The sequence below is a fragment of the Achromobacter sp. NFACC18-2 genome (genome assembly GCF_900108985.1).
Lineage (GTDB): Bacteria > Pseudomonadota > Gammaproteobacteria > Burkholderiales > Burkholderiaceae_B > Achromobacter.
On sequence record NZ_FNYM01000008.1, the window covers coordinates 110,816 to 310,416 of the forward strand.

Annotated in this window: 173 protein-coding genes, 1 tRNA gene, 2 pseudogenes and 1 riboswitch (1 of these 177 cut by a window edge); of the genes and pseudogenes, 101 read left to right on the top strand and 75 right to left on the bottom strand. The window is 65.9% G+C overall.

The features are described 5' to 3' along the window. Both BMW75_RS14280 and BMW75_RS14285 read right to left on the bottom strand, forming a co-directional pair. Positions 1-885: the 5' portion of a Bug family tripartite tricarboxylate transporter substrate binding protein gene (locus BMW75_RS14280; RefSeq protein WP_092580199.1), read on the bottom strand. It extends 87 nt beyond the left edge of the window; the window shows 885 of its 972 coding nt (coding positions 1-885); it begins with the start codon at positions 883-885; its stop codon lies off the left edge, out of view. A gap of 74 nt (positions 886-959) precedes the next feature. Further along, positions 960-1,961: a Bug family tripartite tricarboxylate transporter substrate binding protein gene (locus BMW75_RS14285; RefSeq protein ID WP_092580408.1), complete on the bottom strand. Its 1,002-nt coding sequence runs from the start codon at positions 1,959-1,961 to the stop codon at positions 960-962. Between the two features lie 281 nt (positions 1,962-2,242). Between BMW75_RS14285 and BMW75_RS14290 the strand changes: the two genes are divergently transcribed. From BMW75_RS14290 to garL, 5 genes are all read left to right on the top strand, one after another. Then, positions 2,243-3,172, top strand: a complete 930-nt coding sequence (locus tag BMW75_RS14290; protein ID WP_092580201.1) for a dihydrodipicolinate synthase family protein — start codon at positions 2,243-2,245, stop codon at positions 3,170-3,172. A 188-nt stretch (positions 3,173-3,360) separates the two neighbouring features. Then, positions 3,361-4,077, top strand: a complete 717-nt coding sequence (locus BMW75_RS14295; RefSeq protein WP_175493173.1) for a FadR/GntR family transcriptional regulator — start codon at positions 3,361-3,363, stop codon at positions 4,075-4,077. A gap of 48 nt (positions 4,078-4,125) precedes the next feature. Next, positions 4,126-5,238: an Ldh family oxidoreductase gene (locus BMW75_RS14300; protein ID WP_092580205.1), complete on the top strand. Its 1,113-nt coding sequence runs from the start codon at positions 4,126-4,128 to the stop codon at positions 5,236-5,238. Between the two features lie 71 nt (positions 5,239-5,309). Further along, on the top strand, positions 5,310-7,055 hold the full coding sequence (gene araD, locus BMW75_RS14305; RefSeq protein WP_076520318.1) for an L-arabinonate dehydratase: 1,746 nt from the start codon (positions 5,310-5,312) through the stop codon (positions 7,053-7,055). Between the two features lie 83 nt (positions 7,056-7,138). Continuing rightward, complete coding sequence (garL, locus tag BMW75_RS14310; RefSeq protein ID WP_076520319.1) at positions 7,139-7,906, top strand: 2-dehydro-3-deoxyglucarate aldolase; 768 nt, start codon at positions 7,139-7,141, stop codon at positions 7,904-7,906. A gap of 105 nt (positions 7,907-8,011) precedes the next feature. On the opposite strand, the gene lysA is transcribed toward garL, so the two are convergent. Beyond that, the gene (lysA, locus tag BMW75_RS14315; protein WP_092580207.1) at positions 8,012-9,244 is read right to left on the bottom strand and encodes a diaminopimelate decarboxylase; all 1,233 of its coding nucleotides are present in this window, start codon (positions 9,242-9,244) and stop codon (positions 8,012-8,014) included. Between the two features lie 114 nt (positions 9,245-9,358). On the opposite strand from lysA, the gene BMW75_RS14320 reads away from it, so the two are divergent. Further along, complete coding sequence (locus BMW75_RS14320; RefSeq protein ID WP_092580209.1) at positions 9,359-10,276, top strand: LysR family transcriptional regulator; 918 nt, start codon at positions 9,359-9,361, stop codon at positions 10,274-10,276. Between the two features lie 125 nt (positions 10,277-10,401). On the opposite strand, the gene rpsT is transcribed toward BMW75_RS14320, so the two are convergent. The 10 genes from rpsT to BMW75_RS14370 all read right to left on the bottom strand — a co-directional run bounded on the left by rpsT (position 10,402) and on the right by BMW75_RS14370 (position 18,561). Next, positions 10,402-10,665: a 30S ribosomal protein S20 gene (gene rpsT / locus BMW75_RS14325; RefSeq protein WP_043542310.1), complete on the bottom strand. Its 264-nt coding sequence runs from the start codon at positions 10,663-10,665 to the stop codon at positions 10,402-10,404. Positions 10,666-10,954: 289 nt separating this feature from the next. Continuing rightward, positions 10,955-11,914 carry a FecR domain-containing protein gene (locus BMW75_RS14330; protein WP_092580211.1) on the bottom strand — a complete coding sequence of 320 codons (960 nt, stop codon included), beginning with the start codon at positions 11,912-11,914 and terminating at the stop codon, positions 10,955-10,957. 195 nt (positions 11,915-12,109) lie between these two features. Next, a complete protein-coding gene (gene murJ / locus BMW75_RS14335) occupies positions 12,110-13,669 on the bottom strand; it encodes a murein biosynthesis integral membrane protein MurJ (RefSeq protein ID WP_092580213.1) in 1,560 nt (519 codons plus the stop codon). Positions 13,670-13,774: 105 nt separating this feature from the next. Then, positions 13,775-14,533, bottom strand: coding sequence for a 3-hydroxyacyl-CoA dehydrogenase (locus tag BMW75_RS14340; protein WP_092580215.1), 759 nt, complete (start codon positions 14,531-14,533; stop codon positions 13,775-13,777). Between the two features lie 134 nt (positions 14,534-14,667). Beyond that, positions 14,668-15,324 carry an adenylate kinase gene (adk, locus tag BMW75_RS14345; protein WP_076520325.1) on the bottom strand — a complete coding sequence of 219 codons (657 nt, stop codon included), beginning with the start codon at positions 15,322-15,324 and terminating at the stop codon, positions 14,668-14,670. 91 nt (positions 15,325-15,415) lie between these two features. Next, a complete protein-coding gene (gene kdsB, locus BMW75_RS14350; RefSeq protein WP_092580217.1) occupies positions 15,416-16,180 on the bottom strand; it encodes a 3-deoxy-manno-octulosonate cytidylyltransferase in 765 nt (254 codons plus the stop codon). A 10-nt stretch (positions 16,181-16,190) separates the two neighbouring features. Further along, positions 16,191-16,373 carry a Trm112 family protein gene (locus BMW75_RS14355; protein WP_092580219.1) on the bottom strand — a complete coding sequence of 61 codons (183 nt, stop codon included), beginning with the start codon at positions 16,371-16,373 and terminating at the stop codon, positions 16,191-16,193. Positions 16,374-16,442: 69 nt separating this feature from the next. Then, positions 16,443-17,531 carry a tetraacyldisaccharide 4'-kinase gene (lpxK, locus tag BMW75_RS14360; RefSeq protein WP_092580222.1) on the bottom strand — a complete coding sequence of 363 codons (1,089 nt, stop codon included), beginning with the start codon at positions 17,529-17,531 and terminating at the stop codon, positions 16,443-16,445. Continuing rightward, entirely contained in the window at positions 17,528-17,941 is a 414-nt protein-coding gene (locus tag BMW75_RS14365; RefSeq protein WP_076520329.1) for an ExbD/TolR family protein, read from the bottom strand. Before BMW75_RS14365 ends, lpxK begins: the two co-directional genes overlap by 4 nt. Next, a complete protein-coding gene (locus BMW75_RS14370) occupies positions 17,938-18,561 on the bottom strand; it encodes a MotA/TolQ/ExbB proton channel family protein (protein ID WP_092580224.1) in 624 nt (207 codons plus the stop codon). The genes BMW75_RS14365 and BMW75_RS14370 overlap by 4 nt, the downstream gene beginning before the upstream one ends. Positions 18,562-18,912: 351 nt before the next feature. On the opposite strand from BMW75_RS14370, the gene xseA reads away from it, so the two are divergent. After that, a complete protein-coding gene (xseA, locus tag BMW75_RS14375; protein WP_092580226.1) occupies positions 18,913-20,280 on the top strand; it encodes an exodeoxyribonuclease VII large subunit in 1,368 nt (455 codons plus the stop codon). 224 nt (positions 20,281-20,504) lie between these two features. After that, positions 20,505-21,083 carry a superoxide dismutase [Fe] gene (sodB, locus tag BMW75_RS14380; RefSeq protein WP_056324270.1) on the top strand — a complete coding sequence of 193 codons (579 nt, stop codon included), beginning with the start codon at positions 20,505-20,507 and terminating at the stop codon, positions 21,081-21,083. Positions 21,084-21,254: 171 nt separating this feature from the next. Here the strand turns inward: sodB and BMW75_RS29870 are convergent, their stop codons facing one another. Then, complete coding sequence (locus BMW75_RS29870; protein WP_255376812.1) at positions 21,255-21,389, bottom strand: hypothetical protein; 135 nt, start codon at positions 21,387-21,389, stop codon at positions 21,255-21,257. Here BMW75_RS29870 and BMW75_RS14385 point away from each other — a divergent pair. From BMW75_RS14385 to pcaF, 3 genes are all read left to right on the top strand, one after another. Beyond that, positions 21,361-23,067, top strand: coding sequence for a methyl-accepting chemotaxis protein (locus tag BMW75_RS14385; protein ID WP_092580227.1), 1,707 nt, complete (start codon positions 21,361-21,363; stop codon positions 23,065-23,067). The genes BMW75_RS29870 and BMW75_RS14385 overlap by 29 nt on opposite strands. 111 nt (positions 23,068-23,178) lie before the next feature. Next, complete coding sequence (locus BMW75_RS14390) at positions 23,179-24,573, top strand: chloride channel protein (protein WP_092580228.1); 1,395 nt, start codon at positions 23,179-23,181, stop codon at positions 24,571-24,573. A 166-nt stretch (positions 24,574-24,739) separates the two neighbouring features. Next, positions 24,740-25,945 carry a 3-oxoadipyl-CoA thiolase gene (gene pcaF, locus BMW75_RS14395; RefSeq protein ID WP_092580229.1) on the top strand — a complete coding sequence of 402 codons (1,206 nt, stop codon included), beginning with the start codon at positions 24,740-24,742 and terminating at the stop codon, positions 25,943-25,945. Positions 25,946-26,042: 97 nt separating this feature from the next. Here pcaF and BMW75_RS14400 read toward each other — a convergent pair whose 3' ends face one another. Together BMW75_RS14400 and BMW75_RS14405 are read right to left on the bottom strand one after the other, a co-directional pair. Next, positions 26,043-26,588 (bottom strand): DUF192 domain-containing protein, encoded by a 546-nt coding sequence (locus tag BMW75_RS14400; protein ID WP_175493166.1) that lies wholly within the window; start codon positions 26,586-26,588, stop codon positions 26,043-26,045. 98 nt (positions 26,589-26,686) lie between these two features. Continuing rightward, positions 26,687-26,932 (bottom strand): cold-shock protein, encoded by a 246-nt coding sequence (locus BMW75_RS14405; RefSeq protein WP_006220277.1) that lies wholly within the window; start codon positions 26,930-26,932, stop codon positions 26,687-26,689. Positions 26,933-27,158: 226 nt separating this feature from the next. On the opposite strand from BMW75_RS14405, the gene clpS reads away from it, so the two are divergent. The 13 genes from clpS to BMW75_RS14470 all read left to right on the top strand — a co-directional run bounded on the left by clpS (position 27,159) and on the right by BMW75_RS14470 (position 50,255). Beyond that, a complete protein-coding gene (gene clpS, locus BMW75_RS14410; protein ID WP_008168033.1) occupies positions 27,159-27,473 on the top strand; it encodes an ATP-dependent Clp protease adapter ClpS in 315 nt (104 codons plus the stop codon). A 247-nt stretch (positions 27,474-27,720) separates the two neighbouring features. Further along, the gene (locus BMW75_RS14415; protein WP_254792024.1) at positions 27,721-32,862 is read left to right on the top strand and encodes an alpha-2-macroglobulin family protein; all 5,142 of its coding nucleotides are present in this window, start codon (positions 27,721-27,723) and stop codon (positions 32,860-32,862) included. Next, complete coding sequence (gene pbpC, locus BMW75_RS14420) at positions 32,859-35,069, top strand: penicillin-binding protein 1C (RefSeq protein WP_092580234.1); 2,211 nt, start codon at positions 32,859-32,861, stop codon at positions 35,067-35,069. Before BMW75_RS14415 ends, pbpC begins: the two co-directional genes overlap by 4 nt. A 55-nt stretch (positions 35,070-35,124) precedes the next feature. Next, a complete protein-coding gene (clpA, locus tag BMW75_RS14425; RefSeq protein WP_076522044.1) occupies positions 35,125-37,437 on the top strand; it encodes an ATP-dependent Clp protease ATP-binding subunit ClpA in 2,313 nt (770 codons plus the stop codon). Further along, complete coding sequence (locus tag BMW75_RS14430; RefSeq protein WP_092580238.1) at positions 37,437-38,771, top strand: paraquat-inducible protein A; 1,335 nt, start codon at positions 37,437-37,439, stop codon at positions 38,769-38,771. The genes clpA and BMW75_RS14430 overlap by 1 nt, the downstream gene beginning before the upstream one ends. 47 nt (positions 38,772-38,818) lie before the next feature. Further along, complete coding sequence (locus BMW75_RS14435; protein ID WP_092580240.1) at positions 38,819-40,483, top strand: PqiB family protein; 1,665 nt, start codon at positions 38,819-38,821, stop codon at positions 40,481-40,483. 6 nt (positions 40,484-40,489) lie between these two features. Beyond that, positions 40,490-41,185 (top strand): PqiC family protein, encoded by a 696-nt coding sequence (locus BMW75_RS14440; RefSeq protein WP_092580412.1) that lies wholly within the window; start codon positions 40,490-40,492, stop codon positions 41,183-41,185. Positions 41,186-41,354: 169 nt separating this feature from the next. After that, on the top strand, positions 41,355-45,176 hold the full coding sequence (gene putA / locus BMW75_RS14445) for a trifunctional transcriptional regulator/proline dehydrogenase/L-glutamate gamma-semialdehyde dehydrogenase (RefSeq protein WP_092580242.1): 3,822 nt from the start codon (positions 41,355-41,357) through the stop codon (positions 45,174-45,176). A gap of 243 nt (positions 45,177-45,419) precedes the next feature. Next, entirely contained in the window at positions 45,420-46,565 is a 1,146-nt protein-coding gene (locus BMW75_RS14450; protein ID WP_076520339.1) for a branched-chain amino acid ABC transporter substrate-binding protein, read from the top strand. Between the two features lie 228 nt (positions 46,566-46,793). Then, on the top strand, positions 46,794-47,645 hold the full coding sequence (locus tag BMW75_RS14455) for a branched-chain amino acid ABC transporter permease (RefSeq protein ID WP_369825618.1): 852 nt from the start codon (positions 46,794-46,796) through the stop codon (positions 47,643-47,645). Then, positions 47,642-48,730 (top strand): ABC transporter permease subunit, encoded by a 1,089-nt coding sequence (locus BMW75_RS14460; RefSeq protein ID WP_076520341.1) that lies wholly within the window; start codon positions 47,642-47,644, stop codon positions 48,728-48,730. Before BMW75_RS14455 ends, BMW75_RS14460 begins: the two co-directional genes overlap by 4 nt. Then, positions 48,727-49,530 carry an ABC transporter ATP-binding protein gene (locus BMW75_RS14465; protein WP_092580244.1) on the top strand — a complete coding sequence of 268 codons (804 nt, stop codon included), beginning with the start codon at positions 48,727-48,729 and terminating at the stop codon, positions 49,528-49,530. The genes BMW75_RS14460 and BMW75_RS14465 overlap by 4 nt, the downstream gene beginning before the upstream one ends. Further along, positions 49,527-50,255 (top strand): ABC transporter ATP-binding protein, encoded by a 729-nt coding sequence (locus BMW75_RS14470; RefSeq protein ID WP_092580246.1) that lies wholly within the window; start codon positions 49,527-49,529, stop codon positions 50,253-50,255. Before BMW75_RS14465 ends, BMW75_RS14470 begins: the two co-directional genes overlap by 4 nt. A gap of 46 nt (positions 50,256-50,301) precedes the next feature. Here BMW75_RS14470 and BMW75_RS14475 read toward each other — a convergent pair whose 3' ends face one another. After that, the gene (locus BMW75_RS14475; RefSeq protein WP_092580248.1) at positions 50,302-51,585 is read right to left on the bottom strand and encodes an MFS transporter; all 1,284 of its coding nucleotides are present in this window, start codon (positions 51,583-51,585) and stop codon (positions 50,302-50,304) included. A gap of 123 nt (positions 51,586-51,708) precedes the next feature. Here BMW75_RS14475 and BMW75_RS14480 point away from each other — a divergent pair, with 123 nt between their 5' ends. Both BMW75_RS14480 and BMW75_RS14485 read left to right on the top strand, forming a co-directional pair. Beyond that, the gene (locus BMW75_RS14480; RefSeq protein WP_092580250.1) at positions 51,709-52,332 is read left to right on the top strand and encodes a TetR/AcrR family transcriptional regulator; all 624 of its coding nucleotides are present in this window, start codon (positions 51,709-51,711) and stop codon (positions 52,330-52,332) included. Between the two features lie 181 nt (positions 52,333-52,513). Beyond that, a complete protein-coding gene (locus BMW75_RS14485) occupies positions 52,514-52,735 on the top strand; it encodes an XRE family transcriptional regulator (RefSeq protein ID WP_076520346.1) in 222 nt (73 codons plus the stop codon). A gap of 76 nt (positions 52,736-52,811) precedes the next feature. Here BMW75_RS14485 and BMW75_RS14490 read toward each other — a convergent pair whose 3' ends face one another. Next, entirely contained in the window at positions 52,812-54,101 is a 1,290-nt protein-coding gene (locus tag BMW75_RS14490; RefSeq protein ID WP_092580252.1) for an Nramp family divalent metal transporter, read from the bottom strand. A 138-nt stretch (positions 54,102-54,239) separates the two neighbouring features. Further along, positions 54,240-54,665 (bottom strand): OsmC family protein, encoded by a 426-nt coding sequence (locus BMW75_RS14495; RefSeq protein ID WP_076520348.1) that lies wholly within the window; start codon positions 54,663-54,665, stop codon positions 54,240-54,242. A 279-nt stretch (positions 54,666-54,944) separates the two neighbouring features. On the opposite strand from BMW75_RS14495, the gene BMW75_RS14500 reads away from it, so the two are divergent. The 6 genes from BMW75_RS14500 (at position 54,945) to BMW75_RS14525 (ending at position 60,484) form a co-directional block, all read left to right on the top strand. Continuing rightward, complete coding sequence (locus BMW75_RS14500) at positions 54,945-56,099, top strand: ABC transporter substrate-binding protein (protein WP_092580254.1); 1,155 nt, start codon at positions 54,945-54,947, stop codon at positions 56,097-56,099. Positions 56,100-56,276: 177 nt separating this feature from the next. Next, positions 56,277-57,179 carry an ectoine/hydroxyectoine ABC transporter substrate-binding protein EhuB gene (gene ehuB, locus BMW75_RS14505; RefSeq protein WP_092580256.1) on the top strand — a complete coding sequence of 301 codons (903 nt, stop codon included), beginning with the start codon at positions 56,277-56,279 and terminating at the stop codon, positions 57,177-57,179. A 9-nt stretch (positions 57,180-57,188) separates the two neighbouring features. After that, positions 57,189-57,842 (top strand): ectoine/hydroxyectoine ABC transporter permease subunit EhuC, encoded by a 654-nt coding sequence (gene ehuC / locus BMW75_RS14510; protein ID WP_092580258.1) that lies wholly within the window; start codon positions 57,189-57,191, stop codon positions 57,840-57,842. Further along, complete coding sequence (ehuD, locus tag BMW75_RS14515) at positions 57,839-58,510, top strand: ectoine/hydroxyectoine ABC transporter permease subunit EhuD (protein WP_076520351.1); 672 nt, start codon at positions 57,839-57,841, stop codon at positions 58,508-58,510. Before ehuC ends, ehuD begins: the two co-directional genes overlap by 4 nt. Further along, on the top strand, positions 58,507-59,277 hold the full coding sequence (gene ehuA / locus BMW75_RS14520) for an ectoine/hydroxyectoine ABC transporter ATP-binding protein EhuA (protein ID WP_092580260.1): 771 nt from the start codon (positions 58,507-58,509) through the stop codon (positions 59,275-59,277). The genes ehuD and ehuA overlap by 4 nt, the downstream gene beginning before the upstream one ends. A 94-nt stretch (positions 59,278-59,371) precedes the next feature. Then, complete coding sequence (locus BMW75_RS14525; RefSeq protein ID WP_092580262.1) at positions 59,372-60,484, top strand: NADH:flavin oxidoreductase/NADH oxidase; 1,113 nt, start codon at positions 59,372-59,374, stop codon at positions 60,482-60,484. 102 nt (positions 60,485-60,586) lie between these two features. Here BMW75_RS14525 and BMW75_RS14530 read toward each other — a convergent pair whose 3' ends face one another. The 3 genes from BMW75_RS14530 to BMW75_RS14540 form a co-directional block, all read right to left on the bottom strand. Further along, complete coding sequence (locus BMW75_RS14530; protein WP_092580264.1) at positions 60,587-61,237, bottom strand: dUTPase; 651 nt, start codon at positions 61,235-61,237, stop codon at positions 60,587-60,589. 120 nt (positions 61,238-61,357) lie between these two features. Next, positions 61,358-61,891 carry a hypothetical protein gene (locus BMW75_RS14535; RefSeq protein ID WP_092580266.1) on the bottom strand — a complete coding sequence of 178 codons (534 nt, stop codon included), beginning with the start codon at positions 61,889-61,891 and terminating at the stop codon, positions 61,358-61,360. 13 nt (positions 61,892-61,904) lie between these two features. Then, positions 61,905-62,543, bottom strand: coding sequence for a DedA family protein (locus BMW75_RS14540; protein WP_092580268.1), 639 nt, complete (start codon positions 62,541-62,543; stop codon positions 61,905-61,907). A 106-nt stretch (positions 62,544-62,649) separates the two neighbouring features. On the opposite strand from BMW75_RS14540, the gene BMW75_RS14545 reads away from it, so the two are divergent. The 6 genes from BMW75_RS14545 to BMW75_RS14570 all read left to right on the top strand — a co-directional run bounded on the left by BMW75_RS14545 (position 62,650) and on the right by BMW75_RS14570 (position 68,114). Beyond that, positions 62,650-63,690, top strand: coding sequence for a metal-dependent hydrolase (locus BMW75_RS14545; protein WP_092580270.1), 1,041 nt, complete (start codon positions 62,650-62,652; stop codon positions 63,688-63,690). Positions 63,691-63,827: 137 nt separating this feature from the next. Next, a complete protein-coding gene (locus BMW75_RS14550) occupies positions 63,828-64,595 on the top strand; it encodes an IclR family transcriptional regulator (RefSeq protein ID WP_092580272.1) in 768 nt (255 codons plus the stop codon). Between the two features lie 100 nt (positions 64,596-64,695). After that, positions 64,696-65,400 carry a dipeptidase PepE gene (gene pepE, locus BMW75_RS14555; RefSeq protein ID WP_092580274.1) on the top strand — a complete coding sequence of 235 codons (705 nt, stop codon included), beginning with the start codon at positions 64,696-64,698 and terminating at the stop codon, positions 65,398-65,400. Further along, a complete protein-coding gene (locus BMW75_RS14560) occupies positions 65,397-66,326 on the top strand; it encodes a DUF1177 domain-containing protein (protein ID WP_092580276.1) in 930 nt (309 codons plus the stop codon). The genes pepE and BMW75_RS14560 overlap by 4 nt, the downstream gene beginning before the upstream one ends. Continuing rightward, positions 66,323-67,012 carry an AroM family protein gene (locus tag BMW75_RS14565; RefSeq protein WP_092580278.1) on the top strand — a complete coding sequence of 230 codons (690 nt, stop codon included), beginning with the start codon at positions 66,323-66,325 and terminating at the stop codon, positions 67,010-67,012. The genes BMW75_RS14560 and BMW75_RS14565 overlap by 4 nt, the downstream gene beginning before the upstream one ends. A 112-nt stretch (positions 67,013-67,124) precedes the next feature. Beyond that, a complete protein-coding gene (locus BMW75_RS14570) occupies positions 67,125-68,114 on the top strand; it encodes a Bug family tripartite tricarboxylate transporter substrate binding protein (RefSeq protein WP_092580280.1) in 990 nt (329 codons plus the stop codon). A 139-nt stretch (positions 68,115-68,253) separates the two neighbouring features. Here BMW75_RS14570 and BMW75_RS14575 read toward each other — a convergent pair whose 3' ends face one another. The 6 genes from BMW75_RS14575 to BMW75_RS14600 form a co-directional block, all read right to left on the bottom strand. Then, the gene (locus BMW75_RS14575; protein WP_092580282.1) at positions 68,254-68,547 is read right to left on the bottom strand and encodes a contact-dependent growth inhibition system immunity protein; all 294 of its coding nucleotides are present in this window, start codon (positions 68,545-68,547) and stop codon (positions 68,254-68,256) included. Then, the gene (locus tag BMW75_RS14580) at positions 68,544-69,371 is read right to left on the bottom strand and encodes an RNase A-like domain-containing protein (protein WP_254792013.1); all 828 of its coding nucleotides are present in this window, start codon (positions 69,369-69,371) and stop codon (positions 68,544-68,546) included. The genes BMW75_RS14575 and BMW75_RS14580 overlap by 4 nt, the downstream gene beginning before the upstream one ends. A gap of 277 nt (positions 69,372-69,648) precedes the next feature. Beyond that, entirely contained in the window at positions 69,649-70,845 is a 1,197-nt protein-coding gene (coaBC, locus tag BMW75_RS14585) for a bifunctional phosphopantothenoylcysteine decarboxylase/phosphopantothenate--cysteine ligase CoaBC (protein WP_092580284.1), read from the bottom strand. 158 nt (positions 70,846-71,003) lie between these two features. Then, complete coding sequence (gene lspA, locus BMW75_RS14590; RefSeq protein ID WP_254792014.1) at positions 71,004-71,534, bottom strand: signal peptidase II; 531 nt, start codon at positions 71,532-71,534, stop codon at positions 71,004-71,006. Between the two features lie 2 nt (positions 71,535-71,536). After that, on the bottom strand, positions 71,537-74,398 hold the full coding sequence (gene ileS / locus BMW75_RS14595; RefSeq protein WP_092580286.1) for an isoleucine--tRNA ligase: 2,862 nt from the start codon (positions 74,396-74,398) through the stop codon (positions 71,537-71,539). Continuing rightward, positions 74,388-75,353: a bifunctional riboflavin kinase/FAD synthetase gene (locus BMW75_RS14600; RefSeq protein WP_092580288.1), complete on the bottom strand. Its 966-nt coding sequence runs from the start codon at positions 75,351-75,353 to the stop codon at positions 74,388-74,390. Before BMW75_RS14600 ends, ileS begins: the two co-directional genes overlap by 11 nt. Before the next feature lie 125 nt (positions 75,354-75,478). On the opposite strand from BMW75_RS14600, the gene purN reads away from it, so the two are divergent. Continuing rightward, positions 75,479-76,135, top strand: coding sequence for a phosphoribosylglycinamide formyltransferase (purN, locus tag BMW75_RS14605; protein WP_092580418.1), 657 nt, complete (start codon positions 75,479-75,481; stop codon positions 76,133-76,135). 1,078 nt (positions 76,136-77,213) lie between these two features. After that, the gene (locus tag BMW75_RS29960) at positions 77,214-78,554 is read left to right on the top strand and encodes an RsmB/NOP family class I SAM-dependent RNA methyltransferase (protein ID WP_139208537.1); all 1,341 of its coding nucleotides are present in this window, start codon (positions 77,214-77,216) and stop codon (positions 78,552-78,554) included. Here the strand turns inward: BMW75_RS29960 and BMW75_RS14615 are convergent. Both BMW75_RS14615 and BMW75_RS29965 read right to left on the bottom strand, forming a co-directional pair. After that, positions 78,538-78,918, bottom strand: coding sequence for a hypothetical protein (locus BMW75_RS14615; RefSeq protein WP_254792016.1), 381 nt, complete (start codon positions 78,916-78,918; stop codon positions 78,538-78,540). The genes BMW75_RS29960 and BMW75_RS14615 overlap by 17 nt on opposite strands. 341 nt (positions 78,919-79,259) lie before the next feature. Continuing rightward, a complete protein-coding gene (locus BMW75_RS29965; RefSeq protein ID WP_371467164.1) occupies positions 79,260-79,436 on the bottom strand; it encodes a hypothetical protein in 177 nt (58 codons plus the stop codon). Here BMW75_RS29965 and BMW75_RS14620 point away from each other — a divergent pair. Genes BMW75_RS14620 through BMW75_RS14630 form a run of 3 tightly spaced genes read left to right on the top strand, consistent with a single transcriptional unit; the run spans position 79,356 to position 83,094 of the window. Next, positions 79,356-80,492, top strand: coding sequence for a DesA family fatty acid desaturase (locus BMW75_RS14620; protein ID WP_371467162.1), 1,137 nt, complete (start codon positions 79,356-79,358; stop codon positions 80,490-80,492). The genes BMW75_RS29965 and BMW75_RS14620 overlap by 81 nt on opposite strands. Then, positions 80,489-82,783, top strand: a complete 2,295-nt coding sequence (locus BMW75_RS14625; protein WP_092580292.1) for a UvrD-helicase domain-containing protein — start codon at positions 80,489-80,491, stop codon at positions 82,781-82,783. Before BMW75_RS14620 ends, BMW75_RS14625 begins: the two co-directional genes overlap by 4 nt. 5 nt (positions 82,784-82,788) lie before the next feature. Next, on the top strand, positions 82,789-83,094 hold the full coding sequence (locus BMW75_RS14630) for a chorismate mutase (RefSeq protein WP_076520370.1): 306 nt from the start codon (positions 82,789-82,791) through the stop codon (positions 83,092-83,094). Positions 83,095-83,166: 72 nt separating this feature from the next. Here the strand turns inward: BMW75_RS14630 and BMW75_RS14635 are convergent, their stop codons facing one another. The 5 genes from BMW75_RS14635 to dapC form a co-directional block, all read right to left on the bottom strand. Beyond that, positions 83,167-85,098 carry an ABC-F family ATP-binding cassette domain-containing protein gene (locus BMW75_RS14635; protein ID WP_092580294.1) on the bottom strand — a complete coding sequence of 644 codons (1,932 nt, stop codon included), beginning with the start codon at positions 85,096-85,098 and terminating at the stop codon, positions 83,167-83,169. Continuing rightward, positions 85,095-85,991, bottom strand: coding sequence for a 50S ribosomal protein L3 N(5)-glutamine methyltransferase (gene prmB, locus BMW75_RS14640; protein ID WP_092580296.1), 897 nt, complete (start codon positions 85,989-85,991; stop codon positions 85,095-85,097). The genes BMW75_RS14635 and prmB overlap by 4 nt, the downstream gene beginning before the upstream one ends. A gap of 105 nt (positions 85,992-86,096) precedes the next feature. After that, positions 86,097-87,236 (bottom strand): succinyl-diaminopimelate desuccinylase, encoded by a 1,140-nt coding sequence (dapE, locus tag BMW75_RS14645; RefSeq protein ID WP_092580298.1) that lies wholly within the window; start codon positions 87,234-87,236, stop codon positions 86,097-86,099. Continuing rightward, entirely contained in the window at positions 87,236-88,057 is an 822-nt protein-coding gene (gene dapD / locus BMW75_RS14650) for a 2,3,4,5-tetrahydropyridine-2,6-dicarboxylate N-succinyltransferase (RefSeq protein ID WP_076520373.1), read from the bottom strand. The genes dapE and dapD overlap by 1 nt, the downstream gene beginning before the upstream one ends. A 24-nt stretch (positions 88,058-88,081) precedes the next feature. After that, a complete protein-coding gene (gene dapC / locus BMW75_RS14655) occupies positions 88,082-89,278 on the bottom strand; it encodes a succinyldiaminopimelate transaminase (protein ID WP_175493167.1) in 1,197 nt (398 codons plus the stop codon). A 47-nt stretch (positions 89,279-89,325) separates the two neighbouring features. Between dapC and BMW75_RS14660 the strand changes: the two genes are divergently transcribed. From BMW75_RS14660 to BMW75_RS14680, 5 genes are all read left to right on the top strand, one after another. Further along, a tRNA-Leu gene (locus tag BMW75_RS14660) sits at positions 89,326-89,412 on the top strand. Positions 89,413-89,827: 415 nt separating this feature from the next. Beyond that, on the top strand, positions 89,828-90,037 hold the full coding sequence (locus BMW75_RS14665; protein ID WP_076520375.1) for a cold-shock protein: 210 nt from the start codon (positions 89,828-89,830) through the stop codon (positions 90,035-90,037). A gap of 286 nt (positions 90,038-90,323) precedes the next feature. Further along, positions 90,324-91,037, top strand: a complete 714-nt coding sequence (aqpZ, locus tag BMW75_RS14670; protein WP_092580301.1) for an aquaporin Z — start codon at positions 90,324-90,326, stop codon at positions 91,035-91,037. A 90-nt stretch (positions 91,038-91,127) separates the two neighbouring features. After that, entirely contained in the window at positions 91,128-91,985 is an 858-nt protein-coding gene (kdsA, locus tag BMW75_RS14675) for a 3-deoxy-8-phosphooctulonate synthase (protein ID WP_076520377.1), read from the top strand. 66 nt (positions 91,986-92,051) lie between these two features. After that, positions 92,052-92,360, top strand: a complete 309-nt coding sequence (locus BMW75_RS14680) for a DUF3892 domain-containing protein (protein ID WP_076520378.1) — start codon at positions 92,052-92,054, stop codon at positions 92,358-92,360. Between the two features lie 13 nt (positions 92,361-92,373). Here the strand turns inward: BMW75_RS14680 and BMW75_RS14685 are convergent, their stop codons facing one another. Beyond that, positions 92,374-92,859, bottom strand: a complete 486-nt coding sequence (locus BMW75_RS14685) for a GNAT family N-acetyltransferase (protein WP_076520379.1) — start codon at positions 92,857-92,859, stop codon at positions 92,374-92,376. Between the two features lie 160 nt (positions 92,860-93,019). Between BMW75_RS14685 and BMW75_RS14690 the strand changes: the two genes are divergently transcribed. Continuing rightward, positions 93,020-94,669 carry a PqiB family protein gene (locus BMW75_RS14690; RefSeq protein WP_175493168.1) on the top strand — a complete coding sequence of 550 codons (1,650 nt, stop codon included), beginning with the start codon at positions 93,020-93,022 and terminating at the stop codon, positions 94,667-94,669. A gap of 94 nt (positions 94,670-94,763) precedes the next feature. After that, positions 94,764-95,021: a hypothetical protein gene (locus tag BMW75_RS14695; RefSeq protein ID WP_076520381.1), complete on the top strand. Its 258-nt coding sequence runs from the start codon at positions 94,764-94,766 to the stop codon at positions 95,019-95,021. Between the two features lie 39 nt (positions 95,022-95,060). Here BMW75_RS14695 and BMW75_RS14700 read toward each other — a convergent pair whose 3' ends face one another. Continuing rightward, positions 95,061-95,369, bottom strand: coding sequence for a hypothetical protein (locus tag BMW75_RS14700; protein WP_076522050.1), 309 nt, complete (start codon positions 95,367-95,369; stop codon positions 95,061-95,063). 153 nt (positions 95,370-95,522) lie between these two features. Here BMW75_RS14700 and BMW75_RS14705 point away from each other — a divergent pair, with 153 nt between their 5' ends. Further along, entirely contained in the window at positions 95,523-95,921 is a 399-nt protein-coding gene (locus BMW75_RS14705) for a RidA family protein (protein WP_076520382.1), read from the top strand. Between the two features lie 17 nt (positions 95,922-95,938). Here BMW75_RS14705 and BMW75_RS14710 read toward each other — a convergent pair whose 3' ends face one another. Further along, positions 95,939-96,853, bottom strand: a complete 915-nt coding sequence (locus BMW75_RS14710) for a LysR family transcriptional regulator (protein WP_092580304.1) — start codon at positions 96,851-96,853, stop codon at positions 95,939-95,941. A gap of 124 nt (positions 96,854-96,977) precedes the next feature. On the opposite strand from BMW75_RS14710, the gene BMW75_RS14715 reads away from it, so the two are divergent. Both BMW75_RS14715 and BMW75_RS14720 read left to right on the top strand, forming a co-directional pair. Continuing rightward, on the top strand, positions 96,978-98,135 hold the full coding sequence (locus tag BMW75_RS14715) for a DSD1 family PLP-dependent enzyme (protein WP_092580306.1): 1,158 nt from the start codon (positions 96,978-96,980) through the stop codon (positions 98,133-98,135). Positions 98,136-98,203: 68 nt separating this feature from the next. Continuing rightward, positions 98,204-98,491, top strand: coding sequence for a hypothetical protein (locus BMW75_RS14720; RefSeq protein WP_092580308.1), 288 nt, complete (start codon positions 98,204-98,206; stop codon positions 98,489-98,491). A gap of 49 nt (positions 98,492-98,540) precedes the next feature. Here the strand turns inward: BMW75_RS14720 and BMW75_RS14725 are convergent, their stop codons facing one another. Further along, positions 98,541-98,840, bottom strand: coding sequence for a DUF2513 domain-containing protein (locus BMW75_RS14725; RefSeq protein WP_076522051.1), 300 nt, complete (start codon positions 98,838-98,840; stop codon positions 98,541-98,543). 124 nt (positions 98,841-98,964) lie between these two features. Between BMW75_RS14725 and BMW75_RS14730 the strand changes: the two genes are divergently transcribed. The 5 genes from BMW75_RS14730 (at position 98,965) to BMW75_RS14750 (ending at position 101,561) form a co-directional block, all read left to right on the top strand. After that, the gene (locus tag BMW75_RS14730; protein WP_092580310.1) at positions 98,965-99,363 is read left to right on the top strand and encodes a hypothetical protein; all 399 of its coding nucleotides are present in this window, start codon (positions 98,965-98,967) and stop codon (positions 99,361-99,363) included. A 92-nt stretch (positions 99,364-99,455) separates the two neighbouring features. Then, positions 99,456-99,776, top strand: a complete 321-nt coding sequence (locus tag BMW75_RS14735) for a hypothetical protein (RefSeq protein ID WP_076520388.1) — start codon at positions 99,456-99,458, stop codon at positions 99,774-99,776. Positions 99,777-100,146: 370 nt separating this feature from the next. Then, complete coding sequence (locus tag BMW75_RS14740) at positions 100,147-100,350, top strand: cold-shock protein (protein ID WP_006220190.1); 204 nt, start codon at positions 100,147-100,149, stop codon at positions 100,348-100,350. 139 nt (positions 100,351-100,489) lie between these two features. Next, a complete protein-coding gene (locus BMW75_RS14745) occupies positions 100,490-101,053 on the top strand; it encodes a DUF924 family protein (RefSeq protein WP_092580312.1) in 564 nt (187 codons plus the stop codon). Between the two features lie 301 nt (positions 101,054-101,354). Continuing rightward, a complete protein-coding gene (locus tag BMW75_RS14750) occupies positions 101,355-101,561 on the top strand; it encodes a cold-shock protein (RefSeq protein WP_042794090.1) in 207 nt (68 codons plus the stop codon). Positions 101,562-101,704: 143 nt separating this feature from the next. On the opposite strand, the gene BMW75_RS14755 is transcribed toward BMW75_RS14750, so the two are convergent. Then, a complete protein-coding gene (locus BMW75_RS14755; RefSeq protein WP_092580314.1) occupies positions 101,705-102,247 on the bottom strand; it encodes a TIGR00645 family protein in 543 nt (180 codons plus the stop codon). 259 nt (positions 102,248-102,506) lie between these two features. On the opposite strand from BMW75_RS14755, the gene BMW75_RS14760 reads away from it, so the two are divergent. The 5 genes from BMW75_RS14760 to lon all read left to right on the top strand — a co-directional run bounded on the left by BMW75_RS14760 (position 102,507) and on the right by lon (position 109,505). After that, positions 102,507-103,262, top strand: a complete 756-nt coding sequence (locus BMW75_RS14760) for a metalloprotease LoiP (protein WP_076520391.1) — start codon at positions 102,507-102,509, stop codon at positions 103,260-103,262. A gap of 164 nt (positions 103,263-103,426) precedes the next feature. Then, positions 103,427-104,737, top strand: a complete 1,311-nt coding sequence (gene tig / locus BMW75_RS14765; RefSeq protein ID WP_092580316.1) for a trigger factor — start codon at positions 103,427-103,429, stop codon at positions 104,735-104,737. Positions 104,738-104,741: 4 nt separating this feature from the next. Further along, positions 104,742-105,395 carry an ATP-dependent Clp endopeptidase proteolytic subunit ClpP gene (gene clpP, locus BMW75_RS14770; RefSeq protein WP_092580318.1) on the top strand — a complete coding sequence of 218 codons (654 nt, stop codon included), beginning with the start codon at positions 104,742-104,744 and terminating at the stop codon, positions 105,393-105,395. A gap of 102 nt (positions 105,396-105,497) precedes the next feature. Then, on the top strand, positions 105,498-106,796 hold the full coding sequence (clpX, locus tag BMW75_RS14775) for an ATP-dependent Clp protease ATP-binding subunit ClpX (protein ID WP_056318854.1): 1,299 nt from the start codon (positions 105,498-105,500) through the stop codon (positions 106,794-106,796). A 258-nt stretch (positions 106,797-107,054) separates the two neighbouring features. After that, the gene (lon, locus tag BMW75_RS14780; protein WP_076520395.1) at positions 107,055-109,505 is read left to right on the top strand and encodes an endopeptidase La; all 2,451 of its coding nucleotides are present in this window, start codon (positions 107,055-107,057) and stop codon (positions 109,503-109,505) included. A gap of 143 nt (positions 109,506-109,648) precedes the next feature. On the opposite strand, the gene lexA is transcribed toward lon, so the two are convergent. Continuing rightward, positions 109,649-110,299, bottom strand: a complete 651-nt coding sequence (gene lexA, locus BMW75_RS14785; RefSeq protein ID WP_092580320.1) for a transcriptional repressor LexA — start codon at positions 110,297-110,299, stop codon at positions 109,649-109,651. Positions 110,300-110,450: 151 nt separating this feature from the next. Further along, entirely contained in the window at positions 110,451-111,650 is a 1,200-nt protein-coding gene (locus BMW75_RS14790) for an amino acid aminotransferase (protein ID WP_076520397.1), read from the bottom strand. Positions 111,651-111,725: 75 nt separating this feature from the next. On the opposite strand from BMW75_RS14790, the gene uvrB reads away from it, so the two are divergent. From uvrB to BMW75_RS14845, 11 genes are all read left to right on the top strand, one after another. Continuing rightward, positions 111,726-113,792 carry an excinuclease ABC subunit UvrB gene (gene uvrB, locus BMW75_RS14795; protein ID WP_092580322.1) on the top strand — a complete coding sequence of 689 codons (2,067 nt, stop codon included), beginning with the start codon at positions 111,726-111,728 and terminating at the stop codon, positions 113,790-113,792. A 251-nt stretch (positions 113,793-114,043) separates the two neighbouring features. After that, positions 114,044-114,535 carry a low molecular weight protein-tyrosine-phosphatase gene (locus tag BMW75_RS14800; protein WP_006386176.1) on the top strand — a complete coding sequence of 164 codons (492 nt, stop codon included), beginning with the start codon at positions 114,044-114,046 and terminating at the stop codon, positions 114,533-114,535. A gap of 191 nt (positions 114,536-114,726) precedes the next feature. Further along, entirely contained in the window at positions 114,727-115,266 is a 540-nt protein-coding gene (gene iscR / locus BMW75_RS14805) for a Fe-S cluster assembly transcriptional regulator IscR (RefSeq protein WP_092580324.1), read from the top strand. Positions 115,267-115,287: 21 nt separating this feature from the next. Further along, a complete protein-coding gene (locus BMW75_RS14810; RefSeq protein WP_076520400.1) occupies positions 115,288-116,499 on the top strand; it encodes an IscS subfamily cysteine desulfurase in 1,212 nt (403 codons plus the stop codon). A gap of 33 nt (positions 116,500-116,532) precedes the next feature. Further along, entirely contained in the window at positions 116,533-116,937 is a 405-nt protein-coding gene (iscU, locus tag BMW75_RS14815) for a Fe-S cluster assembly scaffold IscU (protein WP_076520401.1), read from the top strand. 2 nt (positions 116,938-116,939) lie between these two features. After that, the gene (gene iscA, locus BMW75_RS14820) at positions 116,940-117,263 is read left to right on the top strand and encodes an iron-sulfur cluster assembly protein IscA (protein ID WP_008159199.1); all 324 of its coding nucleotides are present in this window, start codon (positions 116,940-116,942) and stop codon (positions 117,261-117,263) included. A 3-nt stretch (positions 117,264-117,266) separates the two neighbouring features. After that, on the top strand, positions 117,267-117,779 hold the full coding sequence (hscB, locus tag BMW75_RS14825; protein WP_092580326.1) for a Fe-S protein assembly co-chaperone HscB: 513 nt from the start codon (positions 117,267-117,269) through the stop codon (positions 117,777-117,779). Positions 117,780-117,852: 73 nt separating this feature from the next. Then, positions 117,853-119,715, top strand: a complete 1,863-nt coding sequence (gene hscA, locus BMW75_RS14830) for a Fe-S protein assembly chaperone HscA (protein ID WP_092580328.1) — start codon at positions 117,853-117,855, stop codon at positions 119,713-119,715. A gap of 9 nt (positions 119,716-119,724) precedes the next feature. Next, positions 119,725-120,066 (top strand): ISC system 2Fe-2S type ferredoxin, encoded by a 342-nt coding sequence (fdx, locus tag BMW75_RS14835; RefSeq protein ID WP_092580329.1) that lies wholly within the window; start codon positions 119,725-119,727, stop codon positions 120,064-120,066. Then, complete coding sequence (gene iscX / locus BMW75_RS14840; protein ID WP_076520406.1) at positions 120,066-120,260, top strand: Fe-S cluster assembly protein IscX; 195 nt, start codon at positions 120,066-120,068, stop codon at positions 120,258-120,260. Before fdx ends, iscX begins: the two co-directional genes overlap by 1 nt. A gap of 170 nt (positions 120,261-120,430) precedes the next feature. Then, the gene (locus tag BMW75_RS14845) at positions 120,431-121,315 is read left to right on the top strand and encodes a methylglyoxal synthase (RefSeq protein WP_092580331.1); all 885 of its coding nucleotides are present in this window, start codon (positions 120,431-120,433) and stop codon (positions 121,313-121,315) included. 27 nt (positions 121,316-121,342) lie between these two features. Here BMW75_RS14845 and BMW75_RS14850 read toward each other — a convergent pair whose 3' ends face one another. Continuing rightward, positions 121,343-122,146 carry an enoyl-CoA hydratase/isomerase family protein gene (locus BMW75_RS14850; RefSeq protein WP_092580333.1) on the bottom strand — a complete coding sequence of 268 codons (804 nt, stop codon included), beginning with the start codon at positions 122,144-122,146 and terminating at the stop codon, positions 121,343-121,345. A 253-nt stretch (positions 122,147-122,399) separates the two neighbouring features. Between BMW75_RS14850 and BMW75_RS14855 the strand changes: the two genes are divergently transcribed. The 8 genes from BMW75_RS14855 (at position 122,400) to BMW75_RS14890 (ending at position 130,908) form a co-directional block, all read left to right on the top strand. Beyond that, positions 122,400-123,224, top strand: coding sequence for an ABC transporter ATP-binding protein (locus tag BMW75_RS14855; protein ID WP_175493169.1), 825 nt, complete (start codon positions 122,400-122,402; stop codon positions 123,222-123,224). Beyond that, complete coding sequence (locus BMW75_RS14860; RefSeq protein WP_008159212.1) at positions 123,224-124,102, top strand: branched-chain amino acid ABC transporter permease; 879 nt, start codon at positions 123,224-123,226, stop codon at positions 124,100-124,102. Before BMW75_RS14855 ends, BMW75_RS14860 begins: the two co-directional genes overlap by 1 nt. A gap of 3 nt (positions 124,103-124,105) precedes the next feature. Further along, positions 124,106-125,143, top strand: coding sequence for a branched-chain amino acid ABC transporter permease (locus BMW75_RS14865; protein ID WP_076520410.1), 1,038 nt, complete (start codon positions 124,106-124,108; stop codon positions 125,141-125,143). Between the two features lie 52 nt (positions 125,144-125,195). Further along, positions 125,196-126,377, top strand: coding sequence for an ABC transporter substrate-binding protein (locus tag BMW75_RS14870; RefSeq protein WP_092580335.1), 1,182 nt, complete (start codon positions 125,196-125,198; stop codon positions 126,375-126,377). Between the two features lie 64 nt (positions 126,378-126,441). After that, positions 126,442-127,236, top strand: a complete 795-nt coding sequence (locus BMW75_RS14875; RefSeq protein ID WP_083714458.1) for an ABC transporter ATP-binding protein — start codon at positions 126,442-126,444, stop codon at positions 127,234-127,236. Further along, positions 127,233-129,101 carry an AMP-dependent synthetase/ligase gene (locus tag BMW75_RS14880; RefSeq protein ID WP_092580339.1) on the top strand — a complete coding sequence of 623 codons (1,869 nt, stop codon included), beginning with the start codon at positions 127,233-127,235 and terminating at the stop codon, positions 129,099-129,101. The genes BMW75_RS14875 and BMW75_RS14880 overlap by 4 nt, the downstream gene beginning before the upstream one ends. Beyond that, positions 129,098-130,252, top strand: a complete 1,155-nt coding sequence (locus BMW75_RS14885; RefSeq protein WP_092580341.1) for a thiolase family protein — start codon at positions 129,098-129,100, stop codon at positions 130,250-130,252. Before BMW75_RS14880 ends, BMW75_RS14885 begins: the two co-directional genes overlap by 4 nt. A 5-nt stretch (positions 130,253-130,257) precedes the next feature. After that, entirely contained in the window at positions 130,258-130,908 is a 651-nt protein-coding gene (locus BMW75_RS14890) for a TetR/AcrR family transcriptional regulator (protein ID WP_092580343.1), read from the top strand. On the opposite strand, the gene BMW75_RS14895 is transcribed toward BMW75_RS14890, so the two are convergent. The 6 genes from BMW75_RS14895 to BMW75_RS14920 all read right to left on the bottom strand — a co-directional run bounded on the left by BMW75_RS14895 (position 130,892) and on the right by BMW75_RS14920 (position 137,492). Next, complete coding sequence (locus tag BMW75_RS14895) at positions 130,892-131,212, bottom strand: preprotein translocase subunit TatB (protein ID WP_092580345.1); 321 nt, start codon at positions 131,210-131,212, stop codon at positions 130,892-130,894. The genes BMW75_RS14890 and BMW75_RS14895 overlap by 17 nt on opposite strands. Before the next feature lie 15 nt (positions 131,213-131,227). Continuing rightward, complete coding sequence (gene lysS / locus BMW75_RS14900; RefSeq protein ID WP_092580347.1) at positions 131,228-132,751, bottom strand: lysine--tRNA ligase; 1,524 nt, start codon at positions 132,749-132,751, stop codon at positions 131,228-131,230. 11 nt (positions 132,752-132,762) lie between these two features. Beyond that, a complete protein-coding gene (locus BMW75_RS14905; RefSeq protein WP_092580349.1) occupies positions 132,763-133,518 on the bottom strand; it encodes an SDR family oxidoreductase in 756 nt (251 codons plus the stop codon). A gap of 43 nt (positions 133,519-133,561) precedes the next feature. Then, a protein-coding gene (gene prfB / locus BMW75_RS14910; RefSeq protein ID WP_139208535.1) for a peptide chain release factor 2 occupies positions 133,562-134,666 on the bottom strand; the annotation gives its coding sequence in 2 pieces (ribosomal slippage) (positions 133,562-134,584 and positions 134,586-134,666; 1,104 coding nt in all). Positions 134,667-134,859: 193 nt separating this feature from the next. Then, positions 134,860-136,560, bottom strand: a complete 1,701-nt coding sequence (recJ, locus tag BMW75_RS14915) for a single-stranded-DNA-specific exonuclease RecJ (RefSeq protein WP_076520418.1) — start codon at positions 136,558-136,560, stop codon at positions 134,860-134,862. Continuing rightward, positions 136,542-137,492, bottom strand: coding sequence for a hypothetical protein (locus tag BMW75_RS14920; RefSeq protein ID WP_092580351.1), 951 nt, complete (start codon positions 137,490-137,492; stop codon positions 136,542-136,544). Before BMW75_RS14920 ends, recJ begins: the two co-directional genes overlap by 19 nt. 178 nt (positions 137,493-137,670) lie before the next feature. Between BMW75_RS14920 and BMW75_RS14925 the strand changes: the two genes are divergently transcribed. The 3 genes from BMW75_RS14925 (at position 137,671) to BMW75_RS14935 (ending at position 140,518) form a co-directional block, all read left to right on the top strand. Beyond that, a complete protein-coding gene (locus BMW75_RS14925; RefSeq protein WP_231952292.1) occupies positions 137,671-138,903 on the top strand; it encodes a lipoprotein-releasing ABC transporter permease subunit in 1,233 nt (410 codons plus the stop codon). Continuing rightward, positions 138,896-139,609: an ABC transporter ATP-binding protein gene (locus BMW75_RS14930; protein WP_076520421.1), complete on the top strand. Its 714-nt coding sequence runs from the start codon at positions 138,896-138,898 to the stop codon at positions 139,607-139,609. Before BMW75_RS14925 ends, BMW75_RS14930 begins: the two co-directional genes overlap by 8 nt. 90 nt (positions 139,610-139,699) lie before the next feature. Then, positions 139,700-140,518, top strand: coding sequence for a TatD family hydrolase (locus BMW75_RS14935; RefSeq protein WP_092580422.1), 819 nt, complete (start codon positions 139,700-139,702; stop codon positions 140,516-140,518). Positions 140,519-140,555: 37 nt separating this feature from the next. Here BMW75_RS14935 and BMW75_RS14940 read toward each other — a convergent pair whose 3' ends face one another. Both BMW75_RS14940 and BMW75_RS14945 read right to left on the bottom strand, forming a co-directional pair. Continuing rightward, a complete protein-coding gene (locus tag BMW75_RS14940; protein ID WP_092580353.1) occupies positions 140,556-141,962 on the bottom strand; it encodes a HAMP domain-containing sensor histidine kinase in 1,407 nt (468 codons plus the stop codon). After that, positions 141,962-142,675: a response regulator transcription factor gene (locus tag BMW75_RS14945; RefSeq protein ID WP_092580355.1), complete on the bottom strand. Its 714-nt coding sequence runs from the start codon at positions 142,673-142,675 to the stop codon at positions 141,962-141,964. Before BMW75_RS14945 ends, BMW75_RS14940 begins: the two co-directional genes overlap by 1 nt. Positions 142,676-142,887: 212 nt before the next feature. Here BMW75_RS14945 and BMW75_RS14950 point away from each other — a divergent pair, with 212 nt between their 5' ends. Genes BMW75_RS14950 through BMW75_RS14970 form a run of 5 tightly spaced genes read left to right on the top strand, consistent with a single transcriptional unit; the run spans position 142,888 to position 148,653 of the window. Further along, positions 142,888-144,909, top strand: a complete 2,022-nt coding sequence (locus BMW75_RS14950; protein WP_092580357.1) for a ligand-gated channel protein — start codon at positions 142,888-142,890, stop codon at positions 144,907-144,909. A gap of 41 nt (positions 144,910-144,950) precedes the next feature. Beyond that, on the top strand, positions 144,951-145,901 hold the full coding sequence (locus BMW75_RS14955) for a siderophore ABC transporter substrate-binding protein (RefSeq protein ID WP_092580359.1): 951 nt from the start codon (positions 144,951-144,953) through the stop codon (positions 145,899-145,901). Between the two features lie 28 nt (positions 145,902-145,929). Next, positions 145,930-146,922 carry an ABC transporter permease gene (locus BMW75_RS14960; protein ID WP_371467150.1) on the top strand — a complete coding sequence of 331 codons (993 nt, stop codon included), beginning with the start codon at positions 145,930-145,932 and terminating at the stop codon, positions 146,920-146,922. Between the two features lie 13 nt (positions 146,923-146,935). Beyond that, positions 146,936-147,898 (top strand): iron chelate uptake ABC transporter family permease subunit, encoded by a 963-nt coding sequence (locus BMW75_RS14965; RefSeq protein WP_092580361.1) that lies wholly within the window; start codon positions 146,936-146,938, stop codon positions 147,896-147,898. Next, positions 147,895-148,653, top strand: a complete 759-nt coding sequence (locus BMW75_RS14970; RefSeq protein WP_092580363.1) for an iron ABC transporter ATP-binding protein — start codon at positions 147,895-147,897, stop codon at positions 148,651-148,653. Before BMW75_RS14965 ends, BMW75_RS14970 begins: the two co-directional genes overlap by 4 nt. A gap of 51 nt (positions 148,654-148,704) precedes the next feature. Here BMW75_RS14970 and BMW75_RS14975 read toward each other — a convergent pair whose 3' ends face one another. The 3 genes from BMW75_RS14975 to BMW75_RS14985 form a co-directional block, all read right to left on the bottom strand. Continuing rightward, positions 148,705-150,822, bottom strand: a complete 2,118-nt coding sequence (locus tag BMW75_RS14975; RefSeq protein WP_092580365.1) for a 5'-nucleotidase C-terminal domain-containing protein — start codon at positions 150,820-150,822, stop codon at positions 148,705-148,707. A gap of 74 nt (positions 150,823-150,896) precedes the next feature. Beyond that, the gene (gene thiM / locus BMW75_RS14980) at positions 150,897-151,712 is read right to left on the bottom strand and encodes a hydroxyethylthiazole kinase (protein WP_092580366.1); all 816 of its coding nucleotides are present in this window, start codon (positions 151,710-151,712) and stop codon (positions 150,897-150,899) included. Between the two features lie 29 nt (positions 151,713-151,741). Next, positions 151,742-151,868: riboswitch (TPP riboswitch) on the bottom strand. Positions 151,869-151,963: 95 nt separating this feature from the next. Beyond that, the gene (locus BMW75_RS14985; RefSeq protein ID WP_254792017.1) at positions 151,964-152,530 is read right to left on the bottom strand and encodes a DUF2846 domain-containing protein; all 567 of its coding nucleotides are present in this window, start codon (positions 152,528-152,530) and stop codon (positions 151,964-151,966) included. Positions 152,531-152,674: 144 nt separating this feature from the next. Between BMW75_RS14985 and BMW75_RS14990 the strand changes: the two genes are divergently transcribed. Beyond that, positions 152,675-154,417 carry a hypothetical protein gene (locus tag BMW75_RS14990; RefSeq protein ID WP_254792018.1) on the top strand — a complete coding sequence of 581 codons (1,743 nt, stop codon included), beginning with the start codon at positions 152,675-152,677 and terminating at the stop codon, positions 154,415-154,417. 53 nt (positions 154,418-154,470) lie between these two features. On the opposite strand, the gene BMW75_RS14995 is transcribed toward BMW75_RS14990, so the two are convergent. The 4 genes from BMW75_RS14995 to BMW75_RS15010 all read right to left on the bottom strand — a co-directional run bounded on the left by BMW75_RS14995 (position 154,471) and on the right by BMW75_RS15010 (position 158,401). Next, entirely contained in the window at positions 154,471-154,920 is a 450-nt protein-coding gene (locus BMW75_RS14995; protein WP_076520431.1) for a PA2169 family four-helix-bundle protein, read from the bottom strand. 92 nt (positions 154,921-155,012) lie between these two features. Next, complete coding sequence (locus tag BMW75_RS15000) at positions 155,013-156,299, bottom strand: M28 family peptidase (RefSeq protein ID WP_092580368.1); 1,287 nt, start codon at positions 156,297-156,299, stop codon at positions 155,013-155,015. A gap of 47 nt (positions 156,300-156,346) precedes the next feature. Then, positions 156,347-157,324 (bottom strand): Bug family tripartite tricarboxylate transporter substrate binding protein, encoded by a 978-nt coding sequence (locus BMW75_RS15005; RefSeq protein WP_092580369.1) that lies wholly within the window; start codon positions 157,322-157,324, stop codon positions 156,347-156,349. Positions 157,325-157,477: 153 nt separating this feature from the next. Continuing rightward, positions 157,478-158,401: a LysR substrate-binding domain-containing protein gene (locus BMW75_RS15010; protein WP_092580370.1), complete on the bottom strand. Its 924-nt coding sequence runs from the start codon at positions 158,399-158,401 to the stop codon at positions 157,478-157,480. Between the two features lie 137 nt (positions 158,402-158,538). Here BMW75_RS15010 and BMW75_RS15015 point away from each other — a divergent pair, with 137 nt between their 5' ends. The 5 genes from BMW75_RS15015 (at position 158,539) to BMW75_RS15035 (ending at position 169,233) form a co-directional block, all read left to right on the top strand. Then, the gene (locus BMW75_RS15015; RefSeq protein WP_256381723.1) at positions 158,539-160,992 is read left to right on the top strand and encodes a DNA internalization-related competence protein ComEC/Rec2; all 2,454 of its coding nucleotides are present in this window, start codon (positions 158,539-158,541) and stop codon (positions 160,990-160,992) included. A gap of 184 nt (positions 160,993-161,176) precedes the next feature. Further along, entirely contained in the window at positions 161,177-161,566 is a 390-nt protein-coding gene (locus tag BMW75_RS29135; RefSeq protein WP_139208536.1) for a hypothetical protein, read from the top strand. A 46-nt stretch (positions 161,567-161,612) separates the two neighbouring features. Beyond that, positions 161,613-162,770, top strand: coding sequence for an ATP-binding protein (locus tag BMW75_RS15025; RefSeq protein WP_092580372.1), 1,158 nt, complete (start codon positions 161,613-161,615; stop codon positions 162,768-162,770). Beyond that, positions 162,771-164,117 carry a response regulator c-di-GMP phosphodiesterase, NosR family gene (locus tag BMW75_RS15030; protein WP_092580373.1) on the top strand — a complete coding sequence of 449 codons (1,347 nt, stop codon included), beginning with the start codon at positions 162,771-162,773 and terminating at the stop codon, positions 164,115-164,117. It abuts the gene before it with no gap. A 31-nt stretch (positions 164,118-164,148) separates the two neighbouring features. Further along, positions 164,149-169,233 (top strand): EAL domain-containing protein, encoded by a 5,085-nt coding sequence (locus BMW75_RS15035; RefSeq protein ID WP_092580374.1) that lies wholly within the window; start codon positions 164,149-164,151, stop codon positions 169,231-169,233. Positions 169,234-169,365: 132 nt separating this feature from the next. Here the strand turns inward: BMW75_RS15035 and BMW75_RS15040 are convergent, their stop codons facing one another. The 5 genes from BMW75_RS15040 to BMW75_RS15060 are packed head-to-tail and all read right to left on the bottom strand — an operon-like array spanning position 169,366 to position 175,511. Next, positions 169,366-170,697, bottom strand: a complete 1,332-nt coding sequence (locus BMW75_RS15040) for a four-carbon acid sugar kinase family protein (protein ID WP_092580375.1) — start codon at positions 170,695-170,697, stop codon at positions 169,366-169,368. Then, positions 170,694-171,971: a ribulose-bisphosphate carboxylase large subunit family protein gene (locus BMW75_RS15045; protein WP_092580376.1), complete on the bottom strand. Its 1,278-nt coding sequence runs from the start codon at positions 171,969-171,971 to the stop codon at positions 170,694-170,696. Before BMW75_RS15045 ends, BMW75_RS15040 begins: the two co-directional genes overlap by 4 nt. A gap of 25 nt (positions 171,972-171,996) precedes the next feature. Further along, entirely contained in the window at positions 171,997-172,536 is a 540-nt protein-coding gene (locus BMW75_RS15050; protein ID WP_092580377.1) for a VOC family protein, read from the bottom strand. A 60-nt stretch (positions 172,537-172,596) separates the two neighbouring features. Further along, on the bottom strand, positions 172,597-174,477 hold the full coding sequence (locus tag BMW75_RS15055) for a TRAP transporter large permease (RefSeq protein ID WP_076520439.1): 1,881 nt from the start codon (positions 174,475-174,477) through the stop codon (positions 172,597-172,599). 11 nt (positions 174,478-174,488) lie between these two features. After that, positions 174,489-175,511, bottom strand: coding sequence for a TRAP transporter substrate-binding protein (locus BMW75_RS15060; protein ID WP_092580378.1), 1,023 nt, complete (start codon positions 175,509-175,511; stop codon positions 174,489-174,491). A gap of 112 nt (positions 175,512-175,623) precedes the next feature. Between BMW75_RS15060 and BMW75_RS15065 the strand changes: the two genes are divergently transcribed. Next, positions 175,624-176,685, top strand: coding sequence for a LacI family DNA-binding transcriptional regulator (locus tag BMW75_RS15065; protein WP_092580379.1), 1,062 nt, complete (start codon positions 175,624-175,626; stop codon positions 176,683-176,685). A gap of 263 nt (positions 176,686-176,948) precedes the next feature. Here BMW75_RS15065 and BMW75_RS15070 read toward each other — a convergent pair whose 3' ends face one another. Beyond that, positions 176,949-177,797 (bottom strand): class I SAM-dependent methyltransferase, encoded by an 849-nt coding sequence (locus BMW75_RS15070; RefSeq protein WP_092580380.1) that lies wholly within the window; start codon positions 177,795-177,797, stop codon positions 176,949-176,951. A 149-nt stretch (positions 177,798-177,946) separates the two neighbouring features. On the opposite strand from BMW75_RS15070, the gene BMW75_RS15075 reads away from it, so the two are divergent. The 3 genes from BMW75_RS15075 to BMW75_RS15085 all read left to right on the top strand — a co-directional run bounded on the left by BMW75_RS15075 (position 177,947) and on the right by BMW75_RS15085 (position 182,145). After that, positions 177,947-179,947: a transcriptional regulator gene (locus tag BMW75_RS15075; protein WP_254792019.1), complete on the top strand. Its 2,001-nt coding sequence runs from the start codon at positions 177,947-177,949 to the stop codon at positions 179,945-179,947. 97 nt (positions 179,948-180,044) lie between these two features. Beyond that, the gene (locus BMW75_RS15080) at positions 180,045-180,506 is read left to right on the top strand and encodes a MarR family winged helix-turn-helix transcriptional regulator (RefSeq protein ID WP_092580382.1); all 462 of its coding nucleotides are present in this window, start codon (positions 180,045-180,047) and stop codon (positions 180,504-180,506) included. Between the two features lie 112 nt (positions 180,507-180,618). Then, positions 180,619-182,145, top strand: coding sequence for an MFS transporter (locus tag BMW75_RS15085; protein ID WP_092580383.1), 1,527 nt, complete (start codon positions 180,619-180,621; stop codon positions 182,143-182,145). Positions 182,146-182,155: 10 nt separating this feature from the next. Here BMW75_RS15085 and BMW75_RS15090 read toward each other — a convergent pair whose 3' ends face one another. From BMW75_RS15090 to BMW75_RS15120, 7 genes and pseudogenes are all read right to left on the bottom strand, one after another. Then, a complete protein-coding gene (locus BMW75_RS15090; RefSeq protein ID WP_092580384.1) occupies positions 182,156-183,418 on the bottom strand; it encodes a nitrate- and nitrite sensing domain-containing protein in 1,263 nt (420 codons plus the stop codon). Positions 183,419-183,460: 42 nt separating this feature from the next. Beyond that, positions 183,461-184,237, bottom strand: coding sequence for a uroporphyrinogen-III C-methyltransferase (gene cobA, locus BMW75_RS15095; RefSeq protein WP_217646947.1), 777 nt, complete (start codon positions 184,235-184,237; stop codon positions 183,461-183,463). 12 nt (positions 184,238-184,249) lie between these two features. Beyond that, positions 184,250-185,995: a bifunctional protein-serine/threonine kinase/phosphatase gene (locus tag BMW75_RS15100; protein WP_092580432.1), complete on the bottom strand. Its 1,746-nt coding sequence runs from the start codon at positions 185,993-185,995 to the stop codon at positions 184,250-184,252. 13 nt (positions 185,996-186,008) lie between these two features. Continuing rightward, positions 186,009-186,820 (bottom strand): annotated as a pseudogene (locus BMW75_RS15105) (formate/nitrite transporter family protein). 50 nt (positions 186,821-186,870) lie between these two features. Further along, the gene (gene nirD, locus BMW75_RS15110; protein WP_092580385.1) at positions 186,871-187,221 is read right to left on the bottom strand and encodes a nitrite reductase small subunit NirD; all 351 of its coding nucleotides are present in this window, start codon (positions 187,219-187,221) and stop codon (positions 186,871-186,873) included. Beyond that, complete coding sequence (gene nirB / locus BMW75_RS15115; RefSeq protein WP_092580387.1) at positions 187,221-189,782, bottom strand: nitrite reductase large subunit NirB; 2,562 nt, start codon at positions 189,780-189,782, stop codon at positions 187,221-187,223. Before nirB ends, nirD begins: the two co-directional genes overlap by 1 nt. A gap of 341 nt (positions 189,783-190,123) precedes the next feature. Next, positions 190,124-191,056, bottom strand: coding sequence for a LysR family transcriptional regulator (locus BMW75_RS15120; protein WP_092580389.1), 933 nt, complete (start codon positions 191,054-191,056; stop codon positions 190,124-190,126). Between the two features lie 247 nt (positions 191,057-191,303). On the opposite strand from BMW75_RS15120, the gene BMW75_RS15125 reads away from it, so the two are divergent. Further along, complete coding sequence (locus tag BMW75_RS15125) at positions 191,304-192,929, top strand: GMC family oxidoreductase (protein WP_092580391.1); 1,626 nt, start codon at positions 191,304-191,306, stop codon at positions 192,927-192,929. A gap of 202 nt (positions 192,930-193,131) precedes the next feature. Here the strand turns inward: BMW75_RS15125 and BMW75_RS15130 are convergent, their stop codons facing one another. From BMW75_RS15130 to BMW75_RS29455, 4 genes and pseudogenes are all read right to left on the bottom strand, one after another. Then, on the bottom strand, positions 193,132-193,407 hold the full coding sequence (locus BMW75_RS15130; protein ID WP_254792020.1) for a hypothetical protein: 276 nt from the start codon (positions 193,405-193,407) through the stop codon (positions 193,132-193,134). A gap of 230 nt (positions 193,408-193,637) precedes the next feature. Continuing rightward, the gene (locus BMW75_RS29970; RefSeq protein ID WP_092580395.1) at positions 193,638-194,024 is read right to left on the bottom strand and encodes an Imm50 family immunity protein; all 387 of its coding nucleotides are present in this window, start codon (positions 194,022-194,024) and stop codon (positions 193,638-193,640) included. A 5-nt stretch (positions 194,025-194,029) separates the two neighbouring features. Continuing rightward, a complete protein-coding gene (locus BMW75_RS15140; protein WP_254792021.1) occupies positions 194,030-198,925 on the bottom strand; it encodes an RHS repeat-associated core domain-containing protein in 4,896 nt (1,631 codons plus the stop codon). An 86-nt stretch (positions 198,926-199,011) separates the two neighbouring features. Then, positions 199,012-199,601: pseudogene (locus BMW75_RS29455) on the bottom strand (type VI secretion system tip protein VgrG); the annotation flags it as partial.

Below are 199,601 nucleotides of genomic sequence, written 5' to 3' on the forward strand. Positions count from 1 at the left end.
GTTGGCCACCACTTCGAAGCCCAGGCCCTGCAGCGTCTGCTCGGTCTTCGGCTCGCGCAGGGCGGTCCGCAGGGCATCGGCCAGCTTGTCCACGACGGCCTGCGGCGTGCCCTTGGGCACGGCAAAGCCTTGCCAGGAATACACGACCATGTCCTTGATGCCGGTCTCGGCCAGCGTGGGCACGTCGGGCAGGTCCTTGGCGCGGGTGTCGCCGGTGATCGCCAGCGCCTTGAGCTTGCCCGCCTTGATGTGATTCTGCACCGCGCCCAGGTTCTGGAAGGACACGTTGACCTGCCCGCCGATGAGGTCGGCGATGGCCGCGCCGCCACCCTTGTAAGGCACGTCGACGCCGGTGCTTTGCGTGCGCTGGCGGAACAGCACGGCCGACAGGTGATCCGACGAACCCGTGCCCGACGAGGCGTACGACACGCGGTTGGGATTCTTCTTCGCGTAGTCGACCAGTTCGGCCACCGTGTTGGCGGGGAAGGACGTGGCCGCGACCAGCACGTTGGGATTGCGGACCGCCTGCGTCAGGTACGTGAAGTCCTTGCTCGGGTTGTAGGCCAGGTTCTTGTACAGGGCCTCATTGATGGCGAAGGTGCCGATGGATCCCACCATCATGGTGTAGCCGTCGGGCGTGGAACGGGCCAGCGCCTGCGCGCCGATGGCGCTGTTGGCGCCGGGCTTGTTCTCGACCACGAAGGTCTGTCCCAGGATCTTCGACAGCGCTGGCGTGACCGAACGCGCGGTGATGTCGGACGACCCGCCGGGCACGAAGGGCACGATCATGGTCACGGGCTTTTCTGGGTAACCGGCAGCGTGGGCTGCCGGCGACCCAAGCACAATGGCGCCCGCCGCGAATACGGCGCTGATCAGTTTGTTCATGGTGTCTCCTGGTTCGCGTAATGATGAAGAGCCCGCCGCTCACGCGTTGCGCACGGGCCCGGATCGGCGCCGGGTCAGTCGACCTTGGCGCCGGATTTCTTCACAACGTCGGCCCACTTGACGGTTTCCTGGGCCATGAACTGCTTGAATTGAGCGGGCGTATTGCCCGATGGCGTCGCGCCCTGGGCCTGGAGCTGTGCGCGCACGGACTCCTGCTGCAAGGCGGCGGCCACGTCGCCCTGGACCTTCTGGACGATGTCCGGCGGCGTGCCGGCCGGGGCCAGCAGGCCGAACCAGCTCGATGCCTCGTACCCTTTCACGCCGGCCTCGGCCATCGTGGGCACGTCGGGCAGCGCCGGCGACCGCTGGGGCGTGGTCACGGCCAGCGGACGCAGCTTGCCGCCTTTGATGAATCCCATGGAAGACGGAAGATTGTCGAAGATCAGGTCGGCCGACCCGGCCATCACATCGGTCAGCGCGGGACTGCTCCCTTTATAGGGAACATGGGTCATGCGCGTGCCGGTCATGCTCTGGAACAGTTCGCCCGACAGGTGCGTGGACGTGCCATTGCCGGTGGACGCCATGTTGACGCTGCCCGGATTGGCTTTCAGGTATTTGATCAGGTCCGCCACGGTGCGGATATCGTGCTTGTCGGCGAACTTGGGGTTGAGTTCCAGGATGTTGGGTACCGGGATCACCAGCGTCACCGGCACGAAATCCTTGACGGGGTCATAGGGCAGCTTGGCGTAGACGGACTGGTTGATGGCGTGCGTGCTGACCGTGCCCATCAGCAGGGTGTAGCCATCGGGCGCGGCGCGGGCGGCTTCGGCCGTCCCGACGTTGCCGCCCGCGCCGGCCTTGTTGTCCACGACCACGGGCTTGTTCCAGCGCTTGCCCAGTTCCGCCGCCACGACGCGCGCGGCAATGTCCGCGGTGCCGCCCGCGGGGAAGGGCACGACGATCCTGACTTCGCGCTCGGGGTAGTCCGCCAGCGCCGGCGCGGCCGGCAGGACAAAGGCGGTGGCCGTCAGCAGGGCGGCCGCAAAGAACCGGCCTCGCACAGGGGCTGCATGCATGGAATTCGTCTCCTCGGTGTGCGCGTGGCCGCGCATCGTTTCTGGGGGTATTCCGCTCCCGGCGTGCCGGGAGCTTGAAGCCGCATGCGGCCCGCGCCTCATGCGACTGGATGCTGCCGATCAACTTGTAAAACAAATATAGGTATTGAGCTATTGCTTGTCAACCAAGTATACTTTTTTCACCCTGCTTATCTGACAAGCGCGATCAACCGGATTCATCCGGATTCACCCGCATCCAACCGCATTCAACCGCTTTCACCCCATCAGCCAGGAGCCCGTCCATGAAAACTTCCCCGGTCACCGTCCAGGACCTGCAGCGTTCGGTCATCGCCGTGCCGCCCCTGGCGCGCAACGCCGACCTGTCGCTGAACGAGGCGGCCAACAAGACGCTGCTGGGCCACCTGGAAGCGGGCGGCGTGCGCAACGTCATGTACGGCGGCAACGCCAACTTCTACAACGTGGGTGTGAGCGAATACGCGCGCATCGTGGACATGCTGGCCGGCCTGGCGGGCGCGGACACGTGGATCCTGCCTTCGGTCGGCCCCGACTACGGCAAGATGATGGACCAGGCCGCGATCCTGCGTTCGCGCGCCTTCCCGACGGCGATGCTGCTGCCCATGTCCTTTCCGTACACCGACGCCGGACTGGCCGACGGCGTGCGCCGCTTCACGGATGCATTGGGCAAGCCGGCCGTCGTGTACATCAAGTCGGCCGACTACCTGGCCCCGGAAACCGCGGCGCGCCTCATCGAGGAAGGGCGTCTGGTGGCCTTCAAGTACGCGGTCGTGCGCGACGATCCCGCCGAGGATGCCTACCTGTCGGCCCTGTTGCAGGCCGTGGATTCGCGCTGGGTCGTGAGCGGCATCGGCGAGCGCCCCGCCATCGTCCACTACCGCGAATTCGGGCTCAAGAGCTTTACCTCGGGTTCGGTGTGCGTGGCGCCGCGCGGCTCGATGCGTCTGCTGCATCTGCTGCGCGAGGGCCGCTACGATGAAGCCGAGGCCGTGCGCGAGCAGTACCTCGGGCTGGAAGATTGCCGCGACAGCATCAGCCCGATTCGCGTGCTGCACGACGCCGTGACGCTGTCCGGCGTGGCCGACATGGGGCCGATGCTGCCGCTCCTGACCGGCATTTCGAGCACCGAGCGCGAGCGTGTCGCGCCTGTGGCACGCGCGCTCGCCGCCTGGGACCGCGAGGCCGCCACGGCGTGAGCCGGCGCGGCGCGGCCTGGCCGCGTCGCGGGCGAGGCGCAATGACGGTACGATGAGCGCCGTCCGCGCGTCGCCGCAGTGCCCAGGGCCTGTTCCCCGCGCGTGGACAGGCCCTACTACCAGGAGGTTACGTGGCTCGACCCAAAGCATCCCCGCAGCCCGCGCCGCACGCGCCCGACGAGCCGGAGCTGCCCGCCGCGCCGGCGCTGGAGCGCGGCCACCGGGTGCGGCTGGCGGACCAGCTTTACGGCCAGATCTTCGAACAGATCGTGTCCGGCGGGCTGAACGTCGGCGACAAGCTGCCGTCCGAAAACGAAATATCCGAACGCCACGGCGTGTCGCGGCCGGTGGTGCGCGAGGCCTTGCTGCGGCTGCGCGCCGATGGCCTCATCACCGCGCACCAGGGCTTGGGCACGTTCGTGAGCCATCAGCCCGCGCCGCGCCTGAAGGCCTTCAACGACGTGCAGAATGTGGGCGCCTATCTGCGTGCCCAGGAAGTCCGCGTGGCGCTCGAAGGCGACGCGGCCCGCCTGGCGGCCCTGCGGCGCACCGACGAACAGCTCGCCAGGATCGCCGAGGCCCATGAGGCCTTCGCCGCCACGCTGGCAAGCGGACAGGTGTCCGCGGAAGCGGACCTCGCATTTCACGCCAGCATCGCCGAGGCGAGCGGCAACGACTTCTACCTGGGCGTGCTGGAAAGCATCCATGAATCCATCAGCGGCTTCATGCGGCTCACGCTCAACCTGACGCGCACCGGCTCGCGCCAGCGCGCACAGCGCGTCGTGGACGAGCACGCCACCATCCTGGACGCCATCCGCGAACAGGACGGCGAGCGCGCGCGCGTCGCCATGCAATTCCATCTGGGCCAGGCCCGGCACAGGCTGGTCGATCGCGACCGAGACTGACGCCGTTGCCGCCGCCCGCCACCCCACAACGACAACAGGAGACAGACAGTGCCAGGGAACGGAGCAAGCGTCACGGCCGTGCCGGTGGAGCAGGTGCGCGAACAGATTTTGCAGGTGTTGATGGCCTGGGGCATGGCCGAAGACCTGGCCCATACGACGGCGGGCCTAATGGCGCGCACGGATCTCCTGGGCATCGATTCGCATGGCATTTCAATGTTGCCCGCGTACGAGGAAAAGTGGCGCGCGGGCACGCTGCGGCTCGACGCGCGCGCCCGCGTGGTGCGCGACGGCGGCGCCAGCGCATTGATCGACGGCATGGGCGGCCTGGGCTATCCGGTCGCCGCCCAGGCCATGAACCTGGCGGTGGACAAGGCGCTGGAACACGGCGTGGGCGCTGTCTCCGTCTGCAATTCGCATCATTTCGGCGCGGCGGGCGTGTACGCGCGTATCGCCGTGGAACGCGGCGTGGTGGGACTGGTCACCAGCAGCGCCAACGGCGTCATCATGGTGCCCACGCGCGGCGCGATGCCGATGCTGGGCACCAACCCCATCGCCTTCGGCGCGCCGGCCGCCTACAACGAACCCTTCGTGCTGGACATGGCCACCACGACCGTGGCGGCCAACAAGGTCAAGGTCTACGACTTCCTGGGCAAGCCCCTGCCGCCGGGCTGGGCGGTGGACGGGCAAGGCACGCCGGTCACCGACTCGAACGCCGCCATGCAATTCATCTTCAAGCATCCCGAAGGCGGTCTCACGCCGCTGGGCGGCACGTCCGCCATGAGCAGCCACAAGGGCTACGGGCTGGCGATGATGGCGCAGATCCTGGGCGGCACGCTCAGCGGCAGCGCGTTCGCGGCCCGGCGCGCGGCCACGCGCCGTCCCGGCGAACCCGACGACGTCGGCCATTTTTTCCTTGCGCTCAATCCCGATGCCTTCCGCGCCTCGGGTTCCTTCGAATCCGACATGGACGACATGATCGACGCGATGCACGACACGCCTCCGGCCGATCCGTCCGAGCCCGTGCTGGTGGCGGGCGAGCCCGAAGCCGCCGAGCGCGCGCGCCGGCTGCGCGAGGGCATCCCGATTTCCGCGGCATTGGCCGAACGCCTGCGCGGCATCTGCGAGCGCGCCGGCACGCCGTACCTGCTGGATCCCGCCTGATTCGGCGTCTGATTCGGCGTCTTATGGTATGAACATGCATTGACCCCGCCCAAGAGCAGAGGAAACGAGACATGAGCCATTCCGACAAGCGCAAGAAACCCGAAGACCTGCGCAGCCACCGCTGGTATGGCGTGAAGGACCTGCGGTCCTTCGGCCACCGGTCGCGCACCGCCCAGATGGGCTATCACCGCTCCGATTACGCCGGCAAGCCGGTCATCGCCATCATCAACACCTGGAGCGACATCAACCCCTGTCACAGCCACTTCAAGCAGCGCGTCGAAGAGGTCAAGCGCGGCATCTGGCAGGCGGGCGGCTTTCCGGTGGAAATGCCGGCGATGAGCCTGTCCGAGCCCTTCCAGAAGCCCACGACGATGCTCTACCGCAACCTGCTCGCCATGGAAACCGAGGAGCTGCTGCGCTCGTATCCGGCCGACGGCTGCGTGCTGATGGGCGGCTGCGACAAGACCACGCCCGCGCTCATCATGGGCGCGGTGTCCATGGACCTGCCCACGATCTTCGTGCCGGCCGGGCCCATGCTGCGCGGCAACTGGAATGGCAACACGCTGGGGTCGGGCTCCGACACCTGGAAGTACTGGGCCGAGTTGCGGGCCGGCAACATCACCGAGGAAGATTGGCAGGGCGTGGAGGACGGCATTGCGCGGTCGCCGGGCCACTGCATGACCATGGGCACGGCGTCCACCATGACGGGAGCGGTCGAGGCCCTCGGCCTGTGCCTGTCGGGCGCCTCGTCGATCCCCGCGCCGGATTCGCGCCATGCCCAGATGGCCAGCCTGACGGGCAAGCGCATCGTCGAGATGGTCTGGGAAGACCTGAAGCCGTCGGACCTGCTGACCGCGGCTTCGTACGACAACGCGGTGCGCACCGTGCTGGCGCTGGCGGGGTCGACCAACGCCGTGGTGCACCTGATCGCCATGGCGCGCCGCAGCGGCTTCGGCCTGGACCTGGATCGTTTCGATCATCTGGCGCGCACCACGCCGGTCCTGGCCAACCTGCGCCCGGCAGGCAAATACCTGATGGAAGACTTCTACTACGCGGGCGGCCTGCGCGCGCTGCTGGCGCAGCTTGGCGACCTGCTGGACACGGCGCAGCGCACGGTGGATGGACGCACGCTGGGCGAGAACATCGCGGGCGCGCGCGTCTTCAACGAAGACGTGATCCGCCCGCGCGCGCAGGCGCTCATCGAACGCGACGGCCTGGCGGTGCTGCGCGGCAATCTCGCGCCCGATGGGGCGGTGATCAAGCCGCCCGCCATGGAAGCGCGCCTGCAGGTGCATACGGGGCGCGCCGTCGTGTTCAAGGACTACAACGACATGGCCGCGCGCATCGACGACCCGGATCTGGACGTGGATGCCGACAGCGTCATCGTGCTGCAGAACGCCGGGCCGCAAGGCGCGCCCGGCATGCCCGAATGGGGGCAGTTGCCGATTCCGCAGAAACTGCTCAAGCAAGGCGTGCGCGACATGGTGCGCATCTCGGATGCGCGCATGAGCGGCACCAGCTACGGCGCCTGTGTGCTGCACGTCGCGCCCGAAGCCTATGTGGGCGGGCCGCTGGCGTTGGTGCGGGACGGCGACCGGATCGCGCTCGACGTGCCCAACCGCCGGCTGGACCTGCTGGTCCCGGACGCGGAACTGGCCGAGCGCCGCGCCGCCTGGCAGGCGCCGCCGCCGCGTTTCGAGCGCGGATATGGCGTCCTGTATCTCAAGCACATCGGCCAGGCGGACACCGGCTGCGACTTCGATTTTCTTCAGTCCGAGGAGCGCGCGGCGCCCGCGGGCGAGCCCGAAATCCACTGACCGGGATGGCCGCACCCCGTCACCGGCGGTCCGGCCATCGCATCAGCGGCACTTTTCCTGTTATCCCTGACACGAAGGCGGCAATGAACTCCCCTCTACCCAATCGCTTCCGGCAACGCATCCTGGCCCGCGAGCGCCTCATCGGATTCTGGATGTGCATGTCCAGCCACATCACCGCCGAACTCGTCGGGCTGGCGGATTTCGACTGGCTGCTCCTGGACGGCGAGCATTCGCCCAATGAAGTGCCGATGTTCCTGCAACAGCTCCAGGCCCTGCAGGGCAGCGCCAGCGCCGCCGTCGGACGCCCGTCCTGGAACGACCCGGTCGAGATCAAGCGGCTGCTGGATATCGGGTTCTACAACCTGTTGATTCCCTTTATCGAATCCGAAGAGGACGCGCGCCGCGCGGTGGCCGCCACGCGCTATCCGCCGCAAGGCATGCGCGGCGTCGCGGGCGCGCAGCGCAGCAACCGCTACGGAACGGTGCCCAACTACCTGCAGACGATCAACGACAACATCTGCGTGCTGCTGCAGATCGAAAGCCGGCCGGGTATCGAAGCCGTGGACGAGATCGCCTCGGTCGAAGGCGTGGACGGCGTGTTCATCGGCCCGTCCGACCTGGCCGCGGCGCTGGGCCATATCGGCAATCCGGGCCACCCCGAGGTGCAGGAAACGATCCGTCATCTCTACCAGCGCGTGACGGCCCAGGGCAAGGCCGTGGGCATTCTCGCGCCGGTCCACGCCGATGCGCGCCGTTATCTGGACATGGGCATGCACTTCGTGGCCGTCGGAACCGACCTGGGGGTGTTCAAGCAGGCCACCTTCGCATTGCGCGAGGCGTTTCCGACCTAGCAGGTCGCGCGCCATGGCCCGCGCTGTGGCGGGCGCTGGTGGCAAGCCCCGCGCCCGGCCGGACATTCGACGTGTCCGGCCCTCGGGGCAGGGCGATCGGACGCCTCAGGCTTCCAGCGCCAGCAATTCGGCAATGGTCTGGCGGCGGCGGATCAGCCGCGCCTCGCCCTTGTCCAGCAGCACCTCCGGCGCCAGCGGCCGGCTGTTGTAGTTCGAGGACATCGACGAGCCGTAGGCGCCCGCGTTGTGAAACACCATGAAGTCGCCGATGCGCGGGCGCGGCAGCAATTGATCGGACATGACGCCGCCTTCATTCTGGGTGAACACGTCGCCGGACTCGCACAGCGGGCCGGCCACCGCGATGCGCGTCTCGGGCGCATCCTGCGGCACGCTGCCGTCCGGCGCATGCACCGAGATCCTGTGATAGCTGCCATACATGGCCGGCCGCATCAGGTCATTGAAGCCCGCATCGACCAGCGCAAAGTCGCGCTCCGGCCGCCGGTTGATCGCATGCACTTCGGCGACGAGTGCGCCGGATTCGGCGATGAGAAAGCGCCCCGGTTCGATCTCCAGCCGGATGGCGTGGCCAAGATACTGCGCGATGCGCTGGCGTGCGGCATCCCATTGCTCGAAGTAGTGGTCGCAATCGATGCGCGGTTCGCCGTCGCGGTACGGAATCGACAGGCCGCCGCCCGCGGAAATGGCTTCGATGTCGTGGTCCAGCGACTTCACCACGTCCACCATCGCATCGCACACGCTGGACAGGTGGCCGTAGTCGACGCCCGAACCGATATGCATGTGCACGCCGACCAGCTTGAGCCCGTGGCGCCGGACGATGGCGACCGCCTCGGCCACGTCCCCGATCCAGATGCCGTGCTTGCTTTGCGGGCCGCCGGTGTTGGTCTTGTTGCTGTGGCCGTGCCCGAAGCCCGGGTTGATGCGCAGCCAGACGCGATGGCCGGGCGAGGCCTGGCCCACGCGCGACAGCATGTCCAGGGACCCGGCGTTCACGGTGATGCCGTGCTTGAGCGCGGTCGCCAGCGTGACGTGGTCGATGAGGTCGGCCGTGAAGACGATGCCTTCCGGCTCGCTGCGCGGGTCGAAACCGGCGGCCAGGCTGCGCTCGATTTCGCCAAGGGACACCGCATCCACCACCACGCCTTCCGCGCGCATCAGGCGCAGGATGTGCAGGTTGGAGCACGCCTTCTGGGCGTAGCGGATCGTGTCGAAGCGGCGCAGTTGCGCGATGCGTTCGCGGATGACGGCGGCGTCGTACACCCAGAGCGGCGTGCCATGTTCGGCGGCAAGTTGGGTGAGTTGGCGCGGATCGAAAGCCATGGCGTGTCGGAACCTTGAGGAAATGGAAGCAAAGGCGGCATGATGCCTAAATCGGCCCATCCAGTAAAATGCTTTGATTTTCCAGATCCATTCATTCCTGATATGGGGCGAGCGATGCTGACGCATCGACACATCGAAGTCTTCCGCGCGGTGATGATCACTGGCAGCGTGACCAAGGCGGCCGACCTGCTCAGCACCTCGCAGCCAACCGTGAGCCGCGAACTGGCCCGCATGGAGCAGACCATCGGCTTTGCGTTGTTCGAGCGCATCGCGGGGCGCCTGCGGCCCACGATGCCGGCGCTGGCGCTCTTTGAAGAGGTGCGACAGTCCTACGCCGGCCTGGAGCGGGTGGCGTCCGCCGCCGTTCGCCTAAGAGCTTTCCGAGAAGGGCAATTGTCGGTGATCACCTTGCCCGCGTTTTCCCATTCCATCCTGCCCGATGCGTTCCGGCGCTTCCATGGCCGTCATCCCGGCGTGAGCCTGTCCGTGGAAACACAGGAATCGCCGCTGCTTGAAGAGTGGTTGACCGCGCAGCGCTATGACCTGGGCCTCACCGAGCACGATACGGCGCCCGCAGGCACGCGGCTGGAATTGCTGCTGGAGGTGGATGAGGTCTGCGTGCTGCCGGACGGCCATCCGCTCCTGGCCCGGATGGCGCTGGACCTGCAGGATTTCGAAGGCCAGGCCTTCGTCAGCCTGTCCGCCAGCGACCCTTACCGCATCCAGATCGACGAAGCCTTCGGCCAGGCGGGCGTGCTGCCCCGATCCATCGTCGAAACCCCCACCGCGGTGTCCGTCTGCACGTTCGTGCGTCAGGGACTCGGGCTGGCCATCGTGAATCCGCTCACGGCCCTGGACTTTGCCGGGCGCGGGCTGCACATCCGGCCGTTGACGCGTTCGTTTCCGTTCCGCGTCAACGTGGTGTTTCCGGAACACCGGCCAGGCAATCCGCCCGTCGTCGCCTTCATGGCCTCGCTGCGCGAGGCCGCCGCCGCCATCGAAGCCAGGCTCGCGGCAGAGGAGGGTACGTAGCGGGATGGGCAGGGCGGGCGCCGATGGTGCGCCCGCAGCGCGCAGACAGCAAAAAAGGATGCCCGTGGGCATCCTTCTTTATTTGCCGTATTCGTGACGCCCCGAAAGCGGGGCGGCAGAATGGCTTAGGCCAGCGCCTTGATGGCGGCAGCCAGGCGGCTCTTGTGGCGAGCGGCCTTGTTCTTGTGGATGATGTTCTTGTCGGCCACGCGATCGATCACGCTGGTGGCCTTCTGGAACACTTCGCCAGCCGCAGCCTTATCGCCAGCGGCGATGGATTGGCGAACGCGCTTGATGGCGGTGCGCAGCATCGAGCGCAGGCTGGAATTGTGCTTGTTGCGCTCAACGGATTGGCGAGCGCGCTTGCGGGCTTGGGCGGTATTGGCCATGTTGCTTTGTAAGTTGAATTCGGCAAAGTCGAACATTGTAGCAAGTCCCGAGGGGAATGCAAGCTTTTAATGTTGCTTTGACCGATGGAGCGCCCGTCAACCGGGCGGGAGGGCGCTGCTGGGAAGAATTCCCGGGTTGGAGAACCCTTGCGTCTGATCCTCTTGAAACCTTGAGGAAAATGCGCGGCGCCTACTGGGTAAAAATACGGGTAAAAACACTGGATAAAAACACCGTGCGGATTATACAACGGAAGCGGGCCCGGCGGCATGCCGCCCCGCGTTGCCGTTGTCAGGCGGCGACGTTGATCGAGACGAACCAGGGCGTAAACCGGCGCACCTGGATGGGCATCTGGTCCTGCAGGCTGTCCAGCGCCGCGTCGGTGTCGTCAAGCGGGAAATGGCCGGACACGGGCAATCCGCCGGCCGCCATGGAGACGCGCAGCGAGCCGCTGCGGTAGGGGCGCAAGGCGGCGACGACCTCGGCCAGCGGACGGCCGCGGGCCTCGACCCAGCCGGATTCCCAGGCGGCCTCGGCCATGAGCTCGGCGCGCGGGGTGTCCATCCGGGCGTTGTCGAAGCGGGCGCCGGTGCCGGCGCGAACGGTGCCGTGCGCGCCCGACATGGTCTCTACCTCGACTTCGTGTTCGTGGACCACCACCACCGTGCGCTGGGCCTGCTGGCGCACCATGTAGCGCGTGCCCAGGGCACGTACCGTGCCCTGCGCGGTCTGGACCAGGAAGGGGCGCCGGGCGTCGGGCGCCACGGACACCGTGACCGCGCCGTCGAGCAGCCGGACCTGCCTGTATGCGGGCGTGAAATCGAGGTTGACGCGGCTGCGGGCGTCCAGCAACAGTTGGCTGCCGTCCGACAGCAGGTAGCGGCGGCGTTCTCCCGTGGCGGTGGCGGCGTCGGCGGCCACGTTGTTCAGGGGGTAGAAGGCATTGCCGACATAGGCGGCGCAGGCGCCGGTACCGACGAGCGCAAGCGTGCCTGCCAGGAAACGGCGGCGCGGGGGCACGAGGGTCGGCGGAGGAGGGATCAACGGTTGGGGGGCACCCGCCCCGCTGCCGGTGGCGTAGGCGTCGCCAAGCCGGCCGAACGACGATCCTGCCAGAGTGCCGGTCAATTGCTGCCAGGCGTTCTCATGGACAGGGTCGGCCGCTCGCCAAGCCAGAAAGTCGTTGTAGTCTTGGGCCGTCGCCTTGCCGGAGCGCAGCAGCAGCAGCCAATTGATCACCTGGTCCGCCATGGGTTGTCCTTGGGCGTACTTCACTTCATGTTCCCGCAGGCCGGGGGCCGCGGGGGGTCCTCTCAGTGGCAATTTTTAAATAATAAAGGTTTTTTACCAAAGATTACGGCCCGCTTGTCAATTCTTGACGAAATTAATGCGAAAAGCCGGCGTTTGGCCGGCTTTTCAAGCGGAATGTAAGCCGAACGGGCGGAATTACTGCTTTGGACGTCGCCCGAAGTCCCTGGGGCGAAATCCAAACAGTAACAACAATCCGAAGTACACGACGCCGCTGGCGGCCAGCACGCCTGCCAGCAGGGCGGCGCGCTGGCCGGCGTGCGCCTGCAGCGCAATCCAGTCGATCCGCGAGTCCGCGTACCACAGCAGCGCCGCCAGCCCCGCCAGGGCAGGCACCAGGCGCAGGGCGAACGCCAGCCACCCGGCCTGGGGCACATAGACCGCGCGGCGGCGCAGCCCGATCAGCAACGCCAGCGCGTTCAGGCAGGCCCCCAGGCCGATGGCCAGGGCGAGCCCCGCGTGGGCCAGGGCCGGCACCAGCGCCAGGTTCAGCAACTGCGTCACCACGAGCACCATGATGGCGATCTTCACCGGCGTGCGGATGTCCTGCTTGGCGTAGAACCCGGGCGCCAGGATCTTGACCGACAGCAGGCCGATCAGGCCGGCGGAATACGAAATGACGGCCAGCCGCGTCTGCAGCACGTCCTGCGCGTTGAAGGCGCCATAGTGGAACAGCGTGGCGACCAGTCCGTCGGACAGCATGGCCAGCCCAACCGCGGCGGGCAGGCCCAGCAGCAGCACCAGGCGCAGGCCCCAATCCAGCAGCGCGCTGTACCCGCCATGGTCGTCTCGCGCGTGCGCCGCGGACAGGCTGGGCAGCAGGACCGTGCCCAACGCCACACCCAGGAGCGCGGTGGGAAATTCCATCAGGCGGTCGGCGAACGATAGCCAGGTGACGCTGCCCGGCGTGAGCCAGGTCGCGATGTTGGTGTTGATGAGCAGGGATATCTGCGCCACGGATACGCCCAGCGTGGCGGGCGCCATCTGCTTGAGGATGCGCTGCACGGTGGGGTCGGCCCAGGCCTGGCCGAAGCGCAGCGAAAAACGCGGGGTCAGGCCCAGGCGCGCCAGGGCCGCCCATTGCACCGCCAATTGCGCCACGCCGCCTATCATGACGCCGATGGCCAGGGCATAGACCGGCACGTCCATGCGCGGCGCAAGCCAGATGCAGGCAGCGATCATGGACAGGTTCAGCAGCACCGGCGTGAATGCGGGGACGGCGAAGCGGCGCCAGGTGTTGAGCACGCCGGACGCGAAGGCGATCAGGGACATGCAGAGGATGTAGGGAAACATCATCCGCGTCATCCAGACCGCCGCGCCGAATTCGGTGTCGCGCGCCGCGCCGCGCAGGCCGCTGGCCATGGCCGACACCACCCAGGGCGCCGCGACGATGCCGATCAGCGTGACCAGCATCAGGGCGGCGGTGAGCAGCAGGGCCACGCGGTCGAGCAGCGTGCGCACTTCCTCTTCGGATCGGTTGTTGCGCGCGGCGCCCAGGATGGGCACGAAGGCCTGGGCAAAGGCGCCCTCGGCGAACAGGCGCCGCAGCAGGTTGGGAATGCGGAAGGCAACCCAGAAGGCGTCGGTAATGGGGCCGGCGCCAAACGCGCGGGCCACCAGGATGTCGCGGACCAAGCCGGAAATGCGGGACAGCAACGTGAAGCTGCTGACCGTGGCCGCCGAACGAAACAGGCTCATGGATGTACTACTGGAGAAAAGGCGGGCCGGGTCGCCGCGACCAGGGGGACGGAATGCCGGCCGCCCGAAAGGCGGCCCACGATGTGGGCCGGCCTCGGACCTGCATTACTTGGGCGGCATGCGGATGGCGCCGTCCAGACGGATCGTTTCGCCGTTGAGCATGTCATTGGTGATGATGCTGTGGACCAGCTTGGCGTAGTCTTCCGGGCGGCCCAGGCGCGCGGGGAAGGGGATGCTGGCAGCCAGCGAGTCCTGCACTTCCTGCGGCATGCCGAAGATCATCGGCGTGCCGAAGATGCCCGGGGCGATGGTCATGCAGCGGATGCCGGTCTTGGCCAGGTCGCGCGCGATGGGCAGCGTCATGCCGGCCACGCCCGCCTTGGAGGCGGCATAGGCCGCCTGGCCGATCTGGCCGTCGAATGCGGCGACCGATGCGGTGTTGATCATCACGCCGCGTTCGCCGGTGGGCTCGGGCGCATTGGCGCTCATGGCCTCGGCGGCCAGGCGCATCATGTTGAAGCTGCCGATCAGGTTGATCGACACGACCTTCTGGAACAGGTCCAGGGAATGCGCGCCATTTTTGCCGACGATCTTCGCGGCGGGTGCGACGCCCGCGCAGTTGACCAGGCCGAACAGCGAACCGAGTTCCAGGGCGGCGGCCACGACCTTCTTGCCGTCCGCTTCCTGCGTCACGTCGCAATGCACGTAACGCTGGCCGAGTTCCTTGGCCAGGGCTTCGCCCGGCTCGTCCTGCAGGTCGGCAATGACGACCTTGGCGCCATTTTCGACCAGCATGCGCGCGGTGCCGGCGCCCAGGCCGGATGCGCCGCCGCTAACGATGAATACCTTGTTCGCGATTTCCATGTGTGTACCACCAGATCAGTTCAAGGGAAGGAGGGCGGCGCGCCGGGCGCCGGATGCGACAAGGCCTTCGGGCCGGGGCCGGAACGCGGTGCGTCCGGCCGGCGCCGAAGGCCTGTGGGCCATCGAGGCGCCGATCAGCTTTGAACGGCTTCGAACAGGCGCGTCTTGATTTCGTCGACCGCGCCCACGCCCGAGATCTTGCGGTACTTCGGGGCGGCGGCGGAGTCCTGCTGCGCCCAGGCCGAGTAGTAGTCGACCAGGGGGCGCGTCTGCTCGCGGTACACCGACAGGCGGTGGCGCACGGTTTCCTCGCGGTCGTCGTCGCGCTGGATCAGGTCTTCGCCGGTGACGTCGTCTTTGCCTTCGGTCTTGGGCGGGTTGAAGCGCACGTGGTAGCTGCGGCCGCTGGGCTGGTGCACGCGGCGTCCGCTCATGCGTTCGATGATGTCTTCTTCGGGCACGGCGATTTCCACGACGTAGTCCAGCTTGACGCCGGCGCTCTTGAGCGCGTCGGCCTGCGGGATGGTGCGGGGAAAGCCGTCGAAGAGGTAGCCGTTGGCGCAGTCGGGCTGCTTCAGGCGGTCTTGCACCAGGCCGATGATGATCTCGTCGGAAACCAGGCCGCCGGCGTCCATGACCTTCTTGGCTTCAATACCCAGCGGGGTGCCCGCCTTCACCGCGGCGCGCAGCATGTCGCCGGTGGAGATCTGGGGAATGCCGAAGTGCTGCGTAAGAAACGCGGCCTGGGTGCCTTTGCCGGCGCCGGGGGGTCCGAGCAAGATGAGACGCATGAGTGCTCCTGAAGGGGTTTATTTTTTGTGATCCGGGGGATTATGCCGCAACGCAGCAGCCAATGCGGGGCTGCGCCATGCGAAATAACCCTTATATCGATTTGCTGTAGATCAAGCGGACGCGCTCCAGGTCCGCCGGGGTATCTACCCCGCCGGCAGGAGGCGTCGACGCCCGGTGTACGACGATGGTGTGACCGTGTTCCATGGCGCGCAGCTGCTCGAGCGACTCGAACCTTTCCAGCGCGCCTTGCGGCAAGGTCGGAAAGCGGCGCAGGAACGACGCGCGGTAGGCGTAAAGGCCGATGTGGTGCCAGGCGGGCAGGCCCGGCGCCAGCACGCGTTCGCCGCCAGCCAGCGCATCGCGCGCCCAGGGGATGGGTGCGCGCGAAAAATAAAGCGCGCGGTCGTCGGCGGCGCACACCAGCTTGACGACGTTGGGATTGAAGAGCGATTCGGCGTCGGCCAACGGGCACGCGCAGGTGGCGATGTCGGCCTGAGGGTAGGCCTGCAGCTTGGCAGCCACGGCATCGATGAGCTCGGGCTCGATCAGGGGCTCGTCGCCTTGCACGTTGACGACGATCGCGTCGTCCGGAAGGCCGAGCTGCTCGACCGCTTCCGCCAGCCGATCGGTGCCCGTGGGATGGTCGCCGCGGGTCATGAGCGCGTGCAGACCATGCGCCTGGGCGGCCTGCTGGACGCGGACGTCATCGGTGGCGATGTGGATCTGCGAGGCGCGCGACAGCGCTGCACGGTCGGCGGTGCGCACGACCATGGGCTTGCCTGCGATGTCGGCCAGCGGCTTGTCGGGCAGGCGGGTCGAGGCGGTACGCGCCGGGATGATGGCGATGAAGCTCACGATGCGGCGTTCAGCGGGGGGCTGCGGCGTCGTCCAGCGCGCGCGCTTCCGACTCCAGCATGACCGGGATGCCGTCGCGCACGGGGAAGGCCAGCCGGTCTGCACGGCAGATCAGTTCGGCCTGTTGCCGGTCGTGTTCTAGGCGGCCCTTGCACAAGGGGCAAACGAGGATGTCGAGAAGGCGGGATTCCATGACCGCGATTCTAAAACAGTTTTGCGCCTGGACAGCGCCCCGCGCGCGGGCAGGGCCCTGGGACGCGCGTCAGCCCGGGGACTTGCGCCCACTGTTCCGGCCCCCATTCTGCCTCCCGTTGCCGCCGCGCTTGCACGCTTGCAGGGCCTCGGCCAGCCAGTCGAAGAGGCCCGGATCGGAAAATGCGGCCCGCACCGGGACCTCCCACAAGCGCGCGTCGTTGAGCGCCCCGCATTTGATGGCGTCCTTGGAAGTCACCAGGATCACGTCGGCCGAGAGGCCCTGGAAGGGCGACGTGGCGTAGGCGTGGTGGTCGGGCAGGGGAAGGGTCGCCGACAGCGTGATGCCGGCGGCCCGCAGCGTGGTGAAAAAGCGTTCGGGATTGCCGATTCCCGCCGCGGCCGCGATGCGCGCCTGCCCGGCAAACGCGGACAAGGGCCGCGTGGCGCGTCCGTCCAGATGCCGGGCCTCGCCCGGTTCCAGCCACATGCGCACCTGGCGCGGACGTCCGGCGACCAGCGGGCCGGGGTTGTCTGGGGGCGTGCCGGTATTCGTCACCACGGCATCCACGTCGGCCAGGCGGCTGGCGGGTTCACGTAGCGGGCCGGCGGGCAGCAGGCGGCTGTTGCCCACGCCGCGCTGGTCCTGCACCACGATTTCGATGTCGCGCGCCAGGGCCAGGTGTTGCAGGCCGTCGTCCGAGACGATGACGTCCACGCGGGGGTGTGCCTGCAGCAGCGCCTGCGCGGCGAGGGCGCGCTTGGGGTGGATGGACACGGGTGCGCCCGTGGCACGAGCGATCAACGCGGGTTCGTCGCCGAAGCGCGCCGCTTCCAGTTCGCCCAGTCCCACGCGCGGGTGCGGGCCGACCTTGACCCCGTAGCCGCGGCTGACCACGCCCGGCGTGTAGCCGCGCGCCCGCAGGCCTTCGACGGTGGCGATCACCATCGGGGTCTTGCCGGTGCCGCCCACGTAGATGTTGCCGATCACGACCACGGGCACCGGCGCCCGGTAAGGCGTCTTGGCGCCGCTGGCATAGCGGGCCCGCTTGCGCGCGACCGCCCAGGCGGTGAGCGCGGAAAGGGGACGCAAGGCGGTGGACAGCCAGCCGCCGCGCTGCCATTGGCGGGCCAGCAGTGATGCGCGTCTGGTTTTCACCGGTTGGTCTGGGCGGCGAAGTTGACGCGGCCGATCCCGGCGAGGCGGGCGGCTTCCATGACGTTGATCACGGACTGGTGGGTGGCCTGGGCGTCGGCGTTGATAATGACGAGCGGCTCGGTCTTGCCGGCCGCGGCCTGGCGCAGGGCGTCGGCGATCTCGGGCGGCGTCGCGACGTCGATGAGGGTGCCGTTCAGGGCGTAGCGGCCATCCTGGCTGACCGCCACTTCCAGGGCGGGGGGCGTGTCCTGTTCGGACGACGCCTGCGGCAGTGTCACCTTCAACTGCGTGAAACGGGTGAAGGACGTCGTGGCAGCCAGGAAGATGAGGATGACCAACAGGACGTCGATGAGCGGAATCAGATTGATGTCGAGCTCGTCGCGGTCGCCCCGGGATCCGCGGAAATTCATGGACGTGCCTCGCGGGGAGCGCGGGCCGGCGCGACGGCGCGAATCAGGCGCGACGCCGCCTGTTCCATGGCGCTGAGGTAGCCGTCCACGCGGCTGCGCAGATAACGGTGGGCGATCATGGCGGGAATGGCGATCAGGATGCCGAAGCCGGTGTTGTAGAGCGCGATCGAGATGCCGCGCGCCAGTTGGGCCGGGTCGCCGCCGCCCGGCGTGTACGAGCCAAAGATTTCGATCATGCCGACCACCGTGCCGAACAGGCCCATGAGCGGCGCGACGACGGCGATGGTGCCGATGGCGGAGATATAGCGGCTGAGGTCGTGCGCGACGGCGCGGCCGGCGTCCTCGACCACGTTGCGAAGCTCTTCGCGGGGAAGGTGCCGGTGACGCATCACCTCGGCGAGCACGCGGCCCAGCGGCGAATTGCGCTCCAGCCGGTGGATCGCTTCCGGCGTGTCCTGGTGATTGCGCAGCATGTCGGCGACCTGGTCGTTCAGCCCACGCGGCAGGACCAGGTTGCGGCGCAGGGACAGGAAGCGCTCGAAGATCAGCGCCAAGCCCAGCACGGATGTCGCCAGCAGGGGCCAGATGGGCCAGCCGGCCTCGCGCAGAATGGAAAGCAAAGCGGTCAACTCCTGAGGAGCCGAAGGCGCCGTGGAGGCGCGCAGTGGCATCTGAACAAGCCGAAACTGTAACGGCGCCGCGCCCGCGTGGCAAGGCGGGGTGATCCCGAAACTATCCACAGAAACTGTGGATAATTCTGTGTAGAACTCAGCCGGAAGGCTTATGGGCACAGGGCTTGCGCTTGTTTGATTCAAATGCGTGCAGCTTTCATTTGATAAATAACGTATAAAAATCAGACGCTTGCACCGAAAATGCTTGCTTTCGGGACCGTTGCTGCAAATTCCTGGTGACGCGGTATCATTGCGGCCCGCTACGCTTGCCCTGTGGACAGGTTCGCATCGGAAAGCCCCATGACAATTGAATTCTCAGTCACAAACAACGCATTCGCGCGGGATATCCTTACAGTTGCCCAGCTTAATCAAGCAGTGGGGCAGTTGTTGGAGCGGAGCATCCCGGCGCTGTGGGTTCGCGGCGAGATATCCAACTTCACGCAGGCGGCTTCCGGGCATTGGTACTTCACGCTCAAGGACAGCCGCGCCGCCGTGCGGGCCGTCATGTTCCGCAGCCGCGCCAGCGCGGTGGGTTTCGTGCCCCGTGCGGGCGACCAGGTCGAAATCCGGGCGAGAGTGTCGCTGTACGAACCCCGGGGCGACTTCCAGTTGCAGGCTGACGCCATGCGGCGGGCCGGACTAGGGAATCTGTACGAGGCGTTCCTGCGCCTGAAAGAGCAACTGTCGTCCGAGGGCCTGTTCGATCCGGCCCGCAAGCGCGAGCCCGTGCGCCTGCCGCGGGCGATCGGCGTGATCACGTCGCTGCATGCCGCGGCGTTGCGGGACGTCCTTTCCGCGTTGGCCCGGCGCGCGCCCCAGGTGCCCGTCATCATCTACCCGGCTCCGGTGCAGGGGGCGGACGCCGCCGCCCGGCTGGCCGCGCAGGTGCGCATGGCCAATCAGCGGGCCGAGGTGGACACGCTGCTGATCGTGCGCGGCGGGGGCAGCATCGAAGACCTCTGGAGTTTCAACGACGAGGACCTGGCCCGCCAGGTCGCGGTCAGCGAGATTCCCGTCATCAGCGGCGTGGGGCACGAGACCGACTTCACGATCGTGGATTTTGTATCCGACCTGCGCGCGCCCACGCCTACCGCTGCGGCGGAACTGGCCTGCGCCCCGCGCTCGGAGCTGCTGGGGCAGGTCTTGCAGGCCGCGCAGTCCATGGCGCGCGGCCAGCAGCGGCGGCTGGAGCGCGCCGCGCAGCGGTTGGACCGCGCGGCCGGGCAATTGGTGTCTCCCGCCCAGCGGCTGGAGCATCAACGCGAACGGCTCAACAGCCTGCGGTTCCGGCTGGCGTCGGCCTGGGCGGCGCCGCAAGGCCGGCGCGCCGCGCGCGTCAACCTGCTTGCCCAGCGCCTCGCGCATCGTGTTCCCGACACGGCACGCGCCGCGGATCGACTGGCGGGCGCCGTGCGGCAATTGGGCCTGGCGCAGGCGCGCCTGCTCACCCAGGGCCGTGTCCGGCTGGCCGCCGCCGGCGCGCAGCTGCGCGCCCTTGATCCGGGCAACACGCTGGCGCGCGGCTACGCCATCGCGCGCGACGCCGAGGGCCGCATCGTGCGAGACGCAGCGACCCTGTCGGCCGGCCAGCCGCTGGACCTGAGCTTCGCCCAAGGCGGCGCCCACGTGCTCGTGCAGCAGACCCGCAAGACACGCGACGCCGGCTGACGCGCCGGGCGGCCTGCGGCTCGAAAGCGGTGCGTCTTCACGCCGTGTGCCGCGCGGGGCCTTCGTACCAGGCCGAGCGCCGTAGCGTTTGCGAAGACTCGGTCACCGAACGCATAACCATGTGTCCCTTAACCCCGCGCCAGCGCGGGGTTAACACGGTATCCTCATTAGTTGCCGATACAATTGAACGGCTTGATCGTGCTCTCAACAGAAGGAACCCTCACATGGCACATACTCTTCCCCCCCTGCCTTACGAACTCGACGCCCTGGCGCCGCACATCTCCAAGGAAACGCTGGAGTTCCACTACGGCAAGCATCACCAGACGTACGTCACGAATCTGAACAACCTGATCCCGGGCACGGAATTCGAAACGCTGTCGCTGGAAGACATCGTGAAGAAGTCCTCGGGTGGCATTTTCAACAACGCCGCCCAGGTCTGGAACCACACCTTCTACTGGAACAGCCTGGCTCCCAAGGCCGGCGGCGCACCGACGGGCGCATTGGCTGACGCCATCAACGCCAAGTGGGGCAGCTTCGACGCCTTCAAGGAAGCCTTCAACAAGTCGGCCGCCGGCAACTTCGGTTCGGGCTGGACCTGGCTGGTCAAGAAGGCCGATGGCTCGGTCGACATCGTCAACACCAGCAACGCGGCCACCCCGCTCACGACGGCCGACAAGCCGCTGCTGACCTGTGATGTCTGGGAACACGCGTACTACATCGACTACCGCAACGCGCGTCCCAAGTACCTGGAGAATTTCTGGGCCCTGGCGAACTGGGATTTCGCCGCCAAGAACTTTGCCTGAACGGCATTTGCGGACCTCGCCGCGCCGCTGGCGCTGCGTCCCGTGACCAAAACCCCTCGCCCCGGCGAGGGGTTTTTCATTCAGGAAAAATTCAGTTTCGGAAATCCCCCTTGCGTGTTGATTTCATTACAGGGAACTGAACCGGTAACAGGCTTTTCTTCAGGGTTAGCCCTAGGTCAAAGGGTCGATATCTTTGCCGTCGGCCAGCGGCTGCACCTCGGAGCGCATGGCTGCGGCAACGCCGCGACACGCCGGGGTGACCACAGGGAAAGAAAGCATGTTGCGGTTATTTTCGGGGATGCGCATTGGCGCTCGCCTGACGGGCGCGTTTTTACTGGTTGCGGTAATTGGTGGTGCGATTGGCGCCTTCGGCGTCTGGGGGCTGGCGCGCATCAATGCCATGAACGACAGGCTTTACGACTCCGAGCTGCGCGGCATCTCGGATCTGAAGGAAGCCAACCTTCACCTCATCTACGCGGGCCGCGCGCGCAACGCATTTATGGCCGCGTCCTCCGAGCAGGAGCGGCAGGCGCTGCGCAAGCAGTTCGATGATGCGGTCAGGAACATGGATGCGCTGCGCGACAAGGCTGCCGCCACGTTCCACGCGGAGCAGACCAGGCAATTGCTTGCGCAGTTCGGCGAAACCGAACAGGTGTGGAAGCGCGAGGTCAGCGCCTTTTTCGAGGCGGCCAAGTCGCAGCCCCTGACGCAGAACGACCCGCGCGTGGCCGAGATCGAAAAGCGTTTGATCGCGTCCTCGCAGAAGCTCGACGACCTGATGACCGATCTGGCGGTCAGCAAGGAAAAGTCCGCCGAGGCCTCTGTGCAGGAAGGCACGGAGCTCTACGGCACGGTTCGCGCCATCATGATTGCCCTGGCGGTGGCGGGTGTGGCCATCGGCATGCTGCTGGGCTGGCTGGTGACGCGCGGCATCGTTCGGCCGCTGGGCGAGGCGGTGTCCGCGGCGCGCCAGGTGGCGGCGGGCGACCTGACGGCCGATATCCGCGTCTCCACGCGCGATGAGACCGGCGATCTGATGGGCGCGCTCAAGGCCATGAACGAAAGCCTGGCGCGCATCGTGCGCGACGTGCGCGACGGCTGTGAGAGCATCGCCTCGGCCTCGTCGCAGATCGCGCAGGGCAATGCCGACCTGTCCCAGCGCACCGAGGAGCAGGCGTCTTCGCTGGAAGAGACCGCCGCGTCCATGGAGGAGCTCACCAGCACGGTGCAGCAGAATGCCAACAACGCCAGCGAGGCCGATCGCCTGGTCAATCAGGCATCGACCGTGGCCGTGCGCGGCGGCGAGGTGGTCCAGGGCGTGGTGCAGACCATGAGCGCGATTTCTGACAGCTCGCGCCGCATCGCCGATATCACGGGCGTGATCGACGGCATCGCCTTCCAGACCAACATCCTGGCGCTCAACGCCGCCGTGGAAGCGGCGCGCGCGGGCGAGCAAGGACGCGGCTTTGCCGTCGTGGCGGGCGAGGTGCGCACGCTGGCGCAGCGCTCCGCGGTGGCCGCCAAGGAGATCAAGGCCCTGATCGACGAGTCCGTGACGCGCGTTGAAGGCGGCACGCGCCAGGTCGACGAAGCCGGGCGCACCATGCGCGAAGTGGTCGACAGCGTGCGCCAGGTCGCGACCCTGGTGCGCGAGATCGCGGGCGCGTCGGAAGAGCAGTCGACGGGCATCGGGCAGGTCAATCAGGCCGTTTCGCAGATGGACTCGGTGACCCAGCAGAACGCCGCCCTTGTCGAGGAAGCGGCGGCGGCCGCCGGCAGCATGCAGGAGCAGGCCAACCGGTTGGCGCAGGAGGTGCGCCGCTTCAAGGTGGAAGCGGCTGGCGGCTCCGCGCGGCAGGCGCAGGCGCGGCTGATGCCGGCCGAGCCCATCGCGGCGCCCAAGCCCGCCAAGCCTGCGGCGCGGCCGGCACAGGCCCGGCCCGCGCTGGCGAGCGCGGCACAGGACGACTGGTCGTCCTTCTGACGCCGGGCGGTCCGGACGGGAGCGGGCTTTCGGCTACGGGTCAGGACGGGATGGTAAGGTTAGCAACCTCGTCCCGCACAACCTGCCCAACCGTCGTCCAACCTCCAGCCCATGAATCTGCCCGACCCCGTCCGCCGCCTCATCGCCCGAACGCGCCGGGTGGCGCGCCGCAAGGTGCGCCAGATCAACCGCCTGTCGCGCAAAAGCGTGCAACTGGGACTGCTGCTCGGGGGCGCGGGGCTGGTGGCGCTGATGTCGCTGGGGTTCGCATACCTGGCCGACAAGGCGCTGGCCTGGAACCGGCAATGGGTGGCGTACAACGGCTGGTTGGCGCTACTGGTGCTGCCCTTCGGCTTGGCCGCGTTGCGCTGGCTCACAATGCGCTTTGCGCCCAACGCCTCGGGCAGCGGCATCCCGCAGGTCATCGGCGCGCTGTCGCTGCCGCCGGGCCCCAGCCAGAGCAGCCTGGTGTCGCTGGCGCAAAGTCTCTGGAAGATTCCGCTTGCGTTCTTCGGCATGCTGGCCGGCGCCTCGATCGGCCGCGAAGGGCCGTCCGTGCAGGTCGGCGCGGCGCTCATGCTTGCCTGGGGCGACTTCTGGAAGCGCCGCGGTGTAAAGCTGCGCGGCTTCCATGCAAACGAACTGATCGCGGCCGGCGCGGCGGGCGGGCTTGCGGCGGCGTTCAACGCGCCGCTGGCGGGCGTCATCTTCGCCATCGAGGAACTCGGACGCGGCACGGTGCTGCGCTGGCAGCGGCTGGTGCTGATCGGCGTGCTGGCCGCCGGTTTCCTGGTCGTGGCGGTGGAGGGAAACAATCCTTACTTCGGCGTGTTCGGCGGTGCCGAGCTGTCGCACAACATGGTGATGTGGATCGTCATCTGCGGCGCGCTCAATGGCGCGCTGGGCGGCGTGTTTGCCCGCTTGCTCGGCAAGGGGCCGGTGGGCGCGGCGCCGCAATCGTGGCGCGCCTGGATCCGCGCCCATCCCATCTGGACCGCGTTCATCATGGGTCTGGCCCTGGCGGTGATCGGCCTGTGCACTGCGGGCAGCGTGTACGGGACCGGCTACGCCGCGGCGGCCGATCTGCTGAACGGCAAGAACTCGGTGCCCGAGGGTTTCGGCATCGCCAAGCTCGCGGCGACGGTCGCTTCCTACTGGGCCGGCATTCCGGGCGGCATCTTCACGCCGGCGTTGACCACCGGCGCGGGCATCGGCCATCACATCTGGGAGCTCGCGGGCGACGGCGTCGACCAGCGCGTGCTCGTGCTGCTGTCGATGGCCGCTTTTCTTGCGGCCGCCACGCAGGCGCCGTTGACGGCCAGCGTCGTGGTGATGGAGATGACGGGCAGCCAGCCCATGCTGTTCTGGCTGCTGCTGGGGTCGCTGCTGGCATCCGGGGTGTCGCGCCAGTTCTGCCCGCAGCCTTTCTACCATCTGGCGGCGGGACGGTTCCGCCGGCAGGCGATCGTGGAAGCTGGCCGCGCGGCCAAGTCCACGGCGCACTGAAAGCGGGCGCTGGCGCCCGCTTTCGTGCAGGCGTGCGCGCCGCGATGTGAACGTCCATTGGACACTGTCCGTGCTGCGGACATCCCGGCGACGCACCAACTTGGCGCGAAAGCGCTGCGTTAAGATCAGTCGATCCCGAGTTCTTTCACTTCACTCCGAGCTTCCCATGACCGTGAATGCCTTTATCTGTGATGCGATCCGTACCCCCTTTGGCCGCTACGGCGGGGCGCTGGCTTCTGTGCGTCCTGACGACCTGGCTGCCGTAGCCATCAAGGCCCTCGTGGCGCGCAACCCTGGCGTGCGGTGGGAAGAACTCGACGACGCCATCATGGGCTGCGCGAACCAGGCCGGCGAAGACAACCGCAACGTGGCCCGCATGGCGACCCTGCTGGCGGGCCTGCCGATCGAAGTGCCGGGCGCCACCGTCAACCGCCTGTGCGGCTCGGGGCTGGACGCCATCGGCACCGCCGCGCGCGCCATCCGCGCCGGTGAAGCCGGCCTGATGCTGGCCGGCGGCGTCGAAAGCATGAGCCGCGCGCCCTTCGTGATGGGCAAAGCCGACAGCGCCTTCTCGCGCAGCGCCGCCATCTACGACACCACCATCGGCTGGCGTTTCGTCAACAAGTTGATGAAGGCCCAGTACGGCGTGGATTCCATGCCGGAGACCGCCGAGAACGTCGCCGACGATTTCAACGTCAGCCGCGCCGACCAGGATCTGTTCGCGCTGGCCAGCCAGGAAAAGACCGCGCGCGCGCAGAAGGAAGGCTTTTTCGACGCCGAGATCGTGCCCGTGTCGATCGCCCAGAAAAAGGGCGACCCCATTGTCGTCTCCAAGGACGAGCATCCTCGTGAAACGTCGCTGGAATCGCTGGCCAAGCTGAAGGGCGTGGTGCGCGAAGGCGGCAGCGTCACCGCCGGCAACGCGTCGGGCGTGAACGACGGCGCCGCCGCGCTGCTGCTGGCCGACGAAAAGGCCGCCGCCCGCCATGGCCTCACCCCGCGCGCTCGCGTGGTCGGCATGGCGACCGCCGGCGTCGCGCCGCGCATCATGGGCATCGGCCCGGCGCCCGCCACCCGCAAGGTGCTGGCGCAGACCGGCCTGACGCTGGACCAGATGGACGTCATCGAACTGAACGAGGCGTTTGCCGCTCAAGGCCTGGCCGTGCTGCGCCAGCTCGGCATCGCCGACAACGATCCGCGCGTGAACCCCAACGGCGGCGCGATCGCCCTGGGCCACCCGCTGGGCGCCAGCGGTGCGCGCCTGGCCACCACCGCCATCAATCAACTGCTTCGCACCGGCGGCCGCTACGCGCTGTGCACGATGTGCATCGGCGTGGGCCAGGGCATCGCGCTGATCGTCGAGCGCGTGTAACCCGCGCCTGCCGCGCCGGAAACGACAAGGGAGCCCTCGGGCTCCCTTTGTCATGGTCCGGGAGCAGGGTCCCGGCCAGGTGTCCAGACGCAGCGGTTCAGGGCAGCCCGTCGAGCTTCTTGCCCGCCGCGATGCCATGGGCGGTGAACCAGCCTTGCGACATTTCCAGCGCGTAGCGCACCGGCTTCTTCGCGCAATGCGGATCTTCGGTCTGGGGCGCCATGTCCTCGATGTTGACGATCGTGCCGTCGTCGGCGATAAAGGCAATCGAGAGCGGCAGGAGCGTGTTGCGCATCCAGAAGCACTGAACGTCAGGCCGTTCGAACACGAACAGCATGCCGTCGTTGCCGGGCAGTTCGGTGCGGAACATCAGGCCGTCGCGCCGCGTGGCGTCGGTGTTGGCCACTTCTGCGCGGATAATATGGATGCCGGCCGACAGCTGGGTGATGGGCAGGCGCGGCTGGGCTCGCGTCTGCTGCTGGGCGCCGGCGGGCAAGGGCAGCGCCAGCGCCGCCAGCGCGATGGCCACGGCAGCCACTGCCGAAACCGTGCGCCCGGTGGCGCCGCCTGCAGATCCAGCCTTGGTGAATGTTGTTTTGAACAGCGTATGAACAGTGGAAAACAAAACGGCAATCTTCGGCATGGCCCGGCGCAGTAAGTATTAAGGAAATAACAAAGGCGGGGCCCGAAAGCCCCGCCTGGATAATGGCACAACTATACCGTTGCGCTTTAAAGGGTAACTCAGGCAGCCGTAATATTGAGCGCCTGTTTGCCTTTAGGCCCCTGGATAATCTCGAAGGCCACTTTCTGGCCTTCCTTCAGGGTTTTAAAACCATTCATCTGGATGGACGAGAAATGGGCGAACAGATCTTCACCGCCGTCGTCGGGCGTAATGAAGCCAAACCCCTTTGCATCGTTGAACCATTTGACGGTGCCCGTCGATTTGGGATTGTCCCCTTGGACGGCGGTTGCGGTCGTATCAGACATGCGGCCTGCCTCATTGAATCGTATGTTGACAGAAGGGCATCGCGGTCTAGACCTCTGTCCCCCCTCCGGCTTCCTGGCAGATTTTCGGTGAATTGAAAACCCCAGAATGCGTGGATAATGCGCCGCTTTTCTCCGCTGCGTCAAGTATGGATACTACGTATTTCTGCGTGTAATTTTCAGTAAGTTGAGTGGTTGCCGTCCCCAGTTTAAATAGAATACCCGCCCTATGAGTTCTACCTTGGATACCCAGCATGATTTGGTCGTCGAGAAGGCGCCGGCTCGCGCTGCGCCACCGCCGATGTACCAGGTGCTGTTGCTCAATGACGACTACACCCCGATGGAGTTCGTCGTGAAGGTGCTGCAGAAGTTCTTCAATAAGAATCAGGAAGAGGCCACGCGGATCATGCTGCAGGTCCACCACGAAGGACGTGGGGTTTGCGGGGTATACCCGCGCGACCTCGCTGCCACGCGAATTGCCCAGGTCGGGCAGTATGCGCGGGCGCGCCAGCATCCTTTGCAATGTGTGATGGAACCGGTTTGACATCAACAAGAAACAACGCCGCCAGCAATGGCGGCGTTGTGCTGCCGATGGTATCCCGGGTTCCGGGTTGAACGATTTTGCCGCGTACCGGGAAGCGCGCGGCATATGCGGGTCGGCAGCTCCGCCGCTAAGGAGCGTTGCGTTCGAGTAGGCGGGGAGGTTCGCTGTGAGTGGAAAGATCAGCAAGGGCTGGCTGGCGGTAGCCGGCGTCGCGGTGTTGGCCGGCGCCATAGGCGTGGGCTGGTGGATGGGCAAGGAGCGGCAGCCGGCAGGTCCGGCCCCCGTGCCTGCGGCACAGACGGCGACGACGGCGGCCGCGCAGGCGTCCAGCGGCGCGGCGCCCGCGCTGCCCGCCAGCGCCACGGTGGGCGCCGCCGATCCCTTCGCGGCGCTGAATTGCCAGCCCCGCCAGTACAACGATGCCTTGTCCCTGGCCGTGACGTTCACGCAGCCCGTGGATGCCAAGAGCAATCTGGATGCTTTCCTGCAGGTTACCGATACGGGCTCGACCGCCGGCAAGGCGGATGAGGACAGCGAATCGGCTGCCGCCGCGGGCCAGCAGCCGGCCTCGGTGCGTCCGGGCGACTCCGCGCCCAAGGGCAAGATCGTCAAGGGCAATTGGGTGGTCGGCGACAATCCTCGCGTCATCTACTTCCCTTACGTGCAGCCGCAGCGCTCCTATGCCATCGCCGTGCGCTCGGGCCTGCCCGGCGCGGGTGAGAAAGTCGCGCTGACCGAAGCCTCGCATTGCGAGGTCAGCACGCAGGCCATGCCGCCGTCGTTCTATTTCGCCAGCCGCGGCGTGGTGCTGCCGGCCGGCCAGAACGGCGGTTTGCCGGTGGCGACGGTGAACGTGCCCGAAGTCGACGTGCAGTTTCTTCGCGTGTCGCCCGAGCGCGTGCCGGAACTCTTCGACACCGTGCTCGGCGTGGGCCGCGGCGCGGCCGCTTCCGATGAGGAAGACGACGGCAACTACGATGAGAACGACTGGCGCTATGCCGGCAACCGCAGCCTGAAGGGCTCGGTCAGCAACTGGGACCTGGACCGTCTGAATTCCCTGACCACCAGCGTCTATCAAGGCCGTTTCGTCACCGACGACAAGCCCAACCGGCGCCACGTCACGTTCCTGCCGGTCGAAGGCATCAAGGAATTGCAGGAGCCCGGCATCTACGTCGCGGTCATGAGCCAGCCGGGGCGTTTCCGCTACGAATACCAGGTCACGTATTTCTACGTCAGCGACATCGGCCTGCACGCGCGCCGCTACAGCGACCGCATCGAGGCCTATTCCGTTTCCCTCAAGACCGGCCAGCCCATTTCCGGCGCGGTCTTCGAGCTGGTCGACGGCGCCGGCAAGGCGCTGGCCAAGGCCGCGGCCGATGGGCAAGGTCACGTCCGTTTCGACGGCAGCTTCGCCAATGCCCGCGTCATCCGCGCCGCGCGCGACAAGGAAATGACCGTGCTCGCGCTGGGCGAACCGGCGCTGGACTTGTCGGAATTCGATACGGGCGGCCATGCGTCGCGCGCCAACAATCTGTTCGTCTACGCGGGCCGCAATCTGTACCGTCCCGGCGAAACCTTCACCGTGTCGGTGCTGCCGCGCGACCTGGACGGCCGCGTGCTGACGCCGTCGCCGCTCACCGCCACCATCAAGCGTCCCGACGGCCGCACCGTGCAGACCGCGCTTTGGCAGCCCCAGAAGGATCTTCCGGGCTATGTCGAACGCGCCATCGATCTGCCGCTGGATGCGCAGACCGGTACCTGGCTGCTCGAGCTGCGCGTCGATCCGTCGTCGCGCGCGCCCGACGCATCCTGGAAATTCCAGGTCGAGGAATTCCTGCCCGAACGCATGAAGATGACGCTGACGTCCGGTCAGGACGTGCTGTCGCCCGACGAGGAGTTGACCGTCGACGTGCAGGGCGACTACCTGTATGGCGCGCCCGCGGCGGGCAACCGCCTGCTGGCGACCTTCCAGGTCAAGCGCGACCGTTACGCGCTGGCCCAGCAATGGCCGGGCTTCATCTTTGGCGACGTGGCCGACGACACGCGCCGCAGCTTCGGCGAACTGCCGGAGTCCGCGCTGGACGAGAAAGGCCGCGCGCAGCTCGAGGTCAATCCCAACGCGGCCGGCACGCATTCGCCGATGAAGGTCCGGGTGTCCGCCAGTCTGCTGGAATCCGGCGGCCGTCCGGTGGTGCGCTCGATCGAGCGCAGCGTCTGGCCCGCCGACAAGCTGATCGCCGTCCGTCCGCAGTTCGACAGCGACGTGGCCCGTGAAAGCGCGCCTGCGGCGTTCGAGGTGATCCGCGCCAACGCGCAAGGCAAGATCGAACCGCTGGCCCAGGCCCAGATGCGACTGTTCCGTGAAGAGCGCCAATACTATTGGCGTTTCGACGACCAGCGCGGCTGGAACAGCGGCTACACCGAAACCGAGGAACTGGTCGATTCGCGCGAGATCGCGCTCACTGACCGCAGCCAGTTGACCGTGCCGGTCAAGTGGGGGCGCTACCGCCTGGAAATCGCCGATCCGGAAACCGGCGAAACGATGCGCTATCGCTTCTATGCCGGCTGGAACGCGCAGGACGCCGATGCCATGGGCAACCGTCCCGATCGCGTGCAGATGAAGCTGGAAGGCGTGCCGGCCAAGCCGGGCGACAGCGTCAAGCTGACGCTCACGCCGCCGCATGATGGGCAGGCGCTCATCACGGTGGAAGGCGATCGCATGCTGTGGTCCAAGTGGGTGGCCGTGAAGGCCACCGGCACCGAGGTCGAGATTCCCGTCGACAAGGAATGGAAGCGCCACGACCTGTACGTGGCCGCGGCGGTGTTCCGTCCGGGCAGCGAAGGCGACCGCGTCACGCCGGCCCGCGCGCTGGGCCTCGCGTTCCTGCCGATCGCCAGCGCCGACCGCAAGCTGGACGTCAAGCTCACCGCCGCACCCAAGGCCGTGCCCGAAACCAAGACGACCGTGCGCGTCAAGGTCGACGGCGCCCAGGGCAAGCAGGCCACGGTGACGCTGTCCGCCGTGGACGTCGGCATCCTGAACATCAACCAGTACGCCACGCCCGATCCGCTGGACTATTTCTTCGGCAAGCACCGCTACGCGCCCGAACTGCTGGACATGTACGGCAAGCTCATCGAAAAGATGGACGGCACCAAGGGCAAGCTGAAGTGGGGCGGCGACGCCGCGATGCGCGGCGACAGCAAGAGCCTGCCCAAGAAGGTCAAGCTGGTGGACCTGTTCTCGGGCCCGGTCGCGCTCAACGCGCAAGGCGAAGCCGACATCCCGCTGGACCTGCCGGACTTCAACGGCACGCTGCGCCTGATGGCCGTGGCCTTCACGCCGGACAACTACGGCAGCACGGACACCGAAATGGTGGTGGCCGCGCCCATCGTGGCGGAACTGAACACCCCGCGTTTCATCACGCCGGGCGACCAGGCGGCCATCGCGCTGGACGTCACCAACCTGAGCGGCGCCGAGCAGAAGGTGTCGGTCAAGCTGGAGGCGCTGGACCCGCTGGCCATCGTCGACGGCGTGCGCACGGTCACGCTCAAGGACAAGCAGCGCACGACCCTGCGCTTCACTGCAACGACGACGGGCTCGTATGGGCTGGGCCTGATGCGCCTGACCGTGGACGGGCAGGGCGGCGACAAGCCGGTGCATATCGTGCGCGAGTCCGTGCTGCAGGTGCAGCCGGCCCATGCGCCGGAGCGCCAGGTGCGCCGTCTGCGCCTGAATCCGGGCGAGACGCAGTCGCCCCAGGCATCGTGGGTCGCGTCCTACTATCCGGACTCTACGACCGTCAGCCTGACCGTGTCCAACCGTCCTCCGTTCAACGTCAACCGTCTGGTCGAAGGCCTGCTCAACTATCCGTACGGATGCACCGAGCAGACCATCAGCGCGACCCTGCCGTGGGTGATGCTGGACGAGGACACCGCCAAGCAGTTCGGCCTGAAGCCGCGCACGCAGGCCGAGCGCGCCGCGAAGGTGGCAGGCGCCATCGGCCGTCTGTCCGGCATGCGCAATTCCGTCGGTTCCTACAACCTCTGGAGCGGCGCCTCGTCGCGCGACGTGTGGCTGACGGCGTATGCCGTGGGCTTCATGCAGGATGCGCGCGACCGGGGCTTCGAGGTGCCGGACGGCTCGCTGGATCGTTCCCGGACCTGGCTGCTTGAACAGGTGCAGCAGAGCACGGGCGCATTCGGCACCTGGTCGGCCAACCTGCGCCGCAACGTCGAGGCGAACCGCATCGACAGCAGCGACGCCAACATCCTGCGCGAGGACCATCGCCGCTTCGCCGGCCTGGCCACCGCCGCGCTGGCGCTGGCGCGCGACAAGAAGGCCCCGCTGTCGACCGTGCGCCAGCTCTTCGACAACTACCAGGAACGCGCGCGCTCGCCGCTGCCGTTGGTGCAACTGGCTGCCGCCTTCAAGCTGATGGGCGATGAAGCGCGCATGAAGCAGGCGCTCGACCTGGCCATGACGCGCGCCTATGGCATCAACATCAACAACCGCAGCAGCGCCTATTACGACGAGTGGATGGGCGACTACGGCAGCAGTGTGCGCGACTACGCGCTGGCCTACGCGCTGGTCTCGCAGTACGACCTGCGCCACGAGCGCAGTGAAAACCTGCTGACGCAGCTCTCCGGCCGCCTGGGCAATCGTTCGTACCTGTCGACGCAGGAACAGATGGCCCTGCTGCTGGCCGCGCGCGCCGCGGGAGGCAGCAAGAGCACGCCGTGGGAAGCCACGCTGACGGTCAATGGCGAACGCAAGCCGCTGTCCGGCGGCAAGAGCGACCAGACGGTCGCGCTTACCGCGGCGGACCTGGCGGGCACGCAGCTCCAGAACACGGGCAGCCAGTCGCTCTTTGTCGAGTACGACATCCAGGGCAGCCCGACCGCCACCCCGGCGCCGCGCAACGACATCATCCAGCTCAAGCGCGGCTGGTACCGTCCGGACGGCCGTCCGTGGGACGGCGGCACGTTGCAGACCGGCGACATGCTGGTGGTCTGGGTGCAGGCAAGCGCCAACCAGAACATCCCCGACGGGCTGCTGGTCGACCGCGTGCCGGCGGGTTTCGAAGTCGAAAACCTGAACCTTTCGCAAAGCCCGGAGATGCAGGACTGGACGATCGGCGGACGCCGTGTGGCCGATGCCATGTCGGACTCCAACATCAAGCATCGCGAGTTCCGCGATGACCGCTACGTGGCCGCGGTGTCGCTGGGGCGCGGCAAGGTGGACGTGTTTTATCTGGTGCGCGTCGTGACGCCGGGCCGCTACGCGGTGCCGTCGACGGTGGCCGAGGACATGTACCGGCCCGAAATCCGCGGCGTGGGTGAGCAATGGAGCACGGTCGAAATCCGCGATCGCGGCGCCAAGCGTCCTTGAACGCCGGCGCTCCTCCCGCGGCGGGCGCCACGCGCGCCCGCCGCTGGCGGCGGCGCGGCATCTTCGCGGCCAGCGCGTTGTCGGCGCTGGCCGCGTTGTTATTCGCGCTGGACCGCCTGTATCCATTGCCGCCCATCGATTCGGGCGGGGCTGCGGTGGTCGTGGCCGCCGACGGCACGCCGCTGCGCAACTATCCCAGCCGCGACGGCATCTGGCGCTATCCGGTGCAGCCCGGCCAGGTATCGCCCCGCTATCTGGAAACCCTGCTCACCTACGAGGACCGCTGGTTCTATTGGCATCCCGGGGTCAACCCCGTGGCGCTCGCGCGCGCGGGCTGGCAATGGGCCACCAACCGGCGCATCGTCTCGGGCGGATCGACGCTGACCATGCAGGTCGCGCGGCTGATCGATCCGGAGCTGGCGGGCAAGCCCTCGCGCACCCTTTCCGCGAAGTTGCGGCAGGCTTGGCGCGCCGTGCAACTTGAAATGCACTACAGCAAGGACGAGATTCTTTCCCTGTACCTGACCCATGCGCCCATGGGCGGCATCGTGGAAGGGGTGGAGATGGGCGCGCGCCTATGGCTGGGCAAGCCGGCCCGCGACCTGGGGCCGGCCGAGGCCGCGATGCTGACGGCCTTGCCCCAGGCGCCGTCGCGGCTGCGCCCCGACCGCCATCCCGAGGCCGCGCAGGCCGCGCGCGACAAAGTGCTGGACCGCATGGCCGAGCTGGGCCGCTGGACCCCGGCCGAGGTGGCTGACGCAAAGATCGAGACCGTCATCGCGCCGCCGCTGCGCGCGCGCTGGCTGGCGCCCCTGGCGGCGCAACGCCTGCTGCAGGAAGCGGGCGGCGAGCGCCGCGCGGGCGGGCGGCCGCCCCTGGTGATGTCCACGCTGGACGCGGACATGCAGTCCTCGGTGGAACAAATGCTGCTGGATCGGGTCGATAACCTGCCGCCCAAGGTGTCGATGGCCGTGCTGGTCATGGACAACGACACGCTGGAGGTCAAGGCCTACGCCGGCTCGGCGGATTTTTCCGACGATTCGCGCTATTCCCATGTGGACATGGTGCGCGGGGTGCGCTCGCCGGGTTCGACGCTCAAGCCTTTCCTTTATGCCCAGGCCCTGGACGAGGGACTGATCCATTCGGAAAGCCTGCTGATCGACGCGCCCATGTCGTTTGGCGGCTACGCGCCGGGCAATTTCCAGGCAGCGTTCTCCGGCCCCGTCAGCGTCGCGCAAGCTTTGCAGCGGTCGCTGAATGTGCCGGCCGTGGACCTGCTGGACCGCGTCGGGCCGGCCAGTTTTGCCTCGGGTATGCTGGCGGGAGGCGTGAAGTTGCGCCTGCCTGCCGGGGCCGAGCCGAACCTGAGCTTGATTTTGGGCGGGGGTGGCACCACATTGGAAGAACTGGTGGGCGCTTATCGCGCGCTGGCCCGGGACGGCGTCTCGGGACGGCCTCGCCTTCGGGCGGAGCAGCCCATGGTCGAGTCCCGTATGATGAGTCCTGGCGCGGCCTGGATCGTTCGGGATATTCTCGAAGGCGGCGGTCATCCCGACCGGCCGTTTTACCAGTCGGGCAGTCCCGGCCGGCAACTGGCCTGGAAAACCGGGACCAGTTTCGGATTCCGGGACGCGTGGGCGGTCGGCGTGACCGACAGATGGACGATCGGCGTATGGGTCGGAAGGCCCGACGGTACGCCGAATCCCGGATTTTTCGGGGCGAATGTGGCGGCGCCGCTACTGCAGGATATCGTGGCGGCATTGCCGGAAGGCGCCCAGCAGGTCCGCGTCAGGCCCGAAACGGTGCAGGCGGTGGTGACATGCTGGCCCTTGGGCTACAGGCTGGGCAGCGTGCCTTCGGGCGCGTGTCCCGAACAGCGGGCAGCCTGGATGCTCAATGACACGGCGCCGCCCTCGTTTGCCGGGTATGCCGACGCCACGCAGGGGCCGCTGCGTCTGGGCGGCGTGGCCAACGGCTCGGTGCTGCGGCCCGTGCCCGGCATGCGGCAGGTAGCCCTGGACGTGGACGTCCAGGGTGCGCAGGGCGAGGTATGGTGGATGCTCGATGGTCGTGTCGCAAGTCATGGCGCCGCGGGTCATCCGTTTAATTTGGTGCTGGCGCACGACGGCCGGTATACGCTAACCGTCATGGATACACATGGCCGCCACGACAGCGTGGTTTTTGAAATCGCTGGCGTTACGCCATGATCGGCATAGAATATGAATCGTGTATTAGCCCGCTTCGATGCGTTACGGAGGAAGCGTGATTTCTCAAGAGCTTGAAGTCAGCCTGCATATGGCTTTTGTCGAGGCCCGTTCGGCCCGGCACGAATTTATCACCGTCGAGCACCTGCTCTTGGCGTTGCTCGACAACGCTTCGGCGGTCGAGGTCCTGCGCGCATGCGCCGCCAACCTGGATGACCTGCGCCGCAACTTGCGCCAGTTCGTATCGGAAAACACGCCGGTGATCCCGAGCGGCGCCGAAGTCGACACGCAGCCGACGCTGGGTTTCCAGCGCGTGATCCAGCGCGCGATCATGCACGTTTCGGCGGGCGGCACGGGCAAGAAGCCCGTCACCGGGGCCAACGTGCTGGTCGCCATTTTCGGTGAAAAGGACTCGCATGCCGTGTACTACCTGCAGCAGCAGGGCGTCACGCGCCTGGACGTCGTCAATTTCCTGTCTCATGGCATCACCAAACAGCCGCAGGTGGAGTCCGCCGCCGTGCAGAAAGAGCAACAACCCAATGGCGAAGAGCAGGGCGATTCCCGTCAGTCGCCGCTGGACCAGTACGCCACCGACCTGAACGCCGCCGCCCTTGCCGGGCGCATCGATCCGCTGATCGGGCGCGAACACGAGGTCGAGCGCGTCATCCAGGTGTTGTGCCGCCGCCGCAAGAACAACCCGCTGCTGGTGGGCGAAGCTGGCGTGGGCAAGACCGCCATCGCCGAAGGCCTGGCCTGGCGCATCACGCGCGGCGAAGTGCCGGAAATCCTGCAGGCGGCCCAGGTCTATTCGCTGGACATGGGCGCGCTGCTCGCCGGCACCAAGTACCGCGGTGATTTCGAACAGCGCCTGAAGGGCGTGCTCAAGCAGATCCGCGGCAACCCCGATGCGATCCTGTTCATCGACGAAATCCATACGCTGATCGGCGCCGGTTCGGCATCCGGCGGCACGCTGGATGCGTCCAACCTGCTCAAGCCGGCCCTGTCGTCGGGGCAGTTGAAGTGCATCGGCGCAACCACCTACACCGAATATCGCGGCGTCTTCGAAAAGGACCACGCGCTGTCGCGCCGGTTCCAGAAGATCGACGTGGCCGAGCCCAGCATCGAGCAGACCGTGCAGATCCTGCGCGGCCTGAAGAGCCGCTTCGAAGAGCACCACAGCGTGCGTTATTCGGCCGCGGCGCTGTCGGCGGCCGCCGAACTGTCGGCCCGCTTCATCAATGACCGTCACCTGCCGGACAAGGCCATCGACGTCATCGACGAGGCCGGTGCCGCGCAGCGCCTGCTGCCGCGTTCGCGCCAGAAGAAGGTCATCGGCAAGGTCGACATCGAGAACATCGTCTCCAAGATCGCGCGCATTCCGCCGCAGTCCGTCTCCAACGACGACCGCAGCAAGCTCGCCACGCTGGACCGCGACCTGAAGACCGTGGTGTTTGGCCAGGACGGCGCCATCGACGCGCTGGCCGCCGCCATCAAGATGGCGCGCTCCGGACTGGGCAAGCCCGAAAAACCCATCGGCGCCTTCCTGCTGTCCGGTCCCACCGGGGTGGGCAAGACCGAAGTCGCGCGCCAGTTGGCGTTCACGCTGGGTGTGGAGCTGCTGCGCTTCGACATGTCCGAATACATGGAGCGTCACGCGGTGTCGCGCCTGATCGGCGCGCCGCCGGGGTACGTGGGCTTCGACCAGGGCGGCCTGCTCACCGAAGCCATCACCAAGCAGCCGCATTGCGTGCTGCTGCTCGACGAAATCGAAAAGGCGCATCCGGATGTGTTCAACATCCTGCTGCAGGTCATGGACCACGGCACGCTGACCGACAACAACGGGCGCAAGGCAGACTTCCGCAACGTCATCCTCATCATGACGACCAACGCGGGCGCCGAGACCTTGAACCGTCCGTCCATCGGTTTTGCCAATTCGCGGATGGTGGGCGACGAAATGGCGGAAATCCGCCGTATGTTCACGCCCGAATTCCGCAATCGCCTGGACGCGATCATCCCCTTCGCCGCGCTGGACCACGAGGTCATCATGCGCGTGGTGGACAAGTTCCTCATGCAACTCGAAGACCAGTTGCACGAGCGCCGCGTGGAAGCCGTATTCACCACGCGCCTGCGTGAACACCTTGCCAAGGAGGGGTTCGATCCGCTCATGGGCGCGCGTCCCATGCAACGCCTTATCCAGGACACCATCCGCCGCGCGTTGGCCGACGAACTGCTCTTTGGCAAGCTGGTCGATGGCGGCTCGGTCACGGTGGATCTGGACGAGTCGGGCAAGGTGACGCTGGACTTTGACGACAGCGGCAAGCCGCCTTCGTCGGACGCGCCGGACAAGCAGGAAGTCGAACTCGTCGACTGATGACCGCGGACCGCCAGCCGCTGATCGAGTGCGAGCACTGCGCCAGCATCTATCGCCGACATCAGCTTGAACCTGGCGAGACTGCCAATTGTGCCCGCTGCGGCGCCGTGCTCTGGCGCTACAGCGGGCTTACTTTGTCCAATTGGCTGGCGCTCGCCATCACTGCCCTGATCGTCTTTGGGGTGGCCAACGCCTACCCGGTCGCCTCGATGTCCGTGCAGGGCATGGTCCAGCAGGCTTCCCTGCTGGACGCCATTTCCATCACCTGGCGCCAGGGCCATTGGGTGGTCGCCATCATGACCGGCCTGGCCGGTTTTGCGCTGCCGCTGCTGCAGCTCTCGGTGCTGCTGTGGGTGCTGGGGCCGTTGTCCCGGCACCGCGAGCCGGCAGGGTTCCATGGCGCCATGCGCCTCTTGGGCGCGCTGCGGCCGTGGTGCATGATCCCGGTGTTCCTGCTTGGCGTGCTGGTCGCGGTGGTCAAGCTGGCGGGCATGGCCGCGGTGTCGCCGGGTATCGGCCTGATTGCATTCGGCGTGCTGACGGTGCTGCTCACCATGCTGGGCCGGCTGTCGCCCCACGTGTTGTGGCGCTATGCCGAATCCGTGCATGTGGTGCCGGTTCACGTGCCCGAAAGCAATCCTGACTCGGTATTGACCGGTTGCCACGTCTGCGGCCAGGTCCAGGCCCTGCCGCGCGACGCCGACCCGGAGGCGCACCATCACTGCGTGCGCTGCCACGCGGTGGTCCATTACCGCAAGCCCGATCACGTGGCGCGCACCTGGGCGCTGCTGCTCGCGGCCATCGTTTTCTACATCCCCGCCAACGTGCTGCCGGTCATGAAGGTCAGTTCGCTGCTGGGCGACAGCGCGCATACCATCCTGGGCGGCGTCGTGGAGCTCTGGGAAATGGGCTCCTGGGACATCGCGCTGATCGTGTTCATCGCCAGCGTGGCGGTGCCGCTGACCAAGCTGCTCGCGCTTATCCTGCTGCTGCTGACCGAGCAATGGCGCAGCACGACCAATCTGCGGCCGCGCACGCGTTTGTATCAGATGGTGGAATTCATCGGCCAATGGTCGATGCTGGATGTATTTGTCGTTATATTGCTGGCGGCCCTGGCCGATTTCCAGGGACTGATGGAGATCAGCGCGGGCGCGGGTGCCGCCGCGTTCGGCGTGGTGGTCATCCTGACTATGCTGGCGGCCATGAGCTTTGACCTGCGCCGCAGCTGGGACCTGGAGGGGCAGGCCGAGATCATTGAATCAGCGCCGGTAGAGGCCCGGCGCGCGCCGGCGCCCGTCGCCGGAACCCCCGTCGCCGGCAAGGAAGTGGGCTAGGAAAGGCCTTCAGCCGTTGTTTTCCGCTCAAAAAAAGGAAAGAGTAGATGTCCGAGCAAGCCCCCGGGTCCAGTGACGAGAAGTTCACGTCGCCCGCGATCTCGCGCAAGAAAAAGAGCCGGATCTCCTGGATCTGGCTGGTGCCCGTGGTGGCCGCCCTGATGGGCTTGTCGCTGGTCGTGCGCACCTGGATGCAGGCTGGCCCCGATATTTCCATCTCGTTCAACACCGCCGAAGGGCTGGAGGTCGGCAAGACCCAGCTGCGCTACAAGGACGTGACCATCGGCACGGTCAAGTCCATCGGATTCAACGCCGACCGCAGCAAGGTGGTCGTGCAGGCCGAACTGGCCAAGGAAGTCTCGGACCTTGCCCGGGAAGGCACCAATTTCTGGGTGGTGCGGCCGCGTCTGGACGTGAGCGGCGTATCCGGGCTGGGCACGCTGCTGTCGGGCGCCTACATCGGCGTGGATGCCGAAGAGGGCAAGAACGGCACCAACCGCGCCACCAAGCTGTCTTTCGAGGGCCTGGAGGTCCCGCCCGCCGTCACGCATGACCGCGCGGGCAAGCGCTTCATGCTCAAGGCGTCGGACCTGGGCTCGCTGGATATCGGATCGCCGGTGTATTTCCGCCGGATCAACGTGGGCCGCGTGATCGGCTATGCCCTGGACGAGGACGGCAGCGCCGTCAGCGTCGAGGTCTTCGTGGACGCGCCCAACGACAAGTTCGTCACCAACGGTACGCGCTTCTGGAATGCCAGCGGGGTGGACTTCAGCGTCAACGCCGATGGTCTGAAGGTGCGCACGCAATCGCTCGTGTCCATGGCGGTGGGGGGCGTGGCCTTCGCGCCCGTGCAGACCGCGCGCGACGGGGCCGCGGCCGCGCCGGCGGACGCCAAATTCGACCTGTATCCCACAGAGGCCGCCGCCAAGGCCAATCCGGACGGCGAGGCCTTCCCGATCCGCATGCGCTTTGACCAGTCGATCCGTGGCCTGGCCGTCGGCGCGCCCGTTGATTTCAACGGCATCACGCTGGGCGACGTCACGCAGATCACGCTGGATTTCGATCCGGAGACCAAGCGCTTCTACTCGCTGGTGGACGCGACGCTGTACCCGGAGCGCCTGGGCCGCGTGTACGAAGAAGTGCGCGAGCGCGCGCTCAAGGACGGCGACGTGGCGGGCGGCCGCCTGCTCGGCGTGATGATCAAGCACGGTCTGCGCGCGCAGTTGCGCACGGCGAACCTGCTCACCGGCCAGCTGTATGTGGTGCTGGACAATGTGCCCAACGCCAAGCCGGTGGAGTTCGAGATGTCGACGCCCGCGATGATCCCGACGGTGCCGGGCAACCTGGATCAGCTCCAGCAGCAGGTCACCAACATCGTTGCGAAGATCGAGAAGATCCCGTTCGACAAGATCGGCGAGGACCTGCGCGCGACCTTGGCCAGCACGTCCAAGCTGATGAACCGCCTGGACAAGCAGGTGGCGCCGGAGGCGCAGAAGGCGCTCAAGCAGGCCAAGGATTCGATGGCCAACATCAATTCGCTGCTGGCCTCGGACGCCTTCTTGCCGGTCAACGCCGAAAAGGCGATGCAGGAACTGAGCCGCGCGGCGCGGTCGTTGCGCGCGCTGGCCGACTTCCTGCAGTCCAACCCCGAAGCCCTGTTGCGCGGCAGGGGCGAAGATCCCATTCCGGGCGCCGGCCCAGTCAGGAACTAGATGCTCATGAATAGCCGACCCTCACACGATGCGCTCCAGGCCCGGGACGGGCTTGCCTTGCGGCGTTCGCGCGCCGCGCTGGCCGTGTTGGCCCTGTCCGGTGCGCTGGCGGCGTGCGGCTCCTCGCCGCCCGTTCACTACTACACGTTGCAGACGCCCGCGGCGTCCCAGCCAGGCGGCCCTGCCGCGGGCTCCGCCTCGTTCCTGCTCGAAGTGCAGCCCGTGTCCCTGTCCATGCAGGCCGACCAGCCGCAGCTCATGGTGCGCACCGGGGACGGAAGCATCTCGGCCCTGTATTCGGAGCGCTGGAGCTCGCCGCTGGGCGATGAACTGCGCAACGCCTTGTCCGACGCGCTCAAGCGCGACCTCGGCGCGCTGGACGTCCAGATGGTCAAGCCTGGTCCCGGCGCTCCCATCTGGCGCGTGCAGACCGACGTACAGCGCTTCGAGATGGTGTCGGGCAGCATGGCGCAACTGGACGCCACGTGGCGCGTGCGGCCCGTCAACGCCAAGGGGACTGGCGTGTTGTGCCGCAGCGTCGTCACCGAGACCGTGACGGACAGCGAAGTGCCCAGCCTGATCGCCGCGCAGCAGCGCGCGGTCGTCAGCCTGGCGGGCGTCATGGCCGATGCGATTCGGGGTCAGGCGCCCGCCGGTTCGGCCTCCGTCCAGATGATGGGGTGTTCCGCGCTGAAGGAATGACGTGCCCGCGGCGGCATAAGCTTGCGTTCTCAAGTGGTTAACTCAGGGGAAACCTAGGGTTAACCTTAATACAAACGCGGTTGCAACCTGTCTAGCATACGGTCCTACCCCTACTGGGTTTCGATCGAGCCCAGTTACACCTTTGCCATGCGACAGGAAGCAATCTCTTATGGCCAGCACGACCCTCGGCGTCAAAGTCGATGACGCACTCCGCGACCGCCTGAAAGCCGCCGCCCACAAGCTCAACTGCACGCCGCACTGGCTGCACAAGCAGGCGATTCTTTCCTATTTGGACAAGATCGAGCGCGGCCATCTTCCCGCGGAGATGTCCCATCTGGGCGCCGACTCCGCTGGCGACGAAGATGCCGCCGAACTCCATTCCGCGCCCACGCCGCCGTTCTACGAGTTTGGCCAGGACGTGCAGCCGCAGTCCGTGCTGCGCGCGGCCATCACGGCGGCCTACCGTCGCCCCGAGCCCGAATGCGTGCCGCTTCTGCTGGGCCAGGCCCGTGTGCCCAACCTGGAAAAGGTGCATGCGATGGCCGCCGGGCTGGTCAAGAAGCTGCGCGGCAAGCGCAGCGGCGGCGGGGTGGAAGGCCTGATCCAGGAATTCTCGCTGTCCAGCCAGGAAGGTGTGGCGCTGATGTGCCTGGCCGAAGCGCTGCTGCGCATTCCGGACCGCGCCACGCGCGACGCGCTGATCCGCGACAAGGTCGCCCGCGGCGACTGGAAGTCGCACATGGGCGGCTCGCAATCGCTGTTCGTCAACGCCGCCACCTGGGGGCTCATGATCACCGGCAAGCTGGTCGCCGTGAGCAGCGAGCAATCGCTGTCCAAGGCGCTGACGCGCCTGATCGGCAAGGGCGGCGAGCCGCTGGTGCGCAAGGGCGTGAACATGGCCATGCGCATGATGGGCGAGCAGTTCGTGTCGGGCCAGACCATCTCCGAGGCGCTGGCCAACAACCGCAAGATGGAATCGCGCGGTTTCCGCTATTCCTACGACATGCTCGGTGAAGCCGCCACCACGGCGCAGGACGCGGAACGCTACTACGCATCCTACGAGCAGGCCATCCACGCCATCGGCAAGGCCGCCGCGGGCCGCGGCATCTACGAAGGCCCCGGCATCTCGATCAAGCTGTCTGCCTTGCATCCCCGATACTCGCGCGGCCAGCGCGAGCGCGTCATGGCCGAACTGCTGCCGCGCGTGAAGGCGCTGACCATCCTGGCGCGCAGCTACGACATCGGCTTGAACATCGACGCCGAAGAAGCCGACCGCCTGGAGATCTCGCTGGACCTCCTGGAAGCGCTGTGCTTTACGCCCGAGCTCGAAGGCTGGAGCGGCATCGGCTTCGTCATCCAGGCCTACCAGAAGCGCGCGCCGTTCGTCATCGACTACGTCATCGACCTGGCCCGCCGCAGCCGCCATCGCGTGATGGTGCGCCTGGTGAAGGGCGCCTACTGGGACAGCGAAATCAAGCGCGCGCAGGTCGACGGCCTGGAGGGCTATCCGGTCTACACCCGCAAGGTATACACGGACGTGGCGTACCTGGCATGCGCCCGCAAGCTGCTGGCCGCGCCGGAAGCCGTGTATCCGCAGTTCGCCACGCACAATGCCTACACCCTGGCGGCGATCTACCAGCTTGCCGGCCAGAACTATTACCCCGGACAGTACGAGTTCCAGTGCCTGCACGGCATGGGTGAACCGCTGTACGAAGAAGTGGTGGGACCGCTGGCGCAGGGCAAGCTGAATCGTCCCTGCCGCATCTACGCCCCGGTCGGCACGCACGAAACGCTGCTGGCCTACCTGGTGCGCCGCCTGCTCGAAAACGGCGCCAACACGTCTTTCGTGAACCTGATCGGCGACGAAACCATCCCGGTCGAGACGCTGGTCGCCGATCCGGTGGAAGCGGCCTCGCGCATCGTGCCGCTGGGCGCACCGCATGAAAAGATTCCGCTGCCGCGCGATCTTTACGGCAACCCGCAAGAGGGCGCCCGCGCCAATTCGGCGGGCCTGGACCTGAGCAACGAGCATCGCCTGGGCTCGCTGTCGGCCGCGCTGCTGGCCAGCGCCGGCACGCCGTGGCGTGCCGGCCCGATGTTGGGCGAAGAGGGCGAGCCCTGGGACGCCGCCCGCGCAATCGAGGTGCGCAATCCCGCCAATCTGCGTGACGTGGTGGGCCATGTCATCGAGGCCCAGTCTTCGGACGTGGATCTCGCGCTGCGCGCCGCCGCCAATACCGCGCCGATCTGGCAGTCCACGCCGGTGGCCGAGCGGGCGCAATGCCTGCGCCGCGCCGCGCAACTGCTGGAAGAGCAGATGCAGACTCTGCTGGGCCTGATCGTGCGCGAAGCCGGCAAGTCGCTGCCCAACGCGATCGCCGAAGTGCGCGAGGCCGTGGACTTCCTGCGTTACTACGCCGACCAGGCTGAGCAGGAATTCAGCAACGACACGCATCGCCCGCTGGGCACGGTGCTGTGCATCAGCCCGTGGAACTTCCCGCTGGCTATCTTTACCGGTCAGGTCGCCGCGGCGCTGGCCGCGGGCAATACGGTGCTGGCCAAGCCGGCCGAGCAGACGCCGCTGATCGCGGCGCAGGCCGTGGCCGTCCTGCGCGCGGCGGGCGTGCCCGCCGGCGCCGTGCAGTTGCTGCCGGGCCGCGGCGAGACCATCGGCGCGCAACTGGTCGCCAACGCCGGCGTGCGCGGCGTGATGTTCACCGGGTCCACCGACGTGGCCCGCATCATCGCGCGCACCCTGGCCGACCGCCTGGACGACAACGGCCACACCATTCCGCTGATCGCGGAAACGGGCGGCCAGAACGCGATGGTGGTGGACTCGTCGGCGCTGTCCGAGCAGGTCGTGTTCGACGTGCTCAGTTCCGCTTTCGATTCGGCCGGCCAGCGCTGCTCGGCACTGCGCGTCCTGTGCGTGCAGGAAGACAATGCGGACCACGTGCTGACGATGCTGCGCGGCGCGATGCGCGAACTGGCCGTGGGCAACCCCGACCGCCTGTCGGTGGACGTGGGCCCGGTCATCGACACCGAAGCGCGCAACGGTATCCAGCGCCACATCGAATCCATGCGCACCGCCGGCCACCGCATCGATCAGGTCGAACTGAACGGCGAATGCCGCCACGGCACCTTCGTGCCGCCGACCATCATCGAGATCGACCACATCAGCGAACTGACGCGCGAAGTCTTCGGGCCGGTGTTGCACGTGGTGCGCTACAAGCGCGACGAACTGGACGCCTTGCTCGATGCGATCAACGGCACGGGTTATGGGCTGACGTTCGGCGTGCATACCCGTATCGATGAAACCATCGCTCACGTGACCGGCCAGGTCCACGCCGGCAACGTCTACGTCAACCGCAACATCGTGGGCGCCGTGGTGGGCGTGCAGCCCTTCGGCGGCGAATGCCTGTCGGGCACCGGTCCCAAGGCGGGCGGTCCGCTGTACATGTACCGCCTGCTGGGCACGCGCCCCGCGGGTCTGCCGCCGGCCCTGGACGCCGCGGCGCCGCTGCCGCAGCGGATCGCGCTGCCCGGTCCCACGGGCGAGACCAATACGTACATGGTCGAGCCGCGCGGCGCGGTCTATTGCGTGGCGGCCACCGAGGCTGGCGCGCGCGCGCAATGGTCGGCGGCCCGCCTGACGGGCAACCACGCCTGGTTCGCGGACACGCCTGCGGCGCAGGCGCTGCTGGCCACGCTGGACGCCGAGCAGCAGGGCCAGGCGGGCATCCTGGCGGACACCGACGTCGACGATGCGGATTACCAGGCCGTGCTGTTCGAAGGCGACGGCGACGCGCTGAAGGCGCTGAACCAACGCATCGCGCAGCGCCCGGGCGCCATTCTGGCGGTGCATGGCCTGACCTCGGACGCCTTGGCGGCAGGGGCCAGCTATGTCCCCGAGCGCCTGTTGACCGAGCGTTCGATCAGCGTGAATACCGCGGCGGCGGGCGGCAACGCCAGCCTCATGACCATCGGTTGAGCGCGGCCAAGGGGTAACCCTTGGCTACCCAAGGGTTATCTCCAATATCGGGCTAGGTTGCACTGGAACGAAAATCCGGTCGCACCTCTGGCCTGGCTGCCGCAATCCGGCATCCAGGCACTGCAGAAAATGCATGCGCGGGACCCGGCGATCACCGGGCCCGCGGTAGTGAAAAAACCAAAACCCCTGGCTAAAAGCTCAGGTATAACAGGCCTTAGGTCCGACATTCCGGAGGATACCCCCATGAAGTTCCGCACCACTTTGAAGCTTCTTGCCGCCAGCATCGCCGCCGCTGGCATGACCGCGGCCGCGCATGCCGCCGACGTCAAATTCGGCTTTGCAGCCCCGCTCACCGGTCCGCAATCGCATTACGGCGAAGACATGCAGAACGGGCTGAACCTGGCCCTGGAAGAAGCCAACAAAAAGGGCATCAAGGTCGACGGAGAGACGGCCAAGTTCGTGCTCGTGTCGCGCGACGACCAGGCCGACCCGCGCGTGGGCGTGCAGGTGGCGCAGCAGCTCGTCGACCAGGAAGTCGTGGGCATCCTGGGGCACTTCAACTCGGGCACCACCATTCCCGCGTCGCGCGTCTACCACGAAGCCGGCCTGCCGCAGATCGCCATGGCGACCTCGCCCGAATACACCAAGCAGGGCTACGAAACCACGTTCCGCATGATGACCAGCGACACCCAGCAGGGCGCCGCGGTCGGCAAGTTCATCGTGCAGAACCTGAAGGCCAAGAAGGTCGCGATCATCGACGATCGCACCGCCTACGGCCAGGGCCTGGCGGACGAAGTCGAAAAGGCGGTCAAGGCCGCAGGCGGCCAGGTCGTGCGCCGCGAATACACCACCGACAAGGCCAACGACTTCACGGCCATCCTGACCAACATCAAGGGTTCCGCGCCCGACGCCATTTTCTACGGTGGCCTGGACGCGCAGTCGGGCCCGATGAAGCGCCAGTTGGCCACGCTGGGCCTGAAGGCGCCGCTGGTGTCGGGCGAAATGACGCGCAGCGACACCTTCATCAAGCTGGCGGGCGATGCCGCCGACGGCACCTACGCCTCGCTGGCCGGCGTGCCGCTGGACAAGATGGCCGCGGGCAAGGACTTCGAGCAGAAGTACCAGGCGCGCTTCAAGAAGGCGCCCGGCGTGTACGCGCCCTACGCCTACGACGGCGCCTGGAACATGATCACCGCCATCGAGCAGGCCGGTTCCGCCGACCCCGAAAAGTACCTGCCCAAGCTGGCCAAGCTGAACCGCAAGGGCGCGACCAGCGAGCACATTTCTTACGACGACAAGGGCGACCTGAAGGAAATCTCGGTCACCATCTACGAAGTCAAGAACGGCAAGTGGGAGATGGTTGAAACGATGGTCAGCCAGGCTAATTAAGCCGGCTTGAACGAGGGCGGACGCTGGCTGCGCCACGGTCCGCCCGCTTCTTCCCGCAGGCGCCGTCCGGCTCCGCGGCGCGCGTTGCGCGGCCAGGCCTTTGCGCCCTGGTTGCCGCCCGCGATTTTCCAGGCTTATTCAGCGGCCCCTATGGATATCTTCATTCAACAACTGATTAACGGCGTCACGCTCGGCAGCGTGTACGCCCTGGTCGCCCTTGGCTACACCATGGTGTACGGCATCATCGGGCTGATCAACTTCGCGCATGGCGACGTCGTCATGATCGGCGCGATGGCGGCCACGACGGTCGCCATTTCGCTGGTGGGCGGCGACCCCGGCGCCTCCGCCTTCGTGGTGCTCGGCGTGGGCCTGCTCGTCTCCGTGCCGCTGTGCATGGCGGTGGGCTGGACGGCCGAGCGCGTGGCCTACCGGCCGCTGCGCCGCGCGCCGCGTCTCGCGGCGCTGATCACGGCCATTGGCGTGTCCATCATCCTGCAGAACCTCGCGATGATGGGCTGGGGGCGCAACTACCTGAACTTCCCGCAGGTGCTGTCGCCGCAGGTGTTCGAGTTTGCCGGCGCGCGCATGAGCACGCTGCAGATCGCCATCGTGGTGATCGCCGCGCTCATCATGGGCGGGCTGCTGGCCGTCGTGCACAAGACCCGCCTGGGCACCGCGATGCGCGCCACCGCGCAGAACCGCGAAGTGGCGGGCCTAATGGGCGTCAACATCAACACGGTGATTTCCGCGGCCTTCCTGATCGGATCGGCGCTGGCCGCCGTGGCGGGCATGATGGTCGCCACCTATTACGGCGTGTCGCAATACACGATGGGCTTCATGCTGGGCCTGAAGGCGTTCACCGCCGCGGTGCTGGGCGGCATCGGCAACCTGGTCGGCGCGATGGCGGGCGGCCTGCTGCTGGGCATCATCGAATCGCTGGGCGCGGGGTACATCGGAGACCTCACGGGCGGCTTCCTGGGCAGCCATTACCAGGACGTGTTTGCGTTCTTCGTGCTGGTGCTGGTGCTGATCTTCCGTCCCTCGGGCCTGCTGGGCGAACGCGTGGGGGATCGCGCATGAACACGCACCTGAAGAACAGCGGGTTCTCGACCCGCAACCTGATCGGCATCGCCCTCATCGGCATCGTGCTGGCGGTGCTGCCCTTCGTGATCGGCATGGCCGGGCAGAGCTGGGTCCGCATCCTGAACTTCGCGTTGCTTTACGTCATGCTGTCGCTGGGCCTGAACATCGTGGTGGGCTTTGCGGGTCTGCTCGACCTGGGCTATATCGCGTTCTATGCGGTGGGCGCCTACACGTGGGCGCTGCTGGCGTCGCCGCATTTCGGCCTGCACCTGCCGTTCTGGGCCATCCTGCCGATCGCGCTGGCGGTGGCGTGCCTGTTCGGCGTGCTGCTGGGGGCGCCAACGCTCAAGCTGCGAGGCGACTACCTGGCGATCGTGACATTGGGGTTCGGAGAGATCATCCGCATCTTCCTGAACAACCTGAACGCGCCCATCAACATCACCAACGGGCCGCAGGGCATCAACCGCATCGATACGTTCAAGGTGGGCGAGTTTGCGTTTGGACGCACGCAGAGCCTGCTGGGCATCCGCTTCACCGGGCCCGAGAAGTACTACTACCTGCTGCTTGCGCTGACGCTGATCATCATCGTGGTGTGCGTGCGCCTGCAGAACTCGCGCATCGGCCGCGCCTGGGAGGCCATCCGCGAGGACGAGATCGCCGCCAAGGCGATGGGCATCAACACCCGCAACATCAAGCTGCTGGCCTTTGCGATGGGCGCGTCCTTCGGCGGCGTGGCGGGCGCGTTGTTTGCGTCGATGCAGGGCTTCGTCAGTCCCGAGAGCTTCTCGCTCATGGAATCCATTTCGATCCTGTGCATGGTGGTGCTGGGCGGCATGGGCCACATTCCGGGCGTCATCCTGGGCGCGCTGATCCTGGCCGCGCTGCCGGAATTCCTGCGCGCGGTGGTCGAACCTGTCCAGCACATGGTGTTCGGCGAAGTGGTGCTGGATCCGGAAGGCATCCGCATGCTGCTCTTCGGCCTGGCCATGGTGTGCGTCATGCTGTTCCGCCCGGCCGGCCTGTGGCCGTCGGCGGTGCGCAAGCGCGAACTTGCCACCAAGACGCAAGGAGGCGCGGCATGAGCAAACTGCTGCAAGCCCAGGGCCTGGGCAAGCGCTTCGGCGGCCTGCAGGCCTTGTCGGACGTCAGTTTCGACATCGAGCAGGGCGAAATCTACGGGCTCATCGGTCCGAACGGCGCGGGCAAGACCACGTTGTTCAACGTGTTGACGGGTCTGTACATCCCCGAAGAGGGCACCTGCAACTTCAATGGCGAGTCCATGACGGGCAAGAAGCCGCACGAGGTGGCGTATGCGGGTCTGGCGCGCACGTTCCAGAACATTCGCCTCTTCGCCAACCTGAGCGCGATCGAGAACGTGATGATCGGCCGCCACTTGCGCACCCGCGCGGGTGTGCTGGGCGCGGTGCTTCGCACCCGCGCCACGCGCGCCGAAGAGGCCGCCATCGAGGCGCGCGCGCAGGAACTGCTGGACTACGTCGGCATCGGGCACCGCGCCAACGACGTGGCGCGCTCGTTGCCCTACGGGGACCAACGGCGCCTGGAGATCGCGCGCGCGCTGGCGACGGATCCCAAGCTGCTGGCGCTGGACGAACCCGCCGCGGGCATGAACGCATCGGAAACGGTGGTGCTGCGCAAGCTGGTCGAGAAGATCCGCGCGGACGGCGTGACCGTGCTGCTGATCGAACACGACATGAAGCTCGTCATGGGCCTGTGCGATCGCGTGCTGGTGCTGGAATACGGCAAGGTCCTGGCGATGGGCAAGCCCGCCCAGGTGCAGCGCGACCCCAAGGTCATTGAAGCGTATCTGGGCGCCGGGGCCGCCCAGGATCCGAACATCCACAACGAGGGCCAGGCAACATGACGGCATCCCAACCCCTACTGGAGCTGCGGGGCCTGCAGGTGTCCTATGGCGGCATCCGCGCGGTGCGCGGCATCGACCTGTGCGTGGACGAAGGCGAACTGGTCTGCCTGATCGGCGCCAACGGCGCCGGCAAGAGCACGACGCTGCGCGCCATCTGCGGCCTGGTGCCGCTGGCCGGCGGCGAGATCGTCTACGGCGGGCAGTCCATTGGCGGACAGAAGTCGCACGAGCTGGTCCGCAAGGGTCTGGTCATGGTGCCCGAGGGCCGCGGCATCTTCGGACAGCTCACCATCGAGGAAAACCTCGCGATGGGCGGCTATGTCCGTCGCGATGCGGCGCAGATCCGCCAGGACACCGATCGCGTCTTCACGCTGTTCCCGCGCCTGGCCGAGCGGCGCAGGCAGGCCGCGGGCACCCTGTCCGGCGGCGAGCAGCAGATGGTGGCCATGGGGCGCGCCATGATCGCGCGTCCCAAACTGCTGCTGCTGGACGAGCCGTCGATGGGGCTCGCGCCCCTGATGGTGGAAAAGGTGTTCGACGTGGTGCGCACCATCGCCAGCGAAGGCGTGACGATCCTGCTGATCGAGCAGAATGCGCGGCTGGCGCTGGAGAACAGCCACCGCGGCTACGTGATGGAGTCGGGCGAGATCACCTTGTCCGGTCCCGCGCGCGACATGCTGCACGATCCCAAGGTGCGCGCGGCGTACCTGGGCGAAGTCGAGTGATCCCGGGCGGCGCGGGGCGGTCTTTGCCGCCCTGCGCCGTGTCGCTTCAGGCCGGCTGCGCCGCCGCGCGCCGTCGGCCGATCATCAGGGCCAGCACGGCGGCGATGATGCCTGTCGCGCCCGAAATCACGAAGGCCATCAGGTAATTGCCCTGCGCTTCGCGCAGCGCGCCCGCCATCCACGCGGCGCTGGCCGCGCCCATCTGGTGGCCCGCCACGATCCAGCCGAACACGATGGAGGCGTCGCGTTCGCCAAAGGCTTCGGTCGTCAGGCGCAACGTCGGCGGCACGGTGGCGATCCAGTCCAGTCCGAAGAAGATCGCGAAGATCGACAGGCTGTAGAACGAGAAATCGGAATAGGGCAGGTACATCAGCGACAGGCCGCGCAGCGCGTAGTAGACGAAAAGCAGCTTGCGCGGATCGTAGCGGTCGGTAAGCCATCCCGACGCCGTGGTGCCCAGCAGATCGAAGATCCCCATCATGGCCAGCAGGCCCGCCGCCTGGACCTCGGGCATGCCGTGGTCCCCGCAAAGCGCGATCAGATGCGTGCCGACCAGGCCGTTCGTGGTGAAGCCGCACACGAAGAAAGTGGCAAAGAGATACCAGAACGTGCGCGTCCTGGCGGCGCGGGCCAGCGTGCCGAAGGTGGCCGCCAGCATGCCGGTGCGCGGCGCGGCGGGCGCGGGCGGGGCCAGCGGATCGCTGCCGAACGGCGCGACGCCGACGCTGGACGGCCGGTCGGGAACCAGCCACCAGGCCAGCGGCACCAGCGCCGCGGCGGCGCCAGCGACCGTCCAGACCACGCGCGTCCAGTCGCCCGACGAGGCCAGCGCGGCCAGCACGGGCAGGAACACCAGCGTGCCGGTGGCGGCGCTGGCGGTCAGCAAGCCCATCATCAGCCCGCGATGCTTGACGAACCAGCGATTGACCACGGTCGCGCCCATCACAATGGCGACGGCGCCCGAACTGAGGCCCGAGAACACGCCCCAGGTCATGATCAGGTGCCAGGGCTCGGTCATGTACGCGCTGACCGCGCTGGATGCCGACATCAGGATCAGCGCGCCGATCAGCACGCGCCGCAGCCCGAAGCGCTCCATCGCGGCGGCGGCGAAGGGGCCCACCAGGCCGTAGAGAAAGATGCCCAGGGCCGCGGCGAAGGAAATGGTGCTGCGGCTCCAGCCAAAGGCTTCCTCCAGCGGCACCAACAGCACGCTGGGCGACGACCTCAGCCCGGCGGCCACCAGAAGCGACAGAAAAATCACCCCGACGACGACGAACGCATATTTCTGGCCGGCGTGGCGGAATGGGAAGGGAGGGCGGGCTATACTCATGTTACTGACCGGTACGTATTACGGTTCGCGCATAGTACGTACCGGTCAGTAACATCGTCAAGCATTTCTTGGCGACCCTGTTTTCGGGCATGCCGCGCGCATCCCGCAGAAAAGGAGCCGAGCATGGCCAGCAAGACCCAGACCCCCACCTCCGCGCCGGCGACCGGCAAACCGGCTGCCAAGCCACTGCCCGCGGCCGACCGCATCCGCAAAACGGCGCGCGAGATGTTCTACCGCGACGGCATCCGCGCCGTCGGCGTCGATGCGATCGTGACCCAGGCAGGGGTGACCAAGCCCAGCCTGTACCGCAGCTTTTCGTCCAAGGACGAACTGGCGGCAACCTACCTGCGCGACTATGACGCCGAGTTCTGGGCGCGCTTTGACGCGGCCTGCGCTGCCCATCCCGGCGATCCGCGGGCGCAATTGCTGGAGTACCTGAGGGGCATGGCCGGTCGCGCCGTCCAGAACGGCTACCGCGGCTGCGGCCTGACGAACGCGGCGGTCGAGTATCCGGATTCGGACCATCCGGCGCGTGCCGTGGCCGTGGCGCACAAGCAGGAATTGCGCCGCCGGTTGAACGCCATGACGGTCGGGATGGGCGCGTCCGATCCCGAGGCCCTGGCCGACGGTCTGCTGCTGCTGATCGAGGGCGCCTTCGTGTCAAGCCAGCTGTTTGGTCAGGGCGGGCCGGCCGGCAGGGTCGCCGAAATGGCCGATAAGCTGATCCAGGCGCACATGCCAGGCTGATTCTTGGCTTAATCCGCACAAAACCGGTGCGCAAACAGGTGCCGCATGCACCGTTGTGGTGGTGTTTGTACCCATTGCGCAACGAAGAAAAAAATGTTTGGCTTTTTTATTGCAACGCAGCATACGCGGATCTAAGATGGATTCACGTTGTTCCACATCGCGCTTTCTCAAGGAGAGAATCATGAGCGATACCGCGTTGAAAAATGCCCGTATGTCGGATGCGCTGGAGCGGTCCTTGATCCGCGAGGCCATCAAGGCGGAAACCCTGTCCGGTTCGTCCACGGCCTCCCGCTGGTTGCGCCTGAAGGTGCGCATGGCCGGATTCGGCGGCGCTGTCGGCGAGATCCTGCACAACATGGACGCCGGCCGACGCCAGCACCCGGTCGTTTCCGCGTACCACTGAAGTACTACGCCAGAAAAAACGCCAGCTTTGATCGCTGGCGTTTTTTTGTGCCTGGCCGGGCCCGCCCCGGCTTCGTTCAGGCCACGATGTCCAGCAGCAGATACCCATCCAGCACGATGATTCCCACGGTTGCGCCGATGGCCGCCCATGCCCAGGCGCCGCGCAACACGTAGCGGCCCATCAGGCGCTTGCGGCAGGCCAGGACCACCAGCGGACCCAGCGCGAAGGGCAGGGCCAGGCTCAGGATGACCTGGCTGAGCACCAGCAATCCATCGGGATCCTGGCCGCCCGTCCAGGCCAGCAGGCCCATGGCGGCGGCGCCTGCGATCAGGCGCGTCATCAGCGCGCGGCGCCGGTCCGACCAATTGCTGCCCACCTGGAAACCCTGCGACAGGATGCGGCCAGCGAGCACGCCCGTGATGGTTGAGCTTTGTCCCGCGGCATAGAGCGCCACGGCAAAGACGACGGCGGCTCCGATCCCAAGCGTGTGTCCAATCACCGCATGCGCGTCATCCAGGCTGGACACGACCATGCCGGCACCGGAGAGGGACGCCGCAGCCACGATCATGATGGCCGAATTGATCAGCATGGCCACGCCCAGCGACACGATGGTGTCGTTGCGCGCCACCCGCATCGCCATATCTCGCGCTTGGGGCGGAAGATCCCGCGCCCGCTGCGCCAGCGAGCCGGAATGCAGATAGAGGTTGTGCGGCATGAGGGTGGCGCCCAGGATACCCAACGCAATCAGGAAGCCCTGCGGGTCGCGCAACGCCTTGCCGGTTTCCGTCACGCCGTGCGCGACCTCCGTCCAGGCCGGATTGGCCTTGAACAGCAGGAACACGAATGACAGCGCCACCACCGACAGCAGCAGCGCGATCACGCGCTCGTGCCGGTCGGCATTGCCGCGCGTCAGGGCCAGCACGGCAAAGGTGCCGATGCCCGTGACGGCGACGCCCGCGATCAGCGGCAGATTGAACAGCAGCCGCAGCGCAATCGCGCCGCCGATCAGTTCGGCCAGCGCGGTTGCCAGGATCGCGGCCTCGCCGGCCAGCCAGGCCGTCTTGGCAAGACGCGGCGACAGGTGGCGCGCGGTGAGGGTGGCCAGGTCCTGGCCCGTGGCCAGCGCCAGGCGCGACACCAGCACCTGGAAGCCCAGCGCCAGAAAGGCCGACGTGATGACGACCATGAGCAGGCCGTAGCCGAAGCCGCTGCCTCCCGCGATGTCGGTGGCCCAGTTGCCCGGATCGATGTAGCCGACGGCCACCAGGATGCCGGATCCGACCATCCGGCGCAGGTTGGCGGACACCCGCGCATCCTGCGCCAGGACGGCATTGCCGCCGGATATCGCGTAAATGAATCGGGTCATGTGCTGCTCCTGAGAATAGTTCTCATCTTCCGGAGGCAGCCGCGGACCGTCAAATTGATTTTGGCCAAGCGCGGGATAGGGCGGGCCAATGATCCGGCCCCCTCAAAGGCCGGACCCTGTGTGCGCGTAGGGTTGCGATCAGGATTTCAGCTTGGCGTCCATCGAGATCTTCGCGTTCAGCACCTTGGATACCGGGCAGCCCTTTTCCGCCTTGCGTGCGGCCTCTTCGAAGGCCTCGGCCGACGCGCCGGGGATGACGGCTTCGACGGTGAGGTGGACGGCGGTGATGGAAAAGCCGTCATCGACCTTGTCCAGCGTCACTTCAGCCTTGGTGTCCAGGCTTTGCGCGACCATGCCGGCCTCGGACAGAATGTTGGACAGCGCCATCGTGAAGCAGCCGGCGTGCGCGGCGCCCAGCAGTTCTTCAGGATTGGTGCCGGGGGTGTCGCCAAAACGGGTGTTAAAGCCGTAGGGTTGGCTCTTGAGCGCGCCGCTCTGCGTGGAAATCGTGCCTTTGCCAGTCTTCAGATCGCCGGTCCAGGCGGCGGTTGCGGTCTTCTTCATACGTGACTCCTGGTTGGGACGCGGCCGCGTGCGGGCGCGTCCGGGGTGGGGGACGCGCCATCGCCGGGACGGCGCGCCTTGCCTCAGGCGGCATCGTCGATGATACGGCCCGCCACCCGCCTGGGCGCTGAAAACGCCGGTACGCAACGGCAAGCCGATGTAACGGGGGGCGCGGCCGGCGCCGGGGCCGCCGCAACAGGCCGATCTGGTCAAAAGGCGCCGCTTGCGCATCAGGCAAAATAGCGGCATCTCCTTCACTTCCTCCCAAGAGCCGTAGTCATGCCTCGCATCCTTGCCCGCTACGCCTGCGCCGTCGCGCTGGCCGTTCCCGCCCTGTCCGCACAAGCCGAAATCGTGATCGGCGTGGACGTGTCCACCACGGGCCCCGCCGCCGCCATCGGCATCCAGACCAACAACGCGATCCGGCTCTGGCCCAATACGCTGGGCGGCGAGCCCGCGCGCTATGTGGTGCTGGACGACGGCACCGACGTGAGCCGCGCGGTGAAGAACATGCGCAAGCTGACCTCCGAGGACAAGGTCGATGCCATCGTCGGCCCCAACATCACGGCGTCCGCGCTGGCCGCGCTGGACGTGCTGGCCGAAACCAAGACCCCGATGATCGCCCTTGCCGCGTCCAGCGTCATCGTCGAGCCGCAGTCCGATCCCAAGCGCACCTGGGCCTTCAAGATGCCGCAGAACGACTCGCTGATGGCGACGGTCCTGGTCGAGGACATGAAGAAAAAGGGCCTGAAGAACGTGGCTTTCATCGGCTTTGCGGATTCCTATGGCGACAGCTGGTGGAAGGAATTCTCGGCCGCGGCCGGCTCCGATCTGAAGCTCGTGGCGCAGGAACGCTTCCAGCGCACCGATGCCTCGGTCGTCGGCCAGGTGCTGAAGGTCATCGCGGCCAAGCCGGACGCGGTGCTGATCGCCGGCTCGGGCACGCCGGCGGCGCTGCCGCAGAAGACGCTGCTGGAACGCGGCTACACGGGCGCCATCTACCAGACGCATGGCATCGGCACGCTGGAGTTCCTGCAGGTGGGCGGCAAGGACGTCGAAGGCACCCTGTTCCCGACGGGGCCCGGCGTCGTCGCGCGGGAATTGCCCGATTCCAACCCGGTCAAGAAGGTGGCCGTGGAATTCGCGGACAAGTACGAACAGCAATACGGCCCCAACACCCTGACGCAGTTTGCGGGCGACGCGTACGGCGCCTGGATGCTGCTGGACTCGGCCGTGTCGCGCGCCTTGAAGACGGGCGCCAAGCCCGGCACGCCGGAGTTCCGTCTGGCCCTGCGCGATGCGCTGGAGCAGACGCGCGACCTGGTGGTGCCCAACGGCGTGCTCAACATCACCAAGGACAATCACCAGGGGTTCGACGAGCGCGCCCGCGTCATGGGCACGGTCAAGAACGGGCGGTTCTCCTACGCGCAATAAAGGGTGCCATATACCCCTACAGTTCGTAACATGTCCTGACGCCCCATAGGGCAATGGGCGGCAAAAGCAGGCTTAGGCCTGCTTTTTTTCGGCTACATCATTCGTGTAGAAATCATTTAATAGCGTATTATTTTTAGTGAAGCCATGTACCTAGAAATAAATACGGGAGAAATTTCCATGACCTTGATCCGTTCCAGACGTCTGCTGTTGGCCCTGAGCCTGGGCATTCTTGCGGCTTGCTCCGACTCCGGCGCCGACAAGACCACGGCGGCGGCCGGGACCGGCACCAGCACCCTCGAGGCCGCCAAAGCGGCCGGCAAGATCCGGATCGGTTACGCCAATGAAGCGCCGTTCGCCTACATGGACAGCAAAGAGGCCAAGGTCACCGGCGAATCCGTCGAAATCGCCCGCGTGGTGCTCAAGCGCATGGGCATCAATGAGGTCGAAGGCGTGCTGACGGAATTCGGCTCGCTGATCCCGGGCCTGGCCGCCAAGCGCTTCGACATCATCGCGGCCGGCATGTACGTCACGCCGGAACGCTGCAAACAGGTGGCCTTCTCGGACCCGACGTATGGCGTGGGCGAAGCGTTCCTGGTCCAGGAAGGCAATCCGAAAAAACTGCACAGTTATGAAGACGTCGCCAAGAACCCCGACGCCAAGCTGGGCGTGGTGGTCGGCGCCATCGAAGGCGAGTATGCCGAGAAGGTCAAGATCCCCTCGGACCAGGTCGTGGTGTTTCCGGATGCCGTCAGCGCGCTGTCGGGCGTGCAGGCTGGCCGCGCCGACGCCTACGCGGCGACCGCGCTCACCATCAACGACCTGATGGTCAAGACGCAAGAGGGCAGCGGGCTGGAAAAAGCCGATCCGTTCACCGACCCGGTGATCGACGGCAAGGGCGTGCGCGGCTATGGCGCGTATGCCTTCCGCACGGATGACAAGGCGTTTGCCGACGCCTTCAATGCCGAACTGGCCAAGTTCATCGGCACCGACGAGCACAAGAAGCTCGTCGAGCCGTTCGGCTTCACCGCCCAGGAGCTGCCCCAGGGTGTGACCGCAGAAAAGCTCTGCGCCGGACAGTAAGGGGCGCCGATGCCGTTCTTTTCGGAACCTATCGCGGAGCTCGTCCCGCCGCTCCTCGAGGGGCTGGGCGTCACGCTCCAGATCCTGGCGGGGGCGGTGGTCCTGGCCGTGCCGCTGGCGCTGCTGTCCGGCATGGGACGCCTGTCCTCCGTGCGGCCGGTGCGGTGGCTGGCCTCGGTCTATGTCGAAGTCTTCCGCGGCACCTCCGCCCTGGTGCAGCTCTTCTGGTTTTATTTCGTGCTGCCCCTGTTCGGCATGCAGTTGCCGGCCATGCTGGTGGGCATCGTGGTGCTGGCGCTGAACGCCGGCGCCTATGGCGCGGAAGTGGTGCGGGGCGCCATCCGGGCGGTCCCGCCCGGACAGCGCGAAGCCGGCGTGGCGCTGAACCTGACCCGCCGGCAGATCATGCGGCGCATCGTGCTGCCGCAAGCAGTGCCCGCGATGTTGCCGCCCGCGGGCAACCTGCTGATCGAACTGCTGAAGAACACCGCGCTGGTGTCGCTGATCACGATCACCGACCTGACGTTCCGCGGCCAATTGCTGCGCAGCGAAACCCTGCGCACGACCGAGATCTTCACCTTGATGCTGCTGATGTATTTCGCGGTGGCCCTGCTGATCACCGCGGGCGTGCGCCTGCTTGAGCGGAGGGTCCGGATCCGATGACGCCGATTTTCGATTGGTCTTTCGCACTGGAAATCCTGCCCACGCTGGGGTCGGCGCTGGTCATCACGATCCAGGCCACCGTGCTGGGCATGCTGGTGGCGGTCACGCTGGGCCTGGTGCTTGCGATGCTGCGCCGTTCCCGTCTGCGCGTCGTGTCGCTGCCCGCAGCGTTCTTCATCGAGTTCGTGCGCAGCACGCCGCTGCTGGTGCAGATGTATTTCCTGTTCTACGTGCTGCCCCTGACCGGCGTCCAGATGTCGCCGCTCATGACCGGGATCGTGGCGCTGGGCCTGCACTATGCGACCTACTGCGCCGAGGTCTACCGCGCCGGCATCGAAGCCGTGCCGCGTGGCCAATGGGAGGCGGCCACGGCACTGAACATGTCGCGCTGGCGGACCGCGGTGGGCGTGGTGCTGCCCCAGGCGATTCCGCCCGTGGTGCCCGCGCTGGGCAACTATCTGGTGGCGATGTTCAAGGACACGCCGCTGCTGTCGGCCATTACCGTGGTCGAACTGCTGCAGCAAAGCAAGATGATCGGTTCGTCGACGTTCCGGTACACCGAACCCCTGACCCTGGTGGGCCTGCTGTTCCTGGCGCTGAGCCTGGTCGCGGCGTGGGGTGTGCGCGGCCTGGAGGCCCGCCTGCAACGATATGGAGGAAAGCGATGAGCGCCAGCCTGAACATTAGGAATCTGCACAAACGATACGGAGACCTGGAAGTCCTGCGCGGCATCAATCTCGAGATACCCGCCGGCCAGACGGTGGCCGTCATCGGCCCCTCGGGGTCGGGCAAGTCCACCTTGCTGCGCGTGCTGATGACGCTGGACCAGCCCACCAGCGGCGATATCGAGATCGACGGCGAGTCGATGTGGACGGACGCGCAGGGCCGCCCCGTCGGCCCCAATTCCGACCACCTGCGCAAGGTGCGCGGCAAGATTGGCATGGTGTTCCAGCACTTCAACCTGTTTCCGCACATGACGGCGCTGGGCAACGCCATGGAAGCGCCCATGCATGTGCTGGGCATGACGCGCAGCCAGGCGCGCGAACGCGCCGTGGAATACCTGGACATGGTTGGCCTGGGCGACAAGCTGGACGTCTATCCGGCGCAACTGTCCGGGGGCCAGAAGCAGCGCGTGGGCATCGCGCGAGCGCTGGCGATGTGTCCCGAGATCATGCTGTTCGACGAGGTCACGTCCGCGCTGGATCCGGAGCTGGTGGGCGGGATCCTGCAGATCCTGCGCGATCTGTCCGCCCGCCGCAGCATGACGATGATCATCGTCACGCACCAGATGAAATTCGCCGAACGCAGCTCGGACCGGACGCTCTTCTTCGATCAGGGCAACATCGTCGAGGACGCGGAATCGTCGGTGCTGTTCAGCCAGCCCAAGGAGCCGCGCACGCGCCAGTTCCTGGATTCGGTGATCGAGGGACAGTAGCCGCCCGGTTTAACCCTGCCGGGGGCGTTGGGATTGGCGGTGCCGGCTTTCGCGGGCGCTATGCTGTGGCGTCCAACGCTTCGGAGCCCCACGCATGAGTCACCTGTTCAGCCCCACGACCCTCGGCAATGTTTCCCTGCCCAACCGCATCGTCATCGCACCGATGTGCGAATACTCCGCCGAAGAAGGCTGTGCCACCGATTGGCACATGATCCATCTGGGGAATCTGGCCCTGTCGGGCGCCGGGCTGCTCTTTGTCGAAGCCACCGCGGTGGAGGCCGATGGCCGCATTTCGCCGGGCGACCTCGGCCTGTGGTCCGACGAAACGGAAGCCGCGCTGGGCCGGGTGGTCGCCGCCGTGCGCCGCTATTCGCCGATCAAGCTGGGCATCCAGCTTGGGCACGCCGGCCGCAAGGCGTCCAGCGACGCGCCCTGGAATGGCGGCCAGCTCGTGCCCGAAAGCGCCGGCGGCTGGCTGGGCTGGGCGCCTTCCGCCGTGCCGCACAACGACCAGGAGCCCGCGCCGCGCGCACTGGACGCGGCGGGTCTGGCGCGCGTGCGAGACGCCTATGTCGCCAGCGCGAAGCGCGCGCTGCGCCTGGGATTCGACGCCATCGAGGTGCACGCCGCGCACGGCTATCTGCTGCATCAGTTCCTGTCGCCGCTGTCCAACCGGCGCGACGACGCCTATGGCGGCTCGCTGGAAAACCGCATGCGCTTTCCGCTGGAAGTGTTTGAGGCGCTGCGCGAGGTCACGCCGTCGTCCGTGGCGCTGGGCGTGCGCGTCTCGGCGACCGACTGGGTCGAGGGCGGGTGGGACCTGGAGCAGACCCTGGCGTTTGCGCAGGCGCTGAAGGCGCGCGGCTGCGAGTTCATCGACGTGTCCAGCGGCGGCGTGTCGCCGCAGCAGAAGATTCCGGTCGGGCCGAACTACCAGGTGCCCTTTGCCGAGGAGATCAAGCGCCGGATCGGCATGCCGACGATTACGGTGGGCCTGATCACCGAGGCGCAGCAGGCCGAAGACATCCTGTCGCAGGGCAAGGCCGACATGGTCGCGCTGGCGCGTGGCATGCTCTACAACCCGCGCTGGCCGTGGCATGCCGCGGCCCAGCTGGGCGGCCAGGTCGACGCACCGCGCCAGTATTGGCGGTCGCAGCCGCGCGAGTTGAAGTCGTTGTTCGGGGAAACGCGCTTCGGCCAGCGGTAGGCGGGAAGCGCCGGCCCGGATGCGCCGGGCCGAAAGGGCGGGCAAAAGGGCGGGCAAAAAGGGCGGGCCAAAGGGCAAGCCAAAGCGCCCGCCGACAGCATCCTACAGGCGCGAATACGCCGCTTCCAGCCCGCGATGCAGGACCTCGGCAAAGTCTGGGCTGGCCGGGTCCTGCTGCGACAGCAGGCGGGCCAGGACGACGTTGTCTTCCTCGCCGTTCCAGATCTTGATGTAGGTGCCTTCCTTGTAGCCGTGCTGCTGCCGGAAGATGTTCAGGACGTTCTTGGAAACGTACTGCGTGTAGGCGTCGTTCCAGCTCATCTCGCACGCGCGCATGGTCTGTTCCAGCACCTTGAAGCTGGCGCGTCCGCACACCGCCAGTCCGCCGATGAGCTCGAGCAGCTCGGGCACGTTCAGCGCGTCCAGGGCATGGGTCTTGCCGTCCAGCGTAACGCTGGCGGGCGAGGCCAGATCGGCGACCAGGGCGCGCGCGGCGGCCTCGACGTCTCCGCCAGCTGCGACGATGGTGTGCGACAGGTAGAAGTGCAGGATGTCGACCAGCTCCATCTGCACCTGCGGCAGGTCAATCGTCTGCTTTTTCCACCACTTCCAGCCGTAGTGTTCCAGGGCCTCGGCCGATTCGACGAAGGCGGCGCGCAGGAAGCGGGCGCCGCCATTGACCCAGTCCGGATTGATCATGCTGTTCAGGTGGCCTTGCAGCTTCAGCATCGTGGCCGCCTGGGCCTGGTTCAATCCGACTACGTTGTTCACTTTCACTCCGGGAGACGTGGGGGCTGTTCAATGGGCGGAAATGTTAGCACCATCGCTTGGCACCATCGCTTGGCAACCCCGCCTGGCACCACCCCCCCGGCCTCAGCCGCCGTCCTTGCGGTACGACGACGGCGCCAGCGGCGGCAGCTTGTCCAGGGGCGTCTTGCGCGGATTGCGCGCGCCGCTGGCCGCCTTGAACAGCATGAAGGCGAAGAAGGCCAGGAAGAGGGCGGGCATCAGCTCGTCGAACTCGAATTCAGGACTGTGCAGCGCCCGGAAGGCGATGTTCGCGGCGGCCCAGCCCGCCATGATGCCGGCAATCGTCAGCACGACGCCAATCTTGCGCTGGCGCGCGCGCCGGGCGAGCGTGAGCGTGACGTCGTCCGGCTGACCGGGGACGGACGCCACCGGCGCCTGCGTGGTGCGCGAGTGGGGAGCAGGGGACGCGGTATTGCCCCAGGGGGCATCGGACAGCGAGCCGGGCGTGACGGACGGCGGCGCCGGGACGGGCGCCTGCTGGGCCGGCCTGCGGCCTTCCCGGCGGGTTGCGATGTGGCCGGGCGACCCGCCCGCGCGGGTCAGCTCTTCGATATAGCGCGCGAAATCGCCGTTCTTGGGCTCGGCATCGATGGCCATGAGGCTCTCCGGATCAATTGCCCCGCCGCACGCGCACCGGTTGGCGGCGCTTGCGCACCATGGCGAGGAGTAGCCCGCATCCTAGCAAAACCGACAGCCCGGCGCCGATCATCATGCCGATCTGCTGGGCGTTCTCCGCCGCACCCAGGCTGCGCGCGGTGATGTAGCCGGGCGCCAGCATCAGCGGCATCCAGGCCACGGCCGACAGCACGTTCGCCAACTGAAAGCGCGCTTGCGTCATGCCCATCACGCCGGCCACGGTGGGAATGGTGGACCGGATGGGGCCCAGGAAGCGGCCGATCAGCACCGACGCAAAGCCGTAGCGGTAAAAGAACAGGCGGGCGCGTGCCACGGCGGTCCGCTGCTGCTTGAGCGGCCAGCGCCGCAGCACCCCCGGTCCCGCCCAGCGCCCGAGCCAGTACGACAGGGCATCGCCGACGATGGCGCCCGCGATGCCCCAGGCCACCACGCCCCATGGCGATAAAGTGCCGGAGCCGATGAGGCCGCCGGTGAGCAGCATCAGGGCCGTGGCGGGAATGAACAGGCCCAGGAGTACGATGGACTCGCCCAACGTGAGCAGGAATGTAATCGGCCCGGCCCAGGCCTGATTGGCTTCGATGAACTGGCCGATCTGGGTGATGTATTCATCCATGGATGCAAAGTTGAAAATTAGCTGAACGCAATCGGGTATGTTAACGCCTGCGCGGCCGGCCGAAAGACGCCTCGGCCATATGGCGCAGGCTCAACGTTGGAGAAACATGGATTCAGTTACACAGGCGGTGCTGGGCGCAGGCATTCAGGGCGCGATGCTGGGGCGCGTGCAGGGACGACGGGCTCTCTTCTATGGCGCGGCGCTGGCCACCGTGCCCGATCTGGACGTCCTGATGAGCTACCCGGACCCGGTATCGCTCATGACCTATCACCGGGGGTTTTCGCATTCGGTCTTCGTGCTGACCGCCGTGGCCATCGTGCTGGCCTGGCTGATCCGCAAATTCCGGCCCAACCCGGGCTACAGCGGGCGCCGATTGTTCCTGACGCTATGGCTGGTGCTGGTGACGCATCCCATCCTGGATTCGTTCACGGTCTACGGAACCCAGTTGTTCTGGCCGCTCGCGCTGACGCCGGAAAGCTGGTCGGCCGTCTTCATCATCGATCCGGTCTATACCGTGCCGCTCCTGCTGGGCGTACTGTTCGCCTTTGCCGCCGGCATGACGCTTACCGCGCGGCGCGTGCTGGTGGCCACGCTTGCATTCAGCACCGCGTACCTGGGGTTCGGACTGGCGGGACGCATGGCGGCCGAGCAGCGCGTACGCGACGCGCTGCAGGGACAGGGCATCACCGTAGGGGAATTGCGCGCCATTCCCATGCCGTTCAATACCCTGGTGTGGCGCGTGATCGCCAAGGACGGCAACGGCAGCTATTACGAAGCGGTCAGCAGCCTCTTTGACCGCGGTCCGCCAGAATGGGTGCGCCTGCCTCTGAATCCCGAGACAGGCCGCGCCCTGGCGGGCGTGCCCCTGCATGAACGCCTGCGCTGGTTCACGGATGATTGGCTGCGGTACGACGTGGTGGGCGACGCTCTGGTGGTCTCGGACCTGCGCATGGGCATGGCCGGGCATTACACGTTTCGCTTCAAGATGGCCCAACGCGCGCCGGATGGCGCCTGGGCGGCAGTCACGCCTTCCGTCTGGCCGAGCGACCGGGGCGGCTGGAATGAATTCAAGCTGGTCCTGGCCCGGATCCTCGACGCGCAACCGCCGCTGCCCCTGGCGCAATGGGCAGAGCAGGCGACAAAGTAGGCGGCGTCCCCGCCACCCGATGCAGGCCCCCGCGAGTCGGGGGCTTTTTCTTGCGCCGCGCGTATTGACCGGTTTCCAGCGCTTGCATTATTCTTGTTCATTAATAAGGAACTGATGTTCCGTTTTATGGAACAAGCATGAGTATTCTCGATGGCGTCCAACGGGTGTTTTCGCTCTATGCGGAAGGCGCAGCCGAGCTGAGCTTCACCGAAGTCGCGGCGCGCCTGACCATGCCCAAGAGCACGGCCTCGCGTCTGCTGAACCAGATGCAGCATTACGGGCTGCTCGATCAGGACGCGGCCACGCGCCGCTATCGGCCGGGCGCCATGCTGGCGCAGGCCGTGCGCGCCGGCATGGCCGCCACGCCGCTGGACGAGGCCTGCCGCGCCGTCCTCGCCCGGCTGTCCGACGACAGCGGGCTGACGGCCTATCTCTCCACGCTGAACCAGCGCGAAACCGTCGTGCTGCAGCGGCTGAACGGCTCGCATCCCGTGCAGGTGCTGTCGCCGCCCGGTTCGCGCCGCGCCGCCTCGGGCACGGCGATGGGGCGGGCGTTGCTGTCGCGCCTGACCGACACCGAATTCCAGGCCCTGTATGGCGCGGACCCCGCGCAGCCTCTGCCCGTCGAAGGGCGCGACTGCCCGGCCACCGTCGGCGATCTGGCGCACCGCTTGGCGCGTACGCGCGCGGACCATTGCGCCGTCGCGATCGACGAGGCCATGCCCGGGATCGGCGCCGTGGCCGCGGCGGTCCGTGACCCCGCCACCGGCGAAACGCGCGGCCTGTGCCTGTCGTTCGTGTCGTTCCAGGCCGACGCCACTCGCGTCGCCGTGCTGCGCGAATCCGTGCTGCAACAGGTGGGGGCGCTGGGCCGCGAGCTCAACGATCCTTACTGGCTCACCTGACCGATTCCCGGGACGCGACGGCATCGGCCGCGCCAGCCCGGCTTTTAGGCCCGCCTCCCGCCACCCGCTTCCAGAACCTTTTACCTATCGGACCTTTTCCATGAATCTTCTGCTCCTCAGCAACTCCAGCAGCGATGCCGGCTATCTCGTGCACGCCATGCCCGACATCCGCGAGCTGATCGAATCCCTGCCGCAAGGCGCCCGCGCGGTGTTCGTGCCCTACGCGGGCGTCACGCGCAACTGGGACGACTACACCGCGCTGGTCGCTTCGGCGCTGGCGGACACGGGGTTGGACATCCAGGGCCTGCACCGCGCGCAGGATCCGGTCGCGGCGTTGGAAGCGGCGGCGGTCATCATCGTCGGAGGCGGCAACACGTTCAACCTGCTGGGCCAGTTGCGCCGCCAGGGCCTGCTCGAGGCCGTGGCGCGCCGCGTGCGCGAGGGGGCGGCCTACCTGGGTTGGAGCGCAGGTTCCAACCTGACGTGCCCCACCATCTGCACCACCAATGACATGCCCATCACGGACCCGCAGGGCTTCGATGCGCTGGGCCTGGTGTCCTTCCAGATCAACCCGCACTACACCAATGCCCACCCGCCCGGGCATCGCGGAGAAACCCGCGCCCAGCGCCTGGCGGAGTTCTGCACCCTGAATCCCGCCATGCCCGTGCTGGGGCTGCCCGAAGGCGCCGCGCTGCGCGTGCGCGGCGACAACATCGCCCTGGTCGGCCCGCACGATGCGCCGCTCTTCCTGGGCACGGGCGAACCGCGCGTGTTCCGCCCCGGTCCGCTGGAGATCCCGGCATGAAGCAGGTGATCGACGTCATCGAATTGCTGTCGTCCGCGCATGTCACGGGCGAGGCGGTCGCGCAGGTGCTGCGCGACGCCGGCAATTGCGATGTGCAAGTGACGCGCCTCGAGCGCGACGGATTGTCGACGGACTTCCTGTCCATCGTCATCCCGGGCGCGGACGCGTCGGCGCCGCAACTGGGCATCGTCGGGCGGCTGGGCGGCATCGGCGCGCGCCCCGCCGTGACGGGCCTGGTCTCCGACAGCGACGGCGCCGTGGTCGCGATCGCGGCCGCGCTCAAGCTGATGGCGATGGCACGGCAGGGCGACGTGCTGCCCGGCACGGTCCGCATCCGCACACACATCTGCCCGCGCGCCGGCACCCGGCCGCATCATCCGGTGCCGATGATGCGCTCGCCGTTTCCCATGCGCGAAATGATGTCGCACGAAGTCGACCCGCGCATGGACGCGATCCTGTCGGTGGACACGACGCGCGGCAACCGGCTCGTCAACAAGCGCGGCGTGGCGCTCACGCCCGTGGCCAAGCAGGGCTATCTGCTGCGCATTCCCGAGACCATGCTGGACGTGATGGGCTGGGTCAGCGGCGAACTGCCGGTGACGCTGCCTCTGACCACGCAGGACATCACGCCCTACGAAAACGGCCTGTGGCACGTGAATTCGCTCATGCAGCCGGCCATCGTCACGGATGCGCCGGTGGTCGGCGTGGCGCTAACGGCGCAGACCACCGTGCCCGGTTGCGCCACCGGCGTCACCAACGCGGTGGACGCGGATGTCGCCATGCGCTTCTGCATCGAGATCGCCAAGCTCTACGGCGAGGGCGCCATGACCTTCTTCGACGACACAGAATGGCGCGCGCTGCAGGCCCGCTACGGGTCGATGGCGCACCTGCAGACCGTGGGCCGCGAAGACGGAGCCACGCCATGAGCGCGCGCGCGCCGCGCCGCGTCGCGTTCTTCACCATCGGCCAATCGCCGCGCAGCGACGTCGTGCCCGAGATGGCGCCCGTGCTGGGCGCGCACGTGCGCATCGACGAGTTCGGTGCGCTGGACGGGCTGGACGCCGCGGGCCTGGCGGCGCTGGCGCCGCGTCCGCGCGAGTACCGTTTCGCCACGCGCATGCGCGACGGCTCCCAGATCGAACTGGACGCGGCCGCCGCCGAGGCGCGCCTGGCGGACGAGATGCGGCAGGCGGACGGCCAGGGCTACGACATCCTGGTGCCGCTGTGCACCGGCACGGCGATCGCGCCGATGCGCACACTTGTGGTGGAGCCGCAGCAAGTCGTGGACCATCTCGTCGCGGGCCTCGCGCAGCACTGCCGCAAGGTGGGGCTGGTGGTGCCGCTGCAAGCACAGGTCGACGCGTTTCACATGGCCGTGCCGCTGGAATGCGACACGCAGGTGGTGCATGCCTCGCCCTATGAGCCCGACGCGCAGCAGGCCGCGCGCAACTTCGAGGCCGCGGGCCGGGCTCTGGCGTCGTGCGACCTGATCGTCATGCATTGCATGGGCTATGCGCAGCGCATGCGCCAGGCGGTGGCCGAGGCATCGGGCCGTCCCGTGCTGCTGTCCAACCGCCTGGTCGCGCAGGCGCTTGCGCAACTACTGGAATAACGCCGCCGGACGCAATCCCGAAGCCCCGGCCGCGTCCTTTCGCGCGGTCGGTCCGGGCGAGCGGCGAGAGGAGACGAAGCCGACTTCGTCAATCATTGTTGGGAGTTTTTTCATGTTCAGCCGTACCCTGCACCGCGCCGCTGGCGCACTGTTCGCCGTCACCGCGCTGGCGGCCACCTCCGCCCATGCCGCCGACGCCTGGAAGCCCGCCAAGCCGGTGCGCCTGCTCGTCGGCTTTGCCCCGGGCGGCTCGGCCGATACGCTGGCCCGCCTGCTGGCCGAGCCGCTGTCCGCGCGCCTGGGCCAGCCCGTCGTGGTCGAAAACCTGGCCGGCGCCGGCGGCAACATCATGGCCTACCGCCTGAGCCAGGCGCCCGCCGACGGCTACACCATCGGTATCGCCGCGGCCGGTTCCATGGCCATCACCCATGTCCTCAATCCCAAGGGCGCGAACTACAAGCCCGCCGATTTCACGCCGATCACGCTGGCCGCCGTGCAGCCCAACGTCGTCATCGTGAACAAGGACGTGCCGGCCAACAACCTGGCCGAACTGAAGGAGTACTTCCAGAAGACCCCGACCGCCACCTATGGCACCGCGGGCGTCGGCATCTCCAACCACCTGATCGCCGAGACCATGCTGTACAAGCTGGGTGTCAAGGTCCCGCACGCCGCCTACCGTGGCGCGGCGCCCGTGATCACCGACCTGCTCGGCGGCCACATCGCCATGACGATGGACAACATCTCCACCGCCGCGCCGCTGGCCTCGCAAGGCAAGGTGAAAGCCATCGCCGTGGCGTCGATCAAGCGCGCCGCCCAGTTGCCCAACGTCCCCACGCTGGACGAACAGGGCCTGAAGGGCTTCGACATGCCCACGTGGCAAGGCGTGTTCGCGCCGGCCGGCCTGCCCGCCGACGTGCTGGCCGCCTATTACGCGGCCCTGCAGGACGTGCTGAAGCAGCCCGCCGTCGTGGAGAAGATGTCCGGCCTGGGCTCCGAGCCCGTCACCGGCATGGCCCCGGAAAAGTTCTCCGCGTTCCTGGAAAACGACCGCAAGCAGTGGGCGGACATCGTCAAGGCCGCGAACATCAGCCTGGAGCAGTAGGCCTCGCGGGCGGCTTGCAAGCCGCAAGGCAACACGAAGCCTGAATACAAGAGCCCCGGCCGGAATCTCCGTGCCGGGGCTTTTATTCTGTGTAGCAAGTCGCGCGGTCAGCGCAGTTGGCTGGATCGATCCGACCGACCTATTCGAGCAATACTCGCTTCAATGCTTCAAAAAACTCTGGAATGGTATACCCGCCTGCGGCAGGGTTGAACGATCCCCAGTTCTCCTTGAATACCGCCGCCGATCTCGGCCCAAACTCGGCGACAAATTTGTCCATCTCAAGACAGGCTTGTACAACCTTTTCGGGACTGGCCTCCTGCTTATAGCAAAGGGCAACGTCCTCTATCGTCTCGCCAAACAGGTCATAGTCTTGATGGAAGTACCCAGCAAGCAGTCCGTTCAGCGCCGAATACTGTTCCAGGTTCACGGTCATTGAAGTTCCAGATAGGCAGTTAACACGAAGTATGGCATTCCGTTGTAGGGCCTTTTTTTCAGTACGATTTTCACAGTGCGACCCTGTACAAGGTTAGTCGCACCCCGGACTAATACGACCCCAAGATTCCCGGACGCTGGCCCAAGTAAATCCAGCGTTTCTCCATCGGGAGCCGTCGCCGCCCATCTGGCCACCCGGTCAGCGTTAACGCGCATTAGTCTGTTAATTGCGGTTTCCGCGTCTTGAACGGAGTGGAAGGTCGACACCTCATCCAGGTAAGGCTGCGTTGTCAACCTAGCTTCCAGGTGCGCCTTCGTTTTTCCTACGTGCCTGGCAATGGTATGACCTCCCAGTCCACCAGCCACGTTGGCCTCGTGCCTGGACAACGAAATGCGCCCGGCGACGATACTCGATACCCGTACGGCCTTGATCGCGCCCGCAAAGCCTGCAGGCACGCCGATCTCGGCGGCGATGCCCAGCGCCTGACCCGACCCAGGCGTCGCACCAAGTCTTGAGGCCAGTTCCGCAATGCCGGTCTCCGTCAAGGACCGAGTCTGCTGTCCGGTCCAGAGTTCTCGCAGACCTGTTGATGCGGTGTCTATGCCGTGTCCACCCAACAGCACGCAGCCGGCTTTGGTGAGGCCGGTAGGCTCCGGCACGGCGCATAGCGCTGCGCCGCCCAGCATTTCCGCCACACCCCCCGCCAAGGCAAGGGAGCCCCACAATCTGTTCGATAACGTCGATTCACTGCTGACCGACTCGCCTTGCAACATCGCCGCCAACTGCACTGGCGTGAGCACAATGCGAATGCCTGACTCGTCCATCTGTGCACCTCACTCTTTCGACAGAGCGACAAATGTCACGAGAATCTCAATCGGTGTCGATCAGCACTGTCTGATGTGCACGCTGTCAGCCGCCAGGCATCGACCAGGAATCTGCCATTCCAATGTCACGATTGCCAGTGTGCGCTGGCAAGCAGTCGGCGTGTCTAGCGCGGGCCATAATGAACAAACCCTCCGTTTTACGGGAGGGTTTGACAGTAGCCAGAATACCCGCGCTGGCGCGTTTCGTGTAGCGCGGAACGGTCCCTGCCGGCGCAGTCTAAACCGGCATGCGCGCCGCGATTTCCGCGATGAGGCGGCGCGCGGCGTCCAGCTTGTCGCCGGCGGGCAGCGGGTGCGTGCCCTGCGCGTCGAACAGCACCAGTTCGGTGGTGTCGGCGTCCATGACCTTGTGCGCAAGGTTGCCGACCAGCAGCGGGATGCCCTTGCGCGTGCGCTTGGCTTCCGCGTGTTCCGCCAGCTTTTCGGTTTCGGCCGCAAAGCCCACGCACCACGGGCCGTTTTCGAGCTTGGCAACTTCGGCCAGGATGTCCGGATTGGGTTCGAATTCCATTAACGGGGCGCCGCCGCCTTCGCTGGTTTTCTTCAGCTTTTGCGTGCTGACGTTCTTGACGCGCCAGTCCGCCACCGCGGCGACGGCGATGAAGATGTCGGCGTCGCCGACACTGGCCATGACGGCATCGTGCATCTGGCGGGCGGTGGTGACGGGCAGCGCGGTCACGCCGCGCGGAACGGGCAGGAACGTGGCGCCGGTGATCAGGGTGACGCGGGCGCCGGCCTCGCGCGCGGCGCGCGCCAGGGCGTAGCCCGTCTTGCCGGAAGACCGGTTGCTCAGCACGCGCACGGGGTCCACGGGTTCCGACGTGGGGCCCGCGGTCAGCAGCACGTGGCGGCCGGCCAGCAGCTTGGGCTGGAAGAAGGCGATCAGGTCGGTCAGCAGCTCATGGGCCTCGAGCATCCGGCCGTCGCCGGTTTCGCCGCAGGCCTGTTCGCCCGCCGCGGGGCCCAGCACGGTGACGCCGTCAGCGCGGAGCTGTTCGACGTTGCGCTGCGTGGCCGGGTTGGCCCACATTTCGCGGTTCATGGCGGGCGCCACCAGCAACGGACAGGCGCGCGCCAGGCACAGCGTGGACAGCAGGTCGTCGGCCATGCCGTGCGCCAGCTTGGCCATGAAGTCGGCGCTGGCGGGCGCGATCAACACGGCGTCCGCGCCCCGCGTCAGGTCGATGTGCGCCATGTTGTTGGGCACGCGCGCGTCCCAGGCGTCCACGAACACGGGCCTGCCGGACAACGCCTGCATGGTGACGGGCGTGATGAAGTGCGTGGCCGCCTCGGTCATCACGACGTCGACGGTGGCGCCTTGTTCGGTCATGCGCCGCACGAGCTCGGCGATTTTGTAGCAGGCGATGCCCCCGGTCAGTCCGAGGACGATGCGTTTGCGGGCGAGATCGAGCATGAGGACGGGGCGGCGGGTTCAGCGCCGCGAAATCGAGGAATTGAGGGGGATTTTATTCTGCATTGCCGCATCGCGCCGTTCGTCATGCCTTCAGGGGGCATCAAGCCGGACAAAAGCCGCAGGGGGCCGGGCAGGGTCGCCGGCCCGCCTTGCGCCCGTTAGGCCTGCGGTTTGCGGGCGCGCAGCAATTCGTCCAGCACCAGCAGCACCGCGCCGCAGGTGATGCCGACGTCGGCCAGATTGAAGGCGGGAAACTGCCAGTCTTTCCAGTAGAACAGCAGAAAGTCCACCACGTGGCCATACACCACGCGGTCGATGACGTTGCCGATGGCGCCGCCCAGGATGAGCGTCAGCGCCAGGCTGAAGCGCGGCTGTCCGTGCGTGCGGCGCAGCATCCAGACGATGACCACCGCCGCCACGCAGCCCAGCCCGGTGAACAGCCAGCGCTGCCAGCCTTCTTCGGACGCCAGGAAGCTGAATGCAGCCCCGCGGTTGAACACCAGCGTGAAGTCGAAGAAGGGCAGGACGTTGACGCGCTCGCCGTACTGGAATGCCGTGTTGAAGTAGACCTTGGTCAACTGGTCCAGCACGATGATCAGCAAGGCCAGCGCCAGCCAGCCGCCCACGCGCGCCGGCGCGGGCCGGGCGGGGGCGGCGCCCGTCACCCCGTGTTCGGAGGGGCGGGCCATGTTCAAGCCTTGTCGCGGGCTTCGCCCGAGCCGAACAGGTTGGACACGCAGCGGCCGCAGATCTCGGGATGATCCGCGTCCTGGCCCACGTCAAGGCGCCAGTGCCAGCAGCGTTCGCACTTCTTGTGGGCCGACGGCGTGACCTCGATGCGGGTCTCGCCTTCGCTCGCGTGCACGGTCGCGCGCGAGACGATCAGCACGAAGCGCAGGTCGTCGCCCAGGCTGGCCAGCAACTGCTGGTCCTCGCCATTTGCGTACAGGTCCACTTCGGCCTGCAGCGACGAACCGATGTCCCCGGCCGTGCGCACTTCCTCCAGCTTGCGCTGGACGTCGGCGCGGATGGCGCGCAGGCGCGTCCACTTGGCCGAAAGGGCTTCGGCGTCGGCAAACGGCGGCAGCGCGTGGTAGACCTCGGTGAAGATCGTCGTGCGGGCCGCGTCGGCCTGATTCTTGAGCGCGGAAGCCACCAGTTCCTTCCAGGCCTCTTCGGCCGTGAACGACAGGATGGGGGCCATCAGCTTGAGCAGCGTCTGCGTGATGTCCAGCAGGGCCGTCTGCGCCGAGCGGCGGGCGCGGCTGTCGGGGGCCGACGTGTAGAGGCGGTCCTTCAGGATGTCCAGGTAGAACGCGCCCAGGTCTTCCGAGCAGAACGTCTGCAGGCGCGAGACGGCGGGATGGAAGTCGTAGCGTTCGTAGCAGGCTTGCACTTCGGACTGCATCTGCGCGGTCATGGCGAGCGCATAGCGGTCGATCTCGAAGAGCTCGCCGTAGGGCACGGCCTGCGACACCGCGTCGAAATCAGCCAGGTTGGCCAAGAGGAAGCGCAGCGTGTTGCGGATGCGGCGATAGCCTTCCACGACGCGCTTGAGGATCTCGTCCGAGATGGACAGCTCGCCCGAGTAATCGGTGGACGCCACCCACAGGCGCAGGATTTCCGCGCCCAGCGAGTCGGACACCTTTTGCGGGGCGATCACGTTGCCCACCGACTTGCTCATCTTGCGGCCCTGGCCGTCCACCACGAAGCCGTGCGTCAGCAGGGCCTTGTAGGGCGGCTGGCCATACAGCATGCAGCCGGTCAGCAGCGACGAATGGAACCATCCGCGATGCTGGTCCGAGCCTTCCAGGTACAGGTCGGCCGGCCAGCCCAGTTCGGCGCCGTGCGAGCCGGCGAATTCGCCGTCCTTGCCGCCCAGCACCGTGGCGTGCGTGCTGCCCGAGTCGAACCACACGTCCAGCGTGTCGCGGTTCTTTTCGTACATGTCGGCCTCGTCGCCCAGCAGCTCGCGCGGGTCCAGGCCTTGCCAGGCCTCGATGCCGCCTTGCTCGACGCGCTGCGCCACCTGCTCCAGCAGCTCGGCGGTACGCGGGTGCAGTTCGCCGGTTTCCTTGTGCACGAAGAAGGCCATCGGCACGCCCCACTGGCGCTGGCGCGACAGGGTCCAGTCCGGACGGTTGGCGATCATGGCGTGCAGGCGCGCGCGGCCCCAGGCCGGGTAGAACGCCGTCGCGTCGATGCCGGCCAGCGCTGATTCGCGCAGCGTGGGACCGCCATCCTTGGGGGCCACGTCCATGCCCGCGAACCATTGGCTGGTGGCGCGGTAGATGATCGGCGTCTTGTGGCGCCAGCAGTGCATGTAGCTGTGCTTGTGCTTTTCGACGTGCATCAGCGCGCCGGCTTCCTTCAGGGCCTCGACGATCTTGGGGTTCGCGTCCCAGATCGACAGGCCGCCGAACAGCGCCAGGCTGTCCACGTACTTGCCGTCGCCCATCACCGGGCTGATGAAGTCGGTGTCCTTCATGCCGTGCTCTTTGCACGACACGAAGTCCTCGATACCGTAGGCGGGCGCCGAGTGCACCACGCCGGTGCCGGAGTCGGCCGTCACGTAGTCGCCCAGGTAGACGGGCGCCTTGCGATCGTAGGCCGCATTGAACTGCGCCAGCGGATGGCGGAATTCGATGCCCGACAGCGCCTCGCCGGGCGCCGTGGCGATGACGTCGCCTTCCAGCTCCCAGGACTTCAGGCAGGCTTCGACGCGTTCCTTGGCGATCAGCAGCAGGGGGCCGAACTTGGGCGCCGGCGACACGCGCACCAGGGCGTACTCGATTTCCGGATGCACGTTCAGCGCCTGGTTGGACGGAATGGTCCAGGGCGTGGTTGTCCAGATGACGATGGCGCCGTCGTCCACCGAGTCCAGGCCGAACGCGCCAGCCAGCTTGGCATGGTCGGCAAACGGGAAGGCGACGTCGACGGCCGGGTCCACGCGGTCCGCGTATTCCACTTCGGCCTCGGCCAGCGCCGAACCACAGTCAAAGCACCAGTTCACGGGCTTCAGGCCGCGGAACACGTAACCCTTGTCCAGGATGCGTCCCAGCGCGCGGATCTCGTCGGCCTCGTTGCTGTAGTTCATCGTCATGTACGGACGATCCCACTCGCCCAGCACACCCAGGCGCTTGAAGTCCTTGCGCTGGCGGTCGATCTGCTCGAGCGCGTAGGCGCGGGCCTTGGACTGCACTTCCGCCACCGGCAGGTGCTTGCCGTACTTCTTTTCGATCTGGATTTCGATGGGCATGCCGTGGCAGTCCCAGCCCGGCACGTAGTGCGCGTCATAGCCGGCCATGTTGCGGCTCTTGACGATGATGTCCTTCAGGATCTTGTTGACCGCGTGGCCGATGTGAATGTCGCCGTTCGCATAGGGCGGGCCGTCGTGCAGCACGAAGCGCGGCCGGCCGCGGCTGGCCGCACGGATCGCCTGGTAGACGTGGTTTTCCTCCCAGTGCGAAATCCAGGCGGGCTCGCGCTTGGCGAGGTCGCCCCGCATGGGAAAGGGGGTGTCGGGCAGGTTGAGGGTCTTTTTATAGTCCATGAACGGCAAAATAGGCGCGCGCGTTTCGCGCGTCTTCGGCGATGGCGGCAGTCAGGGAAGGGAGGTCAGGAAATTTTTCTTCGTCCCGCAACTTTTGCAGGAATTCGACGCGTACGAGTTTACCGTATGCATTGAGGGTCTCGCCGAGCAAGTGCGTCTCGAGCAGCACGCGGCCGCGGTCCTCGACCGTCGGGCGCACACCCAGGCTTGCCACGGCGGGCAATGCCCGGTCGGCCAGGCCGTGGACCTGGACCACGTAGATGCCCGAGCGTGCCGCGCATCTTTCGGCCACCCGCAGGTTCATGGTGGGATAGCCCAGCGTGCGGCCCAGCTTCTGGCCGTGGATGACGTGGCCGCTGATATGGAAAGGGTGCCCCAGCAGATGGCGGGCGCGCTCCAGGTCGCCGACCGCCAGCGCGGTGCGCACCTCGGAACTGGAAATGCGATGCCCCTGCCGGTCCGTCACGTCCGCCAGCGTCTGCACCTCGAAGCCGTGCATCATGCCGGCTTCACGCAGCAGGTCGATATCGCCGCTGCGCTTGTGCCCGAAGCGGAAGTCCTCGCCGACCAGCAGCCACTTGGCCTGCAGGCCCTGCACCAGCAGCTGTTCGATGAAGGCGTTGGCGGACATCTCGGCCAGCCGCGAATTGAACCGCTCCACCACGACCTGCGTAATGCCGTAGCGCGCCAGGGCGGACAGCTTGTCGCGTAGGCCGGAAATGCGGGTGGGCGCCAGTTCGGGGCGCTGGTTCAGGGCAGCGAAATATTCCCGCGGGTGCGGTTCGAAGGTCATCACCGCAGGCGCCAGCCCCCGTTCGCGCGCGACCTGGCAGACGCGGGCGAGCATGGCCTGGTGTCCGCGATGGACGCCGTCGAAATTGCCGATTGTCAGCGCGCAAGGGGCGCGCCGGTCAGGCGGGGGAAGGGATCGGTAGATGCGCAGCGATGGTTTCACGAGCGAGAGTTTACAATTTTGGATTACGGGTTTGTTCCTATTCCGCCCGCGCCGGCCGTTCCGCGCGTCCGGCGAACCGCGGCGGACCCGTCCGAATTGCCTTGGAATTGTTCATCTTGCCGGAAATATCTTCTACCAAGCGCCGTCTCGTCATCCTGATTTCGGGGCGGGGCAGCAACATGCAGGCGCTGGCCCAGGCCTGTCGCGACGAGGGCTGGCCGGCGGAAATTGCCGCGGTCATCGCCAGCCGTCCCGACGCCGCCGGCCTCGGTTGGGCCGCGGGGCAGGGCATCCCCACGGCAGCCCTGTATCACAAGGACTACGCCAGCCGCGAAGCCTTCGACGCCGCGCTGGCCGCTGAAGTCGACCGCTACGCGCCCGATTACGTCATCCTGGCCGGATTCATGCGGGTCCTGACGCCCGGGTTCGTCAATCATTACGCCGGCCGGCTGGTGAACATCCATCCGTCGCTGCTGCCGGCATTTCCGGGCCTGCACACCCATGCGCAGGCCCTGGCGACCGGTGTGCGCGTCCATGGCTGCACCGTGCATTTTGTCACCCCGGTCCTGGACCACGGTCCCATCATCGCCCAGGGCTGCGTGCCGGTGCTGGCGGGGGACACACCGGAATCGCTGGCCGCGCGCGTGCTGGCTGTGGAACATAAGGCTTTTCCGGCAGCCGTGCGCTGGCTGGCCGAAGGCCGGGTTACCCTGACCACCGACCATCGCGTGGACGTCAAGGGCGACCCAGCCCGCTTATTCTCCTGGTCGCCGGCCGCCTGATCGGCCCAGAATCGCATTTATCGGACGGAACACCTCCGTCCCACTGGAATACACCATGACTAAACCCCAATCCCCGCGTTCCCGTCCGGCCGGTTCCTTCGGAGCAGCCACGGAAGGGCGCGACGGCCGGTCCTTTTTCTCGCGGCCCAAGGGCGATGCCCGCAAACCGGTGTCGCGCGATCGGGCCGAGCCCGCGGACCGCGCCCGCGAAGAGCGCGGCCAGCGCGGCGACAGCCGCGGCAGCGAGCGCGGCTCGTACGCCCAAGACCGGCGCGAAGGCCAGGGTCGCCCGGATTCTCGCCCGTCCTTCGGCGGCGAGCGCGGTGACAGCCGTGGCGGCGAGCGCGGTTCCTACGGCCAGGATCGCCGCGAAGGCCAGGGCCGCCCGGATTCCCGTTCCTCCTTCGGCGGCCCGCGCGGCGACAGCCGTGGGGGCGAGCGCGGTTCCTACAGCCAGGATCGCCGCGAAGGCCAGGGCCGCCCGGATTCCCGCCCGTCCTTCGGCGGCCAGCGCGGCGACAGCCGTGGCGGCGAGCGCGGTTCCTACGGCCAGGATCGCCGCGAAGGTCAGGGCCGCCCGGATTCCCGTTCATCCTTCGGCGGCCCGCGCGGCGACAGCCGGGGCAGCGATCGCGGCTCCTACGGCCAAGATCGTCGCGAAGGCCAGGGCCGTCCGGACTCGCGTCCGTCCTTCGGCGGCCAGCGCGGCGATAGCCGTGGGGGCGAGCGCGGTTCCTACAGCCAGGATCGCCGCGAAGGCCAGGGCCGCCCGGATTCCCGTTCGTCCTTCGGCGGCCAGCGCGGCGACAGCCGAGGCAGCGACCGCGGCTCCTACGGCCAAGACCGTCGCGAAGGCCAGGGCCGTCCGGACTCCCGCCCGTCCTTTGGCGGCCAGCGCGGCGACAGCCGCGGCGGCGACCGCGGTTCCTACGGCCAGGATCGCCGCGAAGGCCACGACCGCCCGGATTCCCGCCAGGCCTTTGCAGGCCAGCGCGGCGAGCATCGTGGCGGCGACCGCGATCACGCGCCGCAAAAACCCCAATTCAACCGTCCGCGCCTGTCCCACGCGGCCATCCGCATCGATCAGGTCCAGCGTGTCCTCGGAGAAATCCTGCAATGGACCTATCCGGCCGACGCGTCGCTGTCGCACTGGCTGCGCCAGCACCCGAACCTTGGCGCGCGCGACCGCTCCGAGGTCGCCGAGGCCGTCTACGACGTGCTGCGCCACCTGCGCCGCTACCGCCAGTATGCGGAAAGCGGTGTCGGCCCGGCCTCGCGCCGTCTGGCCATCCTGGGCTTGAATGCGACGCTGGGCGCCGAAGCCCTGCAAGAGGGCATGGACGGCGCCGAGGCCGAATGGCTCCAGCGTGTTGCGCGAATCGATGTGGCCACCTTGCCCCGCGCGGTGCGCGGCAGTATTCCCGATTGGCTGGATGAGCGCCTGAGCGCCATGGAAAGCCCCGAGACGCTGGTCGAGGCGTTGAACCGCCAGGCCTCGCTGGACCTGCGCGTGAATCCGCTCAAGGCCGAGCGCGACGCCATGCTGGCCGAATTGCAGCAAAGCGCGGGCCGCTACGCGCCGACCGCCATGCCGTATTCCCCCTGGGGCATCCGCATGGAGGGCCGTCCCGCCATCAATCGCTGGCCCCAGTTCGAGAACGGCAGCATCGAGGTCCAGGACGAAGGCAGCCAGTTGCTGGCCCTGTTGGTCGCCCCGCGCCGCGGCGAGATGATCATTGATTTCTGCGCGGGCGCGGGCGGCAAGACGCTGCTCCTGGGGGCGTTGATGCGTTCGACGGGCCGGCTGTACGCCTTCGACGTGTCGGCGGCCCGCCTGGCGCGCGCCAAGCCGCGCTTTGCGCGCAGCGGTCTGTCGAACGTGGTGCCCGTCGTCATCGACAACGAGAACGATGCCCGCGTCAAGCGCCTGGCCGGCAAGGCCCAGCGTGTGCTGGTCGATGCGCCTTGCAGCGGCATCGGCACGCTGCGCCGCAATCCGGACCTGAAATGGCGCCAGCACCCCGAGGCGCTGGCCGGACTGGGCCAGTTGCAGGAGCGCATCCTGAATAGCGCGGCGCGCTGCGTCGCACCGGGCGGTCGCCTCGTCTACGCCACGTGCAGTCTGCTGGCCGAGGAAAACGAGGTGCAGGCCGAGCGTTTCCTGGCCAGCCACCCGGATTTCGAGCGCCTGGACGCGGCCGAAATCCTGGGCGCCCGTTGCGAGACCTTGAAACTGGAAGGTCCGTACGTGCAATTGCGCCCGGACCTGCACGGCACCGACGGCTTCTTTGCGGCCGTGTTCGAACGCCGGAAAAAGGCTGCCGCAGCGGACGACGGCGCCGCGGCCGAGGCTGAGATCGAAACTGCCAGCACGGAAGCCGCCGCTGAAGACGAAAGCGGGGTCAAGGACCCGGCGTGACGCCCACGGTGGCGCTGTAACGGCGGGTTCCGATCGTCTTGTTCTGGTACTTCACTTCCCAGGAAAGCGTATCGGAGCCCGGCTGGTCCGCCTGGTAGACCACCTGCGCCACCGGCACGGATTTGTATGCGCAACGCCCGGAGTCGTTGGATTGCCCGCGCGTCTGCATGATGCTGGCCTTGCCCAGCGTCGGCATCCGGGTGATCGACACGCGCGGCGCCCGCAGCGCCAGGCAGTCCGATCCGCGAATCTCATAGTAAGAGGCCAGGACCGCCACGTCCCCCGATTTCAGCGTTTGCGCCGAGGCGAGGACCGGCAATGCCAGGCCAAGCGCGGCCAGGGCGGAGAAAAAACAGTGACGCATTGTATTGACAGCCATCAGTGGGACAAATGAGACAGTTTGGCGGGCGAAAGGGGGCCAGTGTGACCCGGTATCGTGGCGTCTTCAAGACTGCCGCCTCGCCTGACAGGAACTTTAATCGCGCAATGTAGCCAAAATAGGGTGCCGATGCGAATGCCCGGGCGTTCCGGGCGGGGCGAAACCCCGTTTGCCTCGGCACTGGCCAAGGTTCCGGGCGCGCTTCCGGCGCGCAGAGTGCGGCTTTTTGCTCAAAACCGCGTCTTAGTCCTTGATTTCTCTCAATAACTAATTTGAAACTAGATTGTCATCAGACGGCTAAGGTAAGCTAAACTTTCAGCCACTTCTCAAGCGAGGCTCATAACAGCTATATGGATTACATCCTCTCCTTCATTGCCGGCGGCCTGACCCAAGCGACTTGGTGGCAGATCGTCGTTTTCACTTTGGTCGTGACGCACATCACGATTGTTGCGGTCACGGTATTCCTCCATCGCAGCCAAGCGCACCGCGGTCTGGATTTGCATCCGGCTGTCATGCACTTTTTCCGCTTCTGGCTCTGGATGACGACCGGCATGGTCACCAAGGAATGGGTGGCCATTCACCGCAAGCATCACGCCAAATGCGAAAAGGAAGGTGACCCGCACTCGCCCATGCTGTTCGGCATCTGGAAGGTTCTGTTCCGCGGCGCGGAACTGTACCGCGAAGAATCGAACAACAAGGAAACCATGGCCAAGTTCGGCCACGGCACGCCGGACGACTGGCTCGAGCGCAACGTCTACAGCAAGCACAGCCTGTGGGGCGTGCTGACCATGCTCGCGATCGACATCGCCCTGTTCGGCGCCATCGGCGTCACGGTGTGGGCAGTCCAGATGGCATGGATCCCGTTCTGGGCGGCAGGCGTCGTCAACGGCATCGGCCACTATTGGGGCTACCGCAACTACAACAGCCCGGACACCAGCACCAACGTGTTTCCGTGGGGCATCGTGATCGGCGGCGAAGAACTGCACAACAATCACCACGCCCATGGCACGTCGGCCAAGTTCTCGGCCAAGTGGTATGAATTCGACATCGGCTGGTGCTACATCAGCATCCTGAAGTTCTTCGGCCTGGCCAAGGTCAAGAAGGTCGCGCCCAAGCTCAAGCTGGACGACTCCCGCACGGGCATCGACCTGCGCACGCTGCAAGGCGTCATCACCCACCGCTACGAGGTCATGGCCCGCTACGCGGACGTGATCAAGAGCGCTGCCCGCGAAGAGCTGGCCAAGCTTAAGGCCTCGCGCCAGGAAGGCAACGCCGAGTGCGGCTATACCAAGCTGCACCGTGTGCGCCGCGCCATCCACCGCAACGAAGAAATCCTGCAGCCCGAGCAACTGGCCGCCGTGGACAAGGCCATCGCCCAGAACAAGTCGCTGTCGACGCTGGTGCAGATGCGCCGCGAACTCGGCCGTATCTGGGAAAGCTCCAGCGCCAGCAGCGAACAGCTTCTTCACGACCTGCAGGCCTGGTGCCAGCGCGCCCAGCAAAGCGGCATCGCTGGGCTTGAGCAGTTCGCTCAACATCTGCGCCGCTACGCGGCATGATGCTAGAGAAGCTCAACCCTGAACAACGCGCCGCAGTAACGTTAGAACCGCAGCACGCCCTGGTCCTGGCCGGGGCGGGCAGCGGCAAGACCCGGGTGCTCACCACCCGCATGGCCTGGCTGATTCAAACCGGCCAGGCTTCGCCTTTTGGGCTTCTGGCGGTCACGTTCACCAACAAGGCCGCCCGCGAGATGCTGGCGCGCATGTCGGCCATCCTGCCGATCGACACGCGCGGCCTCTGGATCGGCACGTTCCACGGCCTGTGCAACCGCATGCTGCGCGCGCATCATCGCGATGCCGGCCTGCCGCAGAGCTTTCAGATCCTCGACGTCACCGACCAGCTTGCGGCCATCAAGCGTCTCATGAAGGCCAACGGGGTGGACGACGAAAAGTATCCGCCCCGCGATGTGCAGCGCTTCATCAATGGCGCCAAGGAAGAGGGCCTGCGGCCCGGGGACGTCGAAGCCTACGACGCCCATCGCCGGCGCCTGATCGAGATCTACCAGCTCTACGAGGCCCAGTGCCAACGCGAGGGCGTGGTGGACTTTGCCGAACTGCTGCTGCGCGCCTATGAATTGCTGTCGCGCAACGCGCCGGTGCGCGAGCACTACCAACGCCGATTCCGCCACATCCTCGTCGACGAGTTCCAGGACACCAACACGCTGCAGTACAAGTGGCTGCGGCTGCTGGCGGGCGGCGGGGCGGCCATCTTCGCCGTGGGCGACGATGACCAATCCATCTATGCGTTCCGCGGCGCGAACGTCGGCAACATGGCCGACTTCGAGCGCGATTACGCGCACGGCACCGTGATTCGCCTGGAGCAGAACTACCGCTCCTACGGGCACATCCTGGATTCGGCCAACGCGCTCATCGGACACAATTCGGGCCGCCTGGGCAAGAATCTCTGGACCGACCAGGGCGAGGGCGAGCCGGTTCGCGTCATCGAGCAGCCCTCCGACGGCATGGAAGCGCAGTGGATCGTGGACGAAATCCGTTCCCTGATCCACGAAGGCAGCGATCGCCGCGAGATCGCCGTGCTGTATCGCAGCAACGCCCAGTCGCGCGTCATCGAACACGCCATCTTTTCCGCCGGCATTCCCTACAAGGTCTACGGCGGCCTGCGCTTTTTCGAACGCCAGGAAATCAAGCACGCGCTGGCCTACCTGCGCCTGATGGCCAATCCGCACGACGATACGTCGTGGATGCGGGTGGTCAACTTTCCCACGCGTGGGATCGGGGCGCGCACGCTGGAGCAGCTTGCCGATGCCGCGCGGGCGCACGATACCAGTCTGTATGGCGCGGTGGCGTTGGTCGGCGGCAAGGGCGGGTCCAATCTCGCGCAATTCGCGCAGATGATCCACCGGCTGATCGCAGAAACGCGCGACCTGCCGCTACCCGAAATGGTCGAGCACATGCTCGAGTCCAGCGGCCTGAACGCCCACTACAAGGCCGAGCGCGAAGGCGCCGAGCGGCTGGAAAACCTGAACGAACTGATCACAGCCGCAGCCGTGTTCGCCTCCGAGGAAAACTACGACGGCCTGCCGGCCGGCGTGGTGCCCGACCACGACACCTCGTCCACGCTCATGCCGGGCGTGGTCGATGCGCCGGCGGTGGAGGGCGAGGGCCTGACGCCCCTGGCTGCGTTCCTGTCGCATGCGGCGCTCGAAGCGGGCGACAACCAGGCCCAGCAAGGCCAGGATGCGGTCCAGCTCATGACCGTGCATGCCGCCAAGGGCCTGGAGTTCGACGCCGTGTTCATCACCGGCCTGGAGGAAGGCCTGTTCCCGCACGAGAACAGCATCCTCGAACCCGCAGGGCTCGAAGAAGAACGCCGCCTCATGTACGTGGCGATCACGCGCGCGCGTCAGCGCCTGTACATCAGCCTGGCGCAAAGCCGGATGCTGCATGGCCAGACGCGCTATGCCATGCGTTCGCGCTTCCTGGACGAGATTCCCGAGCAGCACCTGAAGTGGCTGACGCCCAAGGCCGGGCTGGCGCCGGTCAGCGCCACGGGCGCGGGCTGGGGCGGCGGCAATCGCGGCGATGCCTTTGGCCGCAAGCCGACCAACACCATTGCGCCGCGTCAACCCCGTGGGGTCGCGACGGGCGTCACGGTGGGCGACAAGCAGTATCGTGTAGGTCAGGGCGTCCGTCATGCGCGGTTTGGCGACGGCACGATCATCGGCCTGAGCGGCGCGGGACAGGACGCCCAGGCGGAAATCCACTTCCGCGACGTCGGCGCCAAGACCTTGGCGCTGGGCATCGCCAAGCTTGACATTGTTCAGGGGTGACACATATGGCCAACGACGATTCCCCCAAAGCCGAGTTGGCGTCGCTGCGCGCCGAGGTCGACGAGATCGACCAGCAGATCATGCTGTTGCTGGGCGTGCGGTTCCGTTGCACGGACATGATCGGCGAGCTGAAGACGAACCATGGCATGGACCTGGTTGATCCCAAGCGCGAAGCCCAGCAGATCGAGCGCATCCGCCGCCTTGCGGTGGAGGCGGGCGTTCCGCCCGACCTCGGCGAAGCCATCCTGCGCGAAGTGATCGACACCGTGATCGACCACCATACCCGCCTGCGCGAGCGTCCGTACTCGTAATTGCAGGCAGCGCCCGATGCTTGGCGTGCCAGGCATCGGGCGTCGGCGGCCTCTGGACGGCCGCCGTCCCGATCAGGCTTCGCTCTGGTCTATCTCTTCCAGCGAGCCCTGCAGCTCCAGCCACTGCTCTTCCAGTTCCCCCATCCGCTTGCCGTGTTCGCCATGGTCCGACATGACCTTCTGGCGTTCGGCGCGGCGCGCGTCTGAATACAGGTCGGGATCGGCAATGATGGCATCCAGGGCGTGCAGTTTGGCGCGCAGCTTTTCCATTTCGGATTCCACCTTGGCCAGCTTGGATTCCAGGGGCTTGCGAAGGGCGGACAGGCGCTGCCGCTGCTCGGCTTCCGCGCGCCGTTGCGCCTTGCGGTCGACGACGGGCTCGCTGCCGTCGGCGCTTTCGCGCGCTTCCGCGCGCTCATCGGCATTGCGCGCCGCCAGCCAGTCCCGGTAGTCCTCCAGGTCGCCGTCGAACTCGCGCACCGCGCCGTCCGCCACGATCCAGAAGCTGTCCACGGTCGTGCGCAACAGGTGGCGGTCGTGCGACACCAGCAGCATGCTGCCGCCGAAATCGGCCAGCGCCGTGGCCAGCGCCTCGCGCGTTTCCACGTCCAGGTGGTTGCTGGGTTCATCCAGCAGCAGCAGGTTGGGCTTTTGCCAGACGATGAGCGACAGCGCGAGCCGCGCCTTTTCGCCGCCGGACATGGGGCCGACCTTGCTGGTCACCGTATCGCCCGAGAATCCGAATCCCCCGAGGTAATTGCGCAGTTCCTGTTCGCGCGCCTCGGGCGCCAGGCGGGCCAGGTGCGCGATCGGCGTGCTGTCCACGTCCAGCATGTCGAGCTGGTGCTGGTGGAAATAGCCGATCGCCAGGCCCCGCGACGCGCGGCGCTCGCCCGCCTGCACCGGCAGTTCTTCGGCCAGTGTCTTGATCAGCGTGCTCTTGCCGGCCCCGTTGGCGCCCAGCACGCCGACGCGGCTGCCCGCGCGCACCATCAGGGTCACGTCGCGCAGGATGGGCACGGCGTTGCCCTCGGCGTCCGTGTAGCCCGCCGACAGGTGTTCGAGCGTCAGCAGGGGGTCGGGCACCTGTTCGGGCGACGGGATGCGGATGTCGATGCCGGCTTCGGCCTGCAGCGGCGCCAGCACCTGCATGCGCGCCAGCGCCTTGACGCGGCTTTGCGCCTGCTTGGCTTTGGAGGCCTTGGCCTTGAAACGGTCGATGAAGCCTTGCAGCCGGGCCGTTTCGCGCGTCTGGCGTTCGTAGGCGATATTCGATTGGCGCAGGCGCTCGGCGCGCTGCGTCAGGAAGTCGCCGTAGCCGCCCCGATAGCGCGTCAGCTTGGCATGGTCAAAGTGCAGGATGGACCGCGCGACGGCGTCCAGGAATTCGGTGTCGTGCGAGATCAGCATGACGGTGCCTTCATAGGCCGCCAGCCATTTCTCCAACCACAGCATCGCGTCCAGATCCAGGTGGTTGGTGGGCTCGTCCAGCAGCAGCAGTTCGGACGGGGCCATCAACGCGCGGGCCAGCGCGAGGCGCATGCGCCACCCGCCGGAAAAGCTCTCGACCGGCTGCGTCCATTCCGCGGGCTTGAAGCCCAGGCCGGCAAGCAGCTGCTCGGCGCGCGAGGGCGCGCTCCAGGCGCCTGCCTCGACCAGCGCGGATTCCACCTCGGCGATCTGCGTGCCCTGATCGTCCGACAGCGCGGCACGCTGCGCCTGCAGCGCGCGCAGATGCGTGTCGCCGTCGATGACGAATTCGCGGGCAGGGCGGTCGTCGGCATGCAGTTCCTGCTCGACGCTGGCAATGCGCCAGCCGGCGGGCAGCGACAGCGTGCCGGCGTCCGGGTCCAGCGAGCCGGTCAGCAGCGCGAACAGCGAGGACTTGCCCGCGCCATTCTTGCCCACGATCCCCACCCGTTCACCCGGGTTCACGACGAATTCGGCGCCGTCCAGCAGCACCTTCGTGCCGCGGCGCAGGGTCAATCCAGTAGCGCGTATCACAGGGTCAATTGCTCGCGGGTCAGCAGCAGAAGCTGGTCCGAGGCTTCCTCGGTGTCCAGCCATACCGGCGAAAGCTGCGGGAAGGCAGCCTCGAAGAAATCCCGTTCATGGCCGATTTCCAGCACCAGCACGCCGTTTGGCGCCAGGTATTGCGGCGCCGCGGCCAGGATGCGGCGCACGAGATCCATGCCATCCTCGCCGCCGGCCAGAGCCAGTTGGGGCTCGTGCAGGTATTCCTGCGGCAGCACGTTCATGGAGCCGCTGTTCACGTACGGCGGATTGCAGACAATCACGTCGTATTGGCACGCGGGAAGGCTGTCGAACAGGTTGCTTTCGTGCAGGTCCAGCCGGTCGGCCAGACCATAATCGTCCACGTTGCGGCGCGCCACTTCCAGTGCGTCCGCCGAGACGTCCACGGCGTCCACGTGCGCATAGGGGAAGGCCAGCGCCGACAGGATCGCCAGGCAACCCGAGCCGGTGCACATGTCGAGCACGTTTTCCACGGCCAGTGCGTCCTGCACCCAGGGCGACAAGCCTGCGTCCAGCAGTTCCGCAATCGGCGAGCGCGGCACGATCACGCGCTTGTCCACATAGAACCGGTGGCCGCGCAGCCAGGCTTCGTTCGTCAGGTAGGCGGCGGGAACGCGCTCGGTCACGCGCCGGTCCAGCAGGTCCAGAACGCGCTCGCGTTCTTCGCGGACCACGCGGGCGTCCAGGAAGGGTTCCAGCGTGTCCAGCGGCAGGTGCAGCGCGTGCAGGGTCAGGTAGACCGCCTCGTCCCAGGCATTGTCGCTGCCGTGCCCGAGCGCCACCTGGGCGCCGTTCAGGCGCGAGACGCCGTAGCGGATCAGGTCGCGCACGGTCTGCAGTTCTTCGCGGGAGGTTGGATTCATATCAGGCATTCGGATCACCGCCCCAGGGGGTAACGGAAAAGCGCCCCCTGGAAAAGGGGGCTGAAAGCGCGCGCGGCGGGCGTTTTCGTCCCGCCGGCGCAGGCATCATGCGGGCAGCAGCAGGTTTTCCAGCGTGCGCCGATAGATGTTTTTGAGCGGGTCCAGCGAAGCGACTTCGATGCGCTCGTTGACCTTGTGGATCGTGGCGTTGCCGGGACCGAATTCGATGACCTGCGGGCAGATCTTGGCGATGAACCGGCCATCGGACGTGCCGCCGGTGGTCGAGAGTTCGGCGGTGATGCCGGTTTCGGCGTGGATCGCCTTCACCAAGGCGTCGGTCAGCGAACCGCGCGGCGTCAGGAAGGGTTCGCCGCCCAATTCCCAGTCCAGTTCATATTCCAGGCCGTGCTTGTCCAGCATCGCGTGCACGCGCTGCTTCAGGCTGTCCGGCGTGCTTGCCGTCGAAAAGCGGAAGTTGAACAGCGCCACGGCCTCGCCGGGCACCACGTTCGTGGCGCCCGTGCCCGAATTCAGGTTCGACACCTGGAACGTGGTGGGCGGGAAGTACTCGTTGCCCTGGTCCCATTCGATGCCGACGATCTCGGCCAGCGCCGGCGCCAACTGGTGCACCGGGTTACGCGCCAGGTGCGGGTACGCCACGTGGCCCTGGATGCCCTTGACCGTGAGCTTGCCCGACAAGGAGCCGCGGCGGCCGTTCTTGCACGTGTCGCCCAGCACCTCGCCGGAGGTCGGCTCGCCGACGATGCAGTAATCGAGCTGTTCGCCGCGCGCCTTCAGCGCGTCGCAGACGATGGCGGTGCCGTCGATGGACGGGCCTTCCTCGTCGGACGTGATCAGCAGGGCGATCGAACCGCCATGCTGCGGATGGGCCGCCACGAATTCCTCGGCCGCCACCACGAAGGCGGCGATCGAGCTTTTCATGTCGGCCGCTCCACGGCCGTACAGCCAGCCGTCGACCTCGGTGGGAACGAACGGGTCACTGTTCCACTTCTCGCGCGGGCCGGGGGGCACCACGTCGGTGTGGCCCGCGAAAACCGTCAGCGGCGCGGCGCTTCCGCGCCGGGCCCACAGGTTGGTGACGCCGCCCTGCGCGATGGTCTCGCACGTAAAGCCTATGCGTTCGAGCCGGGCGGCAATCGCCGCCTGGCAGTCTTCATCCGCCGGCGTCACCGAGGGACGGGCGATCAGGTCCTTGACCAGATCCAGTACGGCCGAATTGCTCATCAAGCCCTCAGCAGGTCGTTGATGCTGGTCTTGGCGCGGGTCTGCGCATCGACACGCTTGACGATGACGGCGCAGGCCAGGCTGTGCGTGCCGTCGGCGGACGGCAGCGAGCCGGGAACGACGACCGAACCCGACGGCACGCGGCCGTAGGTGATCTTGCCCGTGGCGCGGTCATAGATCTTGGTGCTTTGCGACAGGAACACGCCCATGGCCAGCACCGAGTTTTCTTCCACGACCACGCCTTCCACGACTTCCGAGCGCGCGCCGATGAAGCAGTTGTCTTCGATGATGGTGGGGTTGGCCTGCAGCGGCTCCAGCACGCCGCCGATGCCCACGCCGCCCGACAGGTGGACGTTCTTGCCGATCTGGGCGCACGAGCCCACGGTGGCCCAGGTGTCGACCATGGTGCCTTCATCGACGTAGGCGCCGATGTTCACGTAGGAGGGCATCAGCACCACGTTGCGGGCGATGTACGCGCCGCGGCGGGCCACGGCCGGCGGCACCACGCGGTAGCCGCCCTGCTTGAAGGCGTTGTCGCCGAATTCCGAGAACTTGAGCGGCACCTTGTCGTAGAACTGCAGCGGCGCCTGGCCCATGATGGCGTTGTCGTTCAGGCGGAACGACAGCAGCACGGCCTTCTTGATCCACTGGTGCACGACCCAGTCGTCATTGATTTTCTCGGCCACGCGCAGGCGGCCCAGATCCAGCCCGGCGATGGTTTGTTCCACCGCTTCGCGCACTTCGGCGCTGGCGTCGGTGGGCGACAGGTTGCCCCGGTTTTCCCAGGCTTGTTCAATGGTGGTCTGGAGGTCGAGAGTCATAGCGGCTCAGCTTTTAAAGGTTGATCAAACAGAAGTATGTACAAAATGGGCGATGCGCTCGGCCGCTTGCACGCAGTCGGCCAGAGGCGCTACCAGCGCGATGCGGATGCGGCCCTGGCCCGGATTCACGCCGTGTGCTTCCCGCGCCAGGAAACTTCCCGGCAGCACGGTAACACCGGTGCGGCCAAAAAGGTCGCGCACGAAGGCCGTATCCGAACCGGGCGTCGTCGCCCAAAGATAGAACGAGGCCTGCGGCCGCGACACATCCAGCACCTTCTGCAGGATGGGCACGACCGCGTCGAATTTTTCACGGTACTGGCGGCGGTTTTCCTTCACATGCGCCTCGTCCGTCCAGGCCGCGACGCTTGCCGCGGACACCAGCGGGCTCATCGCACTGCCATGATACGTTCGATACAGCAGGAAGCGGCCGATCAGCGCCGCGTCGCCCGCGACAAAGCCCGATCGCAGGCCGGGCACGTTGGAGCGCTTGGACAGGCTCGAAAACGCCACGAGGTTGCGGTAGTCGTCGCGGCCCAACCGGCGGGCCGCCTGCAGGCCGCCCAACGGGGGATCGCCCTCGTCCAGGTAGATTTCGGAATAGCACTCGTCCGACGCGATCACGAAGCCATGACGGTCGGACAGCTCGAACAGCATCTCCCATTCGTCCAGCGACATGACGTTGCCCGCCGGATTGCCCGGGGAACACACGAACACCAGGCGCGTCTTCTTCCAGACCTCGTCCGGCACCTGGTTCCAGTCGCTGCCGAAATTTCGCACTGGATCGGCGTTGACGAAGTAGGGCGTGGCGCCCGCCAGCAGCGTGGCGCCCTCGTAAATCTGATAAAACGGATTGGGGCAGATCACCACCGAGCCGGCCGACGGATCGATGACGGTCTGGGTGAAGGCAAACAGCGCCTCGCGCGAGCCCAGCGCCGGCAGCACCTGCGTCTCGGCGTCAGGCGCCGGGATGCTGTAGCGGCGCGCCAGCCACTCCGAGATCGCCCGGCGCAGGGCAGGGTCGCCCTTGGTGGACGGATAGACGGACAGCCCCGCGAGACTGTCGCGGATGGCCTGCGCCACGCGCTCGGGCGCGGCATGCTTGGGCTCGCCGATCGACAGATTGATGGGCGTAAGACCGTCCGGTTGCGAACTGGCAGAAGCCAGCAAAGCCCGCAATTTTTCGAACGGGTAGGGGTGTAGGGCATCGAGGCGCGGATTCATGACGCAAGATTTTAACAAGCAAGCTACAATAGCGGGCTTGGCCTATTGCGAAGGTGGCGAAATTGGTAGACGCACCAGGTTTAGGTCCTGACGCCGTAACAGGTGTAGGGGTTCGAGTCCCCTCCTTCGCACCAACTTTCTACATCGTTCCAAATCGCCGATCGGGTATCGCGAATACCTTCCACATCAACGATGCGGCTCATGATGTGTCTCAGGACGCGGCGCTTCGATGTATCGCTAGCTGACATTTGAATATTTAGATCGTTCACGTATTTAAATCGTTCACGGCGACCCGATCCCCAGCCCAGGACGACTTCCTGGCGTTCGTATCGCAATCCCACTTCCTCTCGGCGCCCACCGCTCCACAAAGACGCGATTGCGCGCGCCGATCCGCGTCCGGCAACTTCAAAACCGTCCTTACGCAACCACCTGCAACCACCTCGCGGCAACCCTGGCAAATGTGTCAATTTGAAACTGCTATATCTTTGTCGCAGGTATTCGTCCATAGTGGCTCCAGGGATAATTTTCCCGGTACATCAAGGACTTACATTGAAGATTGAAACTGGTATTGTGAAGTGGTTCAACAACGACAAGGGCTTCGGCTTTATCATGCCGGAGCTGGGTGGCAAAGACCTCTTCGCCCATTACTCTGAGATTCAGGGTGACGGACACAAGTCTCTTGAAGAGAACCAGCGTGTTTCGTTTGTTGCCGGCCAAGGCCAGAAGGGCCCCACGGCGACGATGATCAAAGCGATTTAATAGGCAGGTTGCTCGCGATAGTCGAGCAGCCTGTAGCAGGTAGCGGGGCCGGATCCTTTGAAGCAAAGGATCCGGCCCTTTGGTTTTGGGCGGCCTGACGCCCCCGTCTCCATCATTGCGCGTCGCCCGTTTGCCGGATCGTCCGGACTTTCAAGCGCGGCTATTTTGTTGAGGCCGGCTACGGCCGCTCGCGCATGGCAGACAAGAATCGTCAAGATTATCAATCCTTGACTGTTGCAATACGCGCTTGGCGATACCTTCTAGATTTCGTAATCCAGGAGTAGACATGTACTCGCTATCCAAGCGTTGCGGCGCCGAATTCTTCGGCACGTTCTGGCTGGTGCTGGGCGGTTGCGGGGCGGCCGTGCTGGCTGCAGGCTTTCCCGAACTTGGCATCGGTTTCGCTGGCGTCGCCTTGGCCTTCGGGCTCACGGTGCTGACCATGGCTTTTGCCGTGGGTCATATTTCCGGCGGGCACTTCAATCCCGCCGTCACCATCGGCTTGGTCGCAGGGGGGCGCTTTCCCGCCAAGGAGATCCTGCCCTACGTCATCGTCCAGGTCCTGGGCGCCATCGCGGCGGCCGCGGTGCTGGCGTGCATCGCCAACGGAAAGCTGGGCTTCGACCTGAAAGGCAGCCACTTCGCCGCAAACGGCTATGGCGCATTCTCGCCCGGCAAATATTCGCTGCTGTCCGCGCTGGTGACCGAGGTGGTGCTGACCGCGGGCTTTCTGTTCGTCATCCTGGGATCCACCAGCAAGCGGGCCCCTGCGGGGTTTGCTGCCATTCCGATCGGCCTGGCGCTGACGCTGATCCACCTGATCAGCATCCCGGTCACGAACACCTCGGTCAATCCCGCGCGCTCGACCGGACCCGCGCTGTTCGTGGGCGGGTGGGCACTGGAACAACTGTGGCTGTTCTGGGTCGCGCCAGTGGCGGGGGCGATCATCGGCGCCATCGCGTATCGGCTGGTCAGCGTGCCGGCCGAAGAGCGGGCGTAGGGGCGTCCGCCGGGCGGCAGATGAGGCAGGGGCGGGGCAGGTTGTACATTACGCACTATCACTTGCCTCATCTTTACAGGATTGCCCATCATGACCGCCCCAGAAGTCGTCATTTCTTCCTCGATCGCCTGCGCGAACGATCGTCCTTTCGTGCTGTTCGGCGGCATCAACGTGCTGGAATCCAAAGACCTTGCCCTGCGTGCCTGCGAGGAATACCAGCGCGTGACCGCCAAGCTCGGCATCCCCTATGTGTTCAAGGCCTCGTTCGACAAGGCCAACCGCTCGTCCATCCATTCGTACCGCGGCCCGGGCCTGGAAGAGGGCATGAAGATCTTCGAGGCCGTGAAAAAGGAGTTCGGCGTTCCCGTCATCACCGACGTGCACGAGCCCTGGCAGGCTGCCCCCGTCGCCGAAGTGGTCGACGTCCTGCAACTGCCCGCGTTCCTGGCTCGGCAGACCGATCTGGTCGTGGCGTTGGCCAAGACGCAGCGCATCGTCAACATCAAGAAGCCGCAATTCCTGAGCCCCACGCAGATGCTCAATATCGTCGAGAAATTCACCGAGGCCGGCAACGACAAGCTGATCCTCTGCGATCGCGGCACCAGCTTCGGCTACGACAATCTCGTGGTGGACATGCTGGGTTTTGGCGTCATGAAAAAAGTGTCCGGCAACCGCCCCCTGATCTTCGACGTGACGCATGCGCTGCAACAGCGTTCGGCGCTGGACGCGGCGTCGGGCGGGCGCCGCGAGCAGGTGGCGGAATTGGCCCGCGCGGGCATGGCGGTCGGCCTGGCGGGCCTGTTCCTGGAAGCCCATCCGGATCCCAAGAACGCAAAATGCGACGGCCCCAGCGCGTTGCCGCTGGACAAGCTCGAACCCTTCCTGACCCAGCTCAAGCAGCTGGACGACCTGGTGAAGTCCTTTGCACCCATCGACATCGAACCTTGATATCGGCGGTCATCTCGGATACGCCAAGCTGTTATACGATCCAGGCCACACAATAGGGAGGCCTGGATGTCTTTGTATGTGATCGTCGCCGTGCGCAAAGAGGCCGTGAGCGGCCATATCGCCTACGTGCGCTGGGGGCAGGCCGTGCGCGGCGTGCCCGGATGGATTTCGGAACCCACGACCGCCGCGGCTTCCGAAGTCATCGAACTCATCAAGGATGGCGCGGAAGTCGAAACGGCGATCAGCGTGGACGGCCTGACCGTCGCATCGCGCGCGGTGCGCGTGCTGGTGGATGACGGCGGGCGCGAGCACCTTGCGTCGGTGCCGGTGCCCAGCTCCACCCTGCACACGCTGTTCGACCTGCCCGAGTTCTGACCGGCCACCAGCCCTAGCGGCGGCCCTCGGCGAAATTGCGCAGCGCCTCGCCGGCCATCCGGTAGCGCACCCACTCGTCCTGCGGCAGAGCGCCGATGGATTGGTAGAAGTCGATGGCGGGCTGGTTCCAGTCAAGCACGCTCCATTCCAGCCGCCCGCAGCCATTGGCGACCGCTTCTTGCGCCAGGTGGCGCAACAGGTCGCGGCCGGCCCCGATGCCGCGGTGCTCTGGCGTGACGTACAAATCCTCCAGATAAATGCCGTTCTTTCCCAGCCACGTGGAATAGCTGTAGAAGTAGACGGCATAGCCAATGGCCTTGCCATCCAGCAGGCACATCAGCGCCCGCGCGGGCGCGCCTTCGGCGAACAGGGTGCGCCTGACGTCTTCGGCGCTGGCGATCACCTCGTGGGCCGCGCGTTCGTAAACGGCCAGTTCGGTGATGAAAGCATGGATCTGGGCCGCGTCCGACGGAGCGGCGGGACGGATTTCGATATTCACGGAGCATTCCTGTTTATGGGGATGGCTATCCTACCCGCTATTGGGTGCGAGGGCAGGCCGGCATGTCGGGAATACCCTTGTTGCGCGGCGGGCCACCTGGCGCGACGCTTGATCGGGATTGTGCCTAGAGTCCGGTTCCGCATTCCCGAGGGTTTCCTCAATGCCCGAGATCGCTCCTGCCCCCGGTAAAACGTCCCCGCCTGCCGGGAGCCGCCGGCGGTTTTCCTGGATCTGGCTGGTGCCGATCATTGCGGCGGTTGGCGGCTTGCTGCTCGTGCTGCGGGTCTGGATGGAGGCGGGCCCGGAGGCCACGATCAGCTTCCAGACCGCGGAAGGGCTGGAGTCTGGCAAGACGCAGGTCCGCTACAAAGAAGTGAATGTGGGCATCGTGCAGCGCGTGGCGCTCAATCCGGACCGCACGGGCGTCGTGGCGACGGTACGGCTCAACAAGGAGGCGGCCGGTCTCCTGCAGGAAGGAACCGTGTTCTGGGTGGTGCGCCCGCGCCTTACCCTGAGCGGCGTCTCGGGGCTGAGCACCTTGTTATCCGGCGCATACATCGGCCTGGATCCGGCTGGCCACAACGCCAAGGACGTACCCGAGAAGGCTACCAAGTTTTCCTTCGTCGGGCTGGAGGTCCCGCCCGAAGTGACACAGGATCGCCCGGGCAAGCGGTTTACCTTGAAGGCCCATGATCTCGGCTCGCTGGACATTGGATCGCCCGTGTATTACCGGCGCATCTCGGTCGGGCAGGTGGTGGGCTATCGCCTGGACAGCAGCGGCAAGGGGGTCGACATCCAGGTGTTCGTCGATGCGCCCAATGACGCCTATGTCAACGAAGGCACGCGTTTCTGGAACGCGAGCGGCGTGGATTTCTCGGTGGACTCCAGTGGTTTGGAAGTGCGGTCGCAATCGCTGCTGTCGGTGATCGTGGGCGGCGTGGCCTTCGATACCATCGACACGCGTCTGCATGCCGCGGCCAAGCCCAATGCCTCCTTCCCCATCTACTCGTCCGAAACGGCCGCGCGTGCGCAGCCAGACGGCTTGCCGCTGCGCATACGCATGCGGTTTGACCAGTCGGTGCGGGGGCTGTCCGTCGGCGCGCCCATTGACGCATTCGGCGCCCCCGTCGGCCAGGTGGATTCCATCGGCCTGGAGCTCGATCGGACAACCAATCAGTTCTACGCGCTCGTGGGCGCCACCCTCTATCCCGAGCGACTGGGCGCCAAGACGTTTGAAGAAATCCGGGAGTTTTCGGGGGCCTCGCTGGAACATCCCAGCGGCAAACTGATGGCGGCCATGATCGATCGCGGCCTGCGCGCGCAGTTGCGCATCGGCAACTTGCTGACGGGCCAACTGTATGTCGCCATGGCGGTGTTTCCCGATGCCGATCCGGCCACGTTCAAAATGGAAGAAGCGCCCTTCATCCCGACCGTGCCAAACAATCTGGATCAGTTGCAGCTCCAGCTAAACAGCATCCTGACCAAGCTCGACCGGATTCCCTTCGATGGGCTGGGCGCCGAAGTGGGCAACCTGCTGCAGGGGACGTCCAGGCTGGTCAAGCGGCTGGACACGCAGTTGGCGCCCGAGGCGTCCGCCATGTTGCGTCAGGCCGGCAGATCGCTTGCCGTCGTGGGCGGAATGCTCAGTCCCGACGCGGGTCTGCCTGTCAATACGGCCACGCTGCTGCAAGAGCTTGCCCGCACGGCCCGGTCGTTGCGCGAATTGGCCGACTACCTGCAGACCCATCCGGGCTCTTTGTTGCGCGGCCGGGCGCCCGATACCGTGCCGGCGCGCGCCCCCGCTCGCTAGGCGGCCGCGATTGGCCGGGAACGCCACTTGCTGGGAATCCTGGGGAGCCCTCTGCCAGTCTGGGTAGGGCGCCGCGTCACAGGGGAGATTCAGCATGGACCATAGTGAAATGATGGCGCGCATGATTACGCTGCCGGTTGCGCCGGGCAGGTTCGACGGATGGGATGGCGTGCTCTCTACCCTGGCGGATTGCCTGTTGCAGGTGCAGGGAAAACTATCCGAAGCCGAAATGAAGCGTTTCCTGGATGTGGGCGCGCTGGTGTACCGGACCTGCTGCCAGGACGAAGCGCGTCAGCGCTGGACCCCCGAGGAAATGGCGGCATATCACCGCAAGGCCCCGCTCGACGCCTGAGGCGCGGGACAATGGGGGCGAGCCAACAAAGGGGGCGAGTCAATACAGGCACTGCCGCAGCGCGAAGGTCCGGCCGAACGCTCTGACCTCGTCGCCATCCACCGACGCCGACACATCCCAACGGTCGTCGCGGGTGACCAGAATGGACTGGCTGGAGCAGGCGTGGCGCAGCGCGAACTGCCAGAAGGCCGCCTCCGACCCCTCGGGCGCAAGATCGTGCGGCCCGATCTGCAGACGGGAAGGGCGGGGGGTGACGCCCAGCGACCACTTCAAGGCGATGGCCAGGAAAGCGAAGCGCGCCGACATCGAGGCGGGCTGGATGCACAGGACTCGGATCTTGTTGCTCATGGCCATCACCCTGGCTGATCAGGTGAAACCAGCGTAGCAAAGGCGGGCACGCCAATCCATACCGCGTTTGGTCGACGCGCCGCAACCGTGTGTCGATAACGCCTGTTGCTAGAATGGCCCGCCGCGCAACGCCGGCAGTCAAAGGAGCCGATCATGTCCCGAACCGTCGTGAATCCCGATACGGTCTTCAATTCCGTGCAGTACGGCTTCAGCCAGGCCGTCATCGTGACCGGGCAGCGCCGGATGCTGCTGTCGGGCCAGGTCGGCGTCGATGCCAACGAGCGCACGGTTGGCCCGGGCCTGCAGGTGCAGACCGAAGCCGCCCTGGACAACATCGAGCGGGTCCTGGCGGCCGCGGGCGGCAATCTGGCGCAGGTCATCATGCTGCGCATCTACATCTGCGATACGGTCCGCACCGAACAGGAGGTCGTCGCGCAGGCGCTGCGCGACCGCTTCAAGGTCGACCCGCCCCCGTCTTCGTGGATCATCGTCAGCGGCCTGTCGCTGCCGGAATGGCTGATCGAGATCGAGGCGGAAGCGATGCTGGACTGACCAGCCGCGCCGGCCTGCTAGACCGACGCTTCCCGCCAGGGTGGCGCGGCGAACGCGGCGCGCAGGCTCGCCAGGAATCCGGCGGTACGCGCGGACAGCTCCTGCCGCGACTTCACCAGCGCCACCACATTCGCATCGGGCAGGTTCCACTCCGCCAGCAAGGGGACGAGCGCGCGCGTGCGCAGATGTGCGGCCACGTCCCATTCCGACCTTGCCACGATGCCGTGCCCGGCCAGCGCCCATTCCAGCGCCGTCGCCCCCGCGTTGCTGGACAGGATCGGCGCAATGCGCACACCCATGGCGGCTCCGTGCGCATGCCTGAACCGCCAAAGCGTCACGTCCTCGTCGTTTTCCCGCAAGGCGATGCAGTCGTGATTGCGCAGGTCTTCCGGCTTGGCAGGCGCACCGCGCCGCGCCAGGTAGACAGGCGATGCGCACAAGATGCGCCGGTTGGGCGCCAGGGGATGGGCGACGAGTGCGGAATCGCGCAACTCGCCGATATGCACCATGACGTCCCAATCGTCCGAGGCCAGGCGGGGAGGGCCGTCCGACAGCGTGAGGCTGGCCGTGACGTCTTGGCTGGCGGAACGAAAGTCCGCCACCAGCCCGGCAATGAATCGCTGACCGAAACCCAGCGGTGCGACCACACGAAGATGGCCCGCCACCACGCCGCGGCGCCCCGCAAGCTCATCGGCCAGATCGCCCAGCTCGTTGCAGATCTGCCCGGCGCGCATGGCCAGGAGGCGACCCTCATCGGTCAGCGCGATGCCGCGCGCGGACCGATTGACCAGCCGCACCCCCAGGCGCCTTTCCAGCGCGTGCAGCCGCTGCGTGACGGCTGGCGGCGTCACGTCCAGCGAGCGCGCCGTCTGGGCGAGCGAGCCGGCCGCTGCAAGGCACAGGAAAAAGCGCAGGTCCTCGGTAGTCAGCATTTAGGCAGACCTTAATGGAAGATTAATATTGGATTAAACATGGGAAGCCGTATCCGCGCCATACTCCGTGCTGATTCGCGCGGGCCGTGATGCCCGCCCTTACTGTTTCGTCCAAGAGACTGCCATGAACCTGGAAAGCGCCACGCGCACGCTGGACTCCCTGGAAACGCCTTGCCTGCTGCTCGACGAAGCGCGCATGACGCGCAATATCGAACGCCTGAATGCCCTGATGGCCAGGCACGGCGTCACCTTGCGCCCCCACCTGAAGACGCCCAAATCCATGGAGGTCGCCCGCCGGCTCATGGCAACGCCCCAGGGGCCGGCCGCCGTGTCGACCCTGCAGGAGGCCGAGCAATTCGCCGCCGCGGGCGTCACGGACCTCCTGTATGCGGTCGGCGTGTCGCCCGCCAAGCTGGACCGCGTGGTGGCATTGCGCCAGCGCGGCGTCGACCTGACCGTGGTGGTGGACAGCGTCGAGGCGGCGCGGGCCGTGGCGGCACGATCCAGAGCGGCCGGCCTGTGCATTCCGGCGCTCATCGAAATCGACTGCGACGGGCACCGCGCCGGCGTGCAGCCCAAGGACACAGACCGTCTGCTGGCGATTGCCCGCGCATTGCATGACGACGTCGGCTGCCTGCGTGGCGTCATGACGCACGCCGGTGAGTCCTATGGCTGCCGCACCGTCGAGGCCATTGCAGACATGGCCGAACAGGAGCGCTGGGCCGCCGTGAGCTGTGCGCAGGCAATCCGTTCAGCGGGCCTGCCGTGCCCGGTCGTGAGCGTCGGATCCACGCCTACCGCGCACTTTGCGCGCCATCTCGACGGCGTGACCGAAGTCCGCGCGGGGGTCTACGTGTTCTTCGATCTGGTCATGGCCGGATTGGGCGTATGCCACGTCGACGACATCGCCGCCACGGTGCTGACCACCGTGATCGGCCACCAGCCCGAAAAAGGCTGGATCCTGGTCGACGCCGGCTGGATGGCCCTGTCGCGCGACCGGGGCACCGCCAAGCAGCCGGTGGATCAGTTGTATGGGCTGGTATGCGATGTGGATGGCCAGGTCTATCCGGATGTGCTGCTGGCCGAAACCAACCAGGAGCAGGGCATCATCAAGCTGCGCGCCGGCAGCACCGCTGTCCTGCCCGATCTGCCCATCGGCGCCAAATTGCGCATCCTGCCCAATCATGCGTGCGCCACCTGCGCACAGCACGACGCCTATGAAGTCGTGAGGCCCGGGGAGCCGGGCGTGGTGGCGCGTTGGGAGCGATTCCGCGGCTGGTAGGCCGTCCGCCGGGGGCGGGCGCCGCCTATAATGCGGGCGCCTCAATGCCTTCGGCGGAGACCGTCTCCATGCACTACGAGTATCTGTTCTGGTCCATGGCCGCCCTGGTCGCCGCCGCGCTGGCGGGCGGCGCGTTGTGCGGCCGGCTGCATTCGGTCAGACACCTGGTGACGGGAGTGGTTGCGCTGGCGGCGGCCATCTTCGTGGCGGTGCTGCTGATGGCGCGCCAGGGCGGCTTCAGCGATCTGGCGGCGATGCTGTCCATCGCCGCCTTCATGTTCAGCCTGGTCATTGCCGCCGCGGCATCGCTGCTCACACGCCGCATCCTGCAACGCCGCCGGGCGGATCGTCCCTAGCGCCGCCCAAGGTCTGAACGGTCCGCTCTCCGTTTGGCGGTCCAGGCCGTCATTCTTCCGCGTCGTAATCCTCGTCCTCTTCGTCGTCCTCGTCCTGCTCGAGGGCGTCGTAGCCCTTCCAGGTGATGCGCCAGCGCGTCGCGCCCGCGGTCGCCGCCGTCTCGCTGATCTGTTTGACCAGGCCGGCATCTTCCAGCAGGTCAAGGTGATGCGCGATGAGTTGCAGGCCTTGTTCTTCGGGATGCGGCGCGAGCGCGGCATTCTTGATGTCGTGGGTGCTCAGGTTGGGGCCCGGCGCGTCGCGCAGAGCCCCCAGGATCGTGACGACCAGATCGAAATCGCGTTGCATGATGTCCACCATGAAGGGATAAAAAGAACACGATGACAATAGCAGACTTCGGCTGCAGCAATAGGACGGCGAGCGCGCCTGCGTTACAGTCCGGGGTTCTCGATAAACCACACTCGAATACACCATGAAAAAACCCGCAGAACGGGACTGCCTGGCAGTCGTCCCCGGCTACACGGGCCAGGCCGCCAAGCTGTTTCTCTCGCGCGGCGAGGATGAGCGCATCGACGGGGTGACCGTCTACGACCTGCTGGGGCACGTCAAGCAGCAGGGCGACGCCGACGCGGCGGCGTCCTGGGTGGGCGAATGGCTCGCCCAAGAGGCCGACAACCGCAAGGCCCGCCGCACACAGCTCCAGGCCCAACTGTTCCTCTGCAAACTGGCGGGCGACGAGAAGGCCGCATTCCTCGCGGCACAGAAGCCGCTGGCCCGCGTCCTGACCGCCGCCGGGGTGCGCTGCCGCAGCGTGGCGGCCACTTCGGGTGCTGCGCGCCCTTCGCTTGGTCCGAATGTCAAGAAACGATAGCCCAAGGCTGTTATAGTCGCGCCTGGGCGTGCGTGTGCACCTGCGCGGTGCGTGCCCAGGCGGGCCAGGCCCGCAAATCAAGGAAGATGGAAATGGAAATACTCAGTCGGCACGTTGCCGACGTAGCGGGCGGCGTAGAGCTGCATACCACGCTGGATGGCGAGAGCATCAGCGCCTATGTCGTCATGGGCGTCACCGATCTCAATGCAATCGCAGACATCGTGCCGCGCGAAAAAGTCGACGCCGGAGCGGACATACACGCTGCTAATGTCGACAATGTTGATAATGCGCAAGAACAGATCGACCAAGTCCTGGAAAATATGAACCCCGGCGACGTGGCGGTTTTCCTTTGCTCGGGCCCCGATGCATTTGGTGCGGCGCTCGACTTGTTGGGTTTACCTATCGAAGAGTAAGCCTGGCGGCAAACCATGGTGTCATCCAAACGGCGTATTGAAGGTTGTGCGCACTTTTGATGGCATTTATATAAGCCCTGTTTGTTTTTTTGGTTGTATGGGTGTTAACACCTATGCAGGGCTTCTTGTTGCCTAAATAAACGTGCGAAATAACTGCGCAGTTTCTCTTTGTTGCATTATTGGCACGTATTTTTTAGGATTATGTTGACTTGTGAGGGGAACATAACGATAGTATCGGCACACGATCACAAGCGTTGCGATTTTCGATCAGTGCCGTGCCTTTTCCGGCTCAGCGTTATTGTTCTACTGTCCCCTCCTTGATTGATTCGTGACCTCCGGGCATTTGCCCATTATCTCTAGGAAATACAGTATGGAAACCGGCGTCGTTAAGTGGTTCAATTCGGAAAAGGGCTATGGCTTCATCACCCCGGAAGCGGGTGGCAAGGATCTGTTCGCTCACTTCTCCGAAATTCAGGGCTCGGGCTTCAAGTCTCTGGAAGAGAACCAGCGCGTCAGCTTTGTGACGGCCAATGGCCCCAAGGGCCCGCAAGCCACGAAGATTCAGGTCCTGTAAGGTTCTGATTTTTCGCAAAAAAGCCCCCTCGTGGGGCTTTTTTTGTTTTTGGTCGATATGCGCGGCGGCCGATCAAAGTGCGCCACGCGTTGTGCGACCCCCGTTGTTTTTTATCTTGCCTTCAGGACTCGCCGCCTCCATGACCGCCACATCCGACTTGCCTATTGCCACACAGCCACAGGAAGTGGCGCAATTCTGGCTGGATGCCGGCCCCAAGCAGTGGTTCAACAAAAGTGCGCAGTTCGATGCGGAATTCAAAGCCCGCTTCGAGCAAACGCACATGGCGGCCGCGGCGCGCCAGTTGGATGGCTGGCTCGATGAGCCGACGGGCGCCCTGGCGCTGATGATTCTCCTGGACCAGTTCCCCCGTAACGCCTATCGCGATACCGGGCACATGTTCGCGACCGATGCTCTCGCGCTGCATTTTGCCGAGCGAGCGATCGCGGCGGGGCATGACCTGAAGGTGGATGCCGTCGTCCGCCAGTTCTTTTATCTTCCCTTCGAACATGCCGAGAACCTGGCCGCGCAGGACCGTGGCGTCTCCCTGATGGAACCGCTTGGCCCCGAGTCCCTGCGCTGGGCCGTCCTGCATCGCGACATCATTGCGCGCTTCGGGCGCTTCCCGCACCGTAACGCGGCCCTGGGGCGCCAGACGACCCCGGCCGAGCTTGCGTTCCTGGATTCGGGCGGGTTTGCGGGGTAGCCCGCACCGCACGGTATCCACCTGTATCGGTGGGTGGCAAGTTGAAAATTTTCCCTGTCCAAGCGCTTGCGGTTTGCCCTGTTTTGCTGGTGCAGAGCGGCTGCGCGCGGGGAAAAGCAGCCCTTTCGGCTATTTGACGTTTTTCGACGTTCGCCAATAAACTGATTTCAGCGAGATTCTCAAGCGACGCGGTCTGCGTTCTCCTTGGTCGCCGTCAGTGGTGCCGCGGTTGCTATCCTCTCCCATCCTTGATGATCTGGCGCCCCGCGAGCAATCGCTTTTTTAGGTCAAGGACATCCCCATGGCAACCGGCATCGTCAAATGGTTCAACGCCGAAAAGGGTTATGGCTTCATCATGCCCGACGACGGCAGCAAGGATCTTTTCGCTCACTACTCCGAAATCCGTAGCGAAGGCTATAAGTCGCTTCAAGAGAACCAACGCGTCACGTTCGACGTTGGAACCGGTCCCAAGGGTCCCAGCGCCAAGAACATCAAGGTCGCGGCCTGAGGCCTCCAGGGTCGCGCACCGGGCTCCCAATGTTCTAGCCCTGAATAGAACAATCCCCACTCAGCGCACGGCTTCGTGGGGATCGGGTTGGTTTTCTAGCAAGCCTCCACCTTTTGCGTGGGGCTTTTTTTTGTCCCGGCTGCTCAGTGCTTGGGGCTGCTGGTCGACAGTTTGTCCACGAGCGCGATGCCGAGGGCGGACAAGATGAAGATGGCGTGGATGATCGTCTGCCACATGACGCCGGCTTCCGTGAAGCGCGCGTTCGGCATGCCGATGGTGCCCGCTTCGATGAAGGTGCGCAGCAGGTGGATCGACGAGATGCCGATGATCGCCATTGCGAGCTTGACCTTCAGCACACTGGCGTTCACGTGGCTAAGCCATTCAGGCTGGTCGGGATGGTTCTGCAGCCGCAGGCGGGACACAAAAGTCTCGTAGCCGCCCACGATCACCATGACCAGCAGGTTGGAGATCATGACGACGTCGATGAGCCCCAGCACGATCAGCATGATCTCCATTTCGCCAAAGCTGGTGGCGTGAGTCACGAGGTGCCACAGTTCCTTGAGGAACAGCAGGACATAGACGCCCTGCGCGACGATCAGGCCCAGGTAGAGCGGTAACTGCAGCCAGCGCGAGCTGAAGATCAGGCTGGGAAGCAGGCCCAGGCGAGGAGGGGAATTCGGGATCATATTGGGTGCGAGCCGATGTTGTTTGCGAAAAAAAGCGCGGCGGCAATTCTATCAATGCCACAAGACAGGCGGTCATCTGTTTTAGCTGAACTCCGTCAGCCTCACGAGCTGCCTAGCATGGCTCCCTCGGGATTGCTCGGCTTTTATGTAAGCGAAATTCGCATTTGCGAAACTCTGTGCCGGAATACTTCGAAAGCTTTGGGCGTATATAGAATTGCCGCCTCGTTTGCATAGAACAAGTCAATAGGAGTTTGTTCCCATGAAGATTCGCTACACCGTCGCCGCGCTGGCAGTTGCGCTCGCGCCTTACTCGGCCGCGCAGGCCCTGGACATCGGAGGGCTCGTGGGTGCCGGCGCCAAGGTGGTCCAGGCGGCCACGCTGAGCGATGCCGAGATCAAGACCCTGTCGGACAAGGCGTGCGCGCAGAGCGACTCGCAGGAAAAGATCGCGGCGCCGGGCAGCAAGTACGACGCCCGCCTGCAGAAGATCGCCAAGTCGCTGGGCGGGACGGTCAATGGCCAGAAGGCGAGCTACAAGGTCTACCTGACCAAGGACGTCAACGCGTGGGCCATGGCCAACGGCTGCATCCGCGTGTACAGCGGCCTGATGGACATGATGTCCGATGATGAAGTGATGGGCGTGGTGGGCCATGAAATCGGCCACGTGGCGCTGGGCCACTCGAAAAAGGCCATGCAGACCGCCTACACGGTTTCGGCCGCGCGTGACGCAGCGGGCGCGGCGGGCGGCTCGACGGTCGCGGCGCTCAGCTCCTCGCAGCTCGGCGACCTGACCGAAAAGTTCATCAACGCGCAATTCTCGCAGTCGCAGGAAAGCGCGGCGGACGATTATTCGTTCGATCTGCTGCAATCCAAGAAGCTCAATACCCGCGGCCTGGTGACCGCATTCCAGAAGCTCGCCGAGCTGGATGGCGGCAAGAGCGATATGATGAGCTCGCACCCGTCCTCGGCCAAGCGCGCGCAACACATCGAAGACCGCATCGCCAAGGCCAAGTAACCTCGCAGCCAGGCGTCCGTCCTCGCTTTTTGGGCGAAAAATGGGGCGCGAGCATCCGGGCAAATCCGGGGCTCGCGCCTCTTTGCGTCAGGGTTCCGGAAGTTTCCGGTAAAATGCCGCGTTTATCCGCCCGTAATCTCATCTCTCGGAAAATAGGTCTTTTAATGCAGCCTGTGGTTGAAACCCTCTCCGGCCTGGAGCGCCGTGTTGATCTGGCCGTCTCGGTGGCCGACGTCGAAAAGGAAGTCCAGGCGCAATTGAAGCGCGTGGCTCGCACCGCCAAGGTTCCGGGCTTTCGCCCGGGCAAGGCGCCGCTCGCCATGCTCGAGCGCAGCCATGGCCCCAGCATCCGCTACGACGTGATCAATAGCCAAGTTGGCCGTGCCTTTGAACAGGCCATCGACGGCGCCAAGCTGCGCGTCGCTGGCGCCCCGAATCTCGAACCCAAGACGGAAGGCGTCTCCGACGACACGCTGGCGTTCACCGCCACGTTCGAGGTCTACCCCGAAGTCGCGGTGCCGGACCTGTCCACCCTGGCCGTCACCCGCTACGAAACCGCCGTCACCGACGCCGAAGTGCAGCAGACCCTGGACGTGCTGCGCAAGCAGCGCGCCACGTTCGAAGCCCGTGAAGGCCGTGCCAGCGCCGACGGCGACCGCGTCACGCTGGATTTCGCCGGCACCATCGACGGCGTGCCCTTCGAAGGCGGCAAGGCCGAAGACTTCCCGTTCGTGCTCGGCCAAGGCCGCATGCTGCCGGAATTCGAAGAAGCCGCCCGCGGCCTGAAGGCTGGCGAAACCAAGGTTTTCCAGCTCAAGTTCCCCGATGACTACCAAGGCGTGGAAGTCGCCGGCAAGACCGCCGAATTCACCATCACCATCAAGGAAGTGGCTGAAGGCGTCCTGCCCGAACTGAACAGCGAATTCGCCAAGTCCCTCGGCCAAGCTGAAGGCGACGTCGAAAAGCTCAAGGCCGACATCCGCAGCAACATCGAACGTGAAGTGAAGGTCCGTTCGCAAGGCCGCACCAAGTCCAGCGTCATGGACGCCCTGGTCGAAGCCGGCAAGTTCGATGTGCCGAAGGCCCTGGTCGACAACGACGTGCAAAGCCGTGTCGCCGCTGCCCGCGAAGAGCTCAAGCAGCGCGGCGTGCCGAACGCCGAATCCGTGCCGATTCCGGCCGAAGCCTTCTCGACCGAGTCCGAGCGCCGCGTCCGCCTGGGCCTGCTGGTCTCCGAACTGGTCAAGCAAGCCCAGCTCCAGGCCAAGCCGGAACAGGTCCGCGCGCGCATCGAAGAATTCGCCCAGAACTACGAACAACCCGCCCAGGTTGTCAGCTATTACCTGGCAGACCGCCAGCGTCGTGCTGAAATCGAGGCTATCGTGCTGGAAGACAACGTCGTCGCGCACGTGTTGGAAAAGGCCAAGGTCACCGACGAAAAGGTGCCTTTCGATCAGTTGATGGGGATGGCGTAACACTATGCAGAGATTCACCGATTTCTATGCGGCAATGAATGGCGGGTCTTCGGTGACCCCCACCGGCCTGGGCTACATTCCCATGGTGATCGAGCAGTCGGGGCGCGGCGAGCGCGCCTACGACATCTATTCGCGTCTGCTCCGCGAACGGCTCATTTTCCTGGTGGGGCCGGTGAACGACGCCACGGCCAATCTGGTCGTGGCCCAGTTGCTGTTCCTGGAATCGGAGAATCCTGACAAGGACATTTCCCTGTACATCAACTCGCCCGGCGGGTCGGTGTACGCGGGAATGGCCATCTTTGACACCATGCAGTTCGTCAAGCCGGACGTGTCCACCCTGTGCACCGGCCTTGCGGCCAGCATGGGCGCGTTCCTGCTGGCGGCTGGCAAGAAGGGCAAGCGTTTCACGCTGCCCAACTCGCGCATCATGATTCACCAGCCGTCCGGCGGCGCCCAGGGGCAAGCGTCGGACATCCAGATCCAGGCCCGCGAAATCCTGGACCTGCGCGAGCGCCTGAACCGCATCCTCTCCGCCAACACGGGGCAGAGCATGGAGCGCATCGAGCAGGATACGGAACGTGACAACTTCATGTCGGCCGAAGATGCGGTATCGTATGGACTGGTGGACAAGGTCATGGCCTCCCGGTCCGAAGGCTGACTTCCCGGTTGATTCTGACCCGCTGCCATCATGTTTGAGTAAGCGCATGCGCTAGGTCGTTTGCCCGACCTGGCGCATCTTTACCTGAGATACGAAAGAAATATGCCTGAAAAAAAGGGATCGGCAGACGCTAAGGTGCTGCATTGCTCGTTTTGCAATAAAAGCCAGCACGAAGTCCGCAAGCTGATCGCGGGTCCGTCGGTATTCATCTGCGATGAATGCATAGATTTGTGCAACGACATCATCCGCGAGGAAGCGCAGGCCACTGCGCGCGCGGCGATTCGTTCCGAGCTGCCCACTCCGGCCGAAATCAAGACCTTCCTCGACCAGTACGTCATCGGGCAAACCTCGCCCAAGCGCATGCTGGCCGTGGCCGTCTACAACCACTACAAGCGCATTCGGCACGGCGAAATCAAGGGCGACGAAGTCGAGCTCTCCAAGAGCAACATCATGCTCATCGGGCCCACCGGCTCGGGCAAGACGCTCCTGGCCCAGACGCTGGCTCGCATGCTGAACGTGCCTTTCGTGATGGCCGACGCCACGACGCTGACCGAAGCCGGCTACGTGGGTGAAGACGTCGAAAACATCATTCAGAAGTTGCTGCAGAACTGCAACTATGAAGTCGAGAAGGCGCAGCGCGCCATCATCTACATCGATGAAATCGACAAGATTTCCCGCAAGTCCGACAACCCGTCCATCACCCGTGACGTGTCCGGCGAAGGCGTGCAGCAGGCCTTGCTCAAGCTCATCGAAGGCACGGTCGCCTCGGTGCCCCCGCAGGGCGGCCGCAAGCATCCCAACCAGGACTTCGTCCAGGTGGATACCACGAACATCCTGTTCATCGTGGGCGGCGCCTTCGACGGACTGGAAAAGGTCATCCGCGACCGCACGGAAAAGTCCGGCATCGGCTTCTCGGCGTCGGTACGCGCCAAGTCCGAACGCGGCGTGGGCGAGCTCTTCTCCGAAGTCGAGCCCGAAGACCTGATCAAGTTCGGCCTCATCCCTGAACTGGTCGGTCGCCTGCCGGTGGTCGCGACGCTGGACGAGCTGGACGAAGCCGCGCTGGTCCAGATCCTGACCGAGCCCAAGAACGCCTTGCTCAAGCAGTTCCAGAAGCTGTTCGCCATGGAAGGCGCCGAGCTCGACGTGCGGCCTGCCGCACTCAAGGCCATCGCCCGCAAGGCGCTTCGCCGCAAGACGGGCGCGCGCGGGCTGCGCTCCATCATCGAGCAGGCACTGCTCGACACCATGTATGACCTGCCGTCCCAAGGCAACGTCAAGCGCGTGGTGCTCGACGAGAACGCCATCGAAGGCGAGGGCAAGCCCCTGCTGATCTACGCGGATGAAAACGCCGCGCCAGAGAAGCCGGAGCGCGGAGAAGTCCGCGACGCCGCTGCCTGATATTTCAAAAAAGCCCGTTCTCGTAACGGGTTTTTTTGCCTAGGGCGCTTCTCCATCCCAAAACACGCTTTTCAGTCGGCTGTCATGGCCGCATACTGGAAGCGCTCCAGGGCCTTATTTGGGGCCTTTTTGGTGATCCAGGCGGCCGAGATCTTGAATTTTCGGCTATTGTTCCCATAACAGACGTAATTGACGAGATTGCTCGGGTATTCCCGGGTGTCCCGTCCCCATACGCCGAGTCATACCGAGGAACCCCATATGTCTGCCAGCCAGACCCTGCCTTCCGACCCGATCGACCTCCCCCTGCTGCCGCTGCGCGATGTCGTAGTGTTCCCGCACATGGTCATCCCGCTGTTCGTCGGCCGTCCGCGCTCCATCCGCGCGCTCGAGGTTGCGATGGAAGCGGGCAAAAGCATCATGCTGGTGGCCCAAAAATCCGCCGGCAAGGATGACCCCACGCCTGAAGACGTCTACGAAATCGGCTGCGTCGCCGGCATCCTGCAGATGCTCAAGCTGCCTGACGGCACCGTGAAGGTGCTGGTCGAAGGCACGCAGCGCGCGCGCATCAACAGCATCGAAGATGCCGATTCGCACTTCACCTGCCAGGTGTCGCCGATCGAGCCGGACGCCATGCAAGGCTCCGAAACCGAAGCCCTGCGCCGCGCCATCGTTGCGCAATTCGAGCAGTACGTAAAACTCAACAAGAAGATCCCCCCGGAGATCCTGACCTCGCTGGCTGGCATCGATGATGCCGGTCGCCTGGCCGACACGATTGCCGCGCATCTTCCCCTCAAGCTCGAGCAGAAGCAAAAGATGCTCGAGATCGTCGGCACCTCCGAACGCCTGGAAGGCCTGCTCACGCAACTCGAAACCGAAATCGACATCCTCCAGGTCGAAAAGCGGATTCGCGGCCGCGTGAAAAAGCAGATGGAAAAGAGCCAGCGCGACTACTACCTGAATGAGCAGGTCAAGGCCATTCAGAAGGAACTGGGCGAAGGCGAAGAGGGCGCGGACATCGAAGAGCTCGAAAAGAAGATCATCGCTGCCCACATGCCCAAAGAGGCGCGCAAGAAGGCCGATGCCGAGCTCAAGAAGCTCAAGCTCATGTCGCCCATGTCGGCCGAGGCCACCGTGGTGCGCAACTACATCGACACGCTCATCAATCTCCCCTGGAGAAAGAAGAGCAAGATCAACAATTCGATCAGCAACGCCGAAACGGTGCTGGACAACGACCACTATGGCCTGGAAAAGGTCAAGGAACGGATCCTGGAATACCTTGCCGTGCAACAGCGCGTGGACAAGGTGAAGGCGCCGATCCTGTGCCTGGTCGGCCCTCCGGGCGTGGGCAAGACCTCGCTCGGCCAGTCGATCGCCAAAGCCACGAACCGCAAGTTCGTCCGCATGGCGCTGGGCGGCGTGCGCGACGAGGCCGAGATCCGCGGTCACCGTCGTACGTACATCGGTTCCATGCCGGGCAAGATCGTGCAGAACATGTCGAAGGTCGGCGTGCGCAATCCGCTGTTCCTGCTGGATGAAATCGACAAGCTGGGCATGGATTTCCGCGGCGATCCCTCGTCGGCGTTGCTCGAAGTGCTGGATCCGGAACAGAACCACACGTTCCAGGACCACTACATCGAAGTCGACTTCGACCTGTCGGACGTCATGTTCGTGGCGACCAGCAACACGCTGAACATCCCGCCGGCGCTGCTCGACCGCATGGAAGTGATCCGCCTGTCGGGTTACACCGAGGAAGAAAAGATCCACATCGCCCGCGACCATCTGCTGCCCAAGCTGATGAAGAACAACGGCGTGAAGGATACCGAGCTGACTGTCGATGACAGCGCGCTGCGCGACATCGTGCGCTACTACACCCGCGAAGCCGGTGTGCGTGCGCTCGAGCGCGAGGTCGGCAAGATCTGCCGCAAGGTCATCAAGCAATTGCTGACCCAGAGCGATCGCGCCAAGGCCGAAGGCAAGGCGCCGGAGGTCAAGGCTGTCAACGTCACGGCAGACAATCTCAGCGATTACCTGGGTGTGCGTCGCTACGCGTTCGGCATGGCCGAGAAGGAAAACCAGATCGGCCAGGTCACGGGTCTGGCGTGGACGGAAGTCGGCGGCGACCTGCTGACGATCGAAGTCGCGGACATGCCCGGCAAGGGCGTCATCCAGCGCACGGGCTCGCTCGGCGATGTGATGAAGGAATCGGTTGAGGCCGCGCGCACGGTTGTGCGTTCGCGGGCCCGTCGTCTTGGCTTTGCCGACAGCGTGTTCGAAAAGCACGACATGCACGTGCACGTGCCTGAAGGCGCGACTCCCAAGGACGGTCCGTCCGCGGGTATCGCGATCACCACCGCCATGGTATCGGCCCTGTCGCGCATCCCGGTGCGCGCCGACGTCGCCATGACGGGCGAGATCACGTTGCGCGGCGAAGTGCTGCCGATCGGCGGCCTGAAGGAAAAGCTGCTGGCGGCCCATCGTGGCGGTATCAAGACGGTTCTGATCCCGGAAGAAAACGTCAAGGATTTGGCGGAGATCCCGGACAACGTCAAGAACCACCTCGAGATCGTGCCGGTGCGCTGGATTGACAAGGTGCTGGAGCTTGCCCTGGAGCGTCTGCCCGAACCGCTCGCCGAGGAAGAAGCCGTCAAGGAGTCTTTGGTGGCCAAGCCGGCCGATCCGGGGTCGACCGATCCGGTCATGAAGCACTGATCGCAGCTTGAACCCCGGGCGCCTTCGAAAGAGGGCGCCCGATCCAGATCAGGATATCCCGGGCCAGCCCTGGCGTCCCAATACGAAAACCCCGCTCGATGTTTGAGCGGGGTTTGTTTATTTAGGGTGCTGCGCCGACGCGCCTAGTGCAGCGCCTGGGTGCGGATGAGGCCTACGGCAATGCCTTCCAGTGCAAATTCCTGGTCGGGCTTGACCACGATGGTCTCGAAATCGGGGTTTTCGGGAAGGAGTTCGATATGGCCGTTCTGCCGCTGCAAGCGCTTGACGGTGACGTCGTCGCCCAGTCGGGCCACCACGATCTGGCCATTGCGGGCTTCCGAGGCTTTCTTGATGGCCAGTAGGTCGCCTTCCAGGATGCCGGCATCGCGCATGCTCATGCCTCGCACCTTCAGCAGGTAATCCGGCGCCTGGGCGAAAAGGTTGGGATCGACGCCGACTTCGCGTTCGACGTGTTCAGCCGCCAGAATGGGGCTGCCCGCTGCGACACGGCCAACCAGGGGCAGGAGGAGCTGCGCCAGGGCAGGGATGGGCAACGAGGCCTGTGCGGGGGAGGTCGCCGCGTCCTTCAGGCGGATACCGCGGGACGCACCGGCGGTCAGTTCGATGGCGCCTTTGCGGGCCAGCGCCTTCAGATGGTCTTCTGCGGCGTTGGGCGAACGGAAACCCAGGGCTTGTGCGATTTCGGCGCGGGTCGGCGGAAAGCCGGTGCGCGAAACCGTCTGCCTGATGAGATCCAGGATTTGTTGTTGGCGATCAGTAAGTTTGCTGGCCATGGCGATGATCCGTTGTGAGCGGACTGTACATATATACAGCGCCATTCTGGGGGACGCAGCGCAAAAAAGCAAGCCGAGCCGGGCGCAAATAAAAACGGGACCCCCGGGGTCCCGTTTCTGGCTGCCGCCGGCGTGGCGCCGGCCTGCGGTTTTAAAGCACTGCCGCGATGGCGGCGGCCACCTTGTCGATGTTGCCGCTGTTCAGCGCAGCCACGCAGATCCGGCCGCTGGAGATGGCGTAGACGCCGTGTTCTTCACGCAGGCGGTCGACCTGCGCGGCGCTCAGGCCCGAGTACGAGAACATGCCGCGCTGCTTCAGCACGAAGCTGAAGTCCTGCTTGCCGCCGTGTTCCTTGATCTTGTCGACGAGCTGCTTGCGCATGAGACGGATGCGGTCACGCATTCCGGCCAGTTCTTCTTCCCAGAGGGCAAACAGCTCGGGCGTGTTGAGCACCGTCGAGACCACCGTGCCGCCGTGGGTGGGCGGGTTCGAGTAGTTGGTGCGAATGACGCGCTTGAGCTGGCTCAGCACGCGGGTGGCTTCTTCCTTGCTGCCCGCCACGACCGTCAGCGCGCCGACGCGCTCGCCGTACAGCGAGAACGACTTCGAAAACGACGAGCTGATGAACATGGTCATGTCCATGTCTGCAAAGAGGCGCACGACCGAGGCGTCTTCCGTCAGGCCGTCGCCAAACCCTTGGTAGGCGATGTCCAGGAACGGGACCAGGTTGTTTTCCTTGACGACGGCCGCGATCTGCTTCCACTGGTCGGCGGTGGGATCCGCGCCGGTGGGATTGTGGCAGCACGCGTGCAAGACGACGATGGTCTTGGCGGGCGCCGCCTTCAGGTCGGCCAGCATCGCTTCGAAGTTCAAGCCGCGGGTGGTCGCGTCGTAGTAAGCGTAGGTGCCGACTTCAAAGCCGGCACGCTCGAACAGCGCGCGGTGGTTTTCCCAGCTGGGGTCGCTGATCAGCACCTTGGAGCCCGGGAGAAGCTGGCGCAGGAAGTCGGCGCCGATCTTGAGCGCGCCGGTGCCGCCCAGTGCCTGCGTGGTCAGCACGCGGCCGGCGGCTGCCAGCGCGGAGTCCTTGCCCAGCAGCAGGGCCTGGGCGCCGCTGTTGTAGCCGGCAATACCTTCGATCGGCAGATAACCGCGGGCGGCGGCGGCTTCGATGCGGGCGGCCTCGGCCTTGCGCACTGCGCCCAACAGGGGAATGCGTCCCTGATCATCGTAATACACGCCCACGCCCAGGTTGACTTTACCGGGGCGGGTGTCCGCGTTGTATTGTTCGTTCAGACCAAGAATGGGGTCGCGCGGCGCGAGTTCGACGGAATCGAAAAGGGTGCTCATGGGACTCTGATGAGGTGGGTGGACGCAGTACGGAGTGCTGTGGATAATGGGGGGTTTACCCTGGAACAGTCTAGCATGCCTAAGAGCGCAATAGACCCGAGCGCGGGCACTCCCGCCGCAGGTCCGGGATTCGTCGATTTCCCTGACAGCCCGTTTCATCTTTATCAGCCCTATCCGCCCGCGGGAGACCAGCCCACGGCCATCGAGGGGCTGACGCAGGGTGTCGAAGACGGCCTGATGTTCCAGACCCTGCTGGGTGTGACGGGGTCCGGCAAGACCTACACCATGGCCAACGTCATCGCGCGGCTGGGCCGCCCGGCGCTCGTCCTCGCCCCGAACAAGACGCTGGCCGCGCAGCTCTACGCCGAAATGCGCGAGTTCTTCCCGAAGAACGCGGTCGAGTATTTCGTTTCGTATTACGACTACTACCAGCCCGAAGCCTACGTGCCGACGCGCGACCTTTTCATCGAAAAGGATTCGTCGATCAACGAACACATCGAGCAGATGCGTTTGTCGGCCACCAAGAGCCTGCTGGAGCGCCGCGACACGATCATCGTAGGCACGGTGTCCTGCATCTACGGTATCGGCAATCCTGGCGACTATCACGCGATGGTGCTGATCCTGCGCGCCGGCGACCAGATCGCGCGGCGTGAAATCCTGGCGCGGCTGGTTGCCATGCAATACACGCGCAACGACGCCGAGTTCACGCGCGGGGTATTCCGCGTGCGCGGCGAAACCATCGACATCTTCCCGGCGGAAAGCGCCGAGCTCGCCCTGCGGGTAACGCTGTTCGACGACGAGATCGAAAGCCTGGAGCTCTTTGACCCGTTGACGGGCCGTATACGCCAGAAGCTGCCGCGCTTTACGGTCTACCCCGGGTCGCACTACGTGACGCCCCGCGACACCGTGCTGCGCGCCATCGAAACCATCAAGGAAGAACTGCGCGAACGCGTCAAGCGCTTCGTCGATGACGGCCATCTGGTGGAGGCCCAGCGGCTGGAGCAGCGCACCCGCTTCGACCTGGAAATGCTGCAGGAGCTGGGCTTCTGCAAGGGTATCGAAAACTACTCGCGCCACTTGTCCGGCGCGGCGCCGGGCGAGCCGCCGCCGACACTGATCGACTACCTGCCGTCCGATGCGCTGATGTTCATCGACGAAAGCCACGTCACGATCGGCCAGCTCAGCGCCATGTACCGGGGAGACCGGTCTCGCAAGGAAACCCTCGTGCAGTACGGTTTTCGCCTGCCGTCCGCGCTGGACAACCGCCCGCTGAAACTCGAGGAGTTCGAGGCCCGCATGCGCCAGTGCGTCTTCGTTTCGGCGACGCCGGCCGCGTACGAGCAGGAGCACACCGACAATGTCGTGGAGCAGGTCGTGCGGCCCACGGGGCTTGTGGATCCGATCGTGCAGGTGCTGCCCGCGCGCACGCAGGTGGATGACCTGCTGGGCCAGATCAAAACGCGCGTTGCGCAGGGCGACCGTGTGCTGGTCACCACGCTGACCAAGCGCATGGCCGAGGATCTGACCGACTTCCTGAGCGAACATGGCGTGAAGGTGCGCTACCTGCACTCCGACATCGATACCGTTGAGCGCGTCGAGATCCTGCGGGACTTGCGCCTGGGCACCTTCGACGTGCTCGTGGGCATCAACCTGCTGCGCGAAGGGCTCGATATTCCTGAAGTGTCGCTCGTCGCCATCCTGGATGCCGACAAGGAAGGGTTCCTGCGTTCGGAGCGCAGCCTGATCCAGACCATCGGCCGAGCCGCGCGCAACCTCAATGGCCATGCCATCCTCTACGCCGATCGCATTACGGATTCGATGAAGCGCGCCATGGACGAAACCAGCCGCCGCCGGACCAAGCAGCTGCAGTTCAATGAGGATCACGGAATCACCGCGCGCGGCGTGCACAAGGCTGTGCGCGAATTGATCGACGGCATCGTGGCGCCGGCCCAGCACGACACGCTGGAAGCTGCCGTTCCCGCGGAGCTGCTCAAGGACGAGAAGGCGCTGGCGCGCGAAATCAAACGCCTGGAAAAGCTGATGATGGAGCATGCCCGCAACCTGGAGTTCGAACAGGCCGCGGCAGCCCGCGATTCGCTTAATGCGTTGAAGCAACGCGTGTTGCTGGATGGGGCAGTCTAGGTCCGTCAGCGTGTTTCAATTCATGTCAAAATGCTGACATCGAGCTGAATCGTGGTGGAAACTGCTGCGTTGCAATCAGGGTGTAACGATTCCGGATTTTTAACGCCCTATCTTTGCAGTGGTTACCTGAACAACACCTTGCAAGTCAATGATTTTCAAGGTGATTGTCAGGTGGTCGGGTTGCTTTGAATCAATTGCGCAGGCGCAAAAAAAGCTTGCCTAATCTCGGGTTTTCCCGCACACTTGCTTCCATGATGACCAAGGTACTTTTCGTTTGCATGGGCAATATCTGTCGCTCGCCGAGCGCAGAGGGCGTGTTTCGCCATTTGGTGAATGACGCGGGTTTGGGCGATGTCGTACGCATCGACTCCGCGGGCACGCACGCGTTTCATATCGGCGAGGCGCCTGATGCCCGGGCGCAGGCCGCAGCACGCAAGCGCGGCTACGAGATCACCCACTGCGAGGCGCGTCAGGTCACCGCGGAAGACTTCCGCGACTTCGATCTCATCCTCGCCATGGACTGGGACAACCTGTCCGCCATGCAGCAGCAATGCCCCAAGGCTTATCAGCACAAGCTGATGCTGCTGATGCGCTTTGCCAATGAGTTCGAAGAGGCCACCGTGCCGGATCCCTACTATGGCGGCGCGGATGGTTTCGGCAAGGTGCTGGACTATCTGGAAGACGCCTGTCAGGGCGTCCTCGAATTGGTCCGCAAGCGCGCCACCCAGTACCAGGCTGCTTGATTGCATGGGTGTGGGGCCGCCTGCAGAGCGGCTCTCAAGGTACAAGGCAGTGAAAAACCGCGCAGATGCGCGGTTTTTTGTAGCCCGGAGTCATACCAAATTAGTCGGGAATAGGCTATACTTGAGCCAATTACTCGGGTATTGACCGCTGGATTCGCTGGCGGCCATTGCCGAATCACAGGGAATTCACCATGCGGCTAACTACCAAAGGGCGTTTCGCCGTGACTGCCATGATCGATCTGGCTATGCGGCAGCATAGTGGGCCGGTCACTCTTGCGGCCATCAGCCAGCGTCAGAACATTTCGCTTTCCTACCTGGAACAGCTCTTCGGCAAACTGCGTCGCCACGAACTCGTGGACAGCGTGCGCGGTCCGGGTGGCGGTTATTCGCTTGCGCGCCTTGCGCGCAACGTCACGGTCGCCGACATCATTTTCGCCGTCGACGAACCCCTGGACGCCACCAGTTGCGGCGGCAAGCGGGACTGTACGAGCGGCAACGACGGCAAGCCGGGCAAGTGCATGACGCACGAACTCTGGGCCACGTTGAATCGCAAGATGGTGGATTACCTGGATTCGGTGTCGCTGCAGGATCTGGTCGATCAGCAGCGTGTGCGCCAATTGCAGGAAGCCAACAATCAAGCGCAGGCCTGCGCGGTGCGTGTGAATCGGGTGGGAGGCGCGCCTGCCGCCAACGCCCCGACCACCACCGTTGCCGCCAATGCCACCGTATAAGAAGTATCAGGAGTTGTAGAAATGACCACCCGTCCGATCTATCTGGATTATTCGGCCACGACGCCCGTCGACCCCCGCGTCGTGGACAAGATGGTGCCCTGGCTTTATGAAAACTTCGGCAACCCCGCCTCGCGCAGCCACGCGTTCGGTTGGGAATCCGAAGAAGCCGTCGAGCGCGCCCGTGAGGAAGTCGCCAAGCTGGTCAACGCCGACCCGCGCGAAATCGTCTGGACCTCCGGCGCCACCGAATCCGACAACCTGGCCATCAAGGGCGCCGCGAACTTCTACGCCGAACGCGGCAAGCACATCATCACCGTCAAGACCGAGCACAAGGCTGTGCTGGACACCTGTCGCGAGCTGGAACGGCAGGGCTTTGAAGTCACCTACCTGAACGTCAAGGACAACGGCCTGATCGACCTGGACGTTTTCAAGGCGGCGCTGCGTCCCGACACCGTGCTGGTGTCCGTGATGATGGTGAACAACGAAATCGGCGTGATCCAGGACGTGGAAACGCTGGGCGAAATCTGCCGCGAGAAGGGCATCATTTTCCACGTCGACGCCGCGCAGGCGACCGGCAAGGTGGAAATCGACCTGCAAAAGCTGAAGGTCGACCTGATGTCGTTCTCGGCTCACAAGACCTACGGCCCCAAGGGCATCGGCGCGCTGTACGTGCGCCGCAAGCCGCGCATCCGCATCGAGGCGCAGATGCACGGCGGTGGCCATGAGCGTGGATTCCGCTCGGGCACGCTGGCCACGCACCAGATCGTCGGCATGGGCGAAGCCTTCCGCCTGGCGCGCGAAGAAATGGGGACCGAAAACGAGCGCATCCGCATGCTGCGCGACCGTCTGTGGAAAGGCCTGTCGGAGATCGAAGAGGTCTACCTGAACGGCGACATGGACCAGCGCGTGCCGCACAACCTGAACGTGAGCTTCAACTACGTCGAAGGCGAGTCCCTGATCATGGCGATCAAGGAACTCGCGGTCTCCAGCGGTTCGGCCTGCACTTCGGCCAGCCTGGAGCCGTCCTACGTGCTGCGCGCCCTGGGCCGCAACGACGAATTGGCGCACAGCTCGATCCGTTTCACGCTGGGGCGCTTCACGACCGAAAAGGAAGTGGATTTCGCCGTCGAACTGATCAAGAGCCGGGTTGGCAAGCTGCGCGATATGTCGCCGCTGTGGGAAATGGCCAAGGAAGGCATCGACTTGAACACCGTGCAGTGGGCCGCGCACTAAGCGCCCGCGCCTGGATATACGTGGAGAATTAACATGTCTTACAGCACCAAAGTTCTGGATCACTACGAAAACCCGCGCAACGTCGGTTCGTTCGACAAGTCGGACGACTCGGTGGGCACCGGCATGGTGGGCGCGCCCGCCTGTGGCGACGTCATGAAGCTGCAGATCAAGGTGAATGAAGCCGGCGTGATCGAAGACGCGCGCTTCAAGACCTACGGCTGCGGTTCGGCCATTGCCTCGAGCTCGCTCGTGACCGAGTGGGTCAAGGGCAAGACGCTGGACCAAGCCATGAACATCCGCAACACGCAGATCGCCGAAGAGCTGGCCCTGCCGCCCGTCAAGGTGCACTGTTCCATCCTGGCCGAAGACGCGATCAAGGCCGCGGTGCAGAACTACAAAGAAAAGCACTCGGCCCCGGCCGAAGCTGTGGCGGGCTGATCATGTCCGTTACCCTGACCCAACAGGCTGCCACCCATATCGGCCGCTACTTGCAGAAGCGCGGAAAGGGTATCGGCTTGCGGCTCGGCGTTAGGACGACGGGCTGCTCCGGCATGGCCTACAAGTTGGAATACGTCGACGAGGTGGAGTCGGAAGATGTCGTCTTTGAGAGCTTCGGCGTGAAGGTCTTCATCGACCCCAAGAGCCTGGCTTACCTCGATGGCACGGAGCTGGACTATGCCCGCGAGGGCCTTAACGAAGGCTTCAAGTTCCGCAACCCCAACGAAAAGGCGACCTGCGGCTGCGGCGAGTCGTTCACGGTGTAAGTCTTGGCTGGTGACGACCACTTCAGCCTGTTCGGCTTTCCGGCGCGCTTCGAGCTGGACGCCCAGGCCCTCGAAAAGGCCTGGCGCACCGTCGCCGCTCAGGTGCATCCCGACCGCTACGCCACGGCCAGTCCCGCGGAACGCCGCGTGGCCATGCAGTGGGCGGCGCGTGCCAACGAAGCCTACCGCCAGTTGAAGGATCCGCTGCTGCGCGCGCGCTACCTGTGCGAGCAGGCCGGCGTGGACCTGCAGACCGAAAGCAACACGTCCATGGATGCGTCTTTCCTCATGCAGCAGATGACCTGGCGCGAGATGCTGGACGATGCGCGCGACGACGCCGGCATTCTGGACACGTTGCAGGCCGAACTGGACGAGGCGCGCGCCGAGATGCGCGCCACGCTGACGCGCCTGCTGGACGACGAACGCGATTTCGAGGCGGCCGGTCGCAAGGTGCGGGAGTGGATGTTCGTGGAAAAGCTGGCTCAGGAGCTGGCGCACGTGCAGCCCGCGGGATAGCCAACGGCGCGCTGGGGCGTTCCCGAGATGGGCGCCTGCACGGCGCGGCCCATTGACCAGAAAAAGCAGAATCATGGCCTTATTGCAGATATCCGAGCCCGGCGAATCGCCCGCGCCGCACCAGCGCAAGCTGGCGGTCGGGATCGACCTGGGCACTACCAATTCGCTGGTTGCCGCCGTGCGCAGCAGCGTTGCCGAAGTGCTGCCCGACGCCCAAGGCCACGCCTTGCTGCCGTCGGCGGTGCGCTATTTTCCCGGCGGCAAGGTCACGACCGGGCGCGAGCCTCTGGCCCAGCAGGCCGAGGATCCGCTGAACACCGTTGTGTCCGTGAAGCGTTTCATGGGACGCTCGCTGGAAGAGGCGCGCGCCACGCGCGCGCCGTATGAATTCGTGGACGCGCCCGGCATGGTGCGCATCCGCACGGTCCAGGGCGACCTGAGCCCGGTCGAAGTGTCCGCGCAGATCCTGGCGGTGCTGCGCCAGCGCGCCGAAGACGTGCTGGGCGACGAGCTGGTGGGCGCGGTCATCACCGTACCGGCGTATTTCGACGACGCCCAGCGGCAGGCGACGCGCGATGCGGCCCGGCTGGCGGGCCTGAACGTCCTGCGACTGCTGAACGAACCGACCGCGGCCGCGATTGCCTACGGCCTGGATCACGCCGCGGAAGGCGTATACGCCGTGTATGACCTGGGCGGCGGCACCTTTGATATTTCCATCCTGCGCCTGACCCAAGGCGTGTTCGAGGTCATTTCCACCGGGGGCGATACGGCGCTTGGCGGAGACGATTTCGACGTGCTGATCGCCGATCACGCGGTGGCCAAGCTGGGCGTCGGAGCGTTGTCGCCGGCTGAACGCCGTGGCCTGCTGATGGCCGCGCGTGCCGCGCGGGAAGCGTTGTCCGATGCCGAAACGGCAAGCTTGACGCTGACGCTGTCCGGCGGCCGCGAGGTGGATCTGACCCTGACCCGCGCCGAGTTCGAGACGCTTGCCCAGCCGCTGATCGAGCGCACGCTGGACTGCGCGCGCCGCGCGCTGCGCGATGCGTCGCTCAAGCCCGCCGACGTCCGTGGCGTGGTGATGGTGGGTGGCGCGACGCGCATGCCCGTCGTGCGCGCCGCCGTGGCCAAGGTGTTCGGCACGGAGCCGTTGACTGACCTGGATCCTGACCAGGTGGTGGCGCTGGGCGCGGCCCTGCAGGCCAACCTGCTTGCCGGCAACCGCGCCCCGGGCGAGGATTGGCTGCTGCTGGACGTGATCCCGCTGTCGCTGGGCCTGGAAACCATGGGCGGGCTGGTCGAGCGCATCATCCCGCGCAACAGCACCATTCCCGTGGCACGCGCCCAGGAGTTCACGACGTTCAAGGACGGCCAGACCGCCATGAGCATTCACGTCGTGCAGGGAGAACGCGATCTGGTGGCGGACTCCCGCTCGCTGGCGCGCTTTGAGCTGCGCGGCATTCCGCCCATGGTGGCAGGCGCCGCCCGCATCCGCGTGACCTTCCAGGTGGATGCGGACGGCTTGCTGAGCGTCACTGCCCGCGAACAGAGCCAGGGCGTCGAAGCCATGGTGTCCGTCAAGCCCTCTTATGGACTGTCGGACGACGAGATCGCGCGGATGCTGGCCGACAGCGTGGCTCAGGCCGATACCGACGCCAAGGCCCGCATGTTGCGCGAGCAGCAGGTGGACGCGCGCCAACTGGTGGAATCCGTGCAGGCGGCGCTGGCCGTCGACGGCGACCTGCTCGACTCGGAAGAACGCAAGCGGGTCGACGAGTGCCTGCAAGCCGCCATTGCAGCGCAGCAGGCGCAGGACGTGGACACCGTGACGCAAGCGGTGCAGGCGCTGTCCGCCGCCACGGACGAGTTTGCCGCGCGCCGGATGGACCGCAGTATCCGCGCCGCGCTGGCCGGCCGCAAACTTGACGAAATCGCCTGATAAAAAGCTATGCCGAAACTGACTGTATTGCCTCATCCCGATTACTGTCCGGAAGGCGCGGTGATTGAAGACGCACCCAAGGGCGTGTCGATCTGCCGGGTGCTGCTGGACAACCACATCGACATCGAGCACGCCTGCGAACTGTCCTGCGCCTGCACGACCTGTCACGTGGTGGTCAAGCAGGGCTATTCCTCGCTGGAAGACGCGACCGACGACGAAGAAGACCTGCTGGACAAGGCGTGGGGCCTGACCCCGACGTCGCGCCTGTCGTGCCAGGCGCTGGTGAAAGATGCCGACCTGACGGTCGAGATCCCCAAGTACACGATCAATCACGCCAAAGAGGGCCATTGATGAAGTGGACCGACACCTACGAGATTGCCGCTGCGCTGTACGACGCGCATCCTGATGTCGACCCCCAGACGCTGCGGTTTACGCAGCTTCGCGAATGGGTCATGGCATTGCCGGATTTCAGCGACGATCCCGCGCATTGCGGCGAGAAGATCCTGGAGGCCATCCAGATGGCCTGGATCGACGAGGCCGACTGACCGCCGGCTTGAAATACGAAGAACGCTCCATCCCGGAGCGTTTTTCTTTTTGGGGCCGGGCAAGGAGGCGAGCGCCTTGGCATGTCCTTGGCCGCCTGACATGCCGCCGTCGCGCGGGCCACGGTATCATCGGGTATCCGTACGTTGTCCATTCCCGACCGAGTCTACCGATGCCTGCTGCCCAATTGCGTTTTGGCCTGGCCGCCAATCGCCTGCACCACGAAACCCCCGATGCCGCCTTGTTCACCTGGCTGCGTGCGTGCTCGTCCACCATCCGTGAGCTGGGCGTGCAGTTGCACACGGTGGGGCGCACCCATGACGCCATCGTGCGCGAGGGCATGCTGCAGAGCTACCCCGGCCTGATCCGCTATCCGTATGGCCGCGAGGGCGGTCTGATGAAGCTGGTTGCGCGGGTCACCGAAGGCCGCGATGGGCAGGCGCCGTTCGACGGCGCGATCTACCTGATTGATCCCGTCGACCCGTCTTCGATTTTTCCCGAGGCATTGGCGCTCAAGCGCCAGTGCATCACGCATGGCCGTCCGTTCATCTCGACGCTGGCCGGCGCCATCGAATGGATGGAAGTCGAACGCATCCATGCCGGGCTGGCCCCGGATGCGTCCGTGTCCCGCCATTTCAACTTTGTGGGGCAGACGCTGGCGATGATCGCGCACGATGCGCTCAAGGACGAAATGGTCGCGTTTGCCAGCGAGCACTTCGATGTGTTGTCGCGCTTCGCGCGGCGCGTGGCCACCGGCACGACCGGCGGCCGGCTGAACGAACTGGCCTGGTCGCGCGGATGGCCAAAAGACACGCCCTGGGTGCATCGCTACCTGAGCGGGCCGCTGGGCGGCGATGCGCAGATCGCCGAGCTGGTGCTGGAGCATCAATGCCAGCGCGTCATCTTCTTTGAGGACCCGCACGTCGCGCGCCAGCACGAGGCCGACATCCAGCTGCTGGAGCGCGCGGTCCGTGTCGTCACCGAGTCCGCTACCTGCGCGACGTCGCCCGCGGTGGCGCGGCGCTGGGCGCAAGCGGTGGAAAAGCGCGTCGTCTGAGCGTCAGACTGGCGCGCTCGCCGGGCGCTATTGGCCGGTGAACCGGGGAGTGCGCTTTTCGCGGAACGCCGCGACGCCTTCGGCGAAGTCGGCGCGTCCGGCCGAAAGCAGAAACCGCGCGGTTTCTTCGGCCAATTGCGTTTCCAGCGGGGCGTGCGCCGCGCTACGCAGCAGGGCCTTGGCGCCCGCGATGCCGTGCGGCGCGTGACGGGCGATGTCTTGCGCATAGGCTTGTGCCGAGGCCGTCAGTTCGCCCGCCGGGGCGGTGCGCGTGATGATGCCCCATGCCAGCGCCTCATCGGCCGTGAACGCGTCGTGTCGCAGCAATAGATCGAGTGCACGCTTGGGACCCACCGTGCGCATGAGGCCATGCGTCATGCCGGCATCGGGCGTGGCGCCCAGCTTCAGGTAGGCCGTCATGAAACGTGCGCCCGCGTCGGCGATGGCGAGGTCGCACGCCAGGACCAGCGACAGGCCCGCGCCTGCCGCGACGCCGTGGATCTGCGCCAGCCAGACCTTGTCCATCCGCGGGATGCGGCCGACAAAATCATTCAAGGGCGTGAACAGGTCGGACAGCGTGGCGCGCACGGTCGCGGGCTCGCCTGTGAACATGCCGATGTCGCCGCCCGCGCAGAACGCCTTGCCCGCGCCGCGCAGCAGCACGACGCGCAGTGCATCGCGCGTTTCGATCCATTGCGCGGCCCGTTGCAGGTCGCGCGCCGTGGCGACGTCGATGGCGTTGAGCGCATCCGCGCGGTTGAGCGTGAGGGTGGCGAGTGCGCCGTCGGTCTCCAGCAGCAGCGTGTGGAACTTCGGTAGTTCCTGGTTCATGGCTTGTCTCCGTTTCGGGTAAATACCAACTGTCGATCCAAAAACCGCGATGCTAAGGTCTGAACCGAGCGCTTGCTTGGTTTTGTTTTAAGCACGCTTAGCGTAACGCATAGAACGATTTTCCGGCGCTGTACTGGCGTAGGTAAAGACAGGTTCGTTGCATCTCCTGCCTCGCGGGTTCGCCAGGTTCACCGTCGTAAAAAATGTCCGCCGCAGGCGGCAAGAAAACTTCGCATAACAAGCGGGGAGACAAATGGTGGATCAGTCCGACAGGCCTGCCTTGCTGGAGGCGGATGGGGTGACGCTGGCGTTCGGCGGGGTCAAGGCGCTGACCGGCGTGGGCTTTCGCGTCGCGCCCGGTTCCATCACCACGGTCATCGGCCCGAACGGCGCCGGCAAGACCTCGCTGTTCAATACCATCTCCGGTTTCTACAAGCCCGCTTCCGGGCAGATCCGTTTCGAAGGCCGCGACATCACGCGCATGGCCGCGCCCGAGCGCGCCAGGCTGGGCCTGGCGCGCAGCTTCCAGAACATTGCGCTGTTTCGCGGCATGACGGTGCTGGACAACATCAAGCTGGGCCGCCACGCGCATCTGCGCACCAATGTGCTGGATGCGCTGTTTTATCTGGGAAGTGCGCGCCGCGAGGAGATGGCGCTGCGCGCCGACATCGAAGCGCGCATCATCGATTTCCTTGAAATCGACCATATCCGCCACGCGCCGGTGGCCGCGCTGTCTTACGGCCTGCAAAAGCGCGTGGAACTGGCGCGGGCGCTGGCGATGCAGCCCAAGGTGCTGATGCTGGACGAGCCCGTGGCGGGCATGAACCGCGAAGAGACGGACGACATGGCGCGCTTCATCCTGGATGCGCGGACCGAGTGGGGCGTGACGGTGCTGATGGTTGAGCACGACATGGGCATGGTGATGGACCTGTCCGATCACGTCGTGGTGCTCAATTTCGGGCAGGTCATTGCCGATGGCACGCCGGCGCAGGTGCAGGCCAATCCGGAGGTCATCAAGGCTTACCTGGGCGCGGGCGATGTCGGCGATCTGCGCCGCCGGTTGCGGGAGGCGGCCTGATGGACTGGCTGTTCTTCCTGGAGGTCTCGCTGGCGGGCCTGGGCAGCGGCGGCCTGTATGCGCTGGCCGCGCTGGCCTTCGTCATCGTCTACAAGGCGACGCGCGTGGTCAATATCGCCATCGGCGAATTCCTGATGCTGGGCGCTTACGTGTTTTATGCGTTTGCCACGGGTATGGCGTGGCCGATCTGGCTGGCGATCGTGGGCGCGGTCGTCGTGTCCGGCGCGCTGGGCGCCGTGGTCGAGCGCCTGACGATACGGCCGATGCTCGGCGAGTCGCCGATCTCCGTTTTCATGATTACCGTGGGCCTGGCGTCCATCCTGGTGGGCGCCGTCGAACTCATCTGGACGGCGGACCAGCGCCGCCTGCCGGAGTTCATGCCGCGCGCGCCTGTCATGGTGGGCGAGGCGTTCGTGGCGCCCAAGGTGTTCTATGGGTTTTGGGTGGCGGTGGTCCTGGCCCTGCTGGTGCTGGTGGTGTTCCGCTACTGGCGCGGCGGGGTCGCGCTGCGGGCCACGGCGTCGGACCAGGGCGCGGCCTATGCCATGGGCATCAATGTGCCGCGCGTTTTTTCGCTGGCCTGGGTGACCGCGGGCGCGATCGCGGCGGTGTCGGGGGTGATCGTGGGCGCCATCGGCGGCATCTCTTCGTCGATGGGGGTGTTTGGCCTGTCGGTGCTGGTGGTCGTGATCGTGGGCGGCCTGGACAGCGTGGCCGGGGCGCTGGTCGGTGGCATCTTCATCGGCCTGCTGGAGGCCTGGGCCGGCGCCTACCTGGGCGGCGAATACAAGCTGCTGGCCACGTTTGTCGTGCTGGTCGTGGTGTTGATGGCCCGTCCCTATGGGCTTTTTGGCACCCGTGAAATCGAGAGGCTCTGATCCATGCGTATCGCGACCGCCAAGCAGACGTACCTGGCCGATGAGGCGCTTTTCGACACGCGCACGCAGCATGTGTGGCTGGCCTTGCTGGCGGCATCGCTGGTGCTGTTTCCCTTCGTGGCCAATGCCTATTGGCTGTATCTTGCCTGCCTGGTCGCGATCAATATCGCGAGCGCGACGGGGCTGAACATCCTGACGGGGTATACGGGGCTGGTCAGCCTGGGGCAGGCGGCGTTCATGGGACTGGGCGCGTACACCGTGGCGGTGATGGAAATGCGCCTGGGCACGCCGGTCCTCGTCAACCTGCTTGCCGGCGGCGGCGTCGCGATGGTGGGCGGGCTGCTGGTCGGCATTCCTTCGCTGCGGGTCAAGGGGCTGTACCTGGCCATCTCCACGATCGCGGCGTCGTTCATCGCGCACTTCATCTTCGCGAACTGGCAGTTCACGGGCGGCACCAGCGGCCTGCAGGTGCCGCCGGCGCGGATCCTCGGCATGGACCTGGATACCTCGTTCAAGATCTACTGGTTGATCGTGCCCGTGACCGTGCTGATGGTGCTGGGCGCGGCGAATCTGTTCCGCACCCGCATCGGACGGGCCTTCATCGCGATCCGCGACCGGGACATTTCGGCCGAAGTGCTGGGCATCCGGCTGCTGCGCTACAAGCTGCTGTCCTTCGGGCTGTCTTCGTTCTATGCCGGCGTGGCCGGCGGGCTGTGGGCGTACTTCTTCCGCGTGGTCACGCCGGAGAGTTTTCCACTCATCATGTCGATCTTCTTCCTGGCGGCCATCATCGTGGGCGGCATGGGATCGATTCTGGGATCCATCCTGGGCGCGCTCTTCATGACGATGGTGCCGGAGTTCCTCAAGCTGGTCGTCGGCTGGCTGCCGGTGGGCGGCGACGCGCTGCGGCTGATTTCGCCCGTGCGCACCATTGTTTTCGGCCTGCTGATCGTGGGCTTCCTGATCTTCGAGCCGCACGGGCTCGCGGAAATCTGGCGGCGCGTGCGCCGATTCTTTCACCTATGGCCTTTTCGCACGTAGCGCGACGCGCGCGGCGTGACGGCGGCCACCCATAAGACCCTGGAGACAAACCATGAAGCGCATCCGGATAGGCAGCGGTTTATCGAGGTGGTTGGCCCCGTTGGGCCTGGCGGCGGCGTTGTCCGCGGCGCCGGCGGCGCAGGCGGCCGAGGACCTGGTGCTGGGCGGCTCGATTCCGCTGAGCGGCGTGTTCGCCTTCGCCGGGCAGGGCATCCATGCGGGCATCACGGATTACGTGAAGATCGTGAACGATCAGGGCGGGATCAAGGGCCGCAAGTTGCGTTATGTGCCCGAGGACACGGCCTACAAGGTCGACGCGTCGGTCGCGGCGTTCAAGAAGATCACCAGCCAGAACAAGGTGAATTTCTACTACGGGGATTCGACCGGCTTTTCCAAGACCATCAATGCGGAGCTCAACCGCACGGGCGACATCCTGATGACGGGCGCCTCGTTCGCCACCGAGCTGAACGATCCGGCGAAGTACCCCGCGCAGTTCATGCTGGGGCCTGACTACACCGAGATGTTCGGCATCCTGCTGCGCTACATCGCCAAGGAGCAGCCGGGCGCCAAGGTCGCCTTTGTGTATTCGGACACGGAGTTCGGCCGCGATCCCATCGCCAGTTCGCGCGCCGTGGCTGAAAAGCTGGGCTTGAAGGTGGTCACCGAGATCATGACGCCGCCAGGCAGCGTGGACGTGTCGACCGAGGTCATCAAGCTGCGCCGCGCCGATCCGGACTTCACCATCTTCCATGGCTACGTGCTGGCGCCCATTCCCGAGTTCGTGGGGCAAGGCAAGCGCATGGGCCTGAAGACGCGCTACATGGGCACGTTCTGGACGATGGATAACTCGACCGTGATGCAGATGGGCGAGGATGCCGAGGGCTTCATGGGCGTGATGCCTTATCGCTACTACTACGACACGGCGGCCGATGCGCCGATGCTCAAGAAGATCCGCGAAATGCGGCCCCAGTACCAGAGCACCGGCTACATGCAGGGTTTCCTGGCCGCCATGCTGTTCTCGGAAGTGGCCAAGCGCACGCTGGACGCCGGCAAGGAATTGAACGCGGCCAACATGAAGGCCGCGCTGGACGGCATCAAGGATTTCGACACGGGCGGCCTGATCGGCGTGCCGATCTCCATCAAGGGCAATTCGATACCGGTGGGCCGGATCTATCGCGCCGACGTGAAGCAGAAGCAGATGGTGCCCGCTTCCGATTGGATCGTTCTGAAGTGAGGCGGCCGTGAACCCGGGACATGACGCGCGTGCGGACACGAATGCCGCGGCGCCGCCGCAGGCGGTGCTCGACATCAACAACATCGAGGTCGTCTACAACAAGGCGGTGCAGGTGCTGCGTGGCTTGTCCCTGTCGGTGCCGGCCGGCAGCATCGTGGCGCTGCTGGGCAGCAACGGGGCCGGCAAGTCCACCACGCTGAAGGCCGTGTCGGGCCTGCTGGGCCTGGAAGATGGCGAGCTGGTGCGCGGCCAGATCGTCTTCGGCGGCGGCGACACCGCGGGCGTCAAGCCGCAGAACCTGGTGCGGTCGGGCCTGGCGCATGTGATGGAAGGGCGCCGGGTGTTCGAGGACCTGACCGTGGAAGAGAACCTGGTGGCCGCGACCTACGCGCTGACCGGCAGGCCTGCGGCGCGCGCGGATTTCGACCTGGTCTACGGCTACTTTCCGCGGCTGTTCGAGCGGCGTCGCGGACTGGCCGGGTATTTGTCCGGCGGCGAGCAGCAGATGCTGGCCATCGGCCGCGCGCTGATCGCCCAGCCCAGGCTGATGTTGCTGGACGAGCCGTCGCTGGGCCTGTCGCCGATGCTGGTCGAGAGCATTTTCTCGATCATTGCGCGCATCAATATCGAACAGGGGGTGTCGATGCTGCTGGTGGAACAGAACGCATCCGTGGCGCTGGCGGTGGCGCACTACGGCTACATCATGGAGACCGGCAAGGTGGTGATCGACGGGTCGGCCGACCGGCTGGCGGCGGACCCGGACGTGCGCGAGTTTTACCTGGGCGTCGGCGGGTCCGGCGAGGCGCGGGGCTTTCGCGACATCAAGCATTACAAGCGCCGCAAGCGCTGGCTGTCATGATTGACGGCGCCGCAGACCCGAGCGCCGCGCGCGACGCCGCCGCTGGCTGGCCCGCGCTGACACTGCCGCAGATGCTGCGCGAGCAGGCGCGCCGGCAGCCGTCCGCCGTCGCCATCCGGCAAAAGGATTTCGGCATCTGGAAGCCCCTGTCCTGGGCGGAATATTGGCAGCGCGCGTGCCGCGTCGGCCTGGGACTGCGCGCGCTGGGGCTGAGCCAGGGCGGGCGGGTGGCCATCGTGTCGGACAACCGGGTGGAGTGGCTGCTTGCGCAGATGGGCGCGGGCGCGGTCGGGGGCGTGGCGGTGGGCGTCTATTCCACCAGTCCGGCCGAGGAGATGGGCTACGTGCTGGAACACGCGGACGTCGAACTGGTGGTGTGCGAAGACCAGGAGCAGACCGACAAGGTGCTGCAGGTGGCGGACAGGCTGCCGCGCTTGCGGCGCATCGTGATGATAGAGACCAAGGGCCTGCGTTCCTACGCGGCGCAGGACCGCTCGCGCATCGTGACGTTTGCCGAGGTCGAGGCCGGGGGGCGCGAGCGCGAGACCCTGGAACTGGCCGCGCTGAATACGATGCTGGACGGCCAGCGCCTGGACGACACCGGACTGATGATCTATACGTCCGGGTCCACCGGCAAGCCCAAGGGGGCGATGCTGAGCTACCGCAACATGCGCGGCGTGGCGCCGGGGATCGCGGAGCGCCTGTCCATGGACGCGTCCAGCGTGCACCTGTCGTATCTGCCGCTGTGCCACGTCGCCGAGCAGATGCTGTCCACGTTCGTGCCCATCTACCTGGGCGCGCAGGTGAATTTCGGCGAGTCGATCCGCACCGTGCAGGAGGACCTGCGCGAGGTGGCGCCGACGATCTTCCTGGGCGTGCCGCGTATCTGGGAGAAGCTGCACGCGGCGATCTCCATCAAGATGCAGGAGGCCGGGCGGCTGCAGCAGTGGCTGTACCGCAAGGCGCTGGCGCGGTGCGCGCCGTTCCTGGAGAAGTCCGCCGGGCAGTATGGGGTGGGCGAACGGCTGACGCATTGGCTGTGGTACTGGCTGGTGCTGCGTGCGCTGCAGAATTTCATCGGACTGCGCCGCGTGCGGGTGGCGATGACGGGCGCGGCGCCGATACCGCCGGACGTGGTGCGGTATTTCCGCACCCTGGGCGTGCCGCTGGTCGAGGTCTACGGGTTGACGGAATCGTCCGGGATGATCTTTGGACAGCATCCGGACCGCGTGAAGGTGGGCACGGTGGGCGAGCCGATCCTGGGCGTGGAATGGCGCATCGGCGATGCTGGCGAGCTGCTGGTGCGCGGCGACATGGTGTTCCAGGGCTACTACAAGAATCCCGATGCGACGGCCGATGCCGTGCGCGACGGCTGGCTGCACACGGGCGACGTCGTGGCGCAGGACGATGGCCGCGTGCGCATCGTCGACCGGCTCAAGGACATCATGATCACGGCGGGCGGCAAGAACCTCACGCCGTCGGAGATCGAGAATGCGGTCAAGGGCAGCCCCTACGTGAAGGAATGCATCGTGATCGCGGACGGCAGGAAGTATGTGTCCGCCTTGATCCAGCTTGAGTTCGATACGGTGGGCAAGTGGGCGGAGTCTCGGCGCATTGCCTTCACGCACTTCCGGTCGCTGGCCGAGTGCCCGCAGGTGCGCGAACTGGTGCAGCAGGAGGTCGCGCGCGCCAATGCGGGGCTGGCGCCCGTGGCGCAGATCAAGCGCTTTCATCTGTTGACCAAGGAACTGGATCACGACGACGGCGAAGTCACCGCGACGATGAAGGTGCGGCGCGCCAGCATCTACCGCACCTACGCAAACGAAATCGAAATGCTCTACGTTGATGAGGAGACGACGGCATGAACCAAGCCGTGATCCTGGAGGCCGTGCGCACGCCGTTCGGGCGGCGCGGCGGCGGGTGGGCGCAGACGCGGCCGGATACGCTGCTGGCCCGGACCGTGGAGGAATTGCTGGCGCGCGCGGGGCTGCCGGGGGACAAGGTCGAAGACCTGATCGCCGGCTGCGTCAGCCAGGCAGGCGAGCAGGGCGCCAATATCGGCCGGCTGGCGGCGATGCTGGCCGGACTGCCGGAAAGCGTGCCGGGCGTGGCGCTGAACCGTATGTGCGGGTCCAGCCAGCAGGCGGTGCATTTCGGCGCCCAGGCCATTGCCGCGGGCGATATGCGTTATGTGGTCGCGGGCGGCGTCGAGAGCATGAGCCGGGTGCCCATGTTCCTGGACGTGACGCTGGGCCAGTCGGAGTTCCGCGGCTTTGAATCGCTGAATCCGGCCCTGCTTGAACGCTATCCACTGATCCACCAGATCGAGAGCGCGGAACGCATCGCCAGCCATTGGGGGCTGTCTCAGTCGGAAATGGATCAGTGGGCGCGCGAGAGCCACGCCCGCGCGTGGGCGGCTGCCAGCGCCGGCCTGCATGCCGAGCTGCTGGCGGGGCCGCCGGGGGCGCCGCGTCGCGACGAAGGCATCCGCGAGACCACGGACGCGGCCCGCATGGCGGCGATGGCGCCGGCCATGCGCGCACCGGGGCAGGGCGGCGTGACCGCGGCCAACGCGAGCCAGCTTGCGGACGGCGCGGCGGCGATGCTGCTGGGGGACAAGGACGCGGCGCTCGCCGATGGCCTGCGGCCCCGCGCGCGCTTTCTGGCGCGCGTGGCGGTGGGCTCCGACCCGGTGATGCAGCTCACGGGCGTCATCCCCGCGGCGCGGCAGGCGCTGGCCCGCGCGGGCCTGTCGCTGGACGACATCGACTGGATCGAGATCAACGAGGCCTTCGCAAGCGTGGTGCTGGCCTGGCAGCGCGAGCTGGGCGCGGACCTGGCGCGCGTCAATCCGTGGGGCGGCGCGATTGCACACGGGCATCCGCTGGGCGCCACGGGCGCCGGCTTGATGGCCAAGATGCTGGCTGGGCTGGAGGCCACCGAAGGCGAACTGGGCATGCAGCTCATGTGCATCGGCCACGGCATGGCGACCGCGACCATCATCCAGAGGCTCTGAGCCGCATGGACAAGACCGGGACCCCCGCGTCGCGGGACGATGGCGCGGAGTCGGAACGGCGCCGGGAACTGGTCCTGGCGGCCGGCAGGCTGTTCAGCAGGCACGGCTACGAGCGCACGACGGTGCGCGAGCTGGCCAAGGCCGTGGGGCTGCAGTCGGGCAGCCTCTTTCATCATTTCCGCAGCAAGGAGGAGATCCTGGTCGCGGTCATGAACAATGGCATCCAGGAAGTGATCGACCTTGGCGAGAAGGCGCTGGCCTGCTATGGCGTGCCCGCGGACCGGCTGGCGGCGCTGTTCCGCGTCCACATGTGGAGCATGCTGCACGGCGCCGGCGGCGATGCGATGAACGCCCTGGTCTACGAATGGCGCAGCCTGTCCGCGCCCAGCCAGGCGGCCGTGAAGGTGCTGAGCGACCGCTACGAGGCGATGTGGCAGTCGGTGGTGGCGGGGGCGGTGGAGGCGGGTCTGCTGCGCGGCGATGCGCGCATCATCAAGCGATGCGTGCTGGGCGCGATGAACCTGACGGTGCAATGGTACAAGCCGGGCGGGCGGCTGGCGCCCGCGGAGTTCATCGATGCGATGCTGCAGGCGTCCCTGCCGGCGCTGCCGGCGGGGGCCGGAAAGTGGCCGCTGGGCCCTAGCCCCGCCGCTTGATGTATGCGCCCACGGCGCAGGCCACCGCCAGCGCCAGGAGCGAGCCCGACACGGGGAGCAGGAAATCGGCCTCGCCGTGATACCCGCCGCCGGTGACGCCGCCCGCGACGCCTCCCATCCAGAGCAACGCGGTCAGGATGGCGGCGACCAGGGAGATGGCCGTGGCGACGCACAGCACGATGAATGCCGGCCGGCGCGCGGGCACGGACGGGTAAGGGGCGCCGGGCTGGATGCGGCGGGGCTGCTTGATCCAGTAGACCAGCCCCGCCACGACCAGCAGCAGCATCAGGATCTTGAAGATCATGACGCCGTCCGCGGTTTAGTCTTCACGGCGCAGATGCGGGAAGAGGATGACGTCGCGGATGCTGGGGCTGTCGGTGAGCAGCATGACCAGGCGGTCGATGCCGATGCCGCAGCCGCCCGTCGGAGGCATGCCGTATTCCAGGGCGCGGATGTAGTCCGCGTCGTAGTACATGGCCTCTTCGTCGCCGGCGTCCTTGGCTTCGACCTGCGAGCGGAAGCGTTCGGCCTGGTCTTCGGGGTCGTTCAGCTCGGAGAAGCCGTTGGCGATTTCGCGGCCGGTCATGAAGAGCTCGAAGCGCTCGGTGATGCCTTCGCGGGTATCGGACGCGCGCGCCAGCGGCGAGACTTCGACCGGGTAGTCGATGATGTAGGTGGGGTTCCAGAGCTTGGCTTCGGCCGTCTCTTCGAAGAGGGCCAGTTGCAGCGCGCCCAGGCCGGCGCGCGACAGCACCGGGCCGTCGGCGTCGGCGCCCAGCTTCTTGAGTTCCGCGCGCACGAAGGCCGCATCGTCCAGTTGGGCCTGGGTGTAGCCGTCCGTGTACTTGAGGATGGCTTCGCAGATGGTCAGGCGATCGAACGGCTTGGACAGATCCAGTTCGCGTTCCTGGTAGGTCAGGACGGCGCTGCCGGTGGCCGAGATGGCGGCCTGGCGGATCAGTTCCTCGGTGAAGTCCATGAGCCAGCGGTAATCCGCGTAGGCTGCATAGAACTCCATCATCGTGAATTCGGGGTTGTGACGCGGGCTGACGCCTTCGTTGCGGAAGTTGCGGTTGACTTCGAAGACGCGTTCGAAGCCGCCCACGATCAGGCGCTTGAGGTAGAGCTCGGGCGCGATGCGCAGGAACATTTCCATGTCCAGCGCGTTGTGGTGCGTGACAAACGGCTTGGCCGCCGCGCCGCCCGGGATCGGGTGCAGCATGGGCGTTTCGACTTCGAGGAAGCCCGCGTTCAGCATGAACTGGCGGATGCTGCCCACGGCCTTGCTGCGCGCCTCGAAGGTGCGGCGCGTGGCGTCGGTCATGATGAGGTCGACGTAGCGCTGGCGGTAGCGCAGTTCCTGGTCGGCGACGCCGTGGAACTTGTCGGGCAGCGGGCGCAGCGACTTGGACAGCAGGCGCGCCGAGGCGGCGTGCACCGACAGTTCGCCCTTGTTGGTCTTGAAGACCGACCCTTCGACCGCGATGATGTCGCCGATGTCCCATTGCTTGAACGCCGCGTAGGCGTCTTCGCCCAGCGTGCCGCGGTCCAGGTAGATCTGGATGCGGCCGGTGCTGTCCTGAAGCGTGGCGAAGCTGGCCTTGCCCATGACGCGCTTGAGCATCATGCGGCCGGCGACCTTCACGGTGACGCCGGCGGCGGCGAGGGCTTCCTGCTCCTGGCCGTCGTACTGGTCATGCAGGGCGGCGGCGCGGGCGTCCGGGACAAAATCGTTGGGGTACGCGACCCCGGTTTCGCGCAGTTTGGCCAGCTTGGCGCGCCGTTCGGCGATCAAGCGGTTTTCATCCTGGGCGGGAGCCGGAGTGGTCGAGTGGTCGGTCATGGTCGGGGGGATCAGTCGTAATTGCGGATGTCGTCGATTTCGGTCGTGCCGAAATCTTCGCGATCCAGGTAGGCGAGGATGCGGGAAGCCACGTTGGCGGGCGAGGACAGCTTGCCGGTGGCGTGGAAGTCCTGGAACTTGGCCAGCGCGGGGAAGCTTTCGGCGGAGCTGGCGCGGATCGCGGCCTGCATGTCGGTGTCGACGATGCCGGGGGCCAGCGCCACGATGCGGGGGCCGTCGGCGCCCTGTTCCTGCTTGACCACGCGGGCATGCATGTCGAGCGCGGCCTTGGTGGCGCAGTACACGCCCCAGCCGGCGTTCGGATTGCGGCCCGCGCCGGAGGAGATGTTCAGGATGCGGCGGTCCGCCTTGATGTCGGCCACGGCGGCCAGGAAGCGCGCCGTGAGCAGCATGACGGCGGTGACGTTCAGGTTGAACGCGGCGGTGATGGCTGCCGCGTCGGTGAGTTCGTCGGTGCGCGCCACGGGATGCACCGTGCCCGCGTTGTTGATGAGCAGATAGCGCTTGGCATCGCGCGGCAGCGCGGCGCAGATGCGCTCGGCCGCGGCGCCGGCCGCGTCCAGGTCCGAGAGGTCCACGGACAGTTGTTCCAGTTGCACGTCCTGCGACCGCGCATGGGCGGCGAGTTCGGGGTCTTCGCGGCGCGCCAGGGTGATCAGGCGGGTGCCGGGTTTGGCCAGGCCGCGCGCCATGGCGGCGCCGATGCCGCGCGATGCGCCGGTGAGAATTGCAATGGTGTCGGACATTCGTGGACCTCTGGGTGCGTGAGAGCGGGAAGAATCGCGGAACTTAGACGTTTTGCTTCAGGCTGGCCTGGATGAAGGGATCCAGGTCGCCGTCCAGCACTTTCTGCGTGTTGGAGATTTCGACGTTCGTGCGCAGGTCCTTGATGCGGCTCTGGTCCAGCACGTAGGAACGGATCTGGTGGCCCCAGCCCACGTCGGTCTTGGAGTCTTCCAGCTTCTGCTGTTCGGCCATGCGGTTGCGCATTTCCAGTTCGTAGAGCTTGGACTTCAGCATCTGCATGGCTTCGGCGCGGTTGCGGTGCTGCGAACGGTCGTTCTGGCACTGCACGACGATGCCGGTCGGAATGTGCGTCAGACGCACCGCCGAATCGGTCTTGTTGATGTGCTGGCCGCCCGCGCCCGATGCGCGGTAGGTGTCCACGCGCAGGTCGGCGGGGTTCACTTCGACTTCGAAGGACTCGTCGACTTCCGGGTAGACAAAGACGCTGGCGAACGACGTATGGCGGCCGCCCGAGGAGTCGAAGGGGCTCTTGCGGACCAGGCGGTGCACGCCGGTTTCGGTGCGCAGGTAGCCGAATGCGTATTCGCCTTCGATCTTGATCGTGGCCGACTTGATGCCCGCGACTTCGCCGTCGGATTCTTCGAGGATTTCGGCCTTGAAGCCCTTGCGTTCGGCGTACTTGAGGTACTGGCGCAGCAGCATCGACGCCCAGTCCTGCGCTTCCGTGCCGCCTGCGCCGGCCTGGATGTCCAGGAAGCAGTTCAGGGGGTCGGCCGGATTGGAGAACATGCGGCGGAATTCCAGGGCTTCGAGCCGCGCCTGGAACGCGTCGGCGTCCTGTTCGATGGATTCGAGGGTGGCGCCGTCGTCGTCGGCGGCGGCCAGCTCGAAGAGCTCCAGGGAGTCGGCAACGCCCGAGCCCAGGCTCGTGAGCGTTTCCACCACGTCCTCGAGGGATTTCTTTTCACGGCCCAGGTCCTGGGCGTGTTTGGGGTCGTTCCAGACGGCCGGGTCTTCGAGCTCGGCGTTTACGACCTGGAGGCGTTCAGCTTTGGCATCGTAGTCAAAGATACCTCCGTAGAGCCTGTTCGCGCTCCGCGTAATCGGCGAGGCGGGCTGCGAGCTGGTTCTGACGTTCGGCTTCCATGATGATCCTGTCCTGATGACTTTTGTGCGAAACCTGGCATTTTACCGTGGATGGGCCAAGTTCGCGGGCCCGCGGTGGCAAAGGGGCAGGCCGGTGTCTGACACCCGTGTGAAGTGCACTAGGTATGTAGCGGATCTCACACGGGTGTCAGACACCTTATATAGGGGGACGCGTTCGATTCCGAGGGTCCCGCCTAACCCGCGTGCTCGATGACCAACTGGACGGACACCATCCCGTTCCACACGTTCTGCTCCAGCCGGTATGCCGCCTGGATGCGTTCGGGCAGGGACTGGTCATGCCCGAACCAGATCGCGTCAAAGCGCTGGTGGCCGCGTTCCAGCGACAGTTTCAGGTGCTTTTCGCCGACCAGGCGCTGGTTGCGCACCACGAACTCGTCCAGGAAGAGCGGCGCCGCAAAGCCCGCGCCCCACACCTGCTGCTGCAGCATGCCGGCCACGTCGGCGTTGGCGTAGCCGGATTCCAGCGAGCCGTCGGTCTCGATGACGGGCTCGAAGGTGTCGCGTCCGGTCAGTTCGCGGACTGCGGCGTCGAAGGCGGGCGCGAAGGCCGGAAAGTCGCCGCGGCCCAGGGTCAGGCCGGCCGCCATGGCGTGGCCGCCGAACTTGCGGATCAGGTTGGGATGGCGCTTGGAGACGAGGTCCAGCGCGTCGCGCAGGTGCACGTCGGGGATCGACCGGCCGGAACCGCGGATTTCGTCGTCGCCCGCCGGGGCGAAGGCCAGGGTGGGGCGCCAGAATTTTTCCTTCAGGCGCGAGGCGACCAGCCCCACGACGCCCTGGTGCCAGCCCGGATCGAACACGCAGACGGTGGCGCCCGCGGCGGCGTCGGGCGCTTCCATGGCGGCCAGCGCCTGTTCGCGCATCTCGGCTTCGATCGTGCGGCGTTCGCGGTTGATGTTGTCCAGTTCGCGCGCCATTTCCAGCGCCTGCGCTTCGTCGTCGGTGGTCAGGCAGGCGATGCCCAGGCTCATGTCGGCCAGGCGGCCCGCGGCGTTGATGCGCGGACCCAGGGCGAAACCCAGATCGAAGCCGTTGGCGCTGCGCGGTTCGCGCCCGGCGACGGCAAAGAGCGCGCGCAGGCCCGGTTGCAGCCGGCCGCTGCGCATGCGCTGCAGGCCCTGTGTGACCAGCAGGCGGTTGTTGGCGTCCAGCTTGACCACGTCGGCCACCGTGCCCAGGGCGACCAGGTCGGACAGCGCGTCCAGGCGCGGGCCGCCGTCGGGGGCGTAGACGCCGCGACGGCGCAGTTCGGCGCGCAGCGCCAGCATCATGTAGAAGATGACGCCCACGCCGGCCAGGTTCTTGGACGGAAAGCCGCAGCCTGGCTGGTTGGGGTTCACGATGGCCAGGGCGTCCGGCAGGGTGTCGCCGGGCAGGTGGTGGTCGGTGATGACCACGCCGATGCCGGCCGCGTTGGCCGCGGCGACGCCGTCGACGCTGGCAATGCCGTTATCCACCGTGATGATGATGTCGGGTTTGCCGGCACGGTGCCGGCAGGCCAGTTCGACCACGGCGGGCGACAGGCCGTAGCCGGTCTCGAAGCGGTTGGGCACCAGGAAGTCGACGTCCGCGCCCATGGCGGACAGCGCGCGCAGCCCGACCGCGCAGGCGGTGGCGCCGTCGCAGTCGTAGTCGGCCACGATCAGCAGCTTCTTGCCGGCCTGGATGGCATCGGCCAGGACGCCGGCGGCATGCGCCGAATGCGTCAGGCCGGCGGGGGGCAGCAGCGAGGGCCACGCGAGCCGGGTCTGATCGGGGTGCGTGACGCCGCGCGCGGCCCACAGACGGGCCAGCAGGGGGTGGATGCCCGAGGCTTCCAGGACGTGGCAGGCGGCCAGGTCGGCCGGACGGATCGTTAAGCGGGGTGAGACCACCAGGCGCTCCAGTTTTTCTTGGGCGCGGGCAGCAAGCCAAGCAGGCCCCCGCGCGGTTTCAGGTCAAGGGCGACCTTGCGGTCGTCGCCCAGGAGCAGCATCTGCACGGGGGTGGCGGGCAGGCCTTTGCCTGCGGCCAGCGGACGCAGGTGCTGCGCGTCGAGTTCGGCCAGCGCGTCCAGCCAGGCGGCCCAGTCGCCCGCGCGCTGCGGGGCGTCCAGTCCGGTCAGCACCTGCGCGGCGCCTGCCGGGGCCGCCGGCCAGGGGGTGCCGCCGCCGTACAACCAAAGCGCGTTGACGGGCGGCAGGCCGCGGGCCGCGCGGTCGTCGTTGACGGGGTGTTCATGCCACGCCATCTGTATTTCGTTGAGCAGGCGGCGCCACGGGCGCGTTTCCGCATCCTGGCGCCACCAATCGTTCAGGCGTTGTCCGGCCACGGCCATGGGGCTGGCGGTCTGGGGGCGCAGGCCCGCCGGCAGGCGCAGCCGCCAACGCTGGGCGGACAGGGGCTCGACCGAGAAGCCGGTGTCTTCGAAGAGGGGACGGGCGGTCTCCAGGAGCGCGGCCGTTTCTTCGTCGCGCAGGTCCATCGCGGCGGGGTCCAGGAGCGTCGCCTGATCGGTCCCCAAGGCCAGGTGGATCAGCTCGGCCAGCCAGACCGGCTCGCCGGCCCCCGCGCCATCCTGCTCCCCGGCCAGCAGCGGCCCGAGGCCAGCGCCCTGAAGCAGCCCCGGTTCGGGCACGTAGCCCGCGCGTTCGAGTTGCCAGGATTCAAAGGCCGTGCAGCCATGCGCGCGCAGGTCGTAGGCCTGGGGGCGGGCGGTGGCGGCCTGCAGCCAGCCGTGCAGGGTGGGCGCGCGTTCGGGCAGCAGCTTGGCCAGCTCGGCGGCGACGGGAAGGGCGGGCAGGGCGCCCGGAATGACGATCAGCATGGCCGCGATTGTAGTCCGCGGCGGGATGGGGAACTTAGCGCCGAATGGAGCTGCCATACGTTGTCACGCCTGGTCTAGGATCCGCACATCCGCGGGGCGAGACGCGGGCGGTTAATGCAATAATGCGCACGTGCTGAAAATACCCTACGAACTATGGATCGGCGCCCGCTATGCCGGGTTGGCCCGAATCCGCCAGCGACGCGGCCGCCGCGATCGCTTTATCTCCTTCATTGCCGCCAGCTCCATGGCGGGCATCGCGCTGGGCGTCGCCGCCCTGATCGTGGTGCTGTCCGTGATGAACGGGTTCCAGAAGGAAGTGCGCGACCGCATGCTGTCGGTGCTGCCGCACATCGAGCTCTACATCCCCGGCGCATCGCCCGAACGGGTGCTTGAGCAGTGGCAGCAGTTCGCCACCGCCGCCGAGCGCAATCCCGAGGTCAAGGCCGGCGCGCCCTTCGTGGCGGCGCAGGGCATGCTGGTGCGGGGCCAGGCGCTGCGCGGCGTGCAGGTCCGGGGTATCGACCCCGCCACCGAGGGCAACGTGTCCGACCTGCCGCGGCAGATGGTGACGGGCAAGCTGACCGACCTGAAACCTGGTGGCTTTGGCGTGGTGCTGGGCAACGAACTGGCCGACGGCATGGGCGTCAAGGTGGGCGACACGCTGCTGATGATGGCGCCGCAGGGCTCGATCAGCCCCGCCGGTTTCGCGCCGCGCATGCGCCAGTTCACCGTGGTGGGCGTGTTTTCCTCCGGCCACTATGAATACGATTCCTCGCTGGCCTTCGTGGACAACGAAGACGCCGCCCGCGTCTTCCGCGAAAGCGGCACCGCTGGCGTGCGCCTGCGCATCGCCGACATGCAGAAGGCGCCCGAAGTGGCGGCCGAGCTGCGCAACGTGCTGCCGCCCTACGTCATGGCCAGCGACTGGTCGCGCAACAACCGCACCTGGTTTGCGGCGGTGCAGACCGAAAAGCGCATGATGTTCCTGATCCTGGCGCTGATCGTCGCCGTGGCGGCGTTCAACCTGTTGTCCTCGCTGGTCATGGCCGTCAAGGACAAGCAATCCGACATCGCCATCCTGCGCACGCTGGGCGCGGGTCCGGGCGAGGTGGCCCGCATCTTCCTGGTGCAGGGCGCGCTGATCGGCGTGATCGGCACCTTGCTGGGCGTGGCGGGCGGCATCGCCATTGCCTACAACGTCGACGTGATCGTGCCGTTCATCGAGCGGATGCTGGGCGTGCACTTCCTGCCGCGCGAAATCTATTTCATTAGCGCGCTGCCGTCCGACCCGCAGGTCGGCGACATCGTCACCATCGGCGTGACCTCGCTGGTGCTGTCGCTGCTGGCAACCTTGTATCCGAGCTGGCGCGCCTCGCGCCTGCAACCCGCACAGGTGCTGCGCCATGATTGATACCCTGACGCAAGACCCCGCGGCCGGGACGACGCCGGCCCTGCAGGCCGAGAACATCGTCAAGGTCTACGACGAGGGCCCCGCCCGGATCGAAGTGCTCAGCAATGTCAGCCTGTCGGTCGCGCGCGGCGAGATGGTCGCCATCGTGGGCGCGTCGGGGTCGGGCAAGAGCACCCTGTTGCACATCCTGGGACTGCTCGACGTCCCCACCAGCGGCTCGGTGTCCGTCGACGGGCAACTGGCCGTCGGGCTGTCCGAGGCGAAAAAGAGCGCGGTGCGCAACCGCAGCCTGGGCTTCGTCTATCAGTTCCACCACCTGCTGGCGGAATTCTCGGCGCTGGATAACGTGGCGATGCCGCTGATCGTGCGCCGCGAGAACCGCGACAAGGCGCGCGAGGCTGCGCGCGAGGTCCTGGGGCTGGTGGGCCTGTCCGCCCGGGAAGGCCACTTCCCGGGGCAGTTGTCGGGCGGCGAGCGGCAGCGCGTGGCGCTGGCGCGCGCGCTGGTGACACGGCCTGTGTGCGTGCTGGCCGACGAACCGACCGGCAATCTCGACCGGCACACCGCGCACAACATGTTCGAACTGCTGACGCGGGTGAACCAGGAATCGGGCACGGCGTTTGCCATCGTGACGCACGATCCTGAACTCGCCGCGCGCGCCGACCGCCAGTTGCTGATGGAAAACGGCCGCCTGGTGTCAGGCTAGGCCTCTGGCCGGTTGGTGGCGGCGGCAGGCAACCCGGCGCTGGTCCGCGCGGGGAGGCGGGCGGATAATCCGCCCATGGAGGATGCGCCCATGCTTATCGATACCCATTGCCACCTGGATGCGGCCGAGTTCGACGCCGACCGCGACGCGGTGGCGAACCACGCTGCCGAGGCGGGCGTAGAGGCCATCGTGATCCCCGCCATCGAGCGGGCCAACTTCACCGTGGTGCGCGACCTGGCCGGCAGCATCTCCGGCGGGGCCTATGCGCTGGGCATCCATCCTCTGTATGTGCAGCGCGCCGACGACGCCGACCTGGACGCGCTGCGCGACGCCGTCAAAGCGGCGCTGGGCGATCCGCGCTTTGTCGCCATCGGTGAGATCGGGCTGGACTTCTTCGTGCCGGAGATCGCCACGGGCGAGCCGCGCGAGCGCCAGGAGCGGTTCTACGCCGCCCAGTTGGACATCGCCGAGGAATTCGGCCTGCCCGTGCTGCTGCATGTGCGCAAGTCCCAGGACATCCTGCTGAAGCATCTGCGCCGCCACGCGCGCATCGGCGGGATCGCGCACGCCTTCAACGGCAGCGCCCAGCAGGCGCAGGCCTTCATCGAGCAGGGCTTTGCGCTGGGAATGGGCGGCGCCATGACCTTCGAGCGGGCGCTGCAGATCCGCCGCCACGCGGTGGACGTGGGGCTGGAACACCTGGTGCTGGAAACCGACGCGCCCGACATCCCGCCGGCCTGGCTGCATGCGCCCGACCGGCGCAACCGTCCTGGCGAACTGGTCCGCATTGCGGCGGTCCTGTCGGAACTGCGGGGCATCACGCCGGAAAAAGTGGCGCACGCCACGTCCGCGAACGCCATGCGTGTGCTGCCGCGACTGCCCGCTGCGATTATGGCCGATTCGGACTGACTGCGACTTTGCGGGGCGCCCGCGTGGCCGGCATCGGCTACGCCTGCGGCGCTGCGGGAAGCGGAAGGTCCATGCGCACGCTCAGCCCCTGCGGCGCCACATTGCGCGCCGAGATCGATCCCTTGTGCGCGGCGATCGCCGCCTGCGCGATCGACAGGCCCAGGCCCGCGCCGCCGCCGGGCGCGCTGGCCGCACCGGCCGATCCCGCCCGGTAGAAGGGCTCGAAAAGCGAAGCCAATTCCTGCGTGGCCACGCCCGGGCCGCGATCCTCGATCTCTATGCTGGCTTCGCTGGCGCTGGTCAACAGGCGCACGCGGATGACGCTGTGCGCGGGCGCGAAGCGCAAGGCGTTGCGCAGCACGTTTTCAATGGCGCTGGCCAGGCTGCCGCGATCTGCCGCGATCAGGACGGGCGCCGGCGTATCCCAATCGATGCGCAGGTGCCGGCCTTCGGCTTCGTAGCGCGCATCGTCCACCACGCCGGATACGACTTCCGACAGGTCCAGCGTTTCAGAGGGCTCGGGCAGCGCGCCGATGCGCGCCAGCCGCAGCGTATTGCCCACCAGGGCGTCCAGGCGTTCGCATTCGCGCTCGATGCGGTCGAGCTGCAGGTCGCGCCGCTCGTCGTTGCGCCGCGCCAGTTCGGCGGCAAGCCGCAGGCGCGCCAGGGGCGACCGCAGCTCGTGCGCGACGTTGTGCAGCAATTGTTCCCGTGTGTCGAGCAGCGACTTCACGCGCACGGCCATGGCGTCGAAGTCCCGCGCCAGCAGGCCCAGTTCGTCCTTGCGCGTCGCCAGGTTCGTGGGCGTGTGGGTGTCCAGCCGGCCGGCGGCCAGCGCATGCGTGGTCTGGCGCAATTGCGCCAGCGGCGCGGTGATGTGCCGGGTCAACGCCCAGCAGAAGGGCGCCGTCACCGCCAGCGCGAACAGCAGCAGGGCAAGCGCGACGGGCGACAGCGCCAGCACTTCCCAGCGCGAGGAATCGAAAGGCAGGAACAGCATCAGCAATTCCGATCCGTCCGGAAGGATCAGTATTTGAGGCTCCCACCACGAGACGCGTTCGCCCGCGGGATCGGCGGGCACGTAGTCCGTCTGGGGCGGCCTGTCCGGCCCCGCGCGGTAGGCCACCAGCCAGTCGTGCAGGCGGGTGGGCAGGCGACGCCCCAGGATGTCCGTGTCCTGGGCGTCCATGATGTAGATCTTCAGCGCGGAGTAATTGCCGTCCATGGCGCGGACCCAGCGTTCCAGCCCCTCCCGACCCTGGGTTCGGGCGACCTGGGCGGCGTCGCGCGTCAGGTTGCCGGGATTCAGGCCATCGAGCGAATTGAAGCGGTACCAGGCCACCGCGGCGGTCAGCACCATGCCGCACACGAGGATGACGGCCATGGCGCCCCAGAAGGTCAGGAACGCGCGCCAGAAAAGCGACCGGGCCGGCAGGAAGGCCATCACGCGGCGCCCGCCAGCACGTAGCCCAGGCCGCGCAGATTGCGGATGGACAGCGTGTCGGCCTGTTGGTCCAGGCGCAGCTTTTTGCGCAGGCTGCTGATGTGCGTGTCGATGCTGCGGTCGTACCGGTCCGGCGCGCGCCCCAGCGCGTACAGGCCGATCTGGTCGCGCGCGATCACCTGGCCCGGCGCGCGCATCAGGATCTCCAGGATGCGTTGCTCGGCGCCCGTCAGCATGACCTCGTCGGCGCCCAGGCGCGCGCGGCCCGTGGACGGGTCCAGCGTCAGCGCGCCCAGGGTCAGCGACGGGCCGGGGAGGGCGGGCGCGTCCTCGAAGCGGCGCAGCACGGCCGTGATGCGGGCCTTGAGCTCGCGCGGGCTGAACGGCTTGGCCAGGTAATCGTCGGCGCCGAACTCCAGCCCCAGCACGCGGTCGGTCTCGCCGCCGTGGGCCGTGAACATGATGACCGGGCGGCGCGAACGCTGGCGGTGGCGCTTGAGCAGGTCCAGTCCATTGCCGTCGGGCAGCATCAGGTCGAGCAGCACCAGCTCGAAGTCGTCCTGCGCAAGCAGGGCCTGCCCTTGCGTGGCGGTGTGGGCCAGCGTGAGCTGGCATTGATTGGGTTCCAGGTATTCGCGCAGCATCTGCGCCAGTTCGACGTCGTCGTCGATAAGCAGGATGCGGCGCGCGACCGCTGAGTGAGTGAAAGGCATGCGTGGTGGGCGTCGTGCATCCGGCAGTGTGGCCGAACGCTGCGCGCCGGAGTGTCAAGAAGTGCAAAGAAGATAAAAGTTGCGGAAAGCGTGTTGCCGCGTCCAGCAAGCCCCAATTCTAATATGAGAATGGTTTTCATTAATAAATGAAGAGCCGGGGCGGCGTGGCGCGTGGGGCGCGGCGCGAGCCTGGGACGGGAGAAGTTGGAATCATGAGCAGGAAAGAACTGGCCGCCGGCCAGCGCATTGCCGCGTCGCGCACGCAACTGGCCACCGCCTTGTGCGCCGCGGGTTTTGGCCTGGGGCCGGCCGCGGTCTGGGCGCAGGCCGCCGACACCGCGACCACGATGGACACCGTCGTCGTGACCGCGAGCGGTTTCGAGCAGCGCATCCAGGATGCGCCGGCCTCGATCAGCGTCATCACCCGCGAAGACCTGGACAAGAAGTTCTACCGCGACCTGAACGACGCGCTGGTGGGCGTGCCCGGCGTCATCGTCACGGGCGGGGGCGACCGCCAGGACATCAGCCTGCGCGGCATGGGGCCCAAGTACACGCTGATCCTGATAGACGGCAAGCGCCAGAGCTCGCGCGAGACCCGCACCAACTCGGACTCGACCGGCGTCGAAGGCGGCTGGACGCCGCCGCTGTCGGCCATCGAGCGCATCGAAGTGGTGCGCGGGCCGATGTCGTCGCTGTACGGCTCGGACGCCATGGGCGGGGTGATCAACATCATCACGCGCAAGGTCCCGACCGAATGGCACGGCGAAATCCGCATGGATACGACGATCCAGGAGAGCAGCAAGTCCGGCGACATCTACCAGGGCAATTTCTACCTGGCCGGCCCGATCAAGAACGACCTGCTTGGCCTGCAGATCTACGGCCAGGCCACGCAGCGGGACGAAGACGACATCTATAACGGCTACCGCAAACGCAATGCCGAAAGCGTGACGGCCAAGCTGGCGCTCACGCCGAATCGCGACCACGACATCGTGCTGGAAGCGACCACGATGCGCCAAAAGTTCCAGGACACGCTGGGCAAGACGGTCGAGCCGCTCCCGCCCGGCACGGCGTGCCCGCGCACGGGTTGCCCGGCATCCTCGGAAACCGATTACCGCAGCAACAAGTGGGCGCTGTCCCACACCGGTCGCTGGGGTTGGGGCGTGTCGGATAGCTATGTCCAGCAGGAAGAATTCGACAACCGTTCGCGCCAGATGAAGATCAAGAACCTGGACATGCAGACGAGCTGGTCGCTGCCGCTGGGCTCGCACATGCTGACGCTGGGCGGCAGCTACCTGAACCAGCGCCTGGACGACCAGACCGGCAACCAGCTTGCCGGCGGCCCGAGCAAGATCGAGCGCTACCAGTGGGCCCTGTTCGCCGAAGACGAATGGCGCCTGACCGAGAGCTTTGCCGTCACCACCGGCCTGCGCATGGACGAGGACGAGAATTTCGGCAGCCACTTCAGCCCGCGCCTGTACGGCGTGTGGCACATGGCCGAGCGCTGGACCCTGAAGGGCGGCGTCTCCACCGGTTTCCGCGCGCCCGACCTGCGCAACACCGTGGCCGGGTGGGGCCAGACCAGCCGCGGCGGCAATATGTACGGCAACCCGGACCTGACGCCCGAGAAGTCGGTGACCCAGGAAATCGGCCTGCTGTATGACGATGGCCAGGGCATGAGCGCCGGCGTCACGCTGTTCAACAACGACTTCAAGGACAAGATCACCCGCGTCGCTTGCCCCATCACGCAGTGCACGGAGGGACCCAACCAGTTCGGCTCGGATCCCACCACGTACATGAACGTGGACAAGGCCGTGTCGCGCGGCGTCGAGGCCAGCCTGAAGCTGCCGCTTTCGGCCGACTGGTCCATGACCAGCAGCTACACCTTCACCAAGTCCGAGCAGAAGTCGGGCCAGTACAAGGGCGAGCCGCTGAACCAGTTGCCCAAGCACCTGTTCACCACCACCGTGAACTGGCAGCCGTCCGATGCGCTGCAGGCCTGGGCGCGCGTGAACTTCCGCGGCCGCGAAAGCCAGCCGACCACGGGTCCGTCCTCGGACGCGCTGGTGGCCCCGTCCTACACCTTCGTGGACCTGGGCGGCTCGTACGCCGTGAACAAGACCGTGTCGGTGTACGCCGGCATCTACAACCTGTTCGACAAGCAGGTTGCCTACGACGACTTCGGCTACGTCGAAGACGGCCGGCGCTACTGGCTGGGCGTGGGCGTGAAGTTCTGAGAACGACGGGGCGCCCGGCGCCCCAACACAGAGAGGTATGCATGAACAATGGAAAACAGGCGGGCGCCGCCCGCCGCTGGGCAACCCGGGCCGGCGTGGCCCTGGCGCTGAGCGCCGCGGCCGCGGTGTGCGCCGCGCAGTCCACGGTGTCCGTCAAGCACGCGCGCGGCGAAACCGCCGTGCCGGCCAACCCATCCAAGACCATCGTGCTGGACCTGGCCGTGCTGGACACCTTGCACACGCTGGGCGTGGACCCGGTCGGCGTGCCCAGCGCCGCCAAGCTGCCGCCGCACCTGAGCCAGTACGCCGACAAGCGCTATCTCAAGGCGGGCACGATGTTCGAGCCCAATTACGAAGTCATCCACGCGGCCGCGTCGCAGGTGATTTTCGTGGCGGGCCGTTCTGCGCCCAAGTATGACGAGCTGTCCAGGCTGGCGCCCACGGTCGACCTGACCGTCGACGCCAAGGACCTGGTCGGCAGCGTCAGGCGCAACACCGAAACCCTGGCCGCCCTGTACGGCAGGCAGGCGCAGGCCAAGGAAAAGCTGGCGGCGCTGGACGCATCCATCGCGGCCTTGAAGGACAAGGCCGCCGGTGCCGGCAATGCGCTGATCGTGCTGACGACGGGCGGCAAGATGAGCGCCTACGGCCCCGGTTCGCGCTTTGGCGTCATTCACGACGCCTTCGGCGTCAAGCCCGCCGCCACGGACCTGAACGTGTCCAACCACGGACAGGCGATCTCGTTCGAGTTCATCGCGCAGACCGATCCCGACTGGCTGTTCGTGATCGACCGCGACGCCGCCATCGGCCGCGAAGGCGTGTCGGCCCAGCGCATGCTGGACAACGAACTGGTGCGTCCGACCAAGGCGTGGAAGCATCAGCGCGTGGTCTACCTGAATGGCTTTAACTGGTATCTGCTGGGTAGCGCGGGCCTGACGGCCATGCAGCAGAACGTGGACCAGATCGCCGCGGCGCTGGCGCAAGGAAAGTAAGCGGCATGCCAGACGGAAAGGGCCGCCGGTGAATTGGCGGCGCGCGATCAGTGGTTGGGGCGGCCTGGCCGCCGTGTTTATGGCGTTGCTGCTGCTGTGCGCGGCCAGCATCAGCCTGGGCGCGGGCCAGATGCCCTGGGCCGCGCTCTGGAACGGGGGCGAGGAGGGCGAGCGCGCGTGGCGCCTGCTCATGGTGAGCCGCGTTCCGCGGACCCTGGCGCTGCTCCTGGCGGGCATGGCGCTGGCGGTGGCCGGCCTCATCATGCAGATGCTGGTGCGCAACCGCTTTGTGGAGCCCACGACCGCCGGCACGGTCGAATCCGCCACGCTGGGCATCCTGGTCGTCACGCTGCTGGCGCCCGACACGCCGGTGATCGGAAAGATGTTGACGGCCACGGCCTTCGCGCTGGCCGGCACCTTGCTGTTCCTGGCGCTGCTGCGCCGGGTGCCGCTGCGCACGCCCTTCATCGTGCCGCTGATCGGGCTGATCCTGGGCGGCGTCATCCACGCCGTCACCACCTTCATGGCATACCGCTTCGATCTGCTGCAATCGCTGCACGCCTGGACCACCGGCGACTTCTCCGGCGTGCTGCGCGGGCGGTATGAGCTGCTGTGGATCGGCTTTGCGCTGGCCTGCGCGGCCTATGCCGCCGCCGACCGCTATACCGTGGCCGGCATGGGGCGCGAGTTCGCCGCGAACCTCGGGTTGAACCATGCGCGGCTGACGCTGGTGGGCCTGTTGATCGTCTCCGCGATTTCGGCCGTGGTCGTCGTGACCGCCGGCGGCATCCCCTTCCTAGGCCTCATCGTTCCCAATGCCGTCAGCCTCGTCCTGGGCGACAACATGCGCCGCGCCATCCCTTGGGTGGCGTTGCTGGGCGGCGTGTTCGTGCTGGCCTGCGACATCATCGGCCGCCTGCTCATCCATCCCTACGAGATTCCCATCGGGACCGTCGTGGGCGTGCTGGGCAGCATCCTGTTCCTGTGGCTGCTGCGCACGCGGAGGAACCGTCTTGGCTGAGACCTCGATTCGCATGGCGGCCACGCGACCGCCGCAGGCGTGGCGCCTAGCGGCCCTGGGGGCCGTGGCGCTGCTTTGCGCCGTGGCCTTCATGACGCTGGGCGCGAATGGCCAGTGGTCGTTCGTCATTCCCTTTCGCGGCGGCAAGCTGCTGGCCATGCTGCTGGTGGCCTATGCCGTGGCGGTGTCGTCGGTGCTGTTCCAGACCATCACGCACAATCGCATCCTGACGCCGGCCATCATGGGCTTCGATGCCCTGTACCTGCTGATCCAGGCGGTGGTGGTGTTCGGCTTCGGGCAGGCAGCGGCCACGGTCAGCCATCCCGTCGCCGCTTTCCTGCTGGAGGTGTGCGCCATGACGGCGTTTGCCTGCCTGCTGTTTTGCTGGCTGTTTTCCGACGCGGTGCGCAGCCTGCATCTGATGATGCTGGTGGGCATCGTTTTTGGCCTGCTGTTTCGCAGCCTGTCGGGCTTCGTGGTGCGCCTGATCGATCCGAACGAATTCCTGGTGCTGCAGGACCGCATGTTCGCCAATTTCAATTCGGTGCGGGTGGGGCTGCTGCCGATCGCGTTTGCGGCGGTGTGCGCCGCGTCCCTGCTGGTCTGGCGGATGCGGCGCCGCTATGACGTGCTGGCGCTGGGCCGCGACATTGCGCTGAACCTGGGCGTGGACTACCGCCGCACCCTCATGCTGACTCTGGCGGCCATCGCCGTGCTGGTGTCCGTGTCCACGGCGCTGGTCGGGCCCGTGACTTTCTTTGGCTTGCTTGTCAGCAACCTGGCGTACCAGGCCATGGGGTCCGACAGGCACCGCCACACGGTCCCGGCCGCGGCGCTGCTGAGCGTCATCTTCCTGGTGGGCGGCCAGACGCTGCTGGAACGCGTGCTAGGGCTCAATACCACGGTGAGCGTGGTGATCGAATTCGTGGGCGGCGTGATGTTCCTCGTCCTGATCTTGCGCAAGGGGCGCCGATGATAGAAATCCAGAACGTCAGCAAACAATACGGCGACACGGTGGTGATCGACGGCGTCAGCCTGGACTTGCCGGCCGGCGGCGTCACCGCCATCATCGGACCCAACGGGGCGGGCAAGTCCACCTTGCTGTCCATGGTCAGCCGGCTGCTGCCGATGAGCGCGGGGCGGGTCCTGGTCGAAGGCCTGGACGTGACGCGCGCCGACAGCCGGGAACTGGCGCGCCGCCTGGCCATCCTGCGCCAGGACAACCACCTGCCGCTGCGGCTCACGGTGAAGGACCTGGTGGCCTTCGGGCGCTATCCGCACACGGGCGGGCGCCTGACGATGGATGACAAGGTCCACATCGACCAGGCCATCGCCTACCTGAACCTGGAGCCGCTGGCCGACCGCTACCTGGACGAGATGTCCGGCGGGCAGCGCCAGCGCGCGTTCGTCGCGATGGTGCTGTGCCAGGACACGCGCTATGTCCTGCTGGACGAGCCGCTGAACAGCCTGGACATGAAGCATGCCGTCGCCATGATGGGCACGCTGCGGCGCGCGGCCGACGAACTGGGCAAGACAGTGGTGCTGGTGCTGCACGACATCAACTTCGCGTCCAGCTACGCGGACCGCATCGTGGCGATGCGGCAGGGGCGCATCGCGCGCCACGGCACGCCGGACGAACTGATCCGGCCGGACGTGCTGAGCGATCTGTACGAGCTGCCGATCGACGTGCACGAGATCGGCGGCAAGCGCATCTGCGTCTACTACCGCTAGGGCGGGGCGTCCCGTTGCAGGACGCCCCGCCGCTTCGACCGCTTTGCCGGCTTACTGGCTGAGGTCGATCGCGTAGCGCGAAAGCTGCGTCGTGGCGTCCGGCGTGGCGTCATAGACCGACACGTTGGTCACGCCATGCGCGGTGGCCATCGCCAGCGTGCCGGGCACCGACGAGAACACCACGGGCCCGGCCAGCGCGCCTACCTGCTTGAAGCGCCAGCTGCGGTCCAGGCCGAAGGTGGCCAGATCCAGCACCGGGTTCTTCTTGATGTAGCTGATCAGCACGTCGCGGCTTGCGTCGGGAGCCTGCAGCACGATGTCGCCCTTGCCGCCGGCCAGGCCGGGAAAATCGCCGCCGCCGCTGGCGCGGTAGTTGTTGGTGACCACCAGGAATTGCGCGGTCAGATCCAGCGGCGCGCCGTTGTACGTCAGCGCCGTGATGCGCGAGCCCTTGGGCTGCGTCACGTCGATTTCATACCGCAGCGCATTGCCCGCCGCGTACAGGACGTCGAAATTGAACGTCGGGAAGCTGGTGTCGATCAGATCCTGCGGCGCGACCTGGGCGGGGTCGATCTGCTTGAACTGTTCGGCCGTCTTTTCCAGCCACTGGCGCACGATGTCGCCGCTGACCCGCACCACCTGCAGCGTGTTGGGGTACAGGTACAGGTCGGCCGCGTTGTTGATGGCGACATTGCCCTGCTGCACATACGTGAAGTCGCCGGGGCCGTTGCGTCCGCCCTTGAAGGGCGCGGCGGCCGACAGGATCGGCAGTCCTGCATACGACGGGCTGTTCTTCGCGATGTAGTCCGTCAGGTAGTCGATCTGCGCCATGTTCACGATCTGCAGCGCCGACACGTCGCCGGCCAGCGCGTAGTACGTGGCCATGTCGAACTGGCTCTGGCCGATCGGCGTCTTGACGTAGTCGATCGTCGCGGCGTGTTCGGCCTGCACCAGTTGCTGCACGGCGCTGTCCGGCTCCACATACGTGGCGGGCGTGGCGCCGCTCTGCGCGGTCAGGCGCGTCGAGATGCGCTGCACCTGCGTGGCGTCCTTCCGCACCTTCCAGCCTTGGTCGTACGTGAGCTTGAGCGTGATCTGGCCAAGGTTGTTGCCCCACTGGCCGGCCTGCACGGTCGGCACGCCATTGATCAGGCCCTTCTCCAGCTCGACGCCCGGCTGGCCGGCGAATTGCGACTTGGCATTCGTGTCGGGAAACAGCAGATGCTGGTGGCCCGTGATCAGCGCGTCGATGCCGGCCACCTGGGTCAAGTAGGCTGCGCCGTTTTCCATGTCCGGACTGTACGCCGTCGCGAGGTCGATGCCGCCATGCGCCAGCGCCACCACCAGGTCCGCGCCCGCGGCCTTCATTTCCGGCACGTAGCGCGCCGCCGTCTCCTTCCAGCCCGTGACTTCCACATGGCCTTCGAGGTTGGCCTTGTCCCACTGCATGATGGGCGGGGGCGCAAAGCCGATCACGCCCACCTTGAGCGGCACGTCGATGGCCTTGCCGCTGGCGTCCGTCGCCTGGAACGTCTTGTCCAGCAGCACCCACGGCTTGAAGATCGGCTGCTTGGAAGCCGCCGACACCACATTGGCGGACACGAAGGGGAACGCCGGCGCCGCGCAGTCCTTCGCGCCGGCCGGGTTGGTCTGCGCCGTGCCCTTGCCGATGCCGTCCAGCCCGAAGTCCACATTGGTGATCTGCGACAGGAAGGGCAGGCCGTAGTTGAACTCGTGGTTGCCCATGGTGGCCGCGTCGTACGACAGCAGCTTCATCTGCTTGTAGATCGCGATCATGTCGGAACACTGCACCGGCGACACCAGCGCCTGGTAGTCCGACAGGGCGGTGCCCTGCACCGTGTCGCCGTTGTCGAACAGCAGCGTGTTCGGATGCTGCTTGCGCGCATTGGCGATCAGCGTGGCCGTGCGGTCCATGCCGTAGCTTTTGTCTTCGGCCAGCTTGTAATAGTCGTAGCCCAGCACGTTGGCGTGCAGGTCGGTGGTGCCCAGGATCGCAACGTCGAGCGTCGCGCCCTGCGGCACGCTCGCCTGCGGCGGTGTGCCGGGCGCGGCGTCGTCGTCATCGTCATCGCCGCCGCAGGCGGACAGGCCGGCGACCAGCGCAACGCTGGCCGTCACTGCAAAGATCTTGCGTAGGTGTGGCTTCACCGTCTTTCCTCCAGGTTGAAGGAAAGAATTTTGGGGACAGTGTGTGACCCATGCATGACATGCACGGGGTCAGATCAACGCAGCGGCGACTCGCGGGTCAGGCAATCGTCTTCCAGCGCCGCCAGCGCGTCCAGGAACCGCCATGCGAACGACCCCGGTCCTTCAGCCTGGACGGCGGCGCGCTGGCCCGCGATGGCGAAGCAGGAGAGGGCAGCCAGGGCGGCAACGTAGGGATCGTCGCGCGACACGGCGGCAAAGGCGCCGACCACCGCGCTCAATGCGCAGCCGGTCGCCGTCACGCGCGGCATCAGCGGCGAACCGCCCGCGATCCGCACCGCGCGGGCGCCGTCCGTGACGTAGTCGACCTCGCCCGTGACCGCCACCACGGTGTGGCGTTGCACCGCGATGTCCCGCGCCGACTGCTCGGCTTGCGCCACTGCGTCGCGGGCGTCCACGCCCCGGCCGGCGCTGTGGCCGCCAGCCAGCGCAATGATCTCCGAGGCATTGCCGCGGATGATGGCGGGTTCAAGGTCGAGCAGCCGCTCGATGGCGTCGCGCCGGAACGCGGTGGCGTGATGGGCGACGGGATCGAGCACCCAGGGCGTGCCCGCTGCTTTCGCAGCTTGCGCGGTCAGCAGCATGCTTTGCAGCCAGGGCGATGACAGGGTGCCGATATTGATGACCAGCGCGCCGGCGATGCGCGCGAATTCTGGCGCTTCCTCTTCGGCATGCACCATGGCGGGCGACGCGCCGATGGCCAGCACGGCATTGGCCGCGTAGTTCATGGAGACGTAATTGGTCAGGCACTGCACGAGCGGCGCGTCGCGGCGCACGGCGGCAAGGAGGCTTTGGGACGGGAGGGCGAGGGCCTGAAGATCGTTGGGTGTCATGCCGGGCGTTCCTTGCGCAGGGGACGCGCGCCGCGGGACACGCACCATCCCTACGCCAGTGTTGTCTGGATCAGGTTCGACGGGTCGCCGTGCATTGCCTGCATGCGCAGGCCAACGGATTCTCAGCTTCTTGGCGAAGCTCCCCGGGTGGATGGAGGGTATGTTCCCGGGGGGGAGCGGGAGGTGTCAAGCTCCCGCTTCAAACCAGGCACGCGGGCGCGCTGGCGTGCTGGGTCAAAAAGCCTGGATGATCAGCCGCACTGACCTTGCGTGGCCAGTTTGACCTCTGGCTTGGAAATCACGCGCTTTCCTTCTTCTTCCGGGACTTGTTCAAGGCCGGCCCCGCCGACGAATACGCCCATTTTGATGAACTGCCGCACGAAGTAGTTTTTGCCCGCCTCCATGGTCAGCATGAGATCGTTCGGGGAAAACTCCGATTCGGTCGACACCTTATGCGGTTTGTCGCCTTCGACCTGGGTGTAGAAGAAAACCCGGTCGGCGGTTTCGCCAATGCAGTTTCCATCGACATACACGTCTTTCTTCAGCGCTTTGCCGACGTAGCTGTCCCGATAAACGAATAGTCCGGACTTGCCTTCGTCAGGCGCCGCAAAGGTCTTGGCCTTCTGGTTGCTCTCTTCAGGCGCCAGCGGAACATTGGCGCATCCGGTTGCCGCAAGCAGGGCGCCGCAGGCAACGGCCATTTTCAGCACATTCTTCGGGGTTCGATACATGGTCGGGATATCAATGGATGACTGAGGTTGCGAGCCGCCCGTACTCGGATTTAAGCAGGCGTATCCAAAAATATCAGAGTGTGTCATAAATTGTATCGGACGTCCACGCGCACGCTCCAAGGCGGCCTAGACCGGCGCGACGCCGCGCGCCCATACCCAATGTGAGGTATGGCCGTTCCTTGCCCTGACCCTAACATCCATGCAGATTCAGGTTGCCGACGCGCATTGCTTGTGGCCCGTTTTTCGCCGCAGCCTTCGGGGAGAGCACGGATGGTCACGAAAGACGATATCGCCTGGTTCAAGTCGAACTTTTTCAGCAAGATGACCGCGGCGACTAAGGGCACGCCCTTGACCGTCGATTTCCTCACGGCGCTGGCCTGCCAGGAAAGCGGGGAAATCTGGCCGATCGCCCGCAAGAAGCTCGCGTCGGTCGACGAGGTGATGGCGCTGTGCGTGGGCGACACGCTCGACGGCCGGGGGGCTTTCCCGAAGACGTTGGGGGAATTGCTGAGCAAGCCTGAAGGACAGCGCATGTTCGATATGGGCCGCGAGGCGCTGGTCAACATGGCCAACGTCGTGGGGGGCACCTACAAGAAAGTCGCCGGCAACCCCGAGAAGTACTGTCATGCGTTCGGGGTGTATCAGGTGGACATCCAGCATTTCCTGAGAGAGCCCGACTACTTTTTGCAGCGCCAATGGGCAACGTTCGATGGGTCGCTCAAGCGGGCGCTGGGCGTGCTGCAGTTCGCCTTGAAGAAGCGGGGCTTCGAGGGCCGGTCCAGTCTTTCGGACTTTGACCTGGCGACCGTGGGCATTGTCTACAACACCGGGGGCTACAAGGAATCCAAGGGCCTGGAACAGGGGTTCCAGCCCGAAGGCGGCAAGCACTACGGGCAGGCGCTCTTCGATCTCATCCGGCTAGCGCACACGGTGCCGGATCCGGGCGCGGACGCGCCCTTGCTGGAAACGCCCGCAGCGGGCGAGGCGTTGATCGCCGCCCCTTCCCCGGTCACGCGCGATGGCACGCCCATGAAGGTGGCCATCACCGATGGCATGCTCAGAGTGCGCAGCGAACCGCGCATCAGCGACCCGCCGCAGGCCAACGTTGTGGCTCATCTGCCCGACGGGCATCCCGTGCGGGCCCTGGCGGGGCCGACCAAAGGATTTTTCCAGATCGAGACCAGCCTCAATGGCGCCCTGGTCCAGGGATTCTCCTCGGCGAAATTCCTGGTGGCCGGGCCGTCCAACCAGAAGATCGACGTCAACAGGCCAGCGGACGCTACGGCGGCTTCGCGAGTCGTCGAGGTCAATATGCCCGAGAAGGCCGGGCTGGTGACCCGGCGCAAGGACCGGGCCACGGCGCGCTCGCTGAACGAGAAAGGCGCACCGGGGCGGTCCGGCACCACGCCCGCAGCGCTGCGCGCGGAACTGGGCGCCATCGTCGACTACCTGGATGTCGAGAATCCCGACTTCCTGCGATATCAGCCCACCCGGACCGCGACCTTTTGCAATATCTATGCGCATGACTTCTGCCGCCTCGCAGGCGCTTACATTCCCAGGGTGTGGTGGTCCGGTCAGGCGCTGATGCAGTTGGCCCAGGGCAAACCGGTGCAGCCCCTGCTGGGCAATACCCTCTTCGAGATGCGGGCGAACGACCTGTTCCGGTGGCTGCGCGATTTCGGGGCGGGGTTCGGATGGCGTCAGACGGGCACGTTGACGAAGCTGCAGACCGAAGCCAACCAGGGGGCCATCGGCGTCATCGTGGCGCGGCGCAGGGAAGACGGAAAGTCCGGCCACATCGTCATCGTGGTGCCGGAAACGGCGGACGTCACCGCCAAACGGGATGCTACCGGCGAGGTGGTCGCGCCTGTGCAGAGCCAGGCGGGGGCCACGAATTTCAAACGGGGCCGGGGGCGGGCGAACTGGTGGAAAGGCGAGGAATTCGCCGAAAGCGCATTTTGGCTACACGCATGATGGGCGCGTGACAGCCCCCGGCGCCAGTCGGTCGCCGGGGGCCGCCAGACACATCAAGTCGCGGCGCGGTAGCGGTCGCGCAGGTCGCGGATCTGATCGTGGTTGCGCAGCACCCCCTGGTACTGGCGTTCGACCACCGCGCGGATGTTCTCCGGCAGCATTTCCTTCAGCGCCTTGCTGTAGGCGGCTTTTGCCACGTCCTCGCCGCGCTCGCACTCTTCGAGCAGCACAAGGTCCGTGCGGCTTGCGACGGCGGCCTTCAGGTTGGTCCAGCCCCGGTGCATCGCGCCGGACACCGTGCCGCTATCTTCCGGCTTCTCGCCCAACTGGGCCACCAGGGCCTGCAGCTCGGCAGCGCCCGCCGCGCAATCGCGCGAACGGTTCCCGAAGAGTTCCCGAAGTTCAGGGGTCTTCGTGTCTTCGGCCGCAGCCGCGAAGCCCTTCTCGCCATCCTTCGAGATTTCGATGAGATCGTTCAACACCTTGGTCACATGGTCGGCCATATCGGTCTCCTTGGTTTGGATACCAGGCGGCGGCTACCGCCTGTCAGGAAGGAGACTCAGCAAGCCGCGTGCCTGGGTCGGCCGCCGGCGGGTCAGACGCGCGGGCAGGTCGATCCGGCCTTCAACGCGTTCAGGTCGCCGTCGCTCATGTCCAGGGCCAGCGACGCCATGGCGCAGGTCACCGCCAATGCGTTGCGCAATTCGTCTTCGTGGATGATGCCGGCCACGTCGCCGCGCGACAGGATGTGGCGCACGCGTGACTCGGGCTTTTCGAAACCGGCCACCAGACGCAGCGCGGGAATGCCGTGTTTCGCAAAATTGGCGTGGTCCGAATTGGGCATGAAGGGCAACCAGTGCGACACCGCCACGCCGGCCTGCTCGGCGGCGCCGTCCACCACGCCCGCCAGCGCCGGATATTCGCTGATCAGCGCGCACAGGGTGTCGTCGCCCGCGACAGTGTCCAGGTTGATGTTGAGCTTCAAGGTGTCGCGTTCCGCTGCCGGCATATCGGCCAGATAGCGGGCCGATCCTGCCAGCGCCCATTCTTCGGCGGTGAAGAAGCAGATGCGCAGGCCTGGCGTGCCGGGGCCCAGCCTGGGCGCCAGGATGCGCGCCGCGGCCAGCGCAACGGCGACGCCGGTGGCATTGTCCAGCGCGCTGCAGCCCAGGTCATGGCCGTCCATGTGCGCGCTGATGACGATCCGGCTGTCGCGTCCGCCGGGCAGGTCCAGGATGCCGGCGCAGGCCATCGAATCGCGCAGTTCCTCGCCCTGGATGTGCAGGCGCACGCGTGCGCCGGGCTGGGCAGCCAATGCCAGGGCCGCTTCGTGATCGATGTAGGCCGCCGGAATGCCCGCGCCGTCGCGCGGCCGGCCCGAGGATCCGGACAAGGGACCGGCCCCGGGCAGCGGGTTGGCGATCAGGAAAGCGACCGCGCCTTGCGCCACCGCCATGTCGTACTTGCGGCGACGATGCACATGGCCTTGGGAAAACGGATACTCGTGCCGCACGAGCACGATCTTGCCGCGCACGGCATCGCCGGCGCGCTCGAAGTCTTCTGGACGGCCTGCGCCCAGGTCCAGGACCATGCCTTCCAGCCCTTCCGGCGCGGTGGAGGCCGAACGCAACAGGGGCACGCATTCCAGGTTCGCCGGCTTGTCGCCCAGCAGGGTCAGGCTGCTGGCAAGACAGCGCCAGCCATCGTAGGGCACGCTGACCCGCCGGACATCGGATCCAACCTCCCGCAGCCGCGTCAGCGCCCATTCCATGGCCGCCTCGTCCTGCCCGGTGCCGGACAGGCGTCCGCCAAAACCGCAAATGGTCTGAAAATCGTTCATCAGGGCCGAGTCGCCGGCCGCCGCCTGTTGCCAGGATGTCATGGGTGTCTCCGGCGCCGCACATCGCTGGGCGGCGCATACAACGGTGGTTATTCGAACGTGATGTTGGCGCGCTGCACGACGTCGGCCCAGCGCTGGAAATCCTGCGCCAACAAGGCCTTCAGGGCAGCGGCGCTCGTATCCGGCGGCAGGTTCATGCCCACGCTGGACAGCCGTTGCTTGACCGCGTCCGATTGCATGACCTTGGCCATCGCGTCCGCCAGCTTTTTCTGCACGTCTGCGGGCGTACCGGACGGCGCCACCAGGCCCCACCAGCTCTGCACGGTCAATCCCGGATAACCCAGTTCCTGAAACGTCGGCACATCGGGCGTGCCGGCCTGGCGCGTGGGCGCAGACACGGCAAGCGGCTTGATTTTTCCGCCCTGGTACAGCGCGACGGCCGTGGGCATGGTGGTGAAGCTGGCCTGGATCTGGCCGCCGGCAAGATCATTGACCGACGCGGACGCGCCCTTGTAGGGGATGTGGGCGAGCTTGGTCTTGGTCGTCAGCATGAACAGTTCGGCCATCAGGTGGGTCAAGGACCCATTGCCTCCCGATCCGATGGAAATCGTGTCGGGCTTGGCCGTGGCGGCTGCAACCAGCGACGCGACGTCCTGAGCTTCAAATGCGGGATTGACGAACAGGTACGTGGGCGACAGCCCCAAGAGCGTGATCGGCGCGAAATCCTGCTTCGCATCGTATTTCACGCGGTCCTTGTACAGCGCCGGAACGATGGTGAACGGCACGTCGGCCAGCAGCAGGGTGTAGCCGTCGGGCGCCTCGGTGGCCACATAGGCAGTGCCGAGCATGGATCCCGCGCCGGCGCGGTTTTCGACAACGACCGATTGGCCAAGCTGCGCGCCCAGTTGATCGCTGATGGCGCGGGCCACCACGTCCGAACTGCCGCCGGCCGAATAGGGCACGACGATCTTGATCGGCTTATCGGGATAGGCGGCCGAGACGGTTTGCGCGCTGGCCAGGAAGAGGGGAGCGGCCAGGGCGGCCAGGGTGTTTTTCCACTTGGACATGATTTTTATGGTGATCCATGAATAATTTCACGTCATTGTGGTGGGTGCGTGCGGCCCGGGCAAAGGAAGTATGCGCATGGGATATTCCAAGTTGGAATGCCGCGGACGGGCCGGCTGGGGCGGGCTTGGGGCTGGGGGCTTGGAGCTTGAGCGTCAGGCCAGGCCCGCGTAGCTGCGCGCCCGGGCATTGAGTTCCTGCCCGCGCGCGACGACCCAGTCGCAGAACGCCTGGCAGTACGGACCGCCCACATTGGGGCGCGGCTGCATCAGGTGATAGCCGTAGCGGCCTTCCACGGTTTCTTTGAATGGGCGCACCAGTGGGCCAGACTTCAACTGGTCCAGCACCATGCACAGCGGCATGATCCCCGCTCCCAGTCCATTCATCACGGCCGGCAGCAGGATCGAAAAGCCTTCGTACTCGGCCGCGGTCGCGGCGGGTCCCGACCACAGGGGCGCGACATCGGCTCGCCATTCGTCCCAGCCATAGCCGCGCTGGGCGCGCTTGAGCAACGGCAACTGCGCGATGTCGTCCACGGATTTGACGGGATGGCGTTGCAGCAACGACGGCGCGGCGACCAGCGTCATCTCGCGGCCGCACAGATACTGCGCGCTCATGCCCGACACATAGCCGGTGTGAAGCTGGATTTCGGCGTCGAACCGCTCCGCGCGGTCACGCCCATGCAACAGGCGCGGACGGATGTTGACGCGGATCTCGGGGTGCGCTTCGAAGAATTCGGACAGACGCGGCAGCAGGAAGAACTGGGCAAAGGACGGAGAGACCGCCACGTTGAGGGCGACGCGCGAGGCGGGATTGGCCACCAGCGCGTCCGCCTCATCGATGAGGCGCACCGCGGCGCTGATACGTTCCAGGTACAGGGCGCCGGCGTAGGTCAGACGCAGGCCCGCGGGCATGCGCTTGAAGAGGGCCGTGCCGAGGCGGTCTTCCAACGCCGCCACGTGCTTGCTGACCGCGCTTTGGGTCAGGTTCAGCGCTTCGGCGGCGCGGCTGAAATTCAGCGTTTCTGCGGCGGTCAGGAAGATGCGCAGCGAGGACAACGAGTTGCGGGTGCCTTTCATGGGGATCGGGAAGGGGCATGGGGTTGGCCGTAATTTACTGCGTGCGCATTTGCGGCGTGCGCACGCCCCCCGCGATTGGCCGACATGGATGAAACCGTTCACCCTGCCGTCCACGGGGCGCGGTCGCCGCCTACGCTGTGTCCTTTCGGGAGAAAGACATCACGGGCCGGTCGTTCTGCGTTGCGTTCGTGGCGGGTGCGGGCCTGGTACAGATCCTACCGGCGCTGCCCGGCGCGTCCATCCTGTTGCTGGCGGTGGCGGCCGCCGCAGCAGCCTGTGCGGTCTGCATGCGCGTCCGGCATCCTGGCCTGCGCATCCTCGCCGCGCTGACGCTGGGATTTTCGGCTGGCCTGCTCAACGCGGCGGTGCAAGCCCAGCTTCGCATGGACGACGCGCTGGCCGACATGCATCAGGACGAAGTCTCCCGCCTGGTCGTGCGCGTGGCGGCGCTGCCCGAGGGCGATGCACAGCGCCAGCGCTTCCTGGCGGAGCTGGACGGCCCTGCGCGTCCGGGCATTCCGTCGCGAATCCAGATCACCTGGCAGGCCGGCGCTGGCGCCAACCAGGCCGTGCCGCAGGTATTGCCCGGCCAGGTCTGGCGCATGGCGCTGGTGCTGAGGCGGCCGCACGGCTTGCTCAATCCCGCGGGGCCAGACATCGAAGGGCGCCTGTTCGCCGAAGGCGTGCGCGCCGTGGGCACGGTGCGCGGACAGCCCGACCTGCTGGCGGACCGGCCATGGGCCACGCCTGGCATCGCCATCGAGCGGGCGCGGCACCATGTGCGCGAAGGCATGCGGGCGGCGCTGGGCGAGCACCGGTATGCGCCGGTGATGATCGCGCTGGCGATCGGCGACCAGGCCGGCGTGTCGCGCGAGGACTGGCGGATCTTCAACCGCAGCGGCATCACGCACCTCGTCTCGATCAGCGGCATGCACGTCACGTCGATCGCCGGCATTGGGGGATTGCTTGCGTCGGCGCTGTGGCGACGCCTGCGCTGGCGCGGCGTGGGCGTGGCGGAGCGGATGCCGGCGCGTGTCGCGGGCGGGTGCGTGGCGGCGATGGTCGCGCTGCTGTACTGCCTGCTTGCGGGCTGGGGCGTACCCGCCCGGCGCACCTTCTTCATGCTGCTCGTGGTGCTGGCGGCGGCGCTGTCGCGCCTGCCGTTGTCCGGCGGCCGGGTGCTGGTCTGCGCAGCCGCGGCAGTGGTTGCGCTCGATCCGTGGGCGCCGGTGTCGGCGGGCTTCTGGCTGTCGTTCGGAGCGGTGGCCGTGCTGCTGCGCATCGCGGCCGCGCCCATCGACGCCCAGGCCGGCTGGCGTGCGCGGTGGGCGGCCCGAGCAGGTCAGGCCGTGCGTCTGCAGCTCATGGTCACCGTGGGCTTGATGCCGTTGCTGGCCTTTCTGGTGCACCAAGTGTCGCTCGGGTCGCCCCTGGCCAATGCCGTGGCGATTCCGTCGGTGACCTTCATCGTGACGCCGCTGGCGCTGCTGTGCGCGGCGTTGTCCTGCGTGCCGGGGGCGGACGGACTTGCCGCGTGGGCGGGGCAGGCCGGGCTGGCCGCCTTTGACCTGACCATGGCGCCGGTGGCCTGGGTGGGCAACGCCAGATGGGCCAGCGTCCCGGTCGCTGCGGCGGGCTGGCCCTGGCTGCTGCTGGCCGGGGCGGGCATGGCCTGGGCGTTGCAGGCGCGAGGCTGGCCGGGCCGCCATCTGGGATGGGCCTGCATGCTGCCCTTGCTGTTCTGGCGGCCGGACAGGCCGGAGCCCGGTTACTGGCGCATGAGCGCGATGGACGTGGGGCAGGGCAGCGCGATCCTGGTCGAAACCGCAACCCGGTCGCTGCTGTTCGACGCCGGTCCCCGCAGCTTCGGCGGCAGCGACGCGGGCGAGCGCGTGGTCGCGCCGTTCCTGCAGGCGCGCGGCGTCGCGCGGCTGGACGAGCTGGTGCTGTCGCACGCGGACATGGACCACGTCGGCGGAACGCGCGCGGTCCTGGCCGCGGTGCCGGTGGAGCGCAGCTTCGCGTCCTTTGACCTGCCCGCCTTCGTGCGCCGCGACGCAAGGATGTGGCCGGATGCCGGTCAGGCGCAGCCGGCCCTGCCCAGGCAGATGGCGCGCTGCGAACGAGGGCTGCGTTGGGAGGCGGACGGCGTGGAGTTCACGTTTCTGCATCCCCGTGGCGTCAAGGACGCGCGCGCCGAGGACCGCAACGCGGATAGCTGTGTGCTGCGCGTGAAGGGCGCGCGGCATAGCTTGCTGCTGACGGGGGACGTGGGGACGGCGCAGGAGCGGGAAATGGTGGCGCAAGGGTTGGAGCAAGCGGATGTCGTGCTGGCTCCGCATCACGGCTCGGCGTCATCCTCCGGCCGGGAGCTGGTGGAGGCTGTGAATGCGGCGCACGTCATCGCGCAGGCGGGGCATCTGAACCGGTTCCGGCATCCGGCACGGGCGGTGGAGTTGAGATGGATGCGGGCGGGGGCGCGATTCTGGCGCAGCGACAAGGATGGCGCGGTGATGGCGTGGTCGCGTCCGGAGGGGTTGGAAGTGTGGGGGCAACGGGAGCGGGGCGGGCGGTACTGGCACGGGCGATAGCGGCAGCGTCGTGCATGCCGGTTCGTATGTTGATGAATCCGTACGAGGTCATGTCTTTGAAATGGGAGCAAACGTGTCCTCACTGCTCACAGGGGGACTGGGTCAATCGGCCCGCCGGTTCGAAGTGAGCATGAATCAAGCGAATCATCTTGCGGGCTACAGGAGATAGGTCTGCATCGGACCGGTGGACGATCTGGAACTCGCGAATGATGCCGCGCTCGGGGACGGGAACAACGTCCAGGCCAAGCGCCCGCGCGTCGAACAGGGACGGCTTCACGGTGACGAATACGGACGTCTGCATCAGGCTGATCATTGTCGAGATTGGATAGCGCGTCGCCTCCAGGCGCTTGGCAACCAGGAAGAGCTGATCGCGCTGACGGCTTCTTGCGTGTTCGCCCTTAGCAGCTTTCGCCTTGCCGTTCTTGCCCCGCGTGTCAAGGTCTCCGCCCTTGGGCGGACGTGCAGCAAGGCCGGCATCAAACCGAAGTCGCTCGCCCGCAACAGTTACACAGTGAGCATCGAATATGTCGAATTGATACGTAAAATTCCAGCCTACGAAATATTTTGTGATTAAAGAGTCGCTAGATGCCCCAGGGCGATCAGGAAGTCGAGGAGGCTAAATGAATATTATTCCTAACGCGGACGGCCCTGAGAGGATTGGCGTGGTGCTTGTTGACCAGAACGGAGTGGTCCGGTCTTGGAACGGCGTCATGCAGGTCTTGACAGGCATCACTGCCCGCACGGCGGTCGGGGCGTCCATGGAAGCGTTGAGGTTCGCCGGGGACTCGACGGCGGAAGTCCCTTTGGAACTCAAGTCGCGTGAAGCTTCGCGGATGCCCATCGCCGACTTCGAGATTCCTCAAAACGCCGGCGTATCCCGGTGTCTGGTATTCGCGCGTTGTCTCAATACGGGAGGGGCACGTCCAGGTCAACCCCCGGCACTGCGAATTCAAGCTGAAGCGGTCGAGAAGAACGTCCGGCCCGTCATCCCTGCACATAGTCACATCATGCAGACGGAAAAGCTCGCGGCGATCGGACAGCTAGCCGCGGGAGTGGCGCATGAAATAAACAATCCGATCGGCTACGTATTCTCGAACCTCAAGGCTCTTGGAAACTATGTGCGGGACCTGTTGAAGATTGTCGATGCGGTGGAAGGTGTGGCCCATCTTGATGACCTGCGCCATCTTAAGAGGAATCTTGAGTACGACTATATCCGCAATGATCTGGCTGCGTTGCTCAGCGAATCTGAGGACGGAATTGATCGGGTCAAGAAAATAATAACGGCGTTGAAAGACTTCTCGCGCCCGGAGGAGGACGGATTTCGCGAATTCGACTTGCATCACGGCATCGAGACTACGCTGAAAGTTGTAAACAACGAGCTTAAATACAAAGCAAATATCGTTCGCGACTTTGGCGTGCTTCCCCTTGTGGAATGTAATGGGTCTCAGATAAATCAAGTGACGCTGAACCTGCTCATCAACGCCGTGCAGGCAATAGAGACCCACGGCACGATCACCATTCGCTCGGGCGTGAATGGCGCAGACGTCTGGTTCGAAGTGGAGGATACGGGCGACGGGATTGAAGACGACGCGCTGCATCGGATATTCGAACCCTTCTATACCACAAAGCAATTGGGAAAAGGAACCGGACTGGGCCTGGCCCTCTCGTATGGAATCGTGGAACAGCACCGGGGCCGCATTGAGGTCTTTAGCAAGAAGGGCTGGGGTTCACGCTTTCGAATCTGGCTTCCCATTCATCAGAAGACGGCGGACGAATAAATGCCCGGGATCGAAAATATAAAACATGCCAAAAGCCCGGATACGCGAGGGTGCATCCTGTTGGTCGATGACGAGCCAAACATTTTAGCCAGTCTTCTTCGGGAGCTTCGAGGGGCGCACCAGCACATCTTGAGTGCGACAGACGGAGTCAATGCCATCAATATGATGGCGAATAACAAGGTCGACCTCATCGTCTGTGATGCCAATATGCCTGGTATGTCAGGCGCGGACTTGCTGGCGGTCGTCCAGCAGCGCTGGCCAGATACCGTGCGCATCCTCCTGACGGGCTATCCGGAGCACAGCAACACAATTCGCGCAATTAATGAGGGGCGCATTTACCGGTATTTGACGAAGCCCTGGAATTCAGATCAGCTGCGTATCACCGTTAATCAAGGACTTGCCCTTCAGCATGCGCAGTCGGAGAGGCGGCGGCTTGAACAGATAAATCGCCAACAATACCAGGAATTACAAGAGCTCAACAACACCTTGGAAGCTCGTGTTGTGGAACGCACAGTGGAGCTTGAGCGTGCCAATGGAGAGCTAGAGCAGGCCCACCAAAGTCTGCAGAAAAGCTATGTCACCGCGACTCAAGTATTTTCGTCACTGATAAACCTCAGGCTACCCCCGGAGAAGCAGTCCAACGCCAAGGTTTCTTCACTCGTCAGCGCATTCTGCGACAAGGTGGCTTTAAGTGAAAAGCACAGGCAGGACCTCGCCATCGCGTCTGCGCTATATAACATTGGAAAATTGACATGGGACGACGTGCTCATTGCCGGATCACCGGATCGGATGGAGCGCAATGATCGTGAGCGATATCGGACCTATCCAGTGGTGGGAGAAAGTCTGCTTATGTCACTGGAGCCGGCAAACGATGCCGCAACCATCATTCGTCATCATCAGGAACGCTGGGATGGCGCTGGATTCCCGGATGGCCTAAGTGGCGAAGCAATACCCTACGGCGCGCGCGTCCTGAAAATCGCTACGGACTACGTGGAGCTGCAGATGGGTATGCTTCTTTCGAGGAAGTTGGGCCATGAGGAGGCGATTGAGGCGGTCCGGAAGTACTCTGGTCGACTCTACGACCCGGCATTGTGCGAGCCATACATTGAAGTGATGGCGATGATCGAAAGCACCCAGACCTCTGACGACACGGTGCTTGTCCTGGATACGGCCAGGCTTGAGCCGGGGATGGTGCTGGTCAAGGACCTTCACGCTTTAAGCGGGATGCTGCTGATCAGCGCAGGTAAGCCGTTGACGGAGAGGTTGATAAATAAATTGGTGGTGTTTGAGCAGAATGAAGACGCGACCTATCAATTATTCGTGCGCGTGTCCGAGATAGAAGATTAATCAGCGTTTGCAAGAATTGCGAGAGGCATTCATGAAAATGCGGAATATCTTTATTTCGGCATTTCCTGTCGTTGTGGGGTTCGTGCTGTTTTGGGTGGGGCTCGCCTGGCTAATCTGGAGGCCTCTGCTGGTTGATCACCTTCCCGAGCTCGCAATATCGATCGAGCAAGGGGCCGTGCTCTTCGGCGCCATGGGCCTGACATTGCTGTTAAGCGCATTGGGGTTTGCGCGGCTGGGTTTATTTGTGAACCTGCTTACACTGGCAGCAAATTTGTGGGTTGCAGTGACGCTAAGCCCTTCGGTAGGGTGGAATTTGTGGACTCAACACTCCCCGCTCACTCCCCTAATGCAAATCACAATTGCATTGGTTTGCTGCACCATTGGCTTGCTTGAACTTTCTCCCCGCTCGAGACGATTGCGGCGGGTCCTGGGCAGCTTGACATGCCTCAGTGCGCTGCTTCAGGTGATTGCAAGAGTACAAGCCTGGCCGCTTGAAAATGGCATTGCGGTGATCTTCCGGATCGAGGGGCTTTACACGTTGCTCCTGGTGCTCATGGCCGCAAGCGCAATCGCTTTAATAATTCAGCGGCGTACTGAAAAAGTCCTGGCGCGGCAGACAAGGAGTGTTTGGCTGGCGGGGATCGGCTCATTGGTGGCCGTACTGTGTTGGTGCATCATCGGCACGCAAGAACTCAATGTAAAGGTCCATCAATCCCGAATATTGCTGCGCCAGGCTGCTGACCAGTTGGACGCGGCTGTTAACGAGCGCTTCACTGTATTGAATCGATTGGTCGAGCGATGGGCCGCCGATGGGAGGCTCCCGGATAAAACAGCCTTTGAGCTCGATGGTCGCGCATTTCTCCGTGATATACCGGGCTTTAAGGCAATGGCGCTGGTTGACAGGGATGGCGATGTATTTCTCGTTCATGCCGATAGTGCCGCGGACGATCAGTGGTTGAGAAAATATGTGGCGGCCTCGTCTACAAGGGCGCTCCTCCACCACGTTACAAACACCGGCAAAGCGCATGTCGGTTCGCCTGTGCAGACCGAAGGTATGCCGGCCCGAGCCATCGTTGCTGTGAGCCTGCAGCCTCTGCATCCGCGTAATGGAAAACCTGCGTACCTGGTTGCCGTTCAACAAGTTGCGGATCTCTTTCTTCAATCTCCGGGGCCGTCCGTAGGGCTGGCGGCGGTCTCGGTGGAGTACAGAGAAGCAGAAATCTACCACTCTGGTTCTGTCAGTCGAGGGGATCTGCTCGTGCAAGCTCCGATAACGATCGACCATGACAATCTGGCCAAAATCAGAGGCTGGTATCGAGGCACTGCCACGGAAGGGCCGATTTCGTTTCTATCCACTGCCGCAATGCTGGTTGGCATGGCAGCGACACTCTTCCTAATGCTGAATCAGCAACTGAGCTTGTCCTCAAGACGCAGGTCGTACAAACTTTCGAGAACTCACCTGGCACTTCGGCGCAGCCTTGAGATTCAGCATCGTCTGAACAGTATGAAAGCTCGGATGATGCGCCTTTCCGGCGATATCATATTTGCACTCAACCGCGATCTCGTGTTTATTGAGGTTAGCAGTTCGGCGGAACGCATCCTTGGTTACTCACCGAAGGAGTTGAAGGGCAGCAGAATAATGGAGTACGTGCCGCAGCATGAGCAAAGGCGTACAGGCTTGGCGATCGAGTCAGCAATGGCCGAGCACTCCACCGACTGGAAATTTCAGAACCAGCTTATTGACAAATCGGGCAATGCCGTTGCGATCAGATTGTCCGGCGAATGGGTCGAGGCCGAGCAGTTGTTGTATTGTGTTGCGCACGATGTGGACTGGATCCGTCAGCAGGAAAAATTCAATAACGCATCGCGTCGGGTGTATGACCAGATTGTTTCGAGAGCACCCCTGGAAGATGTCCTTCGATCGGTGGCTGATCTAGTCCAGACAGTCGTCCCGAACGCCACTCTGGCTGTTCGTCGTCTAATGAACGGTCATCGAGACCTAGAACTGCTGATGGCAGCGGGGCCGGGAGCTGAATTTGAAATAGGGCTTGGAGAAATGCTCCCTTTGACCGCCGATTCCCCCGCGGGCAATGCAATCAGGGCGGGCGACGCGGTATTCACCGACAAGCTTGATTTGCCGGGCTGCGAGCCAAAATGCGGAACCGCGAGGTTCGCGTGCTGGGCATCGCCCATGGCGCACGGCGAGAAGCTATTGGGTTCTGTAGTCGTTTACTGGCCCGACGACCAGCGGTTGCCGCACGATACACAGGCGCTCTCGGCGATCTGCCAGTTGGCCACGGTGGCCATCAACGCGGCGGATGTCCGCAGAAGCCTGGAGGCTAGCGAACAACGCTATCACTCTCTATACCACTTTAATCCCGACGCCGTGTATTCGTTTGATGCGAGTGGACGCTACACAAGCGTCAACCCTCAGGTGGCGATACTGACGGGGCTTTCCGAAAGCGAGCTATTGCAAACAACTTATCGGTCCGTCGTTATTCCTGATGAGCTGCCGATCGTCGATCAGCATTTCGATGCAGTGCTGCAGGGCGAAGTTCGACGATACCTCGCTAAATGCATCGGCTTGAATGGCGAGATTCGCATCTTCGATGTCACAAATATGCCGATCAAGGTCGAGGACAGCGTGTTGGGCGTCTTTGGCATCGCCCGGGATGTCACGGAGCAGGAGCGCGCGGGTAGCGTGATCAGAGCGAAGGAGCGGCAACTTCGCCAATTGCTTGTTGATATGCGAGATGCGGTGCTGGTCGTGAATCAGAGCGGCTATGTGCGCTTTGGGAACCAGGCTGCGCAGCAAATGTTCGGCAGGACCCAGGCAGGGTTGCAGAACATGCGTCTTCACTTGCCCGAATCGCCGACCAAACTCTTCGAATGGCAAACGAAAAATGCCGGAGGAGAAAATCTGGAAGTGGAGGTTGCCCTGTCAGAAACAGAATGGGAGGGCGAACCGATGCGATTGTTGTCGCTTCGAGACTTGCGGGCGCGCAACCATTTTGAGCAGCAGCTGCATTTGCTTCATCGCAGTCTGGAGGCCTGCTACAACGCGGTGACGATCTCCGACGCAACCGACCCAGAACTGCCGTTGATCTACGTAAATCCGGCTTTTGAGCGCATGACGGGATTCAGCCGTTCCGAGGTGCTCGGCAGGAATTGCCGCTTTTTGCAGGGCCCGGAAACAGATCCGATTGCGGTCTCAAAAATTCGCGCTGCATTGGCGGATAACCGCGAAGTTGACATCGTCCTTCAGAATACGCGCAAGGACGGAACCGCGTTCTGGAATCATCTTTATATTGCGCCTGTGCCTGACAAAATGGGGCGTGTGGATCATTTCATTGGCATTCTCAATGATATTACCCAGCAAAAGAAAATCGAGGAGCAACTTGAGTATGGTGCGACCCACGACATACTGACGGAGCTGCCTAACCGGCGGTTACTCAGGGAGCACCTTGTCCGAAGTTGCGCCGATGTTCGCAGACGAGGCGACACGCTGGCAGTCGGATTCTTTGACCTGGATGGATTTAAGTTGATCAATGATTCGATGGGCCACGACTTTGGCGATCGAGTTTTGATTCAGGTCGCCCAGCGAATGCGCGCGTGCCTGCAAAAGGGGGAGATGGTTGCCCGCGTTGGCGGGGACGAGTTTGTAGTCGTGTCGGCCTCGATTTCGCGCGAACGGTCACATCGCCTTATGGAGGCGGCAATCAGCGCTGTGGGTGCGCCCTACCAAATCGGGGAATTGGAGGTGCATATCACCGCAAGTGCAGGGCTTACGATAAGCGACGGGTCTATCAAGGATCCGATGCAGTTGGTGCGCGAGTCGGACCTTGCAATGTTCAGGGCGAAGCGTGAGGGCAGAAACACGTGGCATGAATATACGATCGATCTCGGGAAGGATATCGAAGAGCGGCTTGCCCTCCGTGGTGACTTGAAGCGTGCCCTCGATAACGAGGAACTTGCGCTTTACTACCAACCTATTATTGATGGCCGAACCCATCGGATCGCTGGAGTCGAGGCGCTCCTGCGTTGGCAACATCCTGTCCGTGGGTTCGTTCCGCCGTCATTCTTTATTCCCTTGGCAGAAGAGACGGGGCAGATCATTCCGCTGAGTAGATGGGTGATCGAGAGGGCATGCCGCGATGCTGCGACCATGCGGGAACTGGGGTGGTCCGATTGTCCCGTTGCGCTTAATGTGTCGGCGCTTTACTTCCAACGTACTGATTTTGTATCGGAGTTGGAACGTCAGATCCTGCGGCACGACTTGACCCCTCAGAGCATCCAGATCGAGATTACAGAGAGCGTATTGCTCGATGATGCGGAAAGAGCCATAGATACACTGCGGCAGGTTAGAAAGTTGGGCGTGAAAATATCGATTGACGATTTTGGTACCGGATATTCAAGCTTGACGTACCTCAAGAATCTGCCAATTGACAAGGTGAAGATAGACCGCTCGTTTGTTCAAGAGGTGATCAGTGACCGACACGATGCGTCTATTGCAAAGGCGATTATTTCAATGGCTCATCACCTCGATCTGAAAGTTGTGGCGGAAGGCGTTGAGATCGAAGCCCAGTACGCGTTCTTGCGCCGCAATCATTGCGATTATTTTCAAGGCTATTTGTTCGCGCATCCGATGCCGTTCGACGCGCTGTCGCGTTACTTGAGAGATAACTCGTCCTCCGGCAATGCATGGGGCGACAACGCGCCGACCGAAGTGGAAAGGGTGCTGTTGCTCCTGGACGATGAGGAAAATATATTGCGAGCGCTTGTGCGGGTCCTGCGCCGGGACGGGTACAGAATTTTGACTGCCCAAACGCCGCGAGATGCATTCAGGTTGCTTGCAAGCAATAGGGTGGATGTGATTGTTTCCGACCAGAGAATGCCCGAGATGACTGGGACAGAATTTTTTCATCGAGTCAAGGACATGTATCCGGAAACAGTGCGGATCATCCTGTCCGGGTATACGGATCTGGCATCCGTGACTTCCGCCATCAACAAAGGAGCAATCTATCGGTACTTCACCAAACCTTGGGACGACGAGGAACTGCGGGACTCCATAGCCGTCGCGTTTCGCAAAAGTGAGGACATCGAAGATACTGCCTAGCATGGCCTTGGTGGTGTCAATGCCGGGTCACAGAGAGTTTTCGTCCGGAATAGGCTCGTGTTGATTTGCTCGTCGGGGAATGGGGGTATAAACGCCGCCTGGCACTTCCTCTGGAGCCGTCGGGGCGAGGTCTCACCCCCCGCCCGCCGCCAGCTCATCAAACAACCGCTCCCCCCCCATCTGCCCGCCCTTGAGCATCAATTCGATCCCGTCCGTCACGGGATCGTCGCTGCGAGCGACGCTCACGGTCACCCCCGGCGCCAGGACGCAGCGAAACGCTAGCCCCCAAAGCCCCAGCGCCAGCGTGGCCTGGCTGGACGTGTCGCCGCCGGCGATGCCGATGCGGTTCAGGCGTCGGCCGGCCTGGGCGCTGGCGCGCACGATGTCGGCGACGAGCCGGGCCGTGGCGAGCGCGGTGGCGGCGGTCTGTTCGGCGTTGACGGCGCCCGACGGCTTGTCGGTGTGCGCGAGCACGTTGCGGCCCTGGGCCAGCATGGCGGCTGCCTGTTGGACCTGTTGCGCGGCGTAGTCGGGATCGGCCAGCAGGCGCTCGGTCACCAATGGCTGGCGGGCATAGCTTTCAGCCGCGGCGATTTGCCGTGCAGTGACGGGCGACAGGCTGCCCGCCACGACCAGCACCGGGCCATCGGCGGAGGCGAGCGGCGTCGGCGGGGCCATGCCTTCGCGCGGGGTCGGCGAGGCGCGGGCCAGCGCCTGCTGCACGCTGCTCGGGCCTACGGCCAGCAGCGGCGCGCGCGCCGCCGCGCGGCGGATCAGGCGGCCGATGACGGCAAGCTGCGATTCGTCCACGAGGTCCAGCAGCAGCGGGCCGTCGGCGGTGTCCAGAAGACGGTCGATCCAGTCGTCGACCGCCGGCACATCCGCGGCCGATGGATAGTCAATGTGAGGCACCGACCGGATGCCAGCCAATCCCTGCGCCGCCAGATGCCGCCGCAGGTCCGCCTCGTGCATCGGCGTCACCGGATGGACGCTCATCACCGGGTGCCGGTCGATCCGGTGGATTTCCGGCGCGGCGCCCGCTCGCGCAAAAAGCTGCGCGAAGCTGCAATAGCGTCCGATGCTGGGCTGCCCGCCCACGATGGGCACGATGGGATTGGGCAGGTGCCGCCGCAATTCCCGCACGGCGGCCCCGATGCTGCCGACGTGCGGCGCGCTGTCGAAGGTGGAACAGCATTTGTAGTGCAGCACGCGCGCGCCGGTGCCCGCCATGAACTCACCGACCGCGCGCAGTTCAGAGGCCATCTCCTCGGGTGCCATGCCGCGCGCGGCGCCAGCGATGCCGATGGCATCCAATGGACCCGCGCGCTCCAGTTGCGCGGGAGAGGGCACGCTCAAGAAGAGCAGGCTGCGCAGCCCCGCGCGAGCGACTTCGGCCAGCGTGTCGGTGGCGCCGGTGAAGTCGTCGCCATACCAGCAGACCTGTGGCGCGGGAGCGCCCGTCATGCGCGGTTTCCGAAGAAGTCCAGGGCGCGCCGCAGCTCGGGCGCGTTGCGGGCGTAGTCTTCCAGCGCCTGGTTGTCACGCACCGCGTGCCACGCCTGGCGGATGCTCTGCACGCCAGCGGCAGGGCCGTCCGGGTGGGCAAGAATGCCGCCGCCCGACATAAACAGTAGGTCGTCGCTGCGCACCGCAGCCCACGTGGCGGGCACCGTGCCGGCCCATTGGCCGGACGAGAAAGCAGGCATGACGGCGTCGTCAATCCCTGGGGTCAGCGAGGCGAGGCAGTCGCGCGCCGAGTCGACGACTTCGCTGTCTTCCTGCGAGAACTTGCCTTGCAGGCCGTGCACGTGCATATGGTCCACGCCCGCCAGCCGCCACAGCGTCTGGTAGGCCTGAAAGCCCATGCCCAGCAGCGGATGGCGCGACAGCGCGCCAAAGCCGTTGCGGTGGCCGTGCAATGCCAGCGGCGTGCTGCGACGCAGGGTCTGGATGGCGGAGTAGCCGCACCAGTTCAGGCTGGCCATGACGCAGGTGCCGCCTTCGCGTTCGATCAGGTCGGCGTGGCGGCGCATGGCGTCGGTCTCGTCGCTGATGTTGAAGGCGACCATGACGTTGCGGCCGGTGCGGTCGCGGTGGGCGCGCACCACGGCCATCACGGCCGCGACGCGCTGGGCGAGCGGGGCGTGGGCCGGGTTGGCGCACACTTCGTCGTCCTTGATGAAGTCCACGCCGGCTGCGCAGAGCTGGGCGACCAGGTGCGCGGTCTGCTCGGGCGACAGGCCGACGTTGGGCTTGATGATGGTGCCCACCAGCGGACCCTTGTCCACGCCAGTCAGCGCGCGCGTGCCGGCGATGCCGACCTGGGGCAGGTCGAATTGGGCGCGGTAGTTGGCGGGCAGCTCCATGCTTTCCAGCCGCAGGCCGGTGACTTCGCCCAGGTCGTACAGGTTGCCGCCGACCGTGGCCGCCAGCGTGGGCAGGTTGGCGCCGACGTTGGCGACGGGAAACGCGATGCGTACGCGCGCGCGCTGGAATTTGCCTGGCATGCCGCCCGGCTGGCGCGCTAGGTAGGCGTTGGGCAGGCTGGGCGCGTCGACGGTTTCCAGGGTTTCGATGGATTCGATGCGCGCGCGCGCACGGGCACGCAGTTCGTCCGTCTCGCCCTGGACGCGCGTGAAGGTGCCGCAGGATTGCTCGCCGGCCATGACCTCCGCGACCTTGGCGGGGTCGACGGGGGTTTCGATCAGGTAGGTGGCGGTAAACGATTGGGAATTCATGGTGGCGATGAGGCGGCAGGGCGGATCAGAGACGGGTCAGGTCGGGAAAGGCGCGGACCGGATCCTTGCCGTCCCAGTTCTGCGAGCTTTCGCGGATCAGGTCGAAGAGGCGGCCCTTGGGACCGGCCACTTCGGACAGCTCGATGACGGTGCCGGGGTGGTATTCGGTGTCGAAGTAGATGAAACGGCCTTTTTCGCCGACTTCGCCGCTCATCTTGGGCTTGAAGCCCTGCGCCAGCAGGCGCTCCAGGTCGGCGTCGTAGCTTTCGGTCCAGTAGGCGACGTGCTGCAGGCCGGTGCGGCCCGCCTGCAGGAAGTCGCGGTACATGGAAGGCACGTCGTTGCGGGTCTGGATCAGTTCGACCTGCACGTAGCCCGAGTTGGCCAGGGCCACCGAGTTGTGGGGTTCGTAACCCACGCCGTCGTATTGGTAATTGACGATGGGCACGCGCGGGTTGTAGTACCAGGGACCCACGCCGAGCTGGGTGCTCCAGTAGTCCATGGCGGCTTCGATGTCATGCACGACATAACCGAGTTGGCGGATCTCGCCCAGGAAACGACTCATGTTGGAATCTTTCTTAAAAGAGGTGGAGTGCGCGGCCCCGCCGGGCGGAGCCGCGTCGCGTCACAGAAAACCGATGGAGAACCAGGGGAAGGCGGCAACCACGATCAGGCCGATCAGCAACGCGCCGATGTAGCCCCAGATCGGGCGGATACCTTCGTTGGGGTCGACGCGGCTGATGGCGCAGGCGCCGTAGTAGCCGACGCCGAAGGGCGGCGCGAAGAGACCGATGCCCATCGCGAAGATCACGACCATCGCGTAGTGGACTTCGTGCACGCCGGCCTGCACCGCGATCGGGAACAGCAGCGGACCGAACAGCACGATGGCGGGGATGCCTTCCAGCACGCTGCCCAGGATGATGAAGGCCACGATGGACACCGCCAGGAAGCCGTAGCTGCCGCCGGGCATGCCGGCCATCAGCTTGGCCAGGTCGCCCGAAAAGCCCGACTGCGTCAGCGCCCACGCCATGGCGGTGGCGCAGCCGACGATCAGCATGATGGCGCCCGACAGCGAGGCGGTCTCGATGAGCATGGGCTTGAGGCGCGCCCAGTCAAAGCGCCGGTAGATCAAGAGACCCACGACGGCGGAATACACGATGCCGATGGTGGAGACTTCGGTGGCGGTCGCCACGCCTTCGACGACGGCGGCGCGGATCACGAAGGGCAGGGCCACCGCGGGCAGCGCGATCATGAAGAAGCGGCCGATCTCCTTGAAGGTGAAGCGCTGCACCAGGCTCAGGTCTTCCTTGCGGTAGCGCCACCAGACCACCGTGCACAGCGCCAGGCCCAGCACCACGGCGGGCAGCAGTCCGCCCGTGAAGAGCGCGGCGATGGATACGCCCGTCACGGAACCGATGGTGATGAGGACGATGGACGGCGGAATCGTCTCGGTCTGCGCACCCGTGGCGGACAGCAGGGCCACCAGGTCGCCGGGCTTGGCGCCGCGCTTTTTCATTTCGGGGAACAGCACCGGCGCAATGGCCGCCATGTCGGCGATCTTGGAGCCCGAGATGCCGGACACCAGGTACATGGCGCCGATCAGCACGTACGACAGCCCGCCGCGCACGTGGCCCAGCAGGCTGGCCAGGAACTGGATCATGGCGCGCGCCATGCCCGTCATTTCGATCAGCGAGCCCAGGAAGATGAAGAGCGGCACCGCCAGCAGCATCAGGTGGGACATGCCTTCGTCCAGGCGGCCCACCATGACGACCATCGGCGTGTTGGTGGTCAGCGCCAGGTACGAAAACGTGGCCAGCGCGAACGAGAACGCGATGGGCACGCCGGAGAACACGGTGGCCGCGACGATGCCCACGAAGAAGATCACCAGGTTCAGCTTGCCCAGGCCCGAGAACAGCGGCTGCGCCAGCCAGAACAAGCCCACGATCGCGGCCACCCCGGCCAGCGCCGTCGCCACCTGCGGCAGCGGCTGCGTGCGCAGCAGGCGCAGCACGGCGATGACGCCCATCAGCCCCATGCCCACGGGAATCGCGGCGGCGCGCCAGGCGTTGCTCAGCTCCAGCGCGGGGGTGATGATGAAGTGCTCTTCGTGCGCGTACTCGATGGCGGGCGCCAGGATCAACACCAGGAACGCCAGCGACGCCGCCAGCGCCGCGGTTTCCAGCTGCGCGCGCCGCGCCGGGCTGACGTTGTTCACCAGCGCCGTCATGCGCATGTGTTCGCCGCGCCGCAGCGCCACCACGGCGCCCAGCATGGACAGCCACAGGAACAGAATGGAGGCGAGTTCGTCGGACCAGACCAGCGGGCTGTGGAACACATAGCGCGAGACGACGCCGGCGAAGAGCACCAGGATCTCGATCAGCACGATCGCCGCGGCAACGTGTTCGACCACACTGCCCAGCACGCTGTCGAGCGCGCCGGCCGCCCGGCGCAGGGGATTGGCCGGCAGCGCGGGCGTGGCGGCGTGGGGAGCGGACAGGGAGGACATGGCGCGCGACCTCAGGCCAGCTTGCCGACGGACTGCTCCAGCAAGCCCCAGGCCTCGTTGCCGAACCGGCCCTGCCATTCCTTGTAGAAGCCCGCCGTGCGCAGCTGGTCGCGGAAGCTGTCGGCGGACGGCTGGTTGAACACGAGGCCCTTGGCTTCCAGGTCGGACTGCACCGAGGCGTTGAGCTTCTTGATGTCTTCGCGCTGGGCCAGGCCCGCTTCGTTGATGCCGCGCGCAACGACCGTCTTCAGGTCGGCGGGCAGGCCTTCCCACATGCGGCCGTTGGCGATGAACCAGTAGCCGTCCCAGATGTGGTTGGTCAGCGAGCAGTATTTCTGCACTTCGTACAGCTTGGCGACCTGGATGATGGGCAGCGGGTTTTCCTGCGCGTCCACCACCTTGGTCTGCAGCGACGAATAGACTTCGCTGAACTGCAGGCTGGCCGGCGCGGCGCCCAGGCCCTTGAACATGGAGATCGGCAGCGAGCTCACCGGCACGCGGATCTTCAGGCCGTCCATGTCGGCGGCGGTGTTGACCGGCGCCTTGCTGCTGGTGGTCTGGCGAAAGCCGTTGTCCCACATCTTTTCAAAGGCGTAGAGCTTGCGCTGCGCGATGGCGGCGCGCACATGGGCGCCCAGCGCGCCGTCCATGGCGGTCCAGACCTGGCCGTAGTCCTTGAACGCGAAGCCGACGGCGTTGATGGCCGCCACCGGCACCAGCGTGGCGATCACCAGGGCGGACGGCGTGAAGAAGTCGATGCCGCCCGAGCGCACCTGGGCCAGCATGTCGGTGTCGCCGCCGAGCTGGTTGTTCGGGAAGATCTTGATGTCGACGCGGCCGTTGCTATCCTTGAGGATGCGTTCGGCGGCTTCCTGGGCGCGGATGTTCAGCGGATGCGTCACCGGCAGGTTGTTGCCGTACTTGAGCGAAAAGTCGGCGGCGCGGGCGATCAGCGGAAAGCCGGTGCCGGCGACGGCAAGGGCGGGAACCGCGCAAAGGCGGCGCAAGGCACTGCGGCGTGTCAGCAGCTTCATGGTTGTCTCCATAGTCGTAGTTATGATGTTTTTTGATGTGCCACAAAACCGCCTGAGCCATGCGGCAGAATGGACAATAGTGAATAGGCGCTATCATCGTCAAATCTTATTCATGATGGTTTTTGATGTGAATAATCCCGCCTCCGACCGCAAGCTCGCTCGTCTGGCCGACGTCGCCGCCCGCGCCGGCGTGTCCACCGCCACCGCCGACCGGGTGCTGAACCGCCGCCCCGGTGTCCGCCCCGCCACGGCGCAAAAGGTCTTCAAGGCCGCCATCGACCTGGACTACCTGCCCGACGAAGCAGCGTACGCGGCGGCCGCGCCCGAGCCGATGCGGCTGGTGTTCCTGCTGCCGCGCGGCAGCAATCGCTACCTGCGCATGCTGGGCGACACGGTCAGCTACGCGCACGAACACTTCGCCCCGCTGAACGCGAAGTGCCAGGTCGACTACGTGGAAAGCTTCAATCCCGATGCGCTGGCGCAGGCGCTGGCCCGGCATGGCAAGCGGGCCGACGGCATCGCGTTCATGGCGCTGGAGCATCCGGTGGTGCGCGAGGCCGTGAACGCGCTGGCGCAGCAGGGCGTGCCGACCGTGACGCTGATTTCGGATATCGCCAACAGCGCCCGCGTGGCCTATGTGGGCTTGGACAACCGCGCCGCGGGCCGCACGGCTGGCTATCTCATCGCGCGCTTCATCGGCTTGCGCGCGGCGCATGTGGCGCTGATCGCCGGGTCACGGCACTACCGGGCGCACGAAGAACGCGAAAGCGGCTTTCTGCAGCTCTATGCGGAGCAGTTCCAGGCGATGCAGGTGGTGGACCTGCGCGAAGGCTATGACGACGCGCAGCGCAACTACGAGCAGACGCGCCAGTTGCTGGAGCAGTATCCGCAGCTTGCCGGCATCTACAACATCGGCGGCGCGTCCGATGGCGTGGCCCGCGCGCTGAAGGAGGCGGGGCAGCAGCACCGGGTTGTTTTCATCGGGCATGGCCTCACGCCCGACACGCGGGCGCTGCTGATCGACGGCACGATGGACGCCGTCATCACGCAGAGCCCCATGGAAGCGCTGATGAGCTGCGTGCGCATCTTCAGCAATCTGCGCGACAAGCGCAGCGCAATGAACGGGGTGGAGCTGGCGCGCAGCCAGGTGATCTTTCGCGAGAACCTGCCGTAGGCGTGGGGCCGCGCCCGGCGGCCCGGCAGCGGCGTCTGAAAGCGCCAATCGGAGATTCGCGGGCGTATGATTCCCGCTATGGGCTCGCACCCACTCCGGCAGTGGTCGGCATGCCATTGCCAACCTCAACGCAGGGTTGTTCAACAACGGCCGCCCCGGCGCCCGCCGGCGGACGGCTGTGAAGGCGCTACGCCATGGATCGCTTCCTGTCCGCCGTCCGCATGGCCGGCCCCGCCTCTTGCGAGGCGGGGACCCGGGCGCGGTCACCGGCGGGTGATCACGATTTCCATGTACTCGCTGGGCACCACCATCGTCGAGTCGCCGGACCGGTTGAACTTGTCGATCTGTGCCGTGATGTCGGCGGTGAGCGCCGTCTGCGCCGCGGGTTCCAGCGCGCCGAACGCCTTGAGCAGCGGGCCGTAATAGGTCTTGAAGACCTGCATCCAGTGGTCGGGCGACCGGTACCGGAAGACGAAGTGGCGGGGTTCGCATTGGATCGACGACGCCTCGGCCCCGAACATCTCTTCGATGCGCGCCTTCGTGCCCCACAAGGCGGGCGATTTCACGCCTGCGGGCGGGGGCAGGTGCTTGCCGATGGTCTTGAAGATCTGCCCGATGAAGCCGTCCGGCGTCCAGTTGGCCAAGCCGATCTTGCCGCCGTGCTTGCACACGCGGGTCAGTTCGGCCGCGGCCTTGTCCTGGTCGGCGGTGAACATCACCCCGAAAGTCGACATCACGACGTCGAACGCCGCGTCCGGGAAGGGCAGCGCCTCGGCGTCGGCCTCCTGGAATTCGATCTTCAGGCGTTCGGCGGCGGCGCGTTCGCGGCCGCGGCTCAGCAGCGCGGGCACGTAGTCGGTCGAGGTGACGTCGCACCAGCGGCGAGCGGCCGCCAGCGTCGCATTGCCGTTGCCGGCGGCGACGTCCAGCACCTTCTGGCCGGCGCGCACGTCAAGCGCTTCGCAAAGCTGTTCTCCTACGATCTGCAGCGTGGTGCCGACGACGGCGTAGTCCCCGGAAGACCAGGTGCTCTGCTGGCGGGTTTTCAAGGCGGCCAGGTCAGGCTGTGCGGTGTCGCGCACGTCTCTGGTGGCAAGGGAGGAAATGGACATGGTGTGTCTCCGATAGAGCGTGGGATGCGCGACGGCCTCCATGACCAGCGCGCCGGGGCCGTGCAACCAGCGCCGCGAAGGCTTTCGCGTGCCGTGCGCCCCGGAAACCACGATAGAAACCGCGCGTGGAGGCGAGCGTGGTAGCCGGCGTGGAATCTGCGGTGGAATCCGGCGGCGCGGCCATCCACGTGCGCATGCTGGGGCCGATGGCGATCACGCGCTGGGGCGCGCCCGTTGCCTTGCCGCCGTCGCGCAAGCTGCGCGCGCTGATCGCGTACCTGGCGCTGGCGCCCCATGCGGTCATGCGCTCGCACCTGTGCGAATTGCTGTGGGACATTCCAAACGATCCGCGCGGCGAACTGCGCTGGTGCCTGAGCAAGGCGAGGGGCCTGCTGGACGAGCCCGGCAGGCGTCGGGTCGAGACGGCGCAGGACAGCGTGCGCCTGGACCTGTCCGATTGCCGCGTGGACGTCCTGGACATAGACGCGGCGATGCAGAGCGGGATCGATAACGTAAGCCCGGAGCGGCTGCGCGACCTGTCGATGCTGTTTGCGGGCGACTTCCTGGAAGGGCTGGAGATCGGCCGCAGTCCGTTCTTCCATAGCTGGCTGACCGCGCAGCGGCGGCGCCTGCGGGCCTGCCATGCGGCCGTGCTGGCGCGCCGGGCCGCGGCGCTGCCGGCGGGGTCGGAGGACAGCTTCGCGTGCCTGGACCAGTGGCTGCGGCTCGCGCCCTTCGACCCGCAGGCGCACCAGCAGATGCTGGGCGCGTTGGGATTGCGCGGGCAATGGCGCGAAGGCGAAGAACACCTGGCGGCGGCCGTTCGGGCGTTCGAGGCCGAGGGCCTGGACGGGCGGCCGCTGCGCGACGCGTGGCGCGAGGTGCGCGCCCGCCTGGCGGGCGGCGTCCCGTCCGCGGCTGACGCACCGCCGCCCGGCCAGTCGGACCCTGCTCCGGAACGGCAGGGACGCGCGTCGATCGCCGTCATGCCTTTCGCGGACCGGTCGGCACAGGCGGGTGTGCGGGGCGGCCTGGCGGACGGGCTGGCCTTCGACATCATTACCCGGCTGGCGAAGCTGCGCAGCCTTTTCGTCATTGCGCAGGGCACCGTGTTCGCGCTGGACCAGCGCAGCGTGGGGCCGGAGGAGGCGGGCCGCACGCTCAACGTGGACTACGTCGTGAGCGGATCGCTGCGGCGCCAGGGCCAGCGCCTGGCCGTGGAAGTGCAGCTCGTGGACGCCCGCAGTGCCCGTATCGTCTGGGCGGACGTCCTGGACCACACGTTTGACGACGCCTTGCTGGCCCTGGACGAGATCGGCAATCGCATCGTGGCGTCGATCGATATCGAGATCGAGGCCGCCGAACGCAACCGCGCCATCCTGACGCCGCCCAATTCGCTGGATGCGTGGCAGGCGCATCACCGCGGCCTATGGCACATGTACCGGTTCAACCGCACCGACAACGAGCAGGCGCGGCATTTCTTCGAATTGGCGGTGCGGCTGGATCCGACGTTTTCGCGGGCCTACGCGGGCCTGTCCTTCACCCACTGGCAGACCGCATTCCAGCGCTGGGGCGAGCAGGCGCCGGCCATCGACCTGGCGTTCGAGACCGCCGGGCAAAGCCTGATCGCCGACGACCGCGACCCGGCCGCGCATTGGGCAATGGGGCGCGCGCTGTGGCTGCGCGGCAGCCAGGATCCGTCGATCAGCGAACTGCGGATTGCCGTGGACTTGAGCCCGAACTTCGCCCTGGGACATTACACGCTGGGCTTTGTCGACTGCCAGTTGGGCGACGCCGAAGCGGCTATCGGCGCGTCCGACCATTCCCGCCACCTCAGTCCCTTCGATCCGCTGCTGTTCGGCATGCTGGCGGTGCGCGCGCTGGCGCTGGTGCGCCTGGGCCGCATCGAGGAAGCCGCGGGGTGGGCGGTCAAGGCGGCGGCGCGGCCCAACGCCCACGTGCACATCCTGGCCATCGCCGCGTGCTGTCTGGCGATGGCGGGCCGGATCGACGAGGCGCTCGGCTTTCTGCCCGCCATCCGCAAGGCGGCGCCGGCGTACCGCGTGGACGATTTCCTGGGGGCGTTCAGGCTGGCGCCGGACACGCAGGCGCTGTTCCGTGAGGGCGCGCGGCGGATCGGGATAGGGTGAGGCGCGACGGCCCTGCGCGGAAAGCGTAGGCTTGCATGTGCCTGCCTAGGCAGTTAATATGCGTCGATCGATTCCGCCGCGGCGCGGCAGGCCCATCATGCGCAACGATTCCCCTTCCGTTCTGGACGAACTCTGCACCGGCGAACTCGGCTTTCTGGTCACGTCCGTGCGCAATGGCATCCACGAGGCCCTGGACCGCGAACTGGCTCCGCTTCAGATCACCGTGCAGCAGTACGTCGTGCTGAACTGCATCGTCAAGGGGTGGGGCCGCACGCTCAGCGATTTCTGCCGCGTGCTGGCTTACGACTCCGGCGCCATGACCCGTTTGCTGGACCGCATCGCCGCCAAGGGCTTCATCCGCCGCGTGGAAAACGAAGCCGACCGCCGCAGTTACTTGATCGAGCTGACCGAGATGGGCCAGGCGGCCTTTCCGCAGGCGCGGCAGGCGACGGAGGTGGCGTTTCGCCGGTTGTTGGCCGGCTTCTCGGAAGCCGAAGGGGAGATGCTGCACAAGTTGCTGTCTCGCTTGCTGATGAATGCGCGATCGGACCAAGGGTAGGGAACGCCATCTTCTTTTCCGGGGTCGTTTCCTTTTTTTTATTTATTTATCTGCCTAGGCATATACAGCCTGGGCAAGCTCAGGCTTCTTCAAGCGCTTCCCAGGCGGTTCCATGTCCCCATCCAAACCCCCGCTTTCGCTCCTGCTGGTCATCGGCGCGCTGACATTCATCGACTTCCTGCAGAACGGCATGGCCACGTTCGGCGCCGCGCCCATCATGGGAGAGATCGGCGCCAGCCCCGAGGAATACACCCACATCGCCGTGGTGTACGCCTGCGTGGCCGTGGTGATGATCGCCCTGCAGGGGTGGCTGACCCACCGGCTGGGCCTGCGCGCCTATCTGCTGGCGTCGCTGGCCGCCGCGGGCGCCGGCGCGGCGGCGTGCGCGCTGGCGCAAGACCCCGCGGGCTTTCTGCTGGGTCGCGTGCTGATGGCGCTGGGCTGCGCGGCGATGCTCACGTCGTCCCGGCTGACCGTCAACCTGATTGCCCCCGGGCCGGCGCGCTTTCTGGGCATCAAGGCGCTGGCGTCGGGTCTATGTTTGGGCACGGCCCTGGCGCCCTGGCTGGCCGCGATGGCGGTCGAGCACGATGGCTGGCCGTTGATGTTCTGGCTGATCGCCGCGCTGTCGCTGCTGGCGATGGCCCCGGTCATGCTGGCCATGCCGGGCCGCGAAGCCGGCTCGGTGCTGGCCGGCAACGTGCGCCTCCTGCCCGTCGCGGCCCTGGGCGTGGGCAGCTTCCTGGTGCTGCATGCCTTGCAGCGCTCTTACTACGACTTCTTCAGCGACGGCGGCCTGCTGGCGTTGTCGGCCGTGGCGGGCGTGGCGGCGCTGGGCTGGTTCGTGTGGGCGGAGACGCGCAACGGGGCGCCGCTGCTCAGGCTGGGCGGCATGAAAGAGATGCGCTTCCTCTGCGGGTTGGGCCTGTTCATGGCCTGCTACGTGATGCTCGGCGCCAACGGCTACCTGGTGCCGTTGATGCTGCAGCGCGCGCTGGGACTGGCGTGGATCACCGCGGGCGAGTTCTTCGCGATGGGCCTGGGCGCGGGCGTGCTCACCTGGGCCGTGATGTCGCAACTGCTGCCGCGCTGGCCCGCGCCCCGGAAATTCTTCGTGACCGGCTTCCTGGCGCTGGCGGCCTTCGGGCTGCTGATGTCGCGCCTCACGCCGACCGCGAACATGTGGACCGACGTCTTTCCGGCGCTGGCGTGCTATGGCGTGTTCATCATGACGCTCATGCCCACGACCGCGATGCAGACCTTCACCGGCTTGACGCGCGATCCGGCCGTGTTCGCCCATGCGCAGCAGGTCAAGAACATGCTGGCGCAGATCGGGCAGGCGCTGGGCATCATGCTGGCCACTATCGGCCAGCAGTGGTTCGCGTCGCGGCACTACACCGTGCTGCACGCCAGCGTGGCTACCGGCAACGCGCAATTCGAGGCGGCGATGGCGCAGTTGTCGGCCTACTTCGCGACGTCCGTGGGACCGGCGCAGGCGCAACAGCTCGCCATGGCGCAGATCGCGCAATGGCTCAACCAGCAGGCGGTGCTGCTGGCCAGCCTGGATCACTTCCGCATCGTCGCGGCCGTGGCGGTCGCCGCAGCTGCCGTCAGCCTGGTGCAGCGGGTGTTCCGATAGGCGCGCCGCGTCAGTGTTCGCTCAACTGCGCGATGATCTGCCGCGCCACGTCCGCCACCGACAGGCCGCCGTCCATCGCGGCGCGTTGCAGGCGTTCGTGGGCGGCCTGCTCGGTCAGGCCATAGCGGCTGATCAGCAGCAGCTTGGCGCGGTCGATGCGCTTTCTTTCGTCCAGCGCGCCGCGCACGCTGGTCAGCGCGTCGTCGGCGCGCTGCATGCGCAGGGTCTGCTCGCGCATCATGTCCAGGATGGACCGTTCCAGCTCATTGCCCACGCCGTCCTCGGGCGGCACGTCCAGGATGCGGCTCTGTACGCTGAACACCAGGCTGGGCGCACGGCCGCTGGCGTGGTCGGTGTAGCGGCTGAGCAATAGGCGGCGGTCGTCGAGCTCCTGGCGGGTCTCGGCGATGCGCCGGGCGCACTGCTGCGCCAGTTCCTGCGCCAGCTGCGTCTCGACGTTGCGCATGGCGTCGATGCGCGCGGTGCACAGGTCGAACCACAGCTCGGCCAGGCCGCCGTCGACGCGTTGCGCGTCCGACGTGTGCTGCGCCATGTCGCGCATGCGCTGCACCGGCTGGGCCTGCTGCTGCACCAGGTCCCAGGCCTGGAGCGGCGCGCCTTGCGCGTATTGGGAAAAGACGCTGAAGCTGCGCGCCTGGTTGGCCGCCAGGCCCAGCATGCGCGCCTTGCGCGCTTCGTCGAACCAGCCGGCGGTAAAGCCCATCACGCCGCAGGCGCGCTCCTGGCCGCTCAATTCCTTGCCCTGCATGAAATTCAACAGCGCCACCAGCAGGCGCGTGACGCCCGGGTCCAGCGACGAATCGGCGGCTTCGAACACCACCGCCAGCAGGCTGCCGATGACCTGCGTGAAGCGCACGTCGGCGTCTTCGACCGGCACGCGACGGTCGCGGACCGCGCGGCGCAGGCCGGGCAGTTCGTCCAGGCGCAAGAGCGCGTAGGCGATGCAATTGAGCAGGCGCGCCCGCCCGCTGCCGGCGGCAGGGTCGGCTTCAAGGCCGTCCAGAAAGGCGCGCACGTCGGCTTCCACCGCTTCGGCGTCGCTCGACAGGCTGGCGAGGGCGGGCTGCAGCCGGTCTTCGGCGCTGCACAGGGTCAGGTTGGAATAGCCGCGCTCCTTCTGCAGGGCGTGCACCAGGGCGCTGATGCGCAGCACCAGGTCGCAGGTGGCGGCCAGGGCTTCCAGGCCATGGAGCTCGCTGCGGCGGGCGGCGAGCAGGAAGCGCAGCGGCGGCGGCATGTGGCGTTCAGCCATCGGAATCTCTATGCGGTGAAAAGCGCGATGTCAATCGGAACCTCAGGCCATGCGGCGCGGCAGCGGATCGGCGTCGGCCTTATCGTCCAGGAGGCCGAAGATCCGGCAGGCGGCGACCTCGCCGATGACCAGCACGGCGGGACTGCGCAAGCCGAAGGCCTGGGCGTCCCGGGCCATGCCGGCAAGCGTCGATGGGCAGAGCCGCTGACCGGGCAGGGAGGCGCGCTCGATCATGGCCACCGGCGTGTCGGGCGCCATGCCGGCGGCCAGCAATTGGCTGCTCATGTCATGCACCTTCGCCACGCCCATGTACACCACCAGGGTCGTGCCGCTGCGCGCCAGACCCGACCAGTCGGGCGTCGCGCCGTCCTGGGAATGGGCCGTGATGAGTGTAACGCCCTGGGCCATGCCTCGCTGTGTCAGCGGAATGCCGGCGGACGTGGCCGCGGCCAGCCCGGCGGTGATGCCGTTGACGATCTCGCAGGCGACGCCATGGTCGCTGAGCCATTGGGCTTCTTCGCCGCCGCGTCCGAAGATGCACGGGTCGCCGCCTTTCAGGCGCGCCACGCGCAGGCCCTGGCGCGCGTAGCGCAGCATCAGGCGCTGGATGAAGTCCTGCGGGGTGGAGCGGCAGCCGCCGCGCTTGCCCACGCGCACGATGCGCGCCCGCGGGCAGTGTTGCAGGATCTCCGGGTTGACCAGGTCGTCGACCAGGACGACGTCGGCGCTGCCCAGGGCCTTGACCGCCTTGAGGGTCAGCAATTCCGGGTCGCCGGGACCGGCGCCGATCAGGGAGACGGTGGGGTTCAGGTCGGGCATGGGCGCCTCGGTTCAGGGGTTGAAGGCAAGGATGACGATCACGATGGCCAGGACCAGGCACAGCCCTTTCCAGAAGGCCACCGGGTTGCGTTCCAGCAGGGGCAGGCGCTCGCCGGCGCGCACGTCCGCCGGATGGCGCAGCGCGTGCGTGAACTCGGAAAGCTCGGGCGTGCGCAGTTGCGGATCGGGATGCAGGGCGCGGCTGAGGACGCTGTCGACCCAGGCCGGGATCTCCCGGTCGCGGTCCAGTACCGATACGTAGGCCAGGCGCAGTTGCGCGGCCCGGCTGCGCGCGCGGGCCACGTCGGCGCCATAGGGCAGGCGCCCCGACAGCATCTGGTAGAGGATCGCGGCCAGCGAATAGATGTCCGAGCGCGTCGTGCCCGCTTCGCCCAGAAAGTACTCGGGCGCCGCGTATTGCGCGGTGCCCAGCACGGGCATGGGCTCGTCGCCGTCCGCGCCCCGTTCCTGGATCCCGGCGGTGCGGGCCGACCCCAGGTCGATGATCTTGGCCGTGCCGTCCGGCGTGATGAGAATGTTGTCCGGGCGCAGGTCCTGATGCACGATCTCGAGCCGGTGAAAAGCCTGCAGGCCCCGGGCGATCTGCTCCACGATGGCGATTGCCGGCTCCAGCGCCGGGCGCGGGTTGGCGGCCATCCATTGCGTCAGCGTGCAGCCTGCGATGTATTCGCTGACGGTGTAGAGCGAGCGGCGCGTGCGCGTGCGCGGCCAGGCGCGCACCACGTGGCGGCTGTCGATGCGGCGCGCAAGCCATTCCTCGGTCAGGAGACGCTCCAGGTAGGCCGGATCGTGCCGCAGGTCCAGCGACGGGATCTTGATGACCACGGTGTCGCCGCTGTCGAGGTCCTCGGCCAGGTAGACGTGGCTGCGGCTGCTGGCGCGCAGTTCGTCCGTGATGCGAAAGCCTTCGAACACCTGGCCCACGTCCAGCAGGGGCGGACAGGGCAGGCTGCCGGAATACTGGGCCATTTCGCCGGCCTGGCGGGCGGGCAGGGCGTCGACACGCACGATCTGCATCGTCAGGTTGTCGTCGCTGCCGCGTTCCTGCGCCAGCTGAACCAGGGCGCGGGCGGCATCGTCCAGGTGGTCGCGGTGGGCGGCGACGGCGTCGCGCAGGTCCTGATCCGTGACGTGTTCGTACACGCCGTCGGTCGCCAGCAGGAATACGTCGCCTGCTTCCACCGCCTGCGTGTGGTAGTCGATCTCCAGGTGCGGCGCCAGGCCCAGCGCGCGGCCCAGGTAGCTCTTGTCGTGGGCGACCCAGACGCGGTGGTCTTCGGTCAGTTGTTCCACGGCGCCGTCGCGCAGGCGGTAGATGCGCGCATCGCCGATGTGCAGGATGTGCGCGGTGGCGCCCTTGAGCACCATCACGCTCATGGTGCAGACATAGCCGCTGTCCTGGTCCTGCCCATGGCGCTGGCGGCTTTGCGAATGGAGCCACGCGTTGGCCGCGCTTAGCACCTTCTGGGCCGATTTCTTTACGGACCAGGTTTCGGGCGTGCAGTAATAGTCTTCCAGGAAGCTCGCCACGGCGGTCTCGCTGGCGATGTGGCTGACGTTGCTGCTGCTGATGCCGTCGGCCAGCGCGATGGCGATGCCCTTGGCGCCCAGCAGCGGCTCGCCCGGCACGCACAAGCCGTGGAAGTCCTGATTCACGGACTTGACCCCGGGATCGGTGTGCTGGCCCACCGCCACCTTCAGCGAGGCGGCGGGCGCGATGGGCGTAGGGCTGTCCATGCGCAAGAGGCGATCAGACGAAGCGGCGCTTGGGCGCGGTCTTCATGTGCGTCGTGTAGAGCGTCAGGCCCGTCAGCGAGATGCCGCCGATCAGGTTGCCCAGCACGACCGGATTTCGTTCCAGATCATGTAGTCCATGATCGAGAAGTTGCCGCCCATGATCATCGCGGACGGGAACAGGAACATGTTGACGATGGAGTGCTCAAAACCCATCGCGAAGAACAGCATGACCGGCATCCACATCGCGATCACCTTGCCGCTGACCGTCGTGGAGATCATGGCCCCGACCACGCCCAGCGACACCATCCAGTTGCACAGCACGCCCCGGATGAAGATGGTCAGCATGCCGCCCGCGCCGTATTCCTTGTAGCCCAGCGTGCGGTTTTCGCCGATGTGCGAGATGACCTGTCCGACCTTGTTGGGCGGCACCGAGAAGCCGTAGGTGAAGACGATGGCCATCAGGACGGCCACAGTCAGCGCGCCCAGGAAATTGCCCACGAAGACCAGCCCCCAGTGCTTGAGGATGCCGCCCACCGTGACGCCCGGGCGCTTGTCGAAGAGCGCCAGCGGCGTCAGCACGAAAACGCCGGTCAGCAGGTCAAAGCCCATCAGGTACAGGATGCAGAAGCCGACGGGAAAGAGCGCCGCGCCCAGGATGGGCGATTCGGTCTGCACCGTGACGGTGACGGCGAAGACCGCGGCGATCGCCAGGATGGCGCCGGCCATGAAGGCGCGTATCAGGACGTCGCGGGTCGCCATGTAGAGCTTGGATTCGCCCGCATCCACCATCTTGGTGACGAACTCGGAGGGAGCTAGGTAGGACATGTTGTTTCCTGTTGCTGTGCTGATGTTTGAAAAGAACCCGGTGGCGCCCGTCAGGCGATTTCCACCGCGTCGCCGTTAAAGCGCGCCTGCCACGTCCGCAGGCGTTGGTCCGGGTACTGCACGCAGCTCCCGTCCGCCAGGCGGAAGTGCTGCTTATAGAGGGGAGACGCCACGACCACGTCGCCGGCGAGCTGGCCGACGATGCCCCGGCCGATGACGTTGGCGCCGGATTTCGGATCGCGGTTGGACACGGCGTAAAGGGTCTGGCCTTCGGCGTCCGGCAGGTAGAACAGGGCGACCTGGGCGCCGTCCACCAGCGTGACGACGCCGGAGTTGGCCACCAGGTCCTGGCGGTGGCAGGCGTGGCGCCAGGCCTGCGTTTCAGCGTTGTGTGCGGACATCAGGCAATCTCCTCGGCAATCGGGATGACGCGCTGGGCGGCGCGCGCCGGGGCCGGCCGGGGCTGGCCGCGTTCCTGCACGAACTGGATGTCGGGGTCGCCCTGGCTGTCGTTGACGAAGGTGCGGAAGCGCTTGAGCTTTTCCGGGTCGCTCAGGGCGTTGGCCCATTCGCATTCGTAGCGGTCCACCACCAGTTGCATCTGCGCCTCCAGTTCGGCGGCCAGGCCCAGGCTGTCCTCGATCACGACCTGCTTCAGGTAGTCCAGGCCGCCTTCCAGCGATTCGCGCCACACGGACGTGCGCTGCAGCTTGTCGGCGGTGCGGATGTAAAACATCAGCAGGCGGTCGATGTAGCGGATAAGGGTGGCGTCGTCCAGGTCGGTGGCGAACAGTTCGGCGTGGCGCGGACGCATGCCGCCGTTGCCACACACGTACAGGTTCCACCCGTTTTCGGTGGCGATCACGCCGATGTCCTTGCTTTGCGCCTCGGCGCATTCGCGGGTGCAGCCGGACACGGCGAACTTCAGCTTGTGGGGCGCGCGCAGGCCCTTGTAGCGATGCTCGATGTCCAGCGCCATCTTCACGCTGTCCTGCACGCCGTAGCGGCACCACGTGCTGCCGACGCAAGACTTCACGGTGCGCGTGGACTTGCCGTAGGCATGGCCGGTCTCAAAGCCCGCGGCGATCAGTTCCGACCAGATGGAAGGCAACTCGTGCAATTGCGCGCCGAAGAGGTCGATGCGCTGGCCGCCGGTGACCTTGACGTACAGCTTGTACTTCTTGGCCACGGCGCCGATCGCGATCAGGCCGTCGGGCGTGACCTCGCCGGCGGGCATGCGCGGCACGACCGAATAGGTGCCGTTCTTCTGCATGTTGGCCATGAAGGTGTCGTTGGTGTCCTGCAGCGGCACCAGATGCGGGTCCTGGATGGGGCGGTTCCAGCAGGACGCCAGGATCGAGCCCACGGCGGGTTTGCAGATCTCGCAGCCCACGTGGCCGCGACCGTGGCTGGCCAGCAGTTCCTCGAAGGTCTCGATACCGCCCACGCGCACGATCGCGTATAGCTCCTGGCGTGTATAGGCGAAGTGTTCGCACAGGCTCTTGTCCACCGCGACGCCGCGGCTGGCGAGTTCGTGTTCGACCACCTGCTTGAGCAGGCCGGCGCAGCCGCCGCAGCCCGAGGCCGCCTTGGTGCAGGCCTTGACGCTGCCCAGGTCCGTACAGCCGCCGTCGATGGCGTCGCAGACGGCGCCCTTGCTGACGTTGTGGCAGGAGCAGATGGTGGCGGTGGCGGGCAACGCGTCCACGCCCAGCAGCGGCGCGCCCTGGCCTTGCGGCAGGATCAGGCTGGACGGGTCCGCGGGCGGCGCGATGCCGTTCTGTGCGTATTGCAGCAGGGTGTCGTAGTAGCTGTTGTCGCCCACCAGGACCGCGCCCAGCACGCGCTTGCCGTCGCCGGAGACGACCAGGCGGCGGTAGCTGGAACCGGCCTCGTCGATGTAGCGGTAGCTGCGCGAGCCGGGCGTCGCGCCGTGCGCGTCGCCGATCGAACCGACGTCCGCGCCCAGCAGTTTGAGCTTGGTGGACATGTCCGCGCCCGAGAAGGGCTGCTCGGGCGCGCCGCACAGCTCGGCGGCGACGATGCGCGCCATCTGGTAGCCCGGCGCGACCAGGCCGAAGATGGTGCCGTTCCACGACGCGCATTCGCCGATGGCGTAGATGTTGGCGTCGCTGGTGAGGCAGCGCTCGTCGATGGCGACGCCGCCGCGCTCGGCCAGCGCCAGCCCGGCCTTGCGCGCCAGGAACACCTGCGGGCGGATGCCGGCCGAAAATACGATCAGGTCGGTATCCAGCGGCGCGCCTTCGGCAAAGCGCATGCGGTAGCGGTACTGCGTGCCGGGCTTGATGTCCTGGGTGGCGCGCGACAGATGCACGCCCACGCCCAGCGCCTCGATGCGCGCCTTGAGCGCCGCGCCGCCGGCGTCGTCCAGTTGCACGGGCATCAGGCGCGGCGCGAATTCCACGACGTGCGCCTCCAGGTTCAGCGACTTGAGCGCATTGGCCGCTTCCAGTCCCAGCAGACCGCCGCCCACGACCACGCCGCGCCGTGCCCCGCTGGCCGCCTCGCGGATCAGGTCCAGGTCGTCGATGCTGCGGTACACCAGCCGCGACGTGCCCTCGGCGCCCGCGATCGGCGGCACGAAGGGATAGGAGCCCGTCGCCAGCACCAGCTTGTCATAGGAGGTGCGGCCATTGGCGGTGATGACCTCCTGCGCGTGGCGGTCGATCTCCAGCACGGGTTCGCCCAGGCGCAGGCTCACGCCCTCCTGTTCATAGAGCGAAGCCTCGCCCAGCGCCATGGATTCGGCGTCGCGGCCGTTGAGGTATTCGGACAGGTGGACGCGGTCGTAGGCGCGGCGGGTCTCTTCGCCGAAAACGGTGATGCGATAGCGCTCGAGGGCGCCGCGGGCGATCAATTGCTCGACGCAATGATGGCCCACCATGCCGTTGCCGATGACAATCAGCGTCTGCAAGGAATCGGATATGGCCGCTGCATTCATGGGATTTCCCCGGGGCTTGGATGTCGGTTTTCAGAAGACAAAAGGCGCCCTGGACCTTGCGGTCGGGGCGCCATTGCCGGTACTGCTCGAATTGTCTTGGCGGGTTCGCACCCGCACACGACATATCAAGCAAAGTCCATGCCAGGAATGTCGAAAGGCGATATTGCGGCCAGGTTTCCCTTGCGATTCATAGGGAAGGACGGGGGCAGCAGCCCCTCAAAGCCCCTTGCGCGGCGGCGGCCGCGGCCCGCTCGGATGCTTCGTATCGGTGCATATCCGCGTGCGGCCTGCACCCGTTTGGCGCACCGCAACATCACGGCGGGCCGCCGTGGCGGCCGGTTTCAGGCAAACGCCGCCTGTACAGCCGCAAACGCGGCGGCAACCAGCGGGTCCTCGCGGCGCGAGGCTTGCGTGATGAACGAGAGCTCGGCCTGGATCGACAGCCCCTTCACCAGTTGCAGGCCGCTGGCCTGCGATTCCCGCAGCGCAATGGCGTCCCGCGCCAGGGACAGCCCAACACCCGAGCGCACCAGGTCCAGCATCGAGGCCTCTTGGTCCACCTCGGCCACCGCATGGGGCGCGATCCCCAGCGCGCCGAACTTGTCGGACAGCAGGCGATGGTGCACGGAGTCGGGCGGCGTCCAGATCCAGGGCAGCGCCGCGATGTCAGCCCAACCCCGGCCCGCGACTTGCGCGCTCCAGCCCTTGGGCGCGACCACGTAATAGGCGAACGAGGCCAGCGGCTGCGCATGCAGCCCCGGCGGGTGGCCGTCCCGCGGCTGGCTGTCCCGTGGATGGCCGCCCCGTGACCTGCCTTCCGGCGCCTGCGGACCCAGGAAAAAGCCCACGTCCAGTTCGCCGGCGCGCACCTGGCGGCCGACCGATCCCGACATCCCGTGGCGCAGCGTCGGGCGGATCTTGGGATAGTGCTCAACCAGGTATTGCAGCGTGGCGCCCAGCCGCAGAAACTCGGGATCCAGGATGGTGCCCATCCGCAGTTCGCCCTGGACGGTGTCGCGCAGGGCGCCAATGGCGCGCTGGAAATCGTCCAGGGCGTCCAGCACCCGCAGCGCCGGCGGCAGCAGCGCCCGCCCGTCCGCGTTGGGCGCCAAGCCCTGGGCCGTGCGCGAAAAAAGCGTCAGGTCCAGCGACTCCTGGAAGTTCTTGAGTTGCAGGCTCAACGCGGGCTGGGTCAGGTGCAGGTGCTCGGCCGCCCGCGTCAGGTTGCCTTCGCGCGCAACGGCGGCGAACGTGCGGATGTGCTTCAGGTCCATGGCGTGTTTTGGTAAGGGGCAGCGGGGGAAGGCAATTGAGCCTTGGGGAATCGAGCCTTGGCATTGAGCCCTGGCAGTCAAGCATTATTAAAGGCGCTTATAAAGTGCTTTTCAACATTTCATTGGACAGCCGCGACAGGCTGCGCCAGAGTCATGGCAGATTCCCGCTGCGCGCCCGGCGCCGCAGCCGGGGCCAGCTCACCGCGCGGACGCCCTGGACAGGCCCGCGACTAGATAAGAAGAGCTTATGGAGACATACGACTACATCATCGTGGGCGCGGGCTCGGCCGGCTGCGTGCTGGCCAACCGGCTGAGCCGCGATCCCGCCGTGCAGGTGCTGCTGCTGGAGGCCGGCGGGCGCGACAACTACCACTGGATCCATATCCCCGTCGGCTATCTGCATTGCATCGGCAACCCGCGCACCGACTGGATGTACCGCACGGCCGAGGAACCGGGGCTTGGCGGCCGGTCCCTCATCTATCCGCGCGGCCGCGTGCTGGGTGGATGCTCGTCGATCAACGGCATGATCTACATGCGCGGCCAGAAGCAGGACTACGAGGACTGGGCCGCGCTGTCGGGCGACCCGGCCTGGAGTTGGGAGCAGGTCCTGCCGGTCTTCAAGCGCAGCGAGGACTACCACCGCGGCGCGGACGAATTCCACGGCGCGGGCGGGGAGTGGCGCGTGGAATCCCAGCGCCTGCGCTGGGACATCCTGGAAGCCTTCGCCGCCGCGGCCGAACAGGAAGGCATTCCGCGCGTGCCCGACTTCAATCGCGGCGACAACTTCGGTACCGGCTACTTCGAGGTCAACCAGCGCAGCGGCTGGCGCTGGAATACCTCCAAGGCCTTCCTGCGTCCGGTGCGCAGGCGCCCGAACCTGCACGTCATGACCGGCGCCCTGGCCGAACAGCTTGAATTCGATGCCAAGCGCTGCGTCGGCGTGCGCGTCAACCGCGGCGGCCGCGCCTTGTCGCTGCGCGCGCGGCGCGAGGTCGTGCTGGCCGCCGGCGCGGTGAACTCGCCCCACCTGCTCGAGGTCTCGGGCATCGGCGAACCCGCGCGCCTGCGCGAAAGCGGCATCATCTTGCGCCACGCCTTGCCGGGCGTGGGGGAGAACCTGCAAGACCACCTGCAGTTGCGGGTCATCATCAAGGTGAACGGCGTCAAGACGCTGAACCGCATCGCGTCCACGTGGCTGGGCAGGGCGGGCATCGGGCTGGAATACCTCGTAAGCCGCAGCGGCCCCATGAGCATGGCGCCATCGCAGTTGGGCGCATTCGCCAAATCCGATCCTGGCCAGGACCGCGCCAACGTCGAATTCCACGTGCAGCCGCTGTCATTGGGCGCATTCGGCGAGCCCCTGCATGGTTTCGACGCCTTCACCGCCAGCGTCTGCAATCTGCGCCCCACCTCGCGCGGCAGCGTCCATGCGCAAGGGCCTGCGGGCCAGCAGGGCAGCGAAGCACCCGTTATCCGCCCCAACTACCTGAGCACCGAAGAAGACCTGCGCGTCGCGGCGGACTCCATCCGCCTGGTGCGCCGCATCGCCGCCGCGCCCGCCCTGCAGCGTTACCAGCCGCAGGAGTGGCTGCCGGGCCCGGCTTTCCAGACCGAAGCTGAACTACGCCAGGCCGCCGGCAAGATCGGCACCACCATCTTCCATCCCGTCGGCACCTGCGCCATGGGACGGGACCCGGACGGCGGGGCCGTGGTGGACGCGCGGCTGCGGGTCCACGGCCTGCAGGGACTGCGCATCGCCGACGCGTCGATCATGCCGCTGATCACGTCGGGGAACACCAACTCCCCGACAATCATGATCGCGGAGCGGGCGGCGGAGATGATTGGGGAAGAGGCGGGAGGGGGGCGGGGTTAATGCGGTAATTCCCGGAAGCGGAGCCTTGTTCAAAAGGCCGGAAGGGCGGTGCAGCCCAACAGACGATTCGCGCGTTTCCGCTATTCCTCTGTCGGTGCCGGTGTGCCGGGGGGCGGTAGCAACGGGCCGCCTCGACTATTCGAGCAGGCAATGGCCCCAGCGCATCCCGGCGAAATCCAGGGCGGTTCAACGGTTGCCGACTTTACGTGCCCGCGTTAATGCGCAGAGCGGATTCGAGCGTGACCTCGTCCTGTGGATCGCCGTCTTCAAAGCACTGAACTGATAAACCGGCAAACGTCGTCTCAAGCAAGAGAAGCAGGTCGACCGATCTAAAATTGACTTCCAGCCAGAGCGAATTTTGTCCTTCCTTGGTAAGCCGAATGTCATACTCGGCCAAGGTATTCAGTTGTCGGTCTTTAAGTAGGACTCGATCGCACTGCGCACCGACGCAGGCCGCAGAAGCCATCAATGCTTCCATTGCGCGATTTGCAGAGGTGCTATCGGGAAATACTAATCTGTATTCATAACTCATGATCCGTGCGGCCTTCCTCTGACAGTGGGGAAATCGCGGGGGTTTCGAATGCCAATGTGAGTCTCATTGGGATTTAAAGATACCGCGCCGTGATCGTTGAGCTCCAGTTTGCTAATGTGAATAGGATTGTTCAGGGCCCGTGCATGCGGAAGCGAATGCCAGGGAACGGGTTGCCCCTATCCGTTATTAAGATAGGCGGAAATCTTACATATCCACGCTGACTTGCCCCTCAGCCTCGCTTCCGTCTCTCCGTGCAAAACAATTTCGAGGTCTTGGTTGTCACTTGAAGAAATTGCAAAGCTACACTTATTCCCAGTTCCAAATTTACTAAGTTGAACAGAGGTTAGAGGGGAAATCGAAAGCTCAACTTGAATTGTGTTGAACTTTGACCATTTCAAAGGCGGATTATCGGGAAATTCCTGCAAATCCAACGTTAGTGACGCAGTTGGTCCATTCCAATCCAGCTGCAATTTATGGAGGTTTACCTCAGAAAATGTAGGAAGGTACCCATATATACGGCGTAGTCCTTCGCAATTTTGCAGGAAAAATTTATCCGAATGCATTTTCTTTAATAGGGATAGTGAGAAAAGGTTCCGTCAACCGAACCGGTTCGAGTGTTGCTGATTGGCCTAACGTTGAAATGCGGGCCCTGATTCCCTATACCCTCGGCGCCGAAATCGTGACCGGCGCCATGATCCTGAATCACAACGACACTGCCATCAGATCGTCGATACTGATATTCGCGGGTCAGGATGGGTTTATTTCCGCACATAACTTGGCAGCCCCTGGTAGTCATCGGTACACGAACAATCGAATCAGGTTGCTGTGACATTGGAATCCCAGCATCCCTTTTCGCGTTCCTAAAAGCACCGCTACGACCTGCCAGCCCCAACGGATCAACCCACCCCACCGGGTTATCCGCATACTGATAAACATTCAGCCCACCCGCAAACCCGATCGGATCCTTCGCAATGAACCGTCCGATCTGGGGATCATAGTACCGATGCCGGTTGTAGTGCAGGCCCGTTTCCGGGTCTAGATATTGCCCCTGGAATCGGATCGGATTACGGATTCCGGCCACGCGGGCAGCTTCCGTGGTGGCTTCTTTTGCTAAACCCCACGCTTGGTAGTGCGTGCTCCAAACTATCTCGCCTTGCGCGTCGGTCAGTTCCTGGGGTGTGCCAAGGTGATCGCAGTGATACCAGGCCATGGCATCCACCGGGTCCGGGTCGGGCGAGGTTGTCCATAGCGGGTCCTGATCGATGTCATAGGCATCCGCGTAAGCCGGTTGCTGATGCAGCAGCACGGGCTTGCGGCTGATTGCCTGGACAAGCGGCACGAAGCTGCCGGGTTCGTAAAGGTAGTGCGTGGTCTGATTGTCGGCGCCTTCCCATGCCAGGGTGTCGCCATCCCAGCCGAATAGCGTCGTGCAGCAGCCCATCGCGCGGTTCACGCGGGCTTGCTCTTCCTGGCGCTGCGCGGGTGTCATGCCAGGCCGTTCGCGCCAGTGCGCTTCGGACTGCTTGAGCAGGCGGCGGCCCAGCGCGTCGTGCTGGTAGCTCACTTGCAGGCGGTCGTTGCTGTAGCCCGTCAGGCGATTGAAAAGGTCCCACTGCAGGCGCGCACGTTGGCCGTTGTGCAGCTTTTCAACGAGGTTGCCGCGCGGGTCGTAGGTGTAGTGGGTGCCCGCGTATTCGCGCAGCAGGTTGTCCAGGCGCGCGGAGCGCTGGCGGTAGGTGTAGACGGGGCCGGCCATGCCGAGGGTGCTGGCGTGCGCCGGGTCGCTGGACGGGTCGAGGAGATTGTTGGCCGGGTCAAAGGCGAAGGTTTCCTTGCCCAGGCTGCTGGTGGCTTCGAGTAGACGTCCCACCGGGTCATAGCGATACGCCAAGGGGCCGCGGCGGCTGTCCTGGATTGCTTCCAACTGGCCCGCCGCATCGTAGCGGTAGCCGCGGTGGATCAGGCGCTGCGCGCCCCGCGCGATGCTCTGCGCATTCAACCGGCCCAGCGCGTCCCACGATTGCGTCTGCGCCAGGCCATTGCCTTGTATGCGCGTGGTCTCGCGGTGCAGGTCGTCGCGTTCGATGCTGACGAGCTCATGGTCGTCGAACATCAGGCCGTGGACGTGGCCAGAACCATAGGTCAGCACGTTGACGCGATGACCGTCCGGGCGGCGCGTGGCGATGCGTTGGTTCAGTTCGTCGTACTCGTGCTTCCAGACCGCCACGACTGGCTGCGCCAGGGCCAGATAGTGCTGATGTTCGCGGATCAGGTTGCCGGCGGCGTCGTGGAACCATTGGAGCCGGCAGGCGGCGTTCTCGGCGAGGATCAGGCGGCCGTTGCCGTCGTAGGCGTACCGCTCTGTCTGCGCCTCGACGCGAACCGGTGCTGAGCGTGTGGACGCGGGTGCTGACGTTTGCGTGGCCGTCTGCGCCGACGTACGCGCCGCCGCTTGCGCTGACGGCGCATACGGCCGCGCCAAACGTTGGGTCACGCGCCCCAGTGCGTCGAACGTGAACTCGATGACCCGGTCGCCATCCTGCGCAGACAGCAACGTGCCGCTGTCCGCGTCGTAGCGATATCGGGTGGCCAGATCATCGAAGCCTCGCTCCTCGAGCAGTCTCCCGGCCGGGTCATAGACGAATCTCGCCTGCCGGTCGTTCTCGTTGGAGAGCGCCGTAAGCCGACCCAGCTTGTCCCATTCGTATTGGAGCGTCCGCCCCGCCGCGTCCAGGCGCTGGGCGAGGAGCCCCGCGCCGTTGTACGTCCATTGCGTACGCCGGCCCAGCGCGTAGATGTGGGCCAGCAAACGCCCCTCGGCGTCGCGCTCGAAGTGTTCGACCGTCTGGTCGGGGTGCGTGACGTGAGCCAGGTGCCCGGCCTCATACCCGTAGCGGGTGACGTTGCCCGCCGCATCGGTGTATTCACGCAATTGGCCGAGGTCGTCATACACCCAGGCGCTGCGCTTGCCCGAGCAATCCGTGTACTGCGTGAGCAGTCCCGCGGCGTTGTAGGCCAGCAGTTTCTCGCCACCCCGAGCGTCCCGGATCGCGACGGGATTGCCCGCCGCGTCATAGGCATATTCGGTCTTGTTTCCCAGCGGATCGGTGGCTTCGGTCAAGTAGCCGCGCGGGCTGTAATCGCGTTGCCACAGGCCGCCTTCGGCGTCGCGGATCTTGTAGAGCTGGTCCTGGTCGTCGTAGGCGTAATGTTCGGTGCTGCCGTCGGGCCGGATGTGTTTCAGCAGGTTGCCGCGGTCATCGTAGTCGTAGCGGTCGATGCTGCCATCAGGATGCACGTGTTGCGTGAGGTTCTTCGCCTCATCACGATAGAACCACTCCGACAGGCCGTCCGGATGCACGATGCGGTAGGGATAGCCGAGGATGTCGTAGTAGTAGCGCGTGCGGTGGCCCAGCGCATCGGTCACCGTGGTCTGCCGGATCTGGCTTGACCATTCCAGCCGCAACGCGAAAGTGCCGTCGTCCGCCCATTCGTGGATGGCGCGGGCGTTGGGGCCATCGCCGTCCCATTCCAGGTTGATGCCGCGTTGGGTGCGGTCGGTGTAGCGGGTCAACAGGTGATGCCGGTACTGGTAATGCCATTGCGCGCCATGCGCGTCTTGGGCGAGCGTCAGGTCGCCGGCCTCGCCGTACTCATAACGCGCCAGTTGCCGCTGGCGCTTGCCGTCGGCAATCTGCCAAAGCGCGGCGATTCGGCCGGCTTGGTCGCTTTCCAGGCCGACATGCTGAAGCGCTTCGTCGTCCTGGTAGGTGACCAGGTCAGAGAGAAGCTGGCGGCCGTGGACCTCGTGTTCGTAGTGCAACGAGACGCGCGCGCCGCCCCGCAGCTCGATATGTATCAGCCTGAAGCCCGGTCCGTGGCGGCGGTACGTCTCGGTGCGGCGATACCCCTGGGCCAATCGCACCTCGTCGGCCGACGTTCTGACCAGTGTCAGATTTTCGATCGGGTCGTAATGGGACTGTCCTGGCAGGGGCAAAGGATAGTCATGGCTGCGCCCATCTGCGCCGTGGTAGCGCAAGGCATCTGCGTCCAGGGGCCCGGACACCACATCGAAGCGGGTCGTGAATTCGTTGATCCAGCGCGCGCCTATCGGGCCCGCGTCATACGCATTCAGGTCGGAGCGGTACGTGCGCGCCCATCGCAATTCGAACGGGCCGGGCAGCACCAAATCGGTATGGGTGAGGGTTTCGGCCCCGCGCGCGAACGTGATGCTGTTGCACGAGCCGCAACCGCTGCCCGGCTTGGGGTCCGCCTTGGCCGGGGCCTGGCGCCGGATGGCGTCGGTCTCAGCGCCGCTCGTCTGGCGCGCCGCCTGGCTGGTTTGGTCGGGACGCACGTTGGCCGAGCGAGAACCTCCCAGACGCTTTCTTGCGGCCATGGCCTGCACAAGCTGCGCGAGCATCCAGCCGATACTCTGCTGGGTCCCCGCGTCCGTCAGCTTGAGGATCTGCGTCTTGATCCGGGGTGCAAGACGCTTTAGCTGCGCGCCGATCTCCAACACATTCAGACGGAAGGACTCGGACATGACCAGTTGGCCGCCTCGCCCCGCGCCATCCTTCACGACGCCGGACGCGAGGCTGCCAAGCGCGCTCCACAGATTGGGGTGAGTGAACATCCCCAAGGTGCTGACCGAGCCGTCGTTCATCAGCGCCTGCAGTTTCTGGTCGGCTGCCCGATAGTCCTCGGCGGCGCCAAACTCGCCGTTCGCCAGCCGGATCAGGCCATCGCCCAGGCTATGGACGATCCGCTCGCCCGTGTCGGCCGCGGCGGCGAGGATATCGTTGAGCCGGGCAATCGTGCCTTGAAGAAACGTTTGCAGGTCACCCCTGAAGCTGGCGCTCAAGTTGTTTTCCAGCGTGGTGATCAGGACCTGGCTGACGCCCGCCATGCCGCGGGTCATCAATTCCTGGCGGGCGCTGTGCAATGCGGCGCGCAGACTGCTGCGTATCATTCCGTAGCCTACCGCCGCCGGCACGACACCGATCAGGTCGATGCCTAGTCCAACCCAGTCGAGCACCATCACTTCCTGCCGCGTCAGCATCTGGGTGACGTCGTTGGCGACATCGACAAGCGCCATGATGTTGGTGATGACCGGAATCGCGCTGGCGACTTGGGTCAGCCGTTCCAGGGTGATCCAGTTGTCGCTGATGCTGCGCAGCCAGGCGTCGAACGCAGCCGCGCCTTCCTGGACGTCCCGCACCTCGATGGTGTTGCGCGGTGCGACGACCACGCTTGCCGCCACTGCGCCGATCATCAAAAATCGCGCCGCCTGCAAGCCAGTCTTGCCGGCCTCGGAATTCGCGAGGCTGCGCATTTCGTGCACACCGTAATCCCATCCTTGGGAGATGGTTTGCCATGGTGTTCCGATGACGGTGTCCCACTCTTGCGGCGTGTAGTTCGGGGGAAGGCGGGAGGCACTCGGTGTGCCGGGAGGAGGGGTCATGAGGGCTGTCTCACAAGTAGGCGAGGTGGTTCCGCGACAAGGGCGTGATGCGCTATGGATGGGGGGCTTATCGGTGAGGCGCGGCGTCAGCCGCTGAGCGACTTGGCCAAGGCGGGCGTCGGCGGCTGTTCGAGCTCGGGCGCGGAACCGGGCAATATCTCTTTCGCTGGGCTTGCGCCAGGCGTGCGCAATGGGGCTGAGGTCTCCGCGTGCACTGTGTCATCCAGGTGGCGAGCGAGTGCGCCGATGGCTCGCACCACCTGTCTCGCGTCCTGTACCGCGTTGGCGCGGGCGTTGGCCGTGGCATGCAAGGTTCGCGCCAACGCCTGGACCGGGGCCGGTATCACGCCCACCGCGCGGGCCGGCCACGGCTTGGCGCCCATGAAGCTGCTTTCGGCCCAGGGGTCGTTCGGGTCCTTGCCGAAACTGACGCTCGCGGGCCCGGGCGCAGCGCCCGTCACCGCGGCGAATCCCTGCCCGTCGAGCGTGCCTTTGATGCGGCGCCCCATGGCGTCCTCGACCTCGAACGGCGCGTTCGCAATGCCCAGGCCGCTGAGATACCTGTTGAACAATTCCAGGTTCCCCTTGGATGGCTTGGGCTCATCCGGAAACGTCCCGGCCTGGCTCTTGGGTCCGGTGAACCGTGCTCCCGCCGAATGCACCTTGTACGCGCCAC

Bases quoted from the DNA above. Each gene is read 5' to 3' on its own strand.
- BMW75_RS14285 (WP_092580408.1), bottom strand. From the start codon at position 1,961: ATGCATGCAGCCCCTGTGCGAGGCCGGTTCTTTGCGGCCGCCCTGCTG.
- BMW75_RS14290 (WP_092580201.1), top strand. From the start codon at position 2,243: ATGAAAACTTCCCCGGTCACCGTCCAGGACCTGCAGCGTTCGGTCATC.
- araD (WP_076520318.1), top strand. From the start codon at position 5,310: ATGAGCCATTCCGACAAGCGCAAGAAACCCGAAGACCTGCGCAGCCAC.
- garL (WP_076520319.1), top strand. From the start codon at position 7,139: ATGAACTCCCCTCTACCCAATCGCTTCCGGCAACGCATCCTGGCCCGC.
- lysA (WP_092580207.1), bottom strand. From the start codon at position 9,244: ATGGCTTTCGATCCGCGCCAACTCACCCAACTTGCCGCCGAACATGGC.
- BMW75_RS14320 (WP_092580209.1), top strand. From the start codon at position 9,359: ATGCTGACGCATCGACACATCGAAGTCTTCCGCGCGGTGATGATCACT.
- rpsT (WP_043542310.1), bottom strand. From the start codon at position 10,665: ATGGCCAATACCGCCCAAGCCCGCAAGCGCGCTCGCCAATCCGTTGAG.
- BMW75_RS14330 (WP_092580211.1), bottom strand. From the start codon at position 11,914: ATGGCGGACCAGGTGATCAATTGGCTGCTGCTGCTGCGCTCCGGCAAG.
- murJ (WP_092580213.1), bottom strand. From the start codon at position 13,669: ATGAGCCTGTTTCGTTCGGCGGCCACGGTCAGCAGCTTCACGTTGCTG.
- BMW75_RS14340 (WP_092580215.1), bottom strand. From the start codon at position 14,533: ATGGAAATCGCGAACAAGGTATTCATCGTTAGCGGCGGCGCATCCGGC.
- adk (WP_076520325.1), bottom strand. From the start codon at position 15,324: ATGCGTCTCATCTTGCTCGGACCCCCCGGCGCCGGCAAAGGCACCCAG.
- BMW75_RS14355 (WP_092580219.1), bottom strand. From the start codon at position 16,373: ATGGAATCCCGCCTTCTCGACATCCTCGTTTGCCCCTTGTGCAAGGGC.
- BMW75_RS14365 (WP_076520329.1), bottom strand. From the start codon at position 17,941: ATGAATTTCCGCGGATCCCGGGGCGACCGCGACGAGCTCGACATCAAT.
- xseA (WP_092580226.1), top strand. From the start codon at position 18,913: ATGACAATTGAATTCTCAGTCACAAACAACGCATTCGCGCGGGATATC.
- sodB (WP_056324270.1), top strand. From the start codon at position 20,505: ATGGCACATACTCTTCCCCCCCTGCCTTACGAACTCGACGCCCTGGCG.
- BMW75_RS14385 (WP_092580227.1), top strand. From the start codon at position 21,361: ATGTTGCGGTTATTTTCGGGGATGCGCATTGGCGCTCGCCTGACGGGC.
- BMW75_RS29870 (WP_255376812.1), bottom strand. From the start codon at position 21,389: ATGCGCATCCCCGAAAATAACCGCAACATGCTTTCTTTCCCTGTGGTC.
- BMW75_RS14390 (WP_092580228.1), top strand. From the start codon at position 23,179: ATGAATCTGCCCGACCCCGTCCGCCGCCTCATCGCCCGAACGCGCCGG.
- pcaF (WP_092580229.1), top strand. From the start codon at position 24,740: ATGACCGTGAATGCCTTTATCTGTGATGCGATCCGTACCCCCTTTGGC.
- BMW75_RS14400 (WP_175493166.1), bottom strand. From the start codon at position 26,588: ATGCCGAAGATTGCCGTTTTGTTTTCCACTGTTCATACGCTGTTCAAA.
- BMW75_RS14405 (WP_006220277.1), bottom strand. From the start codon at position 26,932: ATGTCTGATACGACCGCAACCGCCGTCCAAGGGGACAATCCCAAATCG.
- clpS (WP_008168033.1), top strand. From the start codon at position 27,159: ATGAGTTCTACCTTGGATACCCAGCATGATTTGGTCGTCGAGAAGGCG.
- BMW75_RS14415 (WP_254792024.1), top strand. From the start codon at position 27,721: ATGGGCAAGGAGCGGCAGCCGGCAGGTCCGGCCCCCGTGCCTGCGGCA.
- BMW75_RS14430 (WP_092580238.1), top strand. From the start codon at position 37,437: ATGACCGCGGACCGCCAGCCGCTGATCGAGTGCGAGCACTGCGCCAGC.
- BMW75_RS14435 (WP_092580240.1), top strand. From the start codon at position 38,819: ATGTCCGAGCAAGCCCCCGGGTCCAGTGACGAGAAGTTCACGTCGCCC.
- BMW75_RS14440 (WP_092580412.1), top strand. From the start codon at position 40,490: ATGAATAGCCGACCCTCACACGATGCGCTCCAGGCCCGGGACGGGCTT.
- putA (WP_092580242.1), top strand. From the start codon at position 41,355: ATGGCCAGCACGACCCTCGGCGTCAAAGTCGATGACGCACTCCGCGAC.
- BMW75_RS14450 (WP_076520339.1), top strand. From the start codon at position 45,420: ATGAAGTTCCGCACCACTTTGAAGCTTCTTGCCGCCAGCATCGCCGCC.
- BMW75_RS14455 (WP_369825618.1), top strand. From the start codon at position 46,794: ATGGTGTACGGCATCATCGGGCTGATCAACTTCGCGCATGGCGACGTC.
- BMW75_RS14460 (WP_076520341.1), top strand. From the start codon at position 47,642: ATGAACACGCACCTGAAGAACAGCGGGTTCTCGACCCGCAACCTGATC.
- BMW75_RS14465 (WP_092580244.1), top strand. From the start codon at position 48,727: ATGAGCAAACTGCTGCAAGCCCAGGGCCTGGGCAAGCGCTTCGGCGGC.
- BMW75_RS14470 (WP_092580246.1), top strand. From the start codon at position 49,527: ATGACGGCATCCCAACCCCTACTGGAGCTGCGGGGCCTGCAGGTGTCC.
- BMW75_RS14475 (WP_092580248.1), bottom strand. From the start codon at position 51,585: ATGAGTATAGCCCGCCCTCCCTTCCCATTCCGCCACGCCGGCCAGAAA.
- BMW75_RS14480 (WP_092580250.1), top strand. From the start codon at position 51,709: ATGGCCAGCAAGACCCAGACCCCCACCTCCGCGCCGGCGACCGGCAAA.
- BMW75_RS14485 (WP_076520346.1), top strand. From the start codon at position 52,514: ATGAGCGATACCGCGTTGAAAAATGCCCGTATGTCGGATGCGCTGGAG.
- BMW75_RS14490 (WP_092580252.1), bottom strand. From the start codon at position 54,101: ATGACCCGATTCATTTACGCGATATCCGGCGGCAATGCCGTCCTGGCG.
- BMW75_RS14495 (WP_076520348.1), bottom strand. From the start codon at position 54,665: ATGAAGAAGACCGCAACCGCCGCCTGGACCGGCGATCTGAAGACTGGC.
- BMW75_RS14500 (WP_092580254.1), top strand. From the start codon at position 54,945: ATGCCTCGCATCCTTGCCCGCTACGCCTGCGCCGTCGCGCTGGCCGTT.
- ehuB (WP_092580256.1), top strand. From the start codon at position 56,277: ATGACCTTGATCCGTTCCAGACGTCTGCTGTTGGCCCTGAGCCTGGGC.
- ehuC (WP_092580258.1), top strand. From the start codon at position 57,189: ATGCCGTTCTTTTCGGAACCTATCGCGGAGCTCGTCCCGCCGCTCCTC.
- ehuD (WP_076520351.1), top strand. From the start codon at position 57,839: ATGACGCCGATTTTCGATTGGTCTTTCGCACTGGAAATCCTGCCCACG.
- ehuA (WP_092580260.1), top strand. From the start codon at position 58,507: ATGAGCGCCAGCCTGAACATTAGGAATCTGCACAAACGATACGGAGAC.
- BMW75_RS14525 (WP_092580262.1), top strand. From the start codon at position 59,372: ATGAGTCACCTGTTCAGCCCCACGACCCTCGGCAATGTTTCCCTGCCC.
- BMW75_RS14535 (WP_092580266.1), bottom strand. From the start codon at position 61,891: ATGGCCATCGATGCCGAGCCCAAGAACGGCGATTTCGCGCGCTATATC.
- BMW75_RS14540 (WP_092580268.1), bottom strand. From the start codon at position 62,543: ATGGATGAATACATCACCCAGATCGGCCAGTTCATCGAAGCCAATCAG.
- BMW75_RS14545 (WP_092580270.1), top strand. From the start codon at position 62,650: ATGGATTCAGTTACACAGGCGGTGCTGGGCGCAGGCATTCAGGGCGCG.
- BMW75_RS14550 (WP_092580272.1), top strand. From the start codon at position 63,828: ATGAGTATTCTCGATGGCGTCCAACGGGTGTTTTCGCTCTATGCGGAA.
- pepE (WP_092580274.1), top strand. From the start codon at position 64,696: ATGAATCTTCTGCTCCTCAGCAACTCCAGCAGCGATGCCGGCTATCTC.
- BMW75_RS14560 (WP_092580276.1), top strand. From the start codon at position 65,397: ATGAAGCAGGTGATCGACGTCATCGAATTGCTGTCGTCCGCGCATGTC.
- BMW75_RS14565 (WP_092580278.1), top strand. From the start codon at position 66,323: ATGAGCGCGCGCGCGCCGCGCCGCGTCGCGTTCTTCACCATCGGCCAA.
- BMW75_RS14570 (WP_092580280.1), top strand. From the start codon at position 67,125: ATGTTCAGCCGTACCCTGCACCGCGCCGCTGGCGCACTGTTCGCCGTC.
- BMW75_RS14575 (WP_092580282.1), bottom strand. From the start codon at position 68,547: ATGACCGTGAACCTGGAACAGTATTCGGCGCTGAACGGACTGCTTGCT.
- BMW75_RS14580 (WP_254792013.1), bottom strand. From the start codon at position 69,371: ATGGACGAGTCAGGCATTCGCATTGTGCTCACGCCAGTGCAGTTGGCG.
- coaBC (WP_092580284.1), bottom strand. From the start codon at position 70,845: ATGCTCGATCTCGCCCGCAAACGCATCGTCCTCGGACTGACCGGGGGC.
- lspA (WP_254792014.1), bottom strand. From the start codon at position 71,534: ATGGCCCGCCCCTCCGAACACGGGGTGACGGGCGCCGCCCCCGCCCGG.
- ileS (WP_092580286.1), bottom strand. From the start codon at position 74,398: ATGGACTATAAAAAGACCCTCAACCTGCCCGACACCCCCTTTCCCATG.
- BMW75_RS14615 (WP_254792016.1), bottom strand. From the start codon at position 78,918: ATGCGTCACTGTTTTTTCTCCGCCCTGGCCGCGCTTGGCCTGGCATTG.
- BMW75_RS29965 (WP_371467164.1), bottom strand. From the start codon at position 79,436: ATGCAAATCCAGACCGCGGTGCGCTTGGCTGCGATGGAGGAATACCGT.
- BMW75_RS14625 (WP_092580292.1), top strand. From the start codon at position 80,489: ATGATGCTAGAGAAGCTCAACCCTGAACAACGCGCCGCAGTAACGTTA.
- BMW75_RS14630 (WP_076520370.1), top strand. From the start codon at position 82,789: ATGGCCAACGACGATTCCCCCAAAGCCGAGTTGGCGTCGCTGCGCGCC.
- prmB (WP_092580296.1), bottom strand. From the start codon at position 85,991: ATGAATCCAACCTCCCGCGAAGAACTGCAGACCGTGCGCGACCTGATC.
- dapE (WP_092580298.1), bottom strand. From the start codon at position 87,236: ATGAGCAATTCGGCCGTACTGGATCTGGTCAAGGACCTGATCGCCCGT.
- dapD (WP_076520373.1), bottom strand. From the start codon at position 88,057: ATGACTCTCGACCTCCAGACCACCATTGAACAAGCCTGGGAAAACCGG.
- dapC (WP_175493167.1), bottom strand. From the start codon at position 89,278: ATGAATCCGCGCCTCGATGCCCTACACCCCTACCCGTTCGAAAAATTG.
- aqpZ (WP_092580301.1), top strand. From the start codon at position 90,324: ATGTACTCGCTATCCAAGCGTTGCGGCGCCGAATTCTTCGGCACGTTC.
- kdsA (WP_076520377.1), top strand. From the start codon at position 91,128: ATGACCGCCCCAGAAGTCGTCATTTCTTCCTCGATCGCCTGCGCGAAC.
- BMW75_RS14680 (WP_076520378.1), top strand. From the start codon at position 92,052: ATGTCTTTGTATGTGATCGTCGCCGTGCGCAAAGAGGCCGTGAGCGGC.
- BMW75_RS14690 (WP_175493168.1), top strand. From the start codon at position 93,020: ATGCCCGAGATCGCTCCTGCCCCCGGTAAAACGTCCCCGCCTGCCGGG.
- BMW75_RS14695 (WP_076520381.1), top strand. From the start codon at position 94,764: ATGGACCATAGTGAAATGATGGCGCGCATGATTACGCTGCCGGTTGCG.
- BMW75_RS14700 (WP_076522050.1), bottom strand. From the start codon at position 95,369: ATGAGCAACAAGATCCGAGTCCTGTGCATCCAGCCCGCCTCGATGTCG.
- BMW75_RS14705 (WP_076520382.1), top strand. From the start codon at position 95,523: ATGTCCCGAACCGTCGTGAATCCCGATACGGTCTTCAATTCCGTGCAG.
- BMW75_RS14710 (WP_092580304.1), bottom strand. From the start codon at position 96,853: ATGCTGACTACCGAGGACCTGCGCTTTTTCCTGTGCCTTGCAGCGGCC.
- BMW75_RS14715 (WP_092580306.1), top strand. From the start codon at position 96,978: ATGAACCTGGAAAGCGCCACGCGCACGCTGGACTCCCTGGAAACGCCT.
- BMW75_RS14720 (WP_092580308.1), top strand. From the start codon at position 98,204: ATGCACTACGAGTATCTGTTCTGGTCCATGGCCGCCCTGGTCGCCGCC.
- BMW75_RS14725 (WP_076522051.1), bottom strand. From the start codon at position 98,840: ATGCAACGCGATTTCGATCTGGTCGTCACGATCCTGGGGGCTCTGCGC.
- BMW75_RS14730 (WP_092580310.1), top strand. From the start codon at position 98,965: ATGAAAAAACCCGCAGAACGGGACTGCCTGGCAGTCGTCCCCGGCTAC.
- BMW75_RS14735 (WP_076520388.1), top strand. From the start codon at position 99,456: ATGGAAATACTCAGTCGGCACGTTGCCGACGTAGCGGGCGGCGTAGAG.
- BMW75_RS14740 (WP_006220190.1), top strand. From the start codon at position 100,147: ATGGAAACCGGCGTCGTTAAGTGGTTCAATTCGGAAAAGGGCTATGGC.
- BMW75_RS14745 (WP_092580312.1), top strand. From the start codon at position 100,490: ATGACCGCCACATCCGACTTGCCTATTGCCACACAGCCACAGGAAGTG.
- BMW75_RS14750 (WP_042794090.1), top strand. From the start codon at position 101,355: ATGGCAACCGGCATCGTCAAATGGTTCAACGCCGAAAAGGGTTATGGC.
- BMW75_RS14755 (WP_092580314.1), bottom strand. From the start codon at position 102,247: ATGATCCCGAATTCCCCTCCTCGCCTGGGCCTGCTTCCCAGCCTGATC.
- BMW75_RS14760 (WP_076520391.1), top strand. From the start codon at position 102,507: ATGAAGATTCGCTACACCGTCGCCGCGCTGGCAGTTGCGCTCGCGCCT.
- tig (WP_092580316.1), top strand. From the start codon at position 103,427: ATGCAGCCTGTGGTTGAAACCCTCTCCGGCCTGGAGCGCCGTGTTGAT.
- clpP (WP_092580318.1), top strand. From the start codon at position 104,742: ATGCAGAGATTCACCGATTTCTATGCGGCAATGAATGGCGGGTCTTCG.
- clpX (WP_056318854.1), top strand. From the start codon at position 105,498: ATGCCTGAAAAAAAGGGATCGGCAGACGCTAAGGTGCTGCATTGCTCG.
- lon (WP_076520395.1), top strand. From the start codon at position 107,055: ATGTCTGCCAGCCAGACCCTGCCTTCCGACCCGATCGACCTCCCCCTG.
- lexA (WP_092580320.1), bottom strand. From the start codon at position 110,299: ATGGCCAGCAAACTTACTGATCGCCAACAACAAATCCTGGATCTCATC.
- BMW75_RS14790 (WP_076520397.1), bottom strand. From the start codon at position 111,650: ATGAGCACCCTTTTCGATTCCGTCGAACTCGCGCCGCGCGACCCCATT.
- uvrB (WP_092580322.1), top strand. From the start codon at position 111,726: ATGCCTAAGAGCGCAATAGACCCGAGCGCGGGCACTCCCGCCGCAGGT.
- BMW75_RS14800 (WP_006386176.1), top strand. From the start codon at position 114,044: ATGATGACCAAGGTACTTTTCGTTTGCATGGGCAATATCTGTCGCTCG.
- iscR (WP_092580324.1), top strand. From the start codon at position 114,727: ATGCGGCTAACTACCAAAGGGCGTTTCGCCGTGACTGCCATGATCGAT.
- BMW75_RS14810 (WP_076520400.1), top strand. From the start codon at position 115,288: ATGACCACCCGTCCGATCTATCTGGATTATTCGGCCACGACGCCCGTC.
- iscU (WP_076520401.1), top strand. From the start codon at position 116,533: ATGTCTTACAGCACCAAAGTTCTGGATCACTACGAAAACCCGCGCAAC.
- iscA (WP_008159199.1), top strand. From the start codon at position 116,940: ATGTCCGTTACCCTGACCCAACAGGCTGCCACCCATATCGGCCGCTAC.
- hscA (WP_092580328.1), top strand. From the start codon at position 117,853: ATGGCCTTATTGCAGATATCCGAGCCCGGCGAATCGCCCGCGCCGCAC.
- fdx (WP_092580329.1), top strand. From the start codon at position 119,725: ATGCCGAAACTGACTGTATTGCCTCATCCCGATTACTGTCCGGAAGGC.
- iscX (WP_076520406.1), top strand. From the start codon at position 120,066: ATGAAGTGGACCGACACCTACGAGATTGCCGCTGCGCTGTACGACGCG.
- BMW75_RS14845 (WP_092580331.1), top strand. From the start codon at position 120,431: ATGCCTGCTGCCCAATTGCGTTTTGGCCTGGCCGCCAATCGCCTGCAC.
- BMW75_RS14850 (WP_092580333.1), bottom strand. From the start codon at position 122,146: ATGAACCAGGAACTACCGAAGTTCCACACGCTGCTGCTGGAGACCGAC.
- BMW75_RS14855 (WP_175493169.1), top strand. From the start codon at position 122,400: ATGGTGGATCAGTCCGACAGGCCTGCCTTGCTGGAGGCGGATGGGGTG.
- BMW75_RS14860 (WP_008159212.1), top strand. From the start codon at position 123,224: ATGGACTGGCTGTTCTTCCTGGAGGTCTCGCTGGCGGGCCTGGGCAGC.
- BMW75_RS14865 (WP_076520410.1), top strand. From the start codon at position 124,106: ATGCGTATCGCGACCGCCAAGCAGACGTACCTGGCCGATGAGGCGCTT.
- BMW75_RS14870 (WP_092580335.1), top strand. From the start codon at position 125,196: ATGAAGCGCATCCGGATAGGCAGCGGTTTATCGAGGTGGTTGGCCCCG.
- BMW75_RS14880 (WP_092580339.1), top strand. From the start codon at position 127,233: ATGATTGACGGCGCCGCAGACCCGAGCGCCGCGCGCGACGCCGCCGCT.
- BMW75_RS14885 (WP_092580341.1), top strand. From the start codon at position 129,098: ATGAACCAAGCCGTGATCCTGGAGGCCGTGCGCACGCCGTTCGGGCGG.
- BMW75_RS14890 (WP_092580343.1), top strand. From the start codon at position 130,258: ATGGACAAGACCGGGACCCCCGCGTCGCGGGACGATGGCGCGGAGTCG.
- BMW75_RS14895 (WP_092580345.1), bottom strand. From the start codon at position 131,212: ATGATCTTCAAGATCCTGATGCTGCTGCTGGTCGTGGCGGGGCTGGTC.
- lysS (WP_092580347.1), bottom strand. From the start codon at position 132,751: ATGACCGACCACTCGACCACTCCGGCTCCCGCCCAGGATGAAAACCGC.
- BMW75_RS14905 (WP_092580349.1), bottom strand. From the start codon at position 133,518: ATGTCCGACACCATTGCAATTCTCACCGGCGCATCGCGCGGCATCGGC.
- BMW75_RS14920 (WP_092580351.1), bottom strand. From the start codon at position 137,492: ATGCTGATCGTCATTCCGGGCGCCCTGCCCGCCCTTCCCGTCGCCGCC.
- BMW75_RS14930 (WP_076520421.1), top strand. From the start codon at position 138,896: ATGATTGATACCCTGACGCAAGACCCCGCGGCCGGGACGACGCCGGCC.
- BMW75_RS14935 (WP_092580422.1), top strand. From the start codon at position 139,700: ATGCTTATCGATACCCATTGCCACCTGGATGCGGCCGAGTTCGACGCC.
- BMW75_RS14940 (WP_092580353.1), bottom strand. From the start codon at position 141,962: ATGGCCTTCCTGCCGGCCCGGTCGCTTTTCTGGCGCGCGTTCCTGACC.
- BMW75_RS14945 (WP_092580355.1), bottom strand. From the start codon at position 142,675: ATGCCTTTCACTCACTCAGCGGTCGCGCGCCGCATCCTGCTTATCGAC.
- BMW75_RS14950 (WP_092580357.1), top strand. From the start codon at position 142,888: ATGAGCAGGAAAGAACTGGCCGCCGGCCAGCGCATTGCCGCGTCGCGC.
- BMW75_RS14955 (WP_092580359.1), top strand. From the start codon at position 144,951: ATGAACAATGGAAAACAGGCGGGCGCCGCCCGCCGCTGGGCAACCCGG.
- BMW75_RS14965 (WP_092580361.1), top strand. From the start codon at position 146,936: ATGGCGGCCACGCGACCGCCGCAGGCGTGGCGCCTAGCGGCCCTGGGG.
- BMW75_RS14970 (WP_092580363.1), top strand. From the start codon at position 147,895: ATGATAGAAATCCAGAACGTCAGCAAACAATACGGCGACACGGTGGTG.
- thiM (WP_092580366.1), bottom strand. From the start codon at position 151,712: ATGACACCCAACGATCTTCAGGCCCTCGCCCTCCCGTCCCAAAGCCTC.
- BMW75_RS14985 (WP_254792017.1), bottom strand. From the start codon at position 152,530: ATGACACACTCTGATATTTTTGGATACGCCTGCTTAAATCCGAGTACG.
- BMW75_RS14995 (WP_076520431.1), bottom strand. From the start codon at position 154,920: ATGGCCGACCATGTGACCAAGGTGTTGAACGATCTCATCGAAATCTCG.
- BMW75_RS15000 (WP_092580368.1), bottom strand. From the start codon at position 156,299: ATGACATCCTGGCAACAGGCGGCGGCCGGCGACTCGGCCCTGATGAAC.
- BMW75_RS15005 (WP_092580369.1), bottom strand. From the start codon at position 157,324: ATGTCCAAGTGGAAAAACACCCTGGCCGCCCTGGCCGCTCCCCTCTTC.
- BMW75_RS15010 (WP_092580370.1), bottom strand. From the start codon at position 158,401: ATGAAAGGCACCCGCAACTCGTTGTCCTCGCTGCGCATCTTCCTGACC.
- BMW75_RS15025 (WP_092580372.1), top strand. From the start codon at position 161,613: ATGAATATTATTCCTAACGCGGACGGCCCTGAGAGGATTGGCGTGGTG.
- BMW75_RS15030 (WP_092580373.1), top strand. From the start codon at position 162,771: ATGCCCGGGATCGAAAATATAAAACATGCCAAAAGCCCGGATACGCGA.
- BMW75_RS15035 (WP_092580374.1), top strand. From the start codon at position 164,149: ATGAAAATGCGGAATATCTTTATTTCGGCATTTCCTGTCGTTGTGGGG.
- BMW75_RS15040 (WP_092580375.1), bottom strand. From the start codon at position 170,697: ATGACGGGCGCTCCCGCGCCACAGGTCTGCTGGTATGGCGACGACTTC.
- BMW75_RS15045 (WP_092580376.1), bottom strand. From the start codon at position 171,971: ATGAATTCCCAATCGTTTACCGCCACCTACCTGATCGAAACCCCCGTC.
- BMW75_RS15050 (WP_092580377.1), bottom strand. From the start codon at position 172,536: ATGAGTCGTTTCCTGGGCGAGATCCGCCAACTCGGTTATGTCGTGCAT.
- BMW75_RS15055 (WP_076520439.1), bottom strand. From the start codon at position 174,477: ATGTCCTCCCTGTCCGCTCCCCACGCCGCCACGCCCGCGCTGCCGGCC.
- BMW75_RS15060 (WP_092580378.1), bottom strand. From the start codon at position 175,511: ATGAAGCTGCTGACACGCCGCAGTGCCTTGCGCCGCCTTTGCGCGGTT.
- BMW75_RS15065 (WP_092580379.1), top strand. From the start codon at position 175,624: ATGATGGTTTTTGATGTGAATAATCCCGCCTCCGACCGCAAGCTCGCT.
- BMW75_RS15070 (WP_092580380.1), bottom strand. From the start codon at position 177,797: ATGTCCATTTCCTCCCTTGCCACCAGAGACGTGCGCGACACCGCACAG.
- BMW75_RS15080 (WP_092580382.1), top strand. From the start codon at position 180,045: ATGCGCAACGATTCCCCTTCCGTTCTGGACGAACTCTGCACCGGCGAA.
- BMW75_RS15085 (WP_092580383.1), top strand. From the start codon at position 180,619: ATGTCCCCATCCAAACCCCCGCTTTCGCTCCTGCTGGTCATCGGCGCG.
- BMW75_RS15090 (WP_092580384.1), bottom strand. From the start codon at position 183,418: ATGGCTGAACGCCACATGCCGCCGCCGCTGCGCTTCCTGCTCGCCGCC.
- cobA (WP_217646947.1), bottom strand. From the start codon at position 184,237: ATGCCCGACCTGAACCCCACCGTCTCCCTGATCGGCGCCGGTCCCGGC.
- BMW75_RS15100 (WP_092580432.1), bottom strand. From the start codon at position 185,995: ATGGACAGCCCTACGCCCATCGCGCCCGCCGCCTCGCTGAAGGTGGCG.
- nirD (WP_092580385.1), bottom strand. From the start codon at position 187,221: ATGTCCGCACACAACGCTGAAACGCAGGCCTGGCGCCACGCCTGCCAC.
- nirB (WP_092580387.1), bottom strand. From the start codon at position 189,782: ATGAATGCAGCGGCCATATCCGATTCCTTGCAGACGCTGATTGTCATC.
- BMW75_RS15120 (WP_092580389.1), bottom strand. From the start codon at position 191,056: ATGGACCTGAAGCACATCCGCACGTTCGCCGCCGTTGCGCGCGAAGGC.
- BMW75_RS15125 (WP_092580391.1), top strand. From the start codon at position 191,304: ATGGAGACATACGACTACATCATCGTGGGCGCGGGCTCGGCCGGCTGC.
- BMW75_RS15130 (WP_254792020.1), bottom strand. From the start codon at position 193,407: ATGGAAGCATTGATGGCTTCTGCGGCCTGCGTCGGTGCGCAGTGCGAT.
- BMW75_RS29970 (WP_092580395.1), bottom strand. From the start codon at position 194,024: ATGCATTCGGATAAATTTTTCCTGCAAAATTGCGAAGGACTACGCCGT.
- BMW75_RS15140 (WP_254792021.1), bottom strand. From the start codon at position 198,925: ATGACCCCTCCTCCCGGCACACCGAGTGCCTCCCGCCTTCCCCCGAAC.